This window comes from Mycobacterium sp. NPDC006124 (assembly GCF_040614235.1).
Classification (GTDB): Bacteria; Actinomycetota; Actinomycetes; order Mycobacteriales; family Mycobacteriaceae; genus Mycobacterium.
In genome coordinates this window covers 1-228308 of the sequence record NZ_JBEXUA010000008.1, presented here as the reverse complement: position 1 = coordinate 228308, position 228308 = coordinate 1, and the positions used below count along the sequence as shown (strand labels likewise).

213 protein-coding genes (1 of these 213 running past the window's edge) are annotated in these 228308 nt (G+C 68.7%); 113 read left to right on the top strand and 100 right to left on the bottom strand.

Translation table 11 applies throughout. From position 1 onward, the window contains the following. Nucleotides 1–582 carry the start of a carbon starvation CstA family protein gene (locus tag ABZ195_RS18345; RefSeq protein WP_355220195.1) on the bottom strand. The gene continues 1728 nt to the left of window position 1, outside the view, so the window shows 582 of its 2310 coding nt (coding positions 1–582); its start codon is at nt 580–582; the stop codon falls past the left edge of the window. Nucleotides 583–636: 54 nt separating this feature from the next. Further along, nucleotides 637–2166 (bottom strand): ATP-dependent DNA ligase, encoded by a 1530-nt coding sequence (locus ABZ195_RS18340; RefSeq protein WP_355220193.1) that lies wholly within the window; start codon nt 2164–2166, stop codon nt 637–639. Nucleotides 2167–2291: 125 nt separating this feature from the next. Here ABZ195_RS18340 and ABZ195_RS18335 point away from each other — a divergent pair, with 125 nt between their 5' ends. Next, nucleotides 2292–3305 carry a VWA domain-containing protein gene (locus ABZ195_RS18335; RefSeq protein ID WP_355220351.1) on the top strand — a complete coding sequence of 338 codons (1014 nt, stop codon included), beginning with the start codon at nt 2292–2294 and terminating at the stop codon, nt 3303–3305. Then, nucleotides 3302–4312, top strand: coding sequence for a VWA domain-containing protein (locus ABZ195_RS18330; RefSeq protein ID WP_355220191.1), 1011 nt, complete (start codon nt 3302–3304; stop codon nt 4310–4312). Before ABZ195_RS18335 ends, ABZ195_RS18330 begins: the two co-directional genes overlap by 4 nt. A gap of 10 nt (nt 4313–4322) precedes the next feature. Here the strand turns inward: ABZ195_RS18330 and ABZ195_RS18325 are convergent, their stop codons facing one another. Beyond that, the gene (locus tag ABZ195_RS18325) at nt 4323–5873 is read right to left on the bottom strand and encodes a molybdopterin-dependent oxidoreductase (protein WP_355220190.1); all 1551 of its coding nucleotides are present in this window, start codon (nt 5871–5873) and stop codon (nt 4323–4325) included. A 133-nt stretch (nt 5874–6006) separates the two neighbouring features. Between ABZ195_RS18325 and poxB the strand changes: the two genes are divergently transcribed. The 3 genes from poxB (at nt 6007) to ABZ195_RS18310 (ending at nt 9726) form a co-directional block, all read left to right on the top strand. Continuing rightward, a complete protein-coding gene (gene poxB, locus ABZ195_RS18320; protein ID WP_355220188.1) occupies nt 6007–7743 on the top strand; it encodes a ubiquinone-dependent pyruvate dehydrogenase in 1737 nt (578 codons plus the stop codon). Nucleotides 7744–7909: 166 nt separating this feature from the next. Further along, nucleotides 7910–8593, top strand: coding sequence for a cutinase family protein (locus ABZ195_RS18315; protein WP_355220186.1), 684 nt, complete (start codon nt 7910–7912; stop codon nt 8591–8593). A gap of 77 nt (nt 8594–8670) precedes the next feature. Continuing rightward, the gene (locus ABZ195_RS18310; RefSeq protein WP_355220183.1) at nt 8671–9726 is read left to right on the top strand and encodes a phosphotransferase family protein; all 1056 of its coding nucleotides are present in this window, start codon (nt 8671–8673) and stop codon (nt 9724–9726) included. On the opposite strand, the gene ABZ195_RS18305 is transcribed toward ABZ195_RS18310, so the two are convergent. Then, nucleotides 9723–10475, bottom strand: a complete 753-nt coding sequence (locus ABZ195_RS18305; protein WP_355220180.1) for a sulfite exporter TauE/SafE family protein — start codon at nt 10473–10475, stop codon at nt 9723–9725. The genes ABZ195_RS18310 and ABZ195_RS18305 overlap by 4 nt on opposite strands. Before the next feature lie 210 nt (nt 10476–10685). On the opposite strand from ABZ195_RS18305, the gene ABZ195_RS18300 reads away from it, so the two are divergent. Beyond that, nucleotides 10686–11168 carry a homocitrate synthase gene (locus tag ABZ195_RS18300; protein ID WP_355220349.1) on the top strand — a complete coding sequence of 161 codons (483 nt, stop codon included), beginning with the start codon at nt 10686–10688 and terminating at the stop codon, nt 11166–11168. A gap of 16 nt (nt 11169–11184) precedes the next feature. Here the strand turns inward: ABZ195_RS18300 and ABZ195_RS18295 are convergent, their stop codons facing one another. Together ABZ195_RS18295 and ABZ195_RS18290 are read right to left on the bottom strand one after the other, a co-directional pair. Further along, a complete protein-coding gene (locus tag ABZ195_RS18295; RefSeq protein ID WP_355220178.1) occupies nt 11185–11556 on the bottom strand; it encodes a hypothetical protein in 372 nt (123 codons plus the stop codon). Nucleotide 11557: 1 nt separating this feature from the next. Beyond that, nucleotides 11558–13039, bottom strand: a complete 1482-nt coding sequence (locus ABZ195_RS18290) for a cytochrome P450 (RefSeq protein ID WP_355220176.1) — start codon at nt 13037–13039, stop codon at nt 11558–11560. Nucleotides 13040–13162: 123 nt separating this feature from the next. Between ABZ195_RS18290 and ABZ195_RS18285 the strand changes: the two genes are divergently transcribed. Together ABZ195_RS18285 and ABZ195_RS18280 are read left to right on the top strand one after the other, a co-directional pair. Beyond that, a complete protein-coding gene (locus ABZ195_RS18285; protein ID WP_355220173.1) occupies nt 13163–13807 on the top strand; it encodes a TetR/AcrR family transcriptional regulator in 645 nt (214 codons plus the stop codon). A gap of 34 nt (nt 13808–13841) precedes the next feature. Continuing rightward, nucleotides 13842–14708, top strand: coding sequence for an SDR family oxidoreductase (locus ABZ195_RS18280; protein ID WP_355220170.1), 867 nt, complete (start codon nt 13842–13844; stop codon nt 14706–14708). On the opposite strand, the gene phoA is transcribed toward ABZ195_RS18280, so the two are convergent. The 4 genes from phoA to ABZ195_RS18260 form a co-directional block, all read right to left on the bottom strand. Beyond that, entirely contained in the window at nt 14695–16215 is a 1521-nt protein-coding gene (phoA, locus tag ABZ195_RS18275) for an alkaline phosphatase (RefSeq protein ID WP_355220168.1), read from the bottom strand. The genes ABZ195_RS18280 and phoA overlap by 14 nt on opposite strands. A gap of 90 nt (nt 16216–16305) precedes the next feature. Further along, entirely contained in the window at nt 16306–17454 is a 1149-nt protein-coding gene (locus ABZ195_RS18270) for an AAA family ATPase (RefSeq protein ID WP_355220166.1), read from the bottom strand. Nucleotides 17455–17464: 10 nt separating this feature from the next. Then, nucleotides 17465–18511 carry a DNA polymerase IV gene (locus ABZ195_RS18265; protein ID WP_355220164.1) on the bottom strand — a complete coding sequence of 349 codons (1047 nt, stop codon included), beginning with the start codon at nt 18509–18511 and terminating at the stop codon, nt 17465–17467. 6 nt (nt 18512–18517) lie between these two features. Next, entirely contained in the window at nt 18518–19126 is a 609-nt protein-coding gene (locus tag ABZ195_RS18260; protein ID WP_355220162.1) for a helix-turn-helix domain-containing protein, read from the bottom strand. Nucleotides 19127–19219: 93 nt separating this feature from the next. On the opposite strand from ABZ195_RS18260, the gene ABZ195_RS18255 reads away from it, so the two are divergent. From ABZ195_RS18255 to nrdE, 4 genes are all read left to right on the top strand, one after another. Further along, complete coding sequence (locus ABZ195_RS18255; RefSeq protein WP_355220160.1) at nt 19220–19762, top strand: NAD(P)H-dependent oxidoreductase; 543 nt, start codon at nt 19220–19222, stop codon at nt 19760–19762. Nucleotides 19763–20205: 443 nt separating this feature from the next. After that, complete coding sequence (locus tag ABZ195_RS18250) at nt 20206–20451, top strand: redoxin NrdH (protein WP_355220158.1); 246 nt, start codon at nt 20206–20208, stop codon at nt 20449–20451. 35 nt (nt 20452–20486) lie between these two features. Then, on the top strand, nt 20487–20930 hold the full coding sequence (gene nrdI / locus ABZ195_RS18245; protein WP_355220156.1) for a class Ib ribonucleoside-diphosphate reductase assembly flavoprotein NrdI: 444 nt from the start codon (nt 20487–20489) through the stop codon (nt 20928–20930). Further along, nucleotides 20900–23065 (top strand): class 1b ribonucleoside-diphosphate reductase subunit alpha, encoded by a 2166-nt coding sequence (nrdE, locus tag ABZ195_RS18240; protein WP_355220154.1) that lies wholly within the window; start codon nt 20900–20902, stop codon nt 23063–23065. Before nrdI ends, nrdE begins: the two co-directional genes overlap by 31 nt. 13 nt (nt 23066–23078) lie before the next feature. On the opposite strand, the gene ABZ195_RS18235 is transcribed toward nrdE, so the two are convergent. Further along, complete coding sequence (locus ABZ195_RS18235; protein WP_355220152.1) at nt 23079–23465, bottom strand: DUF5997 family protein; 387 nt, start codon at nt 23463–23465, stop codon at nt 23079–23081. Between the two features lie 29 nt (nt 23466–23494). Here ABZ195_RS18235 and ABZ195_RS18230 point away from each other — a divergent pair, with 29 nt between their 5' ends. Together ABZ195_RS18230 and ABZ195_RS18225 are read left to right on the top strand one after the other, a co-directional pair. Further along, nucleotides 23495–24226: a LysR substrate-binding domain-containing protein gene (locus ABZ195_RS18230; protein WP_355220149.1), complete on the top strand. Its 732-nt coding sequence runs from the start codon at nt 23495–23497 to the stop codon at nt 24224–24226. 59 nt (nt 24227–24285) lie between these two features. Then, entirely contained in the window at nt 24286–25119 is an 834-nt protein-coding gene (locus ABZ195_RS18225) for a GNAT family N-acetyltransferase (protein WP_355220147.1), read from the top strand. A gap of 7 nt (nt 25120–25126) precedes the next feature. Here ABZ195_RS18225 and ABZ195_RS18220 read toward each other — a convergent pair whose 3' ends face one another. Continuing rightward, nucleotides 25127–25666, bottom strand: a complete 540-nt coding sequence (locus ABZ195_RS18220; RefSeq protein ID WP_355220145.1) for a hypothetical protein — start codon at nt 25664–25666, stop codon at nt 25127–25129. A gap of 276 nt (nt 25667–25942) precedes the next feature. Beyond that, nucleotides 25943–27127, bottom strand: coding sequence for an NAD(P)/FAD-dependent oxidoreductase (locus ABZ195_RS18215; protein WP_355220143.1), 1185 nt, complete (start codon nt 27125–27127; stop codon nt 25943–25945). 131 nt (nt 27128–27258) lie between these two features. Between ABZ195_RS18215 and ABZ195_RS18210 the strand changes: the two genes are divergently transcribed. The 3 genes from ABZ195_RS18210 to nrdF all read left to right on the top strand — a co-directional run bounded on the left by ABZ195_RS18210 (nt 27259) and on the right by nrdF (nt 30621). Further along, the gene (locus ABZ195_RS18210; RefSeq protein ID WP_355220141.1) at nt 27259–27996 is read left to right on the top strand and encodes a TetR/AcrR family transcriptional regulator; all 738 of its coding nucleotides are present in this window, start codon (nt 27259–27261) and stop codon (nt 27994–27996) included. A 35-nt stretch (nt 27997–28031) separates the two neighbouring features. After that, on the top strand, nt 28032–29546 hold the full coding sequence (locus ABZ195_RS18205; protein ID WP_355220139.1) for an NAD(P)/FAD-dependent oxidoreductase: 1515 nt from the start codon (nt 28032–28034) through the stop codon (nt 29544–29546). A 100-nt stretch (nt 29547–29646) separates the two neighbouring features. Further along, nucleotides 29647–30621 (top strand): class 1b ribonucleoside-diphosphate reductase subunit beta, encoded by a 975-nt coding sequence (gene nrdF, locus ABZ195_RS18200; protein WP_355220136.1) that lies wholly within the window; start codon nt 29647–29649, stop codon nt 30619–30621. Here nrdF and ABZ195_RS18195 read toward each other — a convergent pair. Beyond that, entirely contained in the window at nt 30618–31880 is a 1263-nt protein-coding gene (locus ABZ195_RS18195; RefSeq protein ID WP_355220134.1) for an Ig-like domain-containing protein, read from the bottom strand. The genes nrdF and ABZ195_RS18195 overlap by 4 nt on opposite strands. Between ABZ195_RS18195 and ABZ195_RS18190 the strand changes: the two genes are divergently transcribed. Beyond that, nucleotides 31843–32556: a hypothetical protein gene (locus ABZ195_RS18190; protein ID WP_355220132.1), complete on the top strand. Its 714-nt coding sequence runs from the start codon at nt 31843–31845 to the stop codon at nt 32554–32556. The two genes, ABZ195_RS18195 and ABZ195_RS18190, sit on opposite strands and share 38 nt — an antisense overlap. Before the next feature lie 95 nt (nt 32557–32651). On the opposite strand, the gene ABZ195_RS18185 is transcribed toward ABZ195_RS18190, so the two are convergent. The 3 genes from ABZ195_RS18185 to ABZ195_RS18175 are packed head-to-tail and all read right to left on the bottom strand — an operon-like array spanning nt 32652 to nt 36045. Next, complete coding sequence (locus ABZ195_RS18185) at nt 32652–33671, bottom strand: Gfo/Idh/MocA family oxidoreductase (protein WP_355220130.1); 1020 nt, start codon at nt 33669–33671, stop codon at nt 32652–32654. Nucleotides 33672–33683: 12 nt separating this feature from the next. Beyond that, nucleotides 33684–34604: a sugar phosphate isomerase/epimerase gene (locus ABZ195_RS18180; protein ID WP_355220129.1), complete on the bottom strand. Its 921-nt coding sequence runs from the start codon at nt 34602–34604 to the stop codon at nt 33684–33686. A gap of 40 nt (nt 34605–34644) precedes the next feature. Beyond that, nucleotides 34645–36045 carry a sugar porter family MFS transporter gene (locus tag ABZ195_RS18175; protein WP_355220127.1) on the bottom strand — a complete coding sequence of 467 codons (1401 nt, stop codon included), beginning with the start codon at nt 36043–36045 and terminating at the stop codon, nt 34645–34647. Nucleotides 36046–36175: 130 nt separating this feature from the next. Here ABZ195_RS18175 and ABZ195_RS18170 point away from each other — a divergent pair, with 130 nt between their 5' ends. From ABZ195_RS18170 to ABZ195_RS18160, 3 genes are all read left to right on the top strand, one after another. After that, entirely contained in the window at nt 36176–37174 is a 999-nt protein-coding gene (locus ABZ195_RS18170; protein ID WP_355220347.1) for a LacI family DNA-binding transcriptional regulator, read from the top strand. A gap of 15 nt (nt 37175–37189) precedes the next feature. Next, on the top strand, nt 37190–37498 hold the full coding sequence (locus ABZ195_RS18165; protein ID WP_355220125.1) for a hypothetical protein: 309 nt from the start codon (nt 37190–37192) through the stop codon (nt 37496–37498). 62 nt (nt 37499–37560) lie between these two features. Next, the gene (locus tag ABZ195_RS18160) at nt 37561–37776 is read left to right on the top strand and encodes a hypothetical protein (RefSeq protein ID WP_355220123.1); all 216 of its coding nucleotides are present in this window, start codon (nt 37561–37563) and stop codon (nt 37774–37776) included. A gap of 7 nt (nt 37777–37783) precedes the next feature. Here ABZ195_RS18160 and ABZ195_RS18155 read toward each other — a convergent pair whose 3' ends face one another. The 3 genes from ABZ195_RS18155 to ABZ195_RS18145 all read right to left on the bottom strand — a co-directional run bounded on the left by ABZ195_RS18155 (nt 37784) and on the right by ABZ195_RS18145 (nt 41602). After that, a complete protein-coding gene (locus ABZ195_RS18155) occupies nt 37784–38521 on the bottom strand; it encodes a YoaK family protein (RefSeq protein ID WP_355220121.1) in 738 nt (245 codons plus the stop codon). 216 nt (nt 38522–38737) lie between these two features. Beyond that, nucleotides 38738–40336 (bottom strand): APC family permease, encoded by a 1599-nt coding sequence (locus tag ABZ195_RS18150; protein ID WP_355220120.1) that lies wholly within the window; start codon nt 40334–40336, stop codon nt 38738–38740. 216 nt (nt 40337–40552) lie between these two features. After that, the gene (locus tag ABZ195_RS18145; RefSeq protein WP_355220118.1) at nt 40553–41602 is read right to left on the bottom strand and encodes an NAD(P)-dependent alcohol dehydrogenase; all 1050 of its coding nucleotides are present in this window, start codon (nt 41600–41602) and stop codon (nt 40553–40555) included. Nucleotides 41603–42004: 402 nt separating this feature from the next. Between ABZ195_RS18145 and ABZ195_RS18140 the strand changes: the two genes are divergently transcribed. The 4 genes from ABZ195_RS18140 to atzF are packed head-to-tail and all read left to right on the top strand — an operon-like array spanning nt 42005 to nt 48874. Then, nucleotides 42005–42820: an urea amidolyase associated protein UAAP1 gene (locus ABZ195_RS18140; protein WP_355220345.1), complete on the top strand. Its 816-nt coding sequence runs from the start codon at nt 42005–42007 to the stop codon at nt 42818–42820. Beyond that, the gene (locus ABZ195_RS18135) at nt 42817–43476 is read left to right on the top strand and encodes an urea amidolyase associated protein UAAP2 (RefSeq protein ID WP_355220117.1); all 660 of its coding nucleotides are present in this window, start codon (nt 42817–42819) and stop codon (nt 43474–43476) included. Before ABZ195_RS18140 ends, ABZ195_RS18135 begins: the two co-directional genes overlap by 4 nt. Beyond that, a complete protein-coding gene (gene uca, locus ABZ195_RS18130) occupies nt 43473–47129 on the top strand; it encodes an urea carboxylase (protein ID WP_355220115.1) in 3657 nt (1218 codons plus the stop codon). The genes ABZ195_RS18135 and uca overlap by 4 nt, the downstream gene beginning before the upstream one ends. Beyond that, complete coding sequence (gene atzF, locus ABZ195_RS18125) at nt 47126–48874, top strand: allophanate hydrolase (protein WP_355220114.1); 1749 nt, start codon at nt 47126–47128, stop codon at nt 48872–48874. Before uca ends, atzF begins: the two co-directional genes overlap by 4 nt. Here the strand turns inward: atzF and ABZ195_RS18120 are convergent. Further along, nucleotides 48835–49533 (bottom strand): TetR/AcrR family transcriptional regulator, encoded by a 699-nt coding sequence (locus ABZ195_RS18120; RefSeq protein WP_355220112.1) that lies wholly within the window; start codon nt 49531–49533, stop codon nt 48835–48837. The two genes, atzF and ABZ195_RS18120, sit on opposite strands and share 40 nt — an antisense overlap. Nucleotides 49534–49750: 217 nt before the next feature. Here ABZ195_RS18120 and ABZ195_RS18115 point away from each other — a divergent pair, with 217 nt between their 5' ends. Genes ABZ195_RS18115 through ABZ195_RS18070 form a run of 10 tightly spaced genes read left to right on the top strand, consistent with a single transcriptional unit; the run spans nt 49751 to nt 60750 of the window. Continuing rightward, the gene (locus ABZ195_RS18115; RefSeq protein WP_355220343.1) at nt 49751–51745 is read left to right on the top strand and encodes an ABC transporter ATP-binding protein; all 1995 of its coding nucleotides are present in this window, start codon (nt 49751–49753) and stop codon (nt 51743–51745) included. Next, nucleotides 51745–52617 carry an ABC transporter permease gene (locus ABZ195_RS18110; protein ID WP_355220110.1) on the top strand — a complete coding sequence of 291 codons (873 nt, stop codon included), beginning with the start codon at nt 51745–51747 and terminating at the stop codon, nt 52615–52617. The genes ABZ195_RS18115 and ABZ195_RS18110 overlap by 1 nt, the downstream gene beginning before the upstream one ends. 3 nt (nt 52618–52620) lie before the next feature. Further along, the gene (locus ABZ195_RS18105; protein WP_355220108.1) at nt 52621–53625 is read left to right on the top strand and encodes an ABC transporter permease; all 1005 of its coding nucleotides are present in this window, start codon (nt 52621–52623) and stop codon (nt 53623–53625) included. After that, nucleotides 53626–54282 (top strand): cysteine hydrolase, encoded by a 657-nt coding sequence (locus tag ABZ195_RS18100; RefSeq protein ID WP_355220107.1) that lies wholly within the window; start codon nt 53626–53628, stop codon nt 54280–54282. After that, entirely contained in the window at nt 54279–55859 is a 1581-nt protein-coding gene (locus ABZ195_RS18095; protein WP_355220105.1) for an ABC transporter substrate-binding protein, read from the top strand. Before ABZ195_RS18100 ends, ABZ195_RS18095 begins: the two co-directional genes overlap by 4 nt. Next, a complete protein-coding gene (locus ABZ195_RS18090) occupies nt 55859–56704 on the top strand; it encodes an N-acyl homoserine lactonase family protein (RefSeq protein ID WP_355220104.1) in 846 nt (281 codons plus the stop codon). The genes ABZ195_RS18095 and ABZ195_RS18090 overlap by 1 nt, the downstream gene beginning before the upstream one ends. Nucleotides 56705–56716: 12 nt before the next feature. Further along, nucleotides 56717–57235 carry a hypothetical protein gene (locus ABZ195_RS18085; RefSeq protein WP_355220102.1) on the top strand — a complete coding sequence of 173 codons (519 nt, stop codon included), beginning with the start codon at nt 56717–56719 and terminating at the stop codon, nt 57233–57235. Beyond that, entirely contained in the window at nt 57232–58269 is a 1038-nt protein-coding gene (locus ABZ195_RS18080) for a 2-oxoglutarate and iron-dependent oxygenase domain-containing protein (protein ID WP_355220100.1), read from the top strand. The genes ABZ195_RS18085 and ABZ195_RS18080 overlap by 4 nt, the downstream gene beginning before the upstream one ends. A gap of 52 nt (nt 58270–58321) precedes the next feature. After that, nucleotides 58322–59902 carry an ABC transporter substrate-binding protein gene (locus tag ABZ195_RS18075; RefSeq protein ID WP_355220098.1) on the top strand — a complete coding sequence of 527 codons (1581 nt, stop codon included), beginning with the start codon at nt 58322–58324 and terminating at the stop codon, nt 59900–59902. After that, nucleotides 59902–60750 (top strand): N-acyl homoserine lactonase family protein, encoded by an 849-nt coding sequence (locus tag ABZ195_RS18070; protein ID WP_355220096.1) that lies wholly within the window; start codon nt 59902–59904, stop codon nt 60748–60750. Before ABZ195_RS18075 ends, ABZ195_RS18070 begins: the two co-directional genes overlap by 1 nt. A 3-nt stretch (nt 60751–60753) precedes the next feature. On the opposite strand, the gene ABZ195_RS18065 is transcribed toward ABZ195_RS18070, so the two are convergent. Next, nucleotides 60754–61845: an iron-siderophore ABC transporter substrate-binding protein gene (locus tag ABZ195_RS18065; RefSeq protein WP_355220094.1), complete on the bottom strand. Its 1092-nt coding sequence runs from the start codon at nt 61843–61845 to the stop codon at nt 60754–60756. A 199-nt stretch (nt 61846–62044) separates the two neighbouring features. On the opposite strand from ABZ195_RS18065, the gene ctaD reads away from it, so the two are divergent. Next, nucleotides 62045–63790 (top strand): cytochrome c oxidase subunit I, encoded by a 1746-nt coding sequence (ctaD, locus tag ABZ195_RS18060; RefSeq protein ID WP_355220092.1) that lies wholly within the window; start codon nt 62045–62047, stop codon nt 63788–63790. Between the two features lie 27 nt (nt 63791–63817). Further along, a complete protein-coding gene (gene serB, locus ABZ195_RS18055; protein ID WP_355220090.1) occupies nt 63818–65053 on the top strand; it encodes a phosphoserine phosphatase SerB in 1236 nt (411 codons plus the stop codon). A gap of 5 nt (nt 65054–65058) precedes the next feature. Here serB and ABZ195_RS18050 read toward each other — a convergent pair whose 3' ends face one another. After that, on the bottom strand, nt 65059–66507 hold the full coding sequence (locus ABZ195_RS18050) for a PLP-dependent aminotransferase family protein (protein WP_355220088.1): 1449 nt from the start codon (nt 66505–66507) through the stop codon (nt 65059–65061). A 62-nt stretch (nt 66508–66569) separates the two neighbouring features. Here ABZ195_RS18050 and ABZ195_RS18045 point away from each other — a divergent pair, with 62 nt between their 5' ends. From ABZ195_RS18045 to ABZ195_RS18010, 8 genes are all read left to right on the top strand, one after another. Continuing rightward, on the top strand, nt 66570–66743 hold the full coding sequence (locus tag ABZ195_RS18045) for a hypothetical protein (protein ID WP_355220086.1): 174 nt from the start codon (nt 66570–66572) through the stop codon (nt 66741–66743). Then, entirely contained in the window at nt 66740–67435 is a 696-nt protein-coding gene (locus ABZ195_RS18040) for a hypothetical protein (RefSeq protein WP_355220084.1), read from the top strand. The genes ABZ195_RS18045 and ABZ195_RS18040 overlap by 4 nt, the downstream gene beginning before the upstream one ends. Then, the gene (locus ABZ195_RS18035) at nt 67384–68238 is read left to right on the top strand and encodes an ABC transporter ATP-binding protein (protein WP_355220082.1); all 855 of its coding nucleotides are present in this window, start codon (nt 67384–67386) and stop codon (nt 68236–68238) included. Before ABZ195_RS18040 ends, ABZ195_RS18035 begins: the two co-directional genes overlap by 52 nt. 41 nt (nt 68239–68279) lie before the next feature. After that, nucleotides 68280–69071: an NUDIX hydrolase gene (locus ABZ195_RS18030; protein WP_355220342.1), complete on the top strand. Its 792-nt coding sequence runs from the start codon at nt 68280–68282 to the stop codon at nt 69069–69071. Further along, a complete protein-coding gene (locus ABZ195_RS18025) occupies nt 69068–69724 on the top strand; it encodes an enoyl-CoA hydratase-related protein (protein WP_355220080.1) in 657 nt (218 codons plus the stop codon). The genes ABZ195_RS18030 and ABZ195_RS18025 overlap by 4 nt, the downstream gene beginning before the upstream one ends. A gap of 10 nt (nt 69725–69734) precedes the next feature. Continuing rightward, nucleotides 69735–70703 carry a class I SAM-dependent methyltransferase gene (locus ABZ195_RS18020; protein WP_355220078.1) on the top strand — a complete coding sequence of 323 codons (969 nt, stop codon included), beginning with the start codon at nt 69735–69737 and terminating at the stop codon, nt 70701–70703. Further along, a complete protein-coding gene (locus ABZ195_RS18015; RefSeq protein ID WP_355220076.1) occupies nt 70637–71890 on the top strand; it encodes a class I SAM-dependent methyltransferase in 1254 nt (417 codons plus the stop codon). Before ABZ195_RS18020 ends, ABZ195_RS18015 begins: the two co-directional genes overlap by 67 nt. A 62-nt stretch (nt 71891–71952) precedes the next feature. Beyond that, nucleotides 71953–72669: an esterase gene (locus tag ABZ195_RS18010; RefSeq protein ID WP_355220074.1), complete on the top strand. Its 717-nt coding sequence runs from the start codon at nt 71953–71955 to the stop codon at nt 72667–72669. Between the two features lies 1 nt (nt 72670). Here the strand turns inward: ABZ195_RS18010 and ABZ195_RS18005 are convergent, their stop codons facing one another. Next, complete coding sequence (locus tag ABZ195_RS18005; RefSeq protein WP_355220073.1) at nt 72671–73939, bottom strand: PQQ-binding-like beta-propeller repeat protein; 1269 nt, start codon at nt 73937–73939, stop codon at nt 72671–72673. Nucleotides 73940–74075: 136 nt separating this feature from the next. Here ABZ195_RS18005 and ABZ195_RS18000 point away from each other — a divergent pair, with 136 nt between their 5' ends. After that, a complete protein-coding gene (locus ABZ195_RS18000) occupies nt 74076–74813 on the top strand; it encodes an acyltransferase (protein WP_355220071.1) in 738 nt (245 codons plus the stop codon). A 9-nt stretch (nt 74814–74822) separates the two neighbouring features. On the opposite strand, the gene ABZ195_RS17995 is transcribed toward ABZ195_RS18000, so the two are convergent. From ABZ195_RS17995 to ABZ195_RS17985, 3 genes are read right to left on the bottom strand one after another with little or no spacing between them, the layout of a single operon-like run. After that, a complete protein-coding gene (locus ABZ195_RS17995; RefSeq protein WP_355220069.1) occupies nt 74823–76049 on the bottom strand; it encodes a glycosyltransferase family 4 protein in 1227 nt (408 codons plus the stop codon). Nucleotides 76050–76059: 10 nt separating this feature from the next. Continuing rightward, nucleotides 76060–77625: a glycoside hydrolase family 57 protein gene (locus ABZ195_RS17990; protein ID WP_355220067.1), complete on the bottom strand. Its 1566-nt coding sequence runs from the start codon at nt 77623–77625 to the stop codon at nt 76060–76062. Next, a complete protein-coding gene (locus ABZ195_RS17985; protein ID WP_355220065.1) occupies nt 77622–78419 on the bottom strand; it encodes a class I SAM-dependent methyltransferase in 798 nt (265 codons plus the stop codon). Before ABZ195_RS17985 ends, ABZ195_RS17990 begins: the two co-directional genes overlap by 4 nt. A gap of 205 nt (nt 78420–78624) precedes the next feature. On the opposite strand from ABZ195_RS17985, the gene ABZ195_RS17980 reads away from it, so the two are divergent. The 5 genes from ABZ195_RS17980 (at nt 78625) to ABZ195_RS17960 (ending at nt 84180) form a co-directional block, all read left to right on the top strand. Next, nucleotides 78625–79419 (top strand): electron transfer flavoprotein subunit beta/FixA family protein, encoded by a 795-nt coding sequence (locus ABZ195_RS17980; RefSeq protein WP_355220064.1) that lies wholly within the window; start codon nt 78625–78627, stop codon nt 79417–79419. 52 nt (nt 79420–79471) lie between these two features. Further along, the gene (locus ABZ195_RS17975) at nt 79472–80428 is read left to right on the top strand and encodes an electron transfer flavoprotein subunit alpha/FixB family protein (RefSeq protein WP_355220062.1); all 957 of its coding nucleotides are present in this window, start codon (nt 79472–79474) and stop codon (nt 80426–80428) included. A 143-nt stretch (nt 80429–80571) separates the two neighbouring features. Further along, nucleotides 80572–81315 (top strand): SDR family oxidoreductase, encoded by a 744-nt coding sequence (locus tag ABZ195_RS17970; protein WP_355220060.1) that lies wholly within the window; start codon nt 80572–80574, stop codon nt 81313–81315. A 98-nt stretch (nt 81316–81413) separates the two neighbouring features. Then, nucleotides 81414–82892: an FGGY-family carbohydrate kinase gene (locus ABZ195_RS17965; protein WP_355220058.1), complete on the top strand. Its 1479-nt coding sequence runs from the start codon at nt 81414–81416 to the stop codon at nt 82890–82892. A gap of 28 nt (nt 82893–82920) precedes the next feature. Continuing rightward, nucleotides 82921–84180: an HNH endonuclease signature motif containing protein gene (locus tag ABZ195_RS17960; RefSeq protein ID WP_355220056.1), complete on the top strand. Its 1260-nt coding sequence runs from the start codon at nt 82921–82923 to the stop codon at nt 84178–84180. Here ABZ195_RS17960 and ilvD read toward each other — a convergent pair. Continuing rightward, entirely contained in the window at nt 84177–85916 is a 1740-nt protein-coding gene (gene ilvD, locus ABZ195_RS17955; protein WP_355220054.1) for a dihydroxy-acid dehydratase, read from the bottom strand. The two genes, ABZ195_RS17960 and ilvD, sit on opposite strands and share 4 nt — an antisense overlap. 79 nt (nt 85917–85995) lie before the next feature. Between ilvD and ABZ195_RS17950 the strand changes: the two genes are divergently transcribed. From ABZ195_RS17950 to ABZ195_RS17935, 4 genes are all read left to right on the top strand, one after another. Next, on the top strand, nt 85996–86604 hold the full coding sequence (locus ABZ195_RS17950) for a DUF305 domain-containing protein (RefSeq protein ID WP_355220052.1): 609 nt from the start codon (nt 85996–85998) through the stop codon (nt 86602–86604). Continuing rightward, entirely contained in the window at nt 86601–86924 is a 324-nt protein-coding gene (locus ABZ195_RS17945; RefSeq protein WP_355220050.1) for a metal-sensitive transcriptional regulator, read from the top strand. The genes ABZ195_RS17950 and ABZ195_RS17945 overlap by 4 nt, the downstream gene beginning before the upstream one ends. A 112-nt stretch (nt 86925–87036) precedes the next feature. Beyond that, nucleotides 87037–87531: a hypothetical protein gene (locus tag ABZ195_RS17940; RefSeq protein WP_355220048.1), complete on the top strand. Its 495-nt coding sequence runs from the start codon at nt 87037–87039 to the stop codon at nt 87529–87531. 160 nt (nt 87532–87691) lie between these two features. Next, a complete protein-coding gene (locus ABZ195_RS17935) occupies nt 87692–88732 on the top strand; it encodes a L,D-transpeptidase (RefSeq protein WP_355220046.1) in 1041 nt (346 codons plus the stop codon). 58 nt (nt 88733–88790) lie between these two features. Here ABZ195_RS17935 and ABZ195_RS17930 read toward each other — a convergent pair whose 3' ends face one another. Further along, nucleotides 88791–90815: a M13 family metallopeptidase gene (locus ABZ195_RS17930; protein WP_355220044.1), complete on the bottom strand. Its 2025-nt coding sequence runs from the start codon at nt 90813–90815 to the stop codon at nt 88791–88793. A 53-nt stretch (nt 90816–90868) separates the two neighbouring features. Here ABZ195_RS17930 and ABZ195_RS17925 point away from each other — a divergent pair, with 53 nt between their 5' ends. Together ABZ195_RS17925 and ABZ195_RS17920 are read left to right on the top strand one after the other, a co-directional pair. Further along, nucleotides 90869–91459 carry a hypothetical protein gene (locus tag ABZ195_RS17925; RefSeq protein WP_355220042.1) on the top strand — a complete coding sequence of 197 codons (591 nt, stop codon included), beginning with the start codon at nt 90869–90871 and terminating at the stop codon, nt 91457–91459. Continuing rightward, nucleotides 91456–92145: a hypothetical protein gene (locus ABZ195_RS17920; RefSeq protein WP_355220040.1), complete on the top strand. Its 690-nt coding sequence runs from the start codon at nt 91456–91458 to the stop codon at nt 92143–92145. The genes ABZ195_RS17925 and ABZ195_RS17920 overlap by 4 nt, the downstream gene beginning before the upstream one ends. On the opposite strand, the gene ABZ195_RS17915 is transcribed toward ABZ195_RS17920, so the two are convergent. Together ABZ195_RS17915 and ABZ195_RS17910 are read right to left on the bottom strand one after the other, a co-directional pair. Then, on the bottom strand, nt 92146–92658 hold the full coding sequence (locus ABZ195_RS17915) for an XRE family transcriptional regulator (RefSeq protein WP_355220038.1): 513 nt from the start codon (nt 92656–92658) through the stop codon (nt 92146–92148). Further along, nucleotides 92655–95663 carry an MMPL family transporter gene (locus ABZ195_RS17910; protein WP_355220036.1) on the bottom strand — a complete coding sequence of 1003 codons (3009 nt, stop codon included), beginning with the start codon at nt 95661–95663 and terminating at the stop codon, nt 92655–92657. Before ABZ195_RS17910 ends, ABZ195_RS17915 begins: the two co-directional genes overlap by 4 nt. A gap of 212 nt (nt 95664–95875) precedes the next feature. Here ABZ195_RS17910 and ABZ195_RS17905 point away from each other — a divergent pair, with 212 nt between their 5' ends. The 4 genes from ABZ195_RS17905 to ABZ195_RS17890 all read left to right on the top strand — a co-directional run bounded on the left by ABZ195_RS17905 (nt 95876) and on the right by ABZ195_RS17890 (nt 99173). After that, nucleotides 95876–96436 (top strand): hemophore, encoded by a 561-nt coding sequence (locus ABZ195_RS17905; protein ID WP_355220034.1) that lies wholly within the window; start codon nt 95876–95878, stop codon nt 96434–96436. 192 nt (nt 96437–96628) lie between these two features. Continuing rightward, on the top strand, nt 96629–97012 hold the full coding sequence (locus ABZ195_RS17900) for a heme-binding protein (RefSeq protein WP_355220032.1): 384 nt from the start codon (nt 96629–96631) through the stop codon (nt 97010–97012). 57 nt (nt 97013–97069) lie between these two features. Beyond that, nucleotides 97070–97738 (top strand): response regulator transcription factor, encoded by a 669-nt coding sequence (locus tag ABZ195_RS17895; protein ID WP_173007885.1) that lies wholly within the window; start codon nt 97070–97072, stop codon nt 97736–97738. Between the two features lies 1 nt (nt 97739). Then, nucleotides 97740–99173, top strand: a complete 1434-nt coding sequence (locus tag ABZ195_RS17890; protein WP_355220031.1) for a HAMP domain-containing sensor histidine kinase — start codon at nt 97740–97742, stop codon at nt 99171–99173. Here the strand turns inward: ABZ195_RS17890 and ABZ195_RS17885 are convergent. The 3 genes from ABZ195_RS17885 to ABZ195_RS17875 are packed head-to-tail and all read right to left on the bottom strand — an operon-like array spanning nt 99088 to nt 101743. Then, the gene (locus ABZ195_RS17885) at nt 99088–99456 is read right to left on the bottom strand and encodes a DUF3054 domain-containing protein (RefSeq protein ID WP_355220029.1); all 369 of its coding nucleotides are present in this window, start codon (nt 99454–99456) and stop codon (nt 99088–99090) included. The two genes, ABZ195_RS17890 and ABZ195_RS17885, sit on opposite strands and share 86 nt — an antisense overlap. Then, nucleotides 99443–100693, bottom strand: a complete 1251-nt coding sequence (locus tag ABZ195_RS17880; protein ID WP_355220027.1) for a M23 family metallopeptidase — start codon at nt 100691–100693, stop codon at nt 99443–99445. Before ABZ195_RS17880 ends, ABZ195_RS17885 begins: the two co-directional genes overlap by 14 nt. Before the next feature lie 9 nt (nt 100694–100702). After that, nucleotides 100703–101743, bottom strand: coding sequence for a YbhN family protein (locus tag ABZ195_RS17875; protein WP_355220025.1), 1041 nt, complete (start codon nt 101741–101743; stop codon nt 100703–100705). A 306-nt stretch (nt 101744–102049) separates the two neighbouring features. Here ABZ195_RS17875 and ABZ195_RS17870 point away from each other — a divergent pair, with 306 nt between their 5' ends. Next, on the top strand, nt 102050–103192 hold the full coding sequence (locus tag ABZ195_RS17870; RefSeq protein ID WP_355220340.1) for an AI-2E family transporter: 1143 nt from the start codon (nt 102050–102052) through the stop codon (nt 103190–103192). On the opposite strand, the gene ABZ195_RS17865 is transcribed toward ABZ195_RS17870, so the two are convergent. From ABZ195_RS17865 to trmB, 3 genes are all read right to left on the bottom strand, one after another. Beyond that, the gene (locus ABZ195_RS17865; protein WP_355220023.1) at nt 103189–106464 is read right to left on the bottom strand and encodes an MMPL family transporter; all 3276 of its coding nucleotides are present in this window, start codon (nt 106462–106464) and stop codon (nt 103189–103191) included. The genes ABZ195_RS17870 and ABZ195_RS17865 overlap by 4 nt on opposite strands. 61 nt (nt 106465–106525) lie before the next feature. After that, the gene (locus ABZ195_RS17860) at nt 106526–107281 is read right to left on the bottom strand and encodes an NYN domain-containing protein (RefSeq protein WP_355220021.1); all 756 of its coding nucleotides are present in this window, start codon (nt 107279–107281) and stop codon (nt 106526–106528) included. Continuing rightward, entirely contained in the window at nt 107278–108066 is a 789-nt protein-coding gene (gene trmB / locus ABZ195_RS17855; RefSeq protein ID WP_355220019.1) for a tRNA (guanosine(46)-N7)-methyltransferase TrmB, read from the bottom strand. The genes ABZ195_RS17860 and trmB overlap by 4 nt, the downstream gene beginning before the upstream one ends. Nucleotides 108067–108200: 134 nt before the next feature. Here trmB and ABZ195_RS17850 point away from each other — a divergent pair, with 134 nt between their 5' ends. The 3 genes from ABZ195_RS17850 (at nt 108201) to ABZ195_RS17840 (ending at nt 112298) form a co-directional block, all read left to right on the top strand. Further along, complete coding sequence (locus tag ABZ195_RS17850; RefSeq protein WP_355220017.1) at nt 108201–109196, top strand: hypothetical protein; 996 nt, start codon at nt 108201–108203, stop codon at nt 109194–109196. Next, nucleotides 109193–110320 carry a hypothetical protein gene (locus tag ABZ195_RS17845; RefSeq protein ID WP_355220015.1) on the top strand — a complete coding sequence of 376 codons (1128 nt, stop codon included), beginning with the start codon at nt 109193–109195 and terminating at the stop codon, nt 110318–110320. The genes ABZ195_RS17850 and ABZ195_RS17845 overlap by 4 nt, the downstream gene beginning before the upstream one ends. Nucleotides 110321–110468: 148 nt before the next feature. Further along, a complete protein-coding gene (locus ABZ195_RS17840) occupies nt 110469–112298 on the top strand; it encodes a phosphoenolpyruvate carboxykinase (GTP) (protein ID WP_355220013.1) in 1830 nt (609 codons plus the stop codon). Nucleotides 112299–112325: 27 nt separating this feature from the next. Here the strand turns inward: ABZ195_RS17840 and ABZ195_RS17835 are convergent, their stop codons facing one another. Then, complete coding sequence (locus ABZ195_RS17835) at nt 112326–113186, bottom strand: hypothetical protein (protein ID WP_355220011.1); 861 nt, start codon at nt 113184–113186, stop codon at nt 112326–112328. Nucleotides 113187–113427: 241 nt separating this feature from the next. On the opposite strand from ABZ195_RS17835, the gene fadD4 reads away from it, so the two are divergent. Continuing rightward, on the top strand, nt 113428–114951 hold the full coding sequence (gene fadD4 / locus ABZ195_RS17830) for a fatty-acid--CoA ligase FadD4 (RefSeq protein ID WP_355220009.1): 1524 nt from the start codon (nt 113428–113430) through the stop codon (nt 114949–114951). On the opposite strand, the gene ABZ195_RS17825 is transcribed toward fadD4, so the two are convergent. After that, nucleotides 114948–115685 carry a GntR family transcriptional regulator gene (locus ABZ195_RS17825; protein ID WP_355220008.1) on the bottom strand — a complete coding sequence of 246 codons (738 nt, stop codon included), beginning with the start codon at nt 115683–115685 and terminating at the stop codon, nt 114948–114950. The genes fadD4 and ABZ195_RS17825 overlap by 4 nt on opposite strands. Before the next feature lie 2 nt (nt 115686–115687). After that, entirely contained in the window at nt 115688–116848 is a 1161-nt protein-coding gene (locus ABZ195_RS17820; RefSeq protein WP_355220006.1) for an acyl-CoA dehydrogenase family protein, read from the bottom strand. Nucleotides 116849–116968: 120 nt separating this feature from the next. Here ABZ195_RS17820 and ABZ195_RS17815 point away from each other — a divergent pair, with 120 nt between their 5' ends. From ABZ195_RS17815 to ABZ195_RS17800, 4 genes are all read left to right on the top strand, one after another. Further along, nucleotides 116969–117883: an acyl dehydratase gene (locus ABZ195_RS17815; protein ID WP_355220338.1), complete on the top strand. Its 915-nt coding sequence runs from the start codon at nt 116969–116971 to the stop codon at nt 117881–117883. 127 nt (nt 117884–118010) lie between these two features. Then, the gene (locus ABZ195_RS17810) at nt 118011–119060 is read left to right on the top strand and encodes a cupin domain-containing protein (protein WP_355220004.1); all 1050 of its coding nucleotides are present in this window, start codon (nt 118011–118013) and stop codon (nt 119058–119060) included. A gap of 27 nt (nt 119061–119087) precedes the next feature. Next, entirely contained in the window at nt 119088–119927 is an 840-nt protein-coding gene (locus ABZ195_RS17805) for an alpha/beta hydrolase (RefSeq protein ID WP_355220002.1), read from the top strand. Between the two features lie 48 nt (nt 119928–119975). Continuing rightward, nucleotides 119976–121043, top strand: a complete 1068-nt coding sequence (locus ABZ195_RS17800; RefSeq protein ID WP_355220000.1) for an aldo/keto reductase — start codon at nt 119976–119978, stop codon at nt 121041–121043. Here ABZ195_RS17800 and ABZ195_RS17795 read toward each other — a convergent pair. The 3 genes from ABZ195_RS17795 to ABZ195_RS17785 are packed head-to-tail and all read right to left on the bottom strand — an operon-like array spanning nt 121015 to nt 123153. Then, nucleotides 121015–121920 (bottom strand): alpha/beta hydrolase, encoded by a 906-nt coding sequence (locus tag ABZ195_RS17795; protein ID WP_355219998.1) that lies wholly within the window; start codon nt 121918–121920, stop codon nt 121015–121017. The two genes, ABZ195_RS17800 and ABZ195_RS17795, sit on opposite strands and share 29 nt — an antisense overlap. A gap of 10 nt (nt 121921–121930) precedes the next feature. Beyond that, nucleotides 121931–122629 (bottom strand): GntR family transcriptional regulator, encoded by a 699-nt coding sequence (locus ABZ195_RS17790; protein WP_355219996.1) that lies wholly within the window; start codon nt 122627–122629, stop codon nt 121931–121933. Next, on the bottom strand, nt 122626–123153 hold the full coding sequence (locus tag ABZ195_RS17785) for an HD family phosphohydrolase (protein ID WP_355219994.1): 528 nt from the start codon (nt 123151–123153) through the stop codon (nt 122626–122628). The genes ABZ195_RS17790 and ABZ195_RS17785 overlap by 4 nt, the downstream gene beginning before the upstream one ends. 110 nt (nt 123154–123263) lie before the next feature. Between ABZ195_RS17785 and ABZ195_RS17780 the strand changes: the two genes are divergently transcribed. Genes ABZ195_RS17780 through ABZ195_RS17755 form a run of 6 tightly spaced genes read left to right on the top strand, consistent with a single transcriptional unit; the run spans nt 123264 to nt 128955 of the window. Next, the gene (locus ABZ195_RS17780) at nt 123264–124379 is read left to right on the top strand and encodes a TIGR03364 family FAD-dependent oxidoreductase (protein WP_355219992.1); all 1116 of its coding nucleotides are present in this window, start codon (nt 123264–123266) and stop codon (nt 124377–124379) included. 11 nt (nt 124380–124390) lie between these two features. Further along, nucleotides 124391–125068, top strand: coding sequence for a phosphonatase-like hydrolase (locus tag ABZ195_RS17775; protein WP_355219990.1), 678 nt, complete (start codon nt 124391–124393; stop codon nt 125066–125068). 9 nt (nt 125069–125077) lie between these two features. Beyond that, on the top strand, nt 125078–126121 hold the full coding sequence (locus ABZ195_RS17770; protein ID WP_355219988.1) for a 2-aminoethylphosphonate ABC transporter substrate-binding protein: 1044 nt from the start codon (nt 125078–125080) through the stop codon (nt 126119–126121). 2 nt (nt 126122–126123) lie between these two features. Beyond that, nucleotides 126124–127281: an ABC transporter ATP-binding protein gene (locus ABZ195_RS17765; RefSeq protein WP_355219986.1), complete on the top strand. Its 1158-nt coding sequence runs from the start codon at nt 126124–126126 to the stop codon at nt 127279–127281. Beyond that, nucleotides 127278–128183 (top strand): 2-aminoethylphosphonate ABC transporter permease subunit, encoded by a 906-nt coding sequence (locus ABZ195_RS17760; protein ID WP_355219984.1) that lies wholly within the window; start codon nt 127278–127280, stop codon nt 128181–128183. The genes ABZ195_RS17765 and ABZ195_RS17760 overlap by 4 nt, the downstream gene beginning before the upstream one ends. Next, nucleotides 128158–128955, top strand: a complete 798-nt coding sequence (locus ABZ195_RS17755; RefSeq protein WP_355219982.1) for an ABC transporter permease subunit — start codon at nt 128158–128160, stop codon at nt 128953–128955. The genes ABZ195_RS17760 and ABZ195_RS17755 overlap by 26 nt, the downstream gene beginning before the upstream one ends. On the opposite strand, the gene ABZ195_RS17750 is transcribed toward ABZ195_RS17755, so the two are convergent. After that, complete coding sequence (locus ABZ195_RS17750; protein ID WP_355219980.1) at nt 128956–130254, bottom strand: septum formation family protein; 1299 nt, start codon at nt 130252–130254, stop codon at nt 128956–128958. A gap of 274 nt (nt 130255–130528) precedes the next feature. Here ABZ195_RS17750 and ABZ195_RS17745 point away from each other — a divergent pair, with 274 nt between their 5' ends. The 4 genes from ABZ195_RS17745 to ABZ195_RS17730 are packed head-to-tail and all read left to right on the top strand — an operon-like array spanning nt 130529 to nt 134964. After that, nucleotides 130529–130762 (top strand): hypothetical protein, encoded by a 234-nt coding sequence (locus ABZ195_RS17745; protein ID WP_355219978.1) that lies wholly within the window; start codon nt 130529–130531, stop codon nt 130760–130762. Then, nucleotides 130759–132261, top strand: coding sequence for an amino acid permease (locus tag ABZ195_RS17740; RefSeq protein ID WP_355219976.1), 1503 nt, complete (start codon nt 130759–130761; stop codon nt 132259–132261). The genes ABZ195_RS17745 and ABZ195_RS17740 overlap by 4 nt, the downstream gene beginning before the upstream one ends. Before the next feature lie 59 nt (nt 132262–132320). Continuing rightward, nucleotides 132321–133544 (top strand): alpha/beta hydrolase, encoded by a 1224-nt coding sequence (locus tag ABZ195_RS17735; protein ID WP_355219974.1) that lies wholly within the window; start codon nt 132321–132323, stop codon nt 133542–133544. Between the two features lie 4 nt (nt 133545–133548). After that, nucleotides 133549–134964: a wax ester/triacylglycerol synthase family O-acyltransferase gene (locus ABZ195_RS17730; protein ID WP_355219972.1), complete on the top strand. Its 1416-nt coding sequence runs from the start codon at nt 133549–133551 to the stop codon at nt 134962–134964. 8 nt (nt 134965–134972) lie between these two features. Here the strand turns inward: ABZ195_RS17730 and ABZ195_RS17725 are convergent, their stop codons facing one another. Then, nucleotides 134973–135449, bottom strand: coding sequence for a MarR family transcriptional regulator (locus ABZ195_RS17725; RefSeq protein WP_355219970.1), 477 nt, complete (start codon nt 135447–135449; stop codon nt 134973–134975). 63 nt (nt 135450–135512) lie between these two features. On the opposite strand from ABZ195_RS17725, the gene ABZ195_RS17720 reads away from it, so the two are divergent. Next, nucleotides 135513–135959, top strand: coding sequence for a Rid family hydrolase (locus ABZ195_RS17720; RefSeq protein ID WP_355219968.1), 447 nt, complete (start codon nt 135513–135515; stop codon nt 135957–135959). Nucleotides 135960–136119: 160 nt separating this feature from the next. Beyond that, entirely contained in the window at nt 136120–137508 is a 1389-nt protein-coding gene (locus tag ABZ195_RS17715) for a DUF4185 domain-containing protein (protein WP_355219966.1), read from the top strand. Nucleotide 137509: 1 nt separating this feature from the next. On the opposite strand, the gene ABZ195_RS17710 is transcribed toward ABZ195_RS17715, so the two are convergent. From ABZ195_RS17710 to ABZ195_RS17685, 6 genes are all read right to left on the bottom strand, one after another. Beyond that, nucleotides 137510–138727: an alpha/beta hydrolase gene (locus ABZ195_RS17710; RefSeq protein WP_355220336.1), complete on the bottom strand. Its 1218-nt coding sequence runs from the start codon at nt 138725–138727 to the stop codon at nt 137510–137512. Further along, nucleotides 138717–140357, bottom strand: a complete 1641-nt coding sequence (fadD12, locus tag ABZ195_RS17705; protein ID WP_355219964.1) for an acyl-CoA ligase FadD12 — start codon at nt 140355–140357, stop codon at nt 138717–138719. Before fadD12 ends, ABZ195_RS17710 begins: the two co-directional genes overlap by 11 nt. A gap of 6 nt (nt 140358–140363) precedes the next feature. After that, nucleotides 140364–141104, bottom strand: coding sequence for a 1-acyl-sn-glycerol-3-phosphate acyltransferase (locus ABZ195_RS17700; RefSeq protein ID WP_355220334.1), 741 nt, complete (start codon nt 141102–141104; stop codon nt 140364–140366). 168 nt (nt 141105–141272) lie between these two features. After that, on the bottom strand, nt 141273–141770 hold the full coding sequence (locus ABZ195_RS17695) for a hypothetical protein (RefSeq protein WP_355219962.1): 498 nt from the start codon (nt 141768–141770) through the stop codon (nt 141273–141275). Nucleotides 141771–141837: 67 nt separating this feature from the next. After that, nucleotides 141838–142872 carry an acyl-CoA dehydrogenase family protein gene (locus ABZ195_RS17690; protein ID WP_355219960.1) on the bottom strand — a complete coding sequence of 345 codons (1035 nt, stop codon included), beginning with the start codon at nt 142870–142872 and terminating at the stop codon, nt 141838–141840. Then, on the bottom strand, nt 142869–144035 hold the full coding sequence (locus ABZ195_RS17685) for an acyl-CoA dehydrogenase family protein (RefSeq protein WP_355219958.1): 1167 nt from the start codon (nt 144033–144035) through the stop codon (nt 142869–142871). The genes ABZ195_RS17690 and ABZ195_RS17685 overlap by 4 nt, the downstream gene beginning before the upstream one ends. A 63-nt stretch (nt 144036–144098) precedes the next feature. Between ABZ195_RS17685 and ABZ195_RS17680 the strand changes: the two genes are divergently transcribed. The 4 genes from ABZ195_RS17680 to ABZ195_RS17665 all read left to right on the top strand — a co-directional run bounded on the left by ABZ195_RS17680 (nt 144099) and on the right by ABZ195_RS17665 (nt 146880). Then, the gene (locus ABZ195_RS17680; protein ID WP_355219956.1) at nt 144099–144623 is read left to right on the top strand and encodes a dihydrofolate reductase family protein; all 525 of its coding nucleotides are present in this window, start codon (nt 144099–144101) and stop codon (nt 144621–144623) included. Between the two features lie 49 nt (nt 144624–144672). Further along, nucleotides 144673–145050 carry a BlaI/MecI/CopY family transcriptional regulator gene (locus ABZ195_RS17675; protein ID WP_355220332.1) on the top strand — a complete coding sequence of 126 codons (378 nt, stop codon included), beginning with the start codon at nt 144673–144675 and terminating at the stop codon, nt 145048–145050. Then, complete coding sequence (locus tag ABZ195_RS17670; RefSeq protein ID WP_355219954.1) at nt 145047–145964, top strand: M56 family metallopeptidase; 918 nt, start codon at nt 145047–145049, stop codon at nt 145962–145964. Before ABZ195_RS17675 ends, ABZ195_RS17670 begins: the two co-directional genes overlap by 4 nt. Before the next feature lie 142 nt (nt 145965–146106). Next, nucleotides 146107–146880: a tat pathway signal sequence gene (locus ABZ195_RS17665; RefSeq protein ID WP_355220330.1), complete on the top strand. Its 774-nt coding sequence runs from the start codon at nt 146107–146109 to the stop codon at nt 146878–146880. Here ABZ195_RS17665 and ABZ195_RS17660 read toward each other — a convergent pair. Both ABZ195_RS17660 and ABZ195_RS17655 read right to left on the bottom strand, forming a co-directional pair. Beyond that, complete coding sequence (locus ABZ195_RS17660) at nt 146877–147503, bottom strand: TetR/AcrR family transcriptional regulator (RefSeq protein WP_355219952.1); 627 nt, start codon at nt 147501–147503, stop codon at nt 146877–146879. The genes ABZ195_RS17665 and ABZ195_RS17660 overlap by 4 nt on opposite strands. Next, nucleotides 147503–147649 (bottom strand): hypothetical protein, encoded by a 147-nt coding sequence (locus tag ABZ195_RS17655; RefSeq protein ID WP_355219950.1) that lies wholly within the window; start codon nt 147647–147649, stop codon nt 147503–147505. Before ABZ195_RS17655 ends, ABZ195_RS17660 begins: the two co-directional genes overlap by 1 nt. A gap of 198 nt (nt 147650–147847) precedes the next feature. On the opposite strand from ABZ195_RS17655, the gene ABZ195_RS17650 reads away from it, so the two are divergent. Next, complete coding sequence (locus ABZ195_RS17650) at nt 147848–149683, top strand: acyl-CoA dehydrogenase (RefSeq protein ID WP_355219948.1); 1836 nt, start codon at nt 147848–147850, stop codon at nt 149681–149683. 78 nt (nt 149684–149761) lie between these two features. Here the strand turns inward: ABZ195_RS17650 and ABZ195_RS17645 are convergent, their stop codons facing one another. Further along, nucleotides 149762–151231 (bottom strand): aldehyde dehydrogenase, encoded by a 1470-nt coding sequence (locus ABZ195_RS17645; RefSeq protein ID WP_355219947.1) that lies wholly within the window; start codon nt 151229–151231, stop codon nt 149762–149764. A gap of 55 nt (nt 151232–151286) precedes the next feature. Continuing rightward, nucleotides 151287–152042, bottom strand: a complete 756-nt coding sequence (locus tag ABZ195_RS17640; RefSeq protein ID WP_355219945.1) for a class I SAM-dependent methyltransferase — start codon at nt 152040–152042, stop codon at nt 151287–151289. Nucleotides 152043–152076: 34 nt separating this feature from the next. On the opposite strand from ABZ195_RS17640, the gene ABZ195_RS17635 reads away from it, so the two are divergent. Further along, the gene (locus tag ABZ195_RS17635) at nt 152077–153228 is read left to right on the top strand and encodes a glycosyltransferase family 4 protein (protein ID WP_355219943.1); all 1152 of its coding nucleotides are present in this window, start codon (nt 152077–152079) and stop codon (nt 153226–153228) included. Here ABZ195_RS17635 and ABZ195_RS17630 read toward each other — a convergent pair. The 3 genes from ABZ195_RS17630 to ABZ195_RS17620 are packed head-to-tail and all read right to left on the bottom strand — an operon-like array spanning nt 153190 to nt 156862. Continuing rightward, nucleotides 153190–153984, bottom strand: a complete 795-nt coding sequence (locus ABZ195_RS17630) for a hypothetical protein (protein WP_355219941.1) — start codon at nt 153982–153984, stop codon at nt 153190–153192. The genes ABZ195_RS17635 and ABZ195_RS17630 overlap by 39 nt on opposite strands. 5 nt (nt 153985–153989) lie before the next feature. Beyond that, complete coding sequence (locus tag ABZ195_RS17625) at nt 153990–155636, bottom strand: hypothetical protein (RefSeq protein WP_355219939.1); 1647 nt, start codon at nt 155634–155636, stop codon at nt 153990–153992. A 20-nt stretch (nt 155637–155656) separates the two neighbouring features. Then, entirely contained in the window at nt 155657–156862 is a 1206-nt protein-coding gene (locus tag ABZ195_RS17620) for a DUF3068 domain-containing protein (RefSeq protein ID WP_355219938.1), read from the bottom strand. Nucleotides 156863–157101: 239 nt separating this feature from the next. Between ABZ195_RS17620 and ABZ195_RS17615 the strand changes: the two genes are divergently transcribed. Further along, complete coding sequence (locus tag ABZ195_RS17615; protein ID WP_355220328.1) at nt 157102–158211, top strand: acyltransferase; 1110 nt, start codon at nt 157102–157104, stop codon at nt 158209–158211. Nucleotides 158212–158435: 224 nt separating this feature from the next. Further along, entirely contained in the window at nt 158436–159011 is a 576-nt protein-coding gene (locus ABZ195_RS17610) for a nitrilase-related carbon-nitrogen hydrolase (protein WP_355219936.1), read from the top strand. Nucleotides 159012–159134: 123 nt separating this feature from the next. On the opposite strand, the gene ABZ195_RS17605 is transcribed toward ABZ195_RS17610, so the two are convergent. The 5 genes from ABZ195_RS17605 to ABZ195_RS17585 are packed head-to-tail and all read right to left on the bottom strand — an operon-like array spanning nt 159135 to nt 167522. Then, a complete protein-coding gene (locus tag ABZ195_RS17605; protein WP_355219934.1) occupies nt 159135–160613 on the bottom strand; it encodes an AMP-binding protein in 1479 nt (492 codons plus the stop codon). A 2-nt stretch (nt 160614–160615) separates the two neighbouring features. Next, entirely contained in the window at nt 160616–161593 is a 978-nt protein-coding gene (locus ABZ195_RS17600) for a phosphotriesterase-related protein (RefSeq protein WP_355219932.1), read from the bottom strand. After that, nucleotides 161594–165814 carry a DUF3367 domain-containing protein gene (locus tag ABZ195_RS17595; protein WP_355220326.1) on the bottom strand — a complete coding sequence of 1407 codons (4221 nt, stop codon included), beginning with the start codon at nt 165812–165814 and terminating at the stop codon, nt 161594–161596. A gap of 4 nt (nt 165815–165818) precedes the next feature. Continuing rightward, nucleotides 165819–165992 carry a DUF2613 domain-containing protein gene (locus ABZ195_RS17590; protein ID WP_140698126.1) on the bottom strand — a complete coding sequence of 58 codons (174 nt, stop codon included), beginning with the start codon at nt 165990–165992 and terminating at the stop codon, nt 165819–165821. Between the two features lie 39 nt (nt 165993–166031). Beyond that, nucleotides 166032–167522, bottom strand: coding sequence for a serine/threonine-protein kinase (locus tag ABZ195_RS17585; protein ID WP_355219930.1), 1491 nt, complete (start codon nt 167520–167522; stop codon nt 166032–166034). A 35-nt stretch (nt 167523–167557) separates the two neighbouring features. Between ABZ195_RS17585 and ABZ195_RS17580 the strand changes: the two genes are divergently transcribed. From ABZ195_RS17580 to ABZ195_RS17570, 3 genes are all read left to right on the top strand, one after another. After that, nucleotides 167558–168778 (top strand): glycoside hydrolase family 3 N-terminal domain-containing protein, encoded by a 1221-nt coding sequence (locus tag ABZ195_RS17580; RefSeq protein WP_355219928.1) that lies wholly within the window; start codon nt 167558–167560, stop codon nt 168776–168778. A 28-nt stretch (nt 168779–168806) separates the two neighbouring features. Further along, complete coding sequence (locus ABZ195_RS17575; RefSeq protein WP_355219926.1) at nt 168807–169427, top strand: TetR/AcrR family transcriptional regulator; 621 nt, start codon at nt 168807–168809, stop codon at nt 169425–169427. A 98-nt stretch (nt 169428–169525) separates the two neighbouring features. Beyond that, the gene (locus tag ABZ195_RS17570) at nt 169526–171391 is read left to right on the top strand and encodes an ABC transporter ATP-binding protein (protein ID WP_355219924.1); all 1866 of its coding nucleotides are present in this window, start codon (nt 169526–169528) and stop codon (nt 171389–171391) included. Here ABZ195_RS17570 and ABZ195_RS17565 read toward each other — a convergent pair. Together ABZ195_RS17565 and ABZ195_RS17560 are read right to left on the bottom strand one after the other, a co-directional pair. Beyond that, a complete protein-coding gene (locus tag ABZ195_RS17565; protein ID WP_355219922.1) occupies nt 171388–172233 on the bottom strand; it encodes a MaoC/PaaZ C-terminal domain-containing protein in 846 nt (281 codons plus the stop codon). The genes ABZ195_RS17570 and ABZ195_RS17565 overlap by 4 nt on opposite strands. 2 nt (nt 172234–172235) lie before the next feature. Then, nucleotides 172236–173639 carry a 3-oxoacyl-ACP reductase gene (locus tag ABZ195_RS17560; RefSeq protein ID WP_355219920.1) on the bottom strand — a complete coding sequence of 468 codons (1404 nt, stop codon included), beginning with the start codon at nt 173637–173639 and terminating at the stop codon, nt 172236–172238. Between the two features lie 99 nt (nt 173640–173738). On the opposite strand from ABZ195_RS17560, the gene ABZ195_RS17555 reads away from it, so the two are divergent. Further along, the gene (locus tag ABZ195_RS17555) at nt 173739–175058 is read left to right on the top strand and encodes an acetyl-CoA C-acetyltransferase (RefSeq protein ID WP_355220325.1); all 1320 of its coding nucleotides are present in this window, start codon (nt 173739–173741) and stop codon (nt 175056–175058) included. 179 nt (nt 175059–175237) lie between these two features. On the opposite strand, the gene ABZ195_RS17550 is transcribed toward ABZ195_RS17555, so the two are convergent. After that, nucleotides 175238–176377: a TDT family transporter gene (locus ABZ195_RS17550; protein ID WP_355219919.1), complete on the bottom strand. Its 1140-nt coding sequence runs from the start codon at nt 176375–176377 to the stop codon at nt 175238–175240. Nucleotides 176378–176430: 53 nt separating this feature from the next. On the opposite strand from ABZ195_RS17550, the gene ABZ195_RS17545 reads away from it, so the two are divergent. After that, a complete protein-coding gene (locus ABZ195_RS17545; protein ID WP_355220323.1) occupies nt 176431–177345 on the top strand; it encodes a TIGR03564 family F420-dependent LLM class oxidoreductase in 915 nt (304 codons plus the stop codon). On the opposite strand, the gene ABZ195_RS17540 is transcribed toward ABZ195_RS17545, so the two are convergent. Next, nucleotides 177346–178758 carry an alpha/beta hydrolase-fold protein gene (locus ABZ195_RS17540; RefSeq protein WP_355219918.1) on the bottom strand — a complete coding sequence of 471 codons (1413 nt, stop codon included), beginning with the start codon at nt 178756–178758 and terminating at the stop codon, nt 177346–177348. 99 nt (nt 178759–178857) lie between these two features. Next, nucleotides 178858–180693 (bottom strand): acyl-CoA dehydrogenase, encoded by a 1836-nt coding sequence (locus ABZ195_RS17535; protein WP_355219916.1) that lies wholly within the window; start codon nt 180691–180693, stop codon nt 178858–178860. Between the two features lie 247 nt (nt 180694–180940). Here ABZ195_RS17535 and ABZ195_RS17530 point away from each other — a divergent pair, with 247 nt between their 5' ends. Together ABZ195_RS17530 and ABZ195_RS17525 are read left to right on the top strand one after the other, a co-directional pair. Further along, nucleotides 180941–182020, top strand: a complete 1080-nt coding sequence (locus ABZ195_RS17530; protein ID WP_355219914.1) for a dihydrodipicolinate reductase — start codon at nt 180941–180943, stop codon at nt 182018–182020. Between the two features lie 236 nt (nt 182021–182256). After that, the gene (locus ABZ195_RS17525) at nt 182257–182745 is read left to right on the top strand and encodes a flavin reductase family protein (RefSeq protein ID WP_355219913.1); all 489 of its coding nucleotides are present in this window, start codon (nt 182257–182259) and stop codon (nt 182743–182745) included. A 10-nt stretch (nt 182746–182755) separates the two neighbouring features. Here the strand turns inward: ABZ195_RS17525 and ABZ195_RS17520 are convergent, their stop codons facing one another. The 5 genes from ABZ195_RS17520 to ABZ195_RS17500 form a co-directional block, all read right to left on the bottom strand. Further along, nucleotides 182756–182917 carry a hypothetical protein gene (locus tag ABZ195_RS17520; protein ID WP_355219911.1) on the bottom strand — a complete coding sequence of 54 codons (162 nt, stop codon included), beginning with the start codon at nt 182915–182917 and terminating at the stop codon, nt 182756–182758. 46 nt (nt 182918–182963) lie between these two features. Further along, nucleotides 182964–183713, bottom strand: a complete 750-nt coding sequence (locus ABZ195_RS17515; protein WP_355219909.1) for a succinate dehydrogenase/fumarate reductase iron-sulfur subunit — start codon at nt 183711–183713, stop codon at nt 182964–182966. A gap of 2 nt (nt 183714–183715) precedes the next feature. Then, the gene (locus tag ABZ195_RS17510) at nt 183716–185680 is read right to left on the bottom strand and encodes a fumarate reductase/succinate dehydrogenase flavoprotein subunit (protein ID WP_355219907.1); all 1965 of its coding nucleotides are present in this window, start codon (nt 185678–185680) and stop codon (nt 183716–183718) included. Between the two features lie 30 nt (nt 185681–185710). After that, nucleotides 185711–186541, bottom strand: coding sequence for a hypothetical protein (locus tag ABZ195_RS17505; protein WP_355219905.1), 831 nt, complete (start codon nt 186539–186541; stop codon nt 185711–185713). Between the two features lie 69 nt (nt 186542–186610). Then, nucleotides 186611–186913 carry a hypothetical protein gene (locus ABZ195_RS17500; RefSeq protein WP_355219903.1) on the bottom strand — a complete coding sequence of 101 codons (303 nt, stop codon included), beginning with the start codon at nt 186911–186913 and terminating at the stop codon, nt 186611–186613. A 115-nt stretch (nt 186914–187028) separates the two neighbouring features. Here ABZ195_RS17500 and ABZ195_RS17495 point away from each other — a divergent pair, with 115 nt between their 5' ends. Next, nucleotides 187029–187787 (top strand): isocitrate lyase/phosphoenolpyruvate mutase family protein, encoded by a 759-nt coding sequence (locus ABZ195_RS17495; protein ID WP_355219901.1) that lies wholly within the window; start codon nt 187029–187031, stop codon nt 187785–187787. Between the two features lie 12 nt (nt 187788–187799). Continuing rightward, nucleotides 187800–188180, top strand: a complete 381-nt coding sequence (locus tag ABZ195_RS17490) for a hypothetical protein (RefSeq protein WP_355219899.1) — start codon at nt 187800–187802, stop codon at nt 188178–188180. Between the two features lie 53 nt (nt 188181–188233). On the opposite strand, the gene ABZ195_RS17485 is transcribed toward ABZ195_RS17490, so the two are convergent. The 9 genes from ABZ195_RS17485 to ABZ195_RS17445 all read right to left on the bottom strand — a co-directional run bounded on the left by ABZ195_RS17485 (nt 188234) and on the right by ABZ195_RS17445 (nt 195841). Next, on the bottom strand, nt 188234–188944 hold the full coding sequence (locus ABZ195_RS17485; RefSeq protein WP_355219897.1) for an HNH endonuclease signature motif containing protein: 711 nt from the start codon (nt 188942–188944) through the stop codon (nt 188234–188236). A gap of 50 nt (nt 188945–188994) precedes the next feature. Continuing rightward, nucleotides 188995–189906 carry a DUF222 domain-containing protein gene (locus ABZ195_RS17480; protein ID WP_355219895.1) on the bottom strand — a complete coding sequence of 304 codons (912 nt, stop codon included), beginning with the start codon at nt 189904–189906 and terminating at the stop codon, nt 188995–188997. A 115-nt stretch (nt 189907–190021) separates the two neighbouring features. Beyond that, entirely contained in the window at nt 190022–190852 is an 831-nt protein-coding gene (locus tag ABZ195_RS17475) for a hypothetical protein (protein ID WP_355219893.1), read from the bottom strand. An 87-nt stretch (nt 190853–190939) separates the two neighbouring features. Beyond that, nucleotides 190940–192067: a uroporphyrinogen-III synthase gene (locus tag ABZ195_RS17470; protein WP_355219891.1), complete on the bottom strand. Its 1128-nt coding sequence runs from the start codon at nt 192065–192067 to the stop codon at nt 190940–190942. A 26-nt stretch (nt 192068–192093) separates the two neighbouring features. Continuing rightward, the gene (locus ABZ195_RS17465) at nt 192094–192639 is read right to left on the bottom strand and encodes a GNAT family N-acetyltransferase (RefSeq protein WP_355219890.1); all 546 of its coding nucleotides are present in this window, start codon (nt 192637–192639) and stop codon (nt 192094–192096) included. A gap of 53 nt (nt 192640–192692) precedes the next feature. Then, entirely contained in the window at nt 192693–193562 is an 870-nt protein-coding gene (locus tag ABZ195_RS17460) for a 5-oxoprolinase/urea amidolyase family protein (RefSeq protein ID WP_355219888.1), read from the bottom strand. A 9-nt stretch (nt 193563–193571) separates the two neighbouring features. Beyond that, nucleotides 193572–194186, bottom strand: a complete 615-nt coding sequence (pxpB, locus tag ABZ195_RS17455; protein WP_355219886.1) for a 5-oxoprolinase subunit PxpB — start codon at nt 194184–194186, stop codon at nt 193572–193574. Between the two features lie 11 nt (nt 194187–194197). Next, entirely contained in the window at nt 194198–194884 is a 687-nt protein-coding gene (locus ABZ195_RS17450; RefSeq protein WP_355219884.1) for a queuosine precursor transporter, read from the bottom strand. Between the two features lie 12 nt (nt 194885–194896). After that, entirely contained in the window at nt 194897–195841 is a 945-nt protein-coding gene (locus tag ABZ195_RS17445; protein WP_355219882.1) for an ABC transporter substrate-binding protein, read from the bottom strand. Nucleotides 195842–196058: 217 nt separating this feature from the next. Here ABZ195_RS17445 and ABZ195_RS17440 point away from each other — a divergent pair, with 217 nt between their 5' ends. After that, nucleotides 196059–196289 (top strand): deoxyribodipyrimidine photolyase, encoded by a 231-nt coding sequence (locus ABZ195_RS17440; RefSeq protein ID WP_355219880.1) that lies wholly within the window; start codon nt 196059–196061, stop codon nt 196287–196289. Here ABZ195_RS17440 and ABZ195_RS17435 read toward each other — a convergent pair whose 3' ends face one another. Both ABZ195_RS17435 and ABZ195_RS17430 read right to left on the bottom strand, forming a co-directional pair. Then, nucleotides 196290–196769: a thioesterase family protein gene (locus tag ABZ195_RS17435; protein ID WP_355219878.1), complete on the bottom strand. Its 480-nt coding sequence runs from the start codon at nt 196767–196769 to the stop codon at nt 196290–196292. A 55-nt stretch (nt 196770–196824) separates the two neighbouring features. After that, the gene (locus ABZ195_RS17430; RefSeq protein ID WP_355219876.1) at nt 196825–197622 is read right to left on the bottom strand and encodes an SDR family oxidoreductase; all 798 of its coding nucleotides are present in this window, start codon (nt 197620–197622) and stop codon (nt 196825–196827) included. Nucleotides 197623–197677: 55 nt separating this feature from the next. Between ABZ195_RS17430 and ABZ195_RS17425 the strand changes: the two genes are divergently transcribed. Next, a complete protein-coding gene (locus ABZ195_RS17425; protein WP_355219875.1) occupies nt 197678–197926 on the top strand; it encodes a hypothetical protein in 249 nt (82 codons plus the stop codon). On the opposite strand, the gene lysE is transcribed toward ABZ195_RS17425, so the two are convergent. Next, entirely contained in the window at nt 197923–198522 is a 600-nt protein-coding gene (lysE, locus tag ABZ195_RS17420) for an L-lysine exporter (protein WP_355219873.1), read from the bottom strand. The two genes, ABZ195_RS17425 and lysE, sit on opposite strands and share 4 nt — an antisense overlap. 96 nt (nt 198523–198618) lie before the next feature. On the opposite strand from lysE, the gene ABZ195_RS17415 reads away from it, so the two are divergent. Then, nucleotides 198619–199509, top strand: coding sequence for a LysR family transcriptional regulator ArgP (locus ABZ195_RS17415; RefSeq protein ID WP_355219871.1), 891 nt, complete (start codon nt 198619–198621; stop codon nt 199507–199509). A gap of 9 nt (nt 199510–199518) precedes the next feature. Here ABZ195_RS17415 and ABZ195_RS17410 read toward each other — a convergent pair whose 3' ends face one another. The 4 genes from ABZ195_RS17410 to ABZ195_RS17395 form a co-directional block, all read right to left on the bottom strand. Beyond that, nucleotides 199519–200049: a GAF and ANTAR domain-containing protein gene (locus ABZ195_RS17410; protein WP_355219869.1), complete on the bottom strand. Its 531-nt coding sequence runs from the start codon at nt 200047–200049 to the stop codon at nt 199519–199521. A 249-nt stretch (nt 200050–200298) separates the two neighbouring features. Beyond that, complete coding sequence (locus ABZ195_RS17405) at nt 200299–201006, bottom strand: GAF and ANTAR domain-containing protein (protein WP_355219867.1); 708 nt, start codon at nt 201004–201006, stop codon at nt 200299–200301. A gap of 52 nt (nt 201007–201058) precedes the next feature. After that, complete coding sequence (locus ABZ195_RS17400) at nt 201059–201631, bottom strand: hemerythrin domain-containing protein (RefSeq protein WP_355219865.1); 573 nt, start codon at nt 201629–201631, stop codon at nt 201059–201061. Between the two features lie 284 nt (nt 201632–201915). After that, nucleotides 201916–203256, bottom strand: coding sequence for an NAD(P)/FAD-dependent oxidoreductase (locus ABZ195_RS17395; protein ID WP_355219863.1), 1341 nt, complete (start codon nt 203254–203256; stop codon nt 201916–201918). Nucleotides 203257–203375: 119 nt separating this feature from the next. On the opposite strand from ABZ195_RS17395, the gene ABZ195_RS17390 reads away from it, so the two are divergent. Then, nucleotides 203376–204491 carry an alpha/beta hydrolase gene (locus ABZ195_RS17390; RefSeq protein ID WP_355219861.1) on the top strand — a complete coding sequence of 372 codons (1116 nt, stop codon included), beginning with the start codon at nt 203376–203378 and terminating at the stop codon, nt 204489–204491. Here ABZ195_RS17390 and ABZ195_RS17385 read toward each other — a convergent pair. Continuing rightward, nucleotides 204402–205196 carry a TetR/AcrR family transcriptional regulator gene (locus ABZ195_RS17385; protein WP_355219859.1) on the bottom strand — a complete coding sequence of 265 codons (795 nt, stop codon included), beginning with the start codon at nt 205194–205196 and terminating at the stop codon, nt 204402–204404. The two genes, ABZ195_RS17390 and ABZ195_RS17385, sit on opposite strands and share 90 nt — an antisense overlap. Nucleotides 205197–205354: 158 nt before the next feature. Here ABZ195_RS17385 and ABZ195_RS17380 point away from each other — a divergent pair, with 158 nt between their 5' ends. Then, nucleotides 205355–205555: a hypothetical protein gene (locus ABZ195_RS17380; protein ID WP_355219857.1), complete on the top strand. Its 201-nt coding sequence runs from the start codon at nt 205355–205357 to the stop codon at nt 205553–205555. Nucleotides 205556–205614: 59 nt separating this feature from the next. Next, a complete protein-coding gene (locus ABZ195_RS17375) occupies nt 205615–205986 on the top strand; it encodes an SRPBCC family protein (protein ID WP_355219855.1) in 372 nt (123 codons plus the stop codon). On the opposite strand, the gene ABZ195_RS17370 is transcribed toward ABZ195_RS17375, so the two are convergent. Further along, nucleotides 205976–206446: an Lrp/AsnC family transcriptional regulator gene (locus tag ABZ195_RS17370; RefSeq protein WP_355219853.1), complete on the bottom strand. Its 471-nt coding sequence runs from the start codon at nt 206444–206446 to the stop codon at nt 205976–205978. The genes ABZ195_RS17375 and ABZ195_RS17370 overlap by 11 nt on opposite strands. 138 nt (nt 206447–206584) lie before the next feature. On the opposite strand from ABZ195_RS17370, the gene ABZ195_RS17365 reads away from it, so the two are divergent. The 4 genes from ABZ195_RS17365 (at nt 206585) to ABZ195_RS17350 (ending at nt 212350) form a co-directional block, all read left to right on the top strand. After that, complete coding sequence (locus ABZ195_RS17365) at nt 206585–210076, top strand: indolepyruvate ferredoxin oxidoreductase family protein (protein ID WP_355219851.1); 3492 nt, start codon at nt 206585–206587, stop codon at nt 210074–210076. 120 nt (nt 210077–210196) lie between these two features. Next, nucleotides 210197–210445 (top strand): hypothetical protein, encoded by a 249-nt coding sequence (locus ABZ195_RS17360; protein ID WP_355219850.1) that lies wholly within the window; start codon nt 210197–210199, stop codon nt 210443–210445. A gap of 129 nt (nt 210446–210574) precedes the next feature. Beyond that, nucleotides 210575–211756: an alcohol dehydrogenase catalytic domain-containing protein gene (locus ABZ195_RS17355; protein ID WP_355219848.1), complete on the top strand. Its 1182-nt coding sequence runs from the start codon at nt 210575–210577 to the stop codon at nt 211754–211756. 255 nt (nt 211757–212011) lie between these two features. Continuing rightward, nucleotides 212012–212350 (top strand): hemophore-related protein, encoded by a 339-nt coding sequence (locus ABZ195_RS17350; protein WP_355219847.1) that lies wholly within the window; start codon nt 212012–212014, stop codon nt 212348–212350. Between the two features lie 96 nt (nt 212351–212446). On the opposite strand, the gene car is transcribed toward ABZ195_RS17350, so the two are convergent. From car to ABZ195_RS17330, 4 genes are all read right to left on the bottom strand, one after another. Further along, nucleotides 212447–215989, bottom strand: a complete 3543-nt coding sequence (gene car / locus ABZ195_RS17345) for a carboxylic acid reductase (RefSeq protein WP_355219845.1) — start codon at nt 215987–215989, stop codon at nt 212447–212449. Between the two features lie 196 nt (nt 215990–216185). Further along, a complete protein-coding gene (locus tag ABZ195_RS17340) occupies nt 216186–216365 on the bottom strand; it encodes a hypothetical protein (RefSeq protein WP_355219843.1) in 180 nt (59 codons plus the stop codon). Between the two features lie 86 nt (nt 216366–216451). Next, nucleotides 216452–216745, bottom strand: a complete 294-nt coding sequence (locus tag ABZ195_RS17335) for a DUF4235 domain-containing protein (RefSeq protein WP_355219841.1) — start codon at nt 216743–216745, stop codon at nt 216452–216454. An 84-nt stretch (nt 216746–216829) separates the two neighbouring features. After that, nucleotides 216830–217111 (bottom strand): hypothetical protein, encoded by a 282-nt coding sequence (locus ABZ195_RS17330; RefSeq protein ID WP_355219839.1) that lies wholly within the window; start codon nt 217109–217111, stop codon nt 216830–216832. A 134-nt stretch (nt 217112–217245) separates the two neighbouring features. Here ABZ195_RS17330 and ABZ195_RS17325 point away from each other — a divergent pair, with 134 nt between their 5' ends. After that, nucleotides 217246–219765: an excinuclease ABC subunit UvrA gene (locus ABZ195_RS17325; RefSeq protein ID WP_355219838.1), complete on the top strand. Its 2520-nt coding sequence runs from the start codon at nt 217246–217248 to the stop codon at nt 219763–219765. Here ABZ195_RS17325 and ABZ195_RS17320 read toward each other — a convergent pair whose 3' ends face one another. The 4 genes from ABZ195_RS17320 to ABZ195_RS17305 form a co-directional block, all read right to left on the bottom strand. After that, nucleotides 219766–219951 carry a hypothetical protein gene (locus ABZ195_RS17320; protein ID WP_355219836.1) on the bottom strand — a complete coding sequence of 62 codons (186 nt, stop codon included), beginning with the start codon at nt 219949–219951 and terminating at the stop codon, nt 219766–219768. A gap of 58 nt (nt 219952–220009) precedes the next feature. Beyond that, a complete protein-coding gene (locus ABZ195_RS17315; RefSeq protein WP_355220321.1) occupies nt 220010–221437 on the bottom strand; it encodes a sugar porter family MFS transporter in 1428 nt (475 codons plus the stop codon). A 268-nt stretch (nt 221438–221705) separates the two neighbouring features. Further along, nucleotides 221706–222161, bottom strand: a complete 456-nt coding sequence (locus tag ABZ195_RS17310) for an STAS domain-containing protein (RefSeq protein ID WP_355219834.1) — start codon at nt 222159–222161, stop codon at nt 221706–221708. A gap of 161 nt (nt 222162–222322) precedes the next feature. Next, nucleotides 222323–223576, bottom strand: a complete 1254-nt coding sequence (locus ABZ195_RS17305) for a DNA polymerase domain-containing protein (protein ID WP_355219832.1) — start codon at nt 223574–223576, stop codon at nt 222323–222325. An 87-nt stretch (nt 223577–223663) separates the two neighbouring features. On the opposite strand from ABZ195_RS17305, the gene fadD2 reads away from it, so the two are divergent. Next, nucleotides 223664–225364, top strand: coding sequence for a long-chain-fatty-acid--CoA ligase FadD2 (gene fadD2 / locus ABZ195_RS17300; RefSeq protein WP_355219831.1), 1701 nt, complete (start codon nt 223664–223666; stop codon nt 225362–225364). 66 nt (nt 225365–225430) lie between these two features. Here fadD2 and ABZ195_RS17295 read toward each other — a convergent pair whose 3' ends face one another. Further along, entirely contained in the window at nt 225431–226366 is a 936-nt protein-coding gene (locus ABZ195_RS17295; protein WP_355220320.1) for an alpha/beta hydrolase family protein, read from the bottom strand. A gap of 136 nt (nt 226367–226502) precedes the next feature. On the opposite strand from ABZ195_RS17295, the gene ABZ195_RS17290 reads away from it, so the two are divergent. Both ABZ195_RS17290 and ABZ195_RS17285 read left to right on the top strand, forming a co-directional pair. Beyond that, on the top strand, nt 226503–227282 hold the full coding sequence (locus ABZ195_RS17290; protein ID WP_355219829.1) for an SDR family oxidoreductase: 780 nt from the start codon (nt 226503–226505) through the stop codon (nt 227280–227282). A gap of 133 nt (nt 227283–227415) precedes the next feature. After that, the gene (locus tag ABZ195_RS17285) at nt 227416–228219 is read left to right on the top strand and encodes a transglutaminase family protein (RefSeq protein WP_355219827.1); all 804 of its coding nucleotides are present in this window, start codon (nt 227416–227418) and stop codon (nt 228217–228219) included. Nucleotides 228220–228308: the final 89 nt, after the last annotated feature.

Here is a 228308-nt window from a genome sequence, read left to right as displayed (position 1 = left end):
GCCGAGCTCGTCGCGCGCCATCTGTCCGAGGGAGCGGCCGCGCCGGCGCACCGAGATCGCCAACACCAGGTAGTCCTGGACACAGCCGGCGACGAGTGCGCCGACGATGATCCAGATGGTGCCGGGGAGGTAGCCCATCTGCATGGCGAGCACCGGGCCGACCAGTGGGCCCGCACCCGCGATCGCGGCGAAGTGATGACCGAACAGCACGCGGCGGTCGGTCGGCATGTAGTCGGTGCCGTTCTCGAACACCTCGGCCGGGGTGGCGGCGTCGTCGCGGGGCATGACGATCTTCGTCTCGATCAGCCGCGCGTAGAACCGGTATCCGATGACATAGGTGCACACCGCGGCGACGACGAACCAGACCGCGTTCACCGTCTCTCCCCGGAAGAAGGCGATCACCGCCCACGCGACCGCACCGAGAAGCGCCACGATCGCGAACACGACCTTGTGCGTGGTCGTGATCGGTGACCGGTCCACGATCGCGACGGGTGGCAGGTCGGCGTCGGTGCGGATGTAGGTGATGTCGCCGTCGGTGTCTTCCAGACGAGCCCCGGCGGCGGGAACGGGGGGTGAGGCCATGGGCCGATCCTTTCACCGCGGGTCCGCGGGTTTGGCCGAAACTCCGGCATTCGTTCAGGTGTCGTACAGGATTCGCACCGTGTCCAGGGTGTCGGCCTCGGCGGCGGTCTTGTCGTCGCGGTACCGCAGCACGCGGGCGAAGCGAAGCGCCATCCCGCCCGGATAGCGGCTCGAGGTCTGAACGCCGTCAAGGGCGATCTCGACGACCTGCTCAGGCCGCAGCCGCACCGTGTACCCCTCGGTGTGACCGTCGGCCAATTCGAGGAACCTGGCGGTCTGCCACTCCAGCATCTCGTCGGTCATTCCCTTGAACGTCTTGCCCAGCATCACGTATCCCCCGTTTGCCGGATCGCGTGCGCCGAGGTGGATGTTCGAGAGCTTCCCGGTGCGTCGGCCCGAGCCCCATTCCGCGGCGAGCACCACGAGGTCGAGGGTGTGCACCGGCTTGACCTTGAGCCAGCCGGCGCCGCGCCGGCCCGCCTCATACGGTGCCGTCGGCGACTTCGCCATCACACCTTCGTGACCCGCGGATAGCGTCGTGGCGAGGAAGGCCGCGGCCGCGGTGCCGTCGGAGGTGATCAGGCGGTCGACGCGGTGCGTGGCGGGTACCAGCGCGTCGAGGGTGTCGAGCCGCTCGGTGGTCGGCAGGTCCAGCAGATCGACGCCGTCGAGGTGCAGCAGGTCGAAGAAGAACACCGACAGCGTCTCGGTGGCCCGCGCGGCGTCGCGTCCGAACCGCGACGCGGTCACCTGAAACCGGTGCGGCCGCCCGTCGGGCCGCAGTGCGATCGCCTCGGCGTCGGCGATGAAGGAGGTGACGGGCAGGGCGAGGGCGACCTCGACGACCTCCGGCAGGCGCGCGGTGACGTCGTCGAGACTGCGGGTGTACACCGACACGACGTCCCCGGCACGGTGGATCTGGACGCGCGCGCCGTCGAGCTTGGCCTCGAGCACCGCGGTTCCGCCTAGCCGTAGCAGCGCGTCGTCGATGCCGGTCGCCGGTTGGGCGAGCATCGGGCCGACCGGGCGGCCGACCTGCAGGACGAACCCGGCGAGCGCGGCCTGGCCCTGCGTCAGCACCGCGGCCGCGACCGACGGCAGTTCACCGCTGAGCATCGAGGCCCTGCGCACCTCGGCGGCGGGCACCGCGGCGGCCTTGGCGACGGCGTCGGTCATGACGCCGATCAGCGCGCCCTGGCGCAACTCACCGCTGAGCAGGCGCTTGAGGAACGTGTGCTCCACCTCCGTGGCAGCGGCGAAGAGCGCCGCGATCGACTGGGCCCGGCGACTTTGCGAGCCCTTTCCCGCGACGGCACCGATCTCGCTCAACGTCGCGTGTACCCCCGCCACCGTCAGCGACGGCTCCGCGGCCGGCGGCGGCAGGGATCGAAGCGCTGCCCACCCGACCCCGATCTGCCGCTGCGGCAGGTCACCGGAGAGCCAGGACACCACCACGGCGACGAGTTCGGGATCGCCCTCGGTGGCGGCCGCGGCCAAGACCTCCGCAATGCGTCCAATCTTGGCCGTGCGCGCCGAGAGGGCGCCCACCGCGGCCGACGTGGCGGCAACCTCCGAGAGTTTCACCTCTCCACCCTGACACGGGCAACCGACACCGCCACACCCTCGTCCAAGCAACATCGCAGCCGACGGTCAGGAAGCCACGCCACACTCGCTGCTACTCGACCAACCCCGACCGAAGGACGACCGTGCTGACCCTGCCCGTGATTGGCGTGATCACGTGGAGGGGGTTCGAGCACCCCTGGCTGCTTCTGTTCGGCCTGGTACCGCTGGCGCTCCTGGTGGCCTACGTCGTGATTCAGCGGCGGCGAAGACGCCGGATCGCACGCTTCGTCGGCACGCCGCCCGGGGGATCGGCCCCGGGCACGGCGACACTGCACTGGCGTCACGTACCGCTCGCCCTGACCCTCGTCGGGCTGATGGTGTTGACCGCCGCACTGGCAGGGCCCACCAAGGACGTCCGGATTCCACGCAACCGCGCCGTCATCATGCTCGTCGTCGACGTGTCGCAGTCGATGCGCGCCACCGACGTCGACCCCACCCGTCTGGTCGCCGCCGAACGGGCAGCCAAGCAGTTCGCCACGGGTCTGACGCCGGGAATCAATTTGGGGCTGATCGCATTTGCGGGCAGCGCCAACCTGCTGGTCGCGCCGAGCCCCGACCACCAGGCCACCGTCACCGCGCTGGACAAGCTGCAGACCGCCGACAAGACCGCCACGGGGGAGGCCATCTTCACCGCACTGCAGTCGATCGCCACGGTCGGGGCGGTGCTCAGCACCGACGGGGACACCACGCCCCCGCCGGCCCGCATCGTATTGCTCTCCGATGGCGACGAGAACGTGCCCGGCGACCCGAGCAACCCCCGTGGCGCCTACACGGCGGCTCGCTACGCGAAGGATCAGGGGGTCCCGATCTCGACCATCGCCTTCGGCACGAGCGACGGCTACGTCGACCTGAACGACGAGCGACTTCCAGTTCCGGTGGGCAAGGAGACGATGACCAAGATAGCGGAACTCTCTGGGGGCCAGACGTATTCGGCCACCAACGTCGAGCAGTTGAACCAGAGCTATGAGTCGGTGCAGCGGCAGATCGGATATCAGGTGTTGCCCGGCCCGGCCAGTGAGGGGTGGGTGCGCCTGGCCGTGCTGCTGGCGACCGTCGCCGCCGTGCTCGCCCTGATGGTGAACCGGCGGCTTCCGACATGACGGTGCCGCTTCTCGGGCCGCTGGCCCTGTCGGGCTTCGCCCACGCCTGGTACTTCCTCTATCTGCTGGTCGTGCTCGGCCTCGTCGTGGCCTACGTCGTCGTGCAATTCGGCCGCCACCGGCGGGTGCTGCGGTTCGCCAACATGGAGTTGCTGCAGCGCGTCGCACCGGCCGAGAGCCGCCGTCGATGGCGTCACGTACCGGCAGTCCTCCTGGTGATCTCGTTGGCCACGTTGGCGATTGCGCTCGCCGCGCCGACCCATGACGTGCGCATCCCACGCAACCGTGCGGTCGTGATGTTGGTGATCGACGTGTCGGAGTCGATGGTCGCCACCGATGTGGCGCCCAGCCGGTTGGAGGCCGCCAAGGAGGCCGGCAAGCAGTTCGCCGACGAACTGACTCCCGGAATCAACCTGGGGCTGGTGGCATTTGGTGGAAGCGCGACGCTACTGGTCTCACCGACCACCAACCGCGCCGCCATGAAGAACGCGATCGACGGGCTTAAGGCCGAGGAACGCACGGCCACCGGGGAGGGCATCTTCACGGCATTGCAAGCCATCGCCAGCGTCGACGCGGTGATGGGCGGTGGCGACACGCCGCCACCTGCGCACATCGTGCTGGAATCAGATGGCGCCGAGACGATTCCGCGCAATCCGGACGAACCTCGGGGTGCCTACACCGCCGCCCGGGCGGCCAAGGATCAAGGTGTGGCCATCTCCACGATCTCCTTCGGCACCCCCGACGGCGTCGTGACCATCGACGGGCAACAGATTCCGGTGCCCGTCGACGACGCGACGCTGCAGCAGATCACCGACATCTCCGGAGGCAAGACGTTTCACGCGGGCAATCTCGACGAGCTGAAGAAGGCGTATTCGGAACTGCAGCAACAGATCGGCTACGAGACCATCCGCGGCGACGCCAGCCAGGCGTGGATTCGCATCGGCGCGGTGCTCATGGCGCTGGCCGTTCTGACGTCGGTCGCCACCAACCAGCGGGTGCCGGTCTGACCGGGCGGTATCACGCCACGTCGAAGGACACCGAGTGCCAGCCCGTGGCGCCGTCGGGGACGACGTCGGCCTCGTCCTGAGTCTGGACCGTGCCGGTGGCATCGGTGGCGCGCACCGTGATCTGGTGTGATCCGGGCGCCGAGGCCTGCCACGGGAAGCTCCACAACCGCCAGGTGTCGTTCGAATAACTCGCCCCGAGTTGGGCCGGCTGCCACGGCCCGTCGTCGATGCGCACCTCGACCGCGGTGATGCCACGGTGCTGCGCCCACGCCACGCCGCCGAACGTGGTGGCGCCCCTGGGGACTTCGGCACCCGGACGGGGCACGTCGATCCGCGACTCGGTCTTGATGGGTCCGCGGGCCGACCAGCCGAGCTTGGTCCAGTACGCCTCGGCGCGGTCGAAGCGCGTGAGCTCCAGGTCGGCCAGCCACTTGGTCGCCGAGACGTAGCCGTAGAGGCCGGGGACCACCAGGCGGGCGGGATAACCGTGCTCGGTGGGCAGCGGGGCGTCGTTCATGCCGATCGCGAGCAGCGCGTCGCGTTGGTCGGTGAGCGCCTCGACCGGCGTGCCTGCGGTGAAGCCGTCGACCGACGTCGACAGGACCATGTCGGCGTCGGGGTGAATGCCCACCTCCGCCAGCAGGTCTCGAACGCGGTAGCCCGTCCACTTCGCGTTGGAGATGAGGTCGCCGCCGACGGGGTTCGACACGCACGTCAACGTGACGATCCGATCCACGGGCGCGAAGCGCTGCAAGTCGTCGAAGGTCAGCGTGACTTCGCGGTCGACCATGCCGTGGATGCGCAGTCGCCAGTCGGCCCGGCTGACCTGGGGCACGCTCAGGGCGGTGTCGATGCGGTAGAAGTCGGCGTTGGGCGTGATGAACGGCGTCTGGGTGAAGCCGGCGGGTTGCACACTGGGCGGCACGACCGGCGGCGCCGCACCACGCGGGGTCGGAAGGGTGAAGGCGGTACGGTCACCGGCCACCGAGGAGTTCAACCGATTCAGCAGCGAGCCCGCGACGCCCGCCACCGCGCCGACACCGATGAGACCGAACGTCAGCAGAGACAGTCGGCGGCCCGGGTCGTGATCCGTCGTCGACGAGGGGGAGTCGGCGGGGGCCGTCTGTTCGGGGGCGCGGCCGACGGCCAGCCAGCGCAACACCAGCACCCCGCAGACGGTGCCGACCACGGTGGGCACGACGTCGACGGCGGAGGCGCCGGCCCGGCTCACCACGGCGGCGCAGCCGAGCACACCGGCCATCACGATGACGACGCTGCCGATCGGTCTGCGGCGCGTCTCGTGCTGCGCGGTGATGGCCGCGATCACGGCGATCACCACCAGCACGACGATCGAGAGCGCGAGCTTGTCCGACGTTCCGAACGACTGGATCGCCCATTCCTTGACCGGCCCGGGCGTCACGTCGATCACGGCGGAGCCGACGGCGGTGCGCGAGTCGGCATGGGGACCGAAGGCCACCGCCGCCAGCTGGGTCACGCCCAGCGCCACCGCCGCCGCGGCGACGCCGATCCAGGGGCTGGGACGCGTTGCCGTTTCGACCATGCCGCCAAGCTACCGACTGCAGAACCCGCAGTTCTTACGGCGACGTGACGACCTTGCTCCAGTAGGGTGTCTTCGGCGCGAAAACCGTCGCCGCGCGAACGTCTCCGCGCTGAAATCGCAGGAAGTGACCCGGATGGCGACCATTGCGAGTCAGATCATCGCCGCCTTGGCGCGCAGCGGTGTCCGTCACGTCTACGGACTGCCGGGAGACAGCCTCAACGGATTCACCGACGCGATCCGCCGCTCGGAGGACGTCACGTGGGAACACGTCCGGCACGAGGAGACCGCGGCGTTCGCCGCGGCAGCGGACGCCGCGCTGACGGGCCAACTCGCCGTGTGCGCCGGCAGCTGTGGACCCGGCAACCTGCACCTGATCAACGGACTGTTCGACGCGCAGCGTTCGCGGGTGCCGGTGCTGGCGATCGCTGCGCACATTCCGCGCAGCGAGATCGGCTCGGAGTACTTCCAGGAGACCCACCCGCAGGACCTCTTCGGCGAGTGCAGCGTCTATTGCGAGTTGGTCAGCACACCCGAGATGGCGCCACGCATCGTCGAGATGGCGATGCGTGCCGCCGTCGAGGAGAACGGCGTGGCCGTCGTCGTCGTGCCGGGCGAGATCTTCCTGGCCCGCGCCGTCGAATCCCAGTGGCTGGCCAAGCCGATCCTGCCGAGCAGTTCGGTGGTGCGACCCGACGACGAGGGGCTCCGACGCGCTGCGGACCTGCTCAACTCCGGCGAGCGCGTCACGATCCTGGCGGGCGCCGGGGTTCAGGGCGCGCACGACGAGGTGGTGGCGTTGGCGGGCACACTCAAGGCGCCCGTCGTGCACGCGCTGCGCGGCAAGGAGTTCGTCGAATGGGACAACCCCTACGACGTCGGCATGACCGGACTGCTGGGTTTCGCCTCGGGTTACAAGGCCATCAAGGAAGCCGACACGCTGCTGATGCTGGGCACCGACTTCCCCTACCAGCAGTTCTATCCGGACCACGCCCGCATCATCCAGGTCGACGTTCGCGGCCGGAATCTGGGCCGGCGGGTGCCCGTCGACCTGGGGTTGGTCGGCACCGTCGCCGACACCGTCGCGGCGCTGCAGCCGCTGCTGGTCGAGAAGTCCTCCCGCGAGCACCTCGACCGCTCGCTGCGCCACTACGCCAAGACCCGCAGGTCGATGGACGGCCTGGCCGTCAACGATCGCGACAAGGCGCCCATTCGGCCGGAATACCTTGCCGCCCTTGCCGATCGGCTGGCCGCCGAGGATGCGGTGTTCACCGTCGACGTCGGCTCTCCGGTGGTGTGGGCGGCCCGATATCTCACCATGAACGGTCGGCGCCGGCTGGTCGGCTCGTTCAACCACGGCACCATGGCGTGTGCCCTGCCGCATGCGATCGGCGCCCAGACCGCGTTCCCGGATCGGCAAGTGGTGGCGTTCGCCGGCGACGGTGGCCTGACGATGCTGTTCGGCGAACTCATCACGCTGGTGCAGAACCGTCTGCCGGTCAAGGTCGTGATCTTCGACAACTCGTCGCTCAACTTCGTCGAACTCGAGATGAAGGCGGCGGGCATCGTCAACTTCGGCACCGAGCTCGTCAACCCGGACTTCGCCGCGGTGGCCCGTGCGATGGGGGCCTTCGGCCGCCGGGTCGAGCATCCCGGCGAGTTGGAGGACGCGCTGCGGGAGGCCTTCGCGCACGACGGACCGGCGATCGTCGACGTGGTCACCGCGCGCCAGGAATTGTCCATTCCCCCCGCGATCAGTGCCGAGCAGGCGAAGGGCTTCTCGCTGTACGCGATCCGGACCATCATGGCGGGCCGGGCCGACGAGTTGCTCGATCTGGTCACCACGAACGTGTCGAGGCGAATCCTGGACTGACCGCGGCGCACCGCCCGTGTACCCGTCGGCGGCGAGGGTCGGGATGACGGCACGAGTTCTCGCTCACAATTCCCCGAGGAATTCGTCGGTTTGGGAAAGCGTTGGGCGATTATGAAGTTCTTCTAAATAATCTCTAGACCCACGTGGACCACCGAAGGGGACGTCGATGTCCGTTCAGAGCAAGACTCACCTACTTCTGGCGGGCCTGACGGCCGGGGGGCTGATCGGCGCGGGCCTCGCGGGCGGGGGCACGCCCGCCGCCTCGGCCGCTCCGCGGTGTTCGGACGTCGAGGTCGTGTTTGCCCGTGGCACTGACGAACCCGTCGGCGTCGGTCGGGTGGGTCAGGCGTTCGTCGACTCGCTCAAGGGCGACCTCAAGGGCCGCAACGTCAGTGTGTACGCCGTGAACTATCCGGCCTCACACGACTTCATGCAGGCGACCGCCGGCGCCGCCGACGCGAGCGCGCACGTGCAGGCCACGGCGTCATCCTGTCCCAACACCAAGATCGTGCTCGGTGGATACTCTCAAGGCGCCGCCGTCATCGACGGCATCACCGGTGATCCGGCGAGGCTGTTCGGGCTGGGACAACCCATGCCTCCGGAAGTGGCCGACCACGTGGCGGCCGTCGCCGTCTTCGGCAACCCGCTCAACCGCTTCGGTGGACCGCTCACCGCGCTCAGTCCGCTCTACGGTGCCAAGACCGTCGACCTGTGCAACGGCGCGGACCCCGTGTGCTCCCCGGGTGACGATCGGCCCGCACACAGCCAGTACGTCGACGCCGGATTGACCAGCCAGGCCGCCTCATTCGCCGCCGACCGGGTCAGGACGTTCCCGGCTCCCAGCGTCTAGGGCGTCGGAAGGGTCCAGCCACGGCGACTTCGGTCGAACCAGCGACGCGGTGTCGCGCAGGCGACGACGATGTGAGCATGACCGATGACGTCCCCACGCTGACCGACGGTGACCAGCGAGCGCTTCGGGAGTGGGTGCGCCAGACCGGTCTCGGCGCGCAGGTGACGGATGTGGAGCCGCTGACCGGCGGCAGTCAGAACATCGTGGTGCGACTGCGCGTCGACGGGCGTCCGATGGTGCTGCGCCGCCCGCCCCTGCATCCCCGTCCGACGAGCGACAAGACCATGCTGCGCGAGATCGCCGTCCTGCAGACCCTGGCGGGCACGGGAGTTCCGCACCCGGCGTTCATCGCCGGCTGCGAGGACCTCGACGTCCTCGGAGTCGTCTTCTATCTCATGGAGGAGGTCGACGGCTTCAATCCCGGCAACGAGATGGCGCAGGCCTACGTCGACGACGCGTCGTTGCGCCACGACGTCGGACCCGCCTATGCCGCCAGCCTGGCCAGGCTCGCCGGGGTCGACTGGGAGGGCAGCCCGCTGGCCACGCTGCGTCGGCCGGGTTCGTTTCTCGCACGCCAAGTTCCGCAGTTCCTCGGTCTGCTGGAGAGCTACCGCCACGAGGCCTACGACCCGGGCACGCTGGGCGGGGTGCCGGAATTGGCGGCATGGCTGGACGACAACCGGCCCGACGACGGCGCGCCAGGCGTCATGCACGGTGACGCCCACCTGAACAACGTGTTGCTGCGCCGGGACCGGCCGGAGGTGGCGGCGTTCATCGACTGGGAGATGTGCACCATCGGTGAACCGCTGCTCGACCTCGGGTGGCTGCTGGTGTGCTGGCCTGCCGACCCCAACACGATCGACGCCGGGTCTGCGCTGGCGGCCCTCGGAGGGCTGGCCAGCCGCGCCGAGTTGGTCGAGGCGTACCTCGACGCCGGTGGTCGGCGCACGGACCGATTGGACTGGTTCAAGGCGCTGGCCTGCTTCAAGCTCGGCATCGTCATCGAGGGCACCTGGTCGCGCTACCTGGCTGGGCAGGCGAGTGTGGAGGCGGGGCAGCGCCTGCACGCCTCGGCGGAGTCCCTGATCGGGTTGGCCACGCTGATCGTCAAGGGCGAGGACCCCTTCGTCTAGCGGTAGGCGTCGAACCCGAGCTTGAGGGCCAACGCCAGACCGGCCACGGCGATCGCAAGGCGCAGCGGCCGCGCGGGTGCGCACCGCACGATGGCCGGCCCCAGCCGCGAGCCGACCAGACACCCCAGGCCCAGCGGCACCACGGCCAGCCAGTGAACGTCGGCGAACACGGCAAAGGCAAGGGCGGCAACGCCGTTGGCGACGCCGAGAACCACGTTCTTGGTGGCGTTGGCATGGGCCAGCGCCTGACTTCCCGTGCGGAGGAACAGCGCGAGCATCACCACCCCGGCGGCAGCGCCGAAGAAGCCGCCGTACACGCAGATCGCGAGCACGCTAAGGCTCTCGAGGACCATGCGCCCGACGGTGGGCTCGTCGTCGGCGACACGCTGCCGCAGGGGCAGCGCGATCAGCACCGCGGAGGCGGCCAGCAGTAGGGGCACGACCTTCTCGAAACCCTCGGCCGGGATCGTCAAGAGCAGCGCCGCGCCGCCCGCGCCCCCGAGCAACGCCATCGGAATCAGCCGTGTCAATGCGGAGCGTTGGCCTCGTAGCTCCGGCAGCGACGCCGACACCGACCCGACGCCGTTGAACACCAGAGCCACGGTGTTGGTCACGTTGGCGGCGACCGGGGGCAACCCGATCAGCAGAAGCGCGGGGTAGGTCGTCAGGGAGGCCAGGCCGGCGATGCTGCCGCACAGTCCGCCGCCGACTCCGGCAGCAAACAGCAGAAGGGCGTGCCACCAACTCATGTCGTCATCGGCGATGAACCCTAGTGGAGGGCGAATGGGCTTGCGTCCCGTGGTGGGGGAGGCCTAGCATCTCTGGCGTGCCGAAGCGACTCGTAGTAGCAACCCGCAGCGGGGTCTGATCCAGACCGACCCCTCGCTGTGGGTCGTCGCTACACCGTCGGTCGAATCCTCTTTCCACAGAGAGACCGGCACGTGTCCATCACCTCGTCCATCTTGCCCACGCGATCCACCCTTCCCGCTGCGTCGTTCGCCGCCCGATTCCGCGGGCCCGTCCCTCGCGCGCTACGCGAGGAAGCCGAGTCGACACCCGCCGAGGCGTTCCTGGCCCGCTATGCGCCGTCGTCGGGCCCGTTGCGGCTCGGCCACTGGCAGTGCGTCGACCAGGATCGACCGGCGAGTCGCCTTGGTCCGCAAGCCCGCAACTATCAGGCGACGATCGCCGTGGGCGACCGCATCGGCACGTCGACCGCAGCGGCCGGCGGACCCGTCGGCGCGCTGACCGCGATGCTCTACGAGCTAGCCATCCCGCTGGAGATCACGGCGTTCCATCAGCTGCCCGCCCCGGGCGGCACGGCGACCTTCGTCCGCGGGACCGACGGCGTCGGTGACGAGTGGGCGGTGGGATGGTCGCAGGACGCCACGGAGTCCGCCCTGCGGGCCGTGATCTCCTGCGCGAACCGGCTGGCGAGCTGACGTGGAATCCTGCCGGTTAGCGGGTGTCCTCGCGCAGCAGCCACAGACCCAACGCGACGGCGGCAGCGGGCACCGCGACCAGCCCCGTCGTCGACGGCGGCAGGGAGCCGTCGCGGCGGCCGATGACCGCCGCGGCGCCGTCGGCAGCGTCGCACAGCAGCCCGAAGGCCACCAAGGCCCGCCGCTGCTCATCCGAAGCCCGCAGCGTCGCGGTGCCCAACGCCACGTCCCGAATCCCGAACAGTCGCCACGGATAGACCGCGTCGGCCGTGGCAGGGCCCCGCATGCCGAAGAGCCTCCTGGTGGTCGACGGACTGGCCCACGCCAGCGCGCCGATGCCGATCCTCATCGCCGACAGCGCGACGATCGTGGCGCGCGTGGCCCTCACGTCAGCGCAGCGGACGCAGGACGATCGGCATGCCGTCCATCGGCACCGGCATGCCGCCGTAGTCCCACCTCTGCTCGCGACCGGGGTGCGCCAGCTCGAGCCGGTACTTGCGCAGCAACCGGTGCATGATCACCTTGACCTCGAGCTGGCCGAACATCATGCCGATGCACTTGTGCGACCCACCGCCGAACGGAGTGAACGCGAAGCGGTGCTGCTTGTGCTCGTTGCGCGGCTCGGCGAACCGGTCGGGGTCGAACTTCATCGGATCGGTCCAGAACTCCGGCAACCGGTGGTTGAGCCCCGGGTAGGCAATTACGTTGGTGCCCTTGGGAATGTGATAGCCGAGCAGGTCGGTGTCGCGGACCGCCCGGCGCATGGCCCACTGCACCGGGGTGACCAACCGCATCGACTCGTTCATGACGAGATCGAGTGACTCCAGCTTCTCCAGGGACTCGATGTCGACCGGTCCGTCGCCCAGGCGGTCGGACTCGTCGCGGCAGCGTTCCTGCCACTCGGGGTTGGCGGCCAGGAAGTACGACATGGTGGTGGCCGTCGACGTCGAGGTGTCGTGCGCGGCCATCATGGTGAAGATCATGTGGTTGACGATGTCCTCGTCGGAGAACTTGTTGCCGTCCTCGTCCTCGGTCTGGCACAGGACGGTCAGCAGGTCCGACCCCTCGGCGCCTCGGCGCTCCTTCACGCGAGCGGCGAAGTAGTTCTCCAGCAGCTTGCGTGCCTGCAGACCGCGCCACCAGGTGAAGGGCGGGACGCCGGTGCGGATGATCGCGTTGCCCGCCCTGACGGTGGTGGTGAAGGCGTTGTTGACCTTGGTGACCAGTTCGTGGTCGGTGCCGGGTTCGTGGCCCATGAACACCATCGAGGCGATGTCGAGGGTCATCTGCTTCATGGCGGGGTAGAGCAGGAACCGGGGGTCGTTGGCGACCCAGTCGTTGGCGACCACCTTGGACACCACCGTGTCGACCTGCTCGGTGTAGCCGACGAGGCGGGTCCGGACGAACGCCTCCTGCATGATCCGCCGGTGGAACATGTGTTCTTCGAAGTCGAGCAGCATCAGGCCGCGGTGGAAGAACGGTCCGATGACCGGGATCCAGCCCTCCTGGGAGAAGTCCTTGTTGCGGTTGGAGTAGATGGCCTGCGCGGCGTCGGGTCCCAGGGCCGTCACCGCCGGCAACACCGGTGAGTCGGCGTAGTACACCGGGCCCTTGGTCTTGTAGATGTGCATCAGGTATTCGGGTCCACCGCGGAACATCTCGACCATGTGACCCAGGACCGGCAGACCCGCGTCGCCCATCACCGGCTTGAGGCCACTATTTGGCGGCGGTTCGGCCAAGACCCGTTGCGGGAAGTCGGTGCGCAGCAGCTTGCGTTCGAGGGCGCCCATCCCGGGAAAGTTGTTGATCGACGGCGTGAAGCGGCGCTTCGCTTGGTCTCGCAGGTACTCCGTGGTGCTGATGGTCGCCATGGGCATGCTCCTGGGCTCAAGGACGTCTGTGGTCGACGTCACTGACTCACCCCATCCTGTCGCCGACACTTGACGCATGTCAAGTTTTGATCTGGCGTGGCGTCGGTGCAAAGGTTGTACGCGATGACCGCCGAATCCGCCCCCAGTGAGGCCCGCCAAAGCCGTGGTGACCGGCAACGCGAGGCGATTCTCAACGCCGTGCACGAACTGCTTCGGGAGAAGCCGTTCTCGGAACTGTCGGTCAGCCTGATCAGCGACCGCGCCGGCGTCGCCCGGTCGGGTTTCTACTTCTACTTCGACTCCAAGTACTCGGTGCTCGCGCAGATGCTCGCCGAGGCCATGCAGGAACTCGAGGAGCTGACCCACTACTTCGCCCCCCGCGGCGACGACGAGTCGACCGCCGCATTCGCCAAGCGGATGGTCGGCAGCGCGGCGCTGGTGTACTCCCACAACGACCCGATCATGTCGGCGTGCAACGCCGCTCGCAGCACCGACGCGGAGATCAGGGACATCCTCGACCAGCAGATGGCGTCGGTGATCGACCAGATCGTCAAGATCGTCGAGGACGAGACGAGGGCGGGTACGGCCCACCCCATCTCCGACGACGTGCCGACGCTGGTGCGGACCCTCGCGGCCACGACGGGGGCCACCCTGTCGGGCGACACGTCCTTCGTCGGCGGGCACCGCGACATGTCCCGGGCCGTCGCGGTGCTGGAGCGGCTGTGGCTGTATTCGCTGTGGGGCGGCGGGAGCTTGACCGGGGAGTGACCCGCGATGGGTCACGATGGGTAAGGTCGCGCCCATGGTCGGTAGCTTCGCGGGTAAACGGTGTGTGCTCACCGGTGCGGCAAGCGGAATCGGTCGGGCGACGGCGCTCAAACTCGCCGACGACGGCGCCGAACTGTTCCTCACCGACCGGAACGCCGAAGGTCTGGAGGAGACGGTCGCCGACGCGCGCGCCCGTGGCGCAACCGTCACCGTGCACCGCGCGCTGGACGTTTCCGACTATGACGAGGTGACGGCCTTCGCCGCCGAGGTGCACGACGCCATCGGTGGCCCGACCCCGGCGGTCGACGTGGTGATGAACGTCGCCGGGATCTCGGCCTGGGGCACGGTTAGCCACCTGACCCACCGGCACTGGGAATCGATGATCTCGGTGAACCTGATGGGTCCCATCCACGTCATCGAGAACTTCGTGCCCGCAATGGTTCTCGCCCGTCGCGGCGGACACGTCGTCAACGTGTCATCCGCCGCAGGACTGGTCGCACTGCCGTGGCACGCGGCCTACAGCGCCAGCAAGTACGGGCTGCGCGGTCTGTCGGAGGTGCTGCGATTCGATCTCGCCAGGCACCGCATCGGGGTGTCGGTCGTGGTCCCGGGAGCAGTCAAGACGCCGCTCGTGCAAAGCGTCGACATCGCCGGCGTCGACCGCGACCACCCGCGGGTGCAGAAGTGGGTGGAGCGGTTCAGCGGCCACGCGGTGTCCCCGGAGGTGGTCGCCGACAAGATCCTTCGCGGTGTCGCCCGCAACAGGTACCTCATCTACACCTCGCTCGACATCCGGGCGTTGTACGCGTTCAAGCGGGTGGCATGGTGGCCCTACAGCGTCGCCATGCGACAGGTGAACGCCATCTTCACCCGCGCACTGCGACCGCCTAGGACCGGTTGAGTCCGAGCGCGTCGGTCATGGTGAAGAAGAGGTCGGTCTGATCGGTCAGCGCCACGACGTTGGCGGCGCGGGGGCCGAAGGCGGCCAGGCGCAACTGAGTTCCGGTGTGGCCCTGGTCTTCGATGCCGACATCGGCCGACGTGCCGTAGCTGACCAGCATCTCGGCGTCGTCGGCCGTGGTCAACAGGCGAGTGAGGCCGGGATACATGATGTCGCGGACCCGTTCGATCGGCTGCTTGGTGTCCTCGGCGATGCCCTGCAGATCCTCTTCGCTGTAGGGTTCGGCGATCTGACTCGTGTGGGCGTGGTCGGCCGTCGCGATCACCAGCGTGTTGCCGTCCTTCTTCGCGAACTCCAGCGCCGCCTGCACGGCCTCGTCGAAGGCCACCGTCTCGCCGATCTGGCCGCACGGATCCGCGGCATGGTCGCGCTTGTCGATCGAGGCACTCTCGACCTGGAGGAAGAAGCCCTTGTCCTTGCCCTTGTCGCTACCGGAGAGCAGGTCGATCGACTTCTTCGTCATGGCTGCCAACGTGGGCACCTCGGCGCCGCGCTTGGGGTTGTCGGCGCATCTGGCCGCTGGCTGAAGGTAGCCCTGCCGGACGGCGGCGGGACCGGTCCAGCTGACCGGCATGTTGCCGTCGGCGAAGAGACCCAACAGCGGAGCATTCTCGTCGGCCTTGGTGATCGACGTCAGTTCGTCGGCGGTGCGGACCATCTGGAAGCCGCGCTCCCTTGCCTGTGCCTCGAGGGTCTTGCCCCTGAAGTCACCGCCGGCGGCGGTCTCGGCGAAGGTCTCGGCGCCACCGCCCATCGTGACGTCCGGTCGCGTGGCGAGCAACTGCTCGGTCACCGAGCCGAGGCCACCCTTCTCGAGGGCTTCCGACGCGCAGTCCTCGGCGGTCTCCTTGGGGCCGTAGCAATCTCGTTCGGAGATGTGCGAGAACAGGGCCGCGGGTGTGGCGTCCTGTATCTCGGAGGTGGTGATGTCGCCGGTTGCTCGGCCCTGGGCGATCGCGAGTTCGAGGATCGTCTTCTGCGCGACGCCCTTGACGTCGACGCCGAGCGCACCGTTGTAGGTCTTGGTTCCCGTTGACCAGCCCGTCGCGCTGGCTGCGGAGTCGGTGACGTAGTTGGGCTTGCCGTTCTTCTGGAGGGCATAGGTCGTGTACTGGCCGGTCAGCGGAAGGGCGTCGAGGCCGGCGAAGAAGCCACCCGCCCCCTTCTCGTAGTTGCGGGCCAGGGTGATCTCCGAGTCGCCCATGCCGTCGCCGATCAGCAGGATGACGTTCTTGGCGCCCGAGGCGTTCACCGCGTTGCGGACGGCCTCACTCTGGTCGCCGTCGACGCGGTGCGCGCCGCCGTTGGTCGCGAGATCGCCGGTCGCAGCGCGCGTCACCCCGTCGCCGTTGGACGCCGTCTCGGTGTCGCCGCCGCAGGCCGCCAGCGGCAACATCGTGGCCGCGGCGACCACCAGTGCCAGCTTCCGACCGAGCATCTTCGCCATCCGTGTCTCCTCGTTCGCGGTGAACTGCCTGGCAGATTGAACGGGACTCCGCTGAACGAACGCTTATGCCGCGGCGAACAGCGGAAGCCGTCAGCGCTTGCCCCAGTCCCACGGCGGCGTGCTGAGCAGGGTCTGGTCGACGATCTGCGTCTCGCCCCACTGTTTGTAGAGCTCGATCTCGCTGGCCCCGTCGACGTCGAGAAGCGCGCGCATGGCCCCGGAATGGGTCACCACCACGACCTGGGTGACCGCCGCCGCGGCACGGATCATCGCCGCCAGCGGGGGCACCAAATCGGGGTGCAGCGAAGTCTCCGGCTCGTTGAGCACCATCAACGACGGTGGCCGAGGGCTCAGTAGCGCGGCGCCCCAGAGCAGGAAACGCAGTGTGCCATCGGATAATTCGGCTGCGCGCAGCGGCCGTAGCATTCCCGGTTGACGCAGCTGCAACTCGAAGAGCCCGTCGTGCACCGCGACCGAGGCCTCGGCTCCGTCGAACGCGTCGGCGATCGCCCTCGGGAGGTCGCCGGACCCCACCTCGAGGATGGTCTGCACGGCCGCCGCCAGATCGCCGCCGTCGTCGGACAGCACCGGGGTCCTGGTGCCGATCCGATGCCGCCGGGCCGGCGCGTCGGCGTCCACGCGGAAGCCGTCGTAGAACCGCCAGTCGCGCAACCGGTCCCGCACGGAGGTCAGCTCCGGCAGGGCGAACTCGGCCAGCACGCTGCGGTAGGCCGGCATTGCGCGGGTGAGTTCGGTGACGCCGCGGCCGGTTTCGTCGGCAGCCTCCGCATAGTCACCGCTGCGACGGATCAGCGTCGCACTGGGCCGCAGGCGCGGACCGGCGAAGACCATCTCCCGCTTGATCTCGGGGTCGCGCGCGAACAACGAATTGGGCCCGGCGTATTGCGGCAGACCGAGGTCGACGAGGTAGCCGAGATCATCGGAGGCGAAGCCGAGTTCCAGGGCCACGGGCCGGGTGCGGGTGGTGCCGCGCGTCTCACCGGTGCGACGGGCACCGGCGGTGTTCTCCGGGCCCGCCCACAACACCGACTCCAGCCCACCCTCGCGTGCCAGCGAGCCGATCACCTCGCCGCGGCCGCAGTCGGCGAGCAGCTTGAGGGCGCGGTACACCGAGGACTTGCCCGTGCCGTTGGCGCCGGTGACGATCGTCAGCGGCGTCAGGGGCATGACGACCTCGCGCATCGACCGGTACCCGCGAATGGCCACGGTGTGCAGCATGGTGACGAGGCTAGGTGGCGGCGGTGACATCCGTTGGCATGACCAATTCGAGGCGCACGCCGAGCAGTCGCACGGGTCGGTCCAACACGAACTGGTCGAGGACCGAGAGCGCGGTGTCGCGCACGACCGACTCGGTCACGCTCGGGGCCGCGAGCCTTCGGATCTTTGTCCTGGTGAAGAACGTCGACGTACGGACCGTGACGGCGACCCGCGTCACCGTCCGTCCCTGGTCGACCACTTCGGCGAGGGTCTGACGAGTCAGCTCGACGATCGCCGCGTCCATCGCGGCCCGGTCGGTGAGGTCCTCGGCGAAGGTGATCACGTGACTGCGGGACCTGGGAACCCACGGCTTCGTGCTGACCTCGGTGTCGCCACCGCCCTTGGCCAGGAGGAGGATTCCCAGCCCGGTGCTCGGGCCGAACGTCGACACCAGCACCTGGGCGTCGGTGGCGGCCAAATCGCCCACCGTGGTGATGCCAAGGGCGGCAAGACGTTTGACGGTCTTGGGCCCGACTCCCCAGAGGTCGCCGACGCCTCGGTCGCCCATCACCGCCATCCAGTTCTCGTCGTCGAGGCGGTAGACGCCGCCCGGCTTGCCGAAGCCGGTGGCCACCTTGGCCCGCTGCTTGTTGTCGCTGATGCCGACCGAGCACGACAGTCCCGTCTCGGCCTGGACGACCTGGCGGATGCGCAGCGCGAGCTCGCGGGGATCGACGACGTCGGCCCCGAGGTAGGCCTCGTCCCAGCCCCACACCTCGAGAGGATGACCGAGCCCGCGGAGCACGTCCATCACCTCATCGGAGGCCGCGTCGTAGGCGGCGGGATCCGACGGCAGGAACGTCGCCTCGGGGCACCGTCGCGCGGCGACTCGCAGCGGCATGCCCGCATGCACGCCGCGCTCGCGCGCTTGGTAGGACGCGCAGGTGACCACCTTGCGTGCTTCGCCGGGGTCGCCGTTGCCGCCGACGACGACCGGCAGGCCGACGAGGTCGGGTCGCCGCCTGAGTTCGACCGAGGCGAGGAACTGGTCGAGGTCGACGTGCAGGACCCAGGCCATCGCGTACTAGTTCCCGCAGAGCTTGCGCGCCACGCTCTCCCACCCGTCGCCTTGGCGGTCGAGATCCTGCCCGACGTCTTGGACCTGGTGGGTGACGTAGTCGGCGTCCAGGAGCGACAGCAGCCCCTGGGTCTGAGCGTCGAGGTCACCGGTGGTGCCCGCCGACTCCAGGAGCATGCGCACGTGGGTGCGGTGCAGGGTGGCTGGGGCGTTGAAGCGCATGTGCGGATCGGTGTTCGCATCGGAGAGCAGCGCGCGGTGGTCCCAAACGAACCTCAGCCGCTCGCGGCCGTACGCGATCAGCCTGGTCAGCGGCGGGGCGCCGGGGCCCAGGGGTGGGGGACCGAACATGAACGCCCGTTGCTCGGCCTGCTCGTCCTCGTCGAGGAGTACGACCATCAGGCCGGCGCGGCTGCCGAAGCGGCGAAACAGGGTGCCCTTTCCGACGCCGGCGGCAGCGGCGACGTCGTCCATCGTCACGGTGTCGGCGCCGTGCTCGTCGATCAGGCGCCGGGCGGCGGCCAGCAGGAGGGCTCGATTGCGGGCGGCGTCACCACGCTCGACTGGCGCGGAATCGGTGACCGGTAGCCCGACCAGTCCGTCTCCAACGCTCATGCCTGCACTTTAGCTCAGCCGGAATGATTCGGACCGCGGTCCGGTTGTGCTGTGAGAAGATCGGGACGAATCGACCGAAAGGGTTCTTGAAACATGGCAGACGTGAAGATCTTGGTGCTCGTCGGCAGTCTGCGCGAGGCGTCACTGAATCGCCAATTGGCGCAGGTGGCGAGTGAGACGGCGCCGGCGGGAGTGTCGTTGCAGCTGTTCGACCGGCTGGGCGAACTGCCCTTCTACAACGAGGACGTCGACGGCGACTCGGTGGACGAAGTGGTGCAGGCCTTGCGCCTGGCGGCGGCGGAGTCCGACGCTGCGCTGGTGGTGACTCCGGAGTACAACGGCAGCATTCCCGGTGTGCTCAAGAACGCGATCGACTGGCTGTCGCGGCCGTACGGGAACGGTGCGCTCAACGGCAAGCCGTTGGCCGTCATCGGCACCGCGCTGGGTCAGTACGGCGGGGTGTGGGCCCACGACGAGACCCGGAAGTCGTTCGGCGTCGCCGGACCCCGCGTGGTCGAGGGCGTCAAGCTGTCGCTGCCGGCGTCCGTCTTCGGGGACGAGCATCCGCGCGAGAATGCCGACGTGGTCCAGCAGGTCCGCGAGGCCGTCGAGAAGCTTGCCGCCGAGGTCGGCTGACACCAGTCCCACGACGCCGCCGGCGACCCCGAGAACGGGGTCGTCGGCGGCTTTGCTGTGGATGGAGCCTGTGGAGAACCTGTCGGGGGTCGGTGGTAGACCTAGACCGGCAGCACGACACGTCGGTCTCGGCGCGCGCGACACGCCGGTGATTTGGGGGCGAAGTGGGCTTACGACCAGGGAATTTCATCAATGTCGTTCAGAACATCTTGTATCTCTTCTGAATGTCGGACACTAGGTGTAGTGTTCTGCAGACCGACAGGCCCCCACGGTACGAGTACCGCTTCAGGTCAGCCGGAGCCCTGGAACCAGGCGAATCGGGAGGATTCCGCCAGCAGTCCCCGGGCTTTGGCGGCAGGAATTCGAAGGGTCGCCGGGCTGCTGAACTAAATGGGGATAGCAGTAGCCAGTTAGATAGCCTTCGAAGAGGAGTCGAGCCGAAGATGACCGTCACCGTCTACACCAAGCCCGCCTGCGTCCAGTGCAACGCCACCTACAAGGCGCTCGACAAGCAGGGCGTCGTCTACGAGGTCGTCGACATCACCGAGGTCCCCGAGGCGCGTGACTACGTCATGGCGCTGGGCTACCTGCAGGCTCCCGTGGTCGTCGCCGGAAACGACCACTGGTCGGGCTTCCGACCGGACCGGATCAAGTCGTTGTCCAGCGCCGTCGCAACCGCGACCGCCTGAACCAGACCGACCCGGCGGGTAGGAGAGGAGGGGTCGTGGGCAATCTGGTCTACTTCTCCAGCGTCTCGGAGAACACGCACCGCTTCGTCGAGAAGCTGGAGCTACCCGCCATCCGCATCCCGCTCCGTGACCGCATCAAGGTGGTCGAGCCCTACGTGCTGGTGCTGCCGACCTACGGCGGCGGACACGCCAACGGGCCCGACCCCGACGCCGGGGGCTACGTTCCCAAGCAGGTCATCGCCTTTCTCAACGACGAGCACAACCGGTCGTTGATCCGCGGCGTCATCGCGGCGGGCAACACCAACTTCGGTGCCGAATTCGGCTACGCCGGCGACGTCGTCTCACGCAAGTGTGGCGTCCCCTATCTCTATCGCTTCGAACTCATGGGCACCACCGACGACGTCTTCGCCGTTCGCGCGGGCCTTGCCGACTTCTGGAAGGACCAGACGTGTCACCAACCGTCACTGCAGAACCTTTGACCACCGGCGTCCACGCCCTGCCGGGCGAGACCGACTACCACGCGCTCAACGCGATGCTCAACCTGTACGACAAGGACGGCAAGATCCAGTTCGACAAGGATCGCGAAGCCGCCAACCAGTACTTCCTGCAGCACGTCAACCAGAACACCGTCTTCTTCCACAACCAGGACGAGAAGCTCGACTACCTGGTGCAAAAGGAGTACTACGAGCGCGAGGTGCTCGACCAGTACTCACGCAACTTCGTGAAGTCGCTGCTGGATCGCGCGTACGCCAAGAAGTTCCGCTTCCCGACGTTCCTCGGCGCGTTCAAGTACTACACGTCCTACACGCTGAAGACGTTCGACGGGAAGCGCTACCTGGAGCGCTTCGAGGACCGCGTGGTCATGGTGTCGCTGACGCTGGCCGCCGGTGACACCATGCTCGCCGAGAAACTGGTCGACGAGATCATCGACGGCCGCTTCCAGCCGGCCACCCCGACCTTCCTCAACTCGGGCAAGAAGCAGCGCGGTGAGCCGGTGTCCTGCTTCCTGCTGCGCATCGAGGACAACATGGAGTCCATCGGGCGCTCGATCAACTCGGCGCTGCAGCTGTCCAAGCGCGGTGGCGGAGTTGCCCTGCTGCTGAGCAACATTCGCGAGCACGGCGCACCGATCAAGAACATCGAGAACCAGAGCTCGGGCGTCATCCCGATCATGAAGCTGCTCGAGGACTCGTTCTCCTATGCCAACCAGCTCGGAGCCCGCCAAGGCGCCGGTGCGGTGTACCTGCACGCCCACCACCCCGACATCTACCGCTTCCTCGACACCAAGCGCGAGAACGCCGACGAGAAGATCCGCATCAAGACCCTCAGCCTCGGCGTCGTGATCCCCGACATCACCTTCGAGCTGGCCAAGAAGAACGAGGACATGTACCTGTTCTCGCCGTACGACGTCGAGCGCGTGTACGGCGTGCCGTTCGCCGACGTCTCGGTGACCGAGAAGTACTACGAGATGGTCGACGACGCCCGGATCCGCAAGACGAAGATCAAGGCGCGCGAGTTCTTCCAGACCCTGGCCGAGCTGCAGTTCGAGTCCGGCTACCCGTACATCATGTACGAGGACACCGTGAACCGGGCCAACCCGATCGAAGGCAAGATCACCCACAGCAACCTGTGCTCGGAGATCCTGCAGGTGTCCACCCCGTCGCTGTTCAACGAGGACCTGAGCTACGCGAAGGTGGGCAAGGACATCTCCTGCAACCTCGGCTCGCTGAACATCGCCAAGGCGATGGACTCGCCGGACTTCGCGCAGACCATCGAGACGTCGATCCGCGGGTTGACTGCGGTCAGCGACCAGACTCACATCTGGTCGGTGCCGTCGATCGAGCAGGGCAACAACGACTCTCACGCCATCGGCCTGGGCCAGATGAACCTGCACGGCTACCTGGCTCGCGAGCGGATCATGTATGGCTCCGAAGAGGGCGTCGACTTCACCAACATGTACTTCTACACCGTGCTCTATCACGCGCTGCGGGCCAGCAACCGCATCGCGATCGAGCGGGGCACGGCGTTCGGCGGCTTCGAACGCTCCAAGTACGCCTCGGGCGAGTTCTTCGACAAGTACACCGATCAGGTGTGGGAGCCGGCGACCGAACGCGTGCGCCAACTGTTCGCCGACGCGGGCATTCGCATTCCCACCCAAGAGGATTGGTCCAGGCTCAAGGAGTCGGTGCAGACGCACGGCATCTACAACCAGAACCTGCAGGCGGTGCCGCCGACCGGGTCGATCTCCTACATCAACCACTCGACGTCGTCGATTCACCCGGTGGCGAGCAAGATCGAAATCCGCAAGGAAGGCAAGATCGGTCGCGTCTACTACCCGGCGCCGTATCTGACCAACGACAACCTGGAGTACTACCAGGATGCCTACGAAATCGGCTACGAGAAGATCATCGACACCTACGCCGCGGCCACCCAGCACGTGGACCAGGGGTTGTCGCTGACGCTGTTCTTCAAGGACACCGCCAGCACGCGCGACGTCAACAAGGCGCAGATCTACGCCTGGCGCAAGGGCATCAAGACGCTGTACTACATCCGCCTGCGCCAGATGGCGTTGGAAGGGACTGAGGTGGAGGGTTGCGTCAGCTGCATGTTGTGACGGCTGGCTCGGCTCAGCCCTCGCGCGCCTGGTCGTCGTGCATGGCCTTGACGCGTCGCTCCTCGCGCAGCACGGCCTGGTAGCTCTCGCGCTCGGCGACCAACCAGTCCGGCTTCTCCTCGAGTAGGGCGTTGATCTGGTCGGTGGTCAGTGCTTCGGTGACGCCGCCGCGCGCGAGACCGGCGATCGAGACGCCCAGCTTCGCCGCGACGAGGTTCTTCGGATGCGGTCCGTTCTTGCGGAGGTCCTTGAGCCATTGCGGCGGGTCGTCCTGCAGGGCGGCCAGCTCAGACCGGGTGATCGCGTTCTCCTGGAACTCCGCGGGCGTTGCCGGCAGGTACACGTCGAGCTTCTTCGCCGCGGTCGTTGGTTTCATGGATTGCGCGTTCGGCCTGCTCATGACGGGAATGCTATCGGTAGCCTGAGCCGGTGGTCTCATCCTCGGCATCCTCGCCGACCGCGCTCGTGGTGGGGTACGTCCCCGGTGTGACGCCCGCGAAGTGGGCCCGAACGTGGGCGCAGCGCCACCCCGACGTCCGGTTGGACCTGCGCGCCGTCGCCGCTGCCGAGGCCGCCGACGCGGTGCGCACCGGTGCGGTGGACGTGGCCTTGCTCCGACCGCCCGCCGACTCGTCACCGTTGGCGCTCATCCCGCTCTACGACGAGACGACGGTGGTGGTGGTGCCCACCGAGCATCTGCTGAGCGCCGCCGACACCGTCACCGCCGAGGACCTCGACGGCGAGCCCCTACTGGTGCCACTCGACGACGTCGTCGACTGGACGCAGTGCCCGGGCGAGCGGGTGGCGCACCGTCCTGAAACAGTCGGCGAGGCAATCGAACTCGTCGCGGCTGGCGTCGGCGTGCTCGTCGTCCCGCAGTCCCTGGCGCGGCTGCACCACCGCAAGGACCTCACCTACCGCCCGATCGCCGACGCCCCCACGTGCCCCGTCGCGCTGGCCGTTCCCGGCGGTGAACAGTCGGCGCTGGTGGCCGAGTTCATCGGCGTCGTGCGGGGTCGCACACCCAGCTCGTCGCGTGGGCAGGCCGAGGCCGCGCCGAAGCGGTCCGCGCGAGAGAAGACACTGGCCAAGCAGGCCGCCCGAGCCGCCGCGGGCAAGGTCGCCCGCACGCCGGGGCCGACCAAGCGCGGACGCCGCTGACGGTCAATCTGCCAATAAATCAGTGGAATTGATGCGGCGAGTGGCTCACCCTCGTAGGCATGAACGTTCACCTGCACGCGACGCCGGACGGCTTCGGCCCGGTGGCCCGCTGGGTGTATCGCCGTGACCCGGTGCGGTTCACCGTCGAGCTGACCACCCTGCGCACCTCCGTGTGGCCGGCCGATCATCTGCTGCTGGCCGCCTTCGACTGCGACGGAGCCGTGGGTGCCGCACTGCAGATGCGGGATTCGGTGCTGTTGGTCAACGGGCTGCCGCCGACCTTGGCCAAGGAGGCCGCCACAGCTCTGGCGCCGGTGCGAGCCGACCTCCCTGCCATCCGCGGAACGCGCGACACTGCAACGGCATTCAGTCAGGCGTGGGTCGCGGCCACGGGAGTCTCCGCGGAGCAGTCGTTCTCCGAGACGTTGTACCGATTGGGCGACCTGGTCGAACCGGCCGGCGTGGTCGGTGAACCGCGGTTGGCCGGCGACGAAGATGCCGACTTGATCGCGAGCTGGTTCGACGCGTTCTTCACCGAGGCGTTCGGCGCGGCGTCGGATCCGGCGGCGCACCGCAACGTGCTCGGCGCCGTCGCCGCCGCGGGCGGGCGCGTAGTGCTGTGGACCGTCGACGGGGAGCCCGTCGCGATGGCCCGGGTGCACGGCGTCCTGCTGGGCATGTCTCGGATCGGTCCGGTGTACACCCCGCCGCAGCGCCGGGGTCGGGGGTACGGCGCGGCGGTGACCGCGGAGGCGGTGCGACACGCCTGGCGCCGGGGCGCCCGTGACGTGGTGTTGTTCGCCGACGACGCCAACCCGGTGTCGAATGCGATCTACCGCCGACTCGGGTTCGTGCCCGTCGGCGAGAACGTGCAGTACGCGTTCACGGCGTGACCCGCGATCAGAGGCCGGGAATCTGCAGTCCGCCGGGCGTGGCCGGGCTGGCGACGGGCGCCCCGAGCGTCGGGGCCGCCATGTTGGTCAACGAGTTCAACCCGGCCGGCATCTGCCCGTTGGACAGCGAGGTCATCCAGCCGGGGCACTGTGACTGGATCACCATGGTGGCCACCCAGCCCGCGATGGTCGGCGCCAAGCCGTTTTGACCGGACATCTGTGCCGCCATGGTGGCCAGCTGGCTTCCCGGCTGCACCAGCATCGGGCAAATCGACTGTCCCGCTCCGGCAATGGCCGTGCTGACCGGACCGTTGTTCCCAATGCCGACGCCGTTGAGCACGTTCGTCGTCGAGTCCCCGGTGACGTCGGCGTGGGCGTGGGTGGGCCACATGACGGCCGCGGCGGCGATGCCGAGCGTCACCACCACGGGCCGGAAGATCAGGGCCGCCACGTCGACGACGTTCGTCCAGGCGATTCCTTGGCGCACCACCATGGCGTTGCGCAGGGTCGGCGAGGTCCAGGATCGGTGGATGGTCAGTGACGTCATGTCGTACTCCCGGGTCGCCGGTTACGAATGCCTCGTTGCACTCATTTCACTTCGGTAACGATGGGCTACTCATGTCACAGGAACAACACGAAACGGTCAAGGTTCGCAACGTGGGCGTTTTCTTACCGTTGTCTCAATGAGGTGGATGCGAAACTCCCCGGCTCCGAGCGGGCGGCCGCACCGGGGGGCCCGAGATGGCCGGACGACGAGGATGGGCGAAGCTGGGTCGGGGTCGAGAAGTGTTGTCCGACAAGCGTTGTCGAGGATCGTGCGGGACTACTTCACGCGGTGCTGCGGTCCCTGCTCCTTCTTGTACAGCGCCTTGAGCATGCGATCGCGGAAGAAGGCGTTGTCGATCAGCTTGATGCCGTTGTTCGCCACGGCCGGGATGCCGGCGAGCTTGTGGAAGTAGCGACCCCGCCGGTACTCCCGGCCCCACGCCGCTTCCATCCGCTGCGAGTAGTTGGTGAAGTCGTCGGGCCCGCCGTTGGTCAGCGCCGCGATCGCGCACTCGCCGGCCGCCAGGCCCGACTCGAGCGCCTTGGAGATGCCCGCACCCGAGGCCGGCTTGCCCGCCCCCAGCGAGTCGCCGGTGAACAGCACGCCCGGACGCCACGGCGGCCACGCGGTGAAACCCATCGGCAGGCGCCACGCCCGAACGAGCTTGTCCTTCTTGAGTTCCTCGATGGGTGGCAGGCCCCACTCGCGGGGCAGCGTCTGCATGAACTCGCCCATGAACTGGGTCGCGTTGATCTTCTGCCAGTCCTTGTAGCTGTTGACGTAGCCCAGGCCGATGTTGATGCGGCCGCCGCCGAACGGGAACACCCACGCGTACCCGGGGAGCTGATCGCCGTTGAACTCGAGGTTGAGATAGATGTCGAGGGAGTCGGAGTCCGGCTTGTTCGCCGGCATCTCGGCCCGAATCGCGATAGCCGAGTAGCCGTTGTACTCCGAGTCGATCTTCAGGGCTCGCTTGATGGGGGAATACGCGCCGTCGGCGGCGATGACCGCATCGCCGAGGACCTTCTCGCCGCTCTTGAGGACGACGCCGACGACGCGACCGTTGGCGTCGAGTTCCGGGCCCGTCACCTCGCACGACTGCCGAATCTCTGCGCCGGCTGCCTCGGCATGCTTGAGCAGCAGCGTGTCGAGGGCTGGGCGGGGTGCGACGTACCCGTGGTTCGGCATGCCCGGGCGGGTCGGGAAGGACAGCTCCCACTGCGACGGGCTGTAGACCGTCACCCGGTTGACCCGGTGGAACTCGTCGACCTCCTTGGCGAGGCCCATCTTCTGGAGGTAGCTGACCGCGCGGGCCGTCAGACCGTCGCCGCAGGGCTTGTCGCGCGGGAAGTCGGCCTTGTCCAGGACGACCACCTTGGCGCCCGTTCGTGCCGCCTGCCACGCGGCCGCGGAGCCGGAGGGCCCGCCGCCCGCAATCACCAGGTCGTACCGCTGCGTCATGATTCTCGTCTCGCATAGCTGGGGGATATCGGCTCCAGATGCTACCTGCGCGGGTCGGCGTGCACCCGGTCCGAGCGTGCCCCACACGCGGTTGTGGCAGGTCAGCCGTGTTCAGCCGGTACAGTGAGTCCGTGCGCAGACCGTCTCGGCCCCATCCGGGCACCCCACCAGGGGTGAAGGTCGACGCCAGAAGCGAGCGATGGCGCGAACATCGCAAGAAGGTCCGGGCCGAAATCGTCGACGCCGCCTTCCGCGCGATCGACAAGCTCGGCCCCGAGCTCTCCCTGCGGGAGATCGCCGAAGAGGCGGGCACCGCGAAGCCGAAGATCTACCGGCACTTCACCGACAAGTCCGACCTGTTCCAGGCAATTGGCGAGCGGCTGCGAGACATGTTGTGGGCAGCCATCATCCCGTCGATCAACGTGGGCACCGACCCGGCCCGGGACCTGATCCTGCGCAGTGTCGAGAAGTACGTGCATCTCGTGGACGAGCATCCCAACGTATGCCGGTTCCTGATCCAAGGACGGTTCGCCGAACAGAGCGAGACGATGCGCGCGCTCAACGAGGGACGCGACATCACCTTGGCGATGGCGGCGATGTTCAACGACGAACTGCGTGAGATGGAGCTCGACGGGGCGGCGATGGAGCTGGCCGCGTTCACGACGTTCGGGTCGGCAGCCGCGGCCACGGAGTGGTGGCTGGGGCCCGGTCCGGACAGTCCGCGGCGGATGCCGCCGGAGCAATTCGTCGCGCACATGACGACGTTGATGCTGGCGGCCATCTACGGCACGTGTGACCTGCTCGGGATCAAGATCGATCCCGATTTGCCGCTGCACGAGGGTGTTCGCCGCCGCGAGACCGTGGCCTGATACCCGGTACCTGCGTTCCCAAGTATCGTGGCGACATGACGATCGCCGAAGAGGCAGGCGCCGCCACGGCGCAACAGAGCCCCGTCCGCACCCGCGCCGTCATCATCGGCAGCGGCTTCTCCGGTCTTGGCATGGCCATCGCCCTGCAGAAGCAGGGCTTCGGCGCCCACGACTTCGTCATCTTGGAGAAGGCCGACGACATCGGTGGCACCTGGCGGGACAACACCTATCCCGGCTGCGCTTGTGACATCCCGTCGCACGTGTACTCCTTCTCCTTCGAGCCGAAGCCCGACTGGACCCACATGTGGTCGCTTCAGCCCGAGATCTTCGACTACCTCAAGGGCGTCGCCGACAAGTACGGTCTGCGCCGCTACATCCGATTCGGCTCGCGGGTCGAGCGAGCGCGCTGGGACGACGCCGAGATGCGTTGGCACGTGGTGACCGCCGACGGGAGTGAGTTCGTCGCCCAATTCCTCATCTCGGGCGCCGGGGCGCTGCACATCCCGCTGATCCCCGACATCGAGGGCGTCGACGACTTCGCCGGGGCCGCCTTCCATTCCGCGCAGTGGGATCACTCGGTGGACATCGCCGGCAAGCGGGTCGCCGTCATCGGAACCGGTGCCAGCGCCATTCAGTTGGTGCCCGCGATCGTCGACGACGTCGCCGAACTGCAGGTCTACCAACGCACACCCCCATGGGTGATGCCACGACCCAACAACGCTCTGCCGCCATGGGTTCGGCAGATGTTCACGAATGTCCCGGGCGCGCGAGCCTTGGCACGGGTGCTGCTCTACTGGATGCACGAGGTGGTCGGTTTCGGCATGACCAAACAGCCCTGGTTGCTCAAGGTCGGTGCGCTGCTGGGCAAGTGGAACATCCGTCGTGCGGTCAAGGACAAGGCGCTGCGGCGCAAGCTGACTCCCGACTACCGGACCGGATGCAAGCGAATCCTCAACTCCGACACCTACTATCGTGGCATCGCCAATCCCAAGACGCAGGTGATCACCGAGCGCATCGAGCGGATCACCCGCGACGGCATCGTCACCGCCGACGGCGTCGAACATCCCGTCGACGTGGTGGTGTACGCCACCGGCTTCCACGTCACCGACTCGTACTCCTACGTCGACGTCACCGGCCCCGGCGGCGAGGACCTGGTGCAGCGGTGGAACCGCGAGGGCGTCGAGGCGCACCGCGGCGTCGCCGTCGCCGACATGCCCAACCTGTTCTTCCTGCTGGGCCCCAACACCGGACTCGGCCACAACTCGGTGGTGTTCATGATCGAGGCGCAGATCCGCTACGTCGCCAAGGCGGTTGCCGCGGTCGACCGGGCGGGCGCGCAGGCGGTGGCGCCCACCCGTGCCGCGCAGGACGCGTTCAACGCCGAGTTGCAGGACGGTCTGTCCAAGACGGTGTGGAACACCGGTGGGTGCCGCAGCTGGTATCTGGACTCCCACGGCGTCAACCGGGTGCTGTGGAGCGGCATGACCTGGCAGTACTGGTTGGCGACCAGGCGTTTCAAGCGTGACGAGTACCGGTTCATCGGGCGCTGATTACGACACGCGGACACAAGTGGTTGTGTTGCGACGCGATGTCACACCCCAGTTGTAGTGTCGTGGGAGCTACTCGCCACGCATCGAATTGGGGTTCACAGTGTCTGATGGAATCAAGTTGATCGACCGGGTCTCCGCCATCAACTGGAACCGCGTTCACGACGAGAAGGACGCCGAGGTCTGGGAGCGCCTGACCGGCAACTTCTGGTTGCCGGAGAAGGTCCCGGTGTCCAACGACATCCCGTCCTGGGGCACGCTCAACGAGCACGAGAAGCAGCTGACCATGCGCGTGTTCACCGGCCTGACGCTGCTGGACACCATCCAGGGCACCGTCGGTGCGGTGAGCCTGATCCCCGATGCGATCACCCCGCACGAGGAGGCCGTCTACACCAACATCGCGTTCATGGAGTCGGTGCACGCCAAGAGCTACAGCAACATCTTCTCCACGCTGTGCTCGACGGTGGACATCGACGAGGCGTTCCGCTGGTCGGAGGAGAACCCCAACCTGCAGCGCAAGGCCGAGATCGTGATGAACTTCTACAAGGGCGACGATCCGCTCAAGCGCAAGGTGGCCTCCACGCTGCTGGAGAGCTTCCTGTTCTACTCCGGCTTCTACCTGCCGATGTACTGGAGCAGCCGCGCCAAGCTCACCAACACCGCCGACATGATCCGGCTGATCATCCGCGACGAGGCCGTGCACGGGTACTACATCGGCTACAAGTTCCAGAAGGGTCTGGCGCAGGCCGACGAGGCCCGCAAGGCCGAGCTGAAGGACTACACCTACGAGCTGCTCTTCGAGCTCTACGACAACGAGGTCGAGTACACCCAGGACCTCTACGACGGGGTCGGGCTCACCGAGGACGTCAAGAAGTTCTTGCGCTACAACGCCAACAAGGCCTTGATGAACCTGGGCTACGAGGCGCTGTTCCCCAAGGACGAAACGGACGTCAACCCGGCGATCCTGTCGGCGCTGAGCCCCAACGCCGACGAGAACCACGACTTCTTCTCCGGGTCGGGGTCCAGCTACGTCATCGGCAAGGCCGTCAACACCACCGACGAGGACTGGGACTTCTAGACCGCGACGCTGGCGGCGCTGGGGGCGACGCTCGGGATGACGACGGTATAGCCGATGTCCTTCAGGATGCCGAGCTCGATCGGGCTGAGCACCCGCACTCCCAGCCCTGTGTCGGTCTTGGCGTTCATCATCTGCTCGTTGGCCCCGGTGAACGTCGTGTCGTCCAGATGGGACATCGAGCTGCCGTCCTCCCACGGATTCGGCGTGTAGAGCGGGACCAGACCACCGTAGGCGGCCACGGCGTTCGCGCCGCCGAAGTAGAAACCACCGGCGGCGCCGGTGAGATTCGGATCGTAGGCGGCGTTCCACCTGTAGTCGTAGGTGACCGGCTTCGCACCGCCGGAGGTCTGGATGAAGCCGTCGAGCACCGTCCACTCCCCGTCGGCGTTCTTCCCCGGTGCGTCGATGACGGACAGGAATCCAAAGGAATGCATCAGTTCGTGCATCGCCGTCGACACGAAGTCGTAGTTGTCGGCGCTGACGGAGTCGCCGTAGTCCCAACCCTTGGCGAAGTTCCAGTCGATCGAGCCGTCGGCCGCATCGCCGTTCGCATCGACGCCGGTGAGCAGCTTGCTTTGCACGACCGTTTGCCAGAAGCCGGGGTCGGTGCTGACCAGACCGCTGCCCGCCGACGCGAGCTTGGAGCTCGCCGTCGAGTCTTCGCCGGTGACGTCGTAGGTGAGCGTGACGGGGCGGGTGACGAGGAAGTAGGCGGTGACCCGGTTCGCCGACGATGCGAGTGCGGCCCTGGCCTCGTCGGACCAGAAGTTGGCCCCTGTCGTGTAGTTGAAGTCGAACTTGATGGCGCCTTCGTTGACGAGCGCACCCGCCGAGGTACCCGGTCCGCGGAACGGGTTGAGCAGGTTGACGTGCAGTCCGAGATCCTGGGCAAGTACGACGAAGGACGCCACGCCGTCGAATCCGTCACCCGGGGTGTAGGTGAAGCTGCCGTCGGAGTTGAGCTGCAGCGTGCCCGACGCCGGTCCCTGCACCACGCGGTAGGCGATCTGATCCCCGTCGGGATCGGAGGCGCTGACGCGGCCCGCGACCGCGGTGTCGGAGGTGCCGGTGAGTTGTAGTGGCGTCACGGTCGGTGCCGAATTGTAGAGGCTGCGGCGGACGGTGTAGGCGGTGCCGCTCAGTGCCGCCTTGAGAGGGTCGGGAAGCGGAGCGCCGGCGATCAACGCCTGCACCGCACCGAAGAACCCGGCGACGTGATAGTTGATCGCGTCCGAGTACGGGTCGCTCGAACCCGTCACCTGTAGAACCCACGGGATCGTCGGAGCCGCCGCGGCCGTCGTCACGGAGGATTGCGAATTCGACACCGCGGCAACGGGTTCGGTAACCGGGGCCGCGACGAGCGCCGCGGTCTTGCTCTCCGATGCCGACGGGGCGGCCGCGGGTGCGGGCACCGAGGTGCCCGACGCCGCAGCCGCGGGTGACGACCCCGAGTTGACTCGAGCCGAGACCGTGGAATGCTCGCCGCTCGACCCGGCGTCATCGGATCCGACGGAACCCCGGTTCGTTTGGGCGCTGACGGTCGTCTTGTCGTCGGCGGACACCGTCGTGGTCGAAGCGGACGTCGACGAGGGGGAGGACTCCGACGTCGTCGTAGGGGTCGACGACGATCCGGCCGACGCCGTCTCGCCGGACGCGGGCGTCGAGGTCTGCTGCGCCGGCGCCGAGGAACCCGCCGACTCCTGCGGCCCTGCCTCGCCGGCCGGCGAGCTCGCACTGGACGACGAGGATGCCGGCGACGACGACGATCCCGAGTCGTCGGCCAGAGCGCTCGCCGCCAGCGGGGCGGCCAGCGAGGCTCCGAACAGCGCGGCGCCCATGCCCGCCGAGGCGGCCCCGACCCGCAACCACCGCCGAACGCCGAAGTCCTCGGACCGATGTCCGCCGCGCCGCTTCCGATCCTCCGCCATGATCTGACCCCCCCGTCAATTGTTGGAGATCAGTTATACCCGGTGAACTCCCACCGCGCAGCAAATCTCATCGGCGAGTCGACGACTGGGTAAGGGGGGTCATCAGGCTCCCGCGATCGAGTCCCGTGAGACCATCTCGACGGCGACGGGCCCGCCCGACTCCAGCGAGGCGACGCCCGCCGCGCACACCGCTGCCGCGGCGTAACCGTCCCACGCGCCCGGACCGTCGACGTTCACCCCGGCGCGGACGGCGTCGACCCACCGCTGAATCTCCACGTCGTAGGCCAGTCCGAAGCGTTCCTTGAAGCTGGGCGTGATCTGACCACCCCGGTGCCCGGGCGCGCTCGTGCGAACCAACCCGACGTCGAGGCCGATCATCGCGCTACCCCGTTCGCCCACGACCTCGGTGCGGACCTCGTAGGCCACCCCGGTGGTGACGAACACCTCGACGTCCACGTGCTTGCCCGTGGACGTGGTGAAGATCGCGATCTGCGGATCCTGAAGTCCCTGCGGTGCAGCGGGATTGGCGGCGGGCTTGATGACCTGGACGTGGGTGATCTCCTCGTCGAACAGAAAGCGCGTCACGTCCACCTCGTGGACGAGGGAGTCCTTGACGATCATCGAGCTGTCGAAGTTCGGTGGCACGACGGGGTTGCGGTGTGCGCAGTGCATGACGAGCGGCGTGCCGAGCTCCCCGCCGTCGAGCATTGCCTTGAGCGCCACGTACTCCGCGTCGAAGCGGCGCATGAAACCGACTTGGATCAACCGCCTGCCGAGTTCGGCCTCGCGCTTGACCACGTCCAGCGACGTCGCGACGTCGGTGGTCAGCGGCTTCTCGCACATCACCGGCTTGCCGTGCTCCAGGCAAGCGAGGAGCTGCTTCTCGTGGGTGGTGCCCGGGGTGGCCAGCACGACGGCGTCGACGTCTGGGTCGGCAATCGCGTCCAGGGGATCGGCGATGGCCCGGCAACCGGGGATGGTCGCGGCGAGCTGCTCGGCCTTCTCGGTCACGAAGTCGTTGACGACGGTGACCCGGGCTCCGGCGATCCTCGAGCCGATGCGTGCGACGTGGTCGGCACCCATCATCCCGACGCCGAGGACGGCGATGCGTAGATCTGACATGCAGTGAGGCTCCTAGCTGAATCGGACGGACGGCACGCCGCAGGACCCGAGGTATTGCCGGGTGCGCTGGGCGATGGGCAGGGGGGCGTCGACGGCGCAGGGGTACATGTCCTGCTCGACGATCGCGAAGACGTCGACGCCGAGCCGCTCGACGGCGGCCAGTAGCGGCGGCATGTCGGGGATGCCCAACGGCGGCTCGGTCATGGCACCGAGTCTGACCGCCTCGCCGAACGGCAGGTTCTCGGCCTCGACCTTGGCGCGCACCACCGGGTCGACCTGCTTGAGGTGCAGGTAGCCGATGCGTTCGGGTGCCCGTTCGATGATGGCGATGTTGTCACCGCCGCAGTAGCTGATGTGTCCGGTGTCCAGGCACAGGTTGACGAACTCGCCGTCGGTGCCGTCGAGGAAGCGGTACACGTTCTCTTCGGTGTCGACGTGGCTGTCGGCGTGCGGATGGTATTGCGCACGGACACCGTACTTCTCGAACATGGCCTTGCCCAGCTCGTTCATGCCGGTGGTCTTCTGGGCCCACTGGGCGGTGGTGAGATTGCGGTCCTCGAGCACCGCGCCGGTGGCCGGGTCGCGCCACATCTCGGGGATGACGACGACGTGCGTTCCGCCGACGGCCGCGGTGAGCTTGGCGACGTCCTCGATCTGGCGCCACACCGAGTTCCACGCGTCGTCACCCCGCGTCTCGGACTGATGCAGGTGCTCGAATACCGTTCCGGCCGACAGCTTCAGGTTGCGCTGGGCCAACTCGTCGGCCAGCTTCTCGGGGTCGGTCGGCAGGTAGCCGAAGGGACCGAGTTCGATCCACTCGTATCCCGACGCGGCGACTTCGTCGAGGAATCTTCCATAGGGGGTCTGCTGCGGATCGTCGGGGAACCAGACGCCCCAGGAGTCGGGGGCCGAGCCGACCAGGATGTTGCTCATCGGGGTGGGAATCCTTTCGTAGCGGGGGTTGATCGCGGCGTCACGCCGACGCCGCGAGGGTGCCTTCGGCTTCGAACCGGTCTTCGAGTTCCTCCAGGGTGGTGCCCTTGGTCTCGGGCACGCAGCGAAACACGAAGTACAGCGAGACGAGGTTGACGAGGACGAAGAGCCCGAAGGTCCCGGTCGACCCCAGCGCGGAGTTGAGTACCGGGAACAGGAAGGAGATGGCCGCGTTGGTGCACCAGAGGATGAATACCGCGATGCCCATGGCGAATCCGCGGATGCTCATCGGGAAGATCTCGGACAGAAGCAGCCAGACGCAGGTGCCGATGAACATCTGGACGAACGCGACGAACACGATCATGCACCCCAGGATGACGTAACTGCGGGTGGTGGACTCCGACAGCAGGAACGTGAGAGCGAGTGCAGCCTGCGAGGCCGCGACACCGCTGAACCCGATGAGCAACATGGTCCGGCGACCCACGAAGCCGAGCAGGATGATGCCGATGATCGTGGTGACCACTGACGTGACGCCGACCGCGATGGTGGCGATCAGCGACGCACTCACCCCGAGGCCGCTTTGCTCGAGAATCGTTGGGGCGTAGTAGTTCACGGTGTTGATGCCGGTGGCCTGCTGCACGATGGCCAGGCCGCAGCCGATCAGCACGACCTTGCGGATCCAGGGGACGTCGCGGATGACGGTCCAGGGGGTGCGGCTGGTCATGGTGCGTTCGGCGTGGGCGACGATGGCCTCGAACTCCTCGTCGGCCTCCCGCGAGTCCAGGCTGTAGCCCAGCACGGTCCGGGCCTCCTCGAAGCGTCCCTTGAGGCCGTACCAGCGGGGTGAGTCCGGCAGGAAGAGCATGCCGACCAGTAGCGCGACGGCGGGAATCGAGGCAACCGCCAGCATGATCCGCCAGACGTGCGGGTCCTGGATGAGATGGTCCAACAGCGCGTTCATGGCGAAGGCCAGCATCTGTCCGGTGACGATCATGAGCTCGTTGATCGTCACCATGCGGCCGCGGCGGTCGGGCGGGGCCATCTCGGCCAGGTAGAGCGGGCAGGTCACCGAGGCGGCGCCGACGCCGAACCCGAGGACGATGCGGGCGGCGACCATGATCTGCACCGTGGGTGCCAGCGCGCAGCCCAACGCGCCGACGAGGAAGATCGCACCGCAGAGCAGGAGCATCCTCTTGCGACCGATCCGGTCGGCGATGCGTCCGCCGAGGAGCGCGCCGAGGGCCGCGCCGGGGAACAGCAGTGAGCTGACCACCGTCGCCTCGCCGAAGGCGCTGAGGTCGAGGTCGTCCTTCATGTAGAGCAGGGCCCCGGAGATGACGCCGGTGTCGTAGCCGAACAGCAGGCCGCCGAGTGTGGCGATGACGGTCAGCTTGGTCAGGAAGCGACCCGCCGACTGTCGGGTTTCCGTCGTCGATGCCATGGGATCTTCTCTCGAATGGATGAACTAAAGCGCGTTAGTAACGCGCGTGAGGTCTACTATGAACGTGTCGACCAAGACGTGTCAAGCGTCACAGCGAGGGGAGTGGCCCGTGGCCGCGCAACGTCCGACCATGGCCGACGTCGCCGTTCGTGCCGGGGTGTCGCGCACCCTGGTGTCGTTCGTCCTCAGTGGCAAGCCCGGTGCGAGCGAGCAGACCCGTCGTCGCGTACTCGAGGTCGCCGACGAGATCGGCTACCGTCCGGACTCCGCCGCCCAGCTCCTGGCCCGCGGCCGAAGCCGCACGATCGGCGTGCTGATGGATCTTCGCCAACCGTTTCAGGCCGAGATGGTCACCGACGTCTACCCGGCGGCCGAGGCCGTCGGCTACGACGTGGTGCTGACGGCCAACTTGGCCGGGCGGAACGAGACCGAGTCCATCGAGTCTCTGATCAGCCACCGGTGTGGCGGGCTGATCCTCCTGGGACCTACGTCGGAAAGGCCTGCGCTGCAACGTATCGCCGATCGGCTGCCGATCGTCGTGGTGGGAGTCGACGTGGCAGGCAAGCCCGTGGGCCGCGGCCTGAGTTCGGTGCGCACCGCCGACACCAAGGGGATCCGCCAGGCGGTGGACTATCTGGTCGAACTCGGGCACCGTGACATCGTCCACGTCGATGGTGGGGGTGGCCCCGGGTCTGCCGAACGCCGACGCGCCTACCGGGCCGCCATGCGCAACCACGGACTCGAGGCGGCCGCCCGGGTGATCGCCGGTGCCCACACCGAGGAGGCGGGGGCCCACGCGGCCGACGCGCTGCTGGCCGAGTCCCCCCTCCCCACGGCCATTCTGGCGAGCAATGACCGGTGTGCGCTCGGCCTGCTCGACGTGTTCACCCGCTCGGGGGTGTCGGTGCCCGCCGACGTGTCCCTCATCGGGTTCGACGACAGCCGCCTCTCGGACTACCCCCTGATCGACCTGACGACGGTCCATCAGGACGCCTCCGGCATCGCCAAACATGCGGTCCGACTGGCCGTGCACATGATGGAAGATGAGAAGGGTGACTTCCACGACGACGTCGTCCTCGAACCCACTCTCGTGGTGCGCGGCACCACCGCGCGCCCGCGGGCGTCGTGACGGCCACAGCCAACCGTGAACTGGCGGGTCGGCGTCTTCGGCGGCGCCGTGCTAGGCGGCCTGTTCTGGGGTCTGGTCGCGGCGGTGACGATCGGGGCGCCCGGTGACGAGGCGTCTCACGCCGCCGCCGACGGACATCGATTGGCGATCGCCACGGTGTGCTGGGTCGCCCTGGCTGCCGCGGGCGCCGCGCTGGCGCGGTTCGGTGGGCATCGATGGGCGCGGACCCTCGGGCTGATGCTGCTGATGGGGCCGACGGGCGGATGGCTGGTGTTCGGTTCCCTCGCCGTGCAGAGCCAGATGTTCGGCTGGGGGATGGCCTGATGACCCCGGACGCCGAGCGCCCGCCGACCGTACGGGTCGGTCGAGAACCCGGATCACCCTGGATGGCAGTGGGATTCGCACTTGGTCTGCTGGCGATGTCGCCCGGTGCGGTCCTGTACTACTGGTTCTTCGCGCCGGTGGCCGCGCTGCTGTTGGCCGGCGCGCTCAGCCTGGTCGCCGCCGTCAGGAGCCGGGTGTGGCCAGTGGCCGAAGGGGCCTTTGCGGCGGCGCTGTTCGGCATCGTGGCGGTCGTCGTCTTCGCGGTCGGGGTGAATTGAGCCCGGCTCAGATGACCACGGTGGGCGGCGCGTCCGGGGCCGCGTCGGGTTGCGGTGCCGCGTCGTTGAGCACCAGGGGGCTGGTGGGGCGTAACACCGTCATGACGAGCGCGATCGACGCCAGCGCCCCGGCCAGCGCTGCGGGGGCCAAGAATGCCTGTTCGCCGTATTGGTGCTGGAGCACCCCGCCGAAGATGGCGCCCGCCGTGAGTCCCGCCCACAGCGGACCCTGGATCCAAAATGACGGCGCCGGCTTGTGCAGCAGGATGTTGGCCAGCCCCGCGCCGAATCGGATCACGGTGCCCGTCACGTAGGTCAGCGCCAGACTGCGGCCCGCCTCGTCCTGCAGGGTCGCGTTCTGCAGGCCAAGGGCCAGGACGACCGGATAGGCGTGCAACGGGAACGAGTCCGGGCCCTGCGGCATCAGCAGGCCGACGGTGAGCAGCAGCGCCGTGATCACCAGCAGGGTGGACAGCCGCCACCGCCCGGACCACGCCGCGATCAGGGTGCCGAGGAAGGCGCCGAAGCAGAACATCGCGATGACCGTGCCGAACCGGGCGACGCCCACCCAGTCCAGCGAGCTGGCGGCCTCACCGAACCGGGTGGTGTTGCCACTCATGAACGACATGAACAGCTGGCCGTACTCCAGGAAGCCGATGGTGTCGGCGACGCCGGCGACCACCGCGAGGCTGACGGCGAAGAACGTTCTCGTCGTGTCGTCGGCCGGAAACGCCTTGCTCGACATGGGGTCCTCTTCATGGAGACGTGCGGCACGCAACGGCGTGAACCACGACAACGGAGCGCTGGGAGCGACGCGCCATCGCGTCACGCACCCTGTAGCCAATCCGGACCTCGTGAAAACATGCAGTGGCGCAAGACATTTGACGCCGACGCCAATTGGTGAAACGCAAAGGTCCCCGCACGCCTGGCGTGCGGGGACCTCGGCTGGCGGTGTTCTTGGTCAGGCGTCGCTGCGCTCGTGCGCGTCCTCCATGACCGTACGGCCGATCTCGGCGTAGACCGTCGGCTTGGCGGTGCGCAGCCACACCGCGTAGCCGAGACCGATCACGAAGACCGCGAGGATCATGTACGGAGCGACCTTGAACACGTCGGACTTCGCCGCGAGCCCGGCCGCGAATTCGCGGTTGTCCCACAGCAACCACACCACGTAAAGCATGGCCAGACCGCCGACGAGCGGGCACAGCAGCGTGGTGATCACGTTGCCGCGGTGAGCCTTCTTGACCCAGAAGAACCAGATGACCGCCGCCGAGCAGATGGCCTGCACCAGCAGGATGGCCGCGGTGCCGATCAACGCCAACAAGCCGTAGACGTTGACGTAGGGCACCAGGGCCGGGGTGTCCACCGGCGTGCCGTCTGCGTCGGGCACCTGGACGGCGGTGAAGAAACCGAAGGCCAGAACGATCAACAGCGTGATGACGCTCTGGATCGTCGAGGCGATGTAGGGCGAACCGTGCGTGGGATGCGTGCCGCCGACGGTGGCCTTGATCTTCTCCGACGGCATCTCGCGCCCGAGTGCGTAGAGATAGCGCGACGCCGCATTGTGGAAGGCCAGCGCGCAGGCGAAGGACCCGATGACCAGAAGACCCTTGTAGACGTCGAGCAGCACGCCACCGAGGTTGGCCTGCACGAGGTTGAAGAAGAGATCCAGGGGCGACGCGCTGATGGAGGCCTCGACCGACGTCTTCGCGCCGTTGCCGGCGATCACCATCGCCGAGATGAACGTGTAGAACAAGCCGAGACCGACGACGGCGATGATGGTCGCCCGCGGGATGATCTTCTTCGGGTTGCGCGACTCCTCGCCGTACACCGCGGTCGTCTCGAAGCCGACCCACGACCAGAACGCGAAGAACAACCCGATGGCCATCGAGCCGGCCGCGGCCGCGGTGCCGAAGGCGCCGGCCGGCAGGCCCTCGAAGGCGTTGTTGAGCAACACCGTCTGGTCGAGCATCAGACCGTCGGGCCCGCCGCCGGAGAAGATCACCGAGAACGCGAGCGCCAGCAGGATGAGCACTTCGGCGGTGAGCGTGACGCCGAGAATGGCTGCGGTGAGGCTGATGTCGAAGTAGCACAGGACCGCGATCGCGACGATCGCGACGACGGCGATGACGAGCCAGGGCACGTCGACGTCGAAGATGGTCTTGAGGGCGTCGTTGGCGAAGTACGCACAGCCGCCGATCAACGATCCCTCGAACACCACGTAGGCGAACGTGGCGAGCATTCCGCTGGCCATTCCCCAGATCTGACCGAGGCCGTGGGAGATGAAGCCGTAGAAGGCTCCGGTGGTCGTGATGTGACGGGCCATCGCCACGTAGCCGAGTGCGAACAGCGTCAGGATGATGGTGGCGAACAGGAAGCCGGCCGGGGCGCCGAGCCCGTTGCCGAAGCCGACGGCGATGGGCACGTTGCCCGTCATCGCGGTGATCGGGGCGGCGTTGGCCACGGCCATGAAGATGACCGCGACGATGCCGATGGATCCCTTCTTCAGGCCGTTGGCCCGGGCGGCAGCCGGGTCGTCGGTGGTTGCGGAATCGGCACTCATCTGGGCCTCCAAGCTTCGGATTCAGTGCGAAATCGGGTCCGCAGGCGTGCGGTCTGTTCCAGAGCGTCGCACCATCACCTGCATCCGACAACTCGAACGGCAACATTCGCGTCAATTCACAGTCTGGGGAGTCTGCCGATCAGCGTGACGCCCCGTGCCTGGTCGGAGACGCAAAACGGCCCAGACCCGATGCGGGTCTGGGCCGTGGTGCGTTTGCTACAGAGTCGAGGTGTCGATCACGAAGCGGTACCGCACGTCGCTGGCGAGCACGCGCTCATAGGCCTCGTTGACGTAGTCCGCGCCGATGACCTCGATCTCCGGGGCGATGTAGTGCTCGGCGCAGAAGTCGAGCATCTCCTGGGTCTCGGGGATGCCGCCGATCATCGAACCCGACAGGCTGCGACGCTGCGCGGCGAGCGGGAAGAACGGCAACTCCATCGGCTTCTCCGGCGCGCCGACCTCCACCAACGTGCCGTCGGTGGCCAGCAGGCTCATGTACGCCGCCAGGTCGAGATTCGCCGACACGGTGTTGACGATGAGGTCGAACTTGCCGGCCAGCTTGGTGAAGGTGTCGGGGTCGCTGGTCGCGTAGTACTCGTCGGCGCCGAGGCGCAGGCCGTCCTCCATCTTCTTCAGGGACTGGCTCAGCACCGTGACCTCGGCGCCCATCGCGTGGGCGATCTTCACGCCCATGTGGCCCAGGCCGCCCAGGCCGATGATGGCGACCTTCTTGTCGGGTCCGGCGCCCCAGTGGTGCAGGGGGGAGAACAGGGTGATCCCCGCGCACAGCAGCGGGGCCGCCTTGTCCAACGGGATGCTGTCCGGGATGCGCAGGACGTAGTTCTCGTCGACCACGATGGCCTGGCTGTACCCGCCGTAGGTCGGGGTGCCGTCCTTGCCGGTGGCGTTGTAGGTGCCGACCATGCCGCCCTCGCCGGTGCAGTACTGCTGCAGTCCGGCCTTGCAGTTGTCGCACTCGCGGCAGGAGTCGACGAAGCAGCCGACGCCGACGTGATCGCCGACCTTGTACTTGGTCACCTCGGAACCGACCTCGGTCACGACGCCGGCGATCTCGTGGCCCGCGACGACCGGGTAGTTGGGCTGGCCCCACTCGGCCTTGACGGTGTGGATGTCGGAGTGGCAGATGCCTGCGAACTTGATGTCGAACGCCACGTCGTTCGGGCCGACGTCGCGGCGCTCGATGGTGGTCTTGGTCAGCGGCTCGGTCGCCGACGTGGCGGCAATTGCGGAAACTGTGGTGGTCATCTTCTCTTCGTACCCTCTTGTCGTCTGGTGAAGCGGTTTCGTGAGGCATTCGTCACCGCCAGCCGTGGCGGTGGCACCAAGAATGGGCGCGTCGTTGCGCCCCGACGAATGCCAACCCGGACCGGCGGCGAATTAATCCCCGGCTCCCGTGACGATCTAATCAGGTGCCGGGATGCCCGGGAAGTCGTCACACGACGGACACGCGCGAAGCCTGTTGTTAACCCGACGCCCGTCATCGGTTACACCGCGGCAACCACCGGCGGCGTCCGGCCGAGAAAACTGTCATCTGACAGATATGTCGGTCGACGACCGACGCCATGAGCCCCTGGAGTAGCCGTGACCAGCGACGTGCGTGACTCGCCTCCCGCCGACCACCCGGATACCGCCACCACCGCGGGCGCCATGGCGCATGCGAGGGCGCAGCACGGCCGCACCGCCGACGCCATGCGCCACGTGCCGGCCGCCGGCAGCCCGAACGCCCCGGACGGCGTGCCGGTCGCCAGCCTCACGTGGTCGGAAACCGTTGCGCCAGGCGGATATACGACCGCCGTCCTCGCACGTGGCACCCGCATCAGGTTGGTCGACCTCGAGGGTGACGCCTGCGCGCACGTCCTGATCCACCGGGCCGACGCCCCACACGAGCGGCTCAACGTGGCCGACACGGTGAAGGTGCCGTGGCAGGCCTATCTCGGAACGGGACACCCGCTGCTCAGCGGTTTCGGCCGGGTGCTCGCCACCGTCGTCGACGACACCTCCGGTCGGCACGACGCGCTGGCCGGCACCACCACCCGCCACGGCAACGACGAGCGTTACGGCGCGGGAGCACCTGAATCCGCGTCGCCGGCGGGCCGGGAGCTCCTGGTGCTCGCGGCGCTGAAGAACGGTCTCGGGCCGCGCGACGTGCCACCGTCGCCGTCCTTCTTCAAGGGCGTGCGGGTCGACGGGGACGGCAGGTTCGACTGGCAGGGCTCCGCAGGCCCGGGTGCCCACGTCGACCTGCTGCTGCACGTCGACGCGATCGTGTCCCTGGCCAACACCGCTCACCCCCTGGACCCGCGGCCGGCCTTCGCGTGCTCGGCGTTGCGCATGCTCGCCTGGCCCGCCGTCGCCGATCTGGACCGCCTGCTGGCCGGTGACCTCGTCGGGCCGCTGCGCCCCGAGCACCGGCAAGCCGCCGCCAACACCGACGCCGACCTGCTCGCCCGAGGAGTCCTGTGAACGCCCCGACCGCAGCCGCCGACGCCGCACTGGTGTCCGGCACCCCGATCCTCGACCAACGGGTCGACGCCCGCGCCGCCTGGTCGGCGGTCGTCGCCGCGGGTGACGTCCTGACCATCGTCGACCTGGAAGGCAACCAGGCCGTCGACTGTCTGCTCTACTCCGCGGCCGACACCAGCGTCCGCTACAGCGCCTCTGAGACCGTCGCGCGTCAAGGCGGGATCGTGCTGACCACCGGTTCGGTGCTGCGGGCCGACACCGGCGCAGCCCTGATGACCGTCGTCGGCGACGAAGTGGGCGTGCACGACACCCTTGGAGGAGCCTGCTCCAAGGAGTCGAACACGCTGCGCTACGGCCAACACACGCGCGCCCAGCACGGCTGCATGGAGAACTTCCTGCTCGAGGGCTCTCGCCACGGGCTGGGCGCCAGGGACCTTGCCAGCAACATCAACTGGTTCATGAACGTGCCGGTGGACCCCGACGGAGCGCTGGGCATCGTCGACGGCTTGTCGGCCCCGGGCAAGCGCGTGGCCCTGCGCGCCAAGGTCGACGTGCTGGTCCTCGTCTCGAACTGCCCGCAGGTCAACAACCCCTGCAACGCCTTTCATCCGACGCCCGTTCGCATGATCGTCACCCGGCCGGGTGAGGCCGCGTGAGGCAGAGCGTTCTGATCGCCAACCGCGGCGAGATCGCCGTTCGTCTGGTTCGCTGCGCGCACCTGCTCGGCCTGCGCACCGTCGCGGTGTTCTCCGACGCCGACCGCGGGGCGCCCCACGTGCGCCTCGCCGACGAGGCGGTCCGGCTGGGACCCGCGGCCCCCGGTGAGAGCTACCTCCGCGTCGACGGGCTCGTCACCGCGGCGACGGCGACGGGTGCCGACATGGTCCACCCCGGGTACGGATTCCTCTCCGAGGACGCCGAATTCGCCGCCGCGGTCGAGTCCGCCGGCATGGCGTTCGTCGGCCCGACCCCGCGCCAGCTGCGCATCTTCGGGACCAAGCACACCGCCCGCGCGGCGGCCCGAGCCGCCGGCGTGCCGGTGTTCCCGGGCTCGGAGTTGCTCGACGACGCGGCGGCCGCCCGCGCGGCCGCCGACGAGATCGGCTACCCGGTGATGCTGAAGGCCACCGGTGGTGGCGGCGGAATCGGCATGCAGGTGTGCCGCGACGACGCCGAGTTGCGAGCGGCCTTCGACCGGGTGTCCCGCCTGGCCGCCCGCAGCTTCGGTTCCGCCGGGGTCTTCGTGGAACGCTTCGTCGACGACGCCCGCCACGTCGAGGTGCAGATCTTCGGCGACGGCGCCGGCCGCGTGGTGTCCCTCGGGGACCGCGACTGCTCGCTGCAGCGGCGCAATCAGAAGGTGATCGAAGAGGCGCCCGCGCCCGCCCTGCCGGAAGCGCTTCGCAGGCAACTGCATTCGTCCTCCCGGGCGCTGGCCGCGTCGGTGGCCTACCGCTCGGCGGGCACGGTGGAATTCGTGTACGACCCGCGCCGCGAGGAGGCGTCGTTCCTCGAGGTCAACGCGCGCCTGCAGGTCGAGCACCCCGTGACCGAGGGCGTCACCGGCGTGGACCTGGCGGCCTGGATGTTTCGCCTCGCCCGCGGCGAGGTCGACGTGCTGACCCCATACCTCGAGCCAGGCACGGACGAGGGCTCGGTCCCGGTCCGCGGGCACGCGGTCGAGGCGCGGGTGTACGCCGAGGACCCGTCCCGCGACTATCGGCCGAGCACCGGAACCCTGGTCGCCGTGAGCTTTCCGGATGGCGTCGCCGGTGATCCCCCGCCGCGGGTGGACACCTGGGTCGAGTCGGGCACCGAGGTCACCGCGTCCTACGACCCGCTGCTGGCCAAGGTGATCACCGTCGGCGCCGACCGGGACGAGGCCCTAGACCGGCTCGGCAGGGCGCTGGACGCCACCGTCCTGGACGGCATCGAGGTCAACGTCGGACTGCTCCGCGCGGCGCTGTCCCTCGAGGAGGTGCGCGCGGCCCGGCACCACACCGGCACCCTCGCCGGCGTCGTCGACCCGCGACCCCGCATCACCGTCGAGACCCCGGGACTCTCGACCACCATTCAAGACCTGCCGGGACGCGTCGGGCTGTGGAGCGTCGGCGTACCGCCAAGCGGGCCGATGGACGACCTGTCCTTCCGGCTGGGCAATCGGGCACTCGGAAACGCCGAGGGCGCACCGGGTCTGGAGTGCACGGCGTCGGGACCCGCGTTGCGCGTCACCCACCCGACCACCTTTTGCGTCACCGGCGCCGACTGTCAGGTCACCGTCGACGGCGTGCCCGTGCCGATGTGGGAGCCAATCCACGTGCCCGCCGGGGGCGTCCTGACCGTCGGCGCGGCCGAGACCTCGGGACTGCGCACCTACGTCCTCGTCGACGGTGGGTTCGACGTGCCGTCCTACCTCGGCAGTGCGTCGACGTTCACCCTCGGTCGCTTCGGCGGTCACGGCGGCCGCCATCTGGTCGTCGGCGACGTGCTGCGCGCGGTCGAGGGCGGTTCCGGCGAAGCGAAGTCGGCCGTGCCGCAACCTCTTCGGCCCGCGATGCCGTCCCACTGGGAACTCGCGGTCACCGAGGGACCCCACGGCGCCCCGGAATTCTTCACCCGTGAGGACGTGGACACGCTGTTCGCAGCCGAGTACGCCGTGCACTTCAACTCGGCCCGCACCGGGGTGCGGCTGGAGGGGCCGCGCCCGAAGTGGGCCCGTCCCGACGGCGGCGAGGCGGGGCTGCATCCGTCCAACATCCACGACACCCCCTACTCGGTCGGCGCGCTGGACTTCACGGGCGACACCCCGATCCTGCTGGGCCCCGACGGGCCCAGCCTCGGTGGCTTCGTCTGCCCGGTCACCGTCGTGACCGGCGACCGGTGGAAACTCGGACAGCTGAGGCCGGGGGACACCGTCAGATTCGTCCCGGTGCGGGCGGCCGACGCGCCGTCGCGATCCGACGTCGGCACAGGGCGCGGGGCGGCGAGTGTCCGGGTCCGACGCACCGCGCGCGACGGTGACGACGGCGTCCTGCGCCGCCGCGACGGCGGTGCCGCGCCGTCGGTCACCTACCGACGCAGCGGTGACGACAACGTGCTGGTCGAGTACGGGGACATGGTGCTCGACCTGGCGCTGCGGGCCAGGGTGCACGCACTCGAGGAACGTCTCGAGAAGAGCGCCGTGCCAGGCATTCTGGACCTCACGCCGGGTATCAGGTCCCTGCAGGTGCACCTGGATCCGGACGTGCTCCCCGCCGACCGGTTGATGGGATTGCTCGCCGAACTGGAGGACGACCTGCCCGCCACGTCCGAACTCGTCGTCCCCAGCCGATCGGTGCGGCTGCCCCTGAGCTGGGACGACCCGGCGACCAGGGAGGCCATCGCGCGGTACACCTCCGGCGTGCGAGACGACGCGCCGTGGTGCCCGTCCAACATCGAATTCATCCGCAGGATCAACGGTTTGGCGAGCCAGGACGACGTGATGGCGACGGTCTTCTCGGCCGAGTACCTCACCCTCGGCCTCGGCGACGTCTACCTCGGGGCGCCCGTGGCCACCCCGCTCGATCCGCGGCACCGGCTCGTCACCACCAAGTACAACCCGGCCCGCACGTGGACCGCGGAGAACTCCGTCGGGATCGGTGGCGCCTACCTGTGCATCTACGGCATGGAGGGCCCCGGCGGATACCAGTTCGTCGGCCGGACCACCCAGGTGTGGAGTCGCTACCGGGACACCTCACCCTTCGAGCCGGGCAGTCCGTGGCTGCTGCGCTTCTTCGACCGCATCTCCTGGTATCCGGTCAGCGCCGAGGAACTCCTGGATCTGCGGGCGGACATGGCCGCGGGCCGGGGGTCGGTCGAGATCGCCGACGGCACCTTCTCCCTGGCCGAGCACGAGCGATTCCTCGCCGAGAACGCGGACTCGATAGCGGAGTTCCGTGCCCAGCAGGCAACGGCATTCGCCGCCGAGCGCGCTGCGTGGACGGCGGCGGGGGAGTTCGACCGGGCCGAGCGGGCCGAGTCACGTGTCGCCGTCACCACGGCCGACCTCGTCCTGCACGACGACGAACGACGGGTGGACGCGCCGTTCTCCTCCAGCGTGTGGAAGGTCGACGTCGCCGTCGGCGACCACGTGGTGGCCGGACAGGCGCTGCTCGCACTGGAGGCGATGAAGATGGAGACGGTGCTCACCGCGCCCGCGGACGGCGTCGTCACCCGCGTGCTGGTCGAGGCGGGACATCAGGTGGACCCGGGCACGCCGCTCGTCGTCGTGGGCGCCGGAGAACGGACGGCGACGGGGGTGCCGGCATGACGGCCGTCGAGCGGGTTCGGGCGGCCTACGCCGCGATCGACGCCGCCGCGCGACCGGAGATCTGGATCGCCCTGCGGAGCATGGCCGATGTCCTCGCCGACGCCGAGGCCGTCGACGCGGCAGTCCTCGGCGGGGCCGAGCTTCCGCTCGCCGGTCTGGTCGCCGCGGTGAAGAACAACGTCGACGTGGCGGGACTGGTCACCACGGCCGGGTGTCCGTCCTTCGCGTCGGCGCCAGCCGCCGAGGACGCCGTCGTCGTGGCCAGGGTGAAGGCTGCGGGTGCGGTGGTGATCGGCGTGACCAACCTCGACCAGTTCGCCACCGGTCTGGTCGGTACGCGCAGTCCGCATGGCGCCGTACGGGATTCGCGCCGACCCGAGCACATCTCGGGCGGTTCGAGTTCCGGATCCGCCGTGGCGGTGGCCCTTGGCCTGGTCGACGTGGCACTGGGCACCGACACGGCGGGCTCGGGCCGGGTTCCCGCCGCACTGCAAGGCATCGTCGGCATCAAGCCGACCTACGGCGTGGTGCCGACCGACGGCGTCGTGCCTGCCTGCCGCTCGTATGACTGCGTGACGGTCTTCGCGCGCGACCTCGACACCGCCGACGCCGCAATGGGTGTCATCGCCGGAGCGGCGCGACCGTTCCCGCCTGACGCGCCGCTGGCCGCGCCGGAGGTTCCGACGGTCGCCGTGCCCCGCGAGCTCCCGGGACTCTCGACCGCGTGGCAGGCGGCGTTCGCGGCGGCGCGCGCCCGCATCGAGCAGCGCGGCGCGGTGATCCGCGAGATCGACCTCTCGGCGTTCCTCGCCGCCGCGCGCCTGCTGTACGACGGCGGACTGGTCGCCGAACGACACGACGCTGTCGGAGAATTCGTCGACGCCCATCGCGCGGAGGTCGACCCCACCGTCGGCGCGATCATCTCCGCGGCGGGCGGCGTCTCGGCGACCCGGCTGTTGCGGGACCGGCGCCTACTCGACGAGCTCACCGTCGCCGCCATGACCGCCATGGGCGATTGCGACGCCCTGCTGGTTCCGACCACCACCGAGCACCCGACAGTCGCCGAGGTCGGGGCCGATCCGATCGGCGTCAACTCCCGGCTCGGGGTGTACACCAACTTCTGCAACCTGTTGGACATGTGCGCCGTGGCGGTGCCGTCGGGGACCGCGGGCGACGACCAGTTCGGCGTGTCGGTGATCGCGCGAGCCGGGGCCGACGCGGTCGCCCTGGACCTCGCGCGGCTGGTCGTGTCGCCGACGCCGTCGGTCGCGCTGCCCGGTGCCGCTGCGGCCACCGTCGTGTCCGCCGACCGCCCGTGGCCGACGTTCGCCGGCGCCGAGACCACCACGCTGATGGTCGTCGGTGCCCATCTTCGCGGGCAGCCGTTGGCATTTCAGCTCGAGCAGCGCGGCGCCCGCTGGCTGGGACCGGCGTCGACCGCGCCGGTCTACCGCTTGGCGCGGTTGGACACCACTCCGCCGAAGCCCGGGCTGATGCGGCTGGGACCCGACGAGGGTGACACCGTCGGCGGGGAGTTGTGGCTGGTGGGCACGGCGATGCTCGGCGAGTTCCTGGCCGCCCTGCCGGCGCCGATGTCGCTGGGCCGGGTGACCTTGGCCGACGGCACCGAGGTCGTCGGTTTCGGGTGTGCGCTGGAGGCGTTTCGGGCCGGGGAGGACATCACCGCACACGGCGACTGGCCGACCTACCTGAGAAGCGTCTCGACAGGTTCGACGCCGACGTAGCGCTCGATCAGCGTGCGGGTGCGCGCCCGCAGCGGTCGCGGGTCGCCGTCGGACACCCCGAGCACGCGCAGGCAGGCGTCGGCGACGTGGAGTGGCATCTCGTCGCGCTCCTCCCCGGGCGGCACCGACCACATGTTGACCAGCGACTCGACCAACCGGAACGGCAGGTCCGCAGCGGCGGCGTGCACCCCGGTGGCGCCGATCACGGCCTTGCTCAGCGCAAGGTAGTGCAACCGCAGGCGTTCCCGGTCCGACCAGAACGACTCGAGCCCGGCGCCTCGCAACTCCGGCAGCAGGTACAGGGCGCCGAGATTCCAGCGACCGGCGAGCAATTGGCCGCCGTCGAAGGTGGCCAAGGCGTGCAGGTGCTCCGGCGCGCTCAGGGCGGGTTCGGCACCCAGCAGGCTGGGAATGAAAGCCAAAGTAGGAGTGACGGTTTGACCCAGCAGGGCGCAGAGAATGTCGTCCTTGGTCTTGAAGTAGTGGTAGAGCGAAGCCTGGCGGATGCCGACGGACTCCGCGATGGACCTCGTCGAGGTGGCGGTGTAGCCCAGCGTGGTGAAGAGCTCACCTGCGGCGTCGAGGATCTCCTCACGCGCGGTGACGCCCGGACGCTTCTGGTCGTGATGGCGGGGGCGACCGGCCCTGGCGAGCGGCATGACTTCATCGTGGACCATGACACACCCGAAATGGTCATGTCCCCAGGTTTCTGTCACACGACAGAAACGCGCGACACCCATCGGTTACCTGCGCCGCGGTTTGGTTACAACAGCGACACCCACGACGACGGCGCGGCCGGAAAACTGTCACTTGACAGGCGGAGGGCCCGCGGACGTGCCCACTCGCGCCGACTTCGACTATCCGGGAGCTTTGCAGATGGGCATGGCCGTGTCCGAAGGGACGGCATCCAAGGATGCCGTCGCGCCCGTGCCGGAGACCGTGGCCACGGTCGACGGCCTGCACGTCACGTTCCGGCGCAGTGGTCGTGACGTTCACGCGCTGCGCGGGGTGTCACTCGACATCACACCGGGGGAGATCCTCGGGCTGGTCGGCGAATCGGGTTCGGGCAAGAGCGTTCTCGGGTTCACGATGCTGGGCCTGCTGCCAGCGCACGCCCGCGTCGACGGCTCGGTGACCGTCGCGGGGTTCGACATGGTCGACGGCGAGCCCAAGGCGATGCGCAGGGTACGGCGACTCGACCTGGGCGCCGTGTTCCAGGATCCGATGACCTCGCTGAACCCGACCATGCGCATCGGCAAGCAGGTGGCCGAGGCGGCTGGAGGAGACGACGAGGCGCTGCGACTGCTCACCGCAGTCGGCATCCCCGACCCCAAGCGCCGGATGCGTGCCTACCCGCACGAATTGTCCGGCGGGCTGAGGCAACGCGTGATGATCGCCATCGCGATCGCAGGTGACCCCGATCTGATCATCGCCGACGAACCGACGACGGCCCTCGACGTCACGGTGCAGGCCCAGGTGTTGCGCCTGCTGCGCAGCCTCCGCGACGAACTCGGCTGCAGCATCGTCTTCATCACCCACGACCTCGGGGTGGCCGCGCAGATCTCCGACCGCATCGCGGTGCTGTACGCGGGCCGCATCGCCGAGGTAGGTCCGACCGCCGCGGTCCTCGAGACTCCCGCCCACCCGTACACGCGGGGGCTGCTGCGGTCGCGCCTGACGCTGCAGACTCCGCGCTACCGCTCCCTGGCCGCGCTCGCGGGCTCGGTGCCCAGCGCGGTGACGCCGCTGCCCGGCTGTGCCTTCGAGCCAAGATGCGCACTCGCGCAGGAGGAGTGCACGACCGCACCCCCGGATCCCGTCGCGGTGGCCGCGGACCGCACCAGCGCGTGCGTCCTGCCCCTCGAAGAGGTGGCCCGCGACGCGAGCGCCGAGACCACGGCCTCCGCCGAGCACGACCCCGCTCCGGTCGCCGAGGAGGAGATGGCGCCTTCGGTCGACGTCCGCAACGTCACCAAGACGTTCACGGTGACGAAGAAGTGGCTCGACCGGTCCGCCGGCGCCGGCAAACTGCAGGCGCTGCGGGGGGTGTCGCTGCGCGTGGCGCACGGCGAGTCCGTCGCCCTGGTGGGCGAGAGCGGCTCCGGAAAGTCCACCCTGCTGCGCGTGATCGCCGGACTGGAGAAGCCGACCTCTGGACAGGTCGACCTCGTCGAGGGGCAGCGACCCCAGATGGTGTTCCAAGACGCCGGTGCGTCGCTGACCCCCTGGCTCTCGGTCGGCGAGCTGATCTCCGAGCGGCTCGGCGGTTCGGGGCTGTCCCGGTCGCAGCGCCGAGACGCCGTCGTCGAGGTCCTCGGCCGCGTCGGCCTGCCCGCGGAGATCGCGAAGTCCCGGGCCGGACAGCTCTCCGGCGGTCAGCGGCAACGAGTCTCGCTGGCCCGCGCAACCGTCGTGCCGCCCTCGGTGCTGCTGTGCGACGAGCCCACCAGCGCGCTGGACGTGTCGCTGGCAGCCTCGGTGCTGAACCTGATCGGCGACCTCCGGCGCAGCCTCGACATGTCGGTGGTGTTCGTCACCCACGACCTGTCGGTCGCCCGGGTCGTGGCCGACCGCATCGCGGTGATGTACCTCGGCCGGATCGTCGAGATCGGCCCCGCCGAACAGGTGATCGGCGAGCCCGCGCACCCCTACACCCAAGCCCTGGTCGACTCGATTCCGGACTTGGGGCGCGAAACACGGGTCCTGCCAGGCGAACCCGCCAGCCCCCTGTCACCACCGACCGGATGCGCGTTTCATCCGCGCTGCGACGTGGCCGTCGCCGCCTGCAGTGGAACCGAACTCGACGTCCGGCTCGAGGGCTTCCCCGGCAACCCGCACCAAGTGGCGTGCATCGAGAGGAGAGCAGTCTGATGGCAATCGCAACGGCGGCTCCGCCGGCGGTGCCCCTGGTCCGCGGGCGGCAGCGACGACTGACGCTGCAGTCCAAGTCGACGATCCTCAACTGGGCCGGTGTGTCCCTGATCCTCGTGGTGACGCTCGTCGCGCTCGCCGTACCGGTTCTGGCGCCGCACGATCCACTGCTGCCCGTCGGCATGCCCCTGCAGGCGCCGGGCAAGAGCGGCTTCCTCCTGGGCAGTGACAGCATCGGCCGAGACATCCTCTCGCGGGTGCTCTACGGCATCCGCTCGAGTTGGTTCGCCGCGCTGGTCGTGGTCGCCGTCGGGCTGCTCTTCGGCGGCCTCGTGGGGCTCATCGCGGGGGCGACCGGAGGTTGGGTCGACGGACTCCTGATGCGCATCACCGACGGATTCCTGTCGCTGCCCGCACCGGTGCTCGCCATCGCCGTCGTCGCGGCGCTGGGACCCGGCTTCGTCCACACCCTCATCGCGGTGTCGATCGTCTGGTGGCCGTTCTACGCCCGGCTGGTGCGGGGCGAGGTGGCCAGGCTGGCCGCCAGGCCCCACGTTGAGGCGGCGAAGTTGGCCGGAGTCAACCGTTTTCGGCTCGCACGGCGGCACCTCCTACCCGGGGCCGTGCCCAACGCCGTCGTCGCCGCCAGCCTGGACATCGGCACGCTGATCCTCACCCTGGCCGCGCTGTCGTTCCTCGGTCTGGGGCAGTCCGCGCCCGCCGCGGAACTCGGGGCCGACTCGGCCCGCAACCTGAGCTACTTCCTGCAGCAGTGGTGGATTCCGGTGATGCCCGGACTCGGCGTGCTGGTGCTGGCCCTGATCGGAAACATCGCGGGTGACAGCCTGCGCAACCTGATGAAGACGAGCTGACCCGTGAAGACGTTCATCGCCAGCCGCGTCGGTGCCACGGTGGCCATCCTGGTCGCCCTGACCGGCGTCATGTTCCTGCTGCAGCACATCTCCCCGATGGACCCCGTCAAGGCGCAGCTCGGTGCCCAGGCCTCAGCCCAGGCGGTGGCCGCGCGGCGCGAGGCACTTGGGTTGAACGAGCCCATCCTGGTGCAGTTTTGGCACTACCTCACCGGCGCGGTGACCGGTGACCTCGGCACGTCGTTCCGCACCCGGCACGGCGTGGCCTCCGATCTGGGCACGTTCTTCCCGGCCACGCTGGAGCTGGCGCTCTATGGTCTGGCGTTCGCCCTGGTGCTCGCCGTCCTGCTGGCCTTCAGCACCACGCTGAACTGGCGCGGCGCCAGTGTGCTGCGGGCCATCCTGTTCACGGGTTCCTCGGCGCCGATGTTCCTGCTCGGCATCGTCGGCCTGATCGTGTTCTACAAGGAACTCGGGTGGGTGCCTGCCAACGGTCGGATCTCGATCGCCAATCCGCCCGACGGGCCGACCGGTCTGCTCACCGTCGACGGTCTGCTGCACGGGCGGTTCGACGTCGCCGCCGACGCCTTCCACCACCTGATCCTGCCTGCTCTGGTCATCGCGATCGGCCCCGCCGTCGCCATCGGACGCGTGTTGCGCAGCAGTCTGCTCGGCGACATCGACGGCGACTACGCGCGCACGGCACGCGCCAAGGGGCTCTCGGAGGGCGCCATCCTTGCCAGGCACGTCCTGCGCAACTCCGTCGGCTCGGCACTGTCCATGACGGGTCTGCAAGTTGGACTGATGTTCTCGGGCGTGCTGGTGGTCGAGCAGGTCTTCGGCTGGCCGGGGATCGGACAATACATCGCCCAGAGCATCCCGGTCGCGGACTTCCCGGCCATCGCCGGCGTCACGCTCATGCTCGGGGCGCTCTACGTCTTCATCAACACGGCGGTGGACCTCATGCAGGCCGCAGCCGATCCGCGTATCGCCACAACAGGAGGTTAAGTGCCGAAACAGCCACTCATCGTGGGAAACCCGGTGTTCGTCGTCGTCGACATGCAGGAGGGTGGTGGACTGCCCGCCGAGGAGATGGGGATTCCCGTCATGCCGGGCAACGCCGAACGCGTCGCGGTCGCCGAGCGGCTGCTCGCCGCGGCACGCGCCGCGGACGTACCGGTGGTGTTCTTCCAGGAGGTGCACCGTCCCAGCGGAGTCGACTTCGGCCGCGAGCTCGACGGCGTCGAGGGCGTGCACTGCGTGGAGGGGCAGCGCGGCACCGACCTCGAACCGACGCTGCGGCCCATTCTCGACGGGTCGCGCAACGAGTTTCACCTCGTCAAGCGCCGCTACTCGGGGTTCATCGGCACCGAGTTCGACATCGTGCTCCGCGGGCTCAAGGCCGACACGCTGATCCTCGTCGGCGGTCTCACCGACGTCTGCGTGCACTACACCTTCGCCGACGCACACCAGCGCGACTACTACGTGCGGGTGGTCACCGACTGCGTCGGAGGGTCATCGCAGTACCGGCACGACGCGGCACTGGACGCGATGGAGTACCTGCAGACCGGTGCACTGCGCACCAGCGACGAGATCCTCGCCGCGTTCGGTGTCATCGAACAGGGCGCGAGCGCGACTCCCGTACTCGAAGACGCGACCCGATGACCAACCGATTCCGCGCCATCGCGGCCGTCGCCGCCGTGGCCGCCATTGCCCTAAGTGGCTGCGGGGGTTCGGATTCCGGCACCAGCACACCAAATGCCGCTCCGACGGACAAGGTGCTGCACCTGTCCTTCCTGCAGGATCCGGGACAGCCGCCGGACCCCGACATCTTCTACGCGGGGCAGGGTCTGCTGCTGACCACCAACACCTATGAGGGTCTGCTGCAGTACAAGGGCGGTACCGAGAAGCCGGAACTGGAACCGCTGCTGGCCACCGAGTGGACCGCGTCCCCGGACAACAAGGTGTTCACCTTCAAGTTGCGCGAGGGGGTGAAGTTCCACGACGGGACGCCGTTTACCTCGGCAGCGGTCAAGGCGTCGTTCGACCGTCGGCTCGCGGTCAACCAGGGTCCGGCCTACATGGTCTCCGACGTCGAGTCGGTCGCCACGCAGGGCGATTACGGCGTCACGGTCACGCTGAAGGCACCCAACTCGGCGTTCCTGGACTATCTGGCGTGCGCATACGGGCCGCGGATGCTCAGCCCGGAGGGGCTGAAGAAGAACGCCGGCACCGACAATGCGCAGGGATATCTGACCAATCACGACCTGGGCACCGGGCCGTACACGCTGACCGCCGCGGAGGTCGGATCGCGCTATGCGCTCGATGCGTATCCGGAGTATTGGGGACCAAAGCCCTACTTCGAGAAGGTGGAGATTCCGGTCATCACCGACGTCTCGGCGCAGCAGTTGCAGTTCAACAACGGGCAGATCGCGGCGATCCTGCATGATCTGCCGTCCTCGGCGGTGCAGTCCTACCTCGACAACAAAGCGTTCGCGAATTACTCACTGCCGACGATGATGTCGAACTACCTCTACGTCAACCCGCACAAGGGGATGATGACCGACGCCAAGAATCGCACCGCGGTACTGCAGGCGATCGACGTCGACGAACTAGTCAAGCAGACCTATTTCGGCCGCGGCCAGGTCGCCGAGCAGATCTACCCGCCCAACGTGATGGACCCGCAGTATGCGAAGCAGTCCGTGCCGCACGACCCGTCGGTGCTGACGGCGCTGGCCGGGAGTCTGCCCGCCGATCAGAAGAACGTCAGCATCGGCTATGACTCGAGCAACCCCGACAACCAGTTGGTGAGCAACCTGATTCAGACCCAGCTTGCCGCGGCTGGCCTGACGGCCAAGGTGCAGGCATACCCGACCTCGGAGACCTTCGGGTGGATCGGCACCGACGGTCAGAGCGCACCGGAGATCTTCGTGGCGCTGGCGTGGCCGGATGCGCCGTCGCCCTACACCTGGGGTCACATCTCCTGGGACGCGACGGGTGGGTTGAACTACCTGGGCTGTTCGGCCCCGCCGGTGACCGACGCGCTCGCGAGGGGTCTGCCGGACGGATCGCCCGAGGCGTTCTCCCAAGCCGGCCTCGAGGCGGTCAAGACGGGCTGCTGGCTGAACGTCGCCAGTGTCAACGACTTCGTGGTGGCCCAGCCGTGGCTCAAGGGCGTCGAGCAGGCCCATGCCGTAACCAATCCGAACTCGCTGCGCCTCGCCGCGCTGTCGGTGGGCTGATGGTCGAGCTGACACGCAAGAGCGGTGTCCGCAGGATCGTCCTGTTCACCCTCGGCTGGGAAGATCTGCCGAAGTCGGTATCGGTGTACGGCGCCCCGGAGGAGCAGTTCCGGTGCCCCGTGCCCGGGGTGCTGCTGCAGACCGACGGCGGTTGGGTGTTGCTCGACACCGGGTTCAACACCGCGTTGATCCGTGATCCGGCCCTGCACCGACGGTACTTCCCCTCGATGGAGTACCAGCCGCTTCTACCAGGCCCCGGTGAGCCGATCGAAGAGTCACTGCTCGAGATCGGCGTGGACATCGACGACATCCATCTGGTGGCGCTGTCGCACTTACACGTCGACCACGCTGGCGGGCTGAAGCTGTTCGCCGGCAAGGTCCCGGTGCATGCGCAGCGTCGCGAGTTGGAGTACGGACTGTCGAATCATCCTGTGCCGCAGAGCCATGCGATCTTCCGGGTGGACTTCGACGACCCGACCATCGACTGGCGTCTGGCCGACGGTGAGGCGCAGATCGCACCGGGCATCACCGCGATACCCACCTATGGCCACACCCCGGGACACCAGAGCTTCATGGTCGAACTCGACGAATCGGTCACCGGGGGTGAGGGTGCCGACGGCTACGTGTTCGCCTTCGACGCCGCCGACCTGACCGAGAACATCGAGCAGGAGCGGGCCATCGGCGGGTACATCGACGTCGAACCCGAGGAGACCGTCGAGCCGATCCGCAGGCTCAAGGAGCTCGCGGCCAAGAAGGGGTATCCGCTGATCCCCGGCCACGATCCGCACGTGTGGCCGGAGATGACCACCCACTTCCACCAACGCTTCGGCCCGGTACCGGCATAGATGGACGTCGAGATGGCCGAGTGCACCGGGCTGTGGCGGCGAGCCCTCCTCGTCGGCGCCGACGGTTCGCGGGACGCAGGCGGGAACGTTCGATGGCTGCAGGGCATCACCGCCTACGTCGACTCCCGAGGCTTCGCCGGCTCACTTCACCAACGCGGCAACGTCTTCGAGTGGCATCGCGACGTCGACCTTGAACCATCGGGGCCGTTTCCCGACGCCGGGGCGATGCACTGGGACGGCGACGTCCTCGTCGAGACCGGTGTGCACGAGGACTACTCCGAACACTGGGTGCGCGACGCGGGTGACGCCGCCGACTGTGGCGCGCTGTTCCTCCGGTCACCCGACGGCGCCGACGGATTGCTCCTGGCGGTCGGCGACCTGTTCGGCTGGGCCGGGGCAGGCGTCGTCGTGATCGGTCGACGCGGTGCACCCGAATGGTCGAAGCTCGACATCGCGTTGTCCGACAACCACGTTCACGCCGCCGGTCAGAGCTGGCAGGTAGAACGAACCGAAGGGGATCCACTCTCGTGACCGCAACGACTTCCTTCACCTCGGTGCCGATCGTCGACGTCAGCGGACTGCGATCGTCCGACGAGGCCGAGCGCGTCCGCGTCGCCCAGGACATCGGCGCGGCGGCACGCGACGTCGGCTTCTTCTACGTCAGTGGCTCCGGCGTCGACGAGTCGACGTTCGACCGCATGCTCGCGGCCACCAAGGAATTCTTCGCGCTGCCGCTCGAGGAGAAGATGCGCAGCTACATCGGCCTGTCGCGGTGCCACCGCGGATACGTGCCGATCGGCGAGGAGGGGGTGGAGAACGGCGTGCCCGACCTGAAGGAGGCCTTCGACACCGCGCTCGATCTTCCCGTCGACGATCCGGACTACGCGGCGGGCAACCCGATGCTCGGCCCCAACACCTGGCCGGACCTGCCAGGCTTCGCCGAGGCGGTCACCGAGTACTACGAGGCCGTCCTGGAGGTCGGCCACCTTCTGTTGCGGGCGTTCGCCGTTGCGCTCGAAGAGGACCCCGACGTCTTCTCCCGCCACGCCACCAAGACCCCGAGCCAACTGCGACTGGTGCACTACCCGCACAATCCCGAGGCTCGCGACGCACTCGGCATCGGCGCACACACCGATTACGAGTGCTTCACGCTGCTGAAGCCGACCGCCCCGGGACTCGAGGTGCTCAACGGGGCGGGCCAGTGGATCGACGTGCCGCCGGTCGAGGGCACCTTCGTCGTCAACATCGGAGACCTGCTCGAGCTGTGGACCTGCGGTGCGTTCGTCGCGACCAGCCACCGCGTCCGCAAGGTCGCCGAGGAACGCTACTCGTTCCCACTCTTCTTCAACGTCGACTACGACACCGAGGTGAAGCCGTTGCCGCAGTTCGTCTCTCCCGACCTGCCGTCGCGCGCTCCGTTGAAGGCCGGTGAGCACCTATTCGCCCAAACGGCACAGAGTTTCGCGTACCTGAGACAGCGCGTCGAGAGCGGTGAGCTGGTGCTACCGGAGGGCTCGCTGAAGCTCAACCAATTCGGCCAGCAGGCGCTCTTGGGCGTTGAGTGACCGCAGACAACGAACACCTAGCCACCACGTTCCCCCTCGAAGGAGCCGCACGATGACCTTGAGATTTCGCGCCCTGGCAGCCATTGCCGCAACCACCATCCTGGCGCTGACCGCCTGTGGCGGTTCCGATTCCGGGAGCAGCACACCGAATGCCGCGCCGACGGACAAGGTGTTGCACCTGTCGTTCCTGCAGGACCCGGGCCAACCGCCGGACCCCGACATCTACTATGCCGGCCAGGGTCTGCTGCTGACCACCAACACCTATGAGGGACTGCTGCAGTACAAGGGCGGCACCGACAAGGCCGAACTGCAGCCGTTGCTGGCCACCGAGTGGACGGCGTCGCCGGACAACAAGGTGTTCACCTTCAAGCTCCGCGAAGGGGTCAAGTTCCACGACGGGACACCCTTTACCTCGGCGGCGGTCAAGGCGTCCTTCGACCGCCGCGCGGCGGTCAACCAGGGCCCGGCCTACATGGTCTCCGACGTCGAATCCGTCACCACCCAGGGCGATTACGGCGTCACGATCACCCTCAAGGCCCCGAACTCGGCGTTCTTGGACTACCTGGCCTGCCCGTATGGTCCGCGGATGCTCAGCCCGGAGGGTCTGGCCAAGAACGGTGGCTCCGACCATGCCCAGGGGTACCTGACCACCCACGACCTCGGCACCGGGCCGTTCACGCTGACCGCCGCCGAGGTCGGCTCGAAGTACGAACTGACCGCCTTCGGCGACTACTGGGGCACCAAGCCCTACTTCGAGAAGGTCGAGCTGCCGGTCATCACCGACGTGTCCGCTCAGCAGCTGCAGTTCAACAACGGCCAGCTCGCGGCGATCCTGCACGACCTGCCGTCCTCGGCGGTGCAGTCCTACCTAGACAACAAATCGTTCGCCAATTACTCACTGCCGACCATGATGTCGAACTTCGTCTACCTCAACCCCAAGAAACCGATGATGGCCGACGCCAAGAACCGCAACGCGGTGCTGCAGGCGATCGACGTCGACGAGTTGGTCAAGCAGACGTACTTCGGCCGCGGCAAGAAGGCCGAGCAGATCTACCCGCCGAACATGATGGCCGATCAGTACGGCAAGCAGACGGTGCCGCACGACCCGTCGGCGTTGTCGGCTCTCGCGGCAAGCCTGCCCGCCGACCAGAAGAGCGTGACCATCGGGTACGACTCCAGCAACCCGGACAACCAGTTGATCAGCAATCTCATTCAGACGCAGCTGGCCGCGGCGGGTCTCGACGCCAAGGTGCAGGCCTATCCCACCTCGGAGATCTACGGCTGGGTGGGCTCGGACGGGCAGACCGCGCCGGAGATCATGACCTACCTCGGCTGGCCGGACGCACCGTCCCCGTACACGTGGGGCCACATCTCCTGGGACGCGACGGGCGGGTTGAACTTCTTCGGGTGCTCGGCTCCGCCGGTGACCGACGCGCTCAACAGGGGACTGCCCAACGGGTCGGCCGCCGACTTCTCGACGGCCGGACTGGAAGCGGTGAAGACCGGCTGCTGGTTGAACGTCGCCGACGTCAACGACTTCATGGTGGCCCAGCCCTGGCTCAAGGGCGTCGAGCAGGCTCACGTGGTGACCGACCCGAATTCGCTTCGGCTGGCTGCACTCTCGGTCGGCTGATGGCGACCCTGGTTCGCCCGAGCGGCGTTCGCCGCATCATCCTGCTGACACTGGGCTGGGAGGAACTGCCGAAGTCGGTGTCGGTGTACGGCGCCCCTCCGGAGGAAAGGATGCGGGAGCCGGTACCCGGCGTGCTGTTGCAGACCGACGGCGGCTGGGTGCTGCTGGACACCGGGTTCAACACTGCGCTCGTGCGGGACCCGGCCCTGCACCGCAGGTTCTTCCCGACCGTCGAGTACCGCCCGGTCCTTCCCGGGCCGGGTGAGCCGATCGAGCAGCGGCTCGCCGAGGTCGGGGTGGACGTCGATGCCATCCACACCGTGGCCGTCAGCCACCTGCACCATGACCATGCCGGCGGGCTCAAGCTGTTCGCCGGCAAGGTCCCGGTGCATGCGCAGCGTCGTGAGCTCGAGTACGGGTTGTCCAATCATCCCGTCCCCGAACGCAATGCCATCGTCCGGGTGGACTTCGACGATCCGACCATCGACTGGCGGCTGGCCGACGGTGAGGCGCAGATCGCACCGGGCATCACCGCGATACCTACCTATGGCCACACCCCGGGACACCAGAGCTTCATGGTCGAACTCGACGAATCGGTCACCGGGGGTGAGGGTGCCGACGGCTACGTGTTCGCCTTCGACGCCGCCGACCTGACCGAGAACATCGAGCACGAACTCCCCATCGGGGGATTCATCGACGTCGAGCCGGAGGACACGGTGGAGCCGATCCGCAGGCTCAAGGAGCTCGCGGCCAAGACGGGGTATCCGCTGATCCCCGGCCACGATCCGCACGTGTGGCCGGAGATGACCACCCACTTCCACCAACGCTTCGGCCCGGTACCGGCCTAGCGCCTAGTTGATCGGGGCGTTCACGACCGTGAGGTCGGCCAGGATGCCGCGGGCGGCCACGATGCCCTGCCCGCTCTGCCAGACCTCGTCGTTGACGACGTAGACGCGGTTGTCGCGCGCGGCGGACAACTTCTTCCACGCCTCGCTTTCGAGGACCTGCGGGGCGCGGGACTTGGCGGCGGGGGAGTCGAACGACAGGAACACGACGTCGCCGTCGGCCGCGGAGAAGTCCGTCGACGTGGAGATCTCGGAGGTGCTGATCTCCTCGTAGGGCTTGTCCTTGAACCGCTGCGTGGCGGGGCGGTCGGCGCCGACCGCGCCGAGCACGCTGGCGGGGAAGTCGTCGACGCCGTAGACGCGCAGCGTGTTCTCGGTCAATCGCACCACCGACACCTGGTAGTGGGTGGCGTCTTCGTCAGCGCCGACCTTGTCGGCGTCCCGCTCGAACCCGTCGACCAGCTGGTTGGCGGCCCCGGCGCGACCCGTCGCGGCACCGACCGTGCGCAGCGTGTCCTGCCAGCCCGGACCCGGGGCGCCGGTGAACACCGTCGGGGCGATCGCCGACAGCTCGCCGTAGGCCTCCGGCGTCAGGGCCTGGGAGCCGAGGATGAGGTCGGGGGTGGCAGCCTTGACCGCCGCGAGGTCGGGTGAGGTGCGGTCGCCCGCGGCGGGCACGTCGTGGATCACCCGGCCGAGGTAGGACGGCTGGCCCGAGGACCCGTCGGGCACCGCGGCCACCACGATGCGCGACTGCAGACCCAGGGCGCAGAGCGCGTCGAGCTGATCACCGGAGAGCACGGCGATGCGCTGCGGATCGGGGGTCACCTCGGTGGACCCGGCGGCGTGGCGCACCTCGCGCTCCGGCGGATCGTCGAGGGGGGCCGGGTCGGGCGCACAGGATTCGTCGGGGCGACGCTGATTGCCCAGGACGCCGGCACCGGCGATCTTCGTGGTGCTGGTCACGGGGGCCTCGGCGGCTGGCGCCGCGTCCGGGGCACCGGGGGAGTCCCCGCAGCCGGCCGCGGTCACCACGATTGCCGCGACGACGGCTGCAGCGCCCACGATCGGACCCGTCCGCGAGCTGCGCCATGCCACGCCGCAGACGCTACCAAGCGTTGGGCGGCGTCCCGTCGGACAACTCACCCTCGACCGTCAGGGCCTGGTCAGGCGGCGTCCGCCGGCAAGTTCTTACCGAATACGACACTTTGTAGGACCCATGGCGCCACACCGCCCGGCGGGGGATAAGATCGAGCCCGAGCCTACGGGTTCGCCCGTCGAATTTTTGGAGGACCTGTTGGTAGCCGAAGCGCCCCCAATCGGAGAACTCGAGGCACGCCGTCCGTTCCCGGCACGGATGGGCCCCAAGGGCAACCTGATCTACAAGCTGGTGACCACGACCGATCACAAGCTGATCGGCATCATGTACTGCGTCGCCTGCTTCGTCTTCTTCTTCATCGGTGGACTGATGGCGCTGTTCATGCGCGCCGAACTGGCCCTGCCCGGCCTGCAGTTCCTGAGCAACGAGCAGTACAACCAGCTGTTCACCATGCACGGCACGGTGATGTTGCTGTTCTATGCGACGCCCATCGTGTTCGGCTTCGCCAACCTGGTGCTGCCGCTGCAGATCGGCGCGCCCGATGTGGCGTTCCCGCGGCTGAACGCGTTCTCGTTCTGGCTGTTCCTGTTCGGCGCGATGATCGCGATCGCGGGCTTCATCACCCCCGGTGGTGCCGCCGACTTCGGCTGGACCGCGTACTCGCCGTTGACCGACGCGATCCACTCGCCCGGTGCGGGTGGTGACCTGTGGATCATGGGTCTGGCCGTCGGTGGTCTGGGCACCATCCTCGGTGGCGTCAACATGATCACCACGGTGGTGTGCATGCGCGCCCCCGGCATGACGATGTTCCGGATGCCGATCTTCACCTGGAACATCCTGGTGACCTCGATCCTGGTGCTGCTGGCCTTCCCGCTGCTGACCGCCGCGCTGTTCGGCCTGGCGGCCGACCGTCACCTCGGTGCGCACATCTACGACCCGGCCAACGGTGGTGTGCTGCTCTGGCAGCACCTGTTCTGGTTCTTCGGCCACCCCGAGGTGTACATCATCGCGCTGCCGTTCTTCGGCATCGTCTCGGAGATCTTCCCGGTGTTCAGCCGTAAGCCGATCTTCGGTTACACCACGCTGATCTACGCGACGCTGGCCATCGCGGCCCTCTCGGTCGCGGTGTGGGCGCACCACATGTACGCCACCGGCGCGGTGCTGTTGCCGTTCTTCAGCTTCATGACGTTCCTGATCGCGGTCCCGACCGGCATCAAGTTCTTCAACTGGATCGGAACGATGTGGAAGGGCCAGTTGACGTTCGAGACGCCGATGCTGTTCTCGGTCGGCTTCCTCGTCACGTTCCTGCTCGGTGGACTATCCGGCGTGCTGCTGGCCAGCCCGCCCCTGGACTTCCACGTCACCGATTCGTACTTCGTCATCGCGCACTTCCATTACGTGCTCTTCGGCACCATCGTGTTCGCCACCTACGCGGGCATCTACTTCTGGTTCCCGAAGATGACGGGCCGACTGCTCGACGAGCGCCTGGGCAAGCTGCACTTCTGGTTGACCTTCATCGGCTTCCACACCACGTTCCTGGTGCAGCACTGGGTGGGCGACGAGGGCATGCCGCGTCGCTACGCGGACTACCTGCCCAGTGACGGCTTCACGACGCTGAACGTCATCTCGACCATCGGTGCGTTCATCCTTGGCATCTCCACGATCCCGTTCGTGTGGAACGTGTTCAAGAGTTGGCGCTACGGTGAGCCGGTCGTGGTCGACGATCCGTGGGGCTACGGCAACTCCCTGGAGTGGGCCACCAGCTGCCCGCCGCCGCGGCACAACTTCACCGAGCTGCCCCGGATCCGTTCGGAGCGACCGGCATTCGAGCTGCACTACCCGCACATGGTCGAGCGGATGCGCGCCGAGGCCCACATCGGTGGCGGACCGCACCCCGAGGGTGGTGACGTCACGGAGAACGACGACGTCAAGGTCCGCAGCTGATCGAGTCGTAGAGGCCACTACTCGGCGATGAGTGCGTCAAGCGTGTCGGTGTTGATCACCGTCACCGGTGTGGATCAGCCGGGCGTCACCTCGGCATTGTTCGAGGTGCTGTCGCGGCACAAGGTCGACCTGCTGAACGTCGAGCAGGTGGTCATCCGCAATCGGTTGACCCTTGGCGTACTGGTGGCCGGCCCAGGCGACGTCGTCGGCGGAGCCCAACTGCACGACGAGGTGACGACGGCGATCCAGGCGGTCGGGCTGGACGTCACCATCGAGAGCAGCGAGGATCTCCCGGTCCTGGGGGAGCCCTCGACGCACACGATCGTCGTGCTGGGGCGGCCCATCGCCGCCGAGGCGTTCGGCGTGGTGGCCAGCGAGGTCGCCGCGCTCGGGGTCAACATCGACTTCATCCGCGGGGTGTCGGACTATCCGGTCACCGGGCTGGAGCTGAGGGTGTCGGTGCCGCCGGGCGCGGCCTACGGACAGTTGCAGACCGCCCTGGCCCGGGTGGCCGCCGCCGAGGGCGTCGACATCGCGCTGGAGGACTACAGCCTGTCGCGACGGGCCAAGCGGCTCATCGTGTTCGACGTCGACTCGACCCTGATCCAGGGCGAGGTCATCGAGATGCTCGCCGAGCGGGCCGGGGCACTCGCCGCGGTGGCCGAGGTGACCGACGCGGCGATGCGCGGCGAGCTCGACTTCGCCGAGTCGCTCCACCGACGCGTGGCGACGTTGGCCGGTCTGCCCGCCTCCGTGCTCGACGAGGTGGCCGACCAGATCCAGTTGACCGCCGGGGCCAGGACGACGATCCGCACGTTGCGCCGCCTCGGCTACTACTGCGGCATCGTCTCGGGAGGCTTCCGCCAGGTGATCGAGCCGTTGGCGCACGATCTGATGATGGACTTCGTCGCCGCCAACGAACTCGAGATCGTCGACGGCAAGCTCACCGGCCGCGTGATCGGCAACGTCGTCGACCGGCCAGGAAAGGCCAAGGCGCTCAGGGACTTCGCTCAGCAGGTCGGTGTCCCGATGGAACAGACCGTGGCGGTCGGCGACGGCGCGAATGACATCGACATGCTCTCTGCCGCGGGGCTGGGGGTGGCGTTCAACGCCAAGCCTGCGCTGCGCGAGGTGGCCGACGCGTCGCTGAGCCATCCCTATCTCGACACGGTGCTATTCATCCTCGGCGTCACCCGCGGTGAGATCGAGGCGGCCGACGCGGTCGACGGGACCTTGCGCCGCGTCGACATCCCCGACGACTGAGCCGATCAGACCACGACGGCGCCCTGGTCGCGGCCCGCCGTTCCCGTCACGCTGCGCCACGCACGGGCCAGCAGCGCCACGGCCTCGACGAGTTGGTCGTCGGGCAGCGTGTAGGGCACCCGGATGAACCTCTCCAGGGTGCCGTCGACCCCGAACCGCGGACCCGGCGGAATTTCCAGGCCCATCCGAGCCGCGGCCGCCGACAGCGCCGAACTCATGGGTGCGGGCAGCCGGACCCACAGTGACATGCCGCCGCGGCTGGGGTCCGGGCGCCAATCGGGCAGATGGTCTTCCAGCAGGGCCAGCAGAAGCGCCCGCCGTCGGCGCAGGATCTCGCGCCGCTCGACGAGCAACTCGTCGGCGATGCCGAGAAGCGTTGCCGCGGCGAGCTGTTCGACGATGGGGGTGCCCATGTCGACCGCGGGACGCATCGCGCCGATGGTGGTCAGCGCGCTGCGTTCGGCGCGGATCCAGCCGATGCGCAGACCGCCCCAGCACGACTTGGACATCGACCCGACGGTCAGCACCAACTCGCGCCGCGAGGTCATGGACGCGGCCATCGGCGGTGGCACCGCCTCGTCGAGCCACATGTCGGTGATCGTCTCGTCGACGATCGTGCGCGTGCGCGTCTCGGCGATGATCTGCGCCAGCCGACGCCGACCGGCGGGGGGCAGGGTCATTCCCGTCGGGTTGTGGTTGTCCGGGATGAGATAGGCGAGGTTGGGGGAGAGTTGGCGCACCGCGGCGTCGACGGCGTCGAGTTCCCAGCCCTGATGCGTCATCGCGACCGGCACCGGTCGCAGCCCGCTGGTGGCCATCGCGGCCAGTACGCCGTGGTAGGTCGGTTGCTCGACCAGCACGCGGTCACCGGGCTGGGTGTAGGTCGCCATGATGAGTCCGATGGCGTGCAGGGCCCCGGTGGTCACCACGATCTCGTCGGGTTCGGTGGGAAGCCCCCGGCGACAATATCTTTCGGCGATCGCCTCACGTAGCGGTGCGACGCCCACCAGTTCGATGCCGATGTCGTGCAGATACGGCGTGACCTGTTCGGCCGCCTCGGCGAAGGCACGGGACACCGCGGCGGCAGGCGCGGAAAGAGTGGCGACGGCGAGATTCGCCGATGCGGTCCCGACGATCGTGGGGTTGCGCGTGCTGGCCGAGACCGGCAGGGCCGTCGTGCTGCGCGCTCCCTGGCGTCCCTTGAGGTAGCCGTCCTCGCGCATCTGGGTGTAGGCGGCCGTGACCGTGGTCCGCGACACCCGAAGGGCGTCGGCGAGCGCGCGTTCGCTGGGCACCTGCGCGCCGACGGGAAGTCGGCCGTCGACGATCAACATCCGGAGGCCGTCGGAGAGGCCCAGATAGGCGGGTCCGCTGGCGCCGGCGGTACGCCAGTTGCCCAACTCGCGGGCCAGCAGGTCCACATCGAGACGTCGCCCCGCCAGTTCTACGCTCATTGGAGCCAGTTTGCCTCAACTGGCTATTGATGACAAGGCCAGTCGTCGTCGAACATGGACGCATGGCACAACACTGGACCTCCCGAATGACACGCAAGGCGACCGAGCTGGGTCGCGTCTTCCGCAACTCCCCGCGCATCGGCGACTTCGTCTCGGAGGGCGTGGAGGACGGGGACTCACGCCGGATCCGCAACGACCTGGACGCCATCCGCGCGCGCTTCCCCGACCACGCATGACACGCGCCTTGGGTCGCGGGGCGGCATTACTCGTCGGGCTCGTCGGGTACGGCTTCTCGATGGCGGTCATGGTGCGCTCCGGGCTGGGATTGGACCCCTGGGACGTGTTCCACCAGGGCCTGGCCAACCGCACCGGCCTGACGATCGGCACCGTCACGGCCGTCGTCGGCGTCCTCGTGTTGCTCGCCTGGATACCACTGCGAAACCGGCCGGGCATCGGCACCGTCGCCAACGTCGTCGTCATCGCGGTCACGGTCGACGCCGCGCTGGCCGTCCTGCCCGAGCCGACGGGGTTGCCCGTCCGGGTGTCGATGATGCTCGGCGCGGTCCTGCTCAACGCCGTCAGCACGGTGCTCTACATCGCCGCGGGGCTTGGCCCCGGACCGCGTGACGGACTGATGACCGGTCTGGTGGGCCGCACCGGGCTGTCGGTCCGGCTGGTCCGCACGTCGATCGAGGCGACGGTGCTGGCCGCCGGCTGGCTGCTCGGCGGCACCGTCGGAATCGGCACCGTGGTCTACGCGTTCGGCATCGGCCCGCTGGTTCAACTGACGCTGCGGCTGACGCCGCAGCGGTGGCTCGCCACGAGCGGGTGGGCCGAGAGCGAGGGGGCCGACCCCGGCCTGACTACGATGGGCGAGTGCCAGCCGATCCCAGCGAGCGAGCCGAAGACGTCGACCCCGACCTGCTGATCGACTTCGCCAAGGTCACGCTCCGACGCGGCGGCAAGACCCTCGTCGGACCCGTCACCTGGGCAGTCGAACTCGACGAACGCTGGGTGGTCATCGGGCCCAACGGGGCGGGGAAGACCTCGCTGCTGCGCATCGCCGCGGCGATGGAGCACCCGTCGTCCGGTGCGGCGTACGTGCTCGGGGAGCGCCTCGGCAGGACCGACATGGCAGAGCTGCGGGCCCGCGTCGGGCTGAGCAGTTCGGCGCTGAGCCAACGCGTGCCCGACGACGAGGTGGTGCGCGATCTGGTGGTCTCCGCCGGATACGCCGTGCTCGGACGCTGGCGCGAGAAGTACGAGGACGTCGACTACGAGCAGGCCGTCGACATGCTGGAAAGCCTTGGGGCAGAACATCTCGCCGAACGCACCTACGGCACGCTGTCCGAAGGCGAGCGCAAGCGGGTGTTGATCGCGCGCTCGCTGATGACCGACCCCGAGCTGTTGCTCCTCGACGAGCCGGCCGCCGGTCTGGACCTCGGCGGCCGGGAGGAGCTGGTGGCCCGACTCGCCGACCTCGCCGCCGACCCCGACGCCCCCGCGATCGTGCTGGTGACCCATCACGTGGAGGAGATCCCGCCCGGCTTCAGCCACTGCCTGCTGCTGTCGGAGGGCAAGGTCGTCGCGGCGGGACTCCTGAGCGACGTGCTCACCGCGGAGAACCTGTCCACGGCGTTCGGTCAGTCCATCGCCCTCGACGTGATCGACGGCCGCTACTTCGCGCGCCGCACCCGCAGTCGTGCCGCGCACAGAAGGAGAGCCCAGTGACCGACACCGACCCACTCGTCCCGAGACCGGCGGCGACGGTGATGCTCGTCCGCGACGGCCGCGGCGGCCACGCCGGCGGCATCGAGGTCTTCCTCATGCGCCGTCACTCGCAGATGGACTTCGTCGCCGGCGTCATGGTGTTTCCCGGAGGTGGAGTCGACGAACGCGACCGAGGGGCCGACATCGCCTGGTTCGGCCCGGAGCCGTCCTGGTGGGCCGACCGCCTGCACGTCGAACCGGAACTCGCCGAGGCGCTGGTCTGCGCTGCGGCCCGCGAGACGTTCGAGGAGTCCGGTGTGCTCTTCGCAGGACCGGCGGGCGATCCCGACCAGATCGTCGGCGACGCCTCGGTGTACGGCGAGGCGCGGGCCGCGCTGGCCAACAACTCGCTGTCCTTCGCCGACTTCCTGCGCACCGAGAACCTGGTGCTCCGCGCCGACCTGCTGCGGCCGTGGGCGAACTGGGTGACGCCAAAGGAGGAGCGCACCCGCCGCTACGACACCTACTTCTTCGTCGGGGCCCTGCCCGCGGGTCAGCGCGCCGACGGCGAGAACACCGAGACCGACCAGGCCGCGTGGGTGACCCCGCAGGAGGGTCTGGACGACTTCGCACACGGACGCTCGTTCCTGCTGCCGCCCACCTGGACCCAGCTGGACTCCCTCAACGGGCACACCGTCGCCGAGGTACTCGCCGTGCAACGCCAGATCGAGACCGTCGAACCCCACCTGGCGGCCGACGAGAACACCGGCAACTGGGAGATCGAGTTCTTCAACAGCGACCGCTACAACGCGGCACGCAATCAGCGGGGGCCAGCCGGATACGACAAGTCGTGAGGGAGTTCGTCAGCGCCCACGTCACCGACGGCATCGGCACCCTGTTGCTGTCGCGGCCCCCGACCAACACCCTGACCCGGCATATGTGTCGTGAGATCGCCTCGACGGCAACCGAACTCGGTGAGCGCAGTGACGTTGCGGCCGTCGTCGTCTTCGGCGGCCACGAGATGTTCTGCGCAGGGGTGGACGTGCCGGAGGCACGCGCCCTGGCCGCCGCCGCGACCGCTGCCGCCGAGGCAGTCGCGGTCCGGGCCGTCGCCGCCGTCGCCGAGATGCCGAAGCCGACGGTCGCCGCGGTCACCGGGTACGCCCTCGGCAGCGGTGTGACACTGGCTCTGGCCGCCGATTGGCGCATCGCGGGGGACAACGCGAAGTGGGGCGTCACCCAGATCCACGAGGGCCTGACCCCGTCCGCAGACGACGCGCACCGACTGGCTCGCGCGATCGGCGACGCCAATGCCAAGGAACTGGCGTTCAGCGGACGCTTCGCCCACGCCGCCGAGGCCCTGGAGCTGGGGCTGGTGGACCAGTTGGTGGCACCGGACCACGTGTACGACTCCGCAGTCGCATGGGCGCGGCGATTCGTCGACGTCCCGGCGGAGGCGCTGGCGGCGACCAAGGCAGCGTTTCGCCCGCGTTCACCCGGCCGTTAGGCTGCCCTACATGACGAGTACCGACCGCGAGCCGAACCCGCACGCCACGGCCGAGGAAGTCGAGGCGGCCCGCCACGACACCAAGCTGGCGCAGGTGCTGTACCACGACTGGGAAGCCGAGACCTACGACGACAAGTGGTCGATCTCCTATGACCAGCGCTGCATCGACTACGCGCGCGGGCGCTTCGACGCGATCGTGCCCGACGAGCTGCAACGCGAACTGCCCTACGACCGGGCCCTGGAGCTGGGCTGCGGCACCGGTTTCTTCCTGCTGAACCTGGTGCAGTCGGGCGTCGCCCGGCGAGGCTCGGTCACCGACCTGTCGCCGGGCATGGTGAAGGTGGCCGTCCGCAACGGCCAGGGGCTCGGCCTCGACATCGACGGCAAGGTCGCCGACGCCGAGGGCATTCCCTACGACGACGACACCTTCGACCTGGTGGTCGGCCACGCGGTACTGCACCACATCCCCGACGTGGAGCTCTCGCTGCGCGAGGTGGTGCGGGTGCTCAAGCCGGGTGGGCGATTCGTGTTCGCCGGCGAGCCCACCACCAAGGGCAACGTGTACGCACGCAACCTGTCGACGCTGACCTGGCGGGTGGCCACCACCGTCACGAAGCTGCCGGGCCTGGAGGGTTGGCGTCGCCCTCAGGAGGAGCTCGACGAGTCCTCGCGCGCGGCGGCGCTGGAGGCAATCGTCGACCTCCACACCTTCGAGCCGGGTGACCTGGAGCGGATGGCCGTCAACGCGGGCGCCGTCGAGGTCCGCACCGCCAGCGAGGAATTCACCGCGGCGATGCTCGGCTGGCCGATCCGCACGTTCGAGGCATCGGTGCCGCCGGGCCGATTGGGGTGGGGCTGGGCGAAGTTTGCCTTCAAGAGCTGGACGTCGCTGAGTTGGGTCGACTCCAACGTGTGGCGCCACGTCGTGCCGAAGGGCTGGTTCTACAACGTGATGGTCACCGGGGTCAAGCCCTCCTGAAGGGTGGCGGACTGAACTTCACCGTCGAGGACGTCGCCTACCTCGGCGGTGCCGAGGGCATCGCAGCACTAGCCGAGGTCGACGCGCTGGCGTTGACGGGCGCCAGCCAGGTCTCCGACATCGCCTCCGCACGTGCACGTTTCGGCGATCGGACGGCGGTCCTGGTCGAGACCGCGCTGCTGCGCCGCAAGGCGGCGGCCAAGTTTCCCGACGCCGGCAGGTGGCTGTTCACCTCCGACGCGCTCGAGCAGGCCACCGCCGCCGCGGTCGCCGCACACCGAGCCGACCGTCTCACCGGCCGCGCCGTGCACGACGTAACCTGCTCGGTGGGAACCGAACTCGCGGCACTGTCCGGTCGCGCCGAGCCCGTCTTCGGCAGCGATCTCGACGAGGTGCGCATCGCCATGGCCCGGCACAACGTGGGCGGTGACGGCGCGCAGGCGTTGCTGTGCCGCGCCGATGCGCTCGCCCCCGTCACCCGTGACACCACCGTCGTCGCCGATCCGGCCCGGCGACGCGGCGGACGGCGCACGTTCGACCCGCGCGACTACACCCCGGCACTCGACGAATTGCTGGCCGTCTACGCCGACCGCGACCTGGTCGTGAAGTGCGCGCCCGGAATCGATTTCGATCAGCTCGGTGGGCTCGGCTTCACCGGGGAGATCGAGGTGACCTCGTTGGGCGGCGGGGTTCGCGAGGCGTGCCTCTGGTCTCCGGGACTGACGACGCCCGGGGTGACTCGGCGGGCCACCATCCTGGACCGGGCCGAGGAGGTCACCGACGCCGATCCCGACGACTGCCACGTCGCCGCGCCGGGCCGCTGGATCGTCGACCCCGACGGCGCCGTGGTGAGGGCAGGTCTGGTGCGCCACTACGGTGCGCGGCACGGGCTGTGGCAACTCGACGGCGCGATCGCCTACCTCTCCGGAGACCAGCTGCCCTCCGGCGTGCGGGGCTTCGAGGTGATCGCCGAATCGGGGCTCTCCGAACGAACTCTGCGCCAAGAACTCTCGGCACGTAACGTCGGCGCCCTCGAGATCCTCGTCCGAGGCGTCTCGGTCGACCCCGACGAGTTGCGGACCCGGTTGCGCCTGCGGGGTTCTGAGCGCTTGTCGCTGGTGATCACCCGAATCGGAACCGGCAGCGCGAGCCGGGCGGTGGTCTACCTGTGCCGACCGTCTCGCTGAACCCGCGGGTAGTGTGGCGTCGGCGGCGCCGGTGCCGCACATCGATGGAGGGTTCTCGATAGATGCGCATGTCCTCGCTGGCGTTGGCGGTCTCGGCGGTCGCCGTGCTCGGATGGTCGAGCATCGGGTCGGTCGGCGCAGCACCACCGCTGCCGCCCCCACCGGCACCCAAGTGCAGTGACCTCAACGGTGTCGTCGACGCGAACCAGATCTGTCAGATTCAGGCCACCAACCCTGGCTACTCCCTTCACCTCGACTATCCCGTCGACTATCCGGACGCCCAGGCGGTGTTCGACTACGTCCAGCAGACCCGCGACGGATTCGTCAACGTCGCGCAGATGCCCGACTTGCGGCTGATGCCCTACGAGCTGGACACCACCTCGACCGAGTACGCCTCGACCGTCCCGCCCCGCAAGACCCGCAGCGTGGTCTTCAAGACCTATCAGGGTGTGGGCGGCGCGCATCCCACCACGTTCTACAAGGCCTTCAACTGGGACCTCGACCAGCGCAGACCGATCACGATCGACACCCTGTTCAAACCCGGCGCGGCGCCGTTCCCCGTGATCCTGCCGCTGGTGCAGGCCGAGGTGGACAAGCAGCTGGGCCAGCACGTGACGATCGAGCCTGGTGACGGTCTCGATCCCTCGAAGTACGAGAACTTCGCCGTCACCGACGACTCGCTGATCTTCTTCTTCAGCCAGGGCGACGTCTTGCCCGAGGCCGCCGGGGCGCTGCAGGTCGCCATCCCGCGCGGCCCCGTCGCCGCGATGTTGGCCTGACTCAGCTGGGCGCGAAGCCGAAGACGCGCCCGTCGCTGGTGGCGGTCACCACGCGGCGGTCGTGGCCGATCGACACCCCGACCGGATACCCCGTGGCCCCGGGCAGCGGGTAGCTGTTGAGCGTGTGCCCGTCGGCGGGGTCGAACACCACCAGCGCCATGCCGTCGCCGGCGCGCGCCACCGTGTAGGCGGCCGGGCCGGTGAGGCTCGAGGTCGACAGCGGTTCGACGTCGTCGCGACGCCACGACCGCTCGGCGTGGTCGCCGCCGTCCTTGACCGCCACCAGCCTGGTGTCCGGACCGCCGCCCGAGACGACGAGGCCCTGCGGTGACACCGACGGGGGAGTCTGCGGTTGAAAGCCGAGGTCGAAGGACCACTTCGGGGTGCCGTCGGCGGTGTTGAGCGCCCAGAGGTGCCCGTCGCGACCGTTGACGTAGACCGTGGCGCCGTCGGCGGAGAGCACCGGGCTGTTCAGCGGGCCGCCGCCCACCGCCGTGCTGGTCCAGTCCCGAGACAGCAACGGTGTCTGACCCGGGCGGTACCGCAGGCCGACCAGTTCCGGGCCGGGAGCGTCGGGTTGCCACAGCGAGGTCACCACGACGTCGGTCGCCGAGGAGAACGCCGGTGCGGCTGCCACCGGACACCGTGGCCTGCCCAATTGGCAGTCGGCGAGACCGCGCTCGGAGTCCTTCGGGTCCACGCCCTCCACGAGGTCCAGTGCCGTCCCGACGACGCTGCCGCGGTGCGCGTCGTAGACCAGCACCTGACCGAGGTGCGTCACCACCAGGAGCTCGCCGGGGGACAGCAGCCGCGGCGTCTGCGGCAAACCGATCACCGGATTGCGCCAGCGGATCCACTGCGTGGGCGGGAAGGACAGGATGGCGCCGGGCTGACCGACGTAGAGGTTGTCGAAGCCGTCGAACAGCGGACTGGAGATGCCGCCGCCCTGCCACAACCGGCTGCACCAGCGTTGCCGGGCCCTGTTGTCGTTCTCCCACACCATCAGTGAGCAGCCTCCCGCGGACTGCGCGTTGACGGCGAGGTACTCACCGGAGCTCAGGGCCACCTGTGACTCGACCTGGCCCTTGACCGAACGGATCCAATCCAGGCGCAGCGTGCGGGCGCCCTCGACGGGGGCGAAGCTGCTGTTCGCCGCGTCGCCGTACTGCGCCGACCATCCCTCGGCGGGATGGGCCTGCACCCACGAGTCGGTGTTGCCGCACGAACTCGTCACGAGCGTCGCGAGTACCGCGGCCGCGACGGCTGCCATCCGGCGCACGGTCATTCCAGGAGCAGACATCGAGTCCCGAGACTATCGGAGAGCCCGCGCGGAACCTCGCCCGCGGAGCTACGCGGCGAGCCGGAGCCGGCGGCCGGGACGCGGCGCTCAAGTAGGCTGTGCCGCCATGACCACGATGTGGGGCGCTCCGATTCACAAGCGCTGGCGGGGCTCGAGGCTGCGTGACCCGCGGCAGGCCAAGTTCCTCACCAGGGATTCGTTGCGCTGGGTTCTCGCGAACAAGGCCTACTCACCCTGGTATCTGGTGCGGTACGTCCGACTGCTGAAGTTCAAGCTCGCCAACCCCCACATCGTCACCCGCGGCATGGTGTTCCTCGGCAAGGGCGTCGAGATTCAGGCGACCCCGGAGCTCTCCTACATGGAGATCGGCCGGTGGGTGCACATCGGCGACAAGAACACGATCCGGTGCCACGAAGGCTCCCTGCGCATCGGCGACAAGGTGGTGCTGGGACGCGACAACGTGATCAACACCTACCTCGACATCGAGTTGGGCGACTCGGTGCTGATGGCCGACTGGTGCTACATCTGCGACTTCGACCACCGGATGGACAGCATCGAGCTGCCGATCAAGGACCAGGGCATCGTCAAGGCGCCGGTGCGGATCGGACCCGACACCTGGGTGGCGACCAAGGTGACGGTGCTGCGCGGGACGTCGGTCGGTCGCGGGTGCGTCCTCGGGTCTCATGCGGTGGTCAAGGGGGAGATCCCGGACTTCTCCATTGCAGTGGGAGCACCTGCGAAGGTGGTCAAGAACCGCAAGCTCGCGTGGGAGACCTCAGCGGCGCAGCGCGCCGAACTGGCGGCGGCGTTGGCCGACATCGAACGCAAGAAGGCGGCCCGCTGACCGGTCCGGTCAACCCCGGTCGGGGAGGGCTTGTTCGACGATGACGGCCCGCCGATGTGGTTCGCGCTCACGGCGTTTCGCGGCCAGGTAGACCTGCGCGGTCTCGGTGGCCACGGTGTGCCAGTCGAACGCCGAGTCCAGGCGCTGGCGGGCCGCTACGGCGTGCCGCTGCGCTTCGGCCGGATCGTCGAGCACCGCGCGGACCGCGGCGGCCAGGGCGGCCACGTCGCGCGGCGGGAAGGACCGTCCCGTCTCACCGTCGAGCACCGCCTCCCCGAGCCCGCCGACGTTGGAGGTCACCAGCGGGGCGCCGGTCGCGGCCGCCTCGAGGGCGACGATGCCGAACGGCTCGTAGTGGCTCGGGAGCACGGCGGCGTCGCAGTCGTGCAGTAATGCGACCAGCTGCTCGTGGTCGACGCGACCGACGAACTCGACAGCCTTGAGCACCTTGTGCTTTCGCGCCTGCTCCTGCAGCCACTCCTGCTGGGTGCCGTCGCCGGCGATGGTCAGCGTCGTGCCGGGGTGGGTGCGGCGGATGCGGGGCATCGCCGCGATGACGTCGTGCACGCCCTTCTCGTATTCGAGGCGACCGAGGTAGAGCAGCCGTGCCGGGCCGCGGCGTGACCGGCGTCGCGCGAAGGGCCACAGGGCCGCGTCGATCCCGTTGCGGATGACCCGCGACTCGGACAACCCGGGGCCGAACAGCGCAGTGATCTCATCGCCCATCGACGCCGAACACGTGATGAGGGAATCGGATTCGCGTGCCAGCCAGCCCTCCACGGCGTGCACCTGGCGGCTGATCCGGCCCGAGACCCATCCCGAATGCCGGCCCGCCTCGGTGGCGTGGATCGTCGAGACCAGCGGTACGTCGAAGTGCTCGGCGAGCGCGATCGCCGGATGCGCGACCAGCCAGTCGTGCGCGTGCACGACGTCGGGACGCCAGCCCAGCGTCAGCCCGGCCCGAATCATGGCGTGCCCCATGGCCAGCGTCCAGGCCATCATGTCCGTGGCGAAGTCGAACTCGTGCGGATCCTCCGCCGCGGCGACGACGCGCACGCCCTCGCTGACCTCGTCACCCGTGGGGTGGGTGCTGGGGTCGGTGCCAAAGGGACGTCTGCTGAGGACGACGACGTCGTGACCCGCCTCGGCCAGGGCCGTGGCGAGATGGTGGACGTGGCGGCCCAGGCCGCCGATGACCACCGGCGGGTACTCCCACGACACCAGGAGGACCTTCACGGACGTCGGCTCATCGTGGCAGTCGCCGGGCGTCGAGGGCGCCGAACAGCCCGTCGGCGCGATTCCAGTCAGCCGCAAGGCGTTCGGCGTGTTCGCGGCGACCCGCGGCGAGCGCGTCGGCGATCTCGCGGGTGGCGTGGGCGTGGAGATGCGCACGGTAGCGCGCGTATTCGGCGGCGGTGTCCTTGCTGACCATGAAGGGCCAGTCGCTGGAGACGGTGAGCAGGGCCTCCCGAAGGATCTGGTCGGCGACCACGTCGCGCGGGGTGGGCACGCCCACGGCCGCATGTTGGGTCAGCGCCTTGTCCACCGCCGCCAGCGCGGTGTCGACGACCTCGGCGTTCAAGCGCACCAGATCGCTCACCTGCTCACCGTTCCACACCTGCCAATCCTTGCCCGAACCCCAAGAGCTGGGCGGTAATTCGACCGGAGCGCCGACGAATCCGCCCTCGACCGCGTCGGACAGGGTGCCGACGCGTACCCCGGCCTCGGGCAGGGCGCGCAGAACACCCTCGAGCCACGCCGGGCCCTCGTGCCACCAGTGGCCGAAGAGTTCGGTGTCGAAGGCCGCCACCACGTGTGCGGGCCGTCCGATGCGCTCGGATTCCGACGCCAGCCGGCGCCGGACGGCGTCGACGAAGTCCGCGACGTGCACGTCGACGGCATGGGCGGCACGGTCCGGTTCGTAGGCGGCCTTGTCCTGCGACGGCACCGCTCGCCCGGTGACGCGGGCCGGCTTGAGCCCGGTGAGGTGGTCGTAGGTGTGGAAGTCCCGATACGCGGCGTGACCCGGGTAGCCCGACTTCGGGGACCAGACGCGGTAACTCACCACGAGGTCTCGGCCGAAGGCGACGACGTCGGTGTCGGCGACGGGCCGGCCCAAGGCGGTGTCGCCGTGCAGGGTCGGACCGTCGACCATGAAGTGCGAGACGCCGGCGGCGGCGTAGTCGCGCTCCAGTCCGGGTGCGTAGGCGCACTCGGGCGCCCAGATGCCGCGGGGGACGTGGGCGAAGCGCTGGCCGGCGTCGGCGAGCCCCTCGCGGAGGGCGAACTCGCGCAGGCGCGGGTGCAACAGTGGCTGGAACGGGTGTGCGAGCGGACCGCCGAGCAGTTCGATCGCGTCGGCGTCGATCAGCTGTCGTAGTACCGGGCTGCCGCCGTGGCGCCAATGCGAGGAGAAGTCCTCGAGCGCCAGCCCCGCTTCCTCGTATTCGCGAATACCGAACGCGCGCAGCGCGTCCGGAGCACAGTAGCCGCTACCTCCGGTGCTGCGACGTACCGCGGCCTCCTGGCCGCGAAGCTGCCAGTTCGCGAGCCAGCTGTGCATGCCGGTGAGGCTGTACGGATCGTCGAGCTGGGCGGCCACCACGGGCGTGACGCCGAGGGTGAGCAGGTGGCCACGGCCCTCGTCGGACAGCCGGCGCAAGACGCGCGTCAGAGGAAGGTAGGCGGTGGCCCACGACTGGTAGAGCCATTCCTCTCCCACCGGCCACCGACCGTGATGAGCCAACCACGGCAGGTGGGTGTGCAACACCAGGGTGAAGAGCCCCGGGACCGGATCCGGAGCCTCGCTCACGGCCGCACCGCGATGGCCACCAGGTCCAAGCTCTCGTCGATGGCTCGCTCGCCGGCGTCGAGCAGGTCGAAGTCGTCGGTCCGCACGGAGGCGACGTCGGCCAGCAGGTCGGCCGGCCACGGCGTTCCGGCGACGGCCCTGGCGATCTGCGCGTCGATGATCGAGCCGCCATGCCGTGCGTCCAACTCGGCGAGGTGTGCGCCGTGGAACACCCCGAGCATGGCCTCGACGCGGAAGCCGGAATCGGTGAGCAACTCGGTGAGCTCGGCGGCGTCCAGTTCGCGGGTGTGAAACGGGTTCACCGGGGTGTCGCGGCCCGGGGAGAACGTGATGCGGTTGGGCGTCGACATCAGCAGTACCCCCGACGGGCGCAGCACGCGGGCGCACTCGTCGACGAACTGACCCTGATCCCACAGGTGCTCGATGACCTGGAAGTTGACCACGACGTCGACGGCGTCGTCCTCGAGTGGCAGTTCGGCCAGGTTGCCCTGGCGCATGTCGACCCGGGGGTAGCGAGCCCGGACGTGGGCCACGGCTGAGTCGTCGTAGTCCAGGCCGATGACATGGCGGGCGACTCCGGCGATCAGATCGGCGCCGTAACCCTCCCCGGAGCCGGCCTCCAGCACCACGCGGTTCGCGCACCGCTCCAGCAGCCGCTGGTAGACCACCTCGTGACGGCGAAACCAGTAGTTCTCCTCGGCCAGCCCGGGAACGGTGCGCTCACCGGTCAGGGGCAGGCCGTCCTCGCTGGAGAGGACGGCGTCGGACGGCTCGGAGTGGGTAAATGCGCTCATTGCCAACGCAGGCTAACCCAGCTATGGCGATTGTCACGGGTTCGCAAGGTTCATAAGCCGGTGGGAGGGGCAGAAGGTTAGACAAGACCAGCTATGGTGTCAGTGCGGACCACATCAAGTTACTGACTGGTAACCGTTGTTTGCCGCATGAATCGTGATATGGGCAGGCTGCTTGCGGCCTCATCGAGGAGGACGAACCACACCTATGACGAACATCGTGGTCCTGATCAAACAGGTTCCTGATTACGAGGATCGCCATCTCACCGACGGTGACTGGACCCTGGACCGGGCCGGCAGCGATCCGGTGCTGGACGAGATCAACGAGAAGGCCGTAGAGGTCGCGTTGCAACTCAAGGAGAAGCACGCCGACACCGACTACAACGTGGTCGTGCTGACCGCGGGCCCGGCCAGTGCCGAGACGGCGATCCGCCGGGCGCTGTCCATGGGCGCCGACTCCGCCTACCACCTCGTCGACGACGGCCTGCACGGCTCCGACATCGTCCAGACGTCGTGGGCGCTGGCGCGGTCGCTCGGGCAGATCGAGGACATCGGCGTGGTCATCGCCGGCAACGAGACCAGCGACGGCGTCGGTGGCGCGGTTCCCGCGATCCTCGCCCAGTTCCTGGGTCTGCCGCAGCTGACGTCGATGCGCAGCGTCGACATCGCCGACGGCAAGATCACCGGCGAGCGCGAGACCGACGACGGCATCTTCGGCCTGGAGGCGACGCTTCCCGCGATCGTCAGCATCAGCGAGAAGATCGTCGACGACGCCCGCTTCCCCTCGTTCAAGGGCATCATGGCGGCCAAGAAGAAGCCCGTCGAGACGCTGACCCTGGCCGGGATCGGCGTCGAGGGCGACGAGGTCGGCGGCCAGTACGCCGGGTCGACCATCGTCTCGGCGACCCCGAAGCCGCCGAAGACCGCAGGCGAGAAGGTCACCGACGAGGGCGAGGGTGGCAAGCAGATCGCCGACTACCTGGTCGCCCAGAAGCTCCTCTGAGCGTCGTCGACCCGTCCCAGACCCACATCTCCTAGAGAGCGATCGAGAACCAATGGCTGAAGTACTCGTGCTCGTCGAGCACGCTGAAGGAAATCTGAAGAACGTCACCGGGGAGCTCATCACCGCAGCGCGTGCGCTCGGCGAGCCGTCGGCCGTGGTGATCGGCGCGCCGGGCACCGCTGACAAGCTGACCGATGCGCTCAAGGCGCTGGGCGCAGCGAAGATCTACGTCGCCGAATCCGACCTGGTCGAGCAGTACCTGGTCACGCCCAAGGTCGACGTCCTGAACTCGCTGGTCGAGTCGGCGTCGCCGGTGGCCGTCGTGGTCGTCGCCAGCGCCGAGGGCAAGGAAATCGCCGGACGCGTCGCGGCCGAGACCGGCTCCGGCGTGCTCATCGACCTGGTCGGCATCAAGGAGGGCCCCATCGGCGTGCACTCCATCTTCGGTGGCGCCTACACCACCGAGGCCAAGGCCGAGGGCGACGGACCCGTCCTCGCGCTGCGCCCGGGTGCCGTCGAGGCCGAGCCCGCCGACGGTGCCGGTGAAGTGGTCACCGTCGAGGTGCCCGCACCCGCGGAGAACGCCACCAAGATCACCTCGAAGCAGCCGGCTCAGAAGAGCGCGCGGCCCGAGCTCAGTGAGGCCAAGATCGTCGTTGCCGGCGGTCGCGGCGTCGGCAGCCGGGAGAACTTCGGCATCGTCGAGGAACTCGCGGACGCCTTCGGAGGTGCCGTGGGCGCCTCCCGTGCGGCCGTCGACTCCGGCTTCTACGAGGGCCAGTTCCAGGTTGGGCAGACCGGCAAGACGGTCTCGCCGCAGCTGTACCTGGCGCTCGGCATCTCCGGTGCCATCCAGCACCGGGCCGGCATGCAGACCTCGAAGACCATCGTCGCGGTGAACAAGGACGAGGAAGCGCCGATCTTCGAGATCGCCGACTACGGCATCGTGGGCGACCTGTTCAAGGTCACCCCGCAGCTGACCGACGCGGTCAAGGCTCGCAAGGGCTGATCCACCCTTCGTACGACGCGAGACCCCGGCACACCACGCGGTGTGCCGGGGTCTTTCGTCGTCGGGACTACGGACTCTCCAGGGCTCGAACGTACGTCGTCGGGTGCGAGAGTCGAGTGGTCACAGCGAGGAAGGGGTTCGTCATGAGGATCACAGTCATCGGAGCAACCGGTCAGGTCGGTTCGCAGGTGGTGCGCCTGCTGCGCGCCGACGGGCACGACGTCGTCGCGGCGTCGCGCGAGAACGGTGCCGACGTGCTCACCGGAGCCGGCCTGACCGAGGCGTCGACTGGCGCGCACGTGCTGGTCGACGTGGTCAACTCGCCGTCCTTCGAGGACGAGGCGGTGATGGCGTTCTTCACCGCCTCGTCGGCCAATCTGGTCACCGCCGCGAGGGAGACGGGCATCGGGCACTACGTCGCCCTGTCGATCGTCGGCGTGGACGGCCTACCCGACAGCGGGTACATGAGAGCCAAGGTGGTGCAGGAGAAGACGATCGTCGAGTCGGGGCTGCCCTACACGATCGTCCGGGCGACGCAGTTCCAGGAGTTCGCCGAGGCCATCACCGGATCACTGGTCGTCGACGGCGAGGTGCGCGCACCCGACGCGCTCATCCAGCCGATCGCGGTGGCCGACGTCGCGGCCGCAGTCACCCGCGCCGCGGTCTCGGCGCCCCTGGACGGGACGCTCGACCTCGGCGGCCCGGACAAGATCTCCTTCGCCGATCTGGCCCGCATCGTGCTGGCCAGCCGGGGCGCCGACACCCCGGTCATCGTCGACCCGTCGGCCACGTACTTCGGCACTCGTGTCGAGCGGGACAGTCTGGTCACCGGGGACGGGGCGACGCTGGCGCCCACCCGTTTCGAGCCCGCGGCTGCGTCACGATGAGTAGCGGTGACGTCATCCGCTAGTCGGATGCCGTCGACCGGACCGACGGGTGCCGCGCTCGCGGGACTGACGGTTCGGCGCCCACGTAGGGTTGCGCCGTGGACTTGCTTCTCGGAATCGACATGGGCACCGGAAGCACCAAGGGCGTTCTGGTCGACGCCGCGGGAGTGGTGCTGGCGTCGGCGTCGATCCCGCATTCGATGAGTCTGCCGCGGCCGGGTTGGGCCGAGGTCGACGCCGAAGGCACCTGGTGGCGCGAGGTGTGCGAGATCAGCACCCGGCTCGTGGGCGAGGTGCCGAGCGGGTCGACGGTGGCGGGGATGTGCGTCAGCGGAGTGGGTCCGTGTCTGGTGCTCTGCGACGACGGCCTCACCCCGCTGCGGCCGGCCATCCTCTACGGCGTCGACACCAGGGCTACCGCCGAAATCGATTCTCTGACAAAGGAATTTGGTGCCGAGGCCATCCTCGACCGGGCCGGGACCAAGCTGTCGAGCCAGGCGGTGGGCCCCAAGCTGGAATGGGTGCGGCGACACGAGCCAGAGGTCTTCGCCCGCGCCACGGGGTGGTTCGGGTCGAATTCGTTCATCACCGCCAAGCTGACCGGCGAATACGCGGTCGACCACCACACCGCCAGTCAATGCGATCCGCTGTACGCGACTCGTAGCTTCGAGTGGAACGACGACTGGGCCAAGCGCATCTGTGGACACCTGCCGATGCCCCGGCTGGTGTGGCCTCAGGAGGTCGTCGGGCACGTGCACGCCGAGGCGGCCGCGCAGACCGGCGTCCCGCTCGGCACCCCGGTGGTGGCCGGGACGGTCGACGCCTACGCCGAGGCGTTCTCGGTGGGTGTACGCAATCCCGGTGACCAGATGCTGATGTACGGGTCGACGATGTTCCTGGTGCAGATCATCGACGAGTACCACAGCGATCCCGCCTTGTGGACCACCGCCGGGGTCGAGCGCGGTTCGCTGGCCTTGGCGGCGGGCACGTCGACGGCGGGCAGCATGATCGGCTGGTTGCAATCCATCACCGGCGGAGCGACCTTCGAGGAGTTGACTGCCGAGGCATCGGCGGTTCCCGCCGGTTGCGAGGGGCTGATCGCGTTGCCGTACCTCGCGGGGGAGCGGACCCCCGTGTTCGATCCCAGCGCCCGTGGTCTCTTCGCCGGATTGACCCTGCGGCATGGCCGGGGGCATCTGTTCCGAGCGGCCTACGAGGGCATTGGTTTCGGTATCCGCCAGATCCTCGAGATGTTCGACGACGCGCACACCGGACGCCGGACCGTCGCCGTCGGGGGCGGGCTGCGCAGCCCGCTGTGGGCGCAGGCGGTCAGCGACATCACCGGTCGTCCGCAGCTGGTCGCCGAGCAGGGTATCGGTGCCAGCTATGGCGGTGCGCTGATGGCCGCCATCGGCGTGGAACTCGTTGCACCGCAGACGGACTGGGCCACGATCAGCCACGAGATCACACCCAATCCCGACCATCGCGCGCTGTACGACGAGTTGTACGGCATCTGGCGCGAGTCGTACCCGGTGACCCGGGATCTGATGCACGGGCTGGGCCGACTCGACCGGTGATGTCGGACCCCCCTTCTAGAATGGGTTCATGTCCACGACCGCAACGCCTTTGGTGACTGAGCTCAGTCCCCAGGACCGGTTGGAGGTGTTGTTCGAGGAGTTGGCGGAGCTGACCGGGCAGCGCAACGCGATCGACGGCCGGATCGTGGACATCGTCGCCGAGATCGACGGCGACCGACTCTGGGGCAACACCGGCTGCACGTCGATCTCGGCGCTGGTGGCCTGGCGCACCGGCATGTCCCCGCACAACGCGCAGACCATCACCACCATCGCCGAACGCGCACCGGAGTTTCCCCACTGCACCGCCGGCCTGCGCGAAGGTCGACTCTCGGTGGATCAGGTCGGGGTGATCGCCGAACGCGCCGGGCAGGGCTCCGATGAGCACTACGCCGCCCTGGCGTCGGTCGCGACGGTGACCCAGTTGCGGACCGCCATCGCGCTGGAACCCCGGCCCGACCCGAAGGCGAAATACCAACCGGACCGCTCGATCACCCGGACCGAGACCGCCACTCACACGACCTGGCGGATCCGACTGCCGAAGGTGGAGGCCGCCAAGCTCGACGCGGGGTTGGCCTCACACCACGACGCGTTGATCAACGACTGGAAGGCCGCCCGCGAGGACGGCGGCGACGACGACACCGGGTCGGAGCTCGCAGCGCCGTTCCCGACCACCGTGGACGCGTTCATGAGCGTGGTGGAGGCCGGGTGGGACGCTGAAGCGACCCGTCGCCCGCACGGGCAGCACACCACGGTGGTGGTGCACCTCGACCTCGAGAACCACTCAGCCGCCCTGCATCTTGGGCCTGTCCTCTCCGACGCCGACCGCCGATACCTGCTCTGCGACGCCACCTGCGAAGCCTGGTTCGCACGCGACGGACGGGTCATCGGCTCCGGCCGGGCCACCCGCACCATCAGCCGCCGCCTGCGCCGGGTGCTCGAGTACCGCGACCGCTGCTGCGTGGTCCCCGGATGCGGGGCCACCCGCGGACTGCACGCCCACCACATCACCCATTGGGAGGACGGTGGCCCCACCGATCCGGACAACCTGGTGCTGCTGTGCCCGTTTCACCACCGGCTGCATCACCGCGGGGGCATCACCATCAGCGGCACCGCCACCCACCTCGTCGTCACCGACACCGACGGGGCAGTCCTGACCGCGGCGTCCCTGGCGAGACCACCCACCACACCCCCGCCGGACGTGCCACCCTGCACCGGCCCACTCGGCGAACACGCCGACTGGTGGTGGTACGACCCCTACGACCCCGAAGGTCGGCCGTCGACCAACTAGCTGCAGACCGCGCCGACGGCCGCCGAGCCGACCAGCTTGGTGTACTTGGCCAGCACGCCGCTCGTGTAGACGGGGGGCAACGGCTCGAAACCCGCTTTGCGCGAGGCGAGTTCGTCGTCGTCGACCAGCAGATCGAGCGTGCCCTTGCCCACGTCCAGGCGGATCTCGTCACCGTCGCGCACGAAGGCGATCGGGCCGCCGTCGACCGCCTCGGGTGCGATGTGCCCGACGCACAGGCCCGTCGTACCGCCGGAGAACCGGCCGTCGGTCATCAACAGCACGTCCTTGCCGAGCCCGGCGCCCTTGATCGCCCCGGTGATCGCGAGCATCTCGCGCATGCCGGGACCACCCTTGGGGCCCTCATAGCGGATGACGACGACGTCGCCGTGGGTGATGGTGCCGTCCTCGAGCGCGTCGAGCGCCGCGCGTTCCCGCTCGAAGACCCGTGCGGTGCCCTGGAACACGTCGGAGTCGAAGCCCGCCGACTTCACCACGGCGCCCTCTGGGGCCAGCGAGCCGTGCAGGATCGTGATGCCACCGGTCGGGTGAATGGGGTTGTTCATCGCGCGCAGCACCTTGCCGTCGGGATCCGGCGGCTCGATGTGCGCGAGGTTCTCGGCCATCGTCCGACCGGTGACGGTGAGGCAATCCCCGTGCAGCAGACCGTTGTCCAGCAGTGCCTTCATGACGACGGGCACGCCACCGATCTCGTCGACGTGCTTCATGACGTGGCGGCCGAAGGGCTTGACGTCGGCGAGGTGCGGCACCTTCTGCCCGATGCGCGTGAAGTCCGCGAGCGTCAACTTCACCCCGGCCTCCCACGCGATCGCCAGCAGGTGCAGCACGGCGTTGGTGGAACCACCGAACGCCATCACCACGGCGATGGCGTTCTCGAAGGCTTCCAGGGTCAGGATGTCGCTGGTGGTGATGCCGCGCCGCAGCATCTCGACCACGGCCTCGCCGGACTGGCGGGCATAGTCGTCGCGGCGTTTGTCGATGGCCACCGGTGAGGCGCTGCCCGGCAGCGACATGCCCAGCGCCTCCGCGGCGGAGGCCATGGTGTTGGCGGTGAACATGCCACCGCAGGCGCCCTCGCCCGGACAGATCGCGCGCTCGATGATGTCCACGTCCTCGCGTGACATCAGCCCGCGGGCACAGGCGCCGACGGCCTCGAACGCGTCGATGATCGTGACCTCGCGTTCGGTGCCGTCGGTCATCTTGGCGACGCCGGGCATGATCGAGCCGTTGTAGAAGAAGACGCTCGCCAGGTTGAGTCGAGCGGCGGCCATCAGCATGCCGGGGATCGACTTGTCGCAACCGGCCAGCAGCACGGTGCCGTCGAGACGCTCGGCCTGCACGACGGTCTCGACGCTGTCGGCGATGACCTCGCGGGACACCAGCGAGAAGTGCATGCCGGCGTGGCCCATCGAAATTCCGTCGGACACCGAGATGGTGCCGAACTCCAGCGGGTAGCCGCCCGCCGCGTGGACGCCGGCCTTGGCCGACTGCGCCAGCCGTTGCAGCGACATGTTGCACGGCGTGATCTCGTTCCACGACGACCCGACGCCGATTTGGGGCTTGACCCAGTCGTCGTCGCCCATGCCGACCGCGCGCAACATACCGCGGGCGGCGGTCTTCTCCAGGCCGTCGGTGACGTCGCGGCTGCGGGGCTTGATATCAGGCGATGTGCTGGTGGAGCTGGTGGAGCCGGCAGGATCAGAGGGCGCTGAGGGCATCGGTCAAGTATGCCTCCGGGTCGTTCGTCGACCAAACCATTTCCGATACCCCTCCGGGGTATCCGGTACGGTGGAACCCATGAGATCACTGCTCGCCTTGGTGGCCGCCGCCGTCACCGCCCTCTTCCTGTCCTCGTGTACCAGTCCGGCCTCCGACGGCCACACCGACCACGAGCACGGCGGCGAATCCAGCTCGGCGGCCGCCGCGGATGCGTCGACGACGAACAACGCCGCTGACGTCACCTTCGTGACCGGGATGATCCCGCACCACGAGCAGGCGGTTCGGATGTCGAGCATGGTGCCCCAGCGTTCGACCAACCCGGCGGTGATCAAGCTGGCCGCCGACATCTCCGCGGCGCAGGGCCCGGAGATCGACACCATGAAGGCGTGGCTGGCCCAGTGGACCGGCGGGAACGACGCCGGCGGCGCTCACGACGGCCACGACATGGGCGCCATGGACGGCATGGTCGACGACGCGACGATGACGAAGCTCGAGACCTTGAAGGGCGCCGACTTCGACGACCTGTGGTTGCGCTCGATGATCGGTCACCACGAGGGCGCCATCAAGATGGCCAACACCGAGATCGCCGAGGGCGCCAACGTCGATGCGAAGAAGCTGGCCACCCAGATCGTCACTGCCCAGCAGGCCGAGATCGACCAGATGAAGAAGATGGTGGGCCAGGCATGACCGAGGCCGACGCAGGGCGCGACGTCGACGACGACGTCCCACATGGGTATTCGCCGCACAAGGAGAACTACGCCAAGCGGCTGCGACGCATCGAGGGCCAGGTGCGCGGCGTCGCGAAGATGATCGAGGACGACAAGTACTGCATCGACATCCTCACCCAGATCAGCGCCGTCAACAGTGCCCTGCGATCGGTTGCCCTGGGTCTTCTCGACGAACACCTGGGCCACTGCGTGAGCCATGCGGTCGCCGAGGGTGGTGACGAGGCGGAGAAGAAGCTCGCCGAGGCTTCGGCGGCCATCGCCCGCCTGGTGAAGTCCTGAGCCGCGACCACGAATCGGCAGACCACTCACAGTCGAAGCCCAGCGGGGCGACGCGCGAACACGGTTAGCGTCGAGCGAAGGGGGCGCAGTGCCGCGCCCACGAAAGGGCCCGATGACCGCTTCGACGCAGTCCACGCAGAAGAACCGGTGGTCGCGCGTGCGCGACGAGTGGCATCAGCGTCTCGATCCGCCCCAACAGTCAGTGGTGGTGTCGTGGGCGTCGTTCACCACGACGTTCATCGGACTGCGCGCGCTCACGCATTGGATCAGAGACGGCCACGGACCATCCGGCGGTGGAATCAGTCTCGGCGGCAATCACTTTCATCACTACAACATCGGCATCGCGCTGCTCGGCGTGGTGGGCGGCATCGGTCTTCGAGGCGAGGAGCGCCATCGCCGTCACCCCGCCACGGCGGTCGCCTATGGCTCGGCGACGGCCCTCATCGTCGACGAACTGGCCCTGCTGCTGGACTTGAAGGACGTCTACTGGGCCAGGGACGGCCGCAAGAGCGTCGACGTGGCGGTCGGCGTCATCGCAGGTGGGGGACTGTTCGTCACCGGTTTGCCGTTCTGGCCGCACGCCCAGCGGGCACTGCGGTCCCGATGACCAGGTGCGGTGAAAGTAACGAAACCGGCGGCAGAGCCGAATAATTAGCAGGTCAATGCCGTTTCAACGGGGTGTTGGCCGATGGTGGGCCGGCGCGACGGTAAATACCTGGTCTCCGCGCTGTGCGACACTGGAATCACTTGTGTATTGGAGGTGGCGCATGCGCCAAGGAACGTTCAAGCGAACGACGACGCGGTTCGCCACTGCCGTCATTGCCGCCGGCCTGGTCGGCGGATCCATCATCGGCAGCCCTGCTGCCTGGGCAGACCCCGAGGTCAGCCCCGATCCGGCGGCCATCGACTCGCAGCCCGTCGAACAGCCGGCACCACCCCCGTTCGGGGACGTGCCGCCCCCGGCGCCGATGCCCTTCGGCTTCCCGCCGCCGGCCGATCCGAACGCTCCCGCACCGTTCAACCCGTTGGCTGCCCCCGCGCCACAGCCGACGGTGATTCCCGAGGGCACCCCGGCCGGGCAGGACCCGACGCCCTACGTCGGGCCTCCGGTGTTCGCGCCGCCGTCGTTCAACCCGAGCAACGGGTCGATGGTCGGCGTGGCCAAGCCGATCGCCATCAACTTCGCGCGGCCGATCGCCGACCGCCAGATGGCCCAGGCCGCCGTGCACGTGTCGTCGGTCCCGGCGGTGCCGGGCAAGTTCTACTGGCTCAGCGACACCCAGCTGCGCTGGCGTCCGATCGACTTCTGGCCGGCCAACACGACGGTCAACATCGACGCAGGCGGTGCCAAGTCCAGCTTCCGTACCGGTGAGTCGCTCGTCGCGACGGTGGACAACAACACCCACCAGATGCAGGTCGTCCGCAACGGCACGCTGGAGAAGACCTTCCCGGTGTCGATGGGCAAGACCGGTCACGACACCCCGAACGGCACCTACTACGTGCTGGAGAAGTTCCCGAGCATCGTGATGGACTCCGCCACCTACGGCGTGGACAACACGTCGGCTCAGGGCTACAAGCTCACGGTGCAGAACGCGGTCCGCATCGACAACAGCGGCAACTTCGTCCACAGTGCACCGTGGTCGGTGGCCGACCAGGGCAAGCGCAACGTCAGCCACGGCTGCATCAACCTCAGCGCGGCCAATGCCCAGTGGTTCTTCGACAACTTCGGCAGCGGCGATCCCATCGTCGTGAAGAACTCCGTCGGCACCTACAGCCAGAACGACGGCGCGCAGGATTGGCAGATGTAGGACTAGCGCCTACGAGAACGGCCGCCCCTTGGGGCGGCCGTTCGTCGTTCGAGGAGCTCTAGTTCCAGATGTGCACGCGCTGAGCGGGATCGAGGTACAGCTCGTCGGATTCGGCCACCTCGAATGCGTCGTAGAACGCGTCGAGGTTGCGGACGATGCCGTTGCACCGGAACTCCGGCGGCGAGTGCGGGTCGATCGCGAGCCGCCGGATGGCCTCTGCGTCGCGGGACTTGGTGCGCCACACCTGCGCCCAGCCGTAGAAGACCCGCTGGACGCCCGTCAGCCCGTCGATGACCGGGGCTCGATCGAATCCCCGGCTGCGCTCCTGCCCGCCGTCCTTGCCGCCCAGCGACAGCTCGTAGGCCAGCAGTGCGATCGACAGCCCACCGAGGTCGCCGATGTTCTCACCGACGGTGAAGGCGCCGTTCACGTGTTGCTCACCGCTGAGCTGGCGCGGCACGTACTTCTCGTACTGGGCGATCAACGCCTCTGTGCGTGAACCGAATTCGCTGCGGTCGGCGTCGGTCCACCAGTCGACGAGGTTGCCGTCCCCGTCGTACTTGGCGCCCTGGTCGTCGAAGCCATGGCCGATCTCGTGGCCGATCACCGCGCCGATACCGCCGTAGTTGGCAGCGTCGTCGGCCTCGGCGTCGAAGAACGGCGGCTGCAGGATCGCCGCGGGGAACACGATCTCGTTCATGCCCGGGTTGTAGTAGGCGTTGACCGTCTGCGGCGTCATGAACCACTCGTCCCGGTCGACCGGACCACCGAGCTTGGCCAGTTCACGGTCGTAGCCGGCGGCGTTGCCGCGCTTGTAGTTTCCGTAGAGGTCGGCCCGGTCGATCACCAGATCCGGGTAGTCGCGCCACCGCACCGGATAGCCGATCTTGGGGGTGAACTTGTCCAGCTTGGCCAGGGCGCGCTCGCGCGTCTCCGGCGTCATCCACTCGAGGTCGTTGATGCTGACGCGGTACGCCTCACGCAGGTTGTCGACCAACTCGTCCATCCGTGCCTTCGCGCCGGGCGGGAAGTGCCGTTCCACGTACAGCTTTCCAACCGCGTCACCCATCAGGTTCTCGACCAGTGCGACGCCACGCTTCCAGCGGTCGCGGATCTCCTGGGTGCCACTGAGGGTGCGACCGTAGAAGTCGAAGTTCTCCTCGATCAGGTCGTCGGTCAGCATCGCCGAGCGTCCGCTGATCAACCGCCAACGCAGCCACCACTTCCAGTCCTCGAAGTCGAGATCGGCCCAGAGTGCGGCGAACGCCGTCAGTGCGTCGGGCTGACGGACGACGACCTCGGCCGCGGCTTCCGGGGTCGTGCCGATCGCGGTGATCCACCCCTGCCAGTCGAACCCCGGCGCCTCGGCGACGAGGTCGTCGATGGTGCGCAAGTTGTAGGTCAGGTCGGCGTCGCGGCGCTTCACGACGTCCCAGTGGGCGGCGGCGATCTTGGTCTCCAGGGCCACGATTCGGGCGGCCGTGGCCTCCCACTCGTTGGGCTGGGGCTCCTCGCCGAGGGCGAGCGCCAGCATTCGCGTGATGTGGCGGGGGTAGGCCGCCAGGATCTCCGCGTGCTGGGCGTCGCGGTAGTACGACTCGTCGGGCAGGCCGAGACCGGACTGCGACAGATGCAGCAGGTAGCGCGTCGAGTCCTTGGAGTCGGTGTCGACGTAGAGGCCGGTGCCGCCGCCGACGCCGGTGCGCTGGAATCCGCCGAGGATCGCCGCGAGGGCAGTGCGGTCGGCCGCCTCGTCGATCGTCGCGAGCTCGTCGCGCAGCGGCTGGACGCCGACCCGGGCGACGGTGTCGGTGTCCATGAAGCTGCCGTAGAGGTCGCCGACGCGTTGCTCGTCGGTGCCCGGCTGCGGATCCGATTGGCTGGCCTCGACGATCAGATCGCGGACTTGCTCCTCGGCGCGGTCGGCGAGCAGGCGGAAGGCGCCGTCGGTGGCGCGGTCGGCGGGGATGTCGTAGTCGGTCAACCAGCGGCCGTTGACGTGGCCGAACAGATCGTCTTGGGGTCGGGTGTCGTCGTCGACGAAGGACAGGTCGATACCGGAGTGGGTAGCTTCTAACGTCACCCGACCATCCTGCCAGCCGCGGCCGCCGCGGGGGGCCGGGTACCCTCACGGCCATGCCCGAGCAGCTCGACGACGAGCCCACCCCGGTTGCCAGCGGCGGCCCGAGCGGGTTCGGGATCGGCTCGGCGGTGCTCGGCCTCGTATCAGTCGCGGCGGTGGTCCTGGCGGTGCTGCTGTGGAACGGTCACCGCCACGACGTCGACGAACGCGCCTACCAGACCCGTGTGCTGCAGGCCGCCGCCGACTGGACGGGCGTCTTGATCAACATGAACTCCAGCTCGGTGGTCCAGAGCATGCGCACCCTGCACGACGGCACGGTCGGTCAGCTGAACGCGAACTTCGAGACCGCCGTCGAACCGTTCAGCCAGGTGGTGCAGAAGCTGCAGTCCCAGACCGTCGGGCAGGTCGAGTCCGTTGCCATCGAGTCCCTGTTCCACGCCACCCCGGGCGATCCGGGGCTGCCGCCGGTGCCCCAGCCCGAGCTGGCCACGGTGTCCTCGCGCACCGACAACGTCCTCGTGGTCGCCACGTCGGTCAGCCAGAACGTCGGGTCCAAGCCGCTGACGGTGCACTGGGCGCTGCGGCTGGCGATCTCCGACGTCGACGGCAAGCTGCTGGTGTCGCGGCTGGAGACCATCCGATGAGGAATCGCTTGCGGGTGCTGGCATTCGACGTGCTCGCACCGCTGGGCGCGATCCTGGGTCTGCTCTACGTCGGCGTCGCGCTCGCCTGGCCGCTGTGGTGGGTGTCGGTGTGTTCGGTGCTGTGCCTGCTGATCGTCCAGGCCGTCGTGGTCAACGTCGTGCTGTGGCGGCGCGACGGCGTCACCGTCGGCACCGACGACGACGGGCCTCGCCTGCGGCTGGCCGTGATGGGGTTGACCACGGTCGCACTGGCCGCCGCGGTCGCGGTCGGCTACCTGCAATGGTCGGCGCCGCAGTCGCAGCTGAACCGGGACATGACCGAGGTGGTCGGCATCGCCAGCAGCGCGGCCGAGGCGTCGGCGACGTTCACCCCGCAGAATCCCAGCGCCAACGTCGACCGGCTGACGGCGATGATGACCTCGAAGGGTGCCGACGGGTTCCGCAGCGAATTCGACTCCATGGCAAAGGATTTGACGAGCAAGGGGCTGACGGTGTCGGCCAGCACCGTCTCGGCGGGCGTGGAGGCGATCGGCCCGGAGGCGGCGGTGGTCGCGGTGATCATGCGGGGCACGCAGAACGCCGCGGGCAAGCAGCCCGCCAACGTGGCTCTGCCGCTGCGTGTTTCGCTGCTCAAGCAGGACGGGCGGTGGCTGGTCGACGACTTGTCGCCGATCAACTCCCGCTAGTCACTCGTTGCGCATCTTGGCGAAGCGGTCCGACAAGCGGCGCATCCTGATCATCAGTGAGGCCGCCGGGCTATGGGTGCCCTGCAGGTAGGCCGCGAACTGGTCGGCCGGAATGCCGATGCGCGAGGCGAACTCGTCCTGGCCGAGGCCCGAGCGCTGCAGCAGCATCTGAACGTGGCGACCCACCTCGGCGCATTCGTTGGCCTCCAACTGGGCCCGGGTGCGGGTGAGCACCTCGTCGAGCGCCTTGGACACCCCGTAGGGCGGGGCGGTGTCGAGCACTTCTTCGACCTGCCGGGCCGTCCGACCGTAGGGGTCGCGCTTGATGGCCACGACGATGCGCTGCCAGACGGTGAGATCGTCGGTCTCGAGGGCCTGGCGAATCGCCGACGTGGGCCAGAATTCGACGGGCCGCTGGTCGACCGTGGGTCGCCGTCGGGGCGCATTCGCCGCGGGCCTGGGGCGACCGGCGGCATCGCCGCGCGCGTCGCGCGTATCAGAAGTCAACGTCACCTCGCCTCCTCCAACATCGCCACCGCCACCGACAGGCAGCGCTGCCTCACGTGTGCCCAGTCGGACTCCGCCTCGGCGCTCATCCAGTCCTCGTCGTCGTCCGACGGATGCGGGTCGGCCAACCGCCGTACCAGTTGAGTAGCCACCCACTGGCTTCTCAATCGTTCTCCAGAGTAGTACCGGTCCATTTCGGCCAGCACCACCGCCGCAGTTCGAGTCTCCATGGACTCGACGAGATCGGCAAACTCGGCGTAGTCCCTGGCGTTGTTGCGGCACATGATCAGGTAGCACTTGAGCCGCAGGGTCTCGGCACCGGTCGGGATCTCCAGACGGTCGCCCGTCGGAAGCAGGACGTTGGTGGTCTCCATCGGGCCGCGTCGGCGCACCGCAGGCCGCTCCGCGTCCGACTCGGTCGCCAGGGCATCGAGGGCCACCGCGAGCCGGCCACGCCACATCGTCACCGGGTGCACCGGTTGGCGCGGGAAGAAACGGCTGCCGTTCTTGGCGTTGCGGGCCCCGGTGAGCCGGCCGGACCTGCCGCCGCCGTGGTAAGCGGTGTTCAGTCGCAGCGTGTCACCCGACCTGACCGGTGCGCCGCGCTCCTGCCCGCTGGTCGGTGACAGGCTGGCCAGCGGTTCGTCACCACCCTTGACGTGCACGGCGATCGACCCGCCCGGTGGCAGGCATCCGCTGAAGGCCAGCGGATCGGCCACGGTGACGGTCTCGTGGGCCAGCGTCTTGAGCTTCGCCGCGGACTTCACGACGTTGCGGATGTCGGCGCCCGACGGTCCCATCGTCGAGATGTCCTCGGGGATGACGACGAGGTCACCGATGTCGGCCTTGGGCAGCGGCTTCTCGAAGTCCACCGAGGGCAGGATGCGATCCAACCAACCGGGCAGCCACCAGTTCCACTGCGCGAACATCGCCATCAGTGCCGGCACCAAGACGAGGCGGACGATGGTCGCGTCGACGGCGATGGCCACCGCGCAGGCCACGCCGAGCTGGGCCACAAGCGGCATGCCCGCAAAGGCGAAGCCGATGAACACCGCGATCATGATGAGCGCCGCGCTGGTAATCGTGCGGGCGCTGGTGCTGACACCGTAGGCGACGGCGTCGCGGGTGTTGTTGGTCTGCAGGAAGCGCTCGCGGATGCGGGTCAGCAGGAAGATCTCGTAGTCCATCGACAGGCCGAACGTCATCGCCAGGACCAGCGGCGGGATGGTGCTGTCCAGCGAGCCGAGCGGCTCCAGGCCCAGCGCCTCCAACCAGCCCCACTTGAACACCACGACGAGGCTGCCGTAGGCCGCCGCGACGGACAGGCACGTCATCAGGACGCCCTTGAACGCCAGGAACACCGAGCGGATCGAGATCAGCAGCATGACGAATGCGATCAGCGCCACGAATACGAAGACCATCGGCTGGGTGGTGGCCACGCGCCGGTCGAAGTCCTTCAGCAGGGCCGTCGGACCGCCGACGTCGACCACGGCCGGGGAGCCGGCCGCCGCACTCGGCAACTCCGCGCGCAGCCAGTCGACGGTGTCGCGCGCCGCCGGATCCTCGGGGTCGATCGACAGCACCGCCGACAACAGCGCGCTGTGGTTGTCGTTGGCGAACACCGGGGGTGACACCGTCGCGACGTCGGGACCCTGGGTCATCTTCTGCTGCAGCGCGTCGAGTGCGCCGGTGTTCTGGGCGGCGTTGGCATTGCCGTCGGGGAAGGTGACCAGCACCTTGATGGGCCCGAGCGCGCCAGGGCCGAGCGCCTGGGCGGCCGCGTTGATGCCGCCTCGAATCTCGTGGGTGGGGGCGAACTGGCGCTGCAGGCTGTTGCCCAGCGTCATCGCGAACGCCGGGGTGGCCAACGCCACCAGGACCACCGTCGCGCCCAGGGCCGAGGTCCACTGACGGCGCATCACCCAGCCCACCCAGCGCGTCCAGAACCTCGACTGCGTGGTCTCGGGGCGGCGCGAGACGTGCAGGTAGGACGACCGCTTGGAGGCCGCCTTGCCGAACGTCGCCAGTACCGCGGGGATCAGCGTGGTCGAGGTCAGCACGGCGAGCGCGACGGCCAGGATCGCCCCGGTCGCCATCGACGTCAACACGGGCGTGTGGATGAGGTAGATGCCGGTGACGGACGCGATCACCGTCAGACCCGAGAGCAGTACGGCCAGTCCCGAGGTCGCCATCGCGGCGTCGGCCGCCTGGGCGGGCTCGCGGCCCGAGCGCAGTTCCTCCCGGAAGCGCATCAGGATGAACAGGGAGTAGTCGACGGCCAGGGCGATGCCGAACATCGACACCGTCGAGGTCACGAACACCGACATCTGGGTGACCATCGCGAGCAGGTAGACCAGCCCCATGGTCACGACCACGGTGCAGATGCCGAGCACGAGGGGCACCGCCGCGGCGGCGAGCGAACCGAACACCGCCAGCAGCACGATCAGGACGATCGGCAGGTTCCACTTCTCGGCTTGGGCGATGTCGTGCTTGGTGGCCTCACTGGCCGCGGCGCCGAGGGCACCCTGGCCGATGACGTAGAGCTTGACGTGCCCGTTCTCGATCTGACCGGGCTGGTCCCCGTCGATGCCGACCAACTTGCGCAGCTGTTTGGCGACGTCGGAGCTGCCGCTGTTGAAGTCGGTCTGCAGGGACACGACGTACGGCCGGTCGGGCTGCGGCGGCGGCTGCTGCGGATTGGGCATCACCTTGACGCTGGGCACCTGGGCCGCGATGCGCTCGAGCTGGGCGACGGCGCCGTTCATGTCGTCGAATGTGGCGTCGGCCCGGGGCGCGGCAACCAGGGCAAGGGGTGAGGCGCCCTGATCCGGATAGTGGTCCTGGATGGCGTGCTCGACGCTCAGCGATTGCGAGCCGGCGACCTCGAAGCCGCCACCGGTGAGGTTGCCCGACTGGTTGAGGGCGAGGTACACCGACGGGACCAAGAGAAGCAGCCACGCGATGAACACTGCCCAGCGGTATCGCCGCAGCTTGCTGCTCAACCGCAACATGAACTGCTGGATGGCTGGCCCTGCCTTACTCCCCGGGTTGCTCCTGCGTTTCGAAACGAGAGCCTACCGCAGCACGAGGTAGGGTTTCCGACCCTCGCGACCGGCGGACGGGTTCGGCGACCGCGGCTCGACCGAGCTGGGTATTTGCTGTGCCGATTGGTAGCCAGGCTACGCCGATGGCATCATGGCCCGTGATCGTGAGGAGAACACCTGTGCAGACCACTTCAGCCGTCCGGCGCTGCCTCGGCGGCGTGTTCGCTGCTTCCATCCTCGGAGGTGCGATCGTGGCCGTCTCGACCCCGTCGGCGCCGTCGGCCACCGCGGCCGCCGATCCCTGCGCCGCCAGCGAGGTGGCCCGCACGATCGGGTCGGTGGCCACCTCCACGGGCAACTACCTCGACGCCCATCCCGAGACGAACACGGCGCTGACGACGATCTCACAGCAACAGTCGGGACCGCAGTCGCTCGTCGCGCTCAAGACGTACTTCGACGCCAATCCGCAGGCGGCCAAGGACATGCAGGCGTTGCAAGCCCCGCTGCAGGGGCTCTCGGCCCGGTGCCGGCTGCCGTTCACCGTCCCGCAGGTGCTGGGTCTCCTGCAGGGGGCGCAGTCGCAGACCGGGGCGCTGCCCGGAAGTTTGCCCAGCGCGCTGTCCAATGCGCAGAACGCGACCTCGCCCGGAGCGGTCCTGCCCGCGCCGTCCTCGGCCACGGCGGTCGTCCCGCCCGGCACCGGGCCGCTGCCCGGGCCGGCCACCGCCACTCCCAGGTAACCGACAGCGAGTAGTCGGCGTGTTCACGAGGTCCGCGTGAACAGCGGGTTCGACGGTTTCGGCGGCGGAATGGACGCAAGGCGAGAAACTCGCGAACGATTCTGCTTAGCTTTCCGATGTGGGCGACCGCGGACACCCGTGGTCGCCACCGCATCTCGGACAGTCGTGCACATTCGAAGAAGGAGCTTGATCATGTCGATCTCGGCCCGCGCTGGGCGACGTGCGGTAGCTGGTGCCATGGGCGCCGGTGCGATCGCAGGCGCGATGCTGTTCGCAGCGCTTCCGTCTGCCTTGGCCGACGATCCGGCCCAGAACCCCCCGAACTGCAGCGCCGCGGATTCGTCCGGCGTGTCCTCGGGCGTGGCGGCGTCGACGTCGGCGTACCTGTTCTCCCATCCCGACGTGAACTACTTCTTCACCAGCCTCGAAGGCCTGCCCCGCGACGAGGTCCGCGCCAAGGTGGCCGACTACATGGACGCCAACCCGGGCGCCAAGGCCGATCTGACGGGGATCCGTCAGCCCCTCGTCGACCTGAAGAACCGCTGCGGGGCCGCTCCTGCGCCCGCAATCCCGTAACCCAGGGTGCGGGTGGCAGAACCAACCGCGCTCGAGGGCGCTGGTCGCACGGTGTTGATGGTCGACGACGATCCCGACGTTCGCACGTCGGTGTCGCGTGGACTGCGACATTCGGGTTTCGACGTGCGGGTCGCGGCGACGGGCAAGGAAGCGCTGCGGCTGCTGTCCAACGAGTCTCACGACGCGTTGGTCCTCGACGTCCAGATGCCCGAACTCGACGGGGTCGCGGTCGTGACGGCGCTGCGGGCCTTGGGCAACGACATCCCGATCTGCGTGCTCTCGGCGCGAGACACGGTCAACGACCGGATCGCCGGTCTCGAAGCCGGTGCCGACGACTACCTCACCAAACCGTTCGATCTCGGTGAGCTGGTCGCCCGGTTGCACGCCCTGCTGCGTCGCTCGAGCCTGTCGGAGCGGTCGCCGGACACCATGACCGTCGGTCACCTGACCATCGACACCGCCCGGCGGCTGGTGTTCGTCGAGGGTGAGCGCGCCGAGCTGACCAAGCGGGAGTTCGACCTGCTGGCCGTCCTGGCGGAGAATGCGGGCGTGGTCTTGACGCGGCAGCGGCTGCTCGAGTTGGTGTGGGGTTACGACTTCGAGGTCGACACGAACGTCGCCGACGTGTTCATCAGCTATTTGCGGCGAAAGCTGGAGCGTGAGGGCCATCCCCGGGTGATCCACACCGTCCGCGGGATCGGCTACGTCCTGCGCGACGAGCCCTGAGGTGCAGCCACCCCGCTTCGGCAGGTCCGCGTCGCTGCGCACCCGCGTTGCGCTGGCGTCGGCGGCCGCGGCCGCGGCGGTGGTCGCCGTGTTCACGGTGCTGACGTCGGTGGTGTTGGCCAACAACGACGCCGCGCAACTCGACCGGCGACTCGACTCGATCGTCGACGCCAGCGTCTACGACCAGACCAACGGCGTGCTGCAGACCGGCCGCGAGCGGTCCTCGGGGCAGGTGGTGTTCCAGCGCGGCTTCCAGCTGCCCCAGCTGCCGCCCGGCACCGAGACCGTCGAGGTCAACGGCATCGAATACCGGGTGCGCACCATTCCCGTCGACCAGCAGGGCGGGGTGATGATGTCGGTCGGCATCCGCGCCGACAGCATCCTGCTGAACCGGGCGCGAATTCCGCTCTACACCGCCGTCGGCGTGGTCACCGTCCTCATCGCGGGCGGGCTCGGCTGGATGCTGGCCGGTCCGGCCATCCGACCGCTGCGCAGGCTCACCGAGCAGACGATGCGGCTAGGCAAGGGCAGCGACCGGATGACGGCGGTCAAGGGTGCGCGTGAGGCCGAGGAACTCTCCGACGCGATGGCCGACATGCTCGAACGCCTCGCCGCCGCGCAGCTGGCCACCACCAACTCGCTGCAAGCGGCTCAGGACTTCGCGGCGAATGCGGCCCACGAGTTGCGCACGCCGCTGACGGCGATGCGAGCCGACCTGGACACGCTGCGCATCCACGACCTGCCCGCCGAGGAGCGCGACGAAGTCGTCGGTGACCTGGCGCGCGCCCAGCGCCGGGTGGAGGCGATCATCACCGCGCTCGGTCAGCTCGCGTCGGGTCAGCTCGCCCAGGTCGAGGATCGCGAGATCGTCGACGTCACCGACATGCTCGACAGGGTGGCCCGGGAGAACGCCAGGGCGGGTGACGTGGAGATCGTCGTGCAGAGCGATGACGCCATCGGGACGATCTGGGGCTGGCCGGGAGGACTGAGGCTGGCGGTGGACAACCTGGTGCGCAATGCCATTGCGCACGGCGGCGCGACCACGATCCTGCTGACTGCGCACCGGCACGCCGGGGGCGACGGCCGCGGCGAGGTGCTCACCATCGTCGTCGACGACGACGGGTGCGGGTTGCCCGCCGACGAGCACCAGTTCGTCATGGGCAGGTTCGCCCGCGGCAGTACGGCCACGCCGGGCGGATCCGGGCTGGGGCTGGCCCTGGTGGCGCAGCAGGCGCAACTACACGGCGGCGGCATCGAACTCTCCGACGGACCGCTCGGCGGGCTACGTGCAACGCTGACGGTGTCGACGTCACCTGAGCCGGAATCGAATTCGAGCCCCGACGATGCGCTCAGCGCCGAGCCAGGGCCCTTGCGCCGAGGCGCCAACCGAGTAGCAGGATGGCGGTCGAAAGCGAAGCGACCACCACGAAGCTGAATGCGGTGCCGGCAGAGGTGGCCTTGCGCAGCGCCATTCCCACGATCACGGTGCCGAGCCAGATCACGACTCCGGTGGGCGCAAGGGTCGTCGGCCGGCGCCACGCCCTGGTGATCGACCACCCGACCGCCGTTCCGGCCAGGAACGGCCACGCGGTCTCGGCGACGCCCGCCACGGTGATTCCCTCTGCGTGACTGCGTCTTCCGATGGCGCAGAACACCAGGACGCACAGCGCGTCGGCCGCGGCCGCGGTGGCGACGGCTCGGCGGTCAGCGTGCGGCATAGGTCATCACGTCGAGTACCAACGGGCTCAGGCCGGTTTCCTCGCGGGGTGTGCTCCCCGGCGCCATCGAAGCGGGTTGGCCGGTGAGCAGGGGATCGAGTGCATCCATGGAGGCCAGTCTTCCGTCGAGGGTGAAGTTCTTGATGGTGAAGGGCAATCCGTTGGAGCGCAACGGATCCGGTGAGCTCATCACGTGGAAGTGTAGATGCGGAGCGTCGGTGTTGCCGGTGTTGCCGAGCTTGGCGATCACCTGTCCCGTGCTGAGCAGCTCACCCGGCTTGACCGTCACGCTGCCGGTGGCGAGATGCGCGTACAACGCGAAGTTTCCGCCGCCGATGTCCTGGACGACGTGGTTGCCGGCGTACTGGTCGAGCGGCAGACCGGTGGGGCTCTGGCCCGCCGTCTGCTCGGGCAGCCCGTCGAGCACGGCCACGACCGGACCGTCGGCGACCGCGTGGATGCCCGACCCGAAGTACGGGTAGCTCTGCGGTCTGCTCCGATCGCCGGCGAACAGCGTGCCGTCAGCGCTGAGTTGCACGTAGTCGACGGCGAATCGCTCTGCGGCCCAGAGGTTTCCGTCAAGCGGGTTGAGTGCCATCCGGTGCGCGGTCATGTCACAGCAGCTGTTGCCATCCAACCAGCGCGGGCCGTCCAGTGGCGGGGCGATCTCGACGGGCTTCTGAGTGGAGACGGTCACCGGGGCGACGGCGTTCTCGGTGACGGTGGCGGGCAGCAGCGGTGGCGTCGGCTTGGCGAGGTCGGCGACGATGGTGTGCGTCAGTTCGGTCGGGACGGGTGCCGCCTCGTCGAGCACGACGTCGAGCCACACGATGCCGGCTCGGCCGGGTCCCAGTGTCGCGGTGGGGGTTTGGCTCGCGCCGAGCGCGCGCATCCAGTAGGACAGCTGGTCACCGCTCAGCGTCAGCAACTCCTCGTCGCCGGACTTGACCGACAACGACTTGAGCGTCACGTCGCCGTCGAGGACGTTGGTCAGCTGCACCTCGTAGGCCAGATGGCGCTTGCCGTCGGTCGCCGGCACCGGCACGGGTGCGGCGACGACGCTGGCGATTACGGGCGTGGCCTGGGCCGGCGGTCCGGAGGGCGACGCCGTGGGCGAACCGGCCGACGGGCGGGCGGCGCTGCTGGAGGTGGGCGGGCCTTGCGTCGGGCTGCCGCATGCGGTCACCAGGACCATGGCGCCGAGGGTCGCAACGGTGCCGATGCCTATGCGGTGCATCCGCCGATCCTAGGGCCGGTCCCCGGTAGCGCGTCCTGGTTCGGCGTCGCCCGTCACGGTGTCCGGCGGTGTCGCGTCCGGGTCGATGGCGCTTTCGGTGCGGAACAGGAAGAAGAACACCACCCAGCCGATCGCCGAGATGAAGATCCAGCTCACCAGTCGGTAGATCAGCATCGCCGAGATCGCCGAGGCCAACGTCATCCCACTCGACACCAGGCCCGGCACCAGGACGGCCTCGACGACCAGCAGCCCGCCGGGCATCAGCGGAATCGAGCCGACTGCGCGGGCCGCGGCGTAGGCAACGGTCAGCCCCGCCAGCGACGGCTTGCCACCTGCGGCGTAGGCGGCGAACGCCAGACAGGCCACGTCGGCGACCCAGTTGAACACCGACCAACTGAACGCCGTGCCCAGAGTCCGACGGCTCATGCTGACCGACTCGAGCTGGCAGAGCATCTCGCGCCACTTGGTCAGGCCGGTGTCAGCGGGCTTGCCCAGCAGCGAGTTGATCCCCGACAGCACCCGGACCCCGATGCCGTCGATCTGCTGCGGGTTCGCCGCGACCGACTGCGCAAGCAGCAGCAGCGCCAGGAACCCTCCGAGGGTGAAGATCAGCGACAGCGGATTCTTGCTGGCCCCGAGCAGGAAGGCGCCGCCCAGGCCGATCAGTGCGAGACCCACCACCTGCAGGACGCCCGACATGACCAGCTGCCAGGACGCGACCATCGGCGAGGCGCCCCACAGGCGTTGCTGCCGGTAGACGAACGTCGCGGAGAGCACCGGGCCGCCCGGCATCGTCGTCGACAACGCGTTGCCGGCGTAGAACGCGGACTCCGAACGCCACTGCCGGACGACGACACCCGCGGACTTCAGCAGGGTGCGCTGGATCTGGGCGAAGCTGTGCATGGACGCCAGCGCGGCGAATGCGGCGGCCAGCACCCACCACCAGTTGGCCGTCAGCAGACTGCGCCACGCCTTGGCGAGCTGATCCCACACCAGCACGATCTCGACGGCGAGCACGGTGACGGCGATGCCGACGAGAAGCCAGCGCACCCACCAGTACCGTCCGCGGCTGCGTGGACTGCCCGCCGGGTCCGCTTCCCCGGTCGCTTCGCTCCTGCCCGCCGGGTCCGCTTCCCCGGTCGCTTCGCTCCTGCCCGCCGGGTCCGCTTCCCCGGTCGCTTCGCTCCTGCCCGCCGAAGTCGCCTCGCTCTCGCCCTGGACGGCATCCTGCGACACGAGTACAGGGTAACGGCGCACCACCGCCCGGCGAGCTTTGCCAGAACCCTTGCCGCGAGTCGTTACGCTTCCGGAATGCCCACCCGGTCGGCGGAGACTCCCGCATCCCCGCTCAACTCGATCTCACTGGATCCGGTGGCCGATGCGTCGGTACACCACATCGTCCGCAAGACCGCCGCCTGGTCGTGGCGGTTGCTGATCATCCTCGGCGCGTTGGTCGCGCTCATTTGGGTGGTGTCCCAACTCGAGGTCATCGTGGTGCCGGTGCTGCTCGCGACGATGGTGACCGCGATGCTGCTGCCGCTCGTCGACTACCTGGACCGCCGTGGCCTGCCGAGGGGTGCGGCGGTCGCACTGGTCATCTTGACCAGCATCGTGGTGGTCGGCGGCCTCCTGACCTTCGTCGTCAGCCAGTTCATCCAGGGCGCCCCGGCGCTGGTCGACCAGGTGACCCTGAGCATCACCAATGCCCGCAACTCGCTCAACACCGGCTTGCTGGCGCACTTCAGCAACGACCAGATCAAGAGCGCGACCGACACCGCGATCGAGGCGCTCAAGAACAACCAGTCCAAGTTGACCAGCGGCGCCCTGTCGACGGCCGGCACCATCACCGAGATCGTCACCGGCGCCCTGCTCATGCTGTTCACGCTGATCTTCCTGCTGCAGGGCGGCCGCCAGATCTTCGCGTTCGTCACCAAGATCTTCCCCGGGACCGTCCGCGAGCGGGTGCGCGATGCCAGTCGGGCGGGGTTCCACTCGCTGATCGGCTACGTTCGCGCCACCTTCCTGGTGGCGTTCGTCGACGCGGTGGGCATCGGGACGGGGCTGGCGATCATGGGCATCCCGCTCGCGCTGCCGTTGGCGTCCCTGGTGTTCCTCGGAGCGTTCATCCCCTTGGTCGGTGCGGTGCTCACCGGCGGGCTCGCCGTCATCGTGGCGCTCATCGCCAAGGGGTGGGTGTATGCCCTGATCACCCTCGGGCTCATCGTCGCCGTCCAACAACTCGAGGCGCATGTGCTGCAGCCGCTGGTGATGGGCCGCGCGGTGTCGCTGCACCCGCTGGCCGTGGTCCTGGCGATCACCGCGGGCGGCGTGACGGCAGGCATCGTGGGCGCACTGCTCGCCGTGCCGATCGTCGCGGTGCTCAACAGCGCGGCGCGCGTCCTGCTGGCCGACGATCCGGCCGCCGAGGCTGCTGCGCTCGCCCTCGACGACGAGCCGCCCGGCGAGGGTCGAACCGACGAGCCGGCGCCGACGAGCTAGAGCCGACCCTCTCGACGCAGCAGATCCGCTGCGCTCATACCGCCACCCCGACGCTTGGGGGCCTCCTCGGCCGCCTCCCGGGTGTCGATCTTCTCGGTCTGGTCGGCATCCGCCGGACGAGACGTCGGAATCGCGGTGGTCGGCGGCTCGTTGGCCGGCGGCGGAGGTTGACGTCGGCTGGCCGTGGGCGGCCGCTTGGCCTCACCGGCAGGGGCTCCACCACGCAGGTCGCCCAGCCACGACTCGATCTCCCGGCTGCCCGCGGCACCCGAGCCCCGCGGCGCAGACCCCCGCGCCGGTGCCGCGGTCCGCGGTGGGGCGGCGGTGCGATTCGGGTCCACGCGCGGCGTACGCGTGGTGGGCGCCTCGGCCTGAGCCGGGATCCGGGTGGTCTGGTCGGCGGGTACGGCCGGCCGTTGGGTGGGAATCGCGGTGGTCGGCGGCTCAACGGCAGGTGCCGGCGGTGCCGTCGGGAGACGGGTGGTACCGGCGGCCGACGGCGGGCTGACGCGCTGCGGCGCGACCTTGCCGGTGGCAGCGGAGCGGGGCCCGGGCTGCGGGTGGGTGGGGTCGTGCGGGGGCAGTGCCCGCATGGGTGCGCCGGCGCCGACGAGGGCCTCGGAGTCGACCTCGGCCTCACGGGCGGTGGGCCGCTTGCGCTCGTCGGGCAGCTCGACCTCGCCGAGGCCGAGGCGCTCCTGGATGCGCTTCATCCACTGCGGCGCCCACCAGCAGTCGTCACCAAGCATCTTCATGATGGCGGGGACCAGGAACATGCGGATGATCGTGGCGTCGAGCAGCAACGCGAGCAGCAGACCGAACGCGAGGTACTTCATCATCACCAGGTCGGAGAAGACGAACGCGCCCGCGACGACGGCCAGGATGAGCGCGGCGCCGGTGATCAACCGGCCGGTGGTCGCCGTGCCGACGCGGATCGCCTCGGCGGTGGACAGCCCGCGCGCCCTGGCCTCGACCATGCGGGAGACCAGGAAGACCTCGTAGTCGGTGGACAGACCCCAGATGACGGCGATGATCAGGCCGATCATCGGCGCCATCAGCGGCTGCGGGGTGTAGTTCATTAGGCCCGAGCCGTGCCCGTCGACGAACATCCACGTCAGGATGCCCATCGTCGAGCCGAGGGTGAGCGCGCTCATCAGCGCCGCCTTGATGGGCAGCACCAGCGAGCCGAACGCCAGGAACATCAGCACCGTGGTGGTCAGGATCAGCACCACGACCATCAGCGGCAGCTTGGCGAACAAGCTGTGGATGCTGTCCTGCTCGAGTGCCGGAGTGCCGCCGACCCAGATGGTCACGCCCTTGGGGGCGGACATCTCGCGAAGTTCGTCGATCTTCTTGGAGGCGTCGTTGCGTACCTCGAGGCCGTTCTGCAGAACGCAGGGCAGGTCCTTGGACAGGCACGGGTGCGGTTGTCCGTCGGTGCCGATCGGGATCTTCGGATCCTTGACGTCCGGGGCCACGGGCCGTTCGTCCCACGTACCCGTGAAGCCGGTGATCTGGGAGGCCTCGTTCTTCACCTGAGCCAACTGCTCGGGCGTCGCGCCCTGGACGACCAGGGTCAGCTTCTCGGTGCGGTACCCGGGGAAGCTGGAGTCGAAGGCGTTCTGCGCCTGGCGTACCGCGTTGTCCGGTGGCAGGTACTTCTCGCTGATGCCGCCGAGGGCCAACTGACCGAGCGGGATGACCAGCAGGATCATCACGATGACGATGGGCAGGGCGAAGGCGCCCGGGCGCTTCATCACCTTGTTGACCAGGGTGCCCCAGAAGCCCTTCTCGACCTCTTCGCGAGTCTTGGTCTTCTGGGTCTTCTCGGCCAGGAAGTTCAGCCACCACAGCGTGATCCTGCGGATCAGCGGGACGAAGCGTGCGAGCACGAGGATCGCGGTGACGGTCGCGCAGAAGATCACGATGCCCAGCAGGATCCAGAACAGGGCGCCCTCGATGACGCCGGCGTCACGCAGGGCGTAACACCCGTAGGCCAAGCCGCCGTAGAGGCCGAGGTAGGCGAACACCAGGCCGATGTAGGCCAGCGTGTCGCCCTGTTCGCCGGTCTTCTTGATCTGTTGACGGGCGACGTGACCGACGGCGATGCCGATCGGCGGGAGCAAGATGCCCGTCGGGATGGCGGCGAGGGCCAGGGTGTTCTTCTTCGGGTTCGACGGATCCGAGTGGATGGTGTTCGGCATCGCGAACTTCTTCAGCGACCCGACGCCGATCGAGTCCACCCGGTGGCCGAGCACCGCGAGGGCGGCGATGAGCACCGTGTTCGACATGATCGCGGCGAGCATGACCGAGGCGATGATGGCGTAGGTGATCGACTTGAGGAAGCCCTGCGGGAACAACAGCAGCGGTACCGACGACGCGACGATGATCACCGCCGAGAACATGACGGTGCGACCCGAGGTCATCATCGTGCGCCGCACGGCGGCCGGGGTGTCGTAACCCTCGGCCAGTTCCTCTCGGAACCGGCTCACGATGAACAGGCCGTAGTCGATCGCGATGCCCAGGCCGATCAGCGTGACGACTGGTTGGGCGAAGAAGTGCACGGGGGTGAACTCCGCGGCCAGGCGCATGATGCCCAGCGCGCCCATGATGGTCAGGCCGCCGATGATGGCCGGAAGGCTGGCCGCGATGACGGTGCCGAAGACGAAGAACAGCACCACGGCGACGAGCGGGATGGCGGCGACCTCGGCGCGCTTCTGGTCGTCGCCGATCGTGCCGGTCAGCTCGCTGGCGATGGGCTGCAGACCGGCGAGCTGGATCTTGCCGTCGTCGACGGTCTGCAGGTCCGGCTGGATGATCTTGTAGTTCTTGAGGATGGTGTCGTCGTCGTCGCCCTTGAGCGGCATGACGATGAACGTGCGCGTGCCGTCGTTGGCCAGGGCCTTGTTGGTGGTGGGGTCACCGGTCGGATTGGTGAGGTAGCCCTGCCAGGACAAGATTTGATTCGGGTGGTCGGCGACGACCTTGTCGAGCTCGGCCTTGATCTGCTTGGACCACTGCGGGTCGTTGACCTTCTTGCCCTCGGGTGCGTCCAGGACGCCGACGATGTGGCTCAACCGGTCGCGACCGTAGACGTCGTCGGCCAGCTCCGAGGCGGCCACCGACTGACTCGTCTCGTCGTAGAACCCACTCTGCGTGACGTGCTGGCCCAGGCTCGCGCCGTAGATGCCGCCGCCAACGCACAGCGCAACCATGATTCCGATGACCAAGTACCGGAATTGGTACACCATCCGACCCCACCAGGCGAACACGTGAGCTCCTAACTGATCTTCTTCAAGTTCTCTCTAGCTCCACTGCTTCGATCTCAACCGGTCACGAACGTGAGGTAAGTAGCGAGGACAGCGGCCGGAACGGCTGCAACCACGCCCCTTGCTGGGGCAGCGAATCGAGGCCGATTCGCGGTAGAGGCTCCCGGAAGACACCAGAGATGTCCTCGAGGTCGACGAACTCCAAGGTATCCGACGCTAGCGCCCAACTCGCATGTTCGCGAAATCCGAGAACGCTGACGGGGACACCGTCGCGGGCGATGTCCTCCAACGGCAGGCGGAACGCCTGACCGTCCGCCGACGCGACGAACACGCTGGCCAGACCCTCGCGGCGACGCAGCGCGATGTGCTCGAGCATGTCGCTGTCCACGTCGCTGTCGTCGTCGATCTTCGGTTTGGCGAACACCGCGAAACCGACGTTGCGCAATGCCTCCACCCACGGGCGGACGACGTCGGCGCTGCCCGGGGCGATGTTGGTGAACACCGTGGCCTCGGGCTCGAAGGTGACCTGCGGCTCCTCGGCGGCACGGTCGCGTGACAGGTCGGCGGTGCGGGCCAGCAGCCAGCGCCCCAGGGCGTCGAACCGTGGCCGGTGCGCCGCGGTCGGGCGGCCGCCGAGGATGGAGCCGAGACCCATGTCCAGGTTGGGTGCGTCCCACACCAGGAGCACGCGCTGAGGGGTGCGAGGCTGCGGCGCCTGGGTGACGGCGTCGCCATCGGAGTCCGCATCGAGGTCTTCGTCACGTCCGTCGTCGGCGGGCAGGTCCTCGTCGACCATCCCGACGTCCTCGGTGAGGCTCATGGGCGCTTCTCCCACAGGAACTCGGAGACGGCGCTGCCCGCACGCTGCGCCTTGTCCTCGTACTTGGTGACGGGTCGGCGCACGGAGATCGGAAGGTGCTCGGCGGCCTCGTCGAGCACCGAGTGATCCAGCCTGCGCAGCGCCGGCTCGGCGTCGCCGACCTCGCCGATCTGCTCGGCGTAACCCGGATGATCGGTGGCGGCGTGCAGGATGCCGCCGGGCCGCAGCCGGTCGGCGATCAGCGCCACGGTCTCCGGCTGGAGCAACCTGCGCTTGTGGTGGCGCGCCTTGGGCCACGGGTCCGGGAAGAACACCCGCACGCCGGTCAGGGACCCCGGTCCGAGGAGGTGTTCGAGCACGTCGACGCCGTCGCCGCGGATGAGGCGCACGTTGGCCAGGCCCTCGCGGTCCAGACCGTTGAGCAGTTGGGCCAGGCCACGCTTGTAGACCTCGACCGCGATGACGTCGAGGTCCGGTTCGGTCGCGGCCATCGCCAGGGTCGAGACCCCCGTGCCGCAGCCGATCTCCAGAACCAGGGGCGCCGACCGACCAAACCAGGCCCGAGGGTCGACGGGTTCGGCGAGCGTGCCGTCGGCGTCGCGGACCACCATTCCGAGCTCTGGCCAGCGGCGATCCCACGTTTCGCGCTGCAATCCGGACAACGCCGACCGCCGGGAACGGAAGCTGCTGACCCGTCGTGGGGCGTGCGCGGCGACGGCGTCGTCCTCGGAGACCGGCGAGTCGGCCTCCTCGCGCTGCACGTGCATCCGTCCATGGTCGCTCATCTAGGCCCTCGTGCCCGCATCGTGGTGCATTTCGATACCCAACAGTTGCCTTCAGCCGCTAGCGCGCAAACCTCTGAAATTGCCGCTCGGCGGGGGTGACAGGCGGTGTCACGATGACATCCGGGGGAGGAATCGTGACGAAGGCGTTCATCGACGAACTGCACGGGCTGGCACGGGCCGCGGGCCGCCTACACCTCGCGGCGGTCGTCGAGCGCCTCGAGCGGCCGACGAGCGTGGTGGTGACGGGTCGTGACGGCGTGGGCCGGGGATGCGTGACGACGGCGCTGCGGCGTCGCGGGATCGCCGTCGGCGACGTCGAGGGCGGGCTCGACGTCTGCGTCGTGGTGATCGCGGAGGCGGTCAAGGCCGAGGACCTCTCCCTGATCGAAGAGGCCCGTCGACCGGTGCTCGTGGTGCTCACCAAGGCCGACCTGGCCGGGGCGGGGCCGGCGGGTCCGGTCGAGGTGGCCCGACGGCGCGCGGCGGCCGACGCCCGCCGTCTAGGGGTTCCCGTCGTACCCGTGGTGGGACTGCTCGCCGCGCTCGGCCCCACGGGTGCGGTCGAGGACGATCTCGTCGACGCCCTGGGCCGGTTCGTCGCCGAGCCGCCGAACCTCACCGGTGTGGATGCCTTCGTCGGCGACCCGCACTCGGTCGACCCGGACGTGCGCCACCGGCTGCTGGCGCGGCTGGACCGCTTCGGTATCGCCCACGCGGTGCTGGCGCTGCAGGCGGGCTGCGACGCCGACCGGCTGGTGTCCCAGCTGGCGCGAGTGGCCAACATCGACGAGGTGATGACCGTCCTTCATGCGGCGGCGGCGCCCGCCCGGTATCGCCGACTCCGGGGTGCGATCGCCGAATTGCACGCATTGGCAAGCCAATTCGACGACCGGGCGCTGGAGGAGTTGCTGATCGCCGACGTCACGGCGATGGCCGCGATGTCCGCGGCGGTCGACGTGGTCACCGCGGCCGGGGTGGCGGTGGACGCCGGTGACACCGTGGCGGCCCATCGCCGGCGGGCGATGAGGTGGGGCGCCTACGCTCGCGGACCCGTCACCGCGTTGCACCGGCAGTGCAGCACCGACATCGTCCGGGGTTCGTTGCGGCTGTGGGACGGAGGCCGGGCGTGACGCCGGTGATTCTGGTCGCCGGTCCGCCGCTGGCCGGAGTGGACGGCGTCGTGGCGGCCGTACGGGCCCGGCTGCCCGACGCGGTCGTGGAGGTCACCGGCACTCGGCCGCCCGACGTCGTGCTCGCCGTCGTCTCGGCGGCAGCCCCGATGACGAGGTCGGACTGGGCGTCGGTCGAGCTGGTGGCCGAGCGGGCCGGTGTGGTGCTCGGGGTGGTGTCGAAGGTCGACGCGCATCTGGGGTGGCGTGACGTGATGGCCGCCAACCGGGAGTTGGTCGCGTCGTGGGACGCGCGGTACCGGTCGACGCCGTGGCTGGGTGTCGCCGCGGCGCCGGACCTCGGAGCGCCTCACGTCGACGAGCTGGTCGACCTGATCCGGGAGGAAATCTTTCGAATTCCGCCGCGGCGCAACCGGATGCGATCCGTCGCCGCCGGGTGCGGACCGGACCCGGCCGAGGCTCGGCGGGCGCTACAGCGAAGTCGGCTACGGCTGTTGCGCGTGGTCAGGGAGCTCGGTGCGGCCTGGCGCGCGGAGCAGAGGGCGGCGGCCGCCGAGGTCGGTCCAGGCGCGACGGCCGACTTCGAGGCGACGGTGGCCGCCGCGGCACTGGACTTCCACCTCCGGGTGGCCGAGGAGGTCGACCGGGAGATCGCCACCGCCGCGGCCGAGGTGGGCGCCGTCTCGACGCCGCCGGCCCCGTCGTACGACCCACCCGAGACGAGTGGTTCGGCGACGTCGTCGCGACGCCTCGAGGGCCGGCTCGCGGCGGTGCTCGGCGTGGGTTTCGGGTTGGGCATCGCGCTCGCATCGAGTCGGCTGCTGGCTTGGGTGGTTCCCGGGTGGTCGGCGGCCGGGTGGGTCCTCGGGACCGCGACGGGGCTGGCGTTGGTGGTGTGGGTGGTGCGAACGCGCCGGCTGCTAAACGATCGCGCGGCGCTCGACAGGTGGGTGGTGGAGGTCGCCGCGACCCTGCGCTGGCACGGAGAGGCGACGGTCGCCGAGCGATTGCTGGCCGCCGAATCGGCGTGGGCGGTCGGGCCGCATCCGGTGCGTCGAAACAGGGCCTCGACGACTGGCCAATTGACGCGCGATTATGTTACTGACCAGTATGAATGGTGTTGATTCGAGGATATGTTCGCGAATTTCGCCGGAAACGCTCATCTGAATCGTTCCTGTGAGACAACGGACATACCACCGATTAACCGCGGGTATGTCACCCACGTTAACCTCGAACCCAGGCATTCACCGAGACCGCCAGCAGGAGATGTAGATGACCTCAGCGACCATTCCGGGACTGGACAGCGCACCGACGAAGCACGAGGGGCTGCTCGCCTGGGTTCGCGAGGTTGCCGAGCTCACCGAACCGGATCGGGTCGTGTTCGCCGACGGCTCCGACGAAGAGTACGAGCGGTTGACCACCCACCTCGTCGAGGTGGGCACCTTCCAGAAGCTCGACGACAAGAAGCAGCCCAACTCCTTCCTCGCGCTGTCGGATCCCTCGGACGTCGCGCGCGTCGAGTCGCGGACCTACATCTGTTCCGAGCGCGAGATCGACGCGGGCCCGACCAACAACTGGATGGATCCCGCCGAGATGCGGGAGCTAATGACCGGTCTGTACCGGGGCTCGATGCGAGGACGCACCCTCTGGGTGGTGCCGTTCTGCATGGGACCGCTCGGCGCGGAGGATCCGAAGCTCGGGGTCGAGATCACCGACTCCGAATACGTGGTGGTCTCCATGCGCACCATGACCCGTATGGGCAAGGCGGCGCTGGACAAGATCGGTGACGACGGCTTCTTCGTGAAGGCCCTGCACTCGATCGGTGCCCCCCTGGAGCCGGGCCAGGCCGACGTGCCGTGGCCGTGCAACGACACGAAGTACATCACCCACTTCCCCGAGACCCGCGAGATCTGGAGCTACGGCTCCGGCTACGGCGGCAACGCGCTGCTGGGCAAGAAGTGCTACTCCCTGCGCATCGCCTCGGCGATGGCGCACGACGAGGGTTGGCTCGCCGAGCACATGCTGATCCTCAAGCTCATCAGCCCGGAGAACAAGGCCTACTTCATCGCCGCGGCGTTCCCGTCGGCGTGTGGCAAGACCAACCTCGCGATGCTGCAGCCCACCATTCCCGGTTGGCGCGCGGAGACCGTCGGCGACGACATCGCGTGGATGCGGTTCGGCAAGGACGGCCGCCTCTACGCGGTCAACCCCGAATTCGGCTTCTTCGGCGTCGCGCCGGGCACCAACTGGAGCAGCAACCCCAACGCGATGAAGACCATCGCCGCCGGCAACACCGTCTTCACCAACGTCGCCAAGACCGACGACGGTGACGTGTGGTGGGAGGGGCTGGAAGGCGAGCCCGACCACCTCATCGACTGGAAGGGTCACGACTGGATCCTGCGGGAGACCGAAAGCAAGGCGGCGCATCCGAATTCGCGCTACTGCACCCCAATCTCGCAGTGCCCCACGCTGGCTCCCGAATGGGACGACCCTCAGGGCGTGCCGATCTCGGCCATCCTGTTCGGTGGTCGCCGCAAGACGACGGTGCCGCTCATCACCCAGGCGCGCGACTGGCAGCACGGCGTGTTCATCGGCGCCACACTGGGTTCCGAGCAGACCGCCGCCGCCGAGGGCAAGGTCGGCACGGTCCGCCGCGACCCCATGGCGATGCTGCCGTTCCTCGGCTACAACGTGGGCGACTACTTCCAGCACTGGATCGACCTCGGCAAGAACGCCGACGAGTCCAAGATGCCGGCGGTGTTCTTCGTCAACTGGTTCCGTCGTGGCGACAACGGCCGGTTCCTGTGGCCCGGGTTCGGTGAGAACAGCCGAGTGCTGAAGTGGGCTATCGAGCGCATCGAGCACCAGGCCGAGGGCAAGAGCACCCCGATCGGCATCGTGCCGACCGCCGCAGACCTCGACCTCGACGGTCTCGACGTGGACCCGGCCGACGTCGACGAGGCGCTGGCGGTCAGCCCCGAGGAATGGCGCAAGGAATTGCCGCTGATCGAGGAGTGGTTCTCTTTCGTCGGCGAGAAGCTGCCGACCGGCATCAAGGACGAGTTCGACGCGCTCAAGACCCGGCTGGCCGAGGCCGACTAGCCCCGGTTCACAGCTGCGGGTGGGCGCTCATCGCAGGTTGTCTCGTCCCGCGCCAGCGGTCACCATCTGGACCGAATCGTCGTGCCTTCTGGCCCACCAGTAGACGGCTCGATACACCGACTGAATCCAACCCAGCAGTCGGCTGTCGCCGTGCACTTCGCCGACGTGCAGGATGAGTGTCGCCCTCAAGCTGTGCGGCGGGCACGGCAAGGTGGCGTGGTAGGACCGGTAACCGTTGAAGAGGTAGGCGTTCCCAGGCTCGAGTACTTCTGTCCGGGTGTTCTTCCGGCTCGCGAGCTTGCTGACGAATCGGCGGCGGTAGAAATCGTTTTGAGTGACGCACTTCTCGAGAATGTTCACGGCCACGGATCGCCGGTACGGCCTTCGATTGGGGCACAGCACCAGCTCGCCGGACGTGCCAGGCGCCGCTCTCGGGATGACGATCGGCACGACCAGGGTGACCGCCGTGCTGTCGTAGTGAAACCACAGCGATCTCGTCGACCTCGGAGGACCCATGACGAGTCGCAGTTCGTTCTCGATCCGCATCTGGGGCTGACCCTTCAACCGCGGAACGCACGCTGACGCCACTGCCCGCAGGAATGGCTCCAAACGCTGGTCGTTGACCAGCGGGTGAGCGAAGCTGCTCGGATCGCTGGCGAGATCGTCGATGAAGACTTCCTGGCTGGTGGCGGTGCGGGCGCTCCGTGTCACCGAGTCACGGGCCACTTCGAGCCACTCGTCGGCGATCACGCCGCGCAGACACGCCAAGCCCGTTGCGTTGATCTCTTCGGCAAGCGATGCGGTCGAGGCGTCGAAGCCCTGCAGGAGGGGCTGCCGCGATGCGGGTTGAGATCGTGTCGCGACGGCGGATTCGACGACGGTGTGCATGTCAGCCTCCAAGAAGTATGTGCCGGCCCACAATCTATTGCATCTCGGCCAAATTTGTAACTGAAGTGTGACGAGCAAACCAAAGCGTGTGTCATAAAACTCTTGCAAGCTGCAATTACCGTTTCCATGAGAATTAATGGCGAGTAGTCACACCATTGCCAAATGTGCAGTCGAGCGTCTGCACCGCGCGAAGTCGCACCGCCTTGACACCCGTCAAGTAGGGCCGTCGTAGCATCACTGCATGCAGATCCGCGACACCGCCGTAGCGACCCCCGACAAGCCGGCCATCGTCATGCATCCTTCCGCGACGGTGGTGACCTTCGGCGAGCTGGAGGCCAGGGCCAACCAGCTTGCGCACCTGTTTCGATCGGCCGGTCTGGTCGAGGGTGACGCCGTCGCGATGCTGATGGAGAACGGCGAGCACTTCCACGCGGTGATGTGGGCCGCGCGTCGCGCCGGTCTGTACTACGTGCCGATCAACACCCACCTCACCGCAGCCGAGGTCGCCTACATCGTCGAGAACTCTCAAGCGAAGGCCATCGTCGGGTCGGGCGGGTTGCACGACCTGCTCGCCGGGCTGGAGGCCGAGCTGCCCGGCGGGCTCCCTGCGGTGCGGCTGATCGTCGACGGGGAGCTGGCGGGTTGGCAGAGCTATCCCGAATGCGCCGTGGGAGAACCCGTCACGCCCATCGACGACGAGATCGAGGGTGACCTGCTGCAGTACTCCTCGGGCACGACCGGTCGGCCCAAGGGCATCAAGCGCGCTCTGACGCATCAGTCGCCCGCCGAGGTGCCAGGTCTGATGGCGGCGCTGATCGGCTTCTGGATGCGCCCCGACGCGGTCTACCTCAGCCCGGCGCCGCTCTACCACACCGCTCCGTCGGTGTGGTCGATGCAGACGCAGGCGGCCGGCATCACGACGGTCATCCTGGACAAGTTCACCCCCGAGGGTGCCCTGGAGGCCATCCAGGAGTACCGGGTGACGCACGGTCAGTTCGTCCCCGTCATGTTCACCCGCATGCTGAAACTGCCTGAGGGCGTGCGTAACTCGTATGACGTCTCCAGCCTGGAGCGAGTCATGCACGCCGCCGCGCCGTGTCCGGTGGAGATCAAGAAGCAGATGATCGACTGGTGGGGCCCGATCGTCGACGAGTACTACGCGTCATCGGAGGCCATCGGGTCGACGCTCATCAGCGCCGAGGAGTGGCTGACCCACCCGGGGTCGGTGGGCCGGGTGATGGCCGGCGCACTTCACATCGTCGACGAGGAGGGCAACGAGCTGCCCCCGGGTCAAGCCGGCGAGATCTACTTCGAGGGCGGTGCGGACTTCGAATACCTCAACGATCCGGACAAGACGGCGTCCTCACGGGACTCCCACGGCTGGAAGACGGTGGGGGACATCGGCTATCTGGACGCCGACGGCTATCTGTACCTGACCGACCGGCGCCACCACATGATCATCTCCGGCGGGGTGAACATCTACCCGCAGGAGGCCGAGAACATGCTGGTGACCCATCCCAAGGTGATGGACGCCGCGGTGTTCGGCATCCCCGACGACGACATGGGCCAGCGAGTCAAGGGCGTGGTGCAGACCGTCGACGCGGCCGATGCCACCGACGACTTCGCCGAGGAACTGTTGGGCTGGCTACGGGATCGCTTGTCCCACTACAAGTGTCCGCGGTCCATATCCTTCGAGGCGCAGCTGCCGCGTACCGATACCGGCAAGCTGTACAAGCAGGAGCTGATCACGAAGTACTCCCGCTAGCCAGAACGCCGCAGCGTCACCCGATAGGTGTACTGCTCGGGCAGGAAGTGGCTGACGGCCAGTTCCACCGGCGTTCCCGACGCGTCGGTGTACAACCGGTCGACCCGCAGCATCGGGTGGCCCCGGTCGCAGCCCAACGCCGCGGCGACCTCGTCGTCGGCCGTCGACACCGTGATCGACTGTGCCGCTTCGGTTATCGATGTGGCCAGGTGGGGCTCGGTCAGGCCGATCACGGTGCTGGTGCTCACGGCGCCGTCGGTCAGCTCCGGTGCGGTCAGCACCGCGGCGGCGACGAACTCCGGCAGATGCACGCGCGTCAACACGAACGGCACACCGGGGTCGGTGCCGTGCAGTCGCCGGAACGCGACGGTGTGCACGACGTCGTCGTCGAGCCGCAGCCGGCTGGCCGCCTCGACGTCGACGCGACGCCGCAACCCGGTGAGTACCTCCATGGTGGTGTCGTCGGACAGGCTCATCAGATCCTCGATGGAACCCAGCTGCCGCAGATAGCGGTGTCCGTCCTCGCGGGCGTAGGTGCCGCGTCCGGGCACCCGGTACACCAGCCCCTCGGCGACCAGGTCCTGGAACGCCCGCCGAACCGTCTGCCGCGACAGGCCGTGGCGGGCGACGAGTTCGGACTCGGTGGGCAGCCGAACGCCCTCGGGATAGGCGCCCGCGGCGATGTCGTCCCGAAGTGCCCGTCCCAGGGCCTGATACGCCGGTGGGGCGCGCACGGTCAGAGCCCGCCGCGAGCCACCAGTTGGGCCGCGATGACGTTGCGCTGGATCTCGTTGGTGCCCTCCCCGACGATCATCAGCGGCGCGTCGCGGAAGTAGCGCTCGACGTCGTACTCGGTGGAGTAGCCGTAACCGCCGTGGATGCGGACCGCGTTCAGCGCGATCTCCATGGCCACCTCCGAGGCGAACAGCTTGGCCATGCCCGCCTCCATGTCGGCCCGCTCGCCGCTGTCGTAGCGGTCGGCGGCGTGCAGCGTCAGCTGGCGGGCGGCGGTGAGTTTGGTGGCCATGTCGGCGAGGTAGTGGCCGACCGCCTGATGCTTCCAGATGGGCTGACCGAAGCTCTCCCGCTCCTGGGCATAGGCCAGCGCGTCCTCCAGCGCGGCGGTCGCGACCCCGAGTGCGCGGGAGGCGACCTGGATGCGACCGGTCTCCAGCCCCTTCATCATCTGGCCGAAGCCCTTGCCCGGCGTGCCGCCCAGCACGGCCGTCGCCGGCACCCGATAGTCGGTGAACGACAGCTCACACGACTCGACGCCCTTGTAGCCGAGCTTGGGCAGGTCACGCGAGACCTCAAGGCCGGGGCCGTGTTCGGCGAGCACGATCGACATCCCGCGGTGCTTCGGTTCGGCACGCGGATCGGTCTTGCACAGCAGGGCGATCACCCCCGAACGCCGAGCGTTGGTGATCCACGTCTTGGCGCCGTTGACGACCAGGTCGTCACCGTCGGGGCGCGCGACGGTGGTCATCGCCTGCAGATCGGAACCGCCGCCGGGCTCGGTGAGCGCCATCGTCGCGCGCATCTCACCGGTGGCCATGGCGGGCAGATACCGCTGTTTCTGCTCTGGAGTGCCGAACAGGTCGAGCAGCTTGGCGACGACGGTGTGCCCGCCCATCGCCCCGGCGAGGCTCATCCAGCCGCGCGCCAACTCCTGGGTGACCAGCACGTAGCACCGCGTGGAGACCGGCGTTCCGCCGTAGGCCTCGGGCACCGCCAGCCCGAAGATCCCGATGCGCTTCATCTGGTCGATCCACGCGTCCGGGTAGGTGTTGGCGTGCTCGACGTCGCGGACGGTCGGCTTGACGTCACGGTCGACGAACTCGCGCACCGTGGCGATCAACATCTGTTCTTCGTCGTTGAGTTCCATTTGTACGGCCATATTGACACGTCGTCGGCGAGACTGCCAGCATGTGACGCTGTGACTTTGTCCGGCCAAATATCAACCGCGCCGTACTTCGACGACCTGGCGGTTGGGCAGGTGTTCGACCGCGCGCCGTCGATGACGCTGACGCCGGGCACCGCCGCCGTGCACCAATCGATCCTCGGCGACCCGATGCGGATGCCGTTGGACGCCGCGCTGACCCGCGCCGTCACCGGCGCCAGCGCCCCGCTCGCGCACCCGGCGATGGTCAGCGACGTGGCGATCGGCCAGAGCACGCTGGCCACCCAGCGGGTCAAGGCGAACCTGTTCTACCGCGGCCTGGCCTACCATCGCTATCCGGTCATCGGCGACACCCTCTACACCCGGACCGAAGTGGTTGCGCTGAAGCAGAATTCGACCAAGCCGGGACGCGACCGCACGGGCCTGGCCGCGTTGCGGATGACGACGGTGGACCAAGACGAGCGCCTGGTGCTGGACTTCCATCGCTGCGCGATGCTGCCGTTGAGTCCGAACGCACCGGACACCGGCCACGCCGACGACCTCTCGACCATCGGTGCCGAGGCCGGGGTGCCGGCGGATCCGACCGCCGACTGGGACGCCGACGCGTTCCGGGCCCGCGTGCCCGGCCCGCACTTCGACCCCGATCTGGCCGGAGCGGTGCTGACGAGCACCGGCGACGTGGTCAGCAGCGCACCCGAACTCGCCCGGTTGAGCTTGAACATCGCTGCCACGCATCATGATTGGCGAGTCAACGGCCATCGGCTGGTATACGGCGGGCATACCATCGGCCTGGCGCTGGCCCAGGCTACGCGTCTGCTGCCCAACCTCGTCACCGTGCTGGGCTGGGAGTCGTGCGACCACACCGGACCGGTGCGCGAGGACGACACCCTCTACAGCGAGCTGCGCATCGAGGCAGTCGAGTCGCTGCCCGGCGGACGCGGCGGGGCGTTGACACTTCGCTCGCTGGTCTACGCCGTCGGGGAGCCCGACCGGCCGGTGCTCGACTGGCGTTTCCGGGCGCTGCAGTTCTAACTCGCGTCGCCGGTGGGGGCTAGCCGGTAGTGCGGATGGTGGCCAGCCTCGACGACGCCGACCCGAGGGTGGAGCAAGGTAGACGACGAGCCCGGATGGGCACATCATCTACCGAGGAGGCGCAGCCATGACCACGTCGACCACCCGCAGCACGCACACCCTGTCGCTGCTCGACGGCGAGATCGTCGAGGAGTCCGAGTTGGGCTCGATGCGGCGCGTCACCGCAGACGACCTGCCCATCCTCAAGGGCCTGTCCATCAAACGGGTCGTGTTGAACCCGGGTGCGATGCGCACCCCGCACTGGCATGCCAACGCCGACGAACTCACCTACTGCATCTCGGGCACCGCCCTGGTGTCGATCCTCGACGACGGCAGCACGTTCTCCACCTTCATCGTCACCGCGGGGCAGATGTTCCACGCGGCGTCCGGCTCGCTGCACCACATCGAGAACATCGGCGAGGACGCCGCGGAGTTCATCATCGCGTTCCGCAACGAGCGTCCCGAGGACTTCGGCTTCGGCGCCACCCTGGGCGCCTTCTCCGACGCCGTGCTCGGCAACACCTACGGCTTGCCGTCGACGGACTTCGCCAATATCCGCCGGAGCACCGCGGACCGTAAGTTGGCCGCCCGCACCGGTGATCCGGTCGTACCCGCCGGCGCGTACTTCAGCGATCCCCACAAGTTCGACGTCGAGGCGCAGCCGCCCAGCCTCAACTACGTCAGCGGCAGCGCCCGCTTCGCTCGCGACCAGTACTGGCCGGCGCTGAAGAACATCTCGATGTACTCCCTGCGCGTCACCGAGGACGGCATGCGGGAGCCGCACTGGCATCCCGTGACCGCCGAGATGGGCTACGTCCAGCATGGCGACGCCCGCATGACGGTGATGAATCCCGATGGCACGCTCGACACCTGGAACATGACCACCGGCGACATGTACTTCATCCCGCGGGCCTATCCGCACCACATCGAGAACATCGGCCACGACGACTGGCACTTCCTGATCTTCTTCGACCAGCCGTTCCCCGCCGACATCGGCTACCGTGCCTCGGCCAGTGCCTACTCCCGCGAGGTGCTCGCCGCCGCGTTCGACACCCATCTCGACGATCTTCCGACGTTCCCCTTGACCCCGGCCGACCCGCTGGTCGTGCAACGGGTGAATCCCGTCGACCCCCGTTAGTCCCCCGCTCAACCGAGAGGCACCACAATGGCATTCGTCACCACCTCCGACGGCACCGACATCTTCTACAAGGACTGGGGTCGAGGTCAGCCGATCGTCTTCAGTCACGGCTGGCCGTTGTCGTCAGACGACTGGGACAACCAGATGCTGTTCTTCCTGGCTCAGGGGTATCGCGTCATCGCCCACGACCGGCGTGGCCACGGCCGCTCCACCCAGACCCCGGGTGGGCACGATCTCGACCACTACGCCGATGATCTGCACGCCGTCGTCGAGCACCTCGACCTGCACGACGCGATCCACGTCGGGCACTCCACCGGTGGTGGTGAGGTGGTCAGGTTCCTGGCCCGCCACGGCGAGTCCCGAGCGGCCAAGGCGGCCATCATCAGTGCGGTGCCGCCGTTGATGGTGCAGACCGAGGCCAACCCGGAAGGCTTGCCCAAGAGCGTGTTCGACGGTCTACAGGCCCAGCTCGCAGCGAACCGGTCGGCGTTCTACCGCGCGCTGCCGTCCGGCCCCTTCTACAACTTCGACGAGCCGGGCGTCGAATCGACCGCGGAGTACCGAGAGGCCGTCGTCGAGAACTGGTGGCGCCAAGGGATGATGGGTGACGCGCTGTCGCACTACGACGGCATCGTGGCGTTCTCCCAGACCGACTTCACCGAGGATCTGAAGAAGATCACCGTGCCCACCCTGGTGATGCACAGCGTCGACGACCAGATCGTGCCGTACGTCGCGGCCGGTCCGAAGTCCGCCGAGCTTCTCCAGAACGGCACGCTCAAGACCTACCGCGACGGGTTCCCGCACGGCATGCCCACCACGCACGCCGACGTGATCAACGCCGACCTGCTGGCCTTCCTCGAGGGCTAGGCACCTCGCCCATCTGAGTATTGGGAAATAAACTCAGCTGGTCGAGGCTTGGACTCGAACATGGAGCACTTCACCTTCGGCCGCAACAACGGTCTGCGCGTGTCCGCCCTCGCCCTCGGCGCCGGAAACTTCGGGACTCGATGGGGGTACGGCGCCGACGCCGAGACGTCCCGTGCGTTGCTCGACCGCTTCGCCGATGCCGGCGGCACGGCGATCGACACGGCGGCGAGCTACCAGGTCGGCGAGTCCGAGGAGAACCTCGGGCGCATGCTGGCGGGGCGCCGTGAGCGATTCACCATCGCCACGAAGTTCGCCATCGGCGGTGCGACGCCCGACGGCAGCGGGGTGCTGCAGACCGGCAACGGGCGCCGCGCCATGTTCCGTTCGGTCGAGGACAGTTTGCGCCGCCTCGGCACCGACTACCTCGACCTGCTCTACGTGCACTTCCCCGACTTCGTCACCCCGGTCGAGGAGATCGTCCGGGCGTTCGACGACCTCGCCAGCGCGGGCAAGATCCTCTACGCCGGGCTGTCGAACTTTCCGGCCTGGCTCACCGCCCGCGGGGTGACGCTGGCCGAGGTCCGCGGCTGGACGCCCATCTCGGCCGTGCAGTTCGAGTACAGCCTCGTCGAGCGCAGCGGCGACCGCGACAACCTGCCGATGGCCGAGGCGCTCGGCGTCGGGGCCGCCCTGTGGTCACCGCTTGGCGGCGGACTGCTGACCGGCAAGTACCGCAGCAGCGCTGCGGGCCGGCTCACCGAGTGGAATCGGTTGGTGCACGCCGAGGACGAGCCCGTGAAGGCCGCGACGGTCGACGCCGTGCTCGACGCTGCGGGCGAGCTTGGCGTGCCGCCCGCGCGGGTGGCCGTCGCATGGCTGCTGGAACGCGCGAGGCGGTCACCGACGGGCGTGATGCCCGTGATCGGTCCACGCACGGTCGAGCAGCTCGACGACTATCTGGCAGCCCTCGACGTCGACCTGGGTGCCGAGATCTACGACCGGCTGGACCAGGCCAGTGCCATCCCACTCGGGCAGCCGCACGAGCAGAACGCCGCACGGCGCACCACCACCCTCGGCGGCGACGGTTTCAGGACGAGGCCGATTCGGTCCGCGTGAGGTGCGACTGCAGCCAGGTCACCTGGCTGGCGAAGAACCGTCGTGACACCGGCGCCTTGGAGGCGACGCCATCGAAGCCGTGGTACGCCCCCGCGACGACCTCGACGTCACACGGCACCCCGGCCGCGGTGAGGCGTTCGGCGTAGGCCAGGTCCTCCCGGTGGAAGAGGTCGTTCGTGCCGACTCCGATCCACGCCGGCGGCAGCCCGCTCAGATCTGAGTTCCGCGCGGGCACTGCCACATTCGGGTCGGCGTCGCCGAGATAGCTCGACCAGCCGTAGCGGTTCGACTTCTGCGTCCACAATCGGTGGTTTCGGTCGTCGAGTCCCTCCTGGGTGCCGGAACGGTCGTCGAGCATCGGGTACACCAGCAGCTGCGCCGCGACGCTCACCTCACCCCGGTCACGAGCCAGCAGCGCCAGGGCGGCGGCCAGACCGCCGCCCGCGCTGGCACCGCCGATCGCGACCCGGGTGGGGTCGACGGCGGTCAGCTCGGCCAGCCAGGTGAGTGCGCGGTAGCAGTCCTGCAGCGGGATCGGGTACGGATATTCGGGCGCCAGGCGGTAGTCGACGGCGACCACCGTGGCGCCCAGGTCGCGCGCGAGGCGTCGGCAGAGGTCGTCGTCCTGCGCCGCGCTGCCGATGACGTAGCCGCCACCGTGAATCCACAGCAGCGCAGGGCCTTTCGGCGTCTGCACCGGCGCTCGGTGCAGGCGCACGCGCACCCCGGAGGTCAGTCTGAGCACCTCGACGTCGGCGGGCGTGCGCCGACCCATCAGGCGGTCGACGGCGCGGAACACCGGCAGCGATCGCGGGGTGATGGGGCTGCGGGGCAGCAGTCGGGCGGAGCGCGTCAGGTCGGGATGGAAGTCGGCCACGACGCCGACCCTACTGATCCCGGTCGTCGAGCAGGGCCTCGAAGGCCACCCTGTCACCGCGGTACAGCGAGCGCACCACTTCGATGGGCCGGCCCTCGGTGTCCACCGACCGCCGATGCAGTCTCAGCATCGGCATGGCCGTGGTCGACTCGAGCAGACCTGCCTCGCGCGGGGACGCCAGCACCGTCTCGACCCGTTCCACCGCCCTGCCGAACGTGACGCCCGTGGCCCGGATCGCGGCGTAGAGCGACGTGGTCGGGTCGAACGTCTCGGTGAACGCGCCGAATCGGTGCCGGGGCAGGTAGGTGCTCTCCAGCCCGATGCGCTGTCCGTCGGCGAGCAGGACGCGTTCGAGGTGCATGACCGCGTCTCCGGCGGCGACGTCGAGGGCCGCGGTGAGGTCCGGCGTACCCTCCACGTCCTCCCAGGTGACCAGGATGCGGCCTGGCTTACGGCCCATCTGAAGCGCGCCCTCGGTGTAGGACTTGAGCGAGAGCGGTTGCACGAGTTTGGGTTTGGATACCACCGTGCCGCGGCCGCGGCGCTCGACGAGACCCTCGACCAAGAGCTCGTGCACGGCCTGGCGCACGGTCTCCCTGGCGACGCCGAATCGAACGGCCAGTTCGCGCTCGGGCGGAAACGGATCGCCTTCGACGAGGCCGTCGAGCACCTCTCCGAGGGCGGTGCGGATCGCGTACGGCTTGCTCATCGCGACGCCCGCCGGTGCACCACGCGGTCGGCGACGGCGAGCACGTCCTCGATCGTCACCGCCGTCGCGTGCGGATCCTTGGCGGCGTCGTCGTAGCGCCGCAGCCGCACCGCGTCGGGCCACCAGGGGTGGGTGAGCAGCGTGGGGTCGACGCCTGCGCCGCCCTGGGCGCGCAGCGAGGCGACCGACGTCGGACTGAGCGCGGCACCGTAGGCAGGGTCGGTCGCCGCCAGAAACCGCTTGGCCGCAACGTGCTGGCCCGCAAGCCAACCCACCCGCTCACCGAACCTGGGTGTCAGCCACTGCCGGGCCACCTCGTCGTGCCTCCTGGCCGCCGACGCGTCGAACATCGGGCTGCGCGCGATGTCGTGCAGCGCGGCGGCGAGCACCAGTTCGTCGTCGGCACCGTCGTCGACCGCCCGGGCCGCCGACTGCAGCGCGTGGTCCAACTCGTCGACGGCCTCCTCGTCCCAGACGCCGCGCAACGACGAGAGCAGGCGGGCGGTGTCGGTGATCGCGTCCACGGTTGCCAGCATACCCTCGATTGGTCTATACCAATTGTTCATCTGCCGTTCCGGCCCTCATCACCGGAGCTTCCGCAGGTCGTATCCCCGAGTCTGAAAGGTCATCCACCATGCGCGTCACGATCATCGGCGGCGGAATCCTCGGAACCGCCCACGCCCTGGAGGCGGTTCGGCGCGGACATCACGTCACCCACCTCGAGCGCGAGACCGAGGCCCGCGGTGCGACCGTGCGCAACTTCGGACTGGTCTGGGTCTCCGGCCGGAGCGAGCACGAACTGGCCGCCACGCTGCGGTCGCGCGAGCTGTGGGAACGCATCGGCGAACGGATCCCCGGCGTCGGCTTCCGGCCGACCGGCTCGCTGACGCTGCTGCGCACCCCACTCGAGGTCGCCGTCGCCGAACAGGTCGCAGGCCGCCCCGATGCGGGCGACCGCGGGTTCGAGCTGCTCGACCCGGACGCCGCGCGGGCTCTCAACCCTGCGCTGCGCGGCACGTTCTTGGCCGCCCTGCATTGCGAACGAGATGCCGCGGTCGAATCTCGTCGGGCGATGCCGGCCATCCGCGAACACCTCGCGGCGACGGGCGAATACGTCTTCCTGGCCGGCACCGAGGCACGCTCGGTCGACGGCACGACCGTGCGCGACGACCGCGGCCGACGTCACGACGGCGACATCGTCCTGATGTGTCCGGGTGCCGCCCATGGCGGTCTGACCCGCGAGATCGCCGGAGACCTGCCGGTGCGGCGTGTGCGGCTGCAGATGATGCAGACCGATCCGCTCGGCGAACCGCTGAGCACCGCCATCGCCGACGGCGACAGCTTCCGCTACTACCCGGGCTTCGCGGGCAGTGCACTGAACGCGTTGCGGGACGGGGAACCCCAGGATCTCGTCGCAGCGCAGGGGCGGATGCAACTGCTGTGCGTGCAGCGTCTGCACGGTGGGTTGACCATCGGCGACACCCACGAATACGACGAGCCCTTCGCCTTCGACGTCGACGACGCGCCCTACGACTACCTCGCTGCGCGCGTCGAGGAGTTCCTCGGCCGCCCCCTGCCGAGGGTCCGCCGCCGGTGGGCGGGCGTGTACAGCCAGTGCGTCGACCCCGGGGACCTGGTGTGCCGCAGCGCGGCCGCCGACGGGGTGTGGGTGATCACCGGCCCGGGCGGCCGGGGCATGACGCTCGGACCGGCCATCGCCGAACAGACCGCCGATCTGATCGAACTATGAGGAAGCAGAGCATGATTCAACTCGCCGTACTCGACATGGCAGGAACCACGGTGGCCGACGACGGCCTGGTGCTCGGCGCCTTCGAAGCCGCCGCGACGGCCGCGGGCATCCCCGCCGACGGCCCCGAGCGCGAGCACGCGCGCCAGTACGTGCTCGACACGATGGGTCAATCGAAGATCGTGGTCTTCAGAAACCTCTGTGGCACCGAGGAACTCGCGCAAGACGCCAATGCCGCCTTCGAGAGTGCCTACGCCGCAGCCGTCGACGACGGTCACGCCAGGGCGGTCGACGGGGCCGCCGAGGCCATCGCACGCCTGCGCGACGCCGGTGTCAAGGTGGCGCTGACGACGGGCTTCAGCGGTGCGACCCAGGAGAAACTGCTCGCCGCACTGGGTTGGCAGTCGATCGCCGACATGGTGTTGGCCCCCGGTGCCGGGGTACGCGGGCGCCCGTATCCCGATCTCGTGCTGACCGCCCTGATGCGCCTCGGCGTCGACCGGGTCGCCAACGTGGCGGCGCTCGGCGACACCACGAGCGACATCGAAAGCGCCTTGCGCGCCGGATGTTCCATCGCCGCGGGCACTCTCACGGGCGCCCACGACGAGAAGCAGTTGTACGACGCCGGAGCCACCCACGTGGTGCCGACGGTCTCCGAGTTCGCCGACCTGATCCTCGACCACCAACGCTAGGACGCAGAGATGACACTTCGAAAGACCCTGGCGGCCCTGACCGCCGCGACCCTCGCCGTCACCCTGACGGCGTGCGGCGGCACCGGATCCTCCGGCTCGGGAACGGGTGAGACCGTCACGGTCTACAGCGCCGACGGTCTGGCCACCTGGTACAAGACCCAGTTCGACGCATTCACCAAGAGCACAGGCGTGAACGTCGACCTGGTGGAAGCCGGCTCCGGCGAGGTGGTCTCGCGCGTCGAGAAGGAACAGTCCAACCCGCAGGCCGACCTGCTGGTCACCCTGCCCCCGTTCATCCAGAAGGCCGACCAGTCGGGGCTGTTGCAGCCCAGCGGAGTCGACGCCAGTGGCATCGCCGCTGACCAGGTGGGTCCGGACGGTCACTACCTGCCCGTCGTGGACAACGCGCTGAGCTTCATCGCCAACCCCGGGGCCAACCCGCCACCGGTCAGCTGGACCGACCTCCTGTCGCCCCAATACGAGGGCAAGCTGCAGTACTCGACACCGGGACAGGCTGGTGACGGCACCGCGGTACTGGTCCTACTGCAGCACCTGATGGGGAAGCCCGCAGCGATGGAGTATCTGAAGAAGTTGCAGGCCAACAACGTTGGCCCGTCGTCGTCCACCGGCAAGCTGCAGCCAAAGGTGAGCAACGGCGAACTGCTGGTCGCCAACGGTGACGTGCAGATGAACCTCGGCTCCATCAAGGACGACGGTTCGAAGTTCACCGTCTTCTTCCCGGCAGCCGCGGACGGCACCAAGACGACCGTCTCACTGCCCTACGTCGCCGGCGTCGCCAAGGGCGCACCGCACGCCGACTCGGCCAAGAAACTGCTGGCCTTCCTGGTCTCCGAGGACGTCCAGAAGACCGTGGCCCCCGAGGCGCTCGGCATCCCGGTGCTCACCTCGCTGGCCTCGTCTGGCCAGGCGGCCGCACCCAACACTCCGGCCGCCGTCCTCGACGGCGTCACCGTGTGGGTGCCGGACTGGAACGCGGTGCTCACCGATCTCGACGCCGACGTGGCCGCGTACCAGAAGGCCACCGGTAGTTGACGATGGCCGACATCAAGGCGACTCGACGGTCCCGGACCGCTCAGCCGGCCGTCGTCGACGCGCCACCGGCGATCGTCTTCGACCGCGTCGGCGTGGCCTACGGCCGCGGCAGGAAGGCGACCGCGGCGCTCGTCGACTTCAATCTCCGCGTCGCGGCGGGTGAGACGGTGGCGCTGCTCGGACCCAGTGGATCCGGCAAGTCCACCGCGCTCAACGCGCTGGCGGGCTTCGTGCGCCCCACCACCGGGGCGGTCCGCCTCGCCGGTCGCGACGTCACCGACCTCTCGCCGGCCCGGCGCGGCATCGGGGTGGTGTTGCAGTCCTACGCGCTGTTTCCGCACATGCGGGTCGCCGACAACGTCGCGTTCGGTCTGAAGTCGCATCGGGTGCCACGCGCGCAGATCGCGTCGCGGGTCGCCGAGGCACTGGACATGGTCGGCATGTCGGCCTTCGAAAGCCGGTTGCCCCGTGAGCTCTCCGGAGGCCAGCAGCAACGGGTCGCCATCGCCAGGGCCCTGGCGATCCGCCCCGCCGTGCTGCTGCTCGACGAGCCGTTGGCGGCGCTGGACGCCCAGTTGCGGCAATCGATGCTGACCGAACTGCAACGGCTCAAGGAGGCGCTGCCCGACACCGCGATGCTCTACGTCACCCACGATCAGAGCGAGGCACTGGCTCTGGCCGACCGGATCGTGGTGATGAACCAGGCGCGCCTGATGGACGTCGGCACCGCGAAGGACCTGTGGGCCCGCCCGCCGAGCAGCTTCACCGCGGCGTTCCTCGGTGGTGCCAACCTGATTCCCTGCACGGTCGGGCGGGTCATCGGGACGACGGCGCTGGTGTCCGTCGCGCACCAGACACTCGGCGCCGAGGCTCCGCAGCCGGCGGTGGGCAAGGTGGACTGGGCGCCGGGATCGCCGGCGCTGCTGTGCATTCGACCGCATGCGGTCAAGGTCGTCGGCCTCGGCGATCGCGACGCCCTGCGGGCGCGGGTGAGCGCCGCGGTGTGGCGCGGGGCCAGCACCCGGCTGGTGGTGTCGGTCCACGGACTGCCCGACCGACTACTCGACGTCGACGTCCCCGGCGCGGTGACCTACGACCTTGGAACCGAGATCGGACTGCGATTCCCCGAACCTGCCGGCGTGTTGGTGCAGTCCCCGTGACGGCGTTGCTCGAACCGGTCTCGGACGCTGAGCCGAGGTCGGCCGCGCGACGGTCGGCGGCGGTGTGGTGGACGCTGCCGCCGCTGGTGATCGTGCTGCTCGCCGCGGTCTACCCGCTTGTTCGGGTCTGCCTTGAGTCGACGAAGGGCGTTGGCACGCAGAGTAGTTGGGCAATCGTGCTGTCCTCGGCGGCCTTTCGCGACGCACTGTGGCGAACCGTCGCGATCGCCGCCACGTCGACCCTGGGTTGTCTGGTGCTGGGCACGTTCCTCGCCGTCGTGCTGGCCTTCGTGCCGTTCCCGGGCAGCCGCCTCGTGGGTCGGTTGATCGACACCGTGTTGGCGTTGCCGTCCTTCCTCATCACCTTGGCGTTCACCTTCCTCTACGGCACCGCCGGCGCGGTCAACGCCGCGATCGCCACCGCCACCGGGGATCGCACGCCGGTGCTGGACGTCCTCTACACACCGACGGGCGTCATCGCCGCCGAGATCACGTTCTTCACGCCGTTCGTCATCCGGCCGCTGCTGGCCTCGTTCGCGATGCTGCCCAAGGCGCACCTCAACGTGGCCGCCAGCCTCGGCGCGTCACCGTGGCGCGTCTTCGCCTCGGTGATCATGCCGGAGGCCTGGCCGGCGTTGACCGCAGGCGGCAGCCTCGTCCTGTTGTTGACGCTCAACGAGTTCGGCATCGTCCTGTTCACCGGCGCCAAGGGCGTGACCACGCTGCCGGTGCTGATCTACACCCGGGGCATCGTGACGTTCGACCTGCCGGGTGCGGCGGTGATCGCCACCGTGCAGATCGCGCTGTCGTTGACCCTCTACTGCGCCTACCGCATGATCTTCGCCCGCACGAGCACCCGACGAGGAGGGACCGGCGATGTTGTCGTGGAACCGGCGCGGTAGGGCAGTGCTGCTCGGCCTCTTCGCGGTGGTCGTGACGATCGTGTTCGTCGCACCGCTGGCAACGGTCGTACTGGCCGGGTTGGCCGGCTCGTGGACCGGTGCGCTTCCGTCAAACCTCGGGCTCGTCCACCTTGGCGACGCACTGTCCGGCGAGAACGTGGCGAGCCTGTCGGTCAGCCTGCAGACCGCCGTCGTCGCCGGCGCGCTGGCGCTCGTGCTGGGCACGTGGGCGGCACTGGCCTCGCGGGAGGCCCCACCCTGGCTGAGCCGGATCGTCGACGCCGTGTTCCACCTGCCGATCGCCGTGCCGTCGGTGGCGCTGGGACTCGGCCTGGTGATCGCCTTCAACTCCCGACCGCTGTTGCTCGGCGGCACCCGGTGGATCGTGATCCTGGCGCATGCGGTGCTGGTGTTGGCGTTCGCGTTCAGCGCCGTCTCGGCCGCGCTGGACCGCCTCGACCCCGGGTACCGCCAGGCGGCGCAATCCCTTGGGGCGGGGCCGGTCCGGGTGTTGACGAGGGTGACGCTGCCGCTGCTGTTGCCAGCGCTGGGCGCAGCCGCCGGCCTCGCGGTGGCCCTGTCGATAAGCGAACTCGGCGCGACGGTGATGGTCTATCCGGCGGCGTGGAAGACGTTGCCCGTCACCATCTTCGCGCTCACCGACCGTGGCCAGGCCCTTCAGGCGGCGGCGAGCACGACCATCCTGCTGTGCGTCACACTGGTGGCGTTGACGGCGGTGGGGCGCATCCGCTCCGCGGCCGCCGTGCGCTGATCAGCCCGCTGCCGGCGGCGCGGGTTCCGGCGGCACGTACCCGGGCAGCGTGATCGGCGGCAGACCGGGGATCTCCAGGATGCCCGGCGGTGAGGCGGTGCTGGTCTCACTCGGTGGCGTCGCCGGACCGGGAGGCGGTCCGAGCGGCGGTGTCGTGGCCGTGGTTGGCGTCTCCGACGGGGGTGCCACCGTGGACGTCGGTGCCTCCGTCGTCGACGCCGTGGTCGTCGGGGCGGCGGGAGGCGTCTCGGACGGCGGTGGACCGATGGGGACCAGCGGCTCCTCGTAGACCGGCGGCGGTGCCGGGTCCGACGTGCTCGGCGGCGGTGGTGGCGGGGGAGGAGGCGGCGCTACCGGGAGCGGGGGCAGATCCGCGGGCGAGGACGTGCGCACGCTGCCCGTGCGCGGCGCCCAGCCCTGCTCGGCGGGCTTGCCGATGCCGCATGACACCTGCCTGCTGCCGGCGGCCCAGCTGACGGCCGACACCGGATCGAACCCCAGGGACAGTCCGGAGGTGCTCAGCCGGGCCGGGGCGAGGTAGGCGTCGGTGGCGCGCGTGCAGGCCTCGGTGATGAACGAACGCTGCTCGGCATCCGACGGCAGGCCGCCGGTGAACCGCTCGGCCAGGTTGGCCGAGCCGGTGACCTCCAGGCCGTGCGGGGCCGAGCAGTCGACGGGGATGTCGGTGGACCGGCTCGACCCGTCGAGGCCCAGACAGGTTCCGGGCACCCAGATCTTCGACTGGTCGAGTTCGACGATGCGCCCCTTGAAGGGCGTCGGCTTGCCGTCCTTGCCCAGCAGTTGCAGGCCGCACAGCAGATTGCGGGCGCCGGTGTTGGTGCCGTCGGCGTCACCGGCCCAGAGCACGCTGATGGTGAACCGGCTGTTGGGGTCGTAGTGGGTGCCGAGGTACTCCCGCACCGCGAGCTGGCACGGCTCCCCGAAGCCGTTCATGTCGACGGGTTTGGCCACTTCGAACATGTGGTCGGAGCGGCATTGCACGAAGGAGGGCTTGTCGGGGGCGTCCGGAGGCCAACTCAGGCAGGTACCGGTGCCGGCGTTGCTGAACACGATGCTGGCGCGGCTGCCGCCGTCTGCCGTCCGGGGCGCCTCCGGGGTGGACGTGAGCAACTGGATGACGCCGCCGACGAGCAGCACGATCATCACCAGGGTGAGGATTCCGCGGCGATGTGCGCGCGTCTGCAGACGCTTGGCCTCGTCGTGCGGCCCGGCGCCGGCCTGGTCGAGGGCGGCCAGCACGGATGCCAGGTCGGGGGCGCCGGTCTGCGGGTTTCTCACCGTGCCGGACTCCGTCGAGGTGCCGGCACGTACCCGCCTCTCACGATCTCACTCTCCACGACGATGGACTGGCCGGATGTGCAAGCCACTCGTCAAGCGTGGCACAGGCGCCCAGGGGACGCCACGTCTGCGGCCGTACCGTGACCAGCTTCGACGTCATTCCGTGTCTCGGTTGGCTGTGAGTCGGCGCGATTCCTGGCACGTTCTCGTGGGCCCGGGTGTCTACTGAGGATCGAACCCAGCTTCGGCTCGACGACGACGCGAGGTAGGTGTCATGGCACGTATCGACCTGACTGCCAAGATCCCGCTGATCGGGATGTCCATGGTGTTCCTGGCGATGGGAATCGTCGCCGTCACCGCCTATTTGCACGTGGGGTGGTGGTCGATCCTCGGGTACGCGATCGCCGCCGTCCTGGCCGTCTTCGGCTTCGCGTTCACCTTCCGTGACATCAACGACACCTCCAAACCGCCGCCGGTGGTGCCGCCGTCGAACGGGGCGACCCGATGAGTACCGAACCGACGCAGGGCACCCCCAGACAGGACGAGTACGACAACTCGGCGTTCACCACCGAGGACGCCGGCTACGAGAAGGGCCTCAAGCCGCGTCAGCTGCAGATGATCGCGATCGGCGGCGCCATCGGCACCGGGCTGTTCCTGGGGGCCGGCGGCCGGCTCGCCAGTGCGGGACCTGCCCTGTTCCTCGTCTACGCCTTCTGCGGTGTGTTCGTGTTCCTCATCCTTCGGGCACTCGGCGAGCTCGTCCTGCACCGGCCGTCGTCGGGGTCGTTCGTGTCCTACGCCCGGGAGTTCCTGGGGGAGAAGGCGGCCTTCGTCGCGGGGTGGATGTACTTCCTGAACTGGGCGATGACCGCGATCGTCGACTCCACCGCCATCGCCACCTACTTCCACTTCTGGAAGGCCTTCGCCGACATCCCACAGTGGACGATCGCCCTCATCGCGCTGGCCTTGGTGCTCGGCATGAACATGATCTCGGTCAAGGTGTTCGGCGAGCTGGAGTTCTGGGCGGCGCTGATCAAGGTCATCGCCCTGGTGACGTTCCTGGTCGCCGGCACGATCTTCCTGGCCGGGCGATACAAGATCCAGGGCCAGGACACCGGTTTCAGCGTGATCAGCGACCACGGCGGCCTGCTCCCCACCGGGCTGTTCCCGGTGGTCATCGTCACCTCGGGCGTCGTATTCGCCTATGCCGCAGTCGAACTCGTCGGAACCGCGGCCGGTGAGACGGCCAACCCGGCGAAGATCATGCCGCGGGCCATCAACTCCGTCATCGCGCGCATCGCGCTGTTCTACGTCGGCTCGGTGTTCCTGCTCGGGCTCCTGCTGCCGTACACGTCCTACAAGTCCGGCGAGAGCCCGTTCGTCACCTTCTTCTCCAAGATCGGGGTCGACGGCGCCGGCACGATCATGAACATCGTGGTGCTCACGGCGGCGTTCTCGAGCCTCAACGCCGGCCTGTACTCGACCGGGCGGATCCTGCGGTCGATGGCGATGAACGGCAGCGCGCCCAAGTTCACTTCGCTGATGAACAAGCGCGGCGTGCCCTACGGCGGCATCTGCCTGACCGCGGTGATCGGGTTGTTCGGCGTGCTGCTCAACGGCGTCGTGCCGGCGCAGGCGTTCGAGATCGTGTTGAACGTGGCCGCGCTGGGCATCATCGCGTCCTGGGGCACCATCGTCATCTGCCAGATCCAGCTGTATCGCTGGTCGAAGAAGGGCATCTTGGAGCGCCCGTCGTTCCGGCTGTGGGGGACGCCGTGGACGGGGTACGCCACGCTGGCGTTCCTGGTGGGGGTGCTGGTGTTGATGGCGTGCGATCCGCCCATCGGCACCTGGACGGTCGCGTCCCTGATCGTCATCATCCCCGCGCTGGTCATCGGCTGGTTCGCGGTCCGGTCGCGGGTGCTGGCCGTGGCGCAGGAGCGCGAAGGGTTCACGGGCAAGTACCCGGTGGTCGCCAACCGGCCCGCACCGGGCGAGGACGAGTAGCGAGTAGACATATTCCGCGGAGTGTCGTGTGTCCCAGCTAACCGGGGTACTCTCGCGAAATGACGGCTCGACCGGATACCCGGTACCCCGGACCCACCCTGACCACGCGCATGAGGTGGCTGATGAAGGCGGGGCCGGCCGACTATCTGTTGGCGATGAGCGTCGCCGCGACCTCCCTGCCCGTGATCGGCAGGCACCTCGAACCGCTCGGCGGTGCGACGGCGATGAGCATTTGGGGGGTGCGGCACACGCCGGACTTCGTCGGTGCGGCGGTCAAGTCCTGGTTCACCCCCGGCATCGGCGAGGTGAAGAAGCAGCAGCGTGACGCCACCGCGTCGGTCACGCAGGCGGCGCTGCAGGGTGTGGTGCCCGCCGAGGACCTCGAGATCGCGTGGCCAGCCCCCGAGCGCACGCCGCCGGTGTGGAAGGCCCTCGAACACCGACGCAGCGTGTACCGGTCGTCGGTTCGCTACGGGGACAGTCCAAGTCAGCTGCTCGACGTGTGGCGGCCCAAGGAACTTCCCGTGCAGCCCGCGCCGGTGATGATCTTCCTGCCCGGGGGCGCCTGGGTGCACGGCGGCCGGATCCTGCAGGGTTACGCGCTGATGTCGCACCTCGCCGAGATGGGTTGGGTGTGTCTGTCGATCGACTATCGGGTCGCCCCGAATCATCCCTGGCCCCAACACATCACCGATGTCAAGACGGCGATCGCCTGGGCGCGGGCCAACGTCGACAAGTTCGGCGGCGACCGCAACTTCGTCACCGTGGCGGGCACGTCGGCCGGCGGCCACCTCGCCGCGCTGGCCGGGCTGACCGCAGGGGACCCGGAGATGCAGCGCGACCTGCCCGAGGGGTCGGACACCTCGGTCGACGCGGTCGTGGGCATCTACGGCCGCTATGACTGGGAGGACCGCTCCACCGTCGAGCGGGCGCGCTTCGTCGACTTCCTCGAACGGGTCGTGGTCAAGCGCAAGATCACCCGGCACCCGGAGGTCTTCCGCAAGGCGTCCCCGATCGCTCGTACCCACGCCGACGCACCGCCCTTCCTGGTGATCCACGGCAGCGGCGACACCGTCATCCCCGTCCAGCAGGCCAGGGACTTCGTCCAGAAGCTTCGCGCGGAGTCGCGATCGGTGGTCGGGTACGTGGAGTTGCCCGGCGCCGGGCACGGCTTCGACATGACCGACGGTGCCAGGACCGGGTCGACCGCGACGGCAATCGGCCTGTTCCTCAACGAAGTTCACCGAAACCAGATCCTCGCGGGTACGAAGGCGGTTGTATAGCGGCGTGAAGAGGCTCAGCGGGTGGGACGCGGTACTGCTGTACAGCGAAACGCCGACGGTGCACATGCACACGCTGAAGCTGGCGGTCATCGCGCTGGAGGACCTGAAGGGCCGGACGTTTGGCGTCGAGGACTTCCGCAAGGTCATCCTCGGTCGTCTGCACAAGCTCGACCCGTTCCGTTACGAGCTCGTCGACATCCCGCTGAAGTTCCACCATCCGATGTGGCGGGAGAACTGCGAGGTCGACCTCGATTACCACATCCGGCCCTACCGGGTCGAAAGCCCCGGCGGACGCCGTGAACTCGACGACGCGGTCGGCAAGATCGCCAGCACTCCGCTGGACCGCAGCAGACCGCTGTGGGAGATGTACTTCATCGAGGGTTTGGCCGACGGTCGCATCGCGGTGCTGGGCAAGATTCACCACGCGCTGGCCGACGGGGTGGCCTCGGCGAACCTGATGGCCCGCGGCATGGACCTCCTCGACGCGCCGGACGACCGGGACTCCTACGCCACCGATCCGGCGCCGAGTGCGTCGGAGTTGGTGCGGACGGCCTTCAACGACCATCTGCGTCAGATCGGGCGGCTGCCGGGTGTGATGCGTTACACGGCAAGGGGTTTGGGGCGGGTGCGGCGCAGTTCGCGCAAGCTGGGTCCGGAACTGACCCGTCCGTTCACCCCGCCGCCCACCTTCATGAACCACAAGGTGGACGCCACGCGGCGGTTCGCGACGGCGACGCTGTCGCTCGCCGACGTCAAGGAGACCGGCAAGACGCTGGGTGTGACGATCAACGACATGGTGCTCGCCATCTCGGCCGGGGCGCTGCGCGGGCTGTTGCAGAAGTACGACGGGCACGCCGATCATCCGCTGTTGGCTTCGGTCCCGGTGAGTTTCGACTTCTCGCGCGACCGGATCTCGGGCAACTACTTCACCGGGGTGATGATGACGCTGCCGGTCGAGATGGCCGATCCGCTCGACCGGGTCCGGGCCGTACACGACGCCGCGGTGGAGGCGAAGGAGACCCACGACCTGATGGGTCCGGAGTTGGTCAGCCGGTGGTCGGCGTACTTCCCGCCCGCGCCCGCGGAGGCGATGTTTCGTTGGCTGGCCACCAAGGACGGTCAGAACAAGGTGCTGAACCTGCCCATCTCCAACGTGCCCGGCCCACGTGAGCACGGCCGGGTCGGCGGTGCCTTGGTGACCGAGATCTACTCCGTGGGACCACTGACCACCGGTAGCGGGCTCAACATCACGGTGTGGAGTTACGTCGACCAACTCAACGTCTCGGTGCTCTCCGACGGCACCACGCTCCCCGACGCGCACGAGTTGACCGACGCCATGGTCGAGTCGTTCCTCGACATCCGCCGTGCCGCAGGGCTTTCCGATCAGCTCACCGTCGTCGACGGGGCGATGGCGCCCTAGCCGCGCGGTTACGGCAGGTCGGCCGGGCGGATCCGCAGCTTGGCGGCGATGCGCGCCAGCGCCTGACGGTCGGAGGTGTTCAGCGGGTCCAGGACGAATTCGCGCACCGTCCGCAGGTGGGTCGGGGCGGCCGCGACGACCAGGTCGTAGCCCGCGTCGGTGAGGGCGGCGATGGTGTAACGACCGTCGTCGGGGTCCGGTGAGCGCTGCACCCAACCACGTTGCTCGAATCGCTTGACGACGTTGGACAGTCGGGACAGCGAGCCGTTGACCAGGTAGGCGAGCTCGCTCATCCGTAGGCGGCGCTCGGGTGCCTCGGAGACGTGGCTGAGCACGAGGTACTCGAAGAGCGTCAGACCGGCGGCGTGCTGCAGGGGAGTCTCCAGCCGCCCCGGCAAGAGCAGCATCAGCGACACCAGACCGGTCCACGCCTCCTTCTCGTCAGGAGTCAACCACTGCGTCTGATCGGGATCGGGAGTGGTCATGACGGCACCCTACCGACCGGCGATGACTTTACGCGTGAAGTAATGACGAGTAGGGTTCACTTCATGCATGAAGTAAATGACGACACTGCTCCATCCGCGACCACGTTCCACGTCACCCCGGGCTACGGCGACTGGGCGCTGGCGAATCTGCACTACCACCAGGCGCTTCGGATCGGGAACCGGGTCGAGATCTCCGGTCAGGGCGGCTGGGACGACGACGTGACCTTCCCCGAGGATCTCGAGGAGGAGATCGTCGCGGCCTTCGACAACGTCGAGCGCACGCTCGCCCAGGCGGGTGCGACGTGGCGGGACGTCGTGGCGGTGGACTCCTTCCACGTGCCCAGCGCGCCCGACTCCATCGGCGACGCGCACAACCGGGTGATGGTCGAACAGTTCCGCGCCAGGATGGGTGACCGTGCGCCGATCTGGACCCAACTCGGCGTCGCCGCACTGGGGGCGCCCAAGATGCGGGTGGAGATCAAGGTGACCGCGATCGTCGGGTCACCCTGAGAAGGTTGCGACACGGTCACGGGTGGGTATCAAGCCATGACTCACCGGACACTTCCGTCTCACGGGTCACTATCGTCACAGCAGAAGTTGCTGGCGTCGTCGTGACGTCCCTCGTGGAAGGTGTCCCATGTCGCCGCGTCGTCGAACCGCACCAGCATCGATGGCGACCGCGGCCGTGCTTGGACTCTGCACCGTCATCGGCGTCGCACCGCCGGCCAGCGCCGAACCCTGCGAGGGTGCCGCCGCGGCCGCGCAACCGCTGCCCGGGCAGGCCTTTCAGATCCCGAGCCCCTCGGGCATCTCGCCGTTCAACCGACCGATCGGTCACAAGCCCGCGGGAGCCAACGACGCGGCGCCGCTGCCGAAACTCGGTCTGCTGCCGGCACTTCTGAAGGCGCTCACCCCGCCGCCGGTGGCGTCGGTGCAACAGCAGGCGGGAGTGGTACCCACGCCTCGGCCCGGCGGCACGGCGACCCAGCCGTCGGCGGTGGCACCCGCGCCGGCCCCGGCCGCCGCACCCGCGCCGGTGTCCACCGCGCCGCCGGGCACCTCGCTCGTCGGCTGGGTCACCGGCCCCGACAGCCCCAACGACACCATCAAGAAGTTCGCCATCACCGGTACCGACCTCGGAATCATGTGGGACAACGGGGATCCCGCGAACAACCAGGTGCTGATGGCCTTTGGCGACACCAACGGCTACTGCACCATCCCCGGCAAGCAGTGGCGCTACAACGCGTTGTTCCGCAGCCAGGACCGCTCCCTGTCCAACACGGTCGCGGTGCCCAACGGTGTGGTCGGCAACAAGTATTCCGGCGCTCCGGTCTGGCGACCCGGCATCGCCAAGCAGATCATCAACACCATCGGGCAGGCGCCCCAGGAGACGGGCATCATCCCCACCGCCGGCGTCTCGGCGGGCGGCAAGCAGTACCTCAACTTCATGTCGATCAGGAGCTGGGACGCCAATGGTGCATGGAGCACCAACTATTCGGCGATCGCGATGTCACCGGACAACGGCGAGACGTGGGGCGTGTACCCCGGCACCGTCCGCACTCCGGGGGCGGGCAACGAGAACTTTCAGATGGGCGCGTTCCTCAGGCCAGGCCCTGGCGACCAATACCTGTACACCTACGGCACTCCCAACGGACGTGGTGGTTCGGCCTACGTCGCCCGCGTCTCACCCGCGCTGATTCCCGACCTGACCAAGTACGAGTACTGGAACGGGGACAGCCAGTCCTGGGTGCCCGCCAATCCCGCCGCCGCGACGCCGGTCATTCCAGGGCCGGTGGGCGAGATGTCGGCGCAGTACAACACCTACCTCAAGCAGTACCTGGCGCTGTACTGCAACGGGGCCAACGACGTCGTGATGCGGACCTCTCCGACACCGCAGGGGCCGTGGAGTCCCGAGCAGATGCTGGTGAGCCACATGGAGTTTCCGGGCGGCATCTACGCGCCGTACCTGCACCCGTGGTCGACGGGCAAGGAGCTGTACTACAACCTCTCGCTCTGGTCGGCGTACAACGTGATGCTGATGCACACCGTCCTACCGTGATCTAGCCTCGCTTGGCCTTCACCCAATCCAGGAAGTGCGCGACGGCGGTCGCGGTGTAGTGGCCGTGCGGCGAGCCGAAGAAGTCGAAGGCATGCTGCGCGTGCGGAATCTCGGCGTAGACCACGGGATTGTCCGACGCCTTCTCCAACGCCTCGGCGAAGACGCGGCCCTCCTGCACCGGGATGATCGAGTCGTCGGTGCCGTGCAGAACGAAGAACGGCGGCGCGTCGGCGTGCACCTTGGTGATCGGCGATGCGTCGAGGTAGGTCTGGCGGTGCTCGCGGAAGCGCTTCTTGACGATGTAGCGCTGCAGGATCGCGATGAACTCCGGCCGGCCCGAGCCCTCGGAGGTGAACCAGTCGTAGCGGCCGTAGATCGGCACCGCGGCCACCACGGAGGTGTCGGCGTCCTCGAAACCCGGTTGCCACTGCGGGTCATTGGGGGTCAGCGCCGCCAGCGCGGTCAGATGCCCACCCGCAGAACCGCCGGTGATGCAGACGAAGTCGGGGTCGCCGCCATGCTCGGCGATGTTCTCCTTGATCCACGCCAGCGCCCGCTTCACGTCGACGATGTGGGCCGGCCACGTGTTGCGCGGGCTGACCCGGTAGGCCATCGACACGCAGATCCACCCGTGTTCGGCCATGTGCGTCATCAGCGGGTAGGCCTGAGGCCGACGCATGCCGATCGCCCAGGCGCCACCGGGCACCTGCAGCAGGACGGGCGCCTTGCCGTCGCGGGGCAGATCGCCCCGGTGCCAGACGTCGGCGACGTTGGCGCGGTGCGGCCCGTACCGCACGACGTCGTTCTTCTTGACGTACTGCCGTCTGGCCCACGACGTCCGCAGGACCCCGCCGCGGCGTCGGCGTCGCTCCTCGGCGGCGATGGCCGCGTAGTCGTCGCCCAGGGTGTCCCGCAGCGGAGCCTCGAAGGACTCCTGTGACCTGGCGTTGCGGTAGTAGACGAAACCCAGGGTGGCCCACGACAACGCGGTCAGCCCCAGGGCCACCCTGCCCCGGGTGCCCCTGAAGTCTCCGCGAAGTCCGCGCCGGGCGGCGTCGAGCATGGACGCGCCGGCCACCACCGGCGCAGCCTCACCGGTCGGCCACCCGAGGAAGAACACCGGGATCGTGACGTAGCCCTCGCGGCCAAGCGGTTGGACGGCGTTGGCCGACAGCAGCAGTTCGGCGACGCCCCGCAGCAGCGGATGTCTACGTCGCACGGTCGTCGGTGAGAAGCGCGTGAAGTTCACGACGAACGATCTTGCCCGTACTGCCGCGCGGCAAACTCTCCAGCACCGTGATGCTGCGCGGCACCTTGTAGTTCGCCAGGTTGGCCCGCACGTGCGCCTTGAGGTCCTCGGGCGTCGCCGATTCGTCGGTCAGCACCACGAAGGCCGCCAGCCGCTGTCCGTAGTCGGCGTCGTCCACCCCGAGTACCGACGCCTCCGTCACCGCCGGGTGCGCCGCGAGCACCTTCTCCACCTCGATGGGGTAGACGTTCTCGCCACCGGACACGATCATCTCGTCGTCACGGCCGACCACGAACAGCCGACCGTCGGCGTCGAGACGTCCGACGTCGCCGCTGGACATGTAGTCGCCCTCGAAGTCCTTGGTGGCGCCCGAGGTGTAGCCGTCGAACTGCGTCGAGTTGCGCACGAAGATGGTGCCGACCTCGCCGGTGGGAACCTGCCGGCGATCGGCGTCGAGGATGCGAATGTCGGTTCCCTCGGCCGGTCGACCCGCGGTGTCGGGGGCGATGCGAAGGTCCGCCGGAGTCGCCGTCGCGATCATGCCCGCCTCGGTGGCGTTGTAGTTGTTGTAGATCACGTCACCGAAGCGGTCCATGAACGCGGTCACCACGTCGGGGTTCATCCGGGAACCCGATGCCGCCGCGAACCGCAGCGACGTCCCGCTGTACTTCGACAGCACGTCCTCGGGCAGCGCCATGATCCGGTCGAACATGACTGGGACGACGCACAATCCGGTTGCCCGGTGCCGGTCGACCAACTTGAGCGTCGCCTCCGGGTCGAACTTGCGCCGCGTGACGATCGTGCACGCCATCGACGCGGCGAACGCCAGCTGCGCGAAGCCCCAGGCGTGGAACATCGGGGCCACCACCACGGTCACCTCCTCGGCGCGCCACGGCGTGCGGTCGAGGATGCCCTTGAGGGTTTGCGGGCTGCCGCCAGAGTGGCTGGCGCCCTTGGGCGTTCCCGTCGTACCCGAGGTCAGCAGGATCACCTTGGACTTGGTGCCGGCCCGCCTGGGCTGGTGGCCGTAGTGTTCGCCGATCATGTCCTCGACGCTGCGGTGGTCGCCGTCGGTGTCGCGCCAGGCCACGATCCGCGTGGTGTCGGGTAGCTCCGCGAGCGCCACGTCGACCGTCGGGGCGAACTCCTCGTCGTACACCACGGCGACCGACTTGCCGGCACCCTCGCGCGAAATGACTTCTGCCAGAGCGGGTCCCGCGAAGGACGTGTTGAGCAGCAGCACGTCGGCACCGATGCGGCTGGCGGCGATCAGCGAGTCGACGAAGCCGCGGTGGTTACGGGCCATGATCGCGACGACCTGGGGGGCCCCGCTGGGCAGGGCCTGCAGCGCGGCGGCGAACGCGTCGGCACGCTGGTCGACGTCACGCCAGGTGAGGGTGCCGATTTCGTCGACCAGGGCCGGACGGTCGGGGCACCGCTGCGCGGCGCTGGCGAAACCGGAGGTGATGCCCATGTTCTCCCGCGCCATCGCGGCACCGATGCGCAGGTACTTGTCCGGCCGCAGCGGGGCGATGACGCCCGCGCGGACCATCGTCGTCAGCAGGCCGAGGGTGTTGGTGAGCGGATCGGTCAGCGCCATGGTCGGTCAGCCCAGCACCGGGAGTCGTCGCTGCTTGGCCAGCTGGTCGAGGGCCTGCTGCATCAACCGGCGGACGTGGGCGTCGACCTCGTCGACGTCGGGATCCTCACCGAACTCGGCGACCACGTCGACCGGCGCCAGCACCTGCGTGACGATCTTCGTCGGCAGCGGCACGTTGAGCGGCAGCACGGCCGAGAGCCCGAACGGAAAACCGAACGAGACGGGCAGGATCTTCACGCGCAGCAACTTGTCGAGCCGAAGCGCCTTGGCCATGCCCTCGCCGCGGGTCAGGAACAGCTGGGCCTCCTGACCGCCGATCGACACCGACGGCACGATCGGCACCCCGGCGTTGAGGGCCGCGCGCACGTAGCCGGTGCGGCCGCCGAAGTCGATCTTGTTCTCGGACAGGGTCGGCCGATAGACGTCGTAGTCGCCGCCGGGGAAGACCACGACCACCCCGCCGGCGCGCAACGCCTCGTCGGCATTCTCGTGGTTGGCGGGGATGAAGCCGGTCTTGCGGAAGAAGTCACCCGTGGGGCCGGTGAAGATGATGTCGTGGCTCAACGTGTAGACGGGCCGGTCGAAGCCGAACTTCTCGTAGAACCCGGTGGCGAACACGGGCACGTCCATTGCGAACAGCCCACCGGAGTGGTTGCCCACCACCAGCGCGCCGCCCTTCGGGAAGTCCTCGAGGCCGTGCACCTCGGCGCGGTGGTAGCCCTTGATGAGGGGACGCAGAAAACCCATCACCCGTTCGGTGAGGCCTGGATCCCACTTCGTGACGGCGGTCGGTTCGACGTCGACCGAATCGGTGTCGTTCGCGTTCACGGATGCTCCCCGGGCTCGAAAGTGGAACGTGTTCTAGTTCCAGGTTACCCGGGGGTCCTGCCGACGCGGTAATCCCAGACCCGCACCTCAGACGGAGGTGACGTACTCGGTGGTGTAGAACTCCTCCGGGGTCTGCGCGTACGGCGCCGGCCGTTCCAGGATCACCCAGGCTCCGGTGGCGCCCTTGGCGACGGGGCCGGCGAACGTCGTCGATCCAGCGCCGACGCCGTCGGTCTGCAACGTGCCGGCGACGACGCCGGGCGCGCCCGCACCGCAGGCCTGCGACGGTCGGGGGGTCTGGATCACCCGGACGTCGTAGCGCGTGTTCGGCATGGCGGTCGCCACGTCGAGCGTCGCCACCAACATGCCGGAGCCGTCGGTGCGAAGGTGGGCGACGGCTCGGGCGTCGCCCCGGGCGGCCACCCACGGCAGCTTCGAGAAGTCGCACGCCCGCCAACGGCTCGACATCGGCATGGGAGAACTCACCGATCTGGGGGAGGCCGTGGCGAGCGGTGCCGTCGCCGCCGCGGAGGCCACGAGGGCGGCCGCGACGACCGCGCGTGTCGTGGGCGTCAATTTCATCATGGTCTCAACCTTAGTTGTGGATCGCGAAAGTGTCCGATGCCTACCCGCGCGGGCCTGACCCGCCGAGCTACGGGCCGACGACGACGTTCCATGGGTTCTCGGCCGCCAGCGCCATGCGGCCCAGTCGCGTGGCGTGCCAGCGCGTGGTGCCGAACTCGTCGGCCCAGCTTCGCGCGCGCATCGTCGCCAGCCACAGCTGGTGCTCGATCGTCACGCCGATGGCGCCGTGGAGTTGATGGGCGATGGTCGTCACCGGGACCACGGCGCGTCCCACCGCCACCTTGGCCACGGTCACCGCGTAATCGGCCTCGGGGCTGTCGAAGCCGTGATCGGCGGCCGCAAAGGTGGCCAACGTCGTTGCGGCGCGGCTTCTCTCGATCTCGCCGTGCAGCGCGGCCAGGGAGTGCGCCACGGCCTGGAACGTGTCGAGGCTGCGACCGAACTGCTTGCGTTCACCGGTGTGCTCGACGGTGAGCCGCGCGGCGGCGTCGAACGCGCCGACGATCTGCACGCAGCGTGCCCAGGCGCCGCGTCGCACCAATTCGTCGCCCACCTCCGGAGGGAGCCGGACGACGTCGTCCTCGGCGAGGTCGAACGTCACCTCGCCGCGCGGCTCGCCACCCAGATTCGGCGTGCCCTCGACCGGGCTCGGCGGAAGCACGGCCACGGCGGTGGACTCCTCGGAGCGCGCGGCCAGCACCACGGGTCCCACGCCCGGCCACGGCACACCAAGGGCGGAGCCCTTGATTCGGCCGTAGGGGGCGGTGCTCGTAAGGCCGTCGCGGCGTGCGACGTCGGCGATCGCCACCGTCAGGGGGCCCTCGGCGGGCACCTCGAGATCGGCCTGCCCTGCCAACCACGTTGCGAGGACGTCGGTTTCGGCGACGGGTACGGCTGCCGCCCAGCGGGCGAGCTCGCCGAGGACGACGGCGGCCTCGGTCGGGCCGGCGCCCTGTTCACTGGTCAGCCTGGTCAGCCCGGAGGTCTCCAGCACCCGCCACAGGTCCGCGTCGAAGGCCTCGGGCAGTCCGTGTCGTCCGACGTGGGCGTCGTAGGACTGCCGGCCGATCTCGGCGATGAGCGCCTTGAGTTCGTCGTTCACGTCGCCACCTTCGTGCCTCGGGCCACGATGCCGCGCAGCACCTCGTTGGTCCCGCCGCGCAGGGTGAACATGGGCGAGTGCACCCGCGCGGTGGCCAGCAGCGCGCGCAACCGCGTCCCGTCGGCCCCGCCGATGCCGTCGACGAGGTCGGCGGCGAGTTCGACCGAGTCCTGCTCGAAGCGGGTGCCTAGATCCTTGACCATCGCCGCTCGCGTGTTGGCGTCCTCACCGGCGGTCAGAGCGCGGGCCACCGCGATCGACAGCTGCCGCAGCGAGATCATCCGACCCATCAGATCACCGACCGCGGCGGCGGTCCGGTCGTCGACGTCGGTGCGTCCCAGCGTCGCGACGACGTCCGTCAGCAGCGTCACGGTGGACAGGAACCGTTCTGGCCCACTGCGTTCGAAGCCCAGCTCCGAGGTCACCTGGTGCCACCCCGATCCGATCTCACCGAGTACGTCGCCGTCGGTGAGCCGCACGTCGTCGAACTGCACCTCGTTGAAGTGGTGCTCGCCGTTCATCAGGACGATGGGGCTCATCGTGATCCCCGGCAGGTCGGTCGGGACGATGAACTGGCTGAAGCCGGCGTGCCGGTGGTCGGTGTCCAGCGGACTGGTGCGGGCCAGCACGACGATCTGGTGCGCGAGGTGCGCGCCGCTGGTCCACACCTTGGTGCCGTTGAGAACCCAGCCGTCGCCGTCGCGCGTCGCCCGGGACGCGACGGCCGCGAGATCCGAACCGGCGCCGTGCTCGCTCATGCCGATCGACGAGTACAGCCGCCCGGCCGCGATCTGGGGGAGCAGGCGCCGCCGTTGCTCCTCGGTGCCGTAGGCCAGCAGCCCGGGGGCCACCTGCCGGTCGGCGATCCAGTGCGCCCCGACCGGCGCGCCGTGGGCCAGCAGTTCCTCGGTCACCACGTAGCGATGGAGGTAGCCGGTCCCGTCAGCCGGTGCCCGGCCGCCGTATTCGGTGGGGATGGTCAGCCCGATGAAGCCGGCCTCGGCCAACCGGATGCTGAAGTCGGTGTCCCAGCTCGACAGCCAGGAGTCCACGGCCGGGATCCACCCGAAGGTCTCTCGATCGGCGGTCAGGAACGCTCGGACCGCCGTGCGCAGCCCGGCGAGGTCGGTGCCGTCGGCACGCAATTCTTCGAATTCGCTCACAGGAGTTTCGAGTGTAGTGCGGGTGGCTCGGGCAAAGATGTACCAGGGAAGCGAGGAGACGAGATGGCATGCGTGTACTACACCGCGTCGAGCCTGGATGGTTTCGTCGCCGACGAGGCGAACGGCCTGGACTGGTTGCTCTCCCGCGACGTGGACCCCCGCGGCGACTTCGGCTACGACGCGTTCGCCGACGGCGTCGGCGCACTGGCGATGGGGTCGACCACCTACGAGTGGATCGTCGCCAACCAGCCCGGTGACTGGCCCTACGACCAGCCCAGCTGGGTCCTCACCCACCGGACCGACGTCGTCGTGCCTGGGCATCCCGTGGCGACGTTCGCCGGGGACGTCGCCGAATTGCATTCCGCTCTGGTGGAAGCCGCCGCGGACCGGGACGTGTGGGTGGTCGGCGGCGGCGACGTCGCCGGACAGTTCGCCGCGGCCGGGCTGATCGACGAGATGATCGTGTCCTACGCGCCGTGTTCGCTCGGCGCCGGCGCGCGGGTGTTGCCGATACCCACCGAGTGGACGCTCGTGGAGGTGGGCCGCAACGGCGACTTCGTCTGCGCGCGGTGGACGAGGAGTGTCTGAACGGGCCTGCGGCGGCTAGATACGCAGTGGCGTTCGGCGGGAGGTGACGATGCAGCAGCGAGGTCTCGGTGACTTGGAGGCCACGGTGATGGACCGTGTCTGGGCCGGCGCCGACGGCGTCACCGTGCGCGAGGTATTCGACGAGCTCGCCGGCCTCCGCCAAATCGCTTACACGACGGTGCTTTCCACGATGGATCATCTGCACCGCAAGGGCTGGGTGCGGCGCGAGCGCGAAGGCAAGGCCTACCGCTACTGGCCGACGATGACGCGTGAGGAGCGCTCGGCAAATCTCATGCGCGCGGCCTTCAGCGCCGGTGGTGACACCGAGGCGGTGCTCGCCCTCTTCGTGGAGCAGATGACGGCGCAGGAATCGGCGCAGCTGCGGGCCGCGCTGCGGCAAGGCGGCTCGACCGGGCGCCGCACGTGACGGCCACGGTCTACCTGCTGCTCTACGGCGTCGCGGTCAGCTGGTTGGCGCCGTGGCCGCTGAGCCGGCTGACTCGCCGCGGGACCAATCCACGCCTCGGCGTCGCCGCGTGGTTGACCGCGATGGCCGCGGTGATGGCCGCCTGGGTCGCCGCCATGGTCGTCGTCCTGGTGCCCCTCCTGCGTGGCGGATCCACGTCCTCGGCGGTCGTGCTGTGTCTGGAACTGCTCGGCGTGCCGGAGCGGATGGCGACGCTCGGGCCGGTCGGCACCGTCGGGCTCCTGACCGTGGGTGTCGCGACCTCCGTCGTCGTGGTGCTGGGCGTCGGGCAGACCGTGCGGGTGCTGCGCGCGCGCAGCGCCGAGCACGCCGACGCCGCCAGGATGGTCGGGACGACCACCGGCGCCGCGGGTGTGGTCGTGCTCCGCGGTGAGCTGCCCGCGGCGTACTGCGTGGTCGGTCGGCCCCACGCGATCGTCCTGACCACCGCGGCGGTCGCGGCGCTCGACGCACCCCAATTGGAGGCCGTGCTCGCCCATGAGCGGGCGCACCTCGCCGGTCACCATCACCACCTGCTGATGGTGTTGCGGGCCTTGGCCACCCGTTTGGCGCGCCTGCCGGTGTTCACCGGTGGTGCGGCCGCGGTGGCCGAGCTGCTCGAGATGTGCGCCGACGACCGCGCGGCCCGGCGGTGCGGTCCGCGACCGCTGGTGGCGGGGATGCTGGCGCTCGCCTCGCCGCCGCCGCCCGCGGGGGCGCTGGCCGTCGCCGCCACGGTGACAGCGGCCCGCGCCCGCCGACTGCTGGAGCCCGCGCAGCGCTGGAACCGGTGGGGACACCGAGTCGCGACGTCGGCGGTGATCGCGGCGACCGTCGCGGCCCCCGTCGTCGTCAACCTGCTGTGCCACCACTGATCCCCTGACTCCGCTACTCTCCTCCGTAGTTACTGCGTAGATTTTGTGGTTCGAGAAGGGGGGAGCGTTGACGATCGCCGGCCGACCGATGTCGCGTCGTCCGGTGGTCGTCCTCCTCGTCGCACTGCTGGCCGTGATCGCCATGGCCGGTGCCCCGCCGTCGACCGGTGCGCCATGCAGCAGCGGGGCGGCGTCGGATTGCGACCTGAGCCGGCGCATCGCGGCCGCCGAGCAGTACCTCCAAAGTCGCCCTGGGACGGTCGGATTCGTCCTGCGCGACCGCGTGACCGGGGTGACGTACCGCAACGCCAATGCCGCCACGCCGATCTGGACGGCGTTGACCATCAAGCTGGCGATGGTCGCCGATCTGCTCACCAGGCAACGGGCCGGCGTCGTCTCGCTCACCGACTCCGATCGCAATCTGATGGTCGCCATGCTGCGCCGCTCCGACAACGACGCCGCGGACGCGCTGTGGTCCAAGTACGGGGGACCGCAGCAGGCGTTCAACGCGAACTTTCCGCGGTACGGCATGCCGAACGTGGTGCCGCAGCCCGGTTTTGGCGACGTGTTCCCCTACTGGGGTTTTCAGAAGGCCACCGCCGACGACTTCGACGGGCTGATGAACTACGTGCTGACCGGGCTCGCCCCGGGCGACGCCGCCGCCGTGGTGGCCGAGATGCAGCGCGTCGATGCCAACCAGCAGTGGGGGGTATGGGGTGCCGGACCCGCGATGGCGCCCGGCAACAAGAACGGATGGTCGCAGGAGCAGGGCGGATGGGTGGTCGACTCGGTCGGCTTCGCCGGCCCCCGGCAGCGCTACACGCTGGCGATCATGAACGCGCTCGGGGGCGAGGGTGGTTACGACGACGGGGTCGAGACGACGACTCAGCTGAGTCGACTACTGCTGGCGTCCTAGGGCTGCGAGGGCAGCCCGAACCGACGCACGAATTCCCTTGATCGGACCAGGAATTCGACCTGACGCGCCACGTCGCGCAGCGGTTCGGCGGTGCGGGTCGCGCGGCAGAGCACCACGGCGCCCTCGAGCGCCGCGATGCACGTGACGGCCAGCGGTCTCGCGTCGGACTCGTCGAACCCGTCGGCGACGAAGGCGCGGGTCAGCGCCGCGCGCCAGCGGTCGAAGATGTCGCCTGCGATGGGCGTCAGTGCCGGATCCGCGTCGGCCGAACCGATCGCGGCCGCGACCACCGGGCAGCCGGCGGCGAAGTCGCTGTCGGCCAGGGTGCGCTCCCAGAACGCGACGAACTGATGAATCAGCGGCGTGCACCCCTGATCGGCGGCGTCGTCGACGAGTCGGGTGATGGCGTCGCCGGCGAACCGCAGGGCCTCGGTCAGCAGTTGACTGCGGCCACCGGGAAAGTGGTGGTACACCGACCCCCGGGGTGCTCCACTTCGGGTCAGCACCTCGTCGATCGTGACCCCGGCGGCACCCTTCTCCCGCAGCACCTCGGCCGCGGCGAACAGCATCCGGTACCGCGTCGTGCCGCGCGCTGGCGGGCTGACGTCGACGGGTGTGGGCATCAGGCGGCGGCGCCCGACTGCCGCTGCAGGCGGTGGCGCCAGTGCGCGACCGTGGCCGAACCCGGTAGGACCGGCAGCGGGCGACGCCGGTCCTCGAGGGTGCAGCTGAAACGGCGCCCTAGGACGTTGACCTCGACCACCCACATGGCGCCTCCTCGATTATGATGCCAAGCATAGTGGGCGTAACGTCATCCGGGCGAAAATGTATTCCGCATCACTTGCGAGCGTCCTCGCTATGCCTTAGACCATAGGAAGCCCGTGGGGCAGGCATGGGAACGGTGATGGCCGCGACGGCCCCGGCCGGACTACGCTCGAAGCGCACGTCGACCGTGAAAGGCGCAAACGTGGGTCACTACAAGAGCAATGTGCGCGATCTCGAATTCAATCTCTTCGAGGTCCTCCAACTGGAGAAGGTGCTCGCCAGCGGCGAGTTCGGCGACCTGGACGCGGACTCGATCCGCGACATGCTCAGCGAGGCGGCGCGCCTGGCCGAGGGGCCGTTGGCCGAATCCTTCGCCGACTCCGACCGCCACCCGCCGACCTTCGACCCCGCCACCCACGCGGTGACCCTGCCGGCGGCGTTCAAGGAGTCGCTACGGGCCTGGCAGCAGGGCGAGTGGTTCCGGATCGGCCTGTCCGAGGACGTCGGAGGCGTGCCCGCGCCCTCCATGCTGGCGTGGGCGATCAACGAGTTTCCGCTCGGCGCCCAGCCTGCCGCCTTCATGTACCTGGCCGGGCCCGTCCTGGCCGGCATCCTGCACGAAGAAGGCAACGCCCAGCAACGGCACTGGGCGGCCATGGCCGTCGAGCGCAACTGGGGTGCCACGATGGTGCTCACCGAGCCCGCCGCGGGATCCGACGTCGGGGCCGGTCGCACCAAGGCCGTGGAACAGCCCGACGGCACTTGGCATCTCGACGGCGTCAAGCGCTTCATCACCAGCGGCGACTCCGACGACCTCTTCGAGAACATCGTGCACATGGTGCTGGCCAGGCCCGAAGGTGCCGGTCCCGGCACCAAGGGCCTGTCGCTGTTCATGGTGCCGAAGTTCCTGCCCGACCCCGAGACGGGAGCGCCCGGGGAGCGCAACGGCGCGTTCGTCACCGGGGTCGAGCACAAGATGGGCCTCAAGGTGTCGGCGACGTGTGAGCTGACGTTCGGACAGCACGGCGTACCCGCGGTCGGCTACCTGGTCGGCGACACGCACAACGGCATCGCGCAGATGTTCAAGATCATCGAGTACGCGCGAATGATGGTGGGCACCAAGGCGATCAGCACGTTGTCGACCGGCTATCTGAATGCGCTGGACTACGCCAAGACGCGTATCCAGGGCGCCGACCTGAGGCATATGACCGACAAGACCGCACCGCGGGTCAGCATCCTGCATCACCCCGACGTGCGCCGGGCCCTGTTGGTTCAGAAGGCCTACGCCGAAGGTTTGCGCGCGCTGTACCTCTACACCGCCGCCCATCAGGACGAAGCGGCGGCGACGGTGGTCTCCGGCGCGGACGCCGGCATGGCGGGCCGGGTCAACGATCTGCTGCTGCCGATCGTCAAGGGCGTCGGCTCCGAACGTGCATACCAGACGCTGACCGAGTCGCTGCAGACGTTCGGCGGCTCGGGCTTCCTGCAGGACTACCCGATCGAGCAGTACATCCGCGACGCGAAGATCGATTCGCTCTACGAGGGCACCACCGCAATTCAGGCGCAGGACTTCTTCTTTCGCAAGATCGCGCGCGACCAGGGCGGCGCGCTCGCGCACGTCGCCGGTGAGATCCAGGGCTTCTTGGACGCCGAGTCGGCCCGCGGGGAACTCGCCGACTGCCGCACGCGCCTTGCGACGGCGCTGGCCGACGTGCAGTCGATGGTCGCCACGATGACCGGTTATCTCATTTCATCGCAACAGAACTCACGTGACCTCTACCGGCTGGGCCTGGGCTCGGTGTCGTTCCTGCTGGCCGTCGGCGATCTGTTCATCGGATGGCTGCTGTTGCGCGGTGCGGAGATCGCTCTGGAGGCGCTCGACGGTCAGCCCTCCGAACGCGACCGGGTGTTCTATCTCGGCAAGGTGACCGCCGCGAAGTTCTTCGCGAACAACGTGTTGCCGCGACTGTCCGCTGAGCGCCGGATCATCGAAACGGTCGACCTGGCCACCATGGACCTCGACGAGGGAGCCTTCTAAAACTCGTCGAGTGTGCGGTGAGATTGCGATTTCGCCTCCGACGACGATCTCACCGCACACTCGAGGAGCGGGAAACTCCTAGGGCGTGTAGCCGAACGGCAGCAGCACGCTCTTGGATTCGGTGTACGCCTCGATGCCCTCCCAGCCGTTCTCGCGGCCGATGCCCGAGTTCTTGTAACCGCCGAACGGCGCACCGGGATCGAACGCGTACATGTTCACGGCGTACGTGCCGGTCCGGATCCGCTTCGCGATCTGCAGCGCCTTCGGGAAGTCCGCGGTGTAGACACTGCCCGCCAGTCCGTACGCCGAGTCGTTGGCGATGCGGATCGCGTCCTCCTCGTCGTCGAACGGGATGACCGCGAGGACCGGACCGAAGATCTCCTCCTGGGCGATGGTCATCGAGTTGTCCACGTCGGCGAACACCGTCGGCTGCACGAACCATCCGCCGTCGAGTCCCTCGGGCCGACCGCCGCCGGTGACGATGCGGGCGCCTTCCTCGACGCCCTTGCGGATGTAGCCCTCCACGCGCTCGCGCTGCTTCTCGGAGATCAGTGGGCCGATCATCGCGGCGGCGTCGTCCGGCAGGCCCACGGGCATGGCGGCGACGGCGGCCGACAACTTCTCGACGACCTCGTCGTAACGCGACCGCGGCGCCAGGATGCGGGTCTGGCCCACACACGCCTGGCCACAGTTCATCAGGCCGGAGAACACCAGCATCGGCAGCGTGGAGTCCAGGTCGGCATCCTCGAGGATGATCGCCGCGGACTTGCCACCGAGCTCCAACGTGCAGGCCTTGAGGTTCTCGGCCGCGATCTTGGCGACCTCCTTTCCGACGCCGGAGCTACCGGTGAAGGTGAACTTGTCCAGTTCGGGGTTGGCGGTCAGCGCGCGACCGGTCTCGGCGCCACCGGGCACGATCGACAGCACGCCCTCGGGAAGGCCGGCCTCGGCGAACATCTCGGCCATGGCGAACACCGACAGGGGCGTCTCGGCGGCGGGCTTGAGCACGATGGTGCAGCCGGCCAGAAGCGCCGGTCCCAGCTTGTTCGCGGCCAGGAAGAACGGCACGTTCCACGCGGTGACGGCGCCGACCACTCCGATGGGCTCCTTGAGTACCAGGGTCTGCCCGTAGATGCCGTCGCGGATGTCCTGCCAGGTGAACTTGTCCGCGGCACCGGCGTAGAAGTTGAACGACGACATCGCGGCGCCGTACTGCATCATGTCGACGATGGTCGGCGGCTGGCCGGTCTCGGCGGCGAGCAGGAACTTCAGCTCGTCGGCGCGCTCCTCCATGATCTTGACCGCGGCCTGCAGGACCGCGGCGCGCTCGGTGGGCGAGGTGTGCGGCCACGGGCCCTCGTCGAAGGCCTTGCGGGCGGCGGCGCAGGCCGCGTCGACGTCGGCCGCCGAGGCCAGAGGCACCTTGCCGACCAGCTCACCGGTTGCGGGTGAGTGCACTTCGATGACCTCGGACGTGGCCGGCTCGACCCACTTGCCGCCGATGAACAGCTTGTCCCAGACGGTCTTGAAGGCGGTGCTCTGTGTCATGGCCGTCACATTACCCATCAAACGGCCCGAGTAGAACCTGTTGCAGTTCAGGTGCTCAGGACGGCTGCAACACCAGCACCAGGTTGCTGACCAGAAACTCCCGAACCAGGGGTGTCCGCGTCATCCACCATGCCCATCGCGGGTGGTAGCGGGGAAATGCGGCGACCAGCATCCCGGTGCTCTCGGCCCATTGGAGGCCGTCGGCCGCCGAGACCGCGAACAACGACGAGCCGTAGTCGTTCTTCGGCCGATGGCCGTGCTTGCGGGCATAGCGCTCGGCGGCCCGGGCACCGCCGAGGTAGTGCGTCAGCCCCATCTCGTGGCCGCCGAACGGGCCCCACCACACCGTGTACGACAGCACCACCAGACCGCCGGGCTTGGTGACCCTGAGCATCTCGCGGCCCATCCGCCAGGGGTCTGGGACGTGTTCTGCGACGTTGGACGACAGGCAGACGTCGACGGCGTCGTCGGCGAACGGCAGCGCCATGCCCGAGGCGCGGACGAATCTGCCCGCGCCGCGGTCACCTGCCGGGCCGGCGTGCATCTCGCGCGGGTCGGGTTCGACGCCGACGTAGGTCACCCCCGTTGCCTCGAACGCGTCGGCGAAGTAGCCGGGCCCGCCGCCGACGTCGAGCAGCGTGCGTCCGGCCGGCTTCCCGTCGAGCAGGGCGGTGACCAGCGCGACGGTGTCCTCGGCGAGCGCGCCGTAGAACCGGGCCGGGTCGGACTGCTCGAAACGGAATTCGCTCAGGAGGCGGATCGAGCGGCTCAGCGTCGCGCGCCTGGCGAGTAGGCGGGTAGCGGCAGGCACGGGTCGAGCGTAGGCGGCGACTATCCTCTCTGAGGTGCCCGTCCGTTCCGTCCTGCTGCTGTGCTGGCGCGACACCGGGCACCCCCAGGGCGGCGGCAGCGAGACCTATCTGCAGCGCATCGGCAGCCACCTGGCTGCCGACGGCGTCCGCGTGACACTGCGCACCGCCCGCTACCCCGGCTCCCCCCGACGCGAAATGCTCGACGGCGTGCACGTCAGTCGTGGGGGTGGCCGCTACGGCGTGTACGTGCGGGCCGGATTGGCGATGGTCGCGGCGCGCGTCGGGCTTGGCCCGTTGCGGCACGTCCGGCCAGACGTGGTGGTCGACAGCCAGAACGGCATCCCGTTCCTCGCGCGCCTGGCGTTCGGGCGGCGGTCGGTGGTGCTGGTGCACCACTGTCACCGTGAGCAGTGGCCGGTGGCGGGACCGCTGATGAGCCGGTTCGGCTGGTTCGTCGAATCGCGGCTGTCCCCGCGCGTGCACCGCGGCAACCAGTACGTCACGGTGTCGCTGCCCTCGGCACGTGATCTGGCCGACCTCGGCGTCGACGCCCACCGCGTGGCGGTGGTGCGCAACGGTCTCGACGAGGCGCCGGCCGAGACCCTGGGGTTGCCGAGGTCGGCGACGCCGCGGGTGGCGGTGCTGTCCCGGCTGGTGCCGCACAAGCAGATCGAGGACGTGCTCGACGCCGTCGCCGAACTCCTACCCCGGACACCGGACCTGCACCTCGACGTCGTGGGCGGCGGCTGGTGGGGCGAGCGGCTCGTCGCGCACGCCGCGCGGCTCGGAGTCACCGATGCGGTCACCTTCCACGGTCACGTCGACGACGTCGCCAAACACGAAGTGCTGCAACGATGCTGGGTGCACGTGCTGCCGTCGCGCAAGGAGGGGTGGGGGCTCGCGGTGACCGAGGCGGCCCAGCACGCCGTTCCCACCATCGGTTACCGCTCCTCCGGCGGGCTGACGGACTCGATCGTCGACGGCGTCACCGGGCTGCTGGTCGACGACCACGCGGAGCTGGTCTCGTGCCTGGACCGACTGCTGTCCGACCGCGTGCTGCGCGAGCAACTGGGCACCAAGGCGCAGCTGCGCAGCGGCGAGTTCTCGTGGTCGCAGAGCGCCGACGCGATGCGCGTGGTCCTGGAGTCAGTGGTCGACGGCAGGCTGGTCGGCGGGCTGGTCTGAGGGGGCCGGCGGATTGGCCAACGTCGGCGTCCCACCGATGAGGTCGTCCCAGTGCCGCCGGATCGGCGCCCACCGGTCGTCGAACGCCGCCGCCCGACGCGCGGCGCGTTCGCGCTTCTTCGGGCCGTAACGCCAGCGCGCCCACGGCGAGGTCGGACGCGCCAGCCGCACGGCGGCCACCCAGGCGACGGGGGAGACGAACAGCCCGATCAGGGCGGTGGGGTACTTACCCTTCAAGGCGGCCACCGCGACCAGCGCGAAGTTCACCAGCAGCACGCCCACCGCGGCGTAGCGCAGCGCGGCGAACTCCGGCGGAAGGTCGCGCACCTGAAACGGCGACACCCCGACGGTGGCCAGCCCCACGCACGCAGCGGCCAACGTGACCACGTTGACCGACAGCTGACCCTCCTGCGTCCAATAGACGTCCTGCAGCCGGAAGATCATCGCGAACTCGTCGAGCACCAGCGAGGCACCCACGCCGACGAACAGCGCCGCCAGATAGGTCCACACCGACAGCGGCGGCGATCCCACTCCGCTGAAGCCGCCGACGATCAACAGCACCACCCCCGGCGTCGAGTGGTGCATGTGCACGCCACCGCTGCTCACATCGTGAAACGGACCCTTGCCCGCACGGATCAGCCGCGTGATGGTCCGAGTGGTCAAGAACGTCACCACGAACGCAGTGAAGCTGAGCAGCAGCGGCCCCTTGTACCCGTCGACGACCTCGGCCTGCCACCACTCGCTGAGCCAATGCATGGCGCCTAGTACACCGCACTCTTGCGCCGCCGCGGCGTCACCGCCGCGAGCGTGCCCGCCGCGGCGGTCAGCAACGCGACCAGCCAGACCAGGTGCGCGGCGATCACGAGACCGCGGTACGGCGCCGACGGTCGGTCGCCGCCAACTCGGTAGACGGCCATGTCGTCATCGGCGTAGGCCACGGGAAGGGAGAGCCTCGGCTCAGGTCCCTCGACGACCACCCAGCCGACGCCGGCCGCGGCCAACTCGTCGCGACCCGCCCCAGACAGCACCAGTCGCTCGACCTCACGCGCCCGGGTGCCCTCGCCGGGCACCGTCCGACCACCGATGACCAGGTCGCCGGTGGTCGACACCTCGGCCGACACCCAGCGCGGCAGCGGATCCAGCACGGGTGCCGAACCGGCCCACTCGAAGCGCCGCATGCTCATCTGCGGCAAGACCGCCACCGGCCGTGGGTCGGCGTTGATCAGCGCGGCCGCCGTCGACCACCCCGCCGGATAGCGCACCGCGGTCACCTTGCCGCCGACGCCCCACGCCAGATCGGGCAGCACGGCGACCAACGCCAGGCAGCACACCGCCGCCGCCGCGCCCCGCGGCACCCGGCGCGCCAGCGTCACCACCGCCGCGGCACCGGCCACCGCGTATCCCGGCAGCGCGAGCGCGACCCATTTCTGTGCGTCGCGCAGCACGCCGAGGCCGGGGACCGTGCGGACGACGGCCTCCACCGCGGCCAATCCGGGAGCCGTCGCCATCAGGGCGGGCGCGATCACCGCCACGGCAGCCAGCACCAGCAGTGGACGTGCGCCGGGCCGCCGCACCGCGCCGGGGACGCCGACGGCCACCACGGCGAGCAGGACGGCGGTGGCGAGCAGCGCGAACAGGGTCATCCTGGTCGCGGGAACTGCCTGGGCGTTCCACATGCCGCCGAGGCCCGCGAGGCTGCCCAACGTGCCCAGACCAGGCTCGGCCCTGGCCGCGAACTCGGTCACCCCGGCGGCCTGACTCGACGACAGCGACCCCGACACCGCGGGCGCGACCAGCCACGGCAGCGCACCGAGCACCGCCGATCCCAGCGACACCGCCGCGCACCAGCGCCGCGAGCGCCCCTCGCCGGACGCCGCGCAACCGACCAGGGCCACCGTGGCCGCCAGCATCAGACCGGTCGGCGTCAGCCCCGCGACCGTGATCCCCAACGGCACCGGCCAGCCGCTGACATCGCTGGAGGCTCGCAGTCGCAGCACCGCGGCGGCCACCCACGGCAGGCAGCCGTAGCCGACCAGCAGACTCCAGTGGCCCTGCAGCAGCCGCTCGGCGACGTAGGGGTTCCACACCGCGAGGGTGGCGGCCACGAACTGGCCGCCCAGCCCGGCGTCCGGCACGACCACCTCGGCCAGCCTGGCCGCGCCCCAGCCCGCCAGCCACAGGCCGGCGACCAGCAGAACCTTGACGACCACGCCGCCGTCGACGACGTGGGAGGCCACCGCCACGAAGAAGTCCTGTGGCAGGGCCCGCGGCGCTGCCTCGGTCAGACCGAGGGCCGCGTCGGTGAGGTAGGCCCGGGGGGTCGAGACCGCATCCCGCAGGAGCAGGTAACCCGGTGCCAGCAGCGGCGCCGTGATCGCGAGGGTGAGCGCCAGCGAATACGCCGGCACCCACCACCGGGTGCGAACGATCAGACCGGTCGGTCCGGAGGCAGGTCCGACGGCCGTTGGGTGGGGATCTTCTCGGTCGCCGCCTCGGCCGCAGGCATCGGGCCGGTGTCGGTCGGTCGCCGCCCAAAGAAACCGTGGCCGGTGTCGTCCAGACCGGGATCGATCAGAGCGGACTGTGCGCGCAGCGTGAACCAGCCGAGCAGCGCGCCGCCGATGAGGGTCAGCAGGCCGAGCGCGGTGAACGTGATCGGAAGGATCCGGCCCCACAGCGCGACCACGTCACCCTCGTCGCGGGCACTGGCGACCTGCGACTCGACGGTGTCCTCGGTCGAGGTCACCTTGTAGTCGGCGAACGTCACCTCGGGCTTGAGGGCGTCGCGCGCGTAGTAGTGGAAGCCGTGTTCCTCGGCCTTGACGATGGTGCCCGACACCGGGTCGACCCAGAAGGTGCGCTGCGCGGCGTAGTAGCGCGTCATCGTGATCTGCTCGTCGGGATCACCCGGCAGACCCCACAGTTCGGCGCGGGCGGACACGACGCTGTCGGCGTCGTCGCCGTACAGCGAGGCGTACTTGACCGGCTCGACGAGCTTGCCCTCGGAGTCGTAGCCGACGTTCTGGGTGAACCGGAAGGTGTTCAGCCCGTTGACGTCCTCTTCGCCGTCGTAGTTGGCGTCATAGGCCTTCTGCGCGATCGGATCGAAGTACGGGTAGGTCTTCTTCTCGGTGTCGAACGGGAACCGGTAGGCCAGGCCGTCGTGCGGCAGGGCGACGTTGGTCGGCGGCTGCGTGTCGTCGATGCTGCGCGGCTTTTGAACCGAACCGCCGGGATTGGTGTCACTCGACACCGCCAGGGCGGTCTTGCGGTCCAGCGTCACGGTGTCGACCAGAGCCAGCAGCAACCCGTTGTCCTGCTGCTTGTCCGTGCGGCGCACGGTGTTGCCGACCTGCAGGGTCACGACGTCGGCGTTGGACGGCGACTCCACGCTGATCTGCTGCTGAAAGGACACGGGCGCGTTCTTGTCGACGACGAACTTTTGCGCATTCAGCGACGCGGGGTCGAAGACGGTTCCGGTGCCGTCGCTGACCAGCGTGGTGTCGATGTCGAGCGGAATCTTGGCGATCTTGCCCTTGGTGTACGTGGTCAGCAGCAGAGCTGCGATCAACAGGGCGGCACCGAGACCCATGAGCCCGCACGCTGCGATGCGCAGCGCTACAGCGCGGTTCAAACCGTGCCTCCTTCTCGTCCTGAGACGACTCCACTAACGCCGCCACCTGCCCCGACGGCAGTTGAGGCAAACCTGCTCGACCCTAACAGCCCACGATGAGGCCGGTGTCGAGTGCAAGGTCATCGGGCACACTGGTCGGCGTGAGCGGCGTGGCAGACGAGGTTTCCCCCCGGGGGCGGGAGGCCGACGATCCGGATGCCGTATCCGGCACGCGCAGCTTCCTGCCCGCCGTCGAGGGAATGCGGGCCTGCGCGGCGATCGGCGTGGTGATCACCCACGTCGGCTTCCAGACCGGACACACCACCTGGAGCACGGGTCGCCTGCTCGGCCGCTTCGACCTGGCGGTCGCGGTGTTCTTCGCACTGTCGGGCTTCCTGCTCTGGCGGGGTCACGCCGCGGCGGCACGCGGCCTGCGGCACACCCCGCCGACGGCGCACTATCTGCGGTCTCGACTGGTGCGCATCATGCCGGGCTACCTCGTCGCCGTGGTGCTGATTCTGCTGCTGTTCCCCGAATCCCATCCCGACCTGACCGTCTGGCTGGCCAATCTGACGCTCACCCAGATCTACGTGCCGCTGACGTTGACCTCGGGGTTGACGCAGATGTGGAGTCTGTCGGTCGAGGTCAGCTTCTACCTGGCCCTGCCGGTGCTGGCGCTGTTGGCGCGGCGGCTGCCCGTGCGGGCGCGGATCCCTGCGATCCTCGTCGTCGCGTTCGCCAGCTTCGGGTGGGGATTGATCCCGTTCTCCGTGCCGTTCGGGGTGAACCCACTGACGTGGCCGCCGGCGTTCTTCTCCTGGTTCGCCGCGGGCATGCTCATCGCCGAGCTCACCGTCAGCCCGGTCGGGTGGGCGCACCGCCTGGCCCGCCGCCGGGTCCTGATGGCGGCGGTGGCGCTGACCGCCTTCGGTCTGGCGGCCTCCCCGCTGGCCGGGCCGGCGGGCCTGGCGCCGGGCACGCTGGGCCAGTTCCTGATCAAGGTGTCGATGGGTGCGGTGGTCGCGGGCGCGCTGCTGGCGCCGCTGGTGCTCGACCGCGTGGGGACGCCGCACCGGATCCTCGGCAGCACCACGATGGTGACGCTCGGCCGCTGGTCCTACGGATTGTTCGTCTGGCACCTCGCCGCCCTGGCGATGGTGTTCCCCATGATTGGGGAATTCCCGTTCAACGGGCACATGCCGGTGGTGCTGGCGCTGACCCTGGTGATCGGCTTCGCGCTGGCCGCGGTGAGCTACGCACTGGTGGAGTCACCGTGCCGAAATGCGTTGCGCCGGTGGGAACTGCGGAAGTCTGCGTCGCCGCTGGACAGCTCGGTCACCGATGCGCCGGAGCCCGCCGTCGCACGCTAACCCGAGTGCCGACTGTGTGGCCCATGCACGGGAATCCGCCGGATTTCGTGCACGAGACCCACGCTCGCGCGCTGATTGGAGTGCGCGGTGCGCCGTAACGCCCTGCGACGGTCTGGACACAGACCGTTGTCAGAACGGTGAAGGCCGGGCAATGGGCAGAGCGAAGGGCGAATGGTGAGACCGGACAGCATGGCTCGGCACACGCGTCGAGCACAGGACGCACGATGATCGACGGGAACACCGAGGGTTTGGTTTTAGTGGTGCCTCGCCGCCCTTGCACGTCCATCACACCGCCGACGAACTGCGAATTCGTCGGGCCTCCACTGACCGTCGATGCGCTTGGCGGAGTCGCCTCCGTGCATCGAAAGCTGACGCCCACCTACGAAGAGCGCCTTAGTTGGGCCAACGGCGACGGGCACGGACTGGTCACGCACCAGTTCGGACCCTTCACCTTCGGCACGCTCAACTGCTGGGAGAATTGGATGCCGTTGTCGCGAACGGCGCTGTACGCCCAAGGCGAAGATCTTCACGTGGCGCTGTGGCCCGGCGACCTCTCCGACACCGCGGACATCACCCGCTTCATCGCACTCGAGTCGCGCTCCTACGTGATCTCGGTGTCAGGCCTGCTCCGCCGTGACGACATTCCGGACGGCATGCCGGGGGCGGAGATCATGAAGAAGGCGAGCGACGAGCAAATCAGCACCGGTGGAACGTGTATCGCCGCGCCCGATGGGACCTGGGTCGTCGAACCGATCGACTCGGCGGAAGGCCTCACCGTCGCCACACTCGATCACGGTTAGGTTCGGCGCGAGCGGCAGAATTTCGATCCCGCTGGGCATTACGGCCGACCCGACGTGACACGGCTGGTCGTCGACCGCCGCCGGCAGACGCTGGCAACCTTCACGGACTGAACACGACCTCCGCTAGCCCGAGTGCGCGGCCCACCGCGAGAGGATCTCGTCGCGGACTGCCGACCGGCGCGCCTTGCCCGCGTCGTCGCGCAAAGGCCGGTCGACGAACTCGACGGTGCGCGGCACCTTGTAGGACGCCAGCCGCTCGGCCAGGAACGCGCGCACCCCGTCCACACTCAGCTCGGTGGTGGCCTGCACCAGCGCGTAGGGCACCTGCCCCAGATCGTCGTCGGGAACGCCGACCGCCAAACAGGATGACACGTCGGGATGTTCGGCCAGGGCCGCCTCGATCTCGGCCGGATACACGTTGCGGCCGCCCACGGTGAACATGTCCACGCGCCGGTCGGAGAGGAAGAAGAACCGCTCGTCGCCGTCGTCGACGTAGTACCCCAGATCGCCGAGCGAATCCCAGCCGTCTCGGCTCGTGGCCGTCGACCCGACGTACCGGTAGGTCGGCGAACTACCGGGCGAGGGCCGCATGTAGAGCTCGCCGACCACCCCGGGCGGGCACTCGTCGCCGTCGTCGCCGAGCACCTTCATCTCACCGGCCACGACGGTCCCCACCGTTCCGGGGTGACGCAGCCACTGCGACCCCGAGACGAACGTCAGCGCCTGTAATTCGGTGCCGCCGTACAGCTCCCACACCACGTCCGGTCCAAGGAGGTCGATCCACGCCTGCTTGACCACTGGCGGGCACGGCGCGGCCAGATGCCAGAACCGGCGAATCGAGGACAGGTCGTAGGCGTCGGGGTCGGCGCGGTAGACCGGTAACAGACGCTGCATGATCGTCGGCACGGTGGCCAGGTACGTCACGCGGTGCTCGCCGACCAGACGCAGGAAGTCGTGCGGCTCGAAGTGCGTCATCACCACGAGGTGGTGTCCGAGGAGCAAACCGGCCGTCGCCGTGGTGAATCCGGTGTTGTGGTGCAGCGGCACCGACACCAGGTTGACGTCACCGGGCACCATGCCGAGGGGGTCGCCGATGGCCGCGGGCAACCGGCTGTCCCCACCCGCCTCGATGAGCTTCGGCCGTCCGGTGCTGCCACCGGAGGTCATCGACTTCCAGATCGGCGAGACCGCCTCGGGCACTGGATCATCGGACAGACCGGGGTCGGGTACGAAGTCGGCGGGCACGCTCGGCGCGACGCCGCGCGGATCGGGGCGGCCCACCACGAGCGCCCGCGGCACCAGGTCCAGGATCGCGGTGAACTCGGCGTCGGGCAGCCTCGCGGACAGCGGCTGCGGGACGGCGCCCAGCTTCCAGCACGCGAGAACCGACTCGACCCACCCGATCGAGTTGGGCATCGCGATCGTCACGTAATCGCCGACACCGACGCCGATTTCGGCATAGGCGCGGGCCAGCTGATTCGTCGAGGCGTCGAGTTCGGCGCGGGTCAGCGTCCGGCCCTCGCAGGTGACCGCCGGTGCGCCGGGGTCGGCAGCGGCCAGTGCCGAGACCTGCGTGCTGATCGGCGCGAACCCGGTGACCACGGTCAGTAGCCGCCCCGGGTCGAGAAGATCCGACGCGGGTTGTCGACCAGCATGGTGGTGAGTTGTTCCTCGGTGACGCCCCGCTGCCGCAGCGCGGGCAGCACGTCGTCGTGGATGTGCAGGTAGTGCCAGTTCGGCAGCGCCACCGGAAGAGTCTCCTCGGGCAGGGCGTCGAAGTAGCAGGAGGCGTCGTGCGACAACACCATTCGATCGGCGTGGCCTCGCTCGCACATCGTTGCGACGGTGTTCACGCGATCCTCGAAACCGAGGAAGGCGTCGACTCCGAACCGGTCCATGCCGAGGTAGGACCCCTCGGCGATGAGCTCCTCGAGGTAGCCGATGTCGGTGGTGTCCCCGCTATGGCCGATGACGACGCGGCTGAGGTCGACGCCCTCCTCGGCGAAGATGCGCTGCTGCTCCAGACCGCGTCGGGTGGCCGCATGCGTGTGCGTCGAGATGGGCACGCCGGTCTGGCGGTGAGCCTGGGCGACGGCGCGCAGTACACGCTCGACACCGGGTGTGACACCCGGTTCGTCGGTGGCGCACTTCAGGATCGAGGCCTTGACACCGGTGTCGGCAATGCCGTGCTCGATGTCGCGGACGAACATGTCGACCATCGGCTCGGGTCCGCCGAGCACTGCGCCCGGCCCGAGGTAGTGGAAGTACATCGGGACGTCGTTGTAGGTGTAGAGGCCGGTGGCGACGACGATGTTGAGTTCGGTCGCCGCGGCGATGCGCGCGATGCGGGGGATGTAGCGGCCCAGCCCCACCACCGTCAGGTCGACGATGGTGTCGACGCCGCGGGACTTGAGCTCGTTGAGCCGGACGATGGCGTCGGCCTCCCGCTTGGCGCCGTCACCCCAGCTCTCCGGGTAGTTCTCCATGATCTCGGTGGTCATGATGAAGACGTGCTCGTGCATGAGCGTGACGCCCAGGTCCGAGACGTCGACGGCTCCGCGGGCGGTGTTGAGGACTGACACTCAGTCGATGGTAGGGACGTTCTCGCGTCGCGTCGGTGAAATGGGGACCACCGATGCCGCCAACGCGGCCACCGAGATCAGGGCCAGCAGTTGGACGCCCCAGGCGTGGCCGATGTAACCGTCCACCGATCGCCACGGATACCTGCTGAGCACCGCGCCCGCGAGGGTCAGGCCGCCGGCGGCGAGGCCGAGTGTCAGCCGGTCCGAGAGGTGGGGCCGGGCCTGGAGCAGGTGCCGAAGTCCGATCGCGGCGCCCAGCACCACGAGTCCGGCGACGCCGCTCACCAGGTAACCGACGGCGAGAACCGCTGCGCCTGCGCCGAGACGACCGGGCTGCCAGGTGCGAGCACCGTCGTCGGGCTCGCGGGTCCGGCGCGCGGGCAGGAACGCCAGCAGCAGCAGCACGGGCAGCAGCGCCAGCCCGCCGATCAGGCCGATGCGGTAGGTCGAGTTGGATCCGAAGTCCAGCGTCACCAGGCCCGAGGTGTCCGCGGGCAGCACCCAACCCTGCTGCCAGCCGTTGACCGTGACGGCCGTCAGCGCCGCGCCGTCGGCCGAACGTGCCGACCAGCCGGGGTTGACGCTCTCCGGTATCACCAGGAGGCGTCGACTGCCTGACGCGGCGACGTCGACCTGCCGGTGGTCGGGTGCCCACTGGGTGGTATCGACGGGACTCGTTGCGGCACTTGGCAATGTGGCGGCCAACGGCCCGGCCAGCTGAACGCCGTCGGCGACGAAGGCAGGTCCAGGGCTGATCACCAGTTCCTGCTGTCCGGCGGGCACGTCGACGGTGGGCGTGCCGCAGGGCCTGGCGGCGACGGGCGCGCCGTCGAGCAGTGCGCCGACGGTGGTGGTCACCGACGTCTGGACGAACTGTCCCGCGATGCCGATGATCGGGCCCTTGCCGCAGGGCAAGGCGATCGTGCGGGCGCGGTTGCGGCCCGGGTCGGGGGCGGCGATCGGGGCGCCGCGGCCGTCGAGTGCGGTGACCTCGGCCAGTCCCGGGGGCTTCACCTGATCGAAGCCCAGTGCGGTGCGGTCGATCACGTCGTCCCAGTCGAGGATCGAGATCTTCGCGGTGTCGGTGACGAACGGACTCAACCGGATCGTCTGCGGACCATCGGGTCTCAGTGTGCGTACCTGCGGACCGTTGCCGAGGTCGACCGCCACCACGGTGGGGTGGGCGGGCAGTTCCGACGGACTCGGGGTCAGCCGCAGCGCGGCCACCTCCGTCGGGCGTGGAAGCTTCAGGGTGAGATTGGCCGCGGTGCGCTGCTGCACGATGTTCTGCGGGGCGGTCCACGACGTCCGCGGATCCCCGTCACCGGCCGCGTATGCCGAGCCGAGCACGTCGATGACGTCGGCGTCGCCGAGGGTGCGGGCGGTGTTCGGTTGGGCGATCAGGTCGGCGAGGTTGGGCCCCTGCCGGGCGCGCACCCACACCGTCGGCGTCAGGGTGGTCGCGGTGGGCACCGACAGCGTGCGGCTGAGGTTGACCGGCTCCTCGGGGGACTGTGCCATGGTCGCCGCGCACCGCACCCCGTCGGGGCCGTCCGCGCAGCCGGGCCGCCCGAGTAGCTCGGAACCCAGATCCCATTGCGCGACTGCCGAACCCGGCGGCGGGGCCGGCACGTCGACGGTGTGGCGCAGGCTGACCGGTTGCGCGAAACCCGAGGCGTCGTACTGGGTGATGGTGAAGTCGGTGATGCCGAATTGGACTCCGGCCGAACCGTCGTCGGTGGCCACGGCGGTGAACCGCACCCACGGCGTCTCGCCCAGCGGCAGCGCCGCGGTGAGTGGTTTGCCGGCCCGGTCGAAGCGCAGGGTGCTGGTGCCGGTCGCGGTCGAGACCTCGATGCGGCGGACCTGGGCCCCGACGGCGGTCGCGCTGGGGGTGATGCTGATGGCCGCGTTGGTGATGGGGCGGTCGAAGTCGACCTGAAGCCATTGGCCGACCGCCGACTGCAGCGAGTTCGACACCCAGCTGGTGGCCGGGTCCGCGTCCACGGCGGCGGCGGCACTCGCCGCGGGAGCCACGTTCGGCAGCGCCGTGGAGTCCGCTGCCGAACTCGACACGGTGATCCTGCCACCCGGCCAACGGCCGTAGACGATGCCGGCGCCACCGGCGGGATAGTCCATCACGCGGTTGAAGGTGTTACGTGAATCTCCCTGCGCGCGAACGGCCGACGAGTGATCGTCGACGCGGCCGTAGTCGGTCTCGCGGGCGACGGGACTGTCGGTGACGGTCACGACGGGCGCAGGCAGCCCGGCTGCGAGGGCGTCGGAGGTCAGCAGCATCGGCCCCAGCGGAGGCTGGCCCAGCAACCGCCTCCGTTCGTCGATGCGAAGCAGGGCTTCCGGCCCGCCGTCCACGCGGGCCATCGCGTCGACGTCGGACACATACGGACGCAACGGCTTCGCGCCCTCCACGTGGTAGATCTCCACCGGTGGATACGCGGGCCGCAGCCCGCTGTCGGTGACGAACCCCTTCAACGTGCCGGGTCCGACGGGATCGCCGAACTGGGCGACCTTCGTCAACCCGGGGGACTCGTCGACGACGCGGTGCACCAGCAGCGGGCGGGCCGACCGCGACGTCTCCGGGTCGAGGTCGTTGCGCACCACCAGATACGAGATGCCCTGGCGGACGAGGGTGTCGGCGAGTCCGGGTGACGGCCGGCCGGCGGCGAAGAGACGCTGCACGGAGTCCAGCGCACGGATGGTCTCCGGCGGCGTCAGCGGAATCGAATCCCGGACGCCCCAGGGGCGGTCGCCGAGCACCTGCAGCGGTTCGTCGTGGCTGTTGCCCCACGTCTGGGTGGCGAACGGTGCGCCGGGAACCACCAGCACCCGGCCGGGGACGGGACCGTCGTGCTCGTCGAGCCAGTCCGCGGCGTCGTGCCAGTACCGAGGGATGGCGGTGAAGGTGCCGGGTGGGGTCAGTCGTCCGGTCCACGCCAAGGAGGTGGCCACCGTCAGCGCGACCAGGACGACGGCGCCGACGGCGACCCGCTTGTCGCGTTCGGGGTGCGCGAGCGCCTGCAGCCAGACCGGCCGGGCAACACTGCCGGGCAGCGGCACCCGGGCCAGCAGGTGCGCGACGCCGAGCACCAACGGCAGCCGGATCAACGGTTCCAGCTTGTGCACGTTGCGAAGTGGCGTGCCGTCGGCGTCCAGGAACGTCTGGACGTAGTGGGCGAACGGGCTGCCGAGGCCACCCGAGTAGGCGACCGCCAGCAGTGACACCCCGGCGAGCAGGATCGCGATCAGTCTGCCGCGGGCGGGCATCGACCGCAGTGCGAGGCCGGCCAGACCGGCCGCAGCCACCAGCGTGGTCGCCAGCACGGCGAGGGACCCGGTGACCAGTGAGGCCCCTGCGGTCGCGTTCGGCGCGACGAACGGCGTCCAGCTGTAGGTACCCCGCAGCACCTCCACCAGCGACAGCCACTGCGTCGTCACACCGGAGGATTCGATGAAGTCGAGGAACGGCGGGCTGATCCGGCCGAGCATGAGCAGTGCGACCACCCACCACGTCACCGCGAGGGCACCGCAGAGCACCCACCACCCGGTGAAGCGCCACCACAGGCGGTTCGGGCGGTGCGACGCCCACCAGATCAGCGCCGCCAGACAGGCCGTCAGCGTCGCCACCGCGTTGACCGCACCCATCAGGGCGACGGCCAGCGCCGAGCGGGCCGCCAGGACGCGCACCGACTTCTGGTCACCCCGCATCGCCAGCACCACCGGCAGCAGCACCCACGGCGCCAGCATCATCGGCAGCGTCTCCGACGAGATCGCTCCGAGCGTCGTCAGCACCCGTGGCGACAGGGCGAACGCCACCGCGGCGACGACCCGCGAGCTGCGGCTGCCGATGCCGAGGGTCTCGGCCAGCCGCAAGACGCCCCAGAAGCCGACCGTCAGCAGCAGCGCCCACCACAGTCGCTGGGTCACCCAGCCGGGCAACCCCAGCAGGTCACCGGCGAGGAAGAACGCCCCGTGGGGAAAGAGGTAGCCGTAGGCCTGATTCTGGGCCTGGCCGAAGGGAAGGTCGCTGTTCCACAGGTTCGCGGCCCTGGCCAGGAACCGCAGCGGGTTGGCCGTCAGGTCGAGCTTGGTGTCCGGGGACGTGCGGCCGGGAGCCTGGGCGAGGGTGAGCGCGAGGGAGAGGGCTGCGACGAGCCACAGCCAGCGACGGCTGAGGGGTTCACCAGGACGTGCGGCGGGCAGGGAACTAGGTCCGGTCGCCGTACTCGACCCTGTTGAGGACGGAGGATCCGGGATCGCCGGCCTGCAGCGGCGGCTTGGTGTCCTGCTGGACCATCAGCGTCACACCGAAGATGGCGGCCGCACCCAGCAACAGCCCGACGACGATGCTGGCCGCAGCGGGCAAGACGAACCGATCCACCCGGCCAAGGTAGCACTCGTCGCGACGGCGACGAGACGCCTAGTACAGGATCACGACGGCGTCGCGGCCACCGCGGCAGGTGATCCACGCGTCCGAGCCCTCTGCCGCGCACGTGACGAGGAACTTCTCGCCCACGCATGCGGCGCCGTCTCCGCAGGGGATGGCCCCGTCGACCACGACGGACCGGGCGTCCCGGCTGGGGTCCGCCGCGTCCCAGTACGCCTTGAGGACGTTGCCGACGAAGGCGCAGGTCGCGGCGGGGCTGCCCCGGACGCCCTGGCTGGCCCAGCCGGCCTGACCGGTGATCTGAAAGCCGCCCTCGCAGTCCTCGCCGGTCGGGTCGACGCCGCGGATCTCGGCGGGCCGGGGTCGGCCGCCGACACCGGTGGTCGGGGCGGTGTCGGCGGAGGTGGACGGCTCCGCGCCGCTCGACGACGACGTGGCGGCGCTGGGGGCGGAGTCGTCGCCACCTCCCCTGACGACGACCACCACCAGTACGACGATCAGCGCCAGCAGCGTGGCCACACCGGCGAACGCCCAGATCCGGCCGTGGGTCGAGGCAGGCGGTTCACGATCGGACTCGTAGGGCGGCTCGGGCGGGTACGGCTCCGGGGAGTAGGGCGGGGCCGTCAGTTGGCCGGCGGCCATCGTCGGCGCGAACTCGGGGTCGACGTCGGGGCCGAACTCGGCGAGCGGATCGGGTTCCTCGGCCGACCATGCGGCGACGAAGACCGCGGGCATCCCCGAACCGGTGGTCGGGTTGGCCAGGTGCTCGGTCGGGGCATGGGCGGCGGGATCGGCGATCGGTTGGGCCTGCGTGGCAGCGGTCGCGGCGTCGCGCAGTGCGGCCGCGAAGTCCAGACACGCGTCGAAGCGCTGCCGCGGATCGTCGGCCAGCGCCCGCAGCAACGCCGGGTCGAACGCGGCCAGGTCCTGCCGAGTCTCACCCAGCGGTCGCACCTGCGGCCCCGGTGGTACGCCGCTGAGCAGGTGCCGCGCGGTGGCGGCGAGGCCGTACTGGTCGGTCCTGGGGTCGTCGTCGCCCCGGGGCACGCCGAAGTCGGTCAGCGACGCGCGCCGGCGCCGCTCGTTGGTCAGCAGGACGCTGGCCGCGGTGACGTCGCCGTGGGTCAGGCGCCGGGCGTGGGCGTGGTCGAGTGCGTCGGCGATCGCGGTCACGACGTCGAGGACCAGGTCGGCGGGCATCCCGGTGTCGTAGCGGTCGCGCATCAACGCCGCGGCGTCGGTGCCGTCGACGAAGTCCGTCGACTCCCACAGCTGCCCCTGGAATTCGCCGTGCGCGTGCACTCCGACGACGTGCGGATGCCACAGCGTGGCGGCCAGCTCGGCGCGGCGGTGGAAGCGCACCCGGAAGTCCGGATCGGCCGACGCGGCGGCCGGCAGCACCCGCAGCGCGTCCTGGCGCAGCGTTCGCGGGTGCGCGGTGAGGTACACCGCGCCACTGGCGCCCTCGCCGAGCAGACGCACCACGGTGTAACCCGCGAACACGTCCCCCGATCGCAGCGGCATGCTCCGCAGATTACCCAGCCGCTACGATTCGCCCCATGCCGTTGGGCCCTGCCGCAGGAGATGACTCGAAGGTTTCCAGCCAACGGAAGATGGTCGTGTCGATCGTCCTCGCGGTGCTCGTCATCGTCGTCGTCGTCGTGGCCTGCGTGTACGTCGTCCGACACCGCAACACTGCCGCCGCCCCGTCGTCGGCGCCGAGCTCGAGCCCCACCCAGCTGCCCGCCGCCGAGGCACCCGTCTGCGGCGACGGCGACGCCCTGCTGGCCGCCATGTCCACCCGCGACAAACTGGCTCAGATGCTGATGGTCGGCGTCACCGGTGCCGACGACGCGCGCGCGGTGGTCGCCAAGGAGCACGTCGGCGGCATCATGATCGGCAGCTGGACCGACCTGACGATGCTCGGCGATCCGCTCAAGGAGATCGCCGCGTCGGCGGGCGCGTTGCCGCTGGCGGTCAGTACCGATGAGGAGGGCGGCCGGGTCTCGCGCCTCAAGAGCCTGATCGGGGTGCAGGAGTCGGCGCGCGTTCTGGGCCGGACCGTCTCACCCCAGGAAGTGCACGACATCGCGCTGACCCGGGGCAAGGCGATGAAGGGGCTGGGCATCACGGTCGACTTCGCCCCCGACGCCGACGTCTCCGACCAAGACGACGACACCGTGATCGGTGACCGTTCCTTCAGCGCCGACCCGCAGAAGGTCACGGAGTACGCCGGCGCCTATGCGCGTGGGCTGCTCGACGCGGGCGTCACCCCGGTGCTCAAGCACTTCCCCGGTCACGGGCACGCCTCCGGCGATTCCCACGAGGGCGGCGTCGTCACCCCGCCGCTGTCGGATCTGATGAACGACGACCTGGTGCCCTATCGCGAACTGGCGCAGGTGCCCGGCACCGCGGTGATGGTCGGGCACATGCAGGTGCCGGGGCTGACCGGCACCGACCCGGCCAGCCTGAGCCCCGCGGCGTATTCGCTGCTGCGCACCGGCGGGTACGGCGGGCTGCCGTTCAACGGCGTGGTGTTCACCGACGACATCTCCAGCATGGGGGCCATCAACCAGCGCTACACCGTCGCGCAGGCTGCCCTCAAGGCGTTGCAGTCCGGCGCCGACATCGCCTTGTGGATCACCACCGACGAGGTTCCCGGGGTCCTCGACGCGCTCGAGGCCGCGGTCTCCGACGGCCAGTTGGACCCGAAGAACGTCGACGCCTCGGTGCTGCGCATCGCCGCGCTCAAGGGCAAGAGTCCACGCTGCGGAGGCTGAACGCCGAGCGATTGCCTAGTCTGATCTGATGGCCGGTGGAACCAAGCGATTGCCTCGCGCGGTGCGTGAGCAGCAGATGCTCGACGCGGCCGTTCAGATGTTCTCGGTGAACGGCTACCACGAGACGTCGATGGACGCGATCGCCGGCCAGGCGCAGATCTCCAAGCCGATGCTCTATCTGTACTACGGATCCAAGGAAGAACTCTTCGGCGCCTGCCTCGACCGGGAGCTCGCGCGGTTCGTCGACACCGTCCGCGGCGAGATCGACTTCAGCCAGCCCCCAAGGGAGTTGCTGCGCAACGCCGTGGTGGCGTTCTTGAGCTACATCGACACCAACCGGGCGTCGTGGATGGTGTTGTACACCCAGGCGACCAGCTCGCAGGCATTCGCACACACCGTGCGCGAGGGCCGCGAACGCATCGTCGACCTGGTCGGCCGCTTGTTGCAGTCCGGTACGCGAAACCCGGAGCCCGACACCGACTTCGACATGATGGCGGTCGCGTTGGTGGGCGCCGGCGAGGCGGTCGCCGCGCGGGTCAGCACCGGTGACGCCGAGGTGCACGAGGCCGCCGAGCTGATGATCAACCTCTTCTGGCGCGGACTCAAGGGCAGACCGGCCGACAGCCAGGCATCGGCCGCCGCGGGCTGACCGCCATCGGCGCTCCGACTGCCGCCGTTCTCCGACGGGCACCTGTGAGGTGACGTAACCTCCGTCCACGGGATTCGGCCGGCAGAAGAGGTGTTCCCATGGTCGACGCAGTGGGGCCGGAGGTGCGTCCAGACCGTCTCATCCGGCGAAGTCTCAGCATGCTGCCCGCCGTACGCGGCTGGCTCGTGGCGCTCTTCGTCGTCGGTGCGTTGGCATCGGCCCTGCCCTATGTCAGCGCGGCCGCATTCGGCCCCATGATGCAGGTGGTCGCCGACGCCGGGACACAGGGCAACCTGACCGAGGTCTGGGGCATGCGCGGCCCCTTGGTCGCCCGGTCCGACGGCCCGCTCGGTGGGGTGGCGGGTTCGGTGTCCTTCGCCGTGCTGCTGACGGTGTGGGCCGGGGCGCTGGTGTTGACCCAGCTGATGTACCTGGTCAACGCGTGGGTCGGCACGAAGGTGGAGAGAGTACTGGTCACCGATATTCGTCAGCGGGTCCACGACCACCTGCAGACGTTGTCGCTGGACTTCTTCACCAGCTCGCAGACCGGGGCGCTCATCCATCGTGTGACGGTGGAATCCAATGGGGTCCAACGACTCTTGACGGGTTGCCTGCTGCCACCGTTGATCGACTCACTGGTGCTGCTGGTGGCGGTGGCCTACCTGGTGGCGCTGTCGTGGCAGATGACGGTCGCGGCGCTGATCCTGACCCCGGTGGCATTGGTGGTGCTCAAGTACGCCGGCGCCTACGTGCAGGCGGCGGTGCGGCGGACGATGACCGCCGACCGGGCGATGGGTGCCGAGCTGGAGCAAACCGTGGGCGGCATCGCCGAGATTCAATTGTTCAACCCACAATCGTTGCGCAGCAGACGATTTCGCAAGGTGTCCGAGGAAGCCGCCAGGAGCGAGGCGTCGACGGTGATGTGGATGCAGGCCACCGCCAACGGGTCTCAGGTGTTCATCGCGTTGAGCACGGTGGTCGTGCTGCTGGTCGGCATCGGCTTCAGTTCGAGCTTCGGTTTGACCTTCGCCGGCCTGATGGTGTTCGCGGGGATGGTGCCGACGATGTTCGGTGCGGCCCAACGGGTCATGGGCGCCTACACCACCTATCAGTCGGTGGCACCGAGTGCCGCGTCGACCTACGAACTGCTCGACACGCGTCCCACGGTCCGGGAGTCACCGTCGGCGACGCCACTCGGTGAGGTCCGCGGCAACGTGGTGTTCGAGGACGTGGTGTTCGGCTACACACCCGAGAACCGGGTGCTCGACGGCCTGTCGTTCTCGGTCGCCGAGGGCGAGACGGTGGCACTGGTCGGCGGCATCGGATCGGGGAAGTCGACGGTCTACAACTTGATGCTGCGGTTCCTGGATCCTCAGCAGGGGCGGATCCTGCTCGACGGTCATCCGATCGACCAGGCCACGATCGCGTCGCTGCGGGATCAGGTGTCCAAGCTGGCCCAGTTCCCCTTCTTCGTCAAGGACACCATCCGCGAGAACATCCGGTTGGCCCGGCCGGAGGCCACCGACGCCGAGATCGAGCAGGCGTGCGAACGGGCCAACGTGCACGCCGTCATCACCGACCCCGCGAGACTTCACGACGGGTACGACACCGTCGTCGACGTGCAGGTGCCCTCCGGCGGTCAGAAGCGTCTGATTGCGTTGGCCCGCTGCCTGTTACGGACACCGGAGGTGCTCCTGCTCGACGAGCCGACCGAGAACCTCGACGCCAATCAGCGGGCGCGCCTGACCGGCGTGATCCGTGGCTATGCCAAGGACCGCACCTGTCTGGTGATCAGCCACGACATGGACTTCACCGCCGCGGTCGCCGACCGCATCCTGGTGATCGAGCACGGCCGCATCGCCCAACAGGGTGATCACCAGTCGCTGATCGCCGCGGGCGGTCTGTACGAGCGGCTGTACGAGGCGCAGAACGTCGACCCGCACGTAGCCGCCGCCAGCACCTAGAGCGCGCGCACCGTGCCGGTCAGGTGCGGGTATCCCTTCGACAGGTTGCGCAACGTCAGATCCCAGCCGTCGGAGACGCGTTCGGTGTAGAGGCCCACGCGGGCCGGCAGCAACACCGGCTTGCCAAAGCGCACCGAGTACGACACCGCATCGGGGAGTTGCCCCTCTACGTTGGCCAGAACGGCTGCGGCGGAGAACATCCCGTGCGCGATCGAGGTGGGGAACCCGAACAGCTTGGCGCCGAGCGAACTGGTGTGGATCGGGTTGTGGTCTCCGCTCACCGACGCGTAGTGCCGGATCTGGCCCGGTGTGACGTGCAGGATCGCGTTGGGTGGCGGCAGCTTCGGCTGCCGATGCGGCTTCTCGGGTTTCGGCTCGTCGGACAGGCTGGTTCGCTGCTGATGCAGGAACGTCGTCACCTGATGCCAGGCGACGTCGTTGCCGACGGAGACGTCGGTGACGAGGTCTACGAGCAAACCCTTGCGGTGCTCGCGGAGGTTCTCCGCGTGCACCTTGACGTCGACGGTGTCGGTCACGGCGATCGGCCGGTGCTGCGTGATCTGGTTCTCGACGTGCACCGAACCCATTGCGGCGAAGGGAAAGTCGAAACCGCTCACCAGCGACATCACCGACGGGAACGTCAGTGCGAACGGGTAGGTCAGCGGCACCGCGTCGCCGAAGCGCAGACCCGTCACCGCGGCGTACTCGGACACGTTGGCCGGGTTGATCGCCAGGTCGGCGATGCTGACCGTGCGATCGGGCAGCGAACTGCCGCGGGAGATGAACGGCAGCGCTCCCGCCGCGGCCAGCGCCATGTTCTTCAGGCCACTCGGTTGGGTCATGGTCACGCCCCCAGCAGGGCTTGGCCGCACACCCGAATGGTGTTGCCCGTGACGGCGTTCGACGCGGGGCTGGCGAAGTAGGCGATGGCCTCGGCGACGTCGACCGGCTGGCCGCCCTGGAAGAGCGAATTCATCCGGCGCCCCACCTCGCGGGTGGCCAGCGGGATGGCCTCGGTCATCTTGGTCTCGATGAAACCCGGTGCGACGGCGTTGATGGTGATTCCCTTCTCGCCGAAGACGGGGGCCAGCGCCTGGGTCATGCCGATCATGCCGGCCTTGGTGGCGGCGTAGTTGGTCTGTCCGCGGTTGCCCGCGATGCCGGCCATCGAGGACAGGCCGACGATGCGACCGCCCTCGCCGATCGTGCCGTTGTCCACCAGGCCCTGCGCCAACCGTTGCGGGGCAAGCAGATTGACCGCGATCACCGAGTCCCAGCGGCCCTCGTCCATGTTGGCGAGCAGCTTGTCACGGGTGATGCCGGCGTTGTTGACCAGGACGTCGGCCGTACCCGAGTAGTGCTCGCGCAGGTGCTCGGTGATGCGGTCGACGGCGTCGGCCGCGGTGACGTCGAGGGCCAGCGCGGTTCCGCCCACCTTCGTGGCGGTCTCGGCCAGGGCATCGGCGGCACTCTCCACATCGATGGCCACGACCTTGGCGCCGTCGCGGGCGAACACCTTCGCGATCTCGGCGCCAATGCCACGTGCGGCGCCGGTGACCAGGGCGACCTTGCCGTCGAGCGGCTTGTCCCAGTCGGCCGGGGGCACGGAGTCCTGGGCGTCGACGTAGAACACCTGGGCGTCGACGTAGGCCGATTTGCCCGACAGCAGGAACCGGATGGTGGACTCCAGGCCGGTGGCGGCGGGCTTGGCGTCGGCGGCCAGGTAGACCAGTCCGATGGTGGCGCCGTGCTGCAACTCCTTGCCGAGCGAGCGGGTGAAGCCCTCCAGGGCGCGCTGCGCGATGCGCTCGTCGACGGTGTCGGTCTGGTCCGGCGTGGTGCCGACGACGACCACGCGTGCGCTGGAGCCGATGTTGCGCAGCAGCGGGGTGAAGAAGTCGCGCAGCGCCTTGAGGCCCTCGCCGCTGGTGATGCCGGTGGCGTCGAAGACCAGTCCACCGAAGGTGTCGGCCCAGCGTCCCCCGGCGTTGTTGCCGACGAGGTCGTAGTCCTCGGCCAACGAGTTGCGCAGGGGTTCGGCGACGCGGCCCTCACCACCGATCAGGAGCGGGCCGGCCAACGGCGGCTCACCCGCCCGGTAGCGGCGCAGGGTTTCCGGCTGAGGCACGCCGAGTTGCTTGGCCAGGAACGAGCCAGGTCCGGAGTTGACCACTTGCGAGAACAGGTCGGAAGCCACAGAGCTGCCTTTCGAGGAGACGGGTAGTGCGTGCGGGACTGGGGTACCCATGACCGCGCGAGATTGTCGTATCGGTCACGAACTTACTCCAGAGTAAGAACCGTGGGTAGTATGACGCTCGACACCAGCAACCACTTTCAACCAACGGAGATGAACGTGGCCGACACCCAGTCGCCCAGCAAGGCAGCCCGTCGAGTGGCCATCCTCGGCGGAAACCGAATCCCCTTCGCGCGGTCCGACGGCGCCTACGCCAACGCGTCGAACCAGGACATGTTCACCGCCGCGCTCGGTGGGCTCGTCGAACGGTACGGCCTCGAGGGTGAGCGGATCGGTGCCGTCGTCGGCGGTGCGGTGCTCAAGCACAGCCGCGACTTCAACCTGATGCGCGAGTGCGTGCTCGGCAGCGCGCTGTCGCCGTACACCCCGGCCTACGACCTGCAGCAGGCCTGCGGAACGGGTCTGCAGTCGGCCATCGCGGTCGCCAACGGCATCGCCCTCGGTCAGTACGACTCCGGCATCGCCGGCGGCGTCGACACCACCTCGGACGCCCCCATCGCCTTCGGCGACGATCTGCGCCGCGTCCTGCTCGGCCTGCGCCGCGCCAAGTCCAACGTCGACCGGCTCAAGCTCGTCGGCAAGCTGCCCGCCGCCATCGGCGTCGAGATTCCCACCAACGGCGAGCCCCGCACCGGCCTGTCGATGGGCGAGCACGCCGCGATCACGGCCAAGGAGATGGGCGTCAAGCGCGTCGACCAGGACGCCCTGGCCGCGGCCAGCCACCAGAACATGGCCGCCGCCTACGACCGTGGGTTCTTCGACGACCTGGTCAGCCCGTTCCTCGGCCTCTACCGGGACAACAACCTGCGCCCGGATTCGTCGGCCGAGAAGCTGGCCAAGCTCAAGCCGGTCTTCGGGGTCAAGAACGGCGACGCCACCATGACGGCGGGCAACTCGACGCCGCTGACCGACGGCGCCTCGGTGGCCCTGCTGGCCAGCGAGGAGTGGGCGCAGGCGCACTCGATTCCGGTGCAGGCCTACTTCGTCGACGGCGAGACCGCGGCGGTCGACTACGTCAACGGCCCGGACGGTCTGCTGATGGCTCCCACGTATGCGGTGCCGCGCCTGCTGGCCCGAAATGGGTTGACGCTGCAGGACTTCGACCTCTACGAGATCCACGAGGCATTCGCCTCGGTCGTGCTCGCGACGCTGAGTGCGTGGGAGTCCGAGGAGTACTGCAAGGAGCGGCTGGGTCTCGATTCCGCGCTGGGCAGCATCGACCGGTCCAAGCTCAACGTCAACGGATCCTCGCTGGCGGCGGGCCACCCGTTCGCGGCGACCGGCGGTCGCATCGTCGCCCAGCTCGCCAAGCAGCTGGCCGAGAAGAAGGGCGAGACCGGCAAGCCAGTGCGTGGTCTCATCTCGATCTGCGCGGCCGGCGGACAGGGCGTCACCGCGATCCTGGAGGCGTGAGGATCGGGGTGTAACGCCCCGGCGCGACGCGTCGATACCCGTAGTAGCTCCGTGTTGCCGTCTGACCCCCCCGACCCGACGGCAACACGGGGCTTCTTTCATGCCGGGCCCGTCGAGTGTGCTGCGAGATCGGGAATTCCAACGAAATCGCGATCTCCCAGCACACTCGATGAAGGGGGTCAGGCGCTGACGGGTGGATCCTTCCGCGCCCGCACCGGCCCGGCGTTGGCCGGCGGCGGTGCGAACAGGCTGCCGCCGACGCTGCCGCGGGCCGTGCGCGCGGCCACCAGCCCCCAGGTGCACAACAGTCCGGCGTAGGCGACGAGCGCCGCCACCCGGAACGCGGGCAGCCCGGTGTGCACGGCCAGTTGCGTGGTGCCGGTGACGAAGGTGCCGACCGGGAAGGTCAGGCTCCACCAGGTCAGCGCGAACGGCATGCCGCGGCGCAGGGTGCGCACCGTCAGCGACGTCGCCAGCACGATCCACAACACCGCGAAACCCCACACCGGCACTCCGAAGAGCACCGCGAAGAGGTTCATCGCCTTCGCCAGGTCGGCGGGCACCGCCAGCGCCGCGGCGGTACCGAGCAGCCCCGCCGCGGTGATGCCTTGACCCAAGGGCCCCAACACGATCCACAGCGTCGGGACGCGTGCGGTCCCGGAGGTGCCGTAGTGCGCCAGCCGGCTCCAGATCATGCTGATGATGATCAGCCCGGCGAACAGGGACAGCCCGAACATCGCGTAGCAGCCGTAGAGCATCGTCGTGCGGCCCGTTCCCGGCGCCATGTGCGGGATCAGCAGGGCGCCGGCCGCCGCCGACACCATCGGCGGGACGACCGGCATCAGCCAGCCGCCGAACGCCGCGTCGGGTTCGACGTTGAACTGGGTGAACATGACGAACGGGATGGACACGGCGGTGAACAGGCCGCCGACGGTGCCCGCCGTCCACAGCACCCACGCCAGGTCGACGGCGACCCGGGCACCCAGCAGGTCCCGGCCGACGAGGATCGCGCCCGATCCGACGGTCATCAGCGCCATCGGGCAGGCGCCGTAGAAGTGCGCCATCTGCGGGTTGTGCGAATGGCTGCGGGCTACCGTCGGATGCCGGAACCACTGCACCGTCACCGCGACGAGCAACACCACCAGCAGGACGGTCGCGAACACCCACACCACGCGGGAGAAGACGTGCAGTCCCGGCACGTGGACGGGCAGACCGGCGCCGGCGGTCGCCACGATCCCGGTGCCCATCACCGAGGCGAACCAGTTGGGCCCGAAGTTCTTCAGCCGTGCTGCTTCTTCTGGCATGGAGGGTGCGGTCATGGTTGGCATTGAACAGCACGCACTCGTGCTTCGATGGACCCGTGCAGATCTCGATGTTCGGTCAACTCGGCGACGCTGGTCGCGACAATCCGGTCGACGCGTGCGTGCAGAACCTCGACCTCTTGCGCGAGGAGGGCTTCCGCCGATTGTGGATGAGCCAAATGCCCTATGAGCCAGATCTTCTCACCGTGCTGGCGGTGGCCTTGCGCGAGGTCGAGGGCATCGAGGTGGCTACCGGCGTCGTTCCCATCCAGAACCAGCACCCCATGCAGATGGCCCAGCGCGCGCTGACCGTCAGCCTGGTGTCGCACGGGCGCCTCATCTTGGGCCTCGGCATGACGCACCAGGCCGTCACCGAGGGCATGTGGGGCATTCCGTGGGACAAGCCGGTGCGCCGGCTCAACGAGTTCCTCGACGGGCTGCTTCCGCTGCTGGCAGGTGACGCCGCCGATGCGACGGGCCAAATTCTCACCACCAGGGGTGCTCTGATGATCCCCGGCGCACCGAGGCCGGAGGTGTACGTCGCCGCGCTCGGTCCGCAAATGCTCAGGATCGCCGGCCGCCGGACGGCGGGCACGTGCACCTGGATGACGGGACCCAAGACGCTCGCCGGTCACGTGGGTCCGACACTGCGGCAGGCGGCCGCCGACGCGGGTCGCCCCGAGTCCGCCGTGCGCGTGGTGGCCGCGCTGCCGGTATGCGTCACCGACGACGTCGACGGTGCCCGCACGCAGGCCGCCGAGCAGTTCAAGATGTACGGCGTGTTGCCGTCCTACCGCGCCATGCTCGACCGCGAGGGGTACGCCGGTCCCGAGGACGCCGCGATCATCGGCGACGAGGCGACGGTAGGTGAGCGCCTCGCCGAACTGAGCGCGGCCGGGGTCGACGAGTACGTCGCCGCGACCTTCGATCCGTCACCGGAGGGCAGGGCCCGCACCCGCGCCGCGCTGCGCGCACTCGACGCCTGATCAGAGCTGGGCGACCGGGGCACCCGCCGGCAATGGCACGGGTGGGACGCCCGGAGTGTGGATCGCGCCCGCCAGCCACGGCAAAGCCGCGGTGAACACCTGGGTGGCCAGCGGCCAGTCGTGGCGACCCGTCGTCGGCACCACCGAGCAGGTGATGCCCTTGGCCTTGCCGAGCCCGCACAGCGTGTTGGCGGCCTGCGTCTGATCGGTGGGCATGCCGTCCGCGTCGCGGCCACCGAGGCCGACGGCGCCCTCGCTGTGCGGCATCGTGAACTTCTTCGGCGCGTCGGTCGAGATCGCAAACCAGCCCGAGACACCTTGATATGGGCCATGTTTGGTCATCACGGTGGCCGGGTCGAAATTAGCCCACGCCGCGGCGTCGCCGCCGTAGAGCCGGTCGACGGTCTGTTCCTTGGTGCCCGCGTTGGGTCCGGTGTCACCCGCGATGTCGACGAAGGTGCTGAACAGTTCGGGGTGCATGACCGTCAGGTCGACGGCGCACGTACCGCCCATCGACCAGCCGACGATGCCCCAGTCGGCACTGACGGAGCTGGTGCCGAACTGTGACTCGACGTAGGGCACCACGTCCTTGGTCAGGTGATCGGCGACGTTCCCGCGCACCCCGTTGACGCATTCGGTGTCGTTGTTGAACGAGCCGCCGGAGTCGACGAACACCAGCACGGGGGCGTTGCCGCCGTGGGACTGGGCGAAGGAGTCGACGATCGACGCGGCGTTTCCGGTGCGCAGCCAGTCGGCGGGAGTGTTGAACTCGCCGCCGATCATCATCACCACGGGCAGCTTGGGCGCCGGGTTGGACGAGAACCACCGCGGCGGAAGATAGACCAGCTCGGTCCGGTGCTTGAATCCCGATGCGGTCGAAGGAATGTCGACCGGCACGACGCTGCCGTGGTCGAGCACGGTGCCGGCCTTCTGCATGGCGGTCACGGTGTCGAGATCGGTCTCGTCGGGCAGCGGACCAGCGGTCAGCTGGTTCCACGCGATCTGCACGGTGGGGAAGTAGCCCACCCAGGTGTTGAGCGCCAGGCCGGTGCTCAGCAGGCACAGCGGGACGGCGGCCACCGCGGCCACGCGGCGCCACTTCACCCCGCGCCAGCCGAAAATCGCTGCGGCGAGGGCGAATCCCGTCAGACCGGTCCAGACCCACAGTGAGTCGGGGGCGGGGTCACCCGCCATGCCCTGCGAGTCGACGTACCAGTGCGCCCACGCGGCCGCGCCGACGCCCACCAGGGCGGCGACGGGGAGCCAGATCAGCCACCAGCGCCGCGCTCGCCACCCCAGCGCGGCCACCAGCACCACGATCGCGATGATCTGGATGGTCAGCGGCAACCAGCCTTGCAGGAGTGACAATCCGTGGCGGTAGGTAGCCGGAGCGTCGGCGGCCAAGAAGTGCACGTTTACATCGTCGCAATGAAACCTGGGCGGCAGCTGTAACCCGGTTATGAAACGCAAGGGGCCCCCGCCGAAGCGGGGGCCCATCGTGCGTGGATCGACTTAGAACGCAGCCTCGTCGAGTTCCATCACTTCGTTGTCGATGTTCTCCAGCACCAGACGCGTGCTGGACAGCAGCGGCAGGAAGTTCTTCGCGAAGAACGACGCCACGGCGATCTTGCCCTCGTAGAAGGACTTGTCGGCACCGTTGGCACCCTCGTCGAGGGCGGCGATGGCCACGACGGCCTGCTTCTGCAGCAGCCAGCCGAGGACGAGGTCGCCAACGCTCATGAGGAAGCGCACCGAGCCGAGGCCGACCTTGTAGATGTTGGCCGAGTCCTCCTGCGCCGACATCAGGTAGCCGGTGAGCGTGGCCGCCATGCCCTGGACGTCGGCCAGAGCGTTGGCCAGCAACTCGCGCTCGGCCTTGAGGCGACCGTTGCCGGTCTCGTTCTTGACGAACTGCTCGATCTCGTTCGCGACGTAGCCCAGCGCGACACCCTTGTCACGGACGATCTTGCGGAAGAAGAAGTCCTGCGCCTGGATCGCGGTGGTGCCCTCGTAGAGCGAGTCGATCTTCGCGTCGCGGATGTACTGCTCGACCGGGTAGTCCTGCAGGAAGCCGGATCCACCGAAGGTCTGCAGGCTCTCGGTGAGCTTGGCGTAGGCCTGCTCGGAGCCGACGCCCTTGACGATCGGGAGCAGCAGATCGTTGACCTTGCCGGCCAGGTCGAAGTCGATGCCGTGGACGGCCTTGGCGACCTCGGCATCCTGGAACGTCGCGGTGTAGAGGTACAGCGCGCGAAGCGACTCCGCGTACGCCTTCTGGGTCATCAGCGAACGGCGCACGTCGGGGTGGTGCGTGATCGAGACGCGGGGTGCGGTCTTGTCGGTCATCTGCGTCAGATCGGCGCCCTGGATGCGGCTCTTGGCGTACTCGAGCGCGTTGAGGTAGCCGGTCGACAGCGTCGCGATGGCCTTGGTGCCCACCATCATTCGCGCCTGCTCGATGACCTCGAACATCTGCGCGATGCCGTTGTGCACCTCGCCGACGAGCCAGCCGACGGCCGGGGTGCCGTGCTGGCCGAGCGAGAGCTCGCACGTCGCGGAGACCTTGAGGCCCATCTTGTGCTCGACGTTGGTGACGTAGACGCCGTTGCGCTCGCCGGGCTCACCGGTCTCGAAGTCGAAGTGGTACTTCGGCACGAAGAACAGCGACAGACCCTTGGTGCCGGGGCCGGCACCCTCGGGACGCGCCAGCACCAGGTGCAGGATGTTCTCGCCGAGGTCGTCGGCGTCACCGGAGGTGATGAAGCGCTTGACACCGTCGAGGTGCCACGTCCCGTCGGGCTGCTGGACGGCCTTGGTGCGGCCGGCGCCGACGTCGGAACCGGCGTCGGGCTCGGTGAGCACCATCGTGGAGGTCCAGCCACGCTCTGCGGCGAGGATGGCCCACTTCTTCTGCTCTTCGGTGGCCTGGTTGTACATGATCTGCGCGAATCCGGCGCCCATCGAGTACATGTAGACCGCCGGGTTGGCGCCCAGCACGCTCTCCATCAGGGCCCACTGCAGGGTGCGCGGCATCGGCATGCCGCCAAGCTCCTCGTCGAGGCCGATCTTGTCCCAGCCGCCGTCGATGATGGTGCGGACCGACTTCTTGAAGGCCTCGGGCAGCTTCACGGTGTGGGTCTCTGGATCGAACGTCGGCGGGTTGCGGTCACCGTCGGCGAACGAATCGGCGATGGGTCCCTCGGCGAGCCGGGTGATCTCGGCCAGCATCTCGCGGGCGGTGTCGCCGTCGAGGTCGCCGTAGGCTCCCTCGCCGAGAACCTTGTCCATACCGAAGACCTCGAAGAGGTTGAACAGCTGGTCACGGACGTTGCTCTTGTAATGGCTCACGAATTCTCCTCGATGAGATGCCGTCTGCGGTTGGGTACTCGGGCTAAGTTACCCACCAGTAACTGCCGTCGACTATACCGGCTGGTAACTTGTCTGCAAAGCAGTGTCGAGCAAATATCCGCTGGCTAACCAACCCGACGGTTGATTGGGCCGCTCGCCGACGCGCGATACCCCCCGTGAGCTGCGCCGACGGCCTGATGTGATGTCCGCCACGAGGACCCCCAGCACGCCCGTTAGGGTGAGGCGCATGAGGCGCGTGGTGGTCTGGGGAACGGGAAACATGGGTTCGACGGCGGTCCGCTCCACGCTGGCGTTTCCCGGGCTGACGCTGGCCGGGGTGATCACCTCCTCGCCCGACAAGGCGGGCCGCGATGCAGGTGCCTTCGCCGACACGGCCGAGGCGACCGGTGTCCTCGCCACCACCGACGTCGACGCCGCGCTCGCCGACTGCGACGCGGTCGCCTACATGGCCTCCGGCGACATCCGCCCCGACGACGCCGTCGCCGACATCGAGCGATGCCTGCTGGCCGGCGCGCACGTCGTCACACCGTCGCTGTACTCCCTCTACGACCCCCGCTCGGCGCCACGGGAATGGGTCGACCGACTGACCGCCGCCGCCGAGCGCGGCAACGCCACCCTGCTGGTTAGCGGCGTGGACCCCGGCTGGGCCAACGACGCGCTCGCCGTCATGGCCGCGGGACTCTGCACGCGTATCAAGACCATCCACTGCCAGGAGATCTTCGACTACTCGACCTACGACCAGCCGCACGCCGTACGGGTCAGCTGCGGTTTCGGCGGATCGATGGACGAGGTGCCGATGATGCTGCTGCCGTCGATCCCGACGATGGTGTGGGGCGGCAACATCCGGCTGATCGGACGGGGCCTCGGCTTGGAGATCGACGACATCACCGAGGTCGTCGAACGGCGGCCGCTCGAAGAGTCCGTCGAGAACGTCATGGGACACTTCGGCAAGGGCACCCAGGGCGCGTTCCGGCTGAAGGTCATCGGCTGGTCGGGCGGCCGCGAGCGCATCGTCGTCGACCACGTCACCCGCATCGACCCGACCTGCGCACCGGACTGGCCGCACCCCGACGAGGGCGTCGGCGACCATCGCGTGATCGTCGACGGCGACCCCCAGCTGACCATCATCAGCCGCGCCGACGTGCCCGGTGGGACCCGGGCCGACGGTGGCAACACCACCGCCGCCAACCGTCTGCTCGGCGCGATCGAATGGCTCGCCACCCAGAAGCCGGGCCTCTACGACGGCCTCGACGTGCCGCTGCACCCACCGCTGCCCGCCGAGGTCGAGGCCACCCGCTGGGCCTAGCGATCGACGGATTGATTTGGTGGAAGCGTAATATTGCTGCCTGACGGCTTCTCATGCCAAGAACAACCTCGCGCAGCGGGCTGATCAGACAAACGTGCTGGCGCGTTTGCCGGGCAAGGAGCTGGCATGCGCGTCAGGTTACCGCCCGATCGTGGCAGCGGTCGGGCGGCCAGTTACCTTCACCGTGATCGTAGACATGGCCACCGAGCTCGGGCGCGTGTGAAGATGGACGAGTCATGACCGGTAGCACTGATCTGAGCCCGACGTCCCTGCGCGAAGCCTTCGGGCACTTCCCGACGGGCGTGATCGCGATAGCCGCGGAGGTCGACGGCGTCCGGGTCGGCTTGGCGGCGAGCACCTTCGTGCCGGTGTCGCTCGACCCGCCCCTGGTGTCGTTCTGCGTACAGAACACGTCGACGACGTGGCCGAAGCTCAAGGATCTGCCGTTCCTGGGCATCAGTGTGCTGGGGGAGGCGCACGACACGGCGGCCAAGACCCTGGCCGCCAAGACCGGCGACCGCTTCGCCGGGTTGGAGACGGCGACGTCGGACCGGGGTGCGCTGTTCATCCACGGCACCAGCGTGTGGTTGGAGAGCGCAATCGAGCAGGAGGTGCTCGCCGGCGATCACACCATCGTGGTGCTTCGGGTGCACGACATCACGATCCACGACGGTGTCGCGCCAATCGTGTTCCACCGCAGCGCGTTCCGTCGCCTCGGCGCCTGAGGCGGCCGTGTCAGGGCCGTGCGGCCAACTCCTCGCGATAGCCCTGAACCCGGCGGTCGATCTCGTCGGCATCGTCGGGTCGGCCCTCCTTGCGGGCCAGCTCGGCGCGTGCGGTCAGCTCTCGGATCGCGGTGCGAATGTCGTTGACGCTCTTGGTCTCTCCGGTGTTCATGCGGCCGCCCTTCGTCGTTGATTGGCTGCCTCCCAGGCTACGCGCGTTACCGCTTGAACAGCTTGTTTCCCAACCACACGATCGGGTCGTACTTGCGGTCGGCGACGCGTTCCTTCATCGGAATCAGGGCGTTGTCGGTGATCTTGATGTGTTCGGGGCACACCTCGGTGCAGCACTTGGTGATGTTGCAGTAGCCGAGGCCGAATTCCTCCTGCGCCATGTCCTTGCGGTCCACGGTGTCCAGCGGGTGCATGTCCAACTCGGCGATCCGCATGTGATAGCGCGGACCGGCGAAGTTCTCCTTGTTCTCCTCGTGGTCGCGCACCACGTGGCAGACGTTCTGGCACAGGAAGCACTCGATGCACTTGCGGAATTCCTGGCTGCGGTTCACGTCTTCCTGCTGCATGCGGTATTCGCCCGGCTGCAGGTCCTTCGGCGGGGTGAACGACGGGATCTGGCGCGCCTTCTCGTAGTTGAAGGACACGTCGGTCACCAGGTCGCGCATGACGGGGAAGGTGCGCAGCGGCGTCACCGTGACGACCTCGTCCTCCCCGAAGGTTGACATGCGCGTCATGCACATCAGCCGCGGCCGGCCGTTCACCTCGGCCGAGCACGACCCGCACTTGCCGGCCTTGCAGTTCCAGCGCACCGCGAGGTCGTTGGCCTGGGTGGCTTGCAGCCGGTGGATGATGTCGAGCACCACCTCGCCGTCGTTGACCTCGACGGTGTAGTCCTTGAGCTCACCCCCGGTGTCGTCGCCGCGCCAGACCCGCATGCTCGCCTCGTACGCAGCCATGTTCAGCCCTTCCGTTCCGGGTGCCCGGTCAATTCGGCGTCGGTGTAGTACTTCTCGAGTTCGGAGAGCTCGAAGACCTCGAGCAGGTCCGGGCGCATCGGCACCTGTTCCTCGGCGGCGACGGTGACCCCCGGGACCATGGCCTCGGCGGTGGCCGCCTGCGTCGTCCGGCACACCAGCAGCTTGTTGCGCCAGCTGGCGTCCATCGCCGGGTGGTCGTCGCGGGTGTGGCCGCCGCGGCTCTCGGTGCGCTGCAGCGCCGCCTTCGCCACGCACTCGCTGACCAGCAGCATGTTGCGCATGTCGATGGCCAGGTGCCAGCCCGGGTTGTAGACCCGCCCGCCCTCGACCGAGACGTTCTGCAGCCGTCCGCGGAGCTCGTCGAGCTTCTCGAGCGCCTCGTGGATCTCTTCCTCCTTGCGGATGATGCCCACGAGGTCGTTCATCGACTGCTGCAGTTCGGCGTGCAGCGTGTACGGGTTCTCGGCATTCTCGTGCGGCTCGTACGGGGCCAGCGCCATCTTCTCGGCCTCGTCGAGGGAGTCCTGCGAGATCTTCGGCCGCTCGCCGAGTGCGCGGACGTAGTCGGCGGCGCCCAGACCGGCGCGGCGCCCGAACACCAGCAGATCCGACAGCGAGTTGCCGCCGAGGCGGTTGGAACCGTGCATGCCACCGGAGCACTCGCCGGCGGCGAACAGTCCGGGGGTTGCCGCCATGCCGGTGTCGGGGTCGACCTCGATGCCACCCATGACGTAGTGACAGGTCGGCCCGACCTCCATCTCGTCCTTGGTGATGTCGACCTCGGCCAGCTCGATGAACTGGTGGTACATCGACGGCAGCCGGCGCTTGATCTCCTCGGTGGGCATGCGTGAGGCGATGTCGAGGTAGACCCCGCCGTGCGGGGTGCCGCGGCCGGCCTTGACTTCGGCGACGATCGCTCGGGCGACCTCGTCGCGGGGCAGCAGGTCAGGGGTGCGCCGGGCCGAGTCGTTGTCCTTGAGCCACTGGTCGGCCTCCTCCTCGGTCTCGGCGTACTGCCCCTTGAAGACCGGGGGGATGTAGTCGAACATGAAGCGCTTGCCCTCGGAGTTCTTCAGCACTCCGCCGTCGCCGCGGACGCCCTCGGTGACGAGGATGCCCTTCACCGAGAGCGGCCAGACCATCCCGGTCGGGTGGAACTGAATGAACTCCATGTTGATCAGCGACGAGCCGGCTCGCAGAGCCAGCGCGTGGCCGTCGCCGGTGTACTCCCACGAGTTGGACGACACCTTGAACGACTTGCCGATGCCGCCGGTGGCCAGCACCACCGCCGGCGCCTCGAAGAGGATGAAGTTGCCCGTCTCGCGCCAGTAGCCGAACGCGCCGGCGATCTTGCCGGTGGGTCCGTCCGAGTCGGGCTCTGCGCTGGCGTTCTCCCGCGGACCCTTGTCGAGGATCAGGTCGGTGATCGAACATTCGTGGAAGACCCTGATCCGGGCTTCGTAGTCGCCGAGTTCGCGGAAGTCCTCCTGCTGCAGCGAGACGATCTTCTGCTGCAGGGTGCGGATGATCTCCAGACCGGTGCGGTCGCCGACGTGCGCCAGCCGCGGGTAGGTGTGCCCGCCGAAGTTGCGCTGGCTGATCTTGCCGTCCTTGGTGCGGTCGAAGAGCGCGCCGTAGGTCTCCAGTTCCCACACCCGGTCGGGGGCCTCCTGGGCGTGCAGTTCGGCCATCCGCCAGTTGTTGAGGAACTTGCCGCCACGCATCGTGTCGCCGAAGTGCGTCTGCCAGGTGTCCTTGGAGTTGACGTTCTTCATCGCCGCCGCGCAGCCGCCCTCGGCCATCACCGTGTGCGCCTTGCCGAACAGCGACTTGGTGACCACCGCGACCCGCTGGCCGCGTTCGCGTGCCTCGATCACCGCGCGCAGCCCTGCGCCGCCGGCGCCGATGACGACCACGTCGTACTCGTGCCGTTCCAGTTCAGCCATCAGATAATCCTTGCTACTCGAATGGCTATGTCAGCCAATGAATCTGAGATCGGAGATGGTGCCGCTGGCGACCAGCATCACGTAGAAGTCGGTGAGCATCAGGGTGCCGAGCGTGACCCAGGCATAGAGCTTGTGCCTGGTATTGAGCTTGCTCACCTGACCCCACAGCCAGTACCGCACGGGGTGCTTGGAGAAGTGCTTGAGCCGCCCGCCCACGACGTGGCGGCACGAGTGGCACGACAGCGTGTAGACCCACAGCATGACGACGTTGACGATGAGAATTACGTTGCCCAAACCGAATCCGAAGCCGCTCGGGGAGTGGAACGCCTCGATCGCGTCGTAGGTGTTGATCACCGAGATGATCCCGGCGATGTAGAAGAAGTAGCGGTGCGTGTTCTGGATGATCAGTGGGAGCCGCGTCTCCCCGGTGTACTTGGCGTGCGGCTCGGCCACCGCGCAGGCGGTCGGCGACTGCCACACCGACCGGTAGTAGGCACCGCGGTAGTAGTAGCACGTCAGCCGGAACAGCAGGAGGAACGGCAGCGACGCGGCCGCGTACGGCAGCCACCACACGTCGGGCAGGATCTGCGGCCAGAATCCACTTGCCTCCGGAATGCACCCGGTACTGATGCAGGGTGAGTAGAACGGCGTGAGGTAGTGGTACTCGGGCACGAAGTAGGCGTCCTGCACGAACGCCCGCACCGTCGCGTAGATCAGGAAGGCGGCGAAGCCGAGATCGGTGATCAGCGGGGACTTCCACCACGAGTCCGTGCGCAGCGTGCGCTGTGAGATCTTGGCTCGCGTCGGGGAGAAGACGCCCGTGCCCCCGGGGTCGCTGCGGTCGGCGGTGGGTGCGCTCAAGGGGTCTGCCTCACTTCATCGTGATGGAACGGTCGTCTGCGTCGGACGGCTGTGGCGCCGCCGTTGGAGCTAGTCGTACGGCGAACTGATCGGGCCCTCGTCATCGACGTCCTGCCAGAAGTCGCTGGCGTATTGGGTGTCGGGAATGCCGATCTTCTCGAGGTTGCGGTGGTGGTGGCTCACTCCGCGGACCAGATTCAACTCCTCGGCGTCGATGTCGAGCCGGTCGATGTCGTTCTGGATGCGCTCGGCGTCGTTGATGATGCGGCGCATCGCCGCACTGTCGCCGTAGCGTGATGCCAGTGACGACACGCAGCGGCGCAGGCCTCCGATCAGCTCGTGCAGCTGGTCGAGTTCGGTGGTTGTGGACAACGGAGTTGACCTCCTTGGGCTGAAGGGTGTCACGGATCACAGTACGACAATTGATGGTAGTCACTCTCGGACTTGAGAGTGAGACAGGTCACGTCCAAGAGTGAAGGGTTGGCAAATGTCCAAAGAGGTTCTGCAGGAGCGCGCGACGGCGCTGAAGAGGCTGCACGTGGCCGGTGACCCGGTGATCTTGCCGACGGTGTGGGACGCCTGGTCGGCCAAGCTGGCGGTCGACGCGGGCTTCAGCGCGTTGACGGTCGGAAGCCATCCGGTGGCCGACTCGGTGGGCAAGGAGGACGGAGAGGGAATGTCCTTCGACGACCTGACGACACGGGTCGCTCAGATCACCGGCGCAGTCGACGTCCCGGTCTCGGTCGACGTCGAGTCCGGTTACGGAGAGTCGGCACAGCGCTTGATCGAGGGGTTGTTGGCCGCAGGCGCGGTGGGCCTCAACGTCGAAGACACGGTGCACTCCGAGGGCAAGCGGCTTCGGTCGGCCGAGGAGCACGCGGCACTGATCGGCGAGCTCCGTGCGGCGTCGGATCGGGCCGGCGTGCACGTCGTCCTCAACGCGCGCACGGACCTTTTCATCCGTCAGGACGGGGAGGAGTCCGATCGCGTCGACCGCGCCATCGCCCGGCTGATCCTGGCCGCCGAGGCTGGCGCCGACAGCCTGTACCCGGTGGGCCGCCACGACGACGACACCATGCGACGGTTGACCTCCGAACTGCCGTTGCCGGTGAACGCGATCGCCATCCCGGACACCGACGACCCGGCCTCGTTCGGACCGCTGGGCGTGGGCCGCATCAGTTTCGGGCCGTTCCTTCAGCGTGTGTTGTCCGCGCACGCGCAGACGCTGCTGGCTCGCTGGAAGTAGACGATCCGGGCCGTGGACCATGACGAGCGCTTCGACTGGGACGACCATCCGGGGGTCATCTGGGCGGCCGGTGCAGCAGCCGTCGCGTTGCTCGTTCTGCTGGTGGTGGCGGTGGTGAACACCTCGGAGACGTCCGGGCCGGCCGGCGTCGACGCCCCGGCGATCTCGTCGTCGGAGACCTCGTCGTCGGAGTCGACGTACGCGACGTCGTCGACCTCGACGAGCTACCGGCTGCCGAGCGTGCAGACCAGCGAGGACGGCGGCGTGCCGAGCCTGACCGACGCTCCCACCACGGGCGGCCCGGATACCGAGGACCCCGCGTCGTCGTCGACCTCGACGACTACGTCCAACCCCTACGGCACGACGACCCCCACCAACGCGGGTCACGTCTGAATGCTCACGGGCGGTTGCCGACGCGGGTGAGCACACCGTGACGTCGCCTGCAGCTAGGGCTCCGGGCCGCCGGTCCGGGTGCACTGCTCGTTGGCCTCGCGCTCGTGGGTGACGCGTGCGGCGCGGTCCTCGGCGCGGGTGGTCGCCCGGCGCGGCATGGTGAGTCCCGCGGTGTGCGGTGTGGGTCGGCCGGTCGCCGTGACCGTGGCAGTGGATCTACTCAGTTCGGGGAACAGCAGTCGGCTGCCGGGTGTGGTGATGAATTCTTGGCCATCCGGTGCAGTCCAGATAATGGTGCCGTCGTCGAGTTGTCCGTCGCGCCAACCGTTCTCGCCACCCCAGAAGGTCTTGAGCAAGTGGTGTCGGCGGCATGGGCATTTGAGGTTGGATGCGGTGGTCGGTCCGTTCGGCCACGGAATCGTATGATCCACATCGCAATTCGTGGCGGGTGCACGGCAGCCGGGGAAGCGGCAGGTCATGTCGCGGCAGCGGATGAAGTCGGCCAACTTCTTCGACGGTCGGCACCGGTTCTCCGGTGACGCTTGGCCGGGATGCATGATCGGGGTGATCGTCGCCCCGATGGTGGCGCGGCAGGCGATCGCCCCGGGCAGGAATTGGCCACCCATCAACGCTGCGGGGCGCAGGTTCGCCAGGGTGCCGGGTGTCGGGGTGAGGGCCTCGGTGAGGGTGAGGTCACGCAGCGGCTTGTCGAATAGCGGTGGGTGGTCGCCGTCGAGGGCGGCGCGTTCGTCGGTGGGAGGCATGCCTGTCGTAGTCGGACGTGACTCGCCGTGTGGCGCAAGTGCGTCGGTTTCTAGCACCGCAGGTGCGTCGTCGACGACAGGCGCGTCGGTGCCCCCTCCGTTGTGGGTGCGGGGGTCTCGGGTGTCGGCGCGGGCGTCTCGGGTTCGGGTGCCGGGCCGCTGATCGTGTCTTCTGAGGCGATGACGTAGACCACCACTCGGGTGGCGGGTGGGTTCTGGGCGGCGGGGCAGTCGTCGGTGCCGCAGAGGCAGGCCATGCGGTCGTTCCCGCCAGCGCCGAAGGCGTCGGCGTGGAGTTGGTCGGCGGTCCGCGGGTCGGCGGGGCAGACGGTGGCGGCCAGGGCTCGTAGTCGGGCCTGCAACGTCTTGGCGTCGTGGGCGAAGAGGGTGGCGTACAGGGTGGCCAGACCGCTGCCGTCCTCGTCGATGGTGATTTCGACGGATCGACTTCTGGCCTTGGTCTCGGTGCGCCGCACGGCCTGCGGGTCGACTTGGGCGACATGGGCGTCGATCGTCTTCTCGGTCTTGTCCACCGACATCGGCTCCCACGAACCAAACGCATCGGCCAACGATGCGTCCAGGGTCCGCAGCGCGTCGGGGTCGACGACCAGGGCGGCCCGCGTCACCACCGTCTTCACCAATGCATAGGTGATGAGCCCGTCGGCGAAGACCGCCGCGACGCGGGGAAAGCGTTCGTGCAGTGCGACCGCAATCAGCAGTTGATTGCCGGCCGCTCCGGGGGTGATGTTTTGGGCGGCGCCGATGTGGGCGGCGACGGCGTCGAAGTTGTCCAGACACCATTGGTCCCGATCCGCGGATCCCGACGCGGCGTGCGCCTCGTCGAGCATGGCGGCCATCGCAGCGACGCGGCGGGCGCAGGCGGCGTTCTCCACCCGGGCCCACGACCACAGCGCCCCGGCACCACGGGTGCCGGTCGCCGCGTCCACCAACTGATCGAACATGAGTTCAGTCTATGGCCCACGACTGACGAAAGTCGTTCTGCTACAACCGTTCTGTGGATGAGACCCAGGCTGTGGACAACCCCGCCTCAGTCGGCGGAGATGTCGGTGCCGAGTGCTAGAGGGCACGCAGCAGACGGGTGTCGTAGCGCGTGACCGCGCCGACGCGCGCTGTGGTGCCCCACAGTTCGACCGTCTGCACCATCCAGTACGCCGCGAACTCCACGACGAGCAACGACTCGACGACGATCACGGCGTGGTTGAACCCGTCCAGGGCGAGGTGCAGGCCCACCGCCGCCGCGAGGGTGAGCACCATCGCCGCCAGGATGGACCGGTAGACCCACCGGTAGCTGCCGGCGTCGACGACGAGTGCGGTGATCGCCACGGTGGCGATGATTGCGGCGAACATGGCCGTCGCCGCCACACCGTGGGCATTGGCGCGAAACCATCGGGGCGCCAACACCAATGCAGCCATACCCACCGCCAACAGCAGGCGCTGTGTCCACGTCGCGGCCATGCCCAGCGCACTGCGGGATCGGGCGGTCCCGGTGCGCCGATGCATCCACCACGCCCCGACTCGCGACACCACCAGGGCGACGACGACCGCCCATGTGTTCGGGATGGCGGAGCTACCGCTTGCGTCGAGATCCGCAGGGCCGCAGAGCAGCAACGGTCGTGACGTCGGCACCATCGCGACGATCAAGGCCAGGATGCCCGCGAGGTTGAGCAGAACGTCCTCGGTGTCGTTGCTGCCCTTGTAGACGATGAGCATCGCGCCCAGCGCGCACAGCGCGGCGATGAAGACCGCGTGGGCGGAGGTGTAGTAGTAAGCGCTGATGGAGGTCTGCCAGCACGTCGCACGCGACCGTTCGATCAGCACTGCCGTCCCCAGCAGCACGATCATCACTGCCATGCCGCCGCGCAGGTAGCGGTAGGTCTCCAGGGCCACCCCGCTCACCGTAGTCCTGGCCGGCGCATCGCGGCACTGTGTGGTCGATCAGCCGCGTCTTGCCGGGGTGGGCTTACGGCAGGAGGTTCACGCTGCACCCTCGTCGACGGCCAGCCGGTAGCCGCGCTTCACTACGGTTGCCACGATGTTCTTGTCGCCCAATGCCGTTCGCAGCCGCAGCACCGCGGTCTCCACGGCGTGGGTGTCGGTGCCGCCACCCGGCAGCGCGCCGAGGAGGTCACCGCGCGAGACGACCTGTCCCGGTCGGTGGGCCAGCGCGCGGATGGTGGCCATGCCCGCGGGCGGCAGATCCTTGACCACCCCGTCGACCAGCACGCACGTGCCGCGGACCTCCAGTACGTGACCGGCCACCGTCACCGTGCGTGACTGCAGCAGCGGCAGCTCGTCGGTGATGTGCCGCGCCAGAGCCCCGAGCCGCATCCGTTCGGGGGCCGAGGTCGGCACGCCGAGCCGCATCAACGGGCGCGCCGTCACCGGGCCGACGCACATCGCGTGGACGTCGGTCCGCAGGGCGTCGAGCACCTCGTCCTCGACGCCAAGTTCCTTGGCCCGCATCAGGGTCGCGGCGACGGCAGGTGCGGAGGTGAAGCTCACGGCGTCGAACTGGTGCTCGGCCACGCCGAGGACCAGCGCGTCGAAGGCGCCGTCGCGCGGCACGGGGTGCCATCGGTACACCCGGATGGGTACGACCTCGGCCCCGGCCGCCCGCAGTTCGTCGAGGAACTCCGGAAACGGATCCCAGTCGGCGGTCGCCCCGTGCAGCTGCACGGCGACGCGCAGCCCCTCGACGCCACCCTCGCGCAGATACTGCATCACCTCGCGCGACGACTCGGATTCCGGTGACCACTCCTCGGGCAGTCCGGCCGCTCGCAGCGCACCGGTGGCCTTCGGTCCGCGGGAGATGATTCGCGCCGTGCTCAGCGCGGCGGTCAAGTCGGCCGCCAGTCCCCAACCGTCGGCGGCGGCGATCCAGCCTCGCAGCCCGATCCCCGTCGTCGCCACCACCACGTCGGGAGGTACGGCGATCAGCGCCTCGGTGTTCACGCGCAGTTCGTCGTCGTCGGGCAGCGGCACCATCTCGATGGCTGCGGCGCTGGTGACGGTCGCTCCGCGGCGGCGCAGCAATGTGCTCAACTCGTCGGCTCGGCGAGCCGAGGTCACCGCCACCCGGAATCCGGTCAGAGGTGCCGCCATCTCGCGGTGAGATGCGAATCCTCTGGTCACCACACGTCGCCGTCGCGGTAGTCGCACGTGATCTCGCCGGTCGTGTCGAGGTCCGCGGTGACGGGAAGCACGAAGATCGAGGCGTCGTCATCGGGTGTGGCGACCACGCCCTCCGGGCTCAGCACCGAGGTCATGCCCCGCCACGGCTGCCACCCACGCACGTCGTACACGTGCCGGCCCGCCTCCGACGCGCTCAGCGCTCCGAGTTGGTAGGCCCCGCGCAGCACCTGTTCGAGGGCGTCCATCACTGCCATCGCGAGCCCTTGCCCGCGCCAGTCCTCCCGGACCGCGACCCCTTCGAGGTATCCGCAGCGCAGTGCGGCGCCCCGATGGATCATCCGGCGCTGCACCACTGCTCCGTGTGCGACGAGCGCGCCACGCACGCAGATCAGGGCGTGCATGCCTCCGAGCGCGTGCTCCCAATCTGCGTCGGTGAAGTCCACCTCTCCGTCGGCGAAGGCGTCGACGAGCATCCGCCGCGCGTCCTCCCGGGTCTCGGCGTCGAGATCGGAGGTGTGAACCAAGCGCGCGGTGTGCAGCACACCTCGTTCCTACCAGGATGCGACGAGCCAGGGTATGACCACGCCGAGAACCGTCACTCGCGCGGGCGGGACCAGTGCAGCCGGACCTGCTGACCCGGCCGGACCTGTGCGACCCGGTCGACGTCGCGGTCGACGACGACCCCGATCACCGGGTACCCGCCGGTCACGGGATGATCGGGCCCGAGGATGACGGGTAAGCCGTTGGGCGGCACCTGAATCGACCCGCGGACCGCGCCCTCGCTGGGAAGCTGTCGATCGGGGTCGCGCGGCGTCAACGGATCTCCCGTCAGCCTCATCCCGACGCGGTCGCTGCGATCCGATGCCACCCAGTCGGTGCGAACCAGCGCGTCGGGGTCGCCGAACCAGTCGTCTCGCGGTCCGGGCACCACCGTCAGGTGCAGACCTCCCGCGGCGATGGGTGCGACGGGCGCCTGGTCGAGTTCGGGGAACTCCTCGGCGCGCTCGCCGACGGCGAGTTGGTCGCCGGGCCGCAGCGGCCGCGGTCCGATCCTCGAGAGCACGTCGTGGCTGCGGGAGCCCAGGACGGTGTCGGCGTCCACGCCCCCGCGGACCGCCAGATAGCTGCGCAGCCCCGTGCGCGGCGTCGACAGGGTGATCACCTGACCGTCGCGGACGTGCTGAATGCCGTTGACGCCAAAGGCGAGACCGTCCACGGACGGAACCGCATCGGCGCCGGTGACGGCGACGGCGAGGTCACCGCCGCGGACGCGGGCGGAGAAACCGCCGAAGGTGATCTCGATCGTGGCGCGGTCTGGCGGATTGCCGACCAGCCTGTTGGCCAGGGTGTGCGACTGCCGGTCGGCGGCACCGGACCGCGTGACGCCCAGGTGCGCGAGACCGGGGCGGCCCAGGTCCTCGATCAGCGCCAGCGGTCCGGTCGCCAGGACTTCCAGGGTGGTCACCGATCACGCCTACCCGACGGCCCTGAACCGAACCCAGCTGCCCGGCACCAGAAGCGCCGGCGGGTCGCGGTCGACGTCCCACAGGACGGCGTCGGTGCGGCCGATCAGCTGCCAGCCGCCGGGGGACTCCCGTGGGTACACACCGCTGAATTCGCCTGCCAGCCCGACGGATCCGGCGGGCACCCTGGTGCGCGGCTCCGCGCGGCGGGGTACGTGCAGCCGCTCGTCACCGCCGACCAGGTAGGCGAATCCCGGGGCGAATCCGCCGAAGGCGACGCGCAGTGTCGCGGCGGTGTGGGCCTCGACGACCTGATCGGGGGACAGACCGCTGAGCCGGGCCACCTCGTCGAGGTCTTCGCCGTCGTAGACGACGTCGAGGGTGACGACGGCGCCGCGGTCGGCGGGTTGGGCGTCGGCGCGGGACACCCGCAACCGGTCGAGACGGGCTCTGGTCGGGGCCCGATGTCGGGCCTCTGAGAGCACCAACAGCACGGTGCGGGCCGCCGGCACGATGTCCACCACGCCGGGTAACTCGGCGCCGCGCACGGCGTCGCACCAAGCCAGGACGTCAGCCGTGTCGTCGACGTCGAGCAGCAGCGCCTGGTCTCCGTAGTCGTGGATCATCGCGGCTGTCTCTAGATGGCGGGCTCGTACGTGGGTTCCCGGCGCTTGATCACCGCAATCACCCGGTAGGTGACGGGCAGCAGCACCACCTCGACGGCGGTCTTGTAGAGCCACCCCAGCGCGGTGTACACGGCGAAGTCGTGGAAGGTGGTGATGCCGATCGCACCTGCCGCGATGCTGCAGAACACCAGGGTGTCACCGAGTTGGCCGGCGAAGGTCGACCCGACGAGGCGCGCCCACAGGTGCTTCTCCTTCGTGCGCTCCTTGATCGCCACCACGACCCACGCGTTGATGGTCTGCCCCACCAGGAATCCCGCGAGCCCGGCGACGATCAACTGGGTGTAGGCGTGCACGACGTTCTCCAGCGCGGCCTGGTTCTCGTAGAAGTCGGCGGCGGGCAGGTAGATGGTCACCCAGAACGCCAGGGCGGCCAGCACGTTCATCGAGAATCCCAGCAGGATCGCCCGGCGGGCGGCCTTGAAACCGTAGACCTCGGAGAGCACGTCGCCGATCACGTAGGTCAGGGGGAACACGATGAAGCCGCCGTCGGTCAGGATCGGCCCGAACGCGACGCCCTTGGTGGCGGTGACGTTGGAGATGATGACCAGGGCCGTGAACACGGCGACGAGGACGGGATAGTAGGCGGATCCCACCTGTGCGAATCCTGGGCGCTGGTCGGTTCTTTCAGGCGTTGTCACCCGGTCATCTTGTCAGGTGAGCACCTTGGAGATCATCGGCGGTAACCGATCGGCCACCACGGTCAGCGACAGCACCGACGAGAACGCCAGTGCGCCGGCGAGATCCTTGCCGGTGAACACGTTGTGTCCGGTGCGCGTCGACTTCAACGCCGCGAACGTCGGGTCGGCGACCAATCCCGCCTGTTCCTCGTCGCTCTGGGTGGTCCAGATGACGACGTCGGCGGCGTCGAGGACCGAGGCCAGCTTGTCCGGTGGCACCCGCACCGCGTCGTCCTTGACGAAGCCCTTGATCTCGTCGGGGACGGCGAAGCCCATCTGGGTGAGGAACTCGGTGCGCCACCCGGGCGGGGTGAGGTCGTACCGGCCGTCGAAGGTCGTCGGGTTGACCAGTACGGCCTTCTTGCCGTTGAAGTTGGCGTTGTTCTTTCCGACGTCGGTGAACTTGGCGTCCACGGCGGCAACCAGCTTGGTCATGTCGTCGAACTTGAACACCGCCTGACCGATGGTGTTGGCCTGGTCGCGCCAGGATTCGAAGAACGCGTACTGGCCGGACTGGGCGACGGTGGGAGCGATCTTGGACAGCTTGTCGTAGGTGTCCTGGTCGAGTCCGGCGTTGGTGGCGACGATGAGATCTGGCTTGAGGGTGGCGATCTGGTCGACGTCGACGCCGCCCGACAGGTTGAGTACGACGGGTTGGGCGTTGCCGAGCAAGGGCAGGGCCCACGGCCACGTGCCGAATGGTTCGCCGCCGAACCAGTCGGTGACGGCGACGGGCACCACTCCGAGCGCGAGGAGGTCGTCCTGCTCGGTCAGACCGGCGCTGACGACGCGCTTGGGCGCCGACGGAATCTTGGTCTCGCCGAAGGCGTGCGTGACGGTCACCGATCCGTCGCCGGCTACCGTGCCGGGTTTGTCGGAGCCGCAGGCCACGGCGGTGAGGGCGAGACCCGCGGTCATCGCCAGGAAACTCCGTCGAGACCTTGGTGGTGGCACGCGGCGAGCGTATCTCGCCGCCCGGCGGCCGGTTGGCCGAACACACCGGCTCAGAGGTTCGGCTGGGAGCTTGCTGGGGATTCGAGCGCATCGGGGGTCATTGGGGTTCGCTGACGGTGACGCGGGTACCCGGTGTCGCCGGCGACCGACGCCGGTGAGGTTCACCGCGGAGGCGCCGGCAATGTTGAACGACGTCGTACTACTGGCTTCGGACAACGTCGAGGCGGCGGGTTTCATCCTGCGGGGCATCAAGGGCATCTTCGTGGCGATCGGCAGCGTCATCGCCGCGATCATCTGCGCGGTGATCGCAGGAACCAAGGGCCGCAGCGCGATTGGCTGGGGCATCCTCGGGCTGTTCTTCAGCATCCTCACGCTCATCGTGGTGATCGTGATCCCCAGCAAGAAGAGCTGACTACCCCGAGAGCGTCAGCGCTTCCAGTTGCGCGCGTGCCGACGCCGGAATCGGGGTCGGTCCGTTCTCGTCGAGGGTCACCAGCACCGTGTCGCACAGGCTGACGCAGTCGCCGCCGACGAATAGGGCCGTCGAGGCGACGAAGGACGTCCGGCCCAGTCGCCCGACGCCTATCCCGGTGCCAATGGTGTTGGGCCAGAACGCCTCTTCGAGAAAGTGCACGACGTTGGTCGCCGACACCAGGCGGATGCGTCGCTGCCCGCGGTCGTAGATGCCCGGCATCACGCGTGCGTTGAGCAGCGCGCGAGTGTTCTCGTGCAGCGACTCCAGGGCGAGGTTGTTGAGGTGGCCGTTGGCGTCCATGTCGCCGTAGCGGGCCTCCACCGAACCGCGCACCGGATAGTTCGTCGCCACCAGACGGGCGGGGTGGGCCCTGGGCGCGAGGGCGACCAGGGGCGTGTCGGCATCGGTCCCGCTCATCCGGTCAAGCTAGAGGCCGACTTGACAGGTGTCAATTCCGTCGGTGCGACGCGCGTCAGCTGTGCGCGAGACGCTTGTTGACCAGCCGGGTCAGCCACGCCGGAGAGAACCTGGCGCCCACCGCCAGGGTCTTGGCCTGCGACCCGACGGGGAAGTGCACCTGGTGGATCAGGCGGCGCGGCCAGGACGGGTCGACGGCGGACAGGATGTCGTCGGCGATGTCCTGGGCCGTCAACCGGATGCCGAGCGAGTCGGTCGTCCCCGTCTTCACGTCGGTGGTCATCGCGGTCTGGACGTAGAGCGGCCACATCGCGACGACCCGGATGCCGTAGCGCTTCCACTCCAGGTCGAGCGCCTCGGTGATCGCGCGGACGAAGAACTTGGTGGCGCTGTAGTTCGCGAGTTCGGCCTGACCGTAGATCGCCGACGCCGAGGACAGGTTCACCACGACCGCGCCCGGCGTCGACCGCAGGTACGGGAAGGCGGCGTGCAGACCGTTCACCACGCCCTTGGTGTTGATGTCGATCTCCTTGTGATGGGTCCCGACGGCGATCTCCTCAAAGCGCCCGGCGACCAGGATGCCGGCATTGTTGATCATCACGTCGAGTCGGTTGCCCGCGGCGGCGGCGAATTCGCCAACCCGCTGGGCCATCTCGTCGGCGTCGGTGACGTCGAGGTGACCGGTGACCGCGGTGGCGCCGAGGTCCTCGATCTCGTCGGCGAGGCTCTTGAGGCCCACCTCGTCGATGTCGTAGGCGCCGACGACGTAACCCTTCTTCGCGAAGGACAGGGCGGTGGCGCGGCCGATGCCGGCGGCGCCGCCGGTGATGAAGACCGACTTCTTTGGGCTCATGGACACCATGATGGCTCGTGCGGGTGCATGCTTGGAGGACACCTCGGGAGTGATCATGAGAATTCGCCGGCGCTGGGCCGTGACGGTCGTGACGGTCGGTGTCGCGGCGGCTGGTCTGGCGGCGGCGCCGTCCGCGGTCGCGGGGTGCAACGACTCCAGCGGCACGGTCGTCTGCGCGCAGGGTGACATCCGCGGCACCGACGCGCCTCCTCCGGTCCAACCCGGGCTGGGTTCGTACGGAACGTGGTGCAACGGCGCCGTCTGCTTCCCCGGCAACCTCTTCGGCGTGGTCGTCGGGCCCTAACGCGTTGCGAGCATCACGCCCAGCCCGATCATGGTGGCAGCGATGACGCCGTCGAGCACCCGCCAGGTGACCGGTTTGGCGAACGACCCGGACAGGCGCCGGGCGCCGAAGCCCAGCGCGGTGAACCAGACCGCGCTGGCGGTGACCGCCCCGACGCCGAACGCCCAGCGTCCGTCGTGGTGCTCGTTGGCCAGCGCCCCCAGCAGCACGACGGTGTCCAGATAGACGTGCGGGTTCAGGAACGTCAGTGCCGCGCAGGTGAGGAGTGTTCCCCCGAGTCGGGCGGGCGTCGCGTCCGTGGGTGTCAGCGCCGACGGTCGCCATGCCCGCTTGGCGGCCAGCAGGCCGTATCCGGCGAGGAACGCGGCACCGCCGTAGGTCACGACGCGAAGCATGGCGGGGTGCGCGGCGATCAGCGCGCCCACCCCGGCGATGCCCGCGGCGATCAGGGCGGCGTCCGACAGCGTGCACAGGGCGACCACCGGAAGCACGTGCTCGCGCCGGATGCCCTGCCGCAGGACGAACGCGTTCTGCGCGCCGATGGCGGCGATCAGGGTGAAGGAGGCGAGGAAGCCGACGAGCAGCGGCGAGGTCATGCAGCGAGCCTATGGACCCCGAGGTGGGCAGTACAGCTAAGGATTCTTCGTCAGCATGAATCTTGCTAATCTGCCAGCCAGCGCCATGATGTACCCATGTCCCGCTCGGATCACCACTCGCGACTCGACGCTCATCAGCTCGCCGCATTGGCGGCGGTAATCGAGGCGGGCAGCTTCGACGCCGCCGCCGAACTCCTGCACGTCACGCCGTCGGCGGTGAGCCAGCGCATCAAGTCCTTGGAGCAGCGCGTCGGCCAGGTCTTGGTGGTTCGCCAAAAACCATGTCGTGCAACGCCTGCCGGTGTCCCACTGCTGCGCCTGGCGGCGCAGACGGCGATGCTGGAGGCCGCCTCGCTCGCCGAGGCGACCGGAGAGCGGGGTCATCTCACCCGGGCGGCGATCGCGGTCAACGCCGACTCGATGTCGACGTGGTTCACGGCGGTCTTCGGCGAGCTGCCACACGTGTTGTTCGACATCCGCATCCAGGATCAGGACCATTCGGCGACACTGCTGCGCGAGGGCGTGGTCATGGGTGCGGTGAGCACGGAGCGCACGCCCGTTCCAGGATGTCGCGTGCTTCAGCTGGGCATGATGCGCTATCGCGCGGTGGCCAGTCCCTCCTATGTCGAACGGCATCTACCCAACGGCTTCACCGCGGCCGGTGCCACGGGTGCCCCCTCCTTGGCCTGGAACCGCGACGACAGGTTGCAGGACCGGTTGTCGCGGCGCGTCTTTCGCCGCGTGCTCGAACGCCCCGTGCACTACGTGCCCACCGCTGAGGGGTTCACGGCCGCGGTTCGCGCCGGCCTGGGGTGGGGAATGTTCCCCGAACGCCAGGCCCAGGCGGACCTCGGTCGGGGTTCGTTGGTCTCGATCACCGACGCCCATCTCGACGTCCCGCTGTACTGGCAGAGCTGGAAGCTCGACAATCCCTTCATCAACGCCGTCACCGAGGCCGTCGAATCCGCCGCGCGCAACGGACTGTGATCGCCGACCTCAGACCCGAAGCCGCCGCATGGCGTCGAGGATTGGGCCGCGCTCGGCCGGACTTGCCACCAGTCGCCGGGCGACGTCGCTCAGGTGCTCACCGTGTACGCGGGCGTACTGCCGCAGCAAGACGAACGCCGCCTCGACCGAGATGCCGAGACGCTCCCGCAGGAAGCCCTTGGCCTGCTCGACGAAGACGCGGTTCTTCAGCGCGTGGTGCAGGTGCGGCAGCACCGTGGCCGGGCTGGGGGAGTGTTCCTGGAGGACCGCCACGCAGGCAACGTGGGTGAGGGTCTGGCCAACGAGCTGATCGGCCTCGTTCAGGACGCCGACCCGAGTCCCGAACAGCCCCATGGCGCCGAGCACGGTTCCGCCGGCGCGCATCGGCAGCGCGTGCACCGAGGCGAAGCCGGCGCTCGTGGCGGCCTCGGCGAAGCGGGGCCATCGGTCGGCGGCGTCGCGCACGTCCGCGACCGACTGCGGCTGGCCCGTCGTGAAGCAGTCCAGGCACGGCCCCTGCTCGGCCTGTAGCTGGAACAACTCGAGATCCGCGAGCTGTCCGGCGTGGCCGCCATCAGGTGCAGCTCACCGCGAAGGTCGGCCAGCAGCAGTCCGGCTGCGTGGATGTCGAGCACCTGAGTACAGCTCTCCGTGAGCTGAGTCAGGAGCTCGACCACGTCGTAGTCGTCGAGCAGGGTGTCCACCAGTGTGACCACCGCTCCCAGGACCTGGGCCTCCCGCGGGAGTTCCGTCACGGTGCCCCACCCCCGGCAACCAGAGTTCTCCGCATTAGTCGGCATCCAGCCGCAAGCGGCGTTCGATGATGTCTCGGGCGACCTCGCTGGCGCTGCGTCCGGTCGCGTAGGCGTGGGCCCGCAGGCGCACCAGCGCCTGAGTCGGGGTGACGTCGAGTTGGGCGACGAGCATGCCGGTGGCCTGGCTGACCTCGGCCCGGGCGAACTGCGACAACTCCGCCCAGGCGTCGCTGGCGGGGTCGGCGATTGCTGCGACCGACTCCTCGGCGAGTAGGTCCATGAACGGCATCGTCGCCAGCTGGGCTGCCACCAGTGCGCCCGCCGAGGTCTCGGCACGCCAAGCGCCGGGAAGGGCCCGAAAAAGGTCGAGGGCGCCGACGTATTCGCCGGCCACCACGACGGGTGCGGCGAAGACACTGCGGATGGTGTGGGCCACCAGGGCTGGTCGGAACGCCGGCCAGCGCACCTCGTCGGGATCCGCGAGGTCCGTCGCGACCACGGGGGTCCGTCGTTCGACGGCGTCGAGACAAGGCCCCTCGCCGTAGGTGAACTGCAGTTCGTCGTACTCTCGCGCCATCGGGCTCGACACCCCGATGGTTCCCATGTTGGCCCCGTCGAAGACCGCCGAGATCGCAGCGGCGTCCACGTCGAACAGCATGACGCATGCGACGCACAGCTGGTCGGCGGCGGCCAGCCCTCGCCGGTCGCCGACCGCTGCCATCAGTTGATCTTGTAACGCCACGTCAGTGTCTACCCGCTGGACTCATGGCACCAGCATGCTCCATGGCGGCGGCTCACGTGCCCTTCAGGCTCCCAATGCCCAGTGACGTGTCCGTCGAGGTGCCGGTTGCACCCTCGACGGCGTCGACGTAGGCCTGCGGATCGCGGTCGGTGATGTCCAGACCCCGGGTGGTCGGGTGGTTGGTCATGAAGGCGTCGTATTGCCGACCGAGTGCTTCCCGCAGACCGGCGGGGGCGTGTTTGCGGAAATCGGACAAGCCCTCCCGCTCCTCCTCGCCCATGTGCTCGTCGTTGGCCTTCCGGGCGCGGCCGACGGCCGCCCACCATTCGTCGGAGCCGGCGTCGGCGGCGTTCGCGTCCCGCACGCCATCGCGGATGTCGTTGTGGTCACCGATCGCGTCGAGCGTCTCGCCCTCGGGGTCGTCTTCCCCACGCTGCAGAAGCTGCGGGTAGAAGATCGACTCCTCGGCATAGGCGTGGACGTCGAGCTTGTCGGCCAGCGGGCCCCACACCCGTTGCAGGTCTTCGGCTCTTGGGTGTGGACGGGCCTGGAGGTAGTCCAACTTGGCGAACTGCTCGCGAAACCACTCGTGGTCGGCGAGGATCAGCCTGGTGATGTCGGCCATCGTCGGCGGCGTCGGCGGCGCGTCAGGCCGCGGACGAACCGGGTGACGTGCAATCCTCCACGTACTCGTAACCACATGGGCCACAGGACACTTCGTACCGGAGGAAGCCGCCCTCACCCTCTTGGAACGCGTAGTCAGCTTGAACCATGCACCGGGGGCACCGTGCGGTGCCTCGTTCGACCACGCTCATGGGCCGGGCCTTTCGTCCAGGGCGGCACGTCGACCGCCTGTGACGTGCGGGTACCCAGACGGATTGCCCGCCAATCACCACGAGTGCACCGTGACTAAGAGGACTCGAGCGCGTGTGGACCGCACGCGGCCCAGGTGTAGGGCTGCTCGGGGGTGTTGGCGCTTCCGAGCATGAAGGTGCGATCGGTGCGTCGGGCACGGGCGATGGTGGCCAGCCACGTGGCCACGGTGCTGACGCGGTTCTGCACGCCGGTGAGGAAGGCGATGTGGATGACACCCCAGCCGACCCACCCGAGGAAGCCCGTGAGCTTGACGGGCCCGGCCTGCAGCAGAGCGTGGCCGCGGCTGATGTAGGCCGCCGAACCGAGATCGCGGTATCGGAAGGGCTTGCGGGGCTTGCCCCGGCGGTCTCGGCGCAGACACGACGCGACGTGCAGACCGCCCTGCATGGCGTTCTCGGCAACCCCCGGGAGGTGGTCACGGCCGACCAGGTCGCCCACGACGAAGACCTCCGGGTGGCCGGGCACGGTCAGGTCGGCCTCGACCGCGATGCGGCCGGCGTGGTCCGACGACGCACCAAGCACCGAGGCCACCCGCTTGGCGAAGGGCACGGCCTCCACGCCAGCGGTCCACAGCACCGTTCGCGCGGCGTGCTCCTCGCTCGGGCCGCCGGCCTTCGGCGTGACGGTGATCCCGTCGCGGCGGACGTCGGTGACGTGGACGCCCATGTGCATCTCGACGCCCAGGCCTTCGAGGATCGAGGCGGCCTTGGCGGCCAGACCCGGCGCGAAACTGCTGAGCACGCAGTCACCGCCGTCGAACAGCAGCACCCGCGCCTCTTCGGGTTCGATGCTGTGAAATTCGTGGGCCAGCGCCCGGGTGGCCATCTCCCGGATCTGCCCGGCCAGTTCCACGCCGGTCGGTCCGCCGCCGGCGACGGCGAACGTCAGCCACCCGTCGCGTTCCGGGCCGGGGGCGAGCGTCTCGGCGATCTCGAACGCCGCGAACAGGCGGCGCCGAATGGTCAGGGCGTCGTCGAGGGTCTTCATCCCGGGCGCCCACTTGGCGAAGTCGTCGCGGCCGAAGTAGGACTGCCGCATGCCGGCGGCCAGTACCAGCACGTCGTAGTCGAGGTCGAACGTGCTGGCGTCGGGGCGCCGGGCGGTGACGCGCCGGGCGTCGGGGTCGAGGTCGACTGCCTCGCCGAGAAGGGTGGTCACGTTGCGGTGGTCGGCGAGTTCCTCGCGCAACGACCTGCTGATCTGCCCGATGCTCAGCGTTCCGGTCGCGCACTGGTACAGCAGCGGTTGAAAGACGTGGCAGGCCGCCCGGTCCAGGAGGGTGACGTCGACGTCGTCTCCGCCCAGCCTGCGCGCGCAGAACAGTCCACCGAATCCACCACCGACGATCAGGACCTTCGTCCGGCCGTTGCTCATCGCTCGACCTTACGCAGCGAACCCCGGGGTTGTTTGGACTCGACCGGTGGAGGGTAACTGCATGCCCAACGCTGCAGACGAGCCGGCGTCCGACTTCAGTCAGCGGAAGGCCTGGAGCCATGACCACTTCGATGAACCGGCGGATTGCACGTCTGCATCCGGTCGACCTGGTGCTCGCCACCACGCGCGCGTATTCCTCTCTGCCCGTGGTGGGCAAGCACCTCGAGCCGTTCGCCGGCTTGACCGCCATGGCCCTGTGGGCCGGGCACTACGCCCCCGCCGCGGCGCGCGCGGCGGTGAGTCGCCGTACCTCCGCCGTCTCGGCTCCGGTGTCCCTCGAGCCGGGCAGCCAGAGTGCCGGTCGGGTCCCGCCGTATCTACGCGCCCGAGGTCAGAAACGAAAGTGTCTGTACGCGAGCGCGATTCGCTACGGAAGTCACCCCTCTCAGCTGCTCGACGTCTGGCGCCTCCCCGACACTGCGCCCGGCGCACCGGTGCTTCTGTTCGTGCCGGGCGGGGCGTGGGTGCAGGGCACCCGGGTGCTGCAGGGGCACACGCTGCTCTCGCACCTGGTGCGCCAGGGTTGGGTCTGCCTGACCATGGACTACCGCGTGTCGCCGGTGCATCGCTGGCCCCGGCACGTGCAGGACGTCAACGCCGCGATCGCGTGGGCCAGGGCGAACGTCGACCAGTACGGCGGCGACCGCCAATTCGTCACCATCGCAGGATGTTCCGCTGGCGGCCACCTCGCGTCGCTGGCCGCACTCACTCCCGGTGAGCCGGCGTTCCGCGGCGAACTCGACGACGACGCCGACACCTCGGTCGACGCGGTCGTGGGAATCTACGGCCGCTATGACTGGGAAGACCGTTCGACCCCGACGCGGCGAAACTTCCAGGGCTTCCTCGAACGAGTGGTCGTGCGCCGCAGTCAGGCACGTCATCCGGAGGTCTACGCGGCGGCCTCACCGATGGCCCGGATCACCGCCGACGCACCACCGTTCTTCCTCATCCACGGCGAGCACGACGCCATCATCCCGGTCGACGAGGCCCGTCAGTTCCATGCCGCGTTGTCGGCCGTGTCGCGCAATCCCGTTGAGTACAGCGAGGTTCCACGGGCCGGACACGCCTTCGACCTGGTGGACTCGTCACATGCCCGACGGGCCGCCGTCGAGATCTCGCGCTTCCTGGCTGGTGTGCGCGACCGGCATTACCAGACCGGCACCGTCGCGGTCTGACGGCGCTCGGCGCGCCGCCGCGGCCAGACCGGTCAGGATCAGCTCGAGGGCCGACTCGAAGGACGATTCCACCATGTACTCCCCAAGGTGCGTGGCCGAGGCCTGGGAGTGGGGATGGTCGTCCTCGGGCAGGCGGGTCGCCAACTGCTGCCACACGGCCCGATCGGTGGTCTGAATCGCCGCCGGCAAGGTGGTCGCCGCACCTTCGAGCATGGCTTGGCCGAGCAGGAAGCCGGAGATGGCGCCGAACCACTTCGCGGCGGCCTCGTCGTCGAAGCCACCCTCGTGCAGCAGGCGCAGCGTCAGCTCGACGGCGCGAATCTCGTTGGGCAGTCCCGTCGTCCTGCTCGCCACCGCCAAACCGGCGCGGGGAAAGTCGCGTGCGTAGACCGAGAACAGGACCCTCGCCAACCCGGCCAACGACGTCTGCCAATCCGGCCCCTCGGTCCACCGATCCAGGGCCAGGCCGATCATCCGGTCGGCGACCGCCCGCACGACGTCGTCGACGCCGGTGAAGTGTCGGTAGAGGGCCGAGGGGTCGGCGCCCACCGCCGCGCCCAGTGTTCGGGCGCTCAGCGCCGCCGCGCCCCGGTTCTCGATCAAATTGACTGCAGCGTCGAGATATACGTCGCGCGAGAGTTCGGTGCCGCGCGAGGTGCGCCGACGCTGTCGACCCGCTGCCGGCTGTCTTCGCTCTTGCGCCACCGACCAGCACTCCTTATGTCAACACCGTTGACGTCAACGGTGGAATGCCGCAATCTGGGGTGCCGAAGGGGGTGATGATCGTGTCCGACAGACATCCGGCAGTTCGCCACTTTAGGCGAGTCGCGGGGCCGGCTGGCCACGTTAGCTACTTCGTCGAGGTGCAGACCATCGACGGCGACCCGTGCCAGTTGGCCTTCGCAGGAAACATCTTCGTCGGCCCCGTGGTCGTCACCAGCACCGATGCCGACGGTCGCTCCGACCTCGAGGTGATCGACCAGCCTCGCCGTTACGGCGAGTTCGTCTCCTCGGAATGGGTCGACCGCTTCCTGGAGTCGTGGACCGACGACCAGGCGGCCTGACGGTTAGACCCCCGGTCGGCCGGGAAGACCAAGGTCATGAGCTCACCGGGTGCCCACCGATGTTGACCACGGCGCGCACCATTGCCGCCCCCGCTGAATCGGCGTGGCGGTTGCTGACCGATCTCTCGCAGTGGTCGCGATGGGGGCCGACGGTGCGAGGCGCCCAGCTCGACGACCCCGGCCCGCTGCGGCTCGGTTCCCGCGGCAAGGTGTGGACCCCGATCGGGGTGCCGCTGCCCTTCGAGATCACCGAATTCGACGACGGCCGGGCGTGGGCGTGGCGGGTCGCCGGCGTGTCCGCGACGCGGCACGTGGTGACTGACCACGCCGACGGCTGCCGCGTGTCGTTCGGCGTGCCGTCGTGGGCGCCGGCCTATCTGCCGGTGTGTGCGTTGGCGCTCAAGCGAATCGAGGAGCTGGCTAGGGCTTAGCCAGCTTCTCCAGCAGCGGCCTGGTGCGGTGGGCGACCACCTCGTGCATGGCCACCGACATGGTGGTGCGCTCGACGCCGGGCACCGCGAGGATCAGTCCGGCGACCCGGTAGAGATCGTCGGCGTCGGTGGCTACGACGCCGATCAGCAGGTCGGCCGCCCCCGACAGGCCGGTGATCTGGGTGACCTGGGCGATGGTCTCCAGTTCCGCGAGCACCTGGTCGAGGCGATGCTGGTCGACCACCGCCGAGATGAACGCCTTGAGCGGATAGCCCAGATCGCGCGGGGACACGCAGCGGTCGACGGGGGCGAGTACGCGTTCGTCATCCCAGCGGGCCAGCCGCGCGGCCACGGTGTTGCGCGCCAGTCCGAGGGTGGCCGCCAGCTGCACGCCGGTGGCGCGTGGTGTGTCACACATCGCCAGGATCATGCGGGCGTCGGTGCGGTCGAGCTTCGCCATGTCGCCCAGTATTCCACGTCACACCCGAAGCGTTCTGGGCAACATGCTCAGTGGAGGCGACATTGCTTGCTCACTATGCGTCGCGGTGGTTCCCTTGAGTCAGCAATACGCCCACTGCACCGAAGGTGGTGATCTTCCATGACGGACCTCGACACCCGCCCGACCGACCGCCAGCCCTACGAATTGGGCGACCGCTATCGGTCCGGATCGGGAGCCGTCGTGCTGACCGGCGTGCAAGCCATCGCCCGGGCACTGGTCGAGCAGCACCAGCGGGACGCGCGCGCGGGCCGTCGGGTGGCGACCTTCGTCTCCGGCTACCAGGGCAGCCCGCTGGGTGGCGTCGACCGCATGCTCGCGGGCATGCCCGAGGTGCTCGACGACAACGACGTCACCTTCGTTCCCGGCCTCAACGAGGAGCTGGCCGCGACTGCCGTGTGGGGCAGCCAGGCCGATCTCGCCGGATTCGCGGCGGCGACCGGCACGACGACGAAGTACGACGGGGTCGTCGGCGTCTGGTACGGCAAGGGTCCCGGGCTCGACCGCGCCACCGACGCGCTGCGTCACGCCAACATGTACGGCGTCAACCCGGCGGGCGGAGTGCTGCTCCTGGTGGGCGACGACCCAGCCTCGAAGTCCTCCACCGTGCCGGCCGTCAGCGAACGATCCCTGGCCGCGCTCGGCATCCCGGTGTTGTTTCCACGCACTGCGCGCGAGATCGTGACGATGGCCATGCACGGCGTCGCGATGTCGCGGGCGTCGGGCTGCGTGGTGGCGCTGAAGATCGTCGCCGACGTCGCCGACGGCGCCTGGTCCGTCGACGGCGCCATGGCCGACCTCGACGTCGTGGTCCCCGAGGTGCAGTGGGACGGCCGACCCTTCGTCTACCGGCAACGGCCGATGGCCGCACCGTCGAGCAGCCTGGACGCCGAGGCCGACCTCTACGGCCCTCGCGCCGAGGTGGTGCGCGCCTACGGCGCTGCCAACGGTCTGGACGTCCTCGAGCTCGACCCGCCCGACGCGACGTTCGGAATCGCCGCCACGGGACCGGCCTTCGACGCGACGCGCCAAGCGCTCGCCGACCTCGGAGCAGACGACGCGGCGCTGTACCGCGCCGGTGTCCGGCTGCTGCGCATCGGAATGCCCACCCCGCTGGGTCCCGACGCCGTGACGGCGTTCGCGGCGGGGCTGGACGAGATTCTCGTCGTCGAGGACAAGACGGCGTTCGTCGAGACCCAGGTGCGCGAGATCCTCTACGGCACGCCGGCAGCGCCCCGGATCCTGGGCAAGAAGGATGCCGCCGGGCGGCTGCTGATCCCCGCGGGCGGCGAACTCACCGCAGGTCGGCTGGCCGCGCCTTTGCGCCGCGTGCTGGCCGGTCGGCTCGAGCTGCGGAAACCGCCGCCGCCCGCCTTGTCGCTCGACGTGCTGCCGCTGACGCGCGCGCCCTACTTCTGCAGCGGCTGCCCGCACAACCGGTCGACCGCGGTGCCCGAGGGTTCACTGGCCGGCGGCGGCATCGGCTGCCACACGATGGTGACGATGTCGCAGCGCTCCGACAGCGCCGTCACCGGCCTCACCCAGATGGGTGGTGAGGGCAGCCAATGGATCGGTCAGGCACCCTTCCTCGACGTCGACCACCTGTTCCAGAACATCGGTGACGGCACCTTCTTCCACTCCGGCCAACTCGCCGTACAGGCGTGCGTCGCGGCCGGGGTGAACATCACCTTCAAGTTGCTCTACAACGAGGTCGTCGCCATGACCGGCGCGCAGAACGCCGAGGGCTCGTTGACCGTCGCGAGGCTGACGCACAAGCTGATCGCAGAGGGCGTCGAGCAGATCATCGTGTGCGCTGACGAACCGCAGCGCTATCGCCGCAGGGCCACCCGGGCCCGGCTGGCCAAGGGCACGATCGTCTGGGACCGCGACCGATTGGACGAGGCTCAGAAGCGGCTTCGAGAGGTCCAGGGCGTCACCGTCCTGATCTACGACCAGCACTGCGCGGCCGACGCGCGTCGACGCCGCAAGCGCGGCACTCTGCCGGTGCGCACCACCCGAGTCGTCGTCAACGAGGCGGTGTGCGAGGGCTGCGGAGATTGCGGCGTGAAGTCCAACTGCCTGTCAGTGCAGCCGGTCGACACCGACTACGGCCGCAAGACGCGCATCGACCAAACGTCGTGCAACACCGATTACAGCTGCCTGGACGGCGACTGCCCGTCGTTCGTGACCGTCGAGGTGGCACCCGGACGACGCGTCGAGAAGCGGGCCGTGCCGCCACCGCCGGCGCTACCCGACGTCGACGTCGAACCTCCCACCGCGACCCACAACGTCTTCTTCGCGGGCATCGGCGGCACCGGCATCGTCACCGTCACCCAGGTGCTGGCGACGGCGGCGTTGCGCGCGGGCTACGAGGTGGAGAGCCTCGACCAGATCGGGCTGAGCCAGAAGGCCGGTCCGGTGGTGTCCCACTTGCGGTTCACGGCGGGTCGGCTCGAGCCGTCCAACCGGCTCACGCCGGGGGCGGCGGACTGCATCGTCGCCTTCGACCTGCTGGCCGCAGTGGACGGCAAGAACCTCGAGTACGGCGATCCCACTCGAACCCTCTCGGTCGCGTCGACCAGCAAGACGCCGACGGGGTCGATGGTCTACGACGCGTCGGTCGCCTACCCCGAGACGCCCTACCTGTTGAACCGATTGGACACGGCGTCGCGCGAACTGCACTCCTTCGACGCGCTGGCGGCCGCCCAGTCGTTGTTCGGCAGCACCGCGGCAGCCAACTTCCTACTCGTCGGAGCCGCGCATCAAACCGGGGCGCTGAGGCTTCCGGCGGAGTGCATCGAGGAGGCCATCCGCATCAACGGTGTCGCGGTCGAGGCCAACGTGGCGGCCTTCCGGTGGGGTCGTGTCGCGGTGGCCGATCCGTCCCGCTTCGGCGACGCGGTCTCACCCGCCCCGGTTCGTCAACCGACGCCGCCGCCGGCGCATCTGCTGGCCGGCACCCCGTTCACCGGTCGGGTCGCCGATCTGATCGGGCGGCGGGTGGCCGACCTGGTGGGCTTTCAGGGCGAGCGGGTGGCCCGCCACTACGTCGCGGTGCTGGACCGGGTCTGGACCGCCGAGCGCGCCGTGTCCGATCGCACGGACTTCAGCGAAGCCGTCGCGCGTGGTTTGTTCAAGTTCACCGCTTACAAGGACGAGTACGAAGTGGCCCGGCTGCTCACCGATCAACGCTTCCTCGACCAGGTGCGGGCGGAGTTTCCGACCGGTGAAGAGCTGACCTATCGACTGCACCCGCCGGTGCTGCGCGCGCTCGGCAGATCGAAGAAGATCGGCCTCGGCCCGAAGTCGCACGTGGCACTTCGTGTTCTCGCGAAGGGAAAATGGTTGCGGGGCAGCGTGTTCGACCCGTTCGGTTACGCCCACGTCCGCCGGGTGGAGCGTCGGCTGCGCGACGAGTACGAAGACCTCGTGCTGCGGTTGGCGACCGGGTTGACCGAGGGGGACTACGCACACGCGGTCGAGGTGGCCTCGCTACCCGACGTGGTCCGCGGGTACGAAGAAGTGAAGCTGGCCAACGTCGAGCGCTACCGCGGGCGGCTGCGCGAACTGGGTGTCGGCCAAAGTCCCAGCTAACGAAGGAATCCCGTCCCCGACGTGACGTAGACGTCATATCCGTCGATTCGTCGTCGAGCCCTCGTACGGTGGTCCAGAATGTGAATGGTCGGGGCCACTTCGACAGACGGGGGAAAGACCATGAGTGACGACACGACCAGCGGTGAGGGCGACTCGCCTGCCGGTGTCGGCATCACCACCCGCGTGCGCGTGTACCCCAGCTCCGACCGCGAGGTCCACGGTGTCATCGTCGACGACTTCGGTGAGTCCATCGGCATTCCGGTCGAGATCGGTGGCAACCGCATCGCCGGTCCCGCGCGCCGCTGGGCGGTCATGCTCGACGACGACAACCTGTTGTTCGTCGACACCGAGGACCTCGAGGCGGAGTGACGCCCGTCGGCTTGACGTCTTCCCCCCGGGACTCGTCCGGATCCCTTGCTTCCCAGTGCGTTTTGGCGACCTAGGCGCGGGTACGTGCCAGATACCGAGGCGGTGGGCCGAGGGCGGACGGAGCAGACGGTGAAGGCAGTTACCTGGCAGGGCAAGCGCGACGTACGGGTCGAAGAGGTCCCCGATCCGAAGATCGAGGAACCCAACGACGCCATCATCGAGGTCACGTCCACCAACATCTGCGGCTCGGACCTTCACCTCTACGAGGTGCTCGGCGCGTTCATGACGCCCGGCGACATCCTCGGACACGAGCCGATGGGCGTCGTTCGGGAAGTCGGCAAGGACGTGACGAACCTGGCGGTCGGCGACCGCGTGGTGATTCCGTTCCAGATCTCGTGCGGCCACTGCTACATGTGCGACGCGCACCTCTACACGCAATGCGAGACCACGCAGGTCCGAGACCAGGGGATGGGTGCGGCTCTCTTCGGTTTCTCCGAGCTCTACGGCGCGGTCCCCGGCGGGCAGGCCGAGTTGTTGCGGGTGCCCCAGGCTCAGTTCACCCACATCAAAGTGCCCGACGGGCCACCGGATTCGCGCTTCGTCTACCTGTCCGACGTGCTGCCTACCGCTTGGCAGGCGGTGCAGTACGCCGACATTCCCGACGGCGGCACCGTCGCGGTGCTCGGGCTTGGCCCCATCGGTGACATGGCGGCTCGCATCGCACATCATCTCGGCTACGACGTGATCGGCGTCGACCTCGTGCCGGAACGCCTCGCGCGCACCGCTTCACGTGGCATCCGCACCGTCAACCTGGCCGAGATCGACTTCGCCGTCGGCGACGCGATCCGGTCGATGACCGACGGCCGCGGTACCGATTCGGTGATCGACGCGGTCGGCATGGAGGCACACGGCTCGCCGGTCACGAAGATCGCCCAAGACGTGACGGGACTGCTTCCCGACGCGCTGGCCAAGCCCTTCATGAAGAAGGCGGGCCTCGACCGCCTCGGTGCGCTGTACTCCGCCATCGACGTCGTGCGGCGCGGCGGGAACATCTCCGTCATCGGCGTGTACGGCGGCGTGGCGGACCCGATGCCGATGTTGACGATGTTCGACAAGCAGGTCCAGCTCAAGATGGGTCAGGCCAACGTCAAGCGGTGGGTCGACGACATCATGCCGTTGCTCGACGACGACGATCCGTTGGGCGTCGACGACTTCGCCAGCCACGTCCTGCCGCTCGACGACGCGCCCCACGCCTACGAGATCTTCCAGAAGAAGCAGGACGACGCCGTCAAGATCATGCTCAAGCCCTGACGTGACGACCACAGGGGAGAAAGTTAGCGAACTCGCCGCGGCAGGGAGATTCAACGCTCCCGTGCCCGTCGGAACGGGTTTCACGTCGGCGGTGTGCGGCAAATTGGCTATGGTGGCTAACCAATGAATCGCTCCCGTCGTCTCGCGGCGATTTTGCCCTGGGAGAAGATGTAACGCGGCGGGCTTGGCGGACGGTTAAACTCGTGACGACACTTCGATGATGCCGTCGTTTATACGTGTCGGAAGGTGGACGAAATGGCTTTGACAATGAAATTGGCTGCTGGTCTCGGTGGTTTGGCTCTCGCGGCGATGGCCGGGAGTGGGATCGCCTCGGCGGCCCCCGGCGATGCCGTGATCCTGAATTCGACCTGCACCTACCCCCAGGTGATCGCGGCGGCCAACGCCCAGGATCCGGTCGCGACCGCCGCGCTGCAGAACGACCCTGCCGCGAACGGGTTCCTGCAGGGCCTCGTCGCCTCGCCTCCCGGGTCGCCCGAGCGTCAGCAGAAGATCGACTTCGTGCGGAGCTTCCCGCAGGCGGCTCAGTTCAACGGACTGATCATGTCCGTGGCGACCAGCTGCAACAACTACTGATCGGCTGACCCGCCGAGCTGATTCGAGCTCGGCCACCGACACGAATGCCCACCTCGGAGCAAAGGCGCTCAGAGGTGGGCATATTCGTGTGACGGGTTAGAGCAGCCCCAGCAGCTGCAGATCGGTGACGTACTTGAGGATCACCGGCGCGGCGAGATGGGGAATGTCGGGATCGGTGGGGTCGGGACCCAACTTCTCCTCCTGTACCGCGGCCCGGAAGCGGTCCACCGGGGCCAAGGATCCGTTCACCGGTTGCTGAGGCGCGCGATAGTTGTGCAGCAGCGGCAGCAACGACGCCTGGCGCTGCTTCTCCGGCAACGCCCGCAGGGCCGTCTCGAACCGCGCCAGCCAGTCTCCGTACGCGGGGATGCGTGAGATCGGATGGCCCGCCTCGACCAACCAGTCGACGAAGGTGTCCATGCTGATGCCGTCGTCGTACGGGTTCATCACGTGGAACGTCTCGAACCCGGTGACGTGGCCGCCGATGGTGTCGATCGCGTCGGCGATGAACTCGACGGGCAGCCCGTCGAAGTGGGCTCGCTGCCTGCGTCCGCCGCCGTCCAACTCGTAGAACGACGTCGGGGCCACGCCCGTTGCCACCAGGCTCAACATCATCCTGGTGAACATGTCGGGCACGTTGAGCTGCCCGGCGTAGGTGGTGTCGGCCATGATCATGTCGCAGCGGAACACCGACACCGGCAGACCACATAGGTCGTGTGCCTCGCGCAGCAGCATTTCACCGCCCCACTTGCTGTTGCCGTAGCCATTCGCGTAGTCGCCGTTGACCTTTCGGGTCGCGCTCATCACCCGAATGTCGGTGTCCTCGACGAAGTGGCCCGGCTCGATCCCGTCGCCGACGCCGATCGTGGAGATGTAGACGAAGGGCTTGATCCGGGTCGTCATGGCGATGCGGATCAACTCCGCGGTCCCCACCACGTTGGGCCCGAACAGTTGGCTGTAGGGCAGCACGTGGTTGACCAGCGCGGCCGGGTCGACGATCAGGTCGACGGTGTCGGCCAGCCTCTGCCACGTCGCCTGGGGCAAGCCAAGATTGGCCTCGCCCTTGTCGCCGGCGATGACCTCGAGGTGGTCGCCCAGCGACCGGTAGTGCGCCAGCAGTTGGGGATCCCCGCTGTCGAACGTCGCGTCGAGTCGAGCGCGGGCCGCGTCGTCGTCCTTGGCGCGGACCAGGCAGATGACCTTGCCGTCGACGAGGTCCATCCGCTCCAGCCAATCCAAGGCAAGATAGCGGCCGAGGAAGCCGGTGGCGCCCGTGAGCAGCACCGTACGGACCTCGCCCGTTGGCGCGGGCAGTGACGGCGCCGCAGCCAGGGTTGCCTCGTCGAGGAACTTCTCCAGCGTCAGGTCGCGGGCGTGCACCTCCGTGGCGTCGCGGCCGTGCACGGCGTCGTAGGTGGGCCGCTTGGTGCCGCCGGCACGCTGCGCCTCGACGTACGCGGCGACCGACGCGAGGTCGCTGGCCGGGCTGACGATCACGCCGACCGGCACGTCGACGTCGAAGATCTCGTGCAGCAGGTTGGCAAAGGTCAACGCCGACAATGAATCTCCACCGAGGTCGGTGAACGCGGAGTCCGGAGCGACGTCGGCGGCGGCGGTCCCCAGCAACGCACTCGCCGCGCGGCCGACGGTCTCGGCCACCGGCCGTTGGGCGCCGTCGCGACGCAGGGCTCGCAGCACGTCGGCCTGACCGTCGGCGAGGTCGACGTACAGCTGCTCGAGCCGTTCGCCGTAGAACTCCTTGAGCTTCGGGCGCGCGAGCTTGCGGATGCCGGTCAGCAGTCCGTTCTCGAGGGTGAACGGCGCCGTTTCGACGAGGAAGTCGCGGGGGATCTCGTATCCCTGCAACCCGGACTCCCGGGCAACGCTCTGTAGGGCCTCGGCCAGCACCGGCTTGACCGCTGTGACGTCGCCCCCGACGCCGGCGAGCGCGTCGTCGGTCGGCACGACCACGGCCAGTAGGTACGAGCGGGCACTGTTGCCGTAGACGAAGATCTGGCGGACCAGCGGGTGGCCACCGTAGGCGGCCTCGAGCTTGGAGACGGTGACGAACTCGCCCTGGGAGAGCTTGAGGACGTTGTTGCGGCGGTCCACGTAGGCCAGGTGGTCGGGTGCGGTCTCGGCGAACACGTCGCCGGTGTGGTACCACCCGTCGGCGTCGAAGAGTTCGGCCGTCACGTCGGGGCGCTTGAAGTAGCCGGGGATGACGTCGGCCGTCTTCAGCCACAGTTCACCGCGGGGGTGCGGGCGGTCGGTGGCGAAGTAGCCGAGGTCCGGGACGTCGACCAGCTTGTAGTCCAGCACCGGTGGGCGCCGGATCTCGCCGTCGACGAGGACCACGCCGGCCTCGGTGGAGCCGTAGCCGTCCTGGACGTGGACGTCCACGAAGTCCTCGATCCACGAGTGCAGCTCGGGGGAGATGGGCGCGGACCCGGTGATCGCCGAGAACTGCCGTCCACCAACGAGACTGGTGCGCTGCTCGGCCATCACTTCGCGCTCGACGGCGGCGCGGTCGGCGCCGTCGAGGGCGCCCGCGCGCCGATCGGTCTCACTCTGGACTTCCTGGAACAGCATCTCCCAGATGCGTGGGACGAAGTCGAGCTTCGTCGGACGCACCAGCGAGAGGTCTTCCAGGAGCGTGGAGAGATCGCTCTTGGCGGCGAAGTAGGCGGTGCCTCCGGCGCCGAGGGTCGAGTAGAGGATGACCCGGCCCATGACGTGGCTGATCGGCATGAAGCTCAGGGTGATGGCGGGCAGCTTGTTCTCGGTGTCCCACTCCGGGCTGAACCAGCCGCGCCAGCAGTTGGCCATCAGTCGGTCGGTGTACATCGCCCCCTTGGGGGCGCCGGTGCTGCCGGAGGTGTAGATCAGCAGGCGAAGGGCGTCGCCGTCGCCGGTGCGGGTCTGCGCAGCAGTGGAGTGCCTGGCGCCACCGTCGATGACGTCCTGCAGAGATGAGACCTCGACCTTTAGCTCGGCGAGTCGTTCGGCGGCGGACTGCAGCGCGTCGCGGTGGTCGTCGACCTGGGGGTGGTAGTCGAACACCACCAGCCGTTGCGGCGCGTGGGCGGTGAGCGCGAGTTCGACCGCGTCGTCGAGGTGGTCGACGCTGGAGAGGATCGCCACCGGGGTGGTCTCGACGAGGATCGGGGCAAGCTGCGCCACGGGGGCGCTGGTCTGCAGCGGAACCGACACCGCTCCGGTCAGGGGCAGCGCCATGTCGACGACGGCGTAGTCGGCACTGGTGAATCCCAATGTCGCGACGCGGTCACCCGGTTGCACGGGGTTGCCGGTCAGCGCGTCGGCGAGGGCACGCACGCGTTGCCAGGTCTCGCGGTAGGTCAGGGTCTCGAAGCGGGGCTGCAGCGAGGCGACGGTGCGCCCGGAGGCATCGGGGACGAACTCGACGGCGCGCTGCCCGAGTGCGGGGCGCTCGGCGTACCCGGTCATCGCGATGCGGATCACGTCGGCGAGCATCTCGCCGGGGGCGTTCAGGGCCGCGGTGATCGCCGAATCAGGTTGGGCGGCAACGAGTTGCGGGTCACCCGAGCCGGAGGGAGAGGTCAGCTCCTCGAAACGGCGGGCGAGTCGTGCTTGGCGGTCGGTGGTGGGAGTTGACATTGGGGTCTCCTCGGACATCCAGTTGGTCGATTTGCCGACGTGCTGCGTCGTCGGCTCCACGACCGAAAACTACGTTAGCAAAACTAAATATTCCTGGACGTCTGCTGTGTCGGACCTTGCCGCTCGCTGAAGCACGGCTCCGATCGGCCACGTCGCCGAATTGGGGGTCGACACGGGTGACCGATCTCACTGAGGCTCAGTGCGTGAAGACGTCGACCCCGGCGCTCAACGCGACCAAGCAGACGACGAACGACGACGCCGCCCACACCACGGCATGGCGCTTGGTCTCCATGGCGACCATCGCCGCGATGACGGCGCAAAAGAGAGATCCCACGAAGACGGCGATGGCCGGTCCACCGTGAGGGACGACCGCCATCGCTGCGGGGTGGTGAGCATGGTGCATGGTGGCACGCAGACCACCTCGGGGAGCTGTGGATTGGCTCGCTGCTGGCTGAGACGGGCTCAGCTACCGGGCCACTCGCCGGTCCACCGTTCGAAGGCGCGGGCGCCCTGGCGGTCGATGACCGTCTTGACCACCGAGTAGACGACGCCCTGTACGGCGGCGGCCAGCAAGATCTCCTTGAACGGGTACTCGGTCTGTAAGGCCGTCGGCGGGTCCGGCTTGTCACCTGGGCTCGCCCGCTTCCATACCTGCTTGAAGATGGCACTGGCCACCAACCCGCCAAGAATCGAACTGACGAGTCCCACGGGGCGGTAGAGGAGCTTCGCCGTGGCCGACGGTGGGGTTGTACTCATCATCTCCTCCTGGTCGCGAGGCCGGATCCGTCGCGTGACGGCGGCGTTCCCCCTGTGGGCACCGCATTACCTACCTGTGCGGGGTCAATCCCGACGGGGTTGGTCCTTCTCATCGGACTCGTCCTCGGACTTCTGCTCGGAGTCGGCGTCCTCGTCGTCCTCGTCCTTGGCGTCGTCGGAGCCCTCCTTGGCATCCTCCTGACGTCGCCCACCCACCTCGAGCACGGCCCAATGACTCGGGGAGACGTAGACGGACCACTCACCGTCGCGCCGTCCCATCTTGAGCACGCCGTCGTCGACCTCCCACGCCGTGTCGTCGTCGTAGTCGGTCTCTTGTCCGTCGGAATAGGTCAATGTGAATGCCATGGAAGCGAGCCTGCCACCGCGGCGGCAGCTTCGTGGCAGGCCCGCGAAATTCGTTCAAGATCATTCATCGTGCTGTGCCAGTGGCGTTTTCGTCGACGTTTGATCCCGGCCAAGCCTGCGCTCACACTGACAGGGTGCCCACCCCGCCCGAAGACGTCGATCCCTTCGTCAGAGTCGTCGGATCGCAGGTCCACAATCTGAGGACGGTCGACGTGGCGGCGCCCCGCGATGCGTTCGTCGCGTTCACCGGTGTGTCCGGTTCCGGCAAGTCGTCGTTGGCCTTCGGCACGGTCTACGCCGAGGCGCAGCGCCGATACTTCGAGTCCGTCGCGCCCTATGCTCGGCGACTGCTGCTGCCCGCCGGCGCCCCGAAGGTCGACGACATCACGGGTCTGCCACCCGCCGTCGCCCTGCAGCAGCGCCGCGGCGCCGGGACCTCGCGGTCGACGGTCGGCACCGTGACGACGTTGTCGAACCTGTTGCGGATGCTCTACTCCCGGGCCGGCACCTACCCGGCCGGCGCCACCGTCCGGCTGGACTCCGACTCGTTCTCGCCCAACACCGCAATCGGTGCGTGCCCAGAGTGCCACGGCCTCGGCCGAATTCACCGCGTCACCGAAGCGACGCTCGTTCCGGACCCGACGCTCACGATCCGAGAGGGCGCCGTCGCGGCGTGGCCGGGAGCGTGGCAGGGACAGAACCTGCGCGACATCCTCATCACCCTCGGCCACGACGTCGACGTGCCGTGGCAGAAGCTCCCCAAGCGCACCCGCAACTGGATTCTCTTCACCGACGACCAGCCGACGGTGGAGATCGATCCAAGCCAGCATCCGGTCACCGCGGATTACTTCTACAACGGCACGTTCTCCAGCGCCGAACGCCACGTGCGGCACACGCTGGCCAACTCGCAGAGCGCGATGATGCGTCGGCGCGTGCTGCAATTCGTCGACGCGGTCGACTGCCCGATGTGCGGCGGATCGGGGTTGCGGCCCGAGGCGCTCGGCGTCACCTTCGCCGGGCACACGATCGCCGAGCTGGTGACGATGCCGCTGACCGCGTTGGCCGCGGCGTTGGAGCCCGCGGCGAACCGGGTCGACGTCGACGCGGCCTACGAGTCCATCGAATCCGGGGAATTCACCGAGGTCGCCACGATGATCGCGGCCGACCTCGTCGCGCGGATCCGGGTGCTGCTCGACCTCGGTCTGGGCTATCTGAGTCTCAACCGGCGGACGCCGACGGTCTCACCCGGTGAGCTGCAACGCCTACGGCTGGCGACGCAGTTGCGGGCGGGGTTGTTCGGCGTCCTGTACGTGCTCGACGAACCGTCGGCGGGATTGCATCCCGCCGACGCCGAACCGTTGCTCGACGTCTTGGATCGACTTCGGCGCGCGGGCAATTCGCTGTTCGTGGTCGAACACGACATGGACGTGGTCCGGCGCGCCGACTGGATCGTCGACGTCGGTCCCGGCGCGGGCGAACTCGGCGGCGAGGTGCTCTACAGCGGACCCGTGCCCGGTCTGGCCGCCGTGTCCGCCTCGGTGACCCGCCGCTACCTGTTCGGCGACGCGTCGGCGAAGCCGCGGGCGGCGCGCGTGGCCTCCACGTCGCTGCACCTGCGCGGGGTCAACTTCCACAACCTGCGTGATCTGGAGGTGCGGATCCCGCTGGGGGTGTTCACCGCCGTCACCGGGGTGTCCGGATCGGGCAAGTCGACCTTGGTTTGCAAGGTCGTCGGAGACGTCCTTGCCCGCCATCTCGGCCACGTCACGACCGACGACGCCGAGGGCGGCGACCCGGTCGACATCGACGCGGGAGTCGCCGACGCCGACGTGGATGCCAGCGTCGGGGTGACGGCCGAGGGAGTCGAGTTCGTCGACCGGTTGGTCACCGTGGACCAGAAGCCCATCGGACGTACACCGCGATCCAATCTCGCGACCTACACCGGCATGTTCGACGCGGTCCGCAAGGTGTTCGCCGGCACCGAGGAGGCGCGCCGACGGGGGTGGAGCGCGGGTCGGTTCTCCTTCAACGTGGCGCAGGGGCGCTGCCCGACCTGTCAGGGCGAGGGGTTCGTGGCGGTCGAATTACTATTTCTGCCAGGCACTTACGCACCATGCCCGACCTGTCACGGCGCCAGGTACTCCGCGGAGAACCTCGAGGTGCGCTACCGCGACCGCACCATTGCCGACGTCCTGGCCATGACGGTCGACGAGGCGGCGGTGTTCTTCGCCGACGTGCCGGCCGCGGCGCGCAGTCTGACCACCCTGGTCGACGTCGGCCTGGGCTATCTGCGGCTGGGGCAGCCCGCCACCGAACTGTCCGGCGGTGAGGCGCAGCGCATCAAGCTGGCAACGGAGTTGCAGCGGACCCGCCGCGGGCACACGTTCTACGTCCTCGACGAGCCGACGACCGGTGTGCATCCCGCCGACGTCGAACTCTTGGAGCGCCAGTTGCACCTGCTGGTCGACGCCGGACACACGGTGGTCGTCGCCGAGCACGACATGGGGGTGGTGGCGGGCGCCGACTGGGTGGTCGACCTCGGACCCGGCGCGGGCGAGCACGGCGGGCGCGTGGTCGCGGCAGGGACACCGGAGCACGTCGCGGCGTCGAGGGACAGCCGCACGGCGCCCTATCTCAAGGCGAGACTGCGCTAGTCAGTTCTCGGCGCGGTGTCGGCCGCGGTAGGAGCCGACCTCGGCCGAGGAGGCCTTGGCCGGGGTCCACCCGTGTCCGAAGAGTTCCAGGGAGGGGTCGCCGACGGGCGGAGTGAACCCCATCGTGTGGCCACCCTCCCGCAGTGAGTTAGCCACGAGGTCGTCGCGTTCGATCACGACGCCCATTTACCCCGTCGTCAACGGTCGTCAAACCACGATTTCGTGACGACGGGTCCGCCCACACTCAGGCCCTAGCGAAGTCCGACGGCGTGAACTCACCCGCGCCGAGCTTCGACTCGATCTCCTCCAGGCTCCGACCTGTCAGGTCCGGCATCCTGAAGTAGACGAACAGCCAGGCTGCGACGTTGAACAGCCCGTAGAGCCACATCGACGGGCCAACTCCGATGCCGCTGATCAACGTCAGCAGCGTCAGGGTGATCAACAGGTTGGTCCCCCAGAGCGCTGCGGATTGGGCCGCGGTGCCGGCCGGCCGCACCGCCAGCGGATAGGTCTCCGAGCCGGTGAGCCAGCCCATCAGCTGCAGCCCACCGGCGTTGAACAGCATGAACACCACGAGGCAGGCGATGATGAAGGGCACGGACTCGCGGCCACTGTTCCCGGACACGAACAGCCAGCCGAGGACGAACAAACTGAGCGCCGCCCCGGGAATCATGATCAGGGTGAGGCGTCGCCGGCCCACCCGGTCGATGATCGCCAGCCCGACCAGTTGGGCCACCAGGTAGCTGACGCCGAGGGCGACCGAGACCTCCAGTGCCACCGATTCGGAGAACCCGTTGTCGGTCAGGATCGTCGGGGAGTAGTAGATGATCATCTCGATGCCGCTGAGCTGAGTGAAGACGGCGATGCCGCAGCCCAGGATCAAGGCCGGCCGCACCCACGCCGCTCGCAGCCCCGACCAGCCGCGAGTCTTGGCCGTCTTCTCCTCGTGGGCCAGGTCGGCCATCTCGTCGAGTTCGCCGTACACGTCGTAGCCCGAGGGGCGGACTCCGTCGAGCACGCCACGGGCGTCGTCCCTGCGCTCCTGCTTGACCAGCCAGCGCGGGCTCTCGGGCAGGCGCAGCAGCAGAACCAGCATCAGCGCCGCAGGCACCGCGGCGGCTCCGATCGACCACCGCCATGGAATCGACTCCGAGGCCCCGACGATGGTCGCGATCACGATGCCGACGCCAATTGCGATCTGAAAGCAGAGCACCAGGCGTCCGCGATACTTCGGCGGGGCGAGTTCTGCGACGTACATCGGGGCGGTCTGTGTGGCACCGCCAACGGCGAAGCCGAGGACCAGCCGCCCGACCGACAGCAACACGGGGTTGGGGGCCAACGCACACCACAGCGACCCAACGGCGAAGACGACGGCCAGCATCACCAAAGTGCCCTTGCGGCCGCGTCTTTCGGAGAGTTGACTGCACGTCAGCGCGCCGATGACGGCACCGAGCAGGATGCTCGCGGCGATGACCTGCTTCCACGCCTCCGCGATTCCGAAGTCCTTGGTGATCTGCAGCAGGGCGCCGGAGATGATGCCGGTGTCGTAGCCGTAGAGCATGCCGGAGACCGCGGAGACCAGCGCGACCACCACCACCGCCCCCGTCAGCTGGCCGGGTGCGTTCTCTCGAGCCTCCGTCGACCCCGTGGGTGCGCTCTCGGTCGAACCCATGCCGCGGCCCTCCAGCCTGTTGACGTCGTCGTCTCGGTGGTGCCGAACTGTGTTACCCACCCGTGGGCGACTCAATCCTCGGGCGACGAATGGGGGCTCCACATACGAAGACGCCCACCTGGGAGCGGGGCTCCGAGGTGGGCGTCGTCGATTCGTAGGGGCGACCCCGTGGATCAGCGGGCAGGCTGAGCCAGGGCGGTCTTGTGGTGGCGCTGCAGCAGGAAACGGATCCAGCGGACGTCGATGATCATGTGGTGTCTTCCTTCGCTCAGGCGGACTTGGTGAGGATGGGGAGGATGCGGCGACGTTCGCCAGCCACGTCCGAGAAGTGGTGCAGCGCATCGGGAACCGACGGGGTGGCCGGGAAGACGTCGTCGACGCCGCAGAGGCGAAGCGTGCGCGACACGGCCTGGCTGATCACCAGTGACCACTCGTCGCCGGCGGCGAAGCAGGCCTCGTCGATGGCGTCGAGCAATTCGATGCCCTGGGCAGCGAAGGAGTTGACGCCGCTGAGATCGAGGATGAAGGGCTTCTCGGCGATGATGCAACCCTTGGCCTGGGCGACCACCTGTCCGACGTTCACCTCGTCGATGGATCCGGTGATGGTCAGCACGGTGGCGAGCTGGCGGCACTGCTTGTGGAGCTCGGCGCCGTTGCATTCGACGGACGGATTTCCATAGCGGAAGCGGGAATTCGTCGATGAGCTGGTGCTCGTTGCGATCATGGCACTGCCTCCCTTCGGTAGTTGCCGAATGAGTTGGCGGCGTCGCCGTCACTTCGACCTGAAACCCAAGGTAAGGGGCCAAAATAAGGTACCGGGGAGTAACTCCTAAAACATCGTTAAGACTTCCGCGGCGCCCGACAGCAAACCGCCCGGGGGAGCAGTCAGCTCCGGCGGCCCTGACCGCCCGTGTAGCCCTTCCATGGGGAGTAGTCGGCGATGAGCGATTCCTGCGGCGGCCGTTGACCTTCGGGCACGTGCTGCAGGTTGATCCGCACCCGATACCAGATCGAACTCGGACCGCGCATGCCGTCGACGAGCACGTCGACCGGAGTCAGCCGGTCGGCCGCGGCCGGGTACTTGGCCTTCCACGACTCCAGGGCGGCCATGGCCTCGTCCTTGGTCTTGGTCCTGGCGATCTCGATGAGGGGCTTGGTGGACACGCGGTTACCGGCCCCGTCACCGCCCCGGCGAGCGCCCTTGGGCGCCTTCTCGGCCGGCCCCAACTCCTTGGCCAGGGCGAGCAACCCCTCGAGGCCGCCGGTGGCGTCGTCCATCCCCTCCCACGGGTCGCCCATCTCGGCGAAGCGCTGCGGCACGGTCGCGACGGTGAAAGCCTCCGGCCGGCAGCCGGGGACCTCGTCCCACCGCAGCGGCGTCGACACCCGGGCGTCCGGCCGCGAGCGCACCGAGTACGCCGAGGCGACGGTGCGGTCCTTGGCGTTCTGGTTGAAGTCGACGAAGACGCCCTCGCGTTCTTCCTTCCACCACCTGCTGGTCGCCAAATCGGGTGCGCGCCTTTCGACTTCGCGTGCGATCGTCTCGGCGGCCAGCCGGACCTGCCGGTAGGGCCACCTTCGTTCGATGCGGGCGTAGACGTGAAAGCCCTTCGAACCCGATGTCTTGGGCCACGCCACGAGGCCGTAATCGGTCAACACGTCGCGGGCCACCAGGGCCACGTCCACGATCTGGGCCCACTCCACCCCGGGCATGGGGTCGAGGTCGACGCGCAACTCGTCGGGATGTTCGAGGTCGTTGGCGCGTACCGGGTGCGGGTTGAGGTCGACGCAGCCGAGGTTGACCGCCCACGCCAGACCGGCGGCATCGGAGAGCACCGCCTCCTTGGCCGACGTGCCCGAGGCGTACTTCAGCTCGGCGACGTCGATCCACTCGGGCCTCTTCTCGGGTGCCCGCTTCTGGAAGACGGCCTCCTCGCCGATGCCCTTGACGAACCGCTTGAGGATCATGGGGCGTCCGGCCACCCCGCGCAGGGCGCCGTCGGCCACCGCGAGGTAGTACTCGATGAGGTCCAGCTTCGTGACCTCCGCCCGCCCGTCGGCGGCGGGGAAGACGACCTTGTCCGGATTGGTGACGCGCAGGACTCGACCGCCGACGTCCATCGACAGCGCAGCGGCCATGACGACGATGGTAGATGCGCGTTCGGTCATGCACGTTCGGTCGGGCACGCGCACCCGCATGCGACGACGGTCACATATTGTGGGGCCATGCCCAACCTCACAGAGCTGCCTCTGCACGCAGCGGCCAAGGTTCAGCAGTACCTCGAACGAGGTTCTGCCGAGTTGCACTACGCCAGGAAGATGTTCGAGGCGGGCGCCCTGAAGGTCGAGCCGCCGCAGAACGTCGCCGCCATGCTCGCCGACATCCGGCGCTGGGGCGAGATCGGGATGATTCCGGCGCTCAACGCGCGGCGCAATCCCACCGGCACGGCCATCATCGACGACGACGGGGAGGTGACGTTCGCCGAACTCGACGAGGCGGCCAACGCCGTCGCCCACGGTTTGATCGGGATGGGCGTGCGGGGCGGTGACGGGGTGGCGCTGCTGATCCGCAACCACCGCTGGTTCCTCATCGCCCTCTACGGGGCCGCCAAGGTCGGCGTGCGCCTGATCATGCTCAACAGCGAGTTCTCCGGTCCGCAGATCAAGGAGGTCTCCGAGCGCGAGGGCGCGAAGTTGATCATCCACGACGACGAGTACACGAAGGCGTGCGCGTCTGCCGAGCCGGAGCTGGGCAAGATCCGTGCGCTGCCGACCAATCCGGACAAGCCCGACCAGCCGTCGGAGAGCACCGACGAGACCTTGGCCGACCTGATCCGCCGCAGCAAGGCCGGCCCGCCGCCGAAGGCGAGCGCGCACTCCAAGATCATCATCCTGACCAGCGGCACCACCGGTACTCCCAAGGGCGCCAACCGAAGCAGCCCACCGTCGTTGGCCCCCATCGGCGGCGTGCTGTCGCACGTGCCGTTCCGGTCGGGTGAGGTGACGTCGCTGCCGGCACCGATGTTCCACGCCCTGGGCTTCCTGCACGCGACCATCGCCATGATGCTGGGCAGCACCCTGGTACTGCGGCGCCGCTTCAAGCCCGACACCGTGCTCGCCGACATCGAGGCTCACCGGGTGACCGCCGTGGTCGTGGTGCCGGTGATGCTGTCACGGATCCTCGACGAGTTGGAGAAGACGAGTCCCAAGCCGAACCTGTCGAGTCTGCGCATCGTCTTCGTCTCCGGGTCGCAGCTCGGCGGCGAGCTCGCCACCCGGGCGCTGAAGGATCTCGGCCCCGTGGTCTACAACCTCTACGGGTCGACGGAGATCGCGTTCGCGACCATCGCACGGCCGAAGGATCTTTCGATCAACCCGTCGACGGTGGGACCCGTCGTCAAGGGCGTGAAGGTCAAGCTCTTCGACGACAACGGCAAGGAGGTGGCGCCGGGTGAGGTCGGCCGCATCTTCGTGGGCAACACGTTCCCGTTCGAGGGGTACACCTGCGGCGGTCACAAGGCGATCATCGACGGCCTGATGTCCTCCGGCGACGTCGGCTACTTCGACGAGCACGGCTTGCTCTACGTCAGCGGCCGCGACGACGAGATGATCGTCTGCGGTGGCGAGAACGTCTTCCCCGCCGAGGTCGAGGATCTGATCAGCGGGCACCCGGAGGTCGTCGAGGCCACGGCGCTCGGGGTGGAGGACGAGGAGTGGGGCCATCGGCTGCGCGCCTTCGTCGTCAAGACCGAGGGCGCCTCGGTCGACGAGGACGCCATCAAGGCCTACGTCAAGGACAACCTGGCGCGCTACAAGGTGCCGCGCGAGGTGATCTTCCTCGACGAGCTGCCGCGCAACCCGACCGGCAAGATCCTCAAGCGCGAGCTGAAGGACATGGGTCCCGAGGCGGAGCAGAAGTCGGACTAGGCCCCGACACGTGTGAATCCTCTGCGGAATCGCGCTCGAACTTCCGCAGAGGATTCACGATCGTGGCTAGGAGGCGGTCGGCGTGGCGCCCAGGACCCGCTGGAGGTCGGGCTTCATCGCCTGCAACTGCTGGCCCCAGTAAGGCCAGTCGTGGGTGCCGTCGTCCGGGAAGTTGAAGACGCCGTTCTTGCCGCCAGCTGCGATGTAGTCGTCCTGGAACGTGCGGTTGGTGCGAATGGTCAGGCCCTCGAGGAACTTCGCGGGCAGGTTGTCGCCGCCGAGATCGCTCGGGGTGCCGTTGCCGCAGTAGATCCAGATGCGAGTGCCGTTGTTCACCAGTTGCTGGATGTTGACCATCGGGTCGTTGCGCTTCCAGGCGCTGTTCGGGTCCTCCGTGGCGCCCCACATGTCGTTGGCCTTGTAGCCACCGGCGTCACCCATCGAGACGTTGATCAGGAACGGCCACGACCCCTCGGACGGGTTCAGGAAGCCAGACAGCGAGCCGGCGTAGATGAACTGCTGCGGGTGGTAGATCGCGAGTGTCAACGCTGCTGAACCGGCCATCGACAACCCGACCGCGGCGTCGCCGGTGGACTTCACCTGGCGCTGGTCGGCGAGGTAGGCGGGCAGTTCCTGGGTCAGGAACGTCTCCCACTTGTAGGTCTGGCAGCCGGTCTTGCCGCAGGCCGGCTTGTACCAGTCGCTGTAGAAGCTGGACTGGCCGCCGACGGGCATGACGACCGACAGACCCGAGTTCAGATACCACTCGAAGGCCTGGGTGTTGATGTCCCAGCCGTTGAAGTCGTCCTGGGCGCGCAGGCCGTCGAGCAGGTAGACCGCGGGAGAGTTGGGACCGCCGCTCTGGAATTCGACCTTGATGTCGCGGCCCATGCCGGCTGAGGGCACCATCAGGTACTCGACTGGAAGGCCGGGCCTGGAGAAGGCGTTCGCGGTGGCGGCGCCGCCGGCGAACCCGACGAACACGGGTAGCAGAACTGCCATGAAGGCCGTGATGACGAACCGGCGCACGATGATCTCCTCTGGTGTCGAACTCAGTGGCGTCAACGGTCGCATGCGGACCTGTCAACATCTCGTGGCCCGAGGAATAGTCACGGCGTCCAGGTGGTAGTACACGGACGTGCTCATCGACCTGACTGGAAAGACCGCCCTCGTCACCGGCTCCACCCAGGGCATCGGCCTGGCGATAGCGAAGGGTCTGGCCGCCAGCGGCGCCCGCGTCGTCGTCAACGGACGCACGGCGGCTCGGGTCGACCAGGCGGTGGCCGGTCTCACCGGTGACGTCGTGGGCGTCGCGGCCGACGTCACCACGGCTGACGGCGTCTCGGCGCTGGTCGACCAATTGCCCGAGGTAGACGTGCTCGTCAACAATCTCGGTATCTTCGGTGCGGCACCCGCCCGCGAGATCTCCGACGACGAGTGGCGTCGCTACTTCGACGTCAACGTGCTGTCGGCGATCCGGTTGATCCGCACCTACCTGCCCGGGATGACGGAGCGTGGCTGGGGACGGGTGCTGCAGATCGCCAGCGACTCGGCGATCGTCATTCCGGAGGAGATGATTCACTACGGCACCTCGAAGACGGCTCTGCTGGCGGTCTCTCGCGGGTTTGCCAAGGACGCTGCGGGAACCGGAGTCACGGTCAACTCCGTCATCGCCGGGCCCACCCACACCGCGGGCGTGGAGGACTTCGTCTACCAGTTGGTCGACGCGAATCTGTCGTGGGAGGACGCGCAGCGCGAGTTCATGCGCACGCACCGCCCGCAGTCGCTGCTGCAGCGCCTGATCGAACCCGACGAGATCGCCAACATGGTCACGTATCTGAGCTCGCCCCTCGCCTCGGCGACCACCGGCGCGGCGGTCCGCGTCGACGGCGGGTACGTGGACTCGATCGTCCCCTAGACTCCTTGCCATCACGTCGACGTGATCTGGCCGGTGCACGGTTTTGGCGGCAGCCCGTCCGGGTAAGGATGGGCCGAGACGATGCGCTTGCCGCGTTTCCCCCCGACACGAGACCGAAAGCCGTGGTAAGCCCATGAGACGCGAAGTTGGCGCGCAACTGCAGGTCGAGGTATTCGACACCACGACACTGGAATTCCAGATCGCCGTGGCACCCCAGCCCGGTGCCGAGGTGACCGAGGAACTGTCCTTCACCCTGAACGGCAACGCCGTCGAGCCGATCGAGCTGATCGGCCAGCACGGCACTCGCATCCACAAGTTCGAGGCCGGCAAGGGCACGGTGCTGGCGAACTACTCGGCCACGGTGATCGGCGAGGCCGAGCCGGCCCCGGTCACCGAGATCGACCTGTCGACGTACCTGCGGCCCAGCCGTTACGCCGAGGCCGACAAGTTCTACGGTTTCGCCGCAACGGAATTCGGCAACGACGCGAAGTCGACGGCGCTGCTGGAGAAGGTTTCGTCGTGGGTGGGCACCCGGTTGCAGTACGTGCCGGGCTCCAGCGATCCCATCGACGGGGCGGCCGACACCGTCCTGGCGGGCACGGGCGTGTGCCGTGACTACGCGCATCTGGTGATCGCCCTGCTGCGCGCGGTCAACGTGCCCGCCCGGCTCGTCGCGGTGTACGCGCCGGGTTGCTACCCGATGGACTTCCACGCCGTCGCCGAGGCCTACGTCGACGGCATGTGGCGCGTCGTGGATGCGACGTGTCTGGCGCCGCGGCAGACGATGGTGCGCATCGCCACCGGCCGCGACGCCGCCGACACCGCATTCCTCGACAACCATGGTGGTGGGATCAACCTCACCAGCATGAACGTCAACGCCTGGGTCGAGGGCATGTTGCCCCTGGACTCCGTGGAGGAACTCGTCTCGCTGGGCTAGTGTCCTGAGTCGTTAATTGCGGCCTAGTTGTTAGACTGGGTCATGCCTACTCCGCATGCCGTCGAGATCGTGTTGAGCGCTGATGAGCG

Bases quoted from the DNA above. Each gene is read 5' to 3' on its own strand.
- ABZ195_RS18280 (WP_355220170.1), top strand. From the start codon at position 13,842: ATGGTCGGTAGCTTCGCGGGTAAACGGTGTGTGCTCACCGGTGCGGCA.
- ABZ195_RS17885 (WP_355220029.1), bottom strand. From the start codon at position 99,456: ATGCCGCACGCTGACCGCCGAGCCGTCGCCACCGCGGCCGCGGCCGAC.
- trmB (WP_355220019.1), bottom strand. From the start codon at position 108,066: ATGAGCGACCATGGACGGATGCACGTGCAGCGCGAGGAGGCCGACTCG.
- ABZ195_RS17680 (WP_355219956.1), top strand. From the start codon at position 144,099: ATGGCATGCGTGTACTACACCGCGTCGAGCCTGGATGGTTTCGTCGCC.
- ABZ195_RS18180 (WP_355220129.1), bottom strand. From the start codon at position 34,604: ATGAGCAACATCCTGGTCGGCTCGGCCCCCGACTCCTGGGGCGTCTGG.
- ABZ195_RS17765 (WP_355219986.1), top strand. From the start codon at position 126,124: ATGGCCGACATCAAGGCGACTCGACGGTCCCGGACCGCTCAGCCGGCC.
- ABZ195_RS18260 (WP_355220162.1), bottom strand. From the start codon at position 19,126: ATGAGCGTTGGAGACGGACTGGTCGGGCTACCGGTCACCGATTCCGCG.
- ABZ195_RS17645 (WP_355219947.1), bottom strand. From the start codon at position 151,231: ATGACACAGAGCACCGCCTTCAAGACCGTCTGGGACAAGCTGTTCATC.
- ABZ195_RS17520 (WP_355219911.1), bottom strand. From the start codon at position 182,917: ATGAACACCGGAGAGACCAAGAGCGTCAACGACATTCGCACCGCGATC.
- ABZ195_RS17700 (WP_355220334.1), bottom strand. From the start codon at position 141,104: ATGGGTTTTCTGCGTCCCCTCATCAAGGGCTACCACCGCGCCGAGGTG.
- ABZ195_RS17610 (WP_355219936.1), top strand. From the start codon at position 158,436: ATGATCGACGGGAACACCGAGGGTTTGGTTTTAGTGGTGCCTCGCCGC.
- ABZ195_RS17415 (WP_355219871.1), top strand. From the start codon at position 198,619: ATGTCCCGCTCGGATCACCACTCGCGACTCGACGCTCATCAGCTCGCC.
- ABZ195_RS17470 (WP_355219891.1), bottom strand. From the start codon at position 192,067: ATGGCGGCACCTCTGACCGGATTCCGGGTGGCGGTGACCTCGGCTCGC.
- car (WP_355219845.1), bottom strand. From the start codon at position 215,989: ATGTCAACTCCCACCACCGACCGCCAAGCACGACTCGCCCGCCGTTTC.
- ABZ195_RS18160 (WP_355220123.1), top strand. From the start codon at position 37,561: ATGGCAGTGGGATTCGCACTTGGTCTGCTGGCGATGTCGCCCGGTGCG.
- ABZ195_RS17360 (WP_355219850.1), top strand. From the start codon at position 210,197: ATGAGTGACGACACGACCAGCGGTGAGGGCGACTCGCCTGCCGGTGTC.
- ABZ195_RS18030 (WP_355220342.1), top strand. From the start codon at position 68,280: ATGCTCGTCCGCGACGGCCGCGGCGGCCACGCCGGCGGCATCGAGGTC.
- ABZ195_RS18235 (WP_355220152.1), bottom strand. From the start codon at position 23,465: ATGAGCAGGCCGAACGCGCAATCCATGAAACCAACGACCGCGGCGAAG.
- ABZ195_RS17615 (WP_355220328.1), top strand. From the start codon at position 157,102: ATGCGGGCCTGCGCGGCGATCGGCGTGGTGATCACCCACGTCGGCTTC.
- ABZ195_RS18220 (WP_355220145.1), bottom strand. From the start codon at position 25,666: ATGACGTCACTGACCATCCACCGATCCTGGACCTCGCCGACCCTGCGC.
- ABZ195_RS18270 (WP_355220166.1), bottom strand. From the start codon at position 17,454: ATGCTGCACACCGTGGCCATTCGCGGGTACCGGTCGATGCGCGAGGTC.
- ABZ195_RS17390 (WP_355219861.1), top strand. From the start codon at position 203,376: ATGACCACTTCGATGAACCGGCGGATTGCACGTCTGCATCCGGTCGAC.
- ABZ195_RS17525 (WP_355219913.1), top strand. From the start codon at position 182,257: ATGACCGGTAGCACTGATCTGAGCCCGACGTCCCTGCGCGAAGCCTTC.
- ABZ195_RS17440 (WP_355219880.1), top strand. From the start codon at position 196,059: ATGTTGAACGACGTCGTACTACTGGCTTCGGACAACGTCGAGGCGGCG.
- ABZ195_RS17435 (WP_355219878.1), bottom strand. From the start codon at position 196,769: ATGAGCGGGACCGATGCCGACACGCCCCTGGTCGCCCTCGCGCCCAGG.
- ABZ195_RS17715 (WP_355219966.1), top strand. From the start codon at position 136,120: ATGGCGACCGCGGCCGTGCTTGGACTCTGCACCGTCATCGGCGTCGCA.
- ABZ195_RS18020 (WP_355220078.1), top strand. From the start codon at position 69,735: ATGACGAGTACCGACCGCGAGCCGAACCCGCACGCCACGGCCGAGGAA.
- ABZ195_RS17425 (WP_355219875.1), top strand. From the start codon at position 197,678: ATGAGAATTCGCCGGCGCTGGGCCGTGACGGTCGTGACGGTCGGTGTC.
- ABZ195_RS17780 (WP_355219992.1), top strand. From the start codon at position 123,264: ATGCGCGTCACGATCATCGGCGGCGGAATCCTCGGAACCGCCCACGCC.
- fadD12 (WP_355219964.1), bottom strand. From the start codon at position 140,357: ATGGCGCTGACCGATCCGCTCACCAACACCCTCGGCCTGCTGACGACG.
- ABZ195_RS18215 (WP_355220143.1), bottom strand. From the start codon at position 27,127: ATGACGCAGCGGTACGACCTGGTGATTGCGGGCGGCGGGCCCTCCGGC.
- ABZ195_RS17285 (WP_355219827.1), top strand. From the start codon at position 227,416: ATGAGACGCGAAGTTGGCGCGCAACTGCAGGTCGAGGTATTCGACACC.
- ABZ195_RS17665 (WP_355220330.1), top strand. From the start codon at position 146,107: ATGGCCGGTGCCCCGCCGTCGACCGGTGCGCCATGCAGCAGCGGGGCG.
- ABZ195_RS17310 (WP_355219834.1), bottom strand. From the start codon at position 222,161: ATGATCGCAACGAGCACCAGCTCATCGACGAATTCCCGCTTCCGCTAT.
- ABZ195_RS17720 (WP_355219968.1), top strand. From the start codon at position 135,513: ATGCATGAAGTAAATGACGACACTGCTCCATCCGCGACCACGTTCCAC.
- ABZ195_RS18285 (WP_355220173.1), top strand. From the start codon at position 13,163: ATGACCGCCGAATCCGCCCCCAGTGAGGCCCGCCAAAGCCGTGGTGAC.
- ABZ195_RS17900 (WP_355220032.1), top strand. From the start codon at position 96,629: ATGTCGATCTCGGCCCGCGCTGGGCGACGTGCGGTAGCTGGTGCCATG.
- phoA (WP_355220168.1), bottom strand. From the start codon at position 16,215: ATGGCGAAGATGCTCGGTCGGAAGCTGGCACTGGTGGTCGCCGCGGCC.
- ABZ195_RS18085 (WP_355220102.1), top strand. From the start codon at position 56,717: ATGGCCGAGTGCACCGGGCTGTGGCGGCGAGCCCTCCTCGTCGGCGCC.
- pxpB (WP_355219886.1), bottom strand. From the start codon at position 194,186: ATGATCCACGACTACGGAGACCAGGCGCTGCTGCTCGACGTCGACGAC.
- ABZ195_RS18120 (WP_355220112.1), bottom strand. From the start codon at position 49,533: ATGCCGCTCGCCAGGGCCGGTCGCCCCCGCCATCACGACCAGAAGCGT.
- ABZ195_RS18265 (WP_355220164.1), bottom strand. From the start codon at position 18,511: ATGGCCTGGGTCCTGCACGTCGACCTCGACCAGTTCCTCGCCTCGGTC.
- ABZ195_RS17365 (WP_355219851.1), top strand. From the start codon at position 206,585: ATGACGGACCTCGACACCCGCCCGACCGACCGCCAGCCCTACGAATTG.
- ABZ195_RS18010 (WP_355220074.1), top strand. From the start codon at position 71,953: ATGCGCATGTCCTCGCTGGCGTTGGCGGTCTCGGCGGTCGCCGTGCTC.
- ABZ195_RS17755 (WP_355219982.1), top strand. From the start codon at position 128,158: ATGTTGTCGTGGAACCGGCGCGGTAGGGCAGTGCTGCTCGGCCTCTTC.
- ABZ195_RS17910 (WP_355220036.1), bottom strand. From the start codon at position 95,663: ATGTTGCGGTTGAGCAGCAAGCTGCGGCGATACCGCTGGGCAGTGTTC.
- ABZ195_RS17970 (WP_355220060.1), top strand. From the start codon at position 80,572: ATGAGGATCACAGTCATCGGAGCAACCGGTCAGGTCGGTTCGCAGGTG.
- ABZ195_RS17695 (WP_355219962.1), bottom strand. From the start codon at position 141,770: ATGATGAAATTGACGCCCACGACACGCGCGGTCGTCGCGGCCGCCCTC.
- ABZ195_RS18045 (WP_355220086.1), top strand. From the start codon at position 66,570: ATGGCACAACACTGGACCTCCCGAATGACACGCAAGGCGACCGAGCTG.
- ABZ195_RS18155 (WP_355220121.1), bottom strand. From the start codon at position 38,521: ATGTCGAGCAAGGCGTTTCCGGCCGACGACACGACGAGAACGTTCTTC.
- ABZ195_RS17370 (WP_355219853.1), bottom strand. From the start codon at position 206,446: ATGGCGAAGCTCGACCGCACCGACGCCCGCATGATCCTGGCGATGTGT.
- ABZ195_RS17745 (WP_355219978.1), top strand. From the start codon at position 130,529: ATGGCACGTATCGACCTGACTGCCAAGATCCCGCTGATCGGGATGTCC.
- ABZ195_RS18005 (WP_355220073.1), bottom strand. From the start codon at position 73,939: ATGGCAGCCGTCGCGGCCGCGGTACTCGCGACGCTCGTGACGAGTTCG.
- ABZ195_RS18095 (WP_355220105.1), top strand. From the start codon at position 54,279: ATGACCAACCGATTCCGCGCCATCGCGGCCGTCGCCGCCGTGGCCGCC.
- ABZ195_RS17675 (WP_355220332.1), top strand. From the start codon at position 144,673: ATGCAGCAGCGAGGTCTCGGTGACTTGGAGGCCACGGTGATGGACCGT.
- ABZ195_RS18040 (WP_355220084.1), top strand. From the start codon at position 66,740: ATGACACGCGCCTTGGGTCGCGGGGCGGCATTACTCGTCGGGCTCGTC.
- ABZ195_RS17925 (WP_355220042.1), top strand. From the start codon at position 90,869: ATGCCCGAGCAGCTCGACGACGAGCCCACCCCGGTTGCCAGCGGCGGC.
- ABZ195_RS18000 (WP_355220071.1), top strand. From the start codon at position 74,076: ATGACCACGATGTGGGGCGCTCCGATTCACAAGCGCTGGCGGGGCTCG.
- ABZ195_RS17920 (WP_355220040.1), top strand. From the start codon at position 91,456: ATGAGGAATCGCTTGCGGGTGCTGGCATTCGACGTGCTCGCACCGCTG.
- ABZ195_RS17880 (WP_355220027.1), bottom strand. From the start codon at position 100,693: ATGCACCGCATAGGCATCGGCACCGTTGCGACCCTCGGCGCCATGGTC.
- ABZ195_RS17395 (WP_355219863.1), bottom strand. From the start codon at position 203,256: ATGAGCAACGGCCGGACGAAGGTCCTGATCGTCGGTGGTGGATTCGGT.
- ABZ195_RS17975 (WP_355220062.1), top strand. From the start codon at position 79,472: ATGGCTGAAGTACTCGTGCTCGTCGAGCACGCTGAAGGAAATCTGAAG.
- ABZ195_RS17550 (WP_355219919.1), bottom strand. From the start codon at position 176,377: ATGACCGCACCCTCCATGCCAGAAGAAGCAGCACGGCTGAAGAACTTC.
- ABZ195_RS17445 (WP_355219882.1), bottom strand. From the start codon at position 195,841: ATGACCGCGGGTCTCGCCCTCACCGCCGTGGCCTGCGGCTCCGACAAA.
- ABZ195_RS17860 (WP_355220021.1), bottom strand. From the start codon at position 107,281: ATGAGCCTCACCGAGGACGTCGGGATGGTCGACGAGGACCTGCCCGCC.
- ABZ195_RS18290 (WP_355220176.1), bottom strand. From the start codon at position 13,039: ATGGCGACCATCAGCACCACGGAGTACCTGCGAGACCAAGCGAAGCGC.
- ABZ195_RS18145 (WP_355220118.1), bottom strand. From the start codon at position 41,602: ATGACCACCACAGTTTCCGCAATTGCCGCCACGTCGGCGACCGAGCCG.
- ABZ195_RS17295 (WP_355220320.1), bottom strand. From the start codon at position 226,366: ATGGCAGTTCTGCTACCCGTGTTCGTCGGGTTCGCCGGCGGCGCCGCC.
- ABZ195_RS18250 (WP_355220158.1), top strand. From the start codon at position 20,206: ATGACCGTCACCGTCTACACCAAGCCCGCCTGCGTCCAGTGCAACGCC.
- ABZ195_RS17655 (WP_355219950.1), bottom strand. From the start codon at position 147,649: ATGTGGGTGGTCGAGGTCAACGTCCTAGGGCGCCGTTTCAGCTGCACC.
- poxB (WP_355220188.1), top strand. From the start codon at position 6,007: ATGGCGACCATTGCGAGTCAGATCATCGCCGCCTTGGCGCGCAGCGGT.
- ABZ195_RS18185 (WP_355220130.1), bottom strand. From the start codon at position 33,671: ATGTCAGATCTACGCATCGCCGTCCTCGGCGTCGGGATGATGGGTGCC.
- ABZ195_RS18050 (WP_355220088.1), bottom strand. From the start codon at position 66,507: ATGAGCGTAGAACTGGCGGGGCGACGTCTCGATGTGGACCTGCTGGCC.
- ABZ195_RS17515 (WP_355219909.1), bottom strand. From the start codon at position 183,713: ATGGCTGCGTACGAGGCGAGCATGCGGGTCTGGCGCGGCGACGACACC.
- ABZ195_RS18150 (WP_355220120.1), bottom strand. From the start codon at position 40,336: ATGAGTGCCGATTCCGCAACCACCGACGACCCGGCTGCCGCCCGGGCC.
- ABZ195_RS17560 (WP_355219920.1), bottom strand. From the start codon at position 173,639: ATGGGTACCCCAGTCCCGCACGCACTACCCGTCTCCTCGAAAGGCAGC.
- ABZ195_RS17770 (WP_355219988.1), top strand. From the start codon at position 125,078: ATGACACTTCGAAAGACCCTGGCGGCCCTGACCGCCGCGACCCTCGCC.
- ABZ195_RS17980 (WP_355220064.1), top strand. From the start codon at position 78,625: ATGACGAACATCGTGGTCCTGATCAAACAGGTTCCTGATTACGAGGAT.
- ABZ195_RS17630 (WP_355219941.1), bottom strand. From the start codon at position 153,984: ATGCATTGGCTCAGCGAGTGGTGGCAGGCCGAGGTCGTCGACGGGTAC.
- ABZ195_RS18090 (WP_355220104.1), top strand. From the start codon at position 55,859: ATGGTCGAGCTGACACGCAAGAGCGGTGTCCGCAGGATCGTCCTGTTC.
- ABZ195_RS18115 (WP_355220343.1), top strand. From the start codon at position 49,751: ATGGGCATGGCCGTGTCCGAAGGGACGGCATCCAAGGATGCCGTCGCG.
- ABZ195_RS18325 (WP_355220190.1), bottom strand. From the start codon at position 5,873: ATGGTCGAAACGGCAACGCGTCCCAGCCCCTGGATCGGCGTCGCCGCG.
- ABZ195_RS17485 (WP_355219897.1), bottom strand. From the start codon at position 188,944: ATGCCTCCCACCGACGAACGCGCCGCCCTCGACGGCGACCACCCACCG.
- serB (WP_355220090.1), top strand. From the start codon at position 63,818: ATGAGTGCGTCAAGCGTGTCGGTGTTGATCACCGTCACCGGTGTGGAT.
- ABZ195_RS17820 (WP_355220006.1), bottom strand. From the start codon at position 116,848: ATGGCCGTACAAATGGAACTCAACGACGAAGAACAGATGTTGATCGCC.
- ABZ195_RS17735 (WP_355219974.1), top strand. From the start codon at position 132,321: ATGACGGCTCGACCGGATACCCGGTACCCCGGACCCACCCTGACCACG.
- ABZ195_RS17585 (WP_355219930.1), bottom strand. From the start codon at position 167,522: ATGCCGCTGCGATCGGGGGACGTGTTCGCGGGTTACACCGTGGTGCGT.
- ABZ195_RS17565 (WP_355219922.1), bottom strand. From the start codon at position 172,233: ATGACCCAACCGAGTGGCCTGAAGAACATGGCGCTGGCCGCGGCGGGA.
- ABZ195_RS18175 (WP_355220127.1), bottom strand. From the start codon at position 36,045: ATGGCATCGACGACGGAAACCCGACAGTCGGCGGGTCGCTTCCTGACC.
- ABZ195_RS17985 (WP_355220065.1), bottom strand. From the start codon at position 78,419: ATGAGCGCATTTACCCACTCCGAGCCGTCCGACGCCGTCCTCTCCAGC.
- ABZ195_RS17350 (WP_355219847.1), top strand. From the start codon at position 212,012: ATGGCTTTGACAATGAAATTGGCTGCTGGTCTCGGTGGTTTGGCTCTC.
- ABZ195_RS17580 (WP_355219928.1), top strand. From the start codon at position 167,558: ATGCCGTTGGGCCCTGCCGCAGGAGATGACTCGAAGGTTTCCAGCCAA.
- ABZ195_RS17960 (WP_355220056.1), top strand. From the start codon at position 82,921: ATGTCCACGACCGCAACGCCTTTGGTGACTGAGCTCAGTCCCCAGGAC.
- ABZ195_RS17815 (WP_355220338.1), top strand. From the start codon at position 116,969: ATGACGCTGACGCCGGGCACCGCCGCCGTGCACCAATCGATCCTCGGC.
- ABZ195_RS17790 (WP_355219996.1), bottom strand. From the start codon at position 122,629: ATGAGCAAGCCGTACGCGATCCGCACCGCCCTCGGAGAGGTGCTCGAC.
- ABZ195_RS17950 (WP_355220052.1), top strand. From the start codon at position 85,996: ATGAGATCACTGCTCGCCTTGGTGGCCGCCGCCGTCACCGCCCTCTTC.
- ABZ195_RS18070 (WP_355220096.1), top strand. From the start codon at position 59,902: ATGGCGACCCTGGTTCGCCCGAGCGGCGTTCGCCGCATCATCCTGCTG.
- lysE (WP_355219873.1), bottom strand. From the start codon at position 198,522: ATGACCTCGCCGCTGCTCGTCGGCTTCCTCGCCTCCTTCACCCTGATC.
- ABZ195_RS17315 (WP_355220321.1), bottom strand. From the start codon at position 221,437: ATGGGTTCGACCGAGAGCGCACCCACGGGGTCGACGGAGGCTCGAGAG.
- fadD2 (WP_355219831.1), top strand. From the start codon at position 223,664: ATGCCCAACCTCACAGAGCTGCCTCTGCACGCAGCGGCCAAGGTTCAG.
- ABZ195_RS17940 (WP_355220048.1), top strand. From the start codon at position 87,037: ATGACCGCTTCGACGCAGTCCACGCAGAAGAACCGGTGGTCGCGCGTG.
- fadD4 (WP_355220009.1), top strand. From the start codon at position 113,428: ATGCAGATCCGCGACACCGCCGTAGCGACCCCCGACAAGCCGGCCATC.
- ABZ195_RS17725 (WP_355219970.1), bottom strand. From the start codon at position 135,449: ATGACCACTCCCGATCCCGATCAGACGCAGTGGTTGACTCCTGACGAG.
- ABZ195_RS17400 (WP_355219865.1), bottom strand. From the start codon at position 201,631: ATGGCCGACATCACCAGGCTGATCCTCGCCGACCACGAGTGGTTTCGC.
- ABZ195_RS18140 (WP_355220345.1), top strand. From the start codon at position 42,005: ATGGCGCATGCGAGGGCGCAGCACGGCCGCACCGCCGACGCCATGCGC.
- ABZ195_RS17320 (WP_355219836.1), bottom strand. From the start codon at position 219,951: ATGGGCGTCGTGATCGAACGCGACGACCTCGTGGCTAACTCACTGCGG.
- ABZ195_RS17840 (WP_355220013.1), top strand. From the start codon at position 110,469: ATGACCTCAGCGACCATTCCGGGACTGGACAGCGCACCGACGAAGCAC.
- ABZ195_RS18315 (WP_355220186.1), top strand. From the start codon at position 7,910: ATGTCCGTTCAGAGCAAGACTCACCTACTTCTGGCGGGCCTGACGGCC.
- ABZ195_RS17775 (WP_355219990.1), top strand. From the start codon at position 124,391: ATGATTCAACTCGCCGTACTCGACATGGCAGGAACCACGGTGGCCGAC.
- ABZ195_RS18255 (WP_355220160.1), top strand. From the start codon at position 19,220: ATGGCAGACGTGAAGATCTTGGTGCTCGTCGGCAGTCTGCGCGAGGCG.
- ABZ195_RS17480 (WP_355219895.1), bottom strand. From the start codon at position 189,906: ATGTTCGATCAGTTGGTGGACGCGGCGACCGGCACCCGTGGTGCCGGG.
- ABZ195_RS17835 (WP_355220011.1), bottom strand. From the start codon at position 113,186: ATGCACACCGTCGTCGAATCCGCCGTCGCGACACGATCTCAACCCGCA.
- ABZ195_RS18310 (WP_355220183.1), top strand. From the start codon at position 8,671: ATGACCGATGACGTCCCCACGCTGACCGACGGTGACCAGCGAGCGCTT.
- ABZ195_RS17305 (WP_355219832.1), bottom strand. From the start codon at position 223,576: ATGGCCGCTGCGCTGTCGATGGACGTCGGCGGTCGAGTCCTGCGCGTC.
- ABZ195_RS17570 (WP_355219924.1), top strand. From the start codon at position 169,526: ATGGTCGACGCAGTGGGGCCGGAGGTGCGTCCAGACCGTCTCATCCGG.
- ABZ195_RS18110 (WP_355220110.1), top strand. From the start codon at position 51,745: ATGGCAATCGCAACGGCGGCTCCGCCGGCGGTGCCCCTGGTCCGCGGG.
- ABZ195_RS17375 (WP_355219855.1), top strand. From the start codon at position 205,615: ATGTTGACCACGGCGCGCACCATTGCCGCCCCCGCTGAATCGGCGTGG.
- ABZ195_RS17945 (WP_355220050.1), top strand. From the start codon at position 86,601: ATGACCGAGGCCGACGCAGGGCGCGACGTCGACGACGACGTCCCACAT.
- ABZ195_RS17935 (WP_355220046.1), top strand. From the start codon at position 87,692: ATGCGCCAAGGAACGTTCAAGCGAACGACGACGCGGTTCGCCACTGCC.
- ABZ195_RS18205 (WP_355220139.1), top strand. From the start codon at position 28,032: ATGACGATCGCCGAAGAGGCAGGCGCCGCCACGGCGCAACAGAGCCCC.
- ABZ195_RS17340 (WP_355219843.1), bottom strand. From the start codon at position 216,365: ATGGCGGTCGTCCCTCACGGTGGACCGGCCATCGCCGTCTTCGTGGGA.
- ABZ195_RS18225 (WP_355220147.1), top strand. From the start codon at position 24,286: ATGAACGTTCACCTGCACGCGACGCCGGACGGCTTCGGCCCGGTGGCC.
- ABZ195_RS17740 (WP_355219976.1), top strand. From the start codon at position 130,759: ATGAGTACCGAACCGACGCAGGGCACCCCCAGACAGGACGAGTACGAC.
- ABZ195_RS17430 (WP_355219876.1), bottom strand. From the start codon at position 197,622: ATGAGCCCAAAGAAGTCGGTCTTCATCACCGGCGGCGCCGCCGGCATC.
- ilvD (WP_355220054.1), bottom strand. From the start codon at position 85,916: ATGCCCTCAGCGCCCTCTGATCCTGCCGGCTCCACCAGCTCCACCAGC.
- atzF (WP_355220114.1), top strand. From the start codon at position 47,126: ATGACGGCCGTCGAGCGGGTTCGGGCGGCCTACGCCGCGATCGACGCC.
- ABZ195_RS17660 (WP_355219952.1), bottom strand. From the start codon at position 147,503: ATGCCCACACCCGTCGACGTCAGCCCGCCAGCGCGCGGCACGACGCGG.
- ABZ195_RS17510 (WP_355219907.1), bottom strand. From the start codon at position 185,680: ATGGCTGAACTGGAACGGCACGAGTACGACGTGGTCGTCATCGGCGCC.
- ABZ195_RS18330 (WP_355220191.1), top strand. From the start codon at position 3,302: ATGACGGTGCCGCTTCTCGGGCCGCTGGCCCTGTCGGGCTTCGCCCAC.
- ABZ195_RS17810 (WP_355220004.1), top strand. From the start codon at position 118,011: ATGACCACGTCGACCACCCGCAGCACGCACACCCTGTCGCTGCTCGAC.
- ABZ195_RS17530 (WP_355219914.1), top strand. From the start codon at position 180,941: ATGAGGCGCGTGGTGGTCTGGGGAACGGGAAACATGGGTTCGACGGCG.
- ABZ195_RS17805 (WP_355220002.1), top strand. From the start codon at position 119,088: ATGGCATTCGTCACCACCTCCGACGGCACCGACATCTTCTACAAGGAC.
- ABZ195_RS18075 (WP_355220098.1), top strand. From the start codon at position 58,322: ATGACCTTGAGATTTCGCGCCCTGGCAGCCATTGCCGCAACCACCATC.
- ABZ195_RS17555 (WP_355220325.1), top strand. From the start codon at position 173,739: ATGAACGTGGCCGACACCCAGTCGCCCAGCAAGGCAGCCCGTCGAGTG.
- ABZ195_RS17335 (WP_355219841.1), bottom strand. From the start codon at position 216,745: ATGAGTACAACCCCACCGTCGGCCACGGCGAAGCTCCTCTACCGCCCC.
- ABZ195_RS17545 (WP_355220323.1), top strand. From the start codon at position 176,431: ATGTTCGGTCAACTCGGCGACGCTGGTCGCGACAATCCGGTCGACGCG.
- ABZ195_RS17895 (WP_173007885.1), top strand. From the start codon at position 97,070: ATGGTCGACGACGATCCCGACGTTCGCACGTCGGTGTCGCGTGGACTG.
- ABZ195_RS17330 (WP_355219839.1), bottom strand. From the start codon at position 217,111: ATGGCATTCACATTGACCTATTCCGACGGACAAGAGACCGACTACGAC.
- ABZ195_RS18305 (WP_355220180.1), bottom strand. From the start codon at position 10,475: ATGAGTTGGTGGCACGCCCTTCTGCTGTTTGCTGCCGGAGTCGGCGGC.
- ABZ195_RS17495 (WP_355219901.1), top strand. From the start codon at position 187,029: ATGTCCAAAGAGGTTCTGCAGGAGCGCGCGACGGCGCTGAAGAGGCTG.
- ABZ195_RS18170 (WP_355220347.1), top strand. From the start codon at position 36,176: ATGGCCGACGTCGCCGTTCGTGCCGGGGTGTCGCGCACCCTGGTGTCG.
- ABZ195_RS17575 (WP_355219926.1), top strand. From the start codon at position 168,807: ATGGCCGGTGGAACCAAGCGATTGCCTCGCGCGGTGCGTGAGCAGCAG.